The 230,686-nt window shown below is 64.2% G+C and carries 189 protein-coding genes, 2 pseudogenes and 1 riboswitch (2 of these 192 only partly in view); of the genes and pseudogenes, 83 read left to right on the top strand and 108 right to left on the bottom strand.

Going from position 1 to position 230,686, the window contains the following annotated elements; translation table 11 throughout:
- From CXR00_RS13645 to CXR00_RS13580, 15 genes are all read right to left on the bottom strand, one after another.
- Positions 1-1,015: the 5' portion of an ABC transporter ATP-binding protein gene (locus tag CXR00_RS13645; RefSeq protein ID WP_258060469.1), read on the bottom strand. 218 nt of this gene lie to the left of the window's left edge; the window shows 1,015 of its 1,233 coding nt (coding positions 1-1,015); the start codon lies at positions 1,013-1,015; the stop codon falls past the left edge of the window.
- Positions 1,008-1,649: an ABC transporter permease gene (locus CXR00_RS13640; protein WP_104055104.1), complete on the bottom strand. Its 642-nt coding sequence runs from the start codon at positions 1,647-1,649 to the stop codon at positions 1,008-1,010. Before CXR00_RS13640 ends, CXR00_RS13645 begins: the two co-directional genes overlap by 8 nt.
- Before the next feature lie 176 nt (positions 1,650-1,825).
- On the bottom strand, positions 1,826-2,842 hold the full coding sequence (locus CXR00_RS13635) for a zinc-binding dehydrogenase (protein WP_237685387.1): 1,017 nt from the start codon (positions 2,840-2,842) through the stop codon (positions 1,826-1,828).
- Positions 2,843-2,972: 130 nt separating this feature from the next.
- The gene (locus tag CXR00_RS13630) at positions 2,973-4,028 is read right to left on the bottom strand and encodes a zinc-dependent alcohol dehydrogenase family protein (protein WP_104055103.1); all 1,056 of its coding nucleotides are present in this window, start codon (positions 4,026-4,028) and stop codon (positions 2,973-2,975) included.
- A gap of 145 nt (positions 4,029-4,173) precedes the next feature.
- On the bottom strand, positions 4,174-4,620 hold the full coding sequence (locus CXR00_RS13625) for a YchJ family protein (RefSeq protein ID WP_104161627.1): 447 nt from the start codon (positions 4,618-4,620) through the stop codon (positions 4,174-4,176).
- A 39-nt stretch (positions 4,621-4,659) separates the two neighbouring features.
- Positions 4,660-4,965, bottom strand: a complete 306-nt coding sequence (locus CXR00_RS13620) for a hypothetical protein (protein WP_104161626.1) — start codon at positions 4,963-4,965, stop codon at positions 4,660-4,662.
- The gene (locus tag CXR00_RS13615; protein WP_104055101.1) at positions 4,962-6,335 is read right to left on the bottom strand and encodes a serine/threonine-protein kinase; all 1,374 of its coding nucleotides are present in this window, start codon (positions 6,333-6,335) and stop codon (positions 4,962-4,964) included. The genes CXR00_RS13620 and CXR00_RS13615 overlap by 4 nt, the downstream gene beginning before the upstream one ends.
- Before the next feature lie 182 nt (positions 6,336-6,517).
- Complete coding sequence (locus CXR00_RS13610; RefSeq protein WP_104055100.1) at positions 6,518-7,819, bottom strand: Nramp family divalent metal transporter; 1,302 nt, start codon at positions 7,817-7,819, stop codon at positions 6,518-6,520.
- Between the two features lie 107 nt (positions 7,820-7,926).
- Positions 7,927-8,367, bottom strand: coding sequence for a hypothetical protein (locus CXR00_RS13605; protein WP_104055099.1), 441 nt, complete (start codon positions 8,365-8,367; stop codon positions 7,927-7,929).
- The gene (locus tag CXR00_RS18280) at positions 8,364-8,540 is read right to left on the bottom strand and encodes a hypothetical protein (protein WP_181032349.1); all 177 of its coding nucleotides are present in this window, start codon (positions 8,538-8,540) and stop codon (positions 8,364-8,366) included. Before CXR00_RS18280 ends, CXR00_RS13605 begins: the two co-directional genes overlap by 4 nt.
- Positions 8,541-8,570: 30 nt before the next feature.
- Positions 8,571-8,694: riboswitch (SAM riboswitch) on the bottom strand.
- A gap of 95 nt (positions 8,695-8,789) precedes the next feature.
- On the bottom strand, positions 8,790-10,517 hold the full coding sequence (locus CXR00_RS13600) for an ABC transporter ATP-binding protein (RefSeq protein WP_104055098.1): 1,728 nt from the start codon (positions 10,515-10,517) through the stop codon (positions 8,790-8,792).
- Positions 10,517-11,344: an ABC transporter permease gene (locus CXR00_RS13595; RefSeq protein WP_104055097.1), complete on the bottom strand. Its 828-nt coding sequence runs from the start codon at positions 11,342-11,344 to the stop codon at positions 10,517-10,519. The genes CXR00_RS13600 and CXR00_RS13595 overlap by 1 nt, the downstream gene beginning before the upstream one ends.
- Positions 11,341-12,288, bottom strand: coding sequence for an ABC transporter permease (locus CXR00_RS13590; protein WP_104055096.1), 948 nt, complete (start codon positions 12,286-12,288; stop codon positions 11,341-11,343). The genes CXR00_RS13595 and CXR00_RS13590 overlap by 4 nt, the downstream gene beginning before the upstream one ends.
- Before the next feature lie 6 nt (positions 12,289-12,294).
- The gene (locus CXR00_RS13585; protein WP_104055095.1) at positions 12,295-13,830 is read right to left on the bottom strand and encodes an ABC transporter substrate-binding protein; all 1,536 of its coding nucleotides are present in this window, start codon (positions 13,828-13,830) and stop codon (positions 12,295-12,297) included.
- Between the two features lie 402 nt (positions 13,831-14,232).
- Positions 14,233-14,436 carry a cold-shock protein gene (locus CXR00_RS13580; protein WP_104055094.1) on the bottom strand — a complete coding sequence of 68 codons (204 nt, stop codon included), beginning with the start codon at positions 14,434-14,436 and terminating at the stop codon, positions 14,233-14,235.
- 212 nt (positions 14,437-14,648) lie between these two features.
- On the opposite strand from CXR00_RS13580, the gene glsA reads away from it, so the two are divergent.
- Entirely contained in the window at positions 14,649-16,532 is a 1,884-nt protein-coding gene (glsA, locus tag CXR00_RS13575; RefSeq protein ID WP_104055093.1) for a glutaminase A, read from the top strand.
- A gap of 58 nt (positions 16,533-16,590) precedes the next feature.
- Here glsA and CXR00_RS13570 read toward each other — a convergent pair whose 3' ends face one another.
- A complete protein-coding gene (locus tag CXR00_RS13570; RefSeq protein WP_181032564.1) occupies positions 16,591-17,529 on the bottom strand; it encodes a LysR family transcriptional regulator in 939 nt (312 codons plus the stop codon).
- A gap of 237 nt (positions 17,530-17,766) precedes the next feature.
- On the opposite strand from CXR00_RS13570, the gene CXR00_RS13565 reads away from it, so the two are divergent.
- Entirely contained in the window at positions 17,767-19,098 is a 1,332-nt protein-coding gene (locus CXR00_RS13565; RefSeq protein WP_104055091.1) for an LGFP repeat-containing protein, read from the top strand.
- A gap of 87 nt (positions 19,099-19,185) precedes the next feature.
- Here the strand turns inward: CXR00_RS13565 and CXR00_RS13560 are convergent, their stop codons facing one another.
- The 3 genes from CXR00_RS13560 to CXR00_RS13550 form a co-directional block, all read right to left on the bottom strand.
- Complete coding sequence (locus CXR00_RS13560; protein ID WP_104055090.1) at positions 19,186-19,389, bottom strand: cold-shock protein; 204 nt, start codon at positions 19,387-19,389, stop codon at positions 19,186-19,188.
- Between the two features lie 206 nt (positions 19,390-19,595).
- Entirely contained in the window at positions 19,596-20,150 is a 555-nt protein-coding gene (locus tag CXR00_RS13555) for a DUF421 domain-containing protein (protein WP_104055089.1), read from the bottom strand.
- A gap of 212 nt (positions 20,151-20,362) precedes the next feature.
- Positions 20,363-21,916, bottom strand: a complete 1,554-nt coding sequence (locus CXR00_RS13550) for an FAD-binding protein (protein WP_219816022.1) — start codon at positions 21,914-21,916, stop codon at positions 20,363-20,365.
- 209 nt (positions 21,917-22,125) lie between these two features.
- On the opposite strand from CXR00_RS13550, the gene CXR00_RS13545 reads away from it, so the two are divergent.
- Both CXR00_RS13545 and CXR00_RS13540 read left to right on the top strand, forming a co-directional pair.
- Positions 22,126-23,283 carry a Rieske 2Fe-2S domain-containing protein gene (locus CXR00_RS13545; protein WP_104055088.1) on the top strand — a complete coding sequence of 386 codons (1,158 nt, stop codon included), beginning with the start codon at positions 22,126-22,128 and terminating at the stop codon, positions 23,281-23,283.
- Positions 23,283-23,564, top strand: a complete 282-nt coding sequence (locus CXR00_RS13540) for a ferredoxin (protein ID WP_104055087.1) — start codon at positions 23,283-23,285, stop codon at positions 23,562-23,564. Before CXR00_RS13545 ends, CXR00_RS13540 begins: the two co-directional genes overlap by 1 nt.
- 173 nt (positions 23,565-23,737) lie before the next feature.
- Here CXR00_RS13540 and CXR00_RS13535 read toward each other — a convergent pair whose 3' ends face one another.
- On the bottom strand, positions 23,738-24,784 hold the full coding sequence (locus CXR00_RS13535) for a ferredoxin--NADP reductase (protein WP_104055086.1): 1,047 nt from the start codon (positions 24,782-24,784) through the stop codon (positions 23,738-23,740).
- A complete protein-coding gene (locus CXR00_RS13530) occupies positions 24,781-25,680 on the bottom strand; it encodes an alpha/beta fold hydrolase (protein WP_104055085.1) in 900 nt (299 codons plus the stop codon). The genes CXR00_RS13535 and CXR00_RS13530 overlap by 4 nt, the downstream gene beginning before the upstream one ends.
- A gap of 221 nt (positions 25,681-25,901) precedes the next feature.
- Here CXR00_RS13530 and CXR00_RS13525 point away from each other — a divergent pair, with 221 nt between their 5' ends.
- The 3 genes from CXR00_RS13525 (at position 25,902) to CXR00_RS13515 (ending at position 28,653) form a co-directional block, all read left to right on the top strand.
- Complete coding sequence (locus CXR00_RS13525) at positions 25,902-27,086, top strand: acyl-CoA dehydrogenase family protein (protein ID WP_104055084.1); 1,185 nt, start codon at positions 25,902-25,904, stop codon at positions 27,084-27,086.
- A gap of 62 nt (positions 27,087-27,148) precedes the next feature.
- A complete protein-coding gene (locus CXR00_RS13520; protein ID WP_104055083.1) occupies positions 27,149-28,075 on the top strand; it encodes a VOC family protein in 927 nt (308 codons plus the stop codon).
- Positions 28,076-28,182: 107 nt separating this feature from the next.
- Positions 28,183-28,653 (top strand): nuclear transport factor 2 family protein, encoded by a 471-nt coding sequence (locus CXR00_RS13515; RefSeq protein ID WP_104055082.1) that lies wholly within the window; start codon positions 28,183-28,185, stop codon positions 28,651-28,653.
- Between the two features lie 84 nt (positions 28,654-28,737).
- On the opposite strand, the gene CXR00_RS13510 is transcribed toward CXR00_RS13515, so the two are convergent.
- Positions 28,738-29,553: an IclR family transcriptional regulator gene (locus tag CXR00_RS13510; RefSeq protein ID WP_104055081.1), complete on the bottom strand. Its 816-nt coding sequence runs from the start codon at positions 29,551-29,553 to the stop codon at positions 28,738-28,740.
- A gap of 244 nt (positions 29,554-29,797) precedes the next feature.
- Here CXR00_RS13510 and CXR00_RS13505 point away from each other — a divergent pair, with 244 nt between their 5' ends.
- Genes CXR00_RS13505 through CXR00_RS13490 form a run of 4 tightly spaced genes read left to right on the top strand, consistent with a single transcriptional unit; the run spans position 29,798 to position 33,817 of the window.
- Positions 29,798-30,613 (top strand): 2-keto-4-pentenoate hydratase, encoded by an 816-nt coding sequence (locus CXR00_RS13505; protein ID WP_104055080.1) that lies wholly within the window; start codon positions 29,798-29,800, stop codon positions 30,611-30,613.
- Positions 30,613-31,587, top strand: a complete 975-nt coding sequence (locus tag CXR00_RS13500; RefSeq protein ID WP_258060467.1) for an acetaldehyde dehydrogenase (acetylating) — start codon at positions 30,613-30,615, stop codon at positions 31,585-31,587. Before CXR00_RS13505 ends, CXR00_RS13500 begins: the two co-directional genes overlap by 1 nt.
- A gap of 2 nt (positions 31,588-31,589) precedes the next feature.
- On the top strand, positions 31,590-32,597 hold the full coding sequence (dmpG, locus tag CXR00_RS13495) for a 4-hydroxy-2-oxovalerate aldolase (RefSeq protein WP_104055079.1): 1,008 nt from the start codon (positions 31,590-31,592) through the stop codon (positions 32,595-32,597).
- Positions 32,598-32,629: 32 nt separating this feature from the next.
- Positions 32,630-33,817 (top strand): flavin reductase, encoded by a 1,188-nt coding sequence (locus CXR00_RS13490; RefSeq protein ID WP_104055078.1) that lies wholly within the window; start codon positions 32,630-32,632, stop codon positions 33,815-33,817.
- A 3-nt stretch (positions 33,818-33,820) separates the two neighbouring features.
- Here the strand turns inward: CXR00_RS13490 and CXR00_RS13485 are convergent, their stop codons facing one another.
- The 5 genes from CXR00_RS13485 to CXR00_RS13465 form a co-directional block, all read right to left on the bottom strand.
- Positions 33,821-35,125 (bottom strand): TetR/AcrR family transcriptional regulator, encoded by a 1,305-nt coding sequence (locus CXR00_RS13485; protein WP_104055077.1) that lies wholly within the window; start codon positions 35,123-35,125, stop codon positions 33,821-33,823.
- 105 nt (positions 35,126-35,230) lie between these two features.
- Positions 35,231-35,698: a thioesterase family protein gene (locus tag CXR00_RS13480; protein WP_258060465.1), complete on the bottom strand. Its 468-nt coding sequence runs from the start codon at positions 35,696-35,698 to the stop codon at positions 35,231-35,233.
- Between the two features lie 28 nt (positions 35,699-35,726).
- Entirely contained in the window at positions 35,727-37,208 is a 1,482-nt protein-coding gene (locus CXR00_RS13475; protein ID WP_181032563.1) for an FAD-dependent oxidoreductase, read from the bottom strand.
- Between the two features lie 144 nt (positions 37,209-37,352).
- On the bottom strand, positions 37,353-38,342 hold the full coding sequence (locus CXR00_RS13470) for an LLM class flavin-dependent oxidoreductase (RefSeq protein ID WP_104055075.1): 990 nt from the start codon (positions 38,340-38,342) through the stop codon (positions 37,353-37,355).
- A gap of 148 nt (positions 38,343-38,490) precedes the next feature.
- Positions 38,491-38,979 carry an SRPBCC domain-containing protein gene (locus CXR00_RS13465; protein WP_104055074.1) on the bottom strand — a complete coding sequence of 163 codons (489 nt, stop codon included), beginning with the start codon at positions 38,977-38,979 and terminating at the stop codon, positions 38,491-38,493.
- Between the two features lie 150 nt (positions 38,980-39,129).
- On the opposite strand from CXR00_RS13465, the gene CXR00_RS13460 reads away from it, so the two are divergent.
- Entirely contained in the window at positions 39,130-39,426 is a 297-nt protein-coding gene (locus CXR00_RS13460; protein ID WP_104055477.1) for a DUF3253 domain-containing protein, read from the top strand.
- A gap of 2 nt (positions 39,427-39,428) precedes the next feature.
- Here CXR00_RS13460 and CXR00_RS13455 read toward each other — a convergent pair whose 3' ends face one another.
- Both CXR00_RS13455 and CXR00_RS13450 read right to left on the bottom strand, forming a co-directional pair.
- Positions 39,429-39,737, bottom strand: a complete 309-nt coding sequence (locus tag CXR00_RS13455) for a cupin domain-containing protein (protein WP_104055073.1) — start codon at positions 39,735-39,737, stop codon at positions 39,429-39,431.
- A 61-nt stretch (positions 39,738-39,798) separates the two neighbouring features.
- Positions 39,799-41,442 carry a PucR family transcriptional regulator ligand-binding domain-containing protein gene (locus CXR00_RS13450; protein ID WP_104055072.1) on the bottom strand — a complete coding sequence of 548 codons (1,644 nt, stop codon included), beginning with the start codon at positions 41,440-41,442 and terminating at the stop codon, positions 39,799-39,801.
- A gap of 148 nt (positions 41,443-41,590) precedes the next feature.
- Here CXR00_RS13450 and CXR00_RS13445 point away from each other — a divergent pair, with 148 nt between their 5' ends.
- The 3 genes from CXR00_RS13445 (at position 41,591) to putP (ending at position 46,165) form a co-directional block, all read left to right on the top strand.
- On the top strand, positions 41,591-43,081 hold the full coding sequence (locus CXR00_RS13445; protein WP_104055071.1) for a CoA-acylating methylmalonate-semialdehyde dehydrogenase: 1,491 nt from the start codon (positions 41,591-41,593) through the stop codon (positions 43,079-43,081).
- Between the two features lie 21 nt (positions 43,082-43,102).
- Positions 43,103-44,476, top strand: coding sequence for an aspartate aminotransferase family protein (locus CXR00_RS13440; protein WP_104055070.1), 1,374 nt, complete (start codon positions 43,103-43,105; stop codon positions 44,474-44,476).
- Positions 44,477-44,653: 177 nt separating this feature from the next.
- Positions 44,654-46,165: a sodium/proline symporter PutP gene (gene putP / locus CXR00_RS13435; protein ID WP_104055069.1), complete on the top strand. Its 1,512-nt coding sequence runs from the start codon at positions 44,654-44,656 to the stop codon at positions 46,163-46,165.
- 58 nt (positions 46,166-46,223) lie between these two features.
- On the opposite strand, the gene CXR00_RS13430 is transcribed toward putP, so the two are convergent.
- Complete coding sequence (locus tag CXR00_RS13430; RefSeq protein ID WP_104055068.1) at positions 46,224-47,186, bottom strand: L-lactate dehydrogenase; 963 nt, start codon at positions 47,184-47,186, stop codon at positions 46,224-46,226.
- 219 nt (positions 47,187-47,405) lie between these two features.
- On the opposite strand from CXR00_RS13430, the gene CXR00_RS13425 reads away from it, so the two are divergent.
- Both CXR00_RS13425 and CXR00_RS13420 read left to right on the top strand, forming a co-directional pair.
- The gene (locus tag CXR00_RS13425) at positions 47,406-47,843 is read left to right on the top strand and encodes a hypothetical protein (protein ID WP_104055067.1); all 438 of its coding nucleotides are present in this window, start codon (positions 47,406-47,408) and stop codon (positions 47,841-47,843) included.
- Complete coding sequence (locus CXR00_RS13420) at positions 47,840-48,556, top strand: hypothetical protein (RefSeq protein WP_104055066.1); 717 nt, start codon at positions 47,840-47,842, stop codon at positions 48,554-48,556. Before CXR00_RS13425 ends, CXR00_RS13420 begins: the two co-directional genes overlap by 4 nt.
- 89 nt (positions 48,557-48,645) lie before the next feature.
- On the opposite strand, the gene CXR00_RS13415 is transcribed toward CXR00_RS13420, so the two are convergent.
- A complete protein-coding gene (locus CXR00_RS13415; protein WP_104055065.1) occupies positions 48,646-50,454 on the bottom strand; it encodes a gamma-glutamyltransferase family protein in 1,809 nt (602 codons plus the stop codon).
- Between the two features lie 107 nt (positions 50,455-50,561).
- Between CXR00_RS13415 and CXR00_RS13410 the strand changes: the two genes are divergently transcribed.
- The 10 genes from CXR00_RS13410 (at position 50,562) to CXR00_RS13365 (ending at position 61,200) form a co-directional block, all read left to right on the top strand.
- Entirely contained in the window at positions 50,562-51,269 is a 708-nt protein-coding gene (locus CXR00_RS13410) for a YoaK family protein (protein ID WP_104055476.1), read from the top strand.
- A 9-nt stretch (positions 51,270-51,278) separates the two neighbouring features.
- Positions 51,279-51,833, top strand: a complete 555-nt coding sequence (locus CXR00_RS13405) for a GNAT family N-acetyltransferase (RefSeq protein WP_104055064.1) — start codon at positions 51,279-51,281, stop codon at positions 51,831-51,833.
- A 229-nt stretch (positions 51,834-52,062) separates the two neighbouring features.
- Positions 52,063-53,802, top strand: coding sequence for an L-lactate permease (locus CXR00_RS13400; RefSeq protein WP_104055063.1), 1,740 nt, complete (start codon positions 52,063-52,065; stop codon positions 53,800-53,802).
- A gap of 82 nt (positions 53,803-53,884) precedes the next feature.
- On the top strand, positions 53,885-54,901 hold the full coding sequence (locus CXR00_RS13395; protein ID WP_104055062.1) for an alpha/beta hydrolase: 1,017 nt from the start codon (positions 53,885-53,887) through the stop codon (positions 54,899-54,901).
- Positions 54,902-55,038: 137 nt separating this feature from the next.
- Positions 55,039-56,301, top strand: a complete 1,263-nt coding sequence (gene urtA, locus CXR00_RS13390; protein WP_181032561.1) for an urea ABC transporter substrate-binding protein — start codon at positions 55,039-55,041, stop codon at positions 56,299-56,301.
- 48 nt (positions 56,302-56,349) lie between these two features.
- Positions 56,350-57,234, top strand: coding sequence for an urea ABC transporter permease subunit UrtB (gene urtB, locus CXR00_RS13385; protein WP_104055061.1), 885 nt, complete (start codon positions 56,350-56,352; stop codon positions 57,232-57,234).
- Positions 57,231-58,475, top strand: coding sequence for an urea ABC transporter permease subunit UrtC (gene urtC, locus CXR00_RS13380; RefSeq protein ID WP_104055060.1), 1,245 nt, complete (start codon positions 57,231-57,233; stop codon positions 58,473-58,475). Before urtB ends, urtC begins: the two co-directional genes overlap by 4 nt.
- Entirely contained in the window at positions 58,472-59,299 is an 828-nt protein-coding gene (gene urtD, locus CXR00_RS13375) for an urea ABC transporter ATP-binding protein UrtD (RefSeq protein ID WP_219816021.1), read from the top strand. The genes urtC and urtD overlap by 4 nt, the downstream gene beginning before the upstream one ends.
- Positions 59,299-59,991, top strand: coding sequence for an urea ABC transporter ATP-binding subunit UrtE (gene urtE, locus CXR00_RS13370; RefSeq protein ID WP_104055059.1), 693 nt, complete (start codon positions 59,299-59,301; stop codon positions 59,989-59,991). Before urtD ends, urtE begins: the two co-directional genes overlap by 1 nt.
- A 105-nt stretch (positions 59,992-60,096) precedes the next feature.
- Positions 60,097-61,200 carry a DUF5129 domain-containing protein gene (locus CXR00_RS13365; RefSeq protein WP_104055058.1) on the top strand — a complete coding sequence of 368 codons (1,104 nt, stop codon included), beginning with the start codon at positions 60,097-60,099 and terminating at the stop codon, positions 61,198-61,200.
- Between the two features lie 54 nt (positions 61,201-61,254).
- Here the strand turns inward: CXR00_RS13365 and CXR00_RS13360 are convergent, their stop codons facing one another.
- Positions 61,255-61,923: a hypothetical protein gene (locus CXR00_RS13360; RefSeq protein ID WP_104055057.1), complete on the bottom strand. Its 669-nt coding sequence runs from the start codon at positions 61,921-61,923 to the stop codon at positions 61,255-61,257.
- 226 nt (positions 61,924-62,149) lie between these two features.
- Here CXR00_RS13360 and CXR00_RS13355 point away from each other — a divergent pair, with 226 nt between their 5' ends.
- The gene (locus CXR00_RS13355; protein WP_104055056.1) at positions 62,150-63,256 is read left to right on the top strand and encodes an alpha/beta hydrolase; all 1,107 of its coding nucleotides are present in this window, start codon (positions 62,150-62,152) and stop codon (positions 63,254-63,256) included.
- A 15-nt stretch (positions 63,257-63,271) separates the two neighbouring features.
- On the opposite strand, the gene CXR00_RS13350 is transcribed toward CXR00_RS13355, so the two are convergent.
- From CXR00_RS13350 to CXR00_RS13340, 3 genes are read right to left on the bottom strand one after another with little or no spacing between them, the layout of a single operon-like run.
- Positions 63,272-63,907 (bottom strand): lactate utilization protein C, encoded by a 636-nt coding sequence (locus CXR00_RS13350; protein ID WP_104055055.1) that lies wholly within the window; start codon positions 63,905-63,907, stop codon positions 63,272-63,274.
- Positions 63,904-65,433: a LutB/LldF family L-lactate oxidation iron-sulfur protein gene (locus CXR00_RS13345; RefSeq protein ID WP_104055054.1), complete on the bottom strand. Its 1,530-nt coding sequence runs from the start codon at positions 65,431-65,433 to the stop codon at positions 63,904-63,906. Before CXR00_RS13345 ends, CXR00_RS13350 begins: the two co-directional genes overlap by 4 nt.
- Positions 65,430-66,230, bottom strand: coding sequence for a (Fe-S)-binding protein (locus CXR00_RS13340; RefSeq protein ID WP_104055053.1), 801 nt, complete (start codon positions 66,228-66,230; stop codon positions 65,430-65,432). The genes CXR00_RS13345 and CXR00_RS13340 overlap by 4 nt, the downstream gene beginning before the upstream one ends.
- 187 nt (positions 66,231-66,417) lie before the next feature.
- Here CXR00_RS13340 and CXR00_RS13335 point away from each other — a divergent pair, with 187 nt between their 5' ends.
- From CXR00_RS13335 to CXR00_RS13325, 3 genes are all read left to right on the top strand, one after another.
- On the top strand, positions 66,418-68,151 hold the full coding sequence (locus tag CXR00_RS13335; RefSeq protein WP_219816020.1) for an L-lactate permease: 1,734 nt from the start codon (positions 66,418-66,420) through the stop codon (positions 68,149-68,151).
- Between the two features lie 150 nt (positions 68,152-68,301).
- Positions 68,302-69,036: a FadR/GntR family transcriptional regulator gene (locus CXR00_RS13330; RefSeq protein WP_104055051.1), complete on the top strand. Its 735-nt coding sequence runs from the start codon at positions 68,302-68,304 to the stop codon at positions 69,034-69,036.
- A gap of 161 nt (positions 69,037-69,197) precedes the next feature.
- Positions 69,198-72,011 (top strand): FAD-binding and (Fe-S)-binding domain-containing protein, encoded by a 2,814-nt coding sequence (locus tag CXR00_RS13325; protein ID WP_104055050.1) that lies wholly within the window; start codon positions 69,198-69,200, stop codon positions 72,009-72,011.
- Positions 72,012-72,062: 51 nt separating this feature from the next.
- On the opposite strand, the gene CXR00_RS13320 is transcribed toward CXR00_RS13325, so the two are convergent.
- Positions 72,063-72,461 (bottom strand): VOC family protein, encoded by a 399-nt coding sequence (locus CXR00_RS13320; protein ID WP_104055049.1) that lies wholly within the window; start codon positions 72,459-72,461, stop codon positions 72,063-72,065.
- Positions 72,462-72,629: 168 nt separating this feature from the next.
- Here CXR00_RS13320 and CXR00_RS13315 point away from each other — a divergent pair, with 168 nt between their 5' ends.
- The 3 genes from CXR00_RS13315 to CXR00_RS13305 are packed head-to-tail and all read left to right on the top strand — an operon-like array spanning position 72,630 to position 75,133.
- Positions 72,630-73,517: an aldo/keto reductase gene (locus CXR00_RS13315; RefSeq protein WP_104055048.1), complete on the top strand. Its 888-nt coding sequence runs from the start codon at positions 72,630-72,632 to the stop codon at positions 73,515-73,517.
- 52 nt (positions 73,518-73,569) lie between these two features.
- Complete coding sequence (locus CXR00_RS13310) at positions 73,570-74,271, top strand: type 1 glutamine amidotransferase domain-containing protein (protein WP_104055047.1); 702 nt, start codon at positions 73,570-73,572, stop codon at positions 74,269-74,271.
- Between the two features lie 4 nt (positions 74,272-74,275).
- Positions 74,276-75,133 (top strand): SDR family oxidoreductase, encoded by an 858-nt coding sequence (locus CXR00_RS13305; protein ID WP_104055046.1) that lies wholly within the window; start codon positions 74,276-74,278, stop codon positions 75,131-75,133.
- An 80-nt stretch (positions 75,134-75,213) separates the two neighbouring features.
- Here CXR00_RS13305 and CXR00_RS13300 read toward each other — a convergent pair whose 3' ends face one another.
- From CXR00_RS13300 to CXR00_RS13285, 4 genes and pseudogenes are all read right to left on the bottom strand, one after another.
- Positions 75,214-75,609, bottom strand: coding sequence for a universal stress protein (locus CXR00_RS13300; RefSeq protein ID WP_104055045.1), 396 nt, complete (start codon positions 75,607-75,609; stop codon positions 75,214-75,216).
- Entirely contained in the window at positions 75,606-77,264 is a 1,659-nt protein-coding gene (locus CXR00_RS13295) for a tripartite tricarboxylate transporter permease (RefSeq protein WP_104055044.1), read from the bottom strand. The genes CXR00_RS13300 and CXR00_RS13295 overlap by 4 nt, the downstream gene beginning before the upstream one ends.
- Positions 77,264-77,767 (bottom strand): tripartite tricarboxylate transporter TctB family protein, encoded by a 504-nt coding sequence (locus tag CXR00_RS13290; protein ID WP_104055043.1) that lies wholly within the window; start codon positions 77,765-77,767, stop codon positions 77,264-77,266. Before CXR00_RS13290 ends, CXR00_RS13295 begins: the two co-directional genes overlap by 1 nt.
- A pseudogene (locus tag CXR00_RS13285) lies at positions 77,764-78,673 on the bottom strand (Bug family tripartite tricarboxylate transporter substrate binding protein). The gene CXR00_RS13290 and the pseudogene CXR00_RS13285 overlap by 4 nt, the downstream one beginning before the upstream one ends.
- Positions 78,674-78,931: 258 nt before the next feature.
- Between CXR00_RS13285 and CXR00_RS13280 the strand changes: the two are divergent.
- Both CXR00_RS13280 and CXR00_RS13275 read left to right on the top strand, forming a co-directional pair.
- A complete protein-coding gene (locus CXR00_RS13280) occupies positions 78,932-80,545 on the top strand; it encodes a sensor histidine kinase (protein WP_104055473.1) in 1,614 nt (537 codons plus the stop codon).
- Positions 80,523-81,203: a response regulator gene (locus CXR00_RS13275; protein WP_104055042.1), complete on the top strand. Its 681-nt coding sequence runs from the start codon at positions 80,523-80,525 to the stop codon at positions 81,201-81,203. The genes CXR00_RS13280 and CXR00_RS13275 overlap by 23 nt, the downstream gene beginning before the upstream one ends.
- A 28-nt stretch (positions 81,204-81,231) precedes the next feature.
- Here CXR00_RS13275 and CXR00_RS13270 read toward each other — a convergent pair whose 3' ends face one another.
- Together CXR00_RS13270 and CXR00_RS13265 are read right to left on the bottom strand one after the other, a co-directional pair.
- Positions 81,232-81,687, bottom strand: coding sequence for a DUF3817 domain-containing protein (locus CXR00_RS13270; protein ID WP_104055041.1), 456 nt, complete (start codon positions 81,685-81,687; stop codon positions 81,232-81,234).
- A gap of 144 nt (positions 81,688-81,831) precedes the next feature.
- Positions 81,832-82,740 carry a DUF5996 family protein gene (locus CXR00_RS13265; protein ID WP_104055040.1) on the bottom strand — a complete coding sequence of 303 codons (909 nt, stop codon included), beginning with the start codon at positions 82,738-82,740 and terminating at the stop codon, positions 81,832-81,834.
- 141 nt (positions 82,741-82,881) lie between these two features.
- On the opposite strand from CXR00_RS13265, the gene CXR00_RS13260 reads away from it, so the two are divergent.
- From CXR00_RS13260 to CXR00_RS13245, 4 genes are all read left to right on the top strand, one after another.
- Positions 82,882-83,874, top strand: a complete 993-nt coding sequence (locus CXR00_RS13260) for a nucleoside hydrolase (protein WP_104055039.1) — start codon at positions 82,882-82,884, stop codon at positions 83,872-83,874.
- A 254-nt stretch (positions 83,875-84,128) separates the two neighbouring features.
- Complete coding sequence (locus tag CXR00_RS13255) at positions 84,129-85,388, top strand: multidrug effflux MFS transporter (RefSeq protein WP_104055472.1); 1,260 nt, start codon at positions 84,129-84,131, stop codon at positions 85,386-85,388.
- 70 nt (positions 85,389-85,458) lie between these two features.
- Positions 85,459-85,632, top strand: coding sequence for a hypothetical protein (locus CXR00_RS13250; protein ID WP_181032560.1), 174 nt, complete (start codon positions 85,459-85,461; stop codon positions 85,630-85,632).
- Positions 85,633-85,685: 53 nt separating this feature from the next.
- Positions 85,686-86,657 (top strand): acetylxylan esterase, encoded by a 972-nt coding sequence (locus tag CXR00_RS13245; RefSeq protein WP_104055038.1) that lies wholly within the window; start codon positions 85,686-85,688, stop codon positions 86,655-86,657.
- 4 nt (positions 86,658-86,661) lie between these two features.
- Here the strand turns inward: CXR00_RS13245 and CXR00_RS13240 are convergent, their stop codons facing one another.
- The 6 genes from CXR00_RS13240 to xylA form a co-directional block, all read right to left on the bottom strand.
- A complete protein-coding gene (locus CXR00_RS13240; protein WP_104055037.1) occupies positions 86,662-87,141 on the bottom strand; it encodes a hypothetical protein in 480 nt (159 codons plus the stop codon).
- Positions 87,141-88,226, bottom strand: coding sequence for a serine hydrolase (locus tag CXR00_RS13235; RefSeq protein ID WP_104055036.1), 1,086 nt, complete (start codon positions 88,224-88,226; stop codon positions 87,141-87,143). The genes CXR00_RS13240 and CXR00_RS13235 overlap by 1 nt, the downstream gene beginning before the upstream one ends.
- A gap of 1 nt (position 88,227) precedes the next feature.
- Positions 88,228-88,761, bottom strand: coding sequence for a helix-turn-helix transcriptional regulator (locus CXR00_RS13230; protein WP_104055035.1), 534 nt, complete (start codon positions 88,759-88,761; stop codon positions 88,228-88,230).
- Between the two features lie 59 nt (positions 88,762-88,820).
- A complete protein-coding gene (locus tag CXR00_RS13225; RefSeq protein WP_104055034.1) occupies positions 88,821-89,240 on the bottom strand; it encodes a DUF3021 domain-containing protein in 420 nt (139 codons plus the stop codon).
- Positions 89,241-89,289: 49 nt separating this feature from the next.
- On the bottom strand, positions 89,290-90,696 hold the full coding sequence (locus CXR00_RS13220; RefSeq protein WP_104055033.1) for a xylulokinase: 1,407 nt from the start codon (positions 90,694-90,696) through the stop codon (positions 89,290-89,292).
- Positions 90,697-90,823: 127 nt separating this feature from the next.
- Positions 90,824-92,011, bottom strand: coding sequence for a xylose isomerase (gene xylA / locus CXR00_RS13215; RefSeq protein ID WP_104055032.1), 1,188 nt, complete (start codon positions 92,009-92,011; stop codon positions 90,824-90,826).
- A gap of 232 nt (positions 92,012-92,243) precedes the next feature.
- Between xylA and CXR00_RS13210 the strand changes: the two genes are divergently transcribed.
- Complete coding sequence (locus CXR00_RS13210) at positions 92,244-93,422, top strand: ROK family transcriptional regulator (RefSeq protein WP_104055031.1); 1,179 nt, start codon at positions 92,244-92,246, stop codon at positions 93,420-93,422.
- Between the two features lie 44 nt (positions 93,423-93,466).
- Here CXR00_RS13210 and CXR00_RS13205 read toward each other — a convergent pair whose 3' ends face one another.
- On the bottom strand, positions 93,467-94,006 hold the full coding sequence (locus CXR00_RS13205) for a maleylpyruvate isomerase family mycothiol-dependent enzyme (protein ID WP_146068507.1): 540 nt from the start codon (positions 94,004-94,006) through the stop codon (positions 93,467-93,469).
- Positions 94,007-94,109: 103 nt separating this feature from the next.
- Between CXR00_RS13205 and CXR00_RS13200 the strand changes: the two genes are divergently transcribed.
- Positions 94,110-94,952 carry a helix-turn-helix transcriptional regulator gene (locus CXR00_RS13200; protein WP_104055029.1) on the top strand — a complete coding sequence of 281 codons (843 nt, stop codon included), beginning with the start codon at positions 94,110-94,112 and terminating at the stop codon, positions 94,950-94,952.
- A 38-nt stretch (positions 94,953-94,990) separates the two neighbouring features.
- Here the strand turns inward: CXR00_RS13200 and CXR00_RS13195 are convergent, their stop codons facing one another.
- The 5 genes from CXR00_RS13195 to arsB all read right to left on the bottom strand — a co-directional run bounded on the left by CXR00_RS13195 (position 94,991) and on the right by arsB (position 99,729).
- Positions 94,991-95,482 carry a hypothetical protein gene (locus CXR00_RS13195; protein WP_104055028.1) on the bottom strand — a complete coding sequence of 164 codons (492 nt, stop codon included), beginning with the start codon at positions 95,480-95,482 and terminating at the stop codon, positions 94,991-94,993.
- 70 nt (positions 95,483-95,552) lie between these two features.
- The gene (locus CXR00_RS13190) at positions 95,553-96,668 is read right to left on the bottom strand and encodes an ArsO family NAD(P)H-dependent flavin-containing monooxygenase (protein ID WP_104055027.1); all 1,116 of its coding nucleotides are present in this window, start codon (positions 96,666-96,668) and stop codon (positions 95,553-95,555) included.
- A complete protein-coding gene (locus CXR00_RS13185) occupies positions 96,669-98,159 on the bottom strand; it encodes an FAD-dependent oxidoreductase (RefSeq protein ID WP_104055026.1) in 1,491 nt (496 codons plus the stop codon).
- Between the two features lie 11 nt (positions 98,160-98,170).
- The gene (locus CXR00_RS13180) at positions 98,171-98,596 is read right to left on the bottom strand and encodes an arsenate reductase ArsC (protein ID WP_104055025.1); all 426 of its coding nucleotides are present in this window, start codon (positions 98,594-98,596) and stop codon (positions 98,171-98,173) included.
- On the bottom strand, positions 98,593-99,729 hold the full coding sequence (gene arsB, locus CXR00_RS13175; RefSeq protein WP_104055024.1) for an ACR3 family arsenite efflux transporter: 1,137 nt from the start codon (positions 99,727-99,729) through the stop codon (positions 98,593-98,595). Before arsB ends, CXR00_RS13180 begins: the two co-directional genes overlap by 4 nt.
- A 78-nt stretch (positions 99,730-99,807) precedes the next feature.
- On the opposite strand from arsB, the gene CXR00_RS13170 reads away from it, so the two are divergent.
- A complete protein-coding gene (locus tag CXR00_RS13170) occupies positions 99,808-100,158 on the top strand; it encodes a helix-turn-helix transcriptional regulator (RefSeq protein WP_104055023.1) in 351 nt (116 codons plus the stop codon).
- Positions 100,159-100,181: 23 nt separating this feature from the next.
- On the opposite strand, the gene CXR00_RS13165 is transcribed toward CXR00_RS13170, so the two are convergent.
- From CXR00_RS13165 to CXR00_RS13120, 10 genes are all read right to left on the bottom strand, one after another.
- Complete coding sequence (locus tag CXR00_RS13165) at positions 100,182-101,078, bottom strand: lantibiotic dehydratase C-terminal domain-containing protein (RefSeq protein WP_104055022.1); 897 nt, start codon at positions 101,076-101,078, stop codon at positions 100,182-100,184.
- A gap of 238 nt (positions 101,079-101,316) precedes the next feature.
- Positions 101,317-102,504 carry an FAD-binding oxidoreductase gene (locus CXR00_RS13160; RefSeq protein ID WP_104055021.1) on the bottom strand — a complete coding sequence of 396 codons (1,188 nt, stop codon included), beginning with the start codon at positions 102,502-102,504 and terminating at the stop codon, positions 101,317-101,319.
- 9 nt (positions 102,505-102,513) lie between these two features.
- Complete coding sequence (locus CXR00_RS13155) at positions 102,514-104,139, bottom strand: GMC family oxidoreductase (RefSeq protein WP_104055020.1); 1,626 nt, start codon at positions 104,137-104,139, stop codon at positions 102,514-102,516.
- On the bottom strand, positions 104,136-104,816 hold the full coding sequence (locus CXR00_RS13150) for a hypothetical protein (protein ID WP_181032559.1): 681 nt from the start codon (positions 104,814-104,816) through the stop codon (positions 104,136-104,138). The genes CXR00_RS13155 and CXR00_RS13150 overlap by 4 nt, the downstream gene beginning before the upstream one ends.
- On the bottom strand, positions 104,813-105,850 hold the full coding sequence (locus CXR00_RS13145; protein WP_104055019.1) for an NAD(P)-dependent alcohol dehydrogenase: 1,038 nt from the start codon (positions 105,848-105,850) through the stop codon (positions 104,813-104,815). The genes CXR00_RS13150 and CXR00_RS13145 overlap by 4 nt, the downstream gene beginning before the upstream one ends.
- Before the next feature lie 253 nt (positions 105,851-106,103).
- Positions 106,104-107,069 carry a D-2-hydroxyacid dehydrogenase gene (locus CXR00_RS13140; protein WP_104055018.1) on the bottom strand — a complete coding sequence of 322 codons (966 nt, stop codon included), beginning with the start codon at positions 107,067-107,069 and terminating at the stop codon, positions 106,104-106,106.
- A gap of 121 nt (positions 107,070-107,190) precedes the next feature.
- Positions 107,191-109,485 carry a zinc ribbon domain-containing protein gene (locus CXR00_RS13135; RefSeq protein WP_146068506.1) on the bottom strand — a complete coding sequence of 765 codons (2,295 nt, stop codon included), beginning with the start codon at positions 109,483-109,485 and terminating at the stop codon, positions 107,191-107,193.
- A gap of 226 nt (positions 109,486-109,711) precedes the next feature.
- Positions 109,712-110,746, bottom strand: a complete 1,035-nt coding sequence (locus CXR00_RS13130) for an SGNH/GDSL hydrolase family protein (RefSeq protein ID WP_181035549.1) — start codon at positions 110,744-110,746, stop codon at positions 109,712-109,714.
- A 23-nt stretch (positions 110,747-110,769) separates the two neighbouring features.
- Positions 110,770-112,695 (bottom strand): zinc ribbon domain-containing protein, encoded by a 1,926-nt coding sequence (locus tag CXR00_RS13125; RefSeq protein WP_368783706.1) that lies wholly within the window; start codon positions 112,693-112,695, stop codon positions 110,770-110,772.
- Positions 112,696-113,028: 333 nt separating this feature from the next.
- Positions 113,029-113,259: a hypothetical protein gene (locus CXR00_RS13120; protein ID WP_104055014.1), complete on the bottom strand. Its 231-nt coding sequence runs from the start codon at positions 113,257-113,259 to the stop codon at positions 113,029-113,031.
- 207 nt (positions 113,260-113,466) lie between these two features.
- Between CXR00_RS13120 and CXR00_RS13115 the strand changes: the two genes are divergently transcribed.
- On the top strand, positions 113,467-113,964 hold the full coding sequence (locus CXR00_RS13115; protein ID WP_104055013.1) for a hypothetical protein: 498 nt from the start codon (positions 113,467-113,469) through the stop codon (positions 113,962-113,964).
- A gap of 697 nt (positions 113,965-114,661) precedes the next feature.
- On the opposite strand, the gene CXR00_RS13105 is transcribed toward CXR00_RS13115, so the two are convergent.
- The 3 genes from CXR00_RS13105 to CXR00_RS18070 all read right to left on the bottom strand — a co-directional run bounded on the left by CXR00_RS13105 (position 114,662) and on the right by CXR00_RS18070 (position 117,552).
- Complete coding sequence (locus tag CXR00_RS13105) at positions 114,662-116,104, bottom strand: FAD-dependent oxidoreductase (protein WP_104055012.1); 1,443 nt, start codon at positions 116,102-116,104, stop codon at positions 114,662-114,664.
- 73 nt (positions 116,105-116,177) lie between these two features.
- Complete coding sequence (locus CXR00_RS13100; RefSeq protein WP_104055011.1) at positions 116,178-116,357, bottom strand: hypothetical protein; 180 nt, start codon at positions 116,355-116,357, stop codon at positions 116,178-116,180.
- 211 nt (positions 116,358-116,568) lie between these two features.
- On the bottom strand, positions 116,569-117,552 hold the full coding sequence (locus CXR00_RS18070) for a hypothetical protein (RefSeq protein WP_146068505.1): 984 nt from the start codon (positions 117,550-117,552) through the stop codon (positions 116,569-116,571).
- 413 nt (positions 117,553-117,965) lie between these two features.
- On the opposite strand from CXR00_RS18070, the gene CXR00_RS13080 reads away from it, so the two are divergent.
- Positions 117,966-118,607, top strand: coding sequence for a DUF4352 domain-containing protein (locus CXR00_RS13080; protein ID WP_104055007.1), 642 nt, complete (start codon positions 117,966-117,968; stop codon positions 118,605-118,607).
- Positions 118,608-118,757: 150 nt separating this feature from the next.
- Entirely contained in the window at positions 118,758-119,624 is an 867-nt protein-coding gene (locus CXR00_RS13075; protein WP_181032558.1) for a DUF4352 domain-containing protein, read from the top strand.
- Between the two features lie 119 nt (positions 119,625-119,743).
- Here CXR00_RS13075 and CXR00_RS13070 read toward each other — a convergent pair whose 3' ends face one another.
- From CXR00_RS13070 to CXR00_RS13035, 8 genes are all read right to left on the bottom strand, one after another.
- The gene (locus CXR00_RS13070; protein ID WP_219816019.1) at positions 119,744-121,855 is read right to left on the bottom strand and encodes an FAD-dependent oxidoreductase; all 2,112 of its coding nucleotides are present in this window, start codon (positions 121,853-121,855) and stop codon (positions 119,744-119,746) included.
- Between the two features lie 361 nt (positions 121,856-122,216).
- Complete coding sequence (locus CXR00_RS18615) at positions 122,217-122,654, bottom strand: hypothetical protein (RefSeq protein ID WP_258060454.1); 438 nt, start codon at positions 122,652-122,654, stop codon at positions 122,217-122,219.
- Positions 122,655-122,659: 5 nt separating this feature from the next.
- Positions 122,660-123,241, bottom strand: a complete 582-nt coding sequence (locus CXR00_RS13060; RefSeq protein ID WP_146068504.1) for a hypothetical protein — start codon at positions 123,239-123,241, stop codon at positions 122,660-122,662.
- A complete protein-coding gene (locus tag CXR00_RS13055; RefSeq protein ID WP_104055004.1) occupies positions 123,192-124,184 on the bottom strand; it encodes a hypothetical protein in 993 nt (330 codons plus the stop codon). Before CXR00_RS13055 ends, CXR00_RS13060 begins: the two co-directional genes overlap by 50 nt.
- A complete protein-coding gene (locus CXR00_RS13050) occupies positions 124,181-124,678 on the bottom strand; it encodes a hypothetical protein (protein ID WP_104055003.1) in 498 nt (165 codons plus the stop codon). The genes CXR00_RS13055 and CXR00_RS13050 overlap by 4 nt, the downstream gene beginning before the upstream one ends.
- Before the next feature lie 102 nt (positions 124,679-124,780).
- The gene (locus CXR00_RS13045) at positions 124,781-125,380 is read right to left on the bottom strand and encodes a phosphoesterase PA-phosphatase (protein WP_104055002.1); all 600 of its coding nucleotides are present in this window, start codon (positions 125,378-125,380) and stop codon (positions 124,781-124,783) included.
- Positions 125,381-125,423: 43 nt separating this feature from the next.
- The gene (locus tag CXR00_RS13040; RefSeq protein ID WP_104055001.1) at positions 125,424-126,767 is read right to left on the bottom strand and encodes a 6-phospho-beta-glucosidase; all 1,344 of its coding nucleotides are present in this window, start codon (positions 126,765-126,767) and stop codon (positions 125,424-125,426) included.
- A complete protein-coding gene (locus CXR00_RS13035; RefSeq protein ID WP_104055000.1) occupies positions 126,764-127,543 on the bottom strand; it encodes a DeoR/GlpR family DNA-binding transcription regulator in 780 nt (259 codons plus the stop codon). Before CXR00_RS13035 ends, CXR00_RS13040 begins: the two co-directional genes overlap by 4 nt.
- 180 nt (positions 127,544-127,723) lie before the next feature.
- On the opposite strand from CXR00_RS13035, the gene CXR00_RS13030 reads away from it, so the two are divergent.
- Genes CXR00_RS13030 through CXR00_RS13015 form a run of 4 tightly spaced genes read left to right on the top strand, consistent with a single transcriptional unit; the run spans position 127,724 to position 131,946 of the window.
- Positions 127,724-128,803, top strand: a complete 1,080-nt coding sequence (locus tag CXR00_RS13030; protein WP_104054999.1) for a PfkB family carbohydrate kinase — start codon at positions 127,724-127,726, stop codon at positions 128,801-128,803.
- Between the two features lie 50 nt (positions 128,804-128,853).
- Entirely contained in the window at positions 128,854-130,224 is a 1,371-nt protein-coding gene (locus CXR00_RS13025; protein WP_219816018.1) for an ABC transporter substrate-binding protein, read from the top strand.
- Positions 130,199-131,134 carry a carbohydrate ABC transporter permease gene (locus tag CXR00_RS13020; RefSeq protein ID WP_104054998.1) on the top strand — a complete coding sequence of 312 codons (936 nt, stop codon included), beginning with the start codon at positions 130,199-130,201 and terminating at the stop codon, positions 131,132-131,134. The genes CXR00_RS13025 and CXR00_RS13020 overlap by 26 nt, the downstream gene beginning before the upstream one ends.
- Positions 131,131-131,946: a carbohydrate ABC transporter permease gene (locus tag CXR00_RS13015; RefSeq protein WP_104054997.1), complete on the top strand. Its 816-nt coding sequence runs from the start codon at positions 131,131-131,133 to the stop codon at positions 131,944-131,946. The genes CXR00_RS13020 and CXR00_RS13015 overlap by 4 nt, the downstream gene beginning before the upstream one ends.
- Positions 131,947-131,951: 5 nt before the next feature.
- On the opposite strand, the gene CXR00_RS13010 is transcribed toward CXR00_RS13015, so the two are convergent.
- The 5 genes from CXR00_RS13010 to CXR00_RS12990 form a co-directional block, all read right to left on the bottom strand.
- Positions 131,952-133,160, bottom strand: coding sequence for an alpha-hydroxy acid oxidase (locus CXR00_RS13010; RefSeq protein ID WP_104054996.1), 1,209 nt, complete (start codon positions 133,158-133,160; stop codon positions 131,952-131,954).
- 61 nt (positions 133,161-133,221) lie between these two features.
- The gene (locus CXR00_RS13005; RefSeq protein ID WP_104054995.1) at positions 133,222-133,803 is read right to left on the bottom strand and encodes a hypothetical protein; all 582 of its coding nucleotides are present in this window, start codon (positions 133,801-133,803) and stop codon (positions 133,222-133,224) included.
- Between the two features lie 201 nt (positions 133,804-134,004).
- Positions 134,005-135,528 (bottom strand): PTS ascorbate transporter subunit IIC, encoded by a 1,524-nt coding sequence (locus CXR00_RS13000; protein WP_104054994.1) that lies wholly within the window; start codon positions 135,526-135,528, stop codon positions 134,005-134,007.
- A gap of 59 nt (positions 135,529-135,587) precedes the next feature.
- A complete protein-coding gene (locus CXR00_RS12995; protein WP_104054993.1) occupies positions 135,588-135,860 on the bottom strand; it encodes a PTS sugar transporter subunit IIB in 273 nt (90 codons plus the stop codon).
- A gap of 24 nt (positions 135,861-135,884) precedes the next feature.
- A complete protein-coding gene (locus CXR00_RS12990; protein WP_104054992.1) occupies positions 135,885-136,334 on the bottom strand; it encodes a PTS sugar transporter subunit IIA in 450 nt (149 codons plus the stop codon).
- 176 nt (positions 136,335-136,510) lie between these two features.
- On the opposite strand from CXR00_RS12990, the gene CXR00_RS12985 reads away from it, so the two are divergent.
- The gene (locus CXR00_RS12985) at positions 136,511-138,538 is read left to right on the top strand and encodes a transketolase (protein WP_258060449.1); all 2,028 of its coding nucleotides are present in this window, start codon (positions 136,511-136,513) and stop codon (positions 138,536-138,538) included.
- Positions 138,539-138,652: 114 nt separating this feature from the next.
- Positions 138,653-139,093: a hypothetical protein gene (locus tag CXR00_RS12980; RefSeq protein WP_104054991.1), complete on the top strand. Its 441-nt coding sequence runs from the start codon at positions 138,653-138,655 to the stop codon at positions 139,091-139,093.
- A 42-nt stretch (positions 139,094-139,135) separates the two neighbouring features.
- On the opposite strand, the gene CXR00_RS12975 is transcribed toward CXR00_RS12980, so the two are convergent.
- Genes CXR00_RS12975 through CXR00_RS12960 form a run of 4 tightly spaced genes read right to left on the bottom strand, consistent with a single transcriptional unit; the run spans position 139,136 to position 142,969 of the window.
- On the bottom strand, positions 139,136-139,393 hold the full coding sequence (locus CXR00_RS12975) for a hypothetical protein (protein ID WP_104054990.1): 258 nt from the start codon (positions 139,391-139,393) through the stop codon (positions 139,136-139,138).
- 46 nt (positions 139,394-139,439) lie between these two features.
- Positions 139,440-140,858, bottom strand: coding sequence for a xylulokinase (locus tag CXR00_RS12970; RefSeq protein ID WP_104054989.1), 1,419 nt, complete (start codon positions 140,856-140,858; stop codon positions 139,440-139,442).
- Positions 140,859-140,915: 57 nt separating this feature from the next.
- On the bottom strand, positions 140,916-141,908 hold the full coding sequence (locus tag CXR00_RS12965; RefSeq protein WP_104054988.1) for a class I mannose-6-phosphate isomerase: 993 nt from the start codon (positions 141,906-141,908) through the stop codon (positions 140,916-140,918).
- A complete protein-coding gene (locus CXR00_RS12960; protein ID WP_219815609.1) occupies positions 141,905-142,969 on the bottom strand; it encodes a LacI family DNA-binding transcriptional regulator in 1,065 nt (354 codons plus the stop codon). The genes CXR00_RS12965 and CXR00_RS12960 overlap by 4 nt, the downstream gene beginning before the upstream one ends.
- 206 nt (positions 142,970-143,175) lie before the next feature.
- Between CXR00_RS12960 and CXR00_RS12955 the strand changes: the two genes are divergently transcribed.
- The 5 genes from CXR00_RS12955 (at position 143,176) to CXR00_RS12935 (ending at position 149,246) form a co-directional block, all read left to right on the top strand.
- Positions 143,176-144,135, top strand: coding sequence for an ABC transporter substrate-binding protein (locus CXR00_RS12955; RefSeq protein ID WP_104054986.1), 960 nt, complete (start codon positions 143,176-143,178; stop codon positions 144,133-144,135).
- 84 nt (positions 144,136-144,219) lie between these two features.
- Positions 144,220-145,746 carry a sugar ABC transporter ATP-binding protein gene (locus CXR00_RS12950; protein WP_104054985.1) on the top strand — a complete coding sequence of 509 codons (1,527 nt, stop codon included), beginning with the start codon at positions 144,220-144,222 and terminating at the stop codon, positions 145,744-145,746.
- Position 145,747: 1 nt separating this feature from the next.
- On the top strand, positions 145,748-146,737 hold the full coding sequence (locus CXR00_RS12945) for a ribose ABC transporter permease (RefSeq protein ID WP_104054984.1): 990 nt from the start codon (positions 145,748-145,750) through the stop codon (positions 146,735-146,737).
- A gap of 92 nt (positions 146,738-146,829) precedes the next feature.
- Entirely contained in the window at positions 146,830-148,524 is a 1,695-nt protein-coding gene (gene araB, locus CXR00_RS12940; protein ID WP_104054983.1) for a ribulokinase, read from the top strand.
- Complete coding sequence (locus CXR00_RS12935) at positions 148,521-149,246, top strand: L-ribulose-5-phosphate 4-epimerase (protein WP_104054982.1); 726 nt, start codon at positions 148,521-148,523, stop codon at positions 149,244-149,246. The genes araB and CXR00_RS12935 overlap by 4 nt, the downstream gene beginning before the upstream one ends.
- Before the next feature lie 69 nt (positions 149,247-149,315).
- On the opposite strand, the gene CXR00_RS18610 is transcribed toward CXR00_RS12935, so the two are convergent.
- Positions 149,316-150,167 (bottom strand): excalibur calcium-binding domain-containing protein, encoded by an 852-nt coding sequence (locus CXR00_RS18610; protein ID WP_237685382.1) that lies wholly within the window; start codon positions 150,165-150,167, stop codon positions 149,316-149,318.
- A 330-nt stretch (positions 150,168-150,497) separates the two neighbouring features.
- The gene (locus CXR00_RS12925; RefSeq protein WP_104054981.1) at positions 150,498-151,520 is read right to left on the bottom strand and encodes a LacI family DNA-binding transcriptional regulator; all 1,023 of its coding nucleotides are present in this window, start codon (positions 151,518-151,520) and stop codon (positions 150,498-150,500) included.
- A gap of 149 nt (positions 151,521-151,669) precedes the next feature.
- Between CXR00_RS12925 and CXR00_RS12920 the strand changes: the two genes are divergently transcribed.
- From CXR00_RS12920 to CXR00_RS12900, 5 genes are read left to right on the top strand one after another with little or no spacing between them, the layout of a single operon-like run.
- Positions 151,670-153,037: an ABC transporter substrate-binding protein gene (locus CXR00_RS12920; protein WP_237685381.1), complete on the top strand. Its 1,368-nt coding sequence runs from the start codon at positions 151,670-151,672 to the stop codon at positions 153,035-153,037.
- Positions 153,037-154,023 carry a carbohydrate ABC transporter permease gene (locus CXR00_RS12915; protein ID WP_104054979.1) on the top strand — a complete coding sequence of 329 codons (987 nt, stop codon included), beginning with the start codon at positions 153,037-153,039 and terminating at the stop codon, positions 154,021-154,023. Before CXR00_RS12920 ends, CXR00_RS12915 begins: the two co-directional genes overlap by 1 nt.
- Positions 154,023-154,847 (top strand): carbohydrate ABC transporter permease, encoded by an 825-nt coding sequence (locus CXR00_RS12910; protein ID WP_104054978.1) that lies wholly within the window; start codon positions 154,023-154,025, stop codon positions 154,845-154,847. Before CXR00_RS12915 ends, CXR00_RS12910 begins: the two co-directional genes overlap by 1 nt.
- Before the next feature lie 40 nt (positions 154,848-154,887).
- A complete protein-coding gene (locus CXR00_RS12905) occupies positions 154,888-155,862 on the top strand; it encodes a glycosyl hydrolase family 32 (protein WP_104054977.1) in 975 nt (324 codons plus the stop codon).
- Positions 155,859-157,040 (top strand): serine hydrolase, encoded by a 1,182-nt coding sequence (locus tag CXR00_RS12900; protein WP_104055466.1) that lies wholly within the window; start codon positions 155,859-155,861, stop codon positions 157,038-157,040. The genes CXR00_RS12905 and CXR00_RS12900 overlap by 4 nt, the downstream gene beginning before the upstream one ends.
- A 149-nt stretch (positions 157,041-157,189) precedes the next feature.
- On the opposite strand, the gene CXR00_RS12895 is transcribed toward CXR00_RS12900, so the two are convergent.
- The 4 genes from CXR00_RS12895 to CXR00_RS12880 all read right to left on the bottom strand — a co-directional run bounded on the left by CXR00_RS12895 (position 157,190) and on the right by CXR00_RS12880 (position 164,428).
- Positions 157,190-160,459 carry a glycoside hydrolase family 3 C-terminal domain-containing protein gene (locus tag CXR00_RS12895; RefSeq protein WP_104054976.1) on the bottom strand — a complete coding sequence of 1,090 codons (3,270 nt, stop codon included), beginning with the start codon at positions 160,457-160,459 and terminating at the stop codon, positions 157,190-157,192.
- A 525-nt stretch (positions 160,460-160,984) separates the two neighbouring features.
- Positions 160,985-162,433 carry a basic amino acid/polyamine antiporter gene (locus CXR00_RS12890; RefSeq protein ID WP_104054975.1) on the bottom strand — a complete coding sequence of 483 codons (1,449 nt, stop codon included), beginning with the start codon at positions 162,431-162,433 and terminating at the stop codon, positions 160,985-160,987.
- Positions 162,434-162,745: 312 nt separating this feature from the next.
- Positions 162,746-164,008 carry an arginine deiminase gene (locus tag CXR00_RS12885; RefSeq protein WP_104054974.1) on the bottom strand — a complete coding sequence of 421 codons (1,263 nt, stop codon included), beginning with the start codon at positions 164,006-164,008 and terminating at the stop codon, positions 162,746-162,748.
- A 69-nt stretch (positions 164,009-164,077) separates the two neighbouring features.
- Positions 164,078-164,428: a hypothetical protein gene (locus CXR00_RS12880; protein ID WP_104054973.1), complete on the bottom strand. Its 351-nt coding sequence runs from the start codon at positions 164,426-164,428 to the stop codon at positions 164,078-164,080.
- Between the two features lie 778 nt (positions 164,429-165,206).
- On the opposite strand from CXR00_RS12880, the gene CXR00_RS12875 reads away from it, so the two are divergent.
- A complete protein-coding gene (locus CXR00_RS12875; protein ID WP_104096798.1) occupies positions 165,207-166,169 on the top strand; it encodes a hypothetical protein in 963 nt (320 codons plus the stop codon).
- A gap of 234 nt (positions 166,170-166,403) precedes the next feature.
- Here CXR00_RS12875 and CXR00_RS12870 read toward each other — a convergent pair whose 3' ends face one another.
- Genes CXR00_RS12870 through CXR00_RS18065 form a run of 3 tightly spaced genes read right to left on the bottom strand, consistent with a single transcriptional unit; the run spans position 166,404 to position 171,454 of the window.
- On the bottom strand, positions 166,404-167,627 hold the full coding sequence (locus tag CXR00_RS12870) for an McrC family protein (protein ID WP_104054971.1): 1,224 nt from the start codon (positions 167,625-167,627) through the stop codon (positions 166,404-166,406).
- Positions 167,624-170,530 carry an McrB family protein gene (locus tag CXR00_RS12865; protein WP_104054970.1) on the bottom strand — a complete coding sequence of 969 codons (2,907 nt, stop codon included), beginning with the start codon at positions 170,528-170,530 and terminating at the stop codon, positions 167,624-167,626. Before CXR00_RS12865 ends, CXR00_RS12870 begins: the two co-directional genes overlap by 4 nt.
- A gap of 60 nt (positions 170,531-170,590) precedes the next feature.
- Positions 170,591-171,454, bottom strand: coding sequence for a hypothetical protein (locus CXR00_RS18065; protein ID WP_219816017.1), 864 nt, complete (start codon positions 171,452-171,454; stop codon positions 170,591-170,593).
- Positions 171,455-171,498: 44 nt separating this feature from the next.
- Between CXR00_RS18065 and CXR00_RS12855 the strand changes: the two genes are divergently transcribed.
- The 5 genes from CXR00_RS12855 to drmB all read left to right on the top strand — a co-directional run bounded on the left by CXR00_RS12855 (position 171,499) and on the right by drmB (position 184,467).
- Positions 171,499-172,608 carry a DNA cytosine methyltransferase gene (locus CXR00_RS12855; RefSeq protein WP_104054968.1) on the top strand — a complete coding sequence of 370 codons (1,110 nt, stop codon included), beginning with the start codon at positions 171,499-171,501 and terminating at the stop codon, positions 172,606-172,608.
- Between the two features lie 134 nt (positions 172,609-172,742).
- Entirely contained in the window at positions 172,743-177,395 is a 4,653-nt protein-coding gene (locus tag CXR00_RS12850; protein ID WP_104054967.1) for a DEAD/DEAH box helicase, read from the top strand.
- Entirely contained in the window at positions 177,385-179,190 is a 1,806-nt protein-coding gene (locus CXR00_RS12845) for a UvrD-helicase domain-containing protein (RefSeq protein WP_146068502.1), read from the top strand. The genes CXR00_RS12850 and CXR00_RS12845 overlap by 11 nt, the downstream gene beginning before the upstream one ends.
- Before the next feature lie 8 nt (positions 179,191-179,198).
- Positions 179,199-182,408, top strand: coding sequence for a helicase-related protein (locus tag CXR00_RS12840; protein ID WP_104054965.1), 3,210 nt, complete (start codon positions 179,199-179,201; stop codon positions 182,406-182,408).
- Positions 182,401-184,467, top strand: coding sequence for a DUF1998 domain-containing protein (gene drmB / locus CXR00_RS12835; RefSeq protein WP_146068501.1), 2,067 nt, complete (start codon positions 182,401-182,403; stop codon positions 184,465-184,467). Before CXR00_RS12840 ends, drmB begins: the two co-directional genes overlap by 8 nt.
- Before the next feature lie 38 nt (positions 184,468-184,505).
- Here the strand turns inward: drmB and CXR00_RS12830 are convergent, their stop codons facing one another.
- From CXR00_RS12830 to CXR00_RS12810, 5 genes are all read right to left on the bottom strand, one after another.
- Entirely contained in the window at positions 184,506-185,435 is a 930-nt protein-coding gene (locus CXR00_RS12830; protein WP_181032557.1) for a DUF3883 domain-containing protein, read from the bottom strand.
- 99 nt (positions 185,436-185,534) lie between these two features.
- On the bottom strand, positions 185,535-187,760 hold the full coding sequence (locus tag CXR00_RS12825; protein ID WP_104054963.1) for a 3'-5' exonuclease: 2,226 nt from the start codon (positions 187,758-187,760) through the stop codon (positions 185,535-185,537).
- Position 187,761: 1 nt separating this feature from the next.
- The gene (locus CXR00_RS12820) at positions 187,762-194,127 is read right to left on the bottom strand and encodes a DEAD/DEAH box helicase (RefSeq protein ID WP_104054962.1); all 6,366 of its coding nucleotides are present in this window, start codon (positions 194,125-194,127) and stop codon (positions 187,762-187,764) included.
- Positions 194,128-198,738 carry a DNA methyltransferase gene (locus CXR00_RS12815; protein WP_104054961.1) on the bottom strand — a complete coding sequence of 1,537 codons (4,611 nt, stop codon included), beginning with the start codon at positions 198,736-198,738 and terminating at the stop codon, positions 194,128-194,130.
- Positions 198,738-201,614, bottom strand: a complete 2,877-nt coding sequence (locus CXR00_RS12810; protein WP_258060445.1) for a DEAD/DEAH box helicase — start codon at positions 201,612-201,614, stop codon at positions 198,738-198,740. The genes CXR00_RS12815 and CXR00_RS12810 overlap by 1 nt, the downstream gene beginning before the upstream one ends.
- Positions 201,615-201,799: 185 nt before the next feature.
- Here CXR00_RS12810 and CXR00_RS18060 point away from each other — a divergent pair, with 185 nt between their 5' ends.
- Positions 201,800-203,200: a hypothetical protein gene (locus CXR00_RS18060; protein ID WP_146068500.1), complete on the top strand. Its 1,401-nt coding sequence runs from the start codon at positions 201,800-201,802 to the stop codon at positions 203,198-203,200.
- A gap of 502 nt (positions 203,201-203,702) precedes the next feature.
- On the opposite strand, the gene CXR00_RS12805 is transcribed toward CXR00_RS18060, so the two are convergent.
- On the bottom strand, positions 203,703-204,347 hold the full coding sequence (locus CXR00_RS12805) for an NUDIX hydrolase (protein ID WP_258060444.1): 645 nt from the start codon (positions 204,345-204,347) through the stop codon (positions 203,703-203,705).
- A 112-nt stretch (positions 204,348-204,459) separates the two neighbouring features.
- Here CXR00_RS12805 and CXR00_RS12800 point away from each other — a divergent pair, with 112 nt between their 5' ends.
- The 3 genes from CXR00_RS12800 (at position 204,460) to CXR00_RS12790 (ending at position 208,525) form a co-directional block, all read left to right on the top strand.
- The gene (locus CXR00_RS12800) at positions 204,460-205,404 is read left to right on the top strand and encodes a DUF6569 family protein (protein WP_104054958.1); all 945 of its coding nucleotides are present in this window, start codon (positions 204,460-204,462) and stop codon (positions 205,402-205,404) included.
- Entirely contained in the window at positions 205,401-206,894 is a 1,494-nt protein-coding gene (locus tag CXR00_RS12795; protein WP_104054957.1) for an ADP-ribosylglycohydrolase family protein, read from the top strand. The genes CXR00_RS12800 and CXR00_RS12795 overlap by 4 nt, the downstream gene beginning before the upstream one ends.
- A gap of 74 nt (positions 206,895-206,968) precedes the next feature.
- Positions 206,969-208,525 carry an SIR2 family protein gene (locus CXR00_RS12790; RefSeq protein WP_104054956.1) on the top strand — a complete coding sequence of 519 codons (1,557 nt, stop codon included), beginning with the start codon at positions 206,969-206,971 and terminating at the stop codon, positions 208,523-208,525.
- A 114-nt stretch (positions 208,526-208,639) separates the two neighbouring features.
- On the opposite strand, the gene CXR00_RS12785 is transcribed toward CXR00_RS12790, so the two are convergent.
- The 3 genes and pseudogenes from CXR00_RS12785 to CXR00_RS18600 form a co-directional block, all read right to left on the bottom strand.
- Positions 208,640-209,083: a hypothetical protein gene (locus tag CXR00_RS12785; protein ID WP_104054955.1), complete on the bottom strand. Its 444-nt coding sequence runs from the start codon at positions 209,081-209,083 to the stop codon at positions 208,640-208,642.
- Between the two features lie 479 nt (positions 209,084-209,562).
- A complete protein-coding gene (locus tag CXR00_RS18605) occupies positions 209,563-209,979 on the bottom strand; it encodes a hypothetical protein (protein WP_258060532.1) in 417 nt (138 codons plus the stop codon).
- A 3-nt stretch (positions 209,980-209,982) separates the two neighbouring features.
- Positions 209,983-210,204: pseudogene (locus CXR00_RS18600) on the bottom strand (TetR/AcrR family transcriptional regulator); the annotation flags it as partial.
- Positions 210,205-210,382: 178 nt separating this feature from the next.
- Here CXR00_RS18600 and CXR00_RS12775 point away from each other — a divergent pair.
- The 4 genes from CXR00_RS12775 (at position 210,383) to CXR00_RS12760 (ending at position 217,544) form a co-directional block, all read left to right on the top strand.
- Positions 210,383-211,993, top strand: a complete 1,611-nt coding sequence (locus CXR00_RS12775; protein WP_219816015.1) for a class I adenylate-forming enzyme family protein — start codon at positions 210,383-210,385, stop codon at positions 211,991-211,993.
- A complete protein-coding gene (locus CXR00_RS12770; protein ID WP_258060443.1) occupies positions 211,990-213,087 on the top strand; it encodes a phosphotransferase family protein in 1,098 nt (365 codons plus the stop codon). Before CXR00_RS12775 ends, CXR00_RS12770 begins: the two co-directional genes overlap by 4 nt.
- A gap of 85 nt (positions 213,088-213,172) precedes the next feature.
- Positions 213,173-214,486: an MFS transporter gene (locus CXR00_RS12765; RefSeq protein WP_104054953.1), complete on the top strand. Its 1,314-nt coding sequence runs from the start codon at positions 213,173-213,175 to the stop codon at positions 214,484-214,486.
- A gap of 394 nt (positions 214,487-214,880) precedes the next feature.
- Entirely contained in the window at positions 214,881-217,544 is a 2,664-nt protein-coding gene (locus tag CXR00_RS12760) for a M14 family zinc carboxypeptidase (protein ID WP_181032556.1), read from the top strand.
- A 108-nt stretch (positions 217,545-217,652) separates the two neighbouring features.
- On the opposite strand, the gene CXR00_RS12755 is transcribed toward CXR00_RS12760, so the two are convergent.
- Both CXR00_RS12755 and CXR00_RS12750 read right to left on the bottom strand, forming a co-directional pair.
- Entirely contained in the window at positions 217,653-218,381 is a 729-nt protein-coding gene (locus CXR00_RS12755) for a hypothetical protein (protein ID WP_146068499.1), read from the bottom strand.
- 282 nt (positions 218,382-218,663) lie between these two features.
- Positions 218,664-219,731, bottom strand: a complete 1,068-nt coding sequence (locus CXR00_RS12750; protein WP_104054950.1) for a LacI family DNA-binding transcriptional regulator — start codon at positions 219,729-219,731, stop codon at positions 218,664-218,666.
- Between the two features lie 231 nt (positions 219,732-219,962).
- Here CXR00_RS12750 and CXR00_RS12745 point away from each other — a divergent pair, with 231 nt between their 5' ends.
- From CXR00_RS12745 to CXR00_RS12725, 5 genes are all read left to right on the top strand, one after another.
- Entirely contained in the window at positions 219,963-221,474 is a 1,512-nt protein-coding gene (locus CXR00_RS12745; protein WP_104054949.1) for an alpha-N-arabinofuranosidase, read from the top strand.
- Between the two features lie 47 nt (positions 221,475-221,521).
- Positions 221,522-222,928, top strand: coding sequence for an ABC transporter substrate-binding protein (locus CXR00_RS12740; RefSeq protein ID WP_146068498.1), 1,407 nt, complete (start codon positions 221,522-221,524; stop codon positions 222,926-222,928).
- A 72-nt stretch (positions 222,929-223,000) separates the two neighbouring features.
- Positions 223,001-223,942 (top strand): carbohydrate ABC transporter permease, encoded by a 942-nt coding sequence (locus CXR00_RS12735; protein WP_104054947.1) that lies wholly within the window; start codon positions 223,001-223,003, stop codon positions 223,940-223,942.
- Entirely contained in the window at positions 223,942-224,871 is a 930-nt protein-coding gene (locus CXR00_RS12730) for a carbohydrate ABC transporter permease (RefSeq protein ID WP_104054946.1), read from the top strand. The genes CXR00_RS12735 and CXR00_RS12730 overlap by 1 nt, the downstream gene beginning before the upstream one ends.
- A gap of 166 nt (positions 224,872-225,037) precedes the next feature.
- On the top strand, positions 225,038-225,769 hold the full coding sequence (locus CXR00_RS12725) for a hypothetical protein (protein ID WP_104054945.1): 732 nt from the start codon (positions 225,038-225,040) through the stop codon (positions 225,767-225,769).
- Between the two features lie 72 nt (positions 225,770-225,841).
- Here CXR00_RS12725 and CXR00_RS12720 read toward each other — a convergent pair whose 3' ends face one another.
- Together CXR00_RS12720 and CXR00_RS12715 are read right to left on the bottom strand one after the other, a co-directional pair.
- On the bottom strand, positions 225,842-227,041 hold the full coding sequence (locus CXR00_RS12720) for a GDSL-type esterase/lipase family protein (protein ID WP_308470502.1): 1,200 nt from the start codon (positions 227,039-227,041) through the stop codon (positions 225,842-225,844).
- 57 nt (positions 227,042-227,098) lie between these two features.
- Positions 227,099-227,905: a helix-turn-helix transcriptional regulator gene (locus tag CXR00_RS12715; RefSeq protein WP_104054943.1), complete on the bottom strand. Its 807-nt coding sequence runs from the start codon at positions 227,903-227,905 to the stop codon at positions 227,099-227,101.
- Between the two features lie 74 nt (positions 227,906-227,979).
- Between CXR00_RS12715 and CXR00_RS12710 the strand changes: the two genes are divergently transcribed.
- Positions 227,980-228,564, top strand: a complete 585-nt coding sequence (locus CXR00_RS12710; protein ID WP_104054942.1) for a glyoxalase/bleomycin resistance/extradiol dioxygenase family protein — start codon at positions 227,980-227,982, stop codon at positions 228,562-228,564.
- Here the strand turns inward: CXR00_RS12710 and CXR00_RS12705 are convergent.
- Both CXR00_RS12705 and CXR00_RS12700 read right to left on the bottom strand, forming a co-directional pair.
- Positions 228,561-228,977: a VOC family protein gene (locus CXR00_RS12705; RefSeq protein ID WP_104054941.1), complete on the bottom strand. Its 417-nt coding sequence runs from the start codon at positions 228,975-228,977 to the stop codon at positions 228,561-228,563. The two genes, CXR00_RS12710 and CXR00_RS12705, sit on opposite strands and share 4 nt — an antisense overlap.
- Before the next feature lie 103 nt (positions 228,978-229,080).
- Positions 229,081-229,875 (bottom strand): IclR family transcriptional regulator, encoded by a 795-nt coding sequence (locus CXR00_RS12700; RefSeq protein WP_104054940.1) that lies wholly within the window; start codon positions 229,873-229,875, stop codon positions 229,081-229,083.
- A gap of 250 nt (positions 229,876-230,125) precedes the next feature.
- Between CXR00_RS12700 and CXR00_RS12695 the strand changes: the two genes are divergently transcribed.
- On the top strand, positions 230,126-230,686 hold the beginning of the coding sequence (locus tag CXR00_RS12695; RefSeq protein ID WP_104054939.1) for a TetR/AcrR family transcriptional regulator. The gene runs 711 nt beyond the window's last position; 561 of the gene's 1,272 nt are visible here — the first part of the coding sequence; it begins with the start codon at positions 230,126-230,128; the stop codon falls past the right edge of the window.

The following is a 230,686-nucleotide window of genomic DNA, read 5'->3' as shown; positions in this document are numbered from 1 at the left end:
GGTTGTCACCGGGGCCCACCACGGGAAGTTGCGGCTGCCGGTCTGCGGGCAGCACCTGCATCTGCTCCAGTTCCGCCACGGAGAACCAGGCAACGGGGCTGCCGGTTTCGTCAACAACCACCGCTGATTGCTGGCCCGCTGCCAGGGCACGGGCCAGGAGTTTCTGCGGTCCTTCTCCGGCGGTTCCGCTGACCACCGGCAGGGCGGGGACACTGCTGATCCGGGCCAGGGCCAACTGTTTGAGGCCGGCTTCGGCGCCGGTGAACTGCCGCACAAAGTCATTGGCCGGTTCCGCCAGGATCCTCTCCGGGGAGTCGTACTGGACCAGGTGCCCGCCCTCGGCGAAAACAGCGATGCGGTCCCCCAGCTTGAGGGCCTCATCGAAATCATGGGTCACGAACACCACGGTTTTCTCCAGATCCGCGTGGATGCGCAGCAATTCGTCCTGCAGTCGTTCCCGGGTGATCGGATCCACTGCGCCAAACGGTTCATCCATGAGCAGCACCGGCGGGTCCGCGGCCAGTGCCCGCGCCACTCCCACCCGCTGCTGCTGTCCGCCGGAGAGCTCCTTGGGGTACCGGTTCCGGTAGCGCGCCGGGTCCAGGGAAACGAGGTCCAGCAGTTCATCGACCCGGCGGGCGGTGCGTGCCTTGTCCCACCCCAGCATGGCGGGAACGACGCCGATGTTCGCCGCCACTGTCATGTGCGGGAAAAGACCCCCGGCCTGGATCACGTAGCCGATGCCGCGGCGCAGCTGATCTCCATCGGCGGCGGAGATGTCCTGGCCGCCCAACAGGATCTGCCCGGAGGACGGTTCAATGAGGCGGTTGATCATTTTCAGCGTGGTGGTCTTTCCGCAGCCTGAAGGTCCCACCAGCATGACCATGTCTCCGGAGGAGATCTCCATGTTCAGGTTGTCCACGGCCGCGCGGTCCTGGCCGGGGAACCGTTTGGACACGTCCCGGAGCAGGATTCCGGCAGACGACCGGGCAGAAGGAGAATTCGTTTCAGACACGGATGCCTCTCGGTATGGTCAGCCGGCCGAGGCCCACCAGCAAAAGGTCCAGGATGAGTGCCAGCAGCACCACCCCCACGACGCCGGTCACCACGGATTCCAGGGAATTGGCACCGCCCAGCCGGGACAGGCCTGAAAAGATGAAGCCGCCCAAGCCCGGGCCAAGGGCGTAGGCTGCAACCGCCGCTATCCCCATCACCATTTGGCCGGAGACCCGGATGCCGGAGAGGATGACCGGCCACGCCAGCGGAAGTTCGATCCGGAAGAACAGCCGCAGCCGTCCCATCCCCAGTCCCCGGGCGGCTTCCACCGTGTTCCGGGGCACACCGGACAGGCCAACAATGCCATTGCGAAGGATGGGCAGCAGGGCGTAAAAGCCCACCACGATGACGGCCGGAAGCACGCCGAATCCCAGCGGGGCAATAAGGAGGCCAATGAGGGCAAAGGACGGAATGGTCAAACCCACGGCACTGATGCTGTCCGCCGCAGACCGCAGGGACGACCGCCGATAAGCCATAGCCGCGATCAGCACGCCCACGACTGCGGCGACAATGAGGCACTGCACCACCAGCGAAAAATGCTGCCAGCTGGAAAAGAGGATGTCATTCCAGCGCTGCGCAATGAAGTCTGTCACGCCAAACCCACTTTGTCGGTTGGGTGGGATCTGCTTTCATTCCAGCGTAAACCGGCCCTGTGCCGGTGTGCAGTGGCTAGGGCGTCAACAGCCCCGCAGACGTATCAGTTGGCAGCGCTTCCCGGACGCCGGGCTCAGTGGCCTCGTGTGCGGGCGCCGTCGTTATTTCTTCTCCCCTAGGGGATCAGCACCAGACGGATGGGATTGCCCTCTTTGGTGTCCAGCGCCTTCACCGCCTGCGCGGCTTCGCTCAGCGGAATGCGGCCGCTGACGGATTTTGCGAAGTCCAGCCGGCCCAGCCTGGTGAGGTTCACCAGCTGCGGCACGTGGTGGGCTTCGGACCCGTAGTGACCCAGGATCTGCTTGCGCGCAAAGGAGAATCCGGTGCTGTCTGCGATGGTGATGGGGGTGCCGCTCAGGCCCACCAGGACCAGGCGCCCGTGCCGGCCCAGGCATTTGATGGCCTGCGCACGCACGGCGTCCACGCCGGCAAAGTCCAGCGCCACGTCCAGCCCCTTGCCCGCGGTGGCAGCTTTCATGGCGTCCGGGAAGTCTTCGGCCATCGGATCCAGCGCATAGTCCGCACCGAATTCCAGGGCCCGTTCACGGGCCTCGGCAATCGGGTCCACGGCAATGATGGGGGCGGCGCCAATCAGGCGCAGCAGCTGGACGCCGTGCGCGCCCAGTCCGCCAATGCCCCAGACGCCCACGGCTTCCCCGGCACGCACATCGGCGGTGGAGGAAATGGCGCCCCAGGGAGTGGAGACGGCATCCGGAATAATTGAGGCCTGGTCAAAGGGAATGTCGTCTCCCAGCGGCACCAGGACACCGGCCGGCACGACGACGTACTCGGCCCAGCCGCCGTCGTAGTCCACGCCCATCGTGAGGGTGGCGCCGTTGTACTCGTAGCCGGCCTGGATGACCACGCGGTCCCCCGGCTTCGCCGAGGTCACGCCCGGGCCGGGCAGGTCCACGGTGCCTGCGACCTCATGACCGAGGGTCACTTCGTTGCCCTGAAGGAACTGGGGACGCAGCAGGCCCTGAATCAAATGAACATCGGAGAGGCAGACGCCGGCCGCTCCCACTTTGACGCGGACAAAGCCCGGCCCGGGCTCCGGAATGGGAACTTCCTGAAGCGCAAATTCCTTCGTCTCAACGTTTAGACGTCCTGCAAGCATGGTGCCGGCTGACATGGCAAACCCCTCTCTCGAAAACTGCGGCGGCTATAAAAAGCGCCGCCCCCATTATCTTCCTCCGCCGGGGCGGGCAGCAAAATGCCGCAGGCCGCCGGGGAACGGCGGCCTGCGGCCTGGTGGGATCTGTTTAGGCCTGCAGGATCACTTTCAGTGCGTCCGTTTCCGCCGCACGGGAAAAGGTGTCATAGGCGGTGAGGATGTCATCGAGCGGATAGCGGTGGCTGATGAACTCCTCGGCCGGGAGCTTTCCCTCGGCAACCAGTTTCAGGAGCATGGGCAGGGTATTGGTGTTCACGAGCCCCATGCTGATGTTGATGTTCTCGATCCAGAGCCGGTCCAGCTCAAGGCTCACAGGCTTGCCGTGCACCCCCACGTTGGCAACGTTCCCGCCGGGGCGGACAATGTTCGTGCACATCTCGAAGGTGGCCGGTATGCCCACCGCCTCCACGGCAACGTCCACTCCCCATCCGTCCGTCTGGGCCATGATCTGCTCGCGCCAGTCCGCATCGCCGGAATTCACCCCGTGCGTGGCACCGAACTTGTGTGCCTGCTCCACCCGGTTCGCGTCCAAATCCACGGCGATGACTTTCGCCGCCCCGTAAAGCTTCGCTGTGGCGATGACGGCCAGGCCAACCGGTCCGGCACCAATCACGGCCACGACGTCACCGGGCTTCGTCTGCCCGTACTGCACTCCCATTTCAAAGCCCGTGGGGAAGATGTCGCTGAGCAGCACACCGTGTTCAGGGGAGACCTCCTCCGGCAGGTGGTACAGCGACGTGTCGGCATACGGAGCCCGCACGTATTCGGCCTGGGTGCCGTCAATCAGGTGCCCGAATATCCAGCCGATGCCGGAGCTGCCCTCCTCGCCGACGCAGTGCGAGTACAGGCCGTCGCGGCAGAAGGTGCAGGAACCGTCGGCGGACACGCAGGACAGGATGACTTTGTCTCCCACCTTAAAGTTGCTTACGCCGCTGCCGACTTCGGTGATGGTGCCCACCCCTTCGTGACCCAGGATCCGGCCCGGCGTCACCGCCGGGACGTCGCCCTTGAGGATGTGCAGATCTGTGCCGCAGATGGTGGTGGCGTCTATCTTGACGATGGCGTCGCGCGATTCCTGAATTTGCGGGTTCGGAACGTCCTTCCACGATTTTTGTCCTGGACCCTCATAGACAAGTGCTTTCATGGTGTCCTCGTCTGCTCGGACCGATCGTTGACAGGCCGCTACAGCAACCTGGTCCGGCGGTTTCCGGAACACGGGGCGGCAGGCGCCGCCTGGTCGGTCTGTTCCAGCCTAGGAGCCGGGCGCGAGGTAGTGGAAGACCTGCGGGCTATTCACCGTCCACATAGAGCCAGACTCCGTTGGCGCGGACAAAGCGGCTGGTTTCCTCCTGGATCCCGCGGGCGGCTCCGTCCCGGTAATGGGCCCTGAACCGGACCACCCCGTGATCGTCGAGCGGACCTCCGGCGGACGTTTCCACAATATCCAGCCGCCGCCACTGCAGACCGCGGTCGAGTTCCAGAACTGCCGGGCGGGTGGACGGGTGCCAGGTCTTCAACAGATAGGGCTGGTCGCCGACGGCGAAGGCAGAGTACCGCGAACGCATCAGTGCCTCGGCGGTGGGAGCGTCTTGTGCACCGGAATGGTACTTCCCGCAGCAGCCGGCGTAGGTTTCCCCGCTCAGGCAGGGGCACCGGTCATCCGCGGCGGGAGAGGCGGGTGCGCTGCCGGAGTCGGCTGCGGAGACAGAATGGGAGGCACGCTCGGCTGAAGTCATGAACCCATTATCTCCGGTGCCGTCCTCCCTTCGGGCAGGTCATTTCTGCAGGGCGATCTCCGCTTCCAGGCTCAGTCGCACGGCGTCGATGGCCGCGCTGATCCGTTCCTCACGGGTCTGGGACACGTCCCCCTCTTCGGCAGCAGTCTCCAGCCGCTCGGCCAGGTTGTCCAGATCCCGGAGTGCCTCCTGATACCGGCCGGAATGTGCTGCCTCCGTTACGGAAGCCACCTCCTTCCGGAGTTCCTCCGCAGCGCCCGGCTCAAGTGCGGCAAACCCGCAGCCGCTCAATGCAGTGCCGGCCAGCAGAACCCCGGCCACGGAAAGCGTTCTCCGGCGCCTCACGGCGTGACGCTTTCCTGCAGCTGGCGAAGGCTCTCCCCCAGCTGGCCGGGAACTGCCGGATAACCCTGGTCCTGGGGAAAGATGCCCAACCGGTCGGCCACCATCATCACGGCCATTGCCAGGACCGCCACGGCCACGAATCCCAGCAGGGTCCGTCCCGCCAGCGCCAGCTTTGTCGGCCGTACCGGGACCGCCTGCAGCGCTGCCGCCGCGGATGCCGGCTGCCTCTTGCCGGAACCGACCCGAGGCGGCGTCCGCGGCGGAGCGGGCGTTGAGGAACCTGCGGCGCGTGCGGTCGCCGGCGCCGGCAGCACGCCCAGTTCCGACGGTGCAGGCTCGGTTTCCGGCACCGTTTCATCTTCCCGGCCGGACCCGCCTCCCGGCCCCTGCTCCTGTTGGCTTCCCTCGCCAGCGGTTTGGATCACGACGTCGGCGGTGGGAGGCCCGCCGTCGTCCGCTTCCCATTCGGTCTCCCGGTTTCGCGGCTCCGCCACCGGCTCGGCGTGCCCGGACCACCGGTACTCGAGCAGCGCGGCCGATACTTCCGCTGCGGTTGGCCGCTGGTCGGGGTCTCGGGAGGTCATGGACCTGAGCAGCGAACACCAATAACTTCCAAGTGCGTCCGGCACCTCGGGATTACGGCTCAGCCGGGCAATGGCTGCCTCCACCGCGCTGCCGCCGAACTCGATGCGGCCCGTTACCGCTTCGAGAAGCACCAGACCCAGAGAGTAGATGTCGCTGGAGAATCCCACGTCACGGGAGCTGGCCTGTTCCGGGCTCAGATAGTTGGCGGTGCCGAGCGTGGCATTCGCGGCCGTGATCCGGGCGCCGTCCAACATGCGTGCTATGCCGAAATCGGTGAGTTTGGCCCGCGGGAGGGTCCCCGAAATGGCCGGGGGAAGCAGAATATTGGCCGGCTTTACATCCCGGTGGATCACCCCGCGCCCGTGGATGTACGCCAGTGCTCCGGCAAGTTCCGCCCCAATGTAAGCAACGTCCGGCGGGCTCAGAGGCTCGGCGTCGCGGAGCCGCTTGCGCAGGTCCGGGCCGTCCACAAGCTCCATGACAAGGAAGGCCCGCGGTTCGCCGGCCTCGCCGTCGTCGCGTCCGGCATCGTCCTTGCCGGCGTCGAATAGGGTTACCAGGCCCGGATGGGAGAGGGACGCCAGTAACCGCATTTCGGTTTCCTGGCGGCCAACGTCGTCTGGAGCGACGGCGCTGGCCCGGAAGAGCTTCACGGCGATGTCTCGGCCGAGAGCCTCGTCCTGTCCACGATAGACGGTGGCCATGCCACCGTGGCCTATGGGTTCGATGAGTCGGTATCGCCCTGAAATGAGCCTGTGGGGGCCATCTGCTGCGAAACTTTCCATGCTGCAACCTCTTCTCGCCTTTCCAGCGTAGCCGAGGGAAATCATGGCGTGGATGGCCCGGGACGAGTTTTTTTACCCTCTGCGGGGGCCCTCGCAGAAGTGTCTGCGTTGCGCTAAACTGCCCTGCCGCGAAAGCCGCGGCAGGGCAGTTTTGCACTGAGGTTTCAGCTGTCTGAAAAAGGTCAGAACGCCTTGACGATGGCGTCGATCACCTGCTGTACGCCGAGCGCGATGAACAGCAGGGCGGTGATGCCCAGAGCAATGTTGGTGTGCAGCTTGTTGGCCCAGGCCTTCGGCACGCGGTGGCCGTTGAGCAGCCCCAGCAGCGTAACCGCGAGGAAGGGCATGAACAGTGAACCCAGGACACCGTAGGCCAGGATCAGACCGATCGGCTTGCCCAGGATGAACAGCAGCATCGGCGGGAAGGTCAGCCAGAGCAGGTAGAACTTGAAGTACTTTCCGCCCACCCGGGTGTCTTCGTGGCCGGATTCCTTGCCGCGCATGTTGCCCCAGAAGTCAGCGAACATCAGCGAGACGCCGTTCCAGACACCGATGATCGAGGAGAAGGATGCGGCCCAGAACCCCACCAGGAAGCCGGTGCCCACAAAATCGCCGTACTCGGCCTTGAGCACGTCGTACAGGTCCAGCAGGCCTTCGTCGCCTGAGCTGAGGGAGATCCCTGCGGCCCGGACAACTTCCGCACCGACGATCAGCATGGCAACCACAAAGATGCCGGTCATCACGTACGCCATGGAGTTGTCGATCCGCATGACGCGCATCCACTTGGGCGTGTACCAGCCCTTTTCCCGCAGCCAGTAACCGTAGGCCGCCAGGGTGATGGTTCCGCCCACGCCGCCGGCAAGTGCCAGCGTGTACACGACGCCGCCTTCGGGAATCATGGGTACAAGTCCGGACATCATTTCCGGAATGTTGGGCGCGGCAATAACGGCCAGCCCCACCACGGTGACGAACATAATGCCCACCAGTGCCGCAGTGATCTTTTCGAAGGTCGCATACCGCCCGAACCACACCATGGCGAAACCGGCCAGGCCCATGAGGATGGCAAAGACCCACAGATCAACCGCGGGGAACAGCGCCGCCAGCGGAAGCGCGGCGGAGGACATAGCCGTGGCCCCGTAGACGAAGCCCCAGATCATGATGTAGGGACCGAAGTACCAGGTGGTCCATTTGCCGAGTGAGCGCCACCCTTCAAAAATGGTCTTTCCCGTGGCCAGGGTGTAACGGCCGGCACCTTCAACCAGAATGATCTTCAGGATGACACCAAGGATGACCGCCCAGAGCAGACCGTACCCGTAGCGGGATCCGGCGACGAGCGTAGCCACCATGTCCGCAGCGCCAACGCCGGTGGCCGCCACCACGAGTCCGGGACCGACAACCTTCCATTTGGCAGGGGCACCGCCATCATCATCTATCCGGTCCGCGTGCGCGACCCGCGACGGGGGAACAGTGCTTTCATCGGCCATGGCCAGCACTCCTAACTCTAGTTTTTGGGCAGCCGAAAGCAGGTGTGCTGACGGTCACTGGGATGTATGTATTCTCCCACAACCCTTGACTATTCCCTGAATGAGGACTATGCGGTTACACCGGTTCCTGCGTCGGTACCCTCGCCCTGGGGCGGATGCGCAGGTGGCACCGGTGCAGCGTGCCACGGGTCAACTGCGGCGGCTCCCAACCGGCGGAAATCCTCCGGCCGGTCGGTCACCACTGTCAGGTCATGGTGCAGGGCGGTCGCAGCCACCACCACGGTGAGAGTGCCGGTGTCGTGGTCCAGTCCTGTGGACGCCAGTGCCACCCCGGGATCCACCGGCAGGATATGGCAGCCGAAGCGGCCGGTGAGCTCCTGCAGCCAGGCGCGGTCCGGCTTCGGCAGGTCGCCCAGGGTCAGCGCCGAGATGAAGATCCGCAGGCTGCTGCGGCACCGCAGAAAATCCCGCAGAGCCGCGCTGGGATCAGGGCTTCGGATGTCAGCCAGAACGGCAGTGTCCAGCAGGAGCCCGGACTGCCCGTTCATGCCGGATGCTCGGCACGGGCCAGCAGGAAGTCCAGAAACTCCTGGCGGGCCGCCGTGATAACCCGGTAATCCGAAAGGGAAACTCCCCGGGGTTCTGCTGCGCGGCGGGGATCAGCGGTGCCAGCAGGCCTGCCTGCGGCAGGGCGGTCAGCGGCATAAACGGAATTGTCCATGAGAATACGGCGACGTGCGCCGGTCCTTTCGGCGTGCTCTTGCCCGCACCGGTTGCCCGAGGGCGAGTGCAGGCCACTTCTTCATCCGAACCACCCAACGAGCGTGGGGTTGGTATGCGGCCAAGTCGGAGCTTGGCGGCCGCAGTTCTTGAAGCTGCTTGGAAGTATAGCCAGTTTTGCCGCTGTGCCGGCCGTATTGCCTTCTGTGTCTTGTGCCCGACGTGTGAAGTTTCGTGCCCGAGGTGTGGACTAGGTCCGCGCCGGAGAGCCGGCATGCAGGGACAGCGACGAGGCCACGAGCCGTTGAGTGTACTCGTGCTCCGGAGCGGCATAAACCTGTCCGGTTGGACCGGACTCCACGATCCGCCCCTGATGCATGACGGCCACCGTGTCGCACAGGTGTTTCACGACGCCCAGGTCGTGGGAAACGAACACGAGCGTGAGCCGATATTTGTCCACCAAATCAGAGAGCAGGTTCAACACCTGCGCCCGCACTGAAACGTCCAGGGCGCTGACCGGCTCATCGGCAACCAGGATGCGGGGCTCGCAGATCAGGGCACGCGCTATGGCGATCCGCTGGCGCTGACCGCCGGAGAACTGGTGCGGAAAACGCTCCGCGGCATCCGAAGGCAGGCCCACCGCGTTCAACATTTCCGCTACCTTGCCGGCATGGTGCCGGGCAGCCACCGGCTCGCCGGGCAGCAGCAGCGGTTCAGCAACCAGATCCCGCACGCGCATGCGGGGATTGAGGGATCCCATCGGATCCTGGAAGACAATCTGCAGCTGCCGGCGCAGTTCCAGCAGCTGGTTCTCTTTCGCACCGCCCACTTCATTGCCAGCCACCTGCACGGAGCCCGACGTCGGCTGGTCCAGACCTGCGAGGATCCGCAGCAGGGTGGACTTGCCGGACCCGGACTCCCCTACGATGCCAAAGCGCTGACCGGCGGCAACCTGGAAGGACACGTCCCGCAGGGCGGCCACCTCCGCAGGAGCGCGGAACAGGGAACTGCGCCCGCGGCGGTAGGTGCGGTTGAGCCCGTTCACCCGGATCAACGGCTCTGCGCCCTTAGAGTCCGAGGGCGCTGTGACCGCCGGCGCTGCAGGTGCCTGCTCCCGCGCAGCCCCCGGAACGTACCCGGCCGCAGATGAAACCGTGAACAACCGTCCGGAACTGTCCGTGGCCTCCAGATCCGAAGCTGCCAGCAACCCGCGGGTGTATTCGTGCTGCGGCCAGACAAACACGTCCGCAGTGGGTCCCTGTTCCACCAGCACGCCGTCGCGCATCACCAGAATGCGGTCACAGATGCTGGCCGCCACGGCCAGGTCATGGGTGATGAACAGCAGCCCGCTCCCGCGCCGGGCGACACCCTCTGAGATCAGCTGCAGCATTTGGCGCTGCACGCTTACGTCCAGCGCGGTGGTCGGTTCATCACAGATCAGCAGGTCCGGGTCATTGGCCAGCGCCATGGCCAGCATGACGCGCTGGCGCTGCCCGCCCGAAAGCTGGTGCGGATAGGCGCGGGCAGCCTCGGCCGGATCCGGCAACTGTACGGACGTCAGCAGCTCAACACTGCGCGCCACGGCGGCCTGGCCGCGGAGGGTTCCGTGCCGGGTCAGCGCCTCAGCCACCTGACGGCCCACCCGCATCAGCGGGTTCAGGGCACTCAGCGGCTCCTGAAACACCATTCCCGTCCGCCGGCCGCGGATGCGGCTCATCTGGCGGTCGGAAGCTCCCACCAGATTGTGCGGAACGCCGTCCAGCCGGACCGATCCGCTGGTCCGCAGCTCGTCCGGTAACAGTCCCATGAGAGCGGCCGCTGTCACGGATTTTCCCGACCCGGATTCTCCAATCAGGCCCACGCGTTCACCGCGGGACAGGGAAAGGGCAAAATCCTTCACCAGCACCCGGCTTCCGGCGCTGACTTTCAGCCCTGTGACCTCCAACAGGGGCACAGATGCCGCATGCGGTGCTGACATCAGCGTTCTCCGTTCAGTTTGGGATCGAACCGGTCCCGCAGGCCGTCGCCCAGCAGATTGAAGCCCAGCACCGCCACGGCAATGGCCGCTCCGGGCCAGATCGCCAGCGACGGATAGGTGCCCAGAAACTGCTGGGACTCCTGCAGCATCCGGCCCCAGGACGGCACCGGCGGCGGCGTTCCCAGGCCCAGGAAGGACAGCGCAGCCTCTGCCAGGACGGCCAGGCCAAAGGTGACGGAGCACTGCACCACCACCATCCCGGCAATATTGGGCAGGACGTGCCGGCGGGCGATGCGCAGCGCCGGCTGGCTGGCTGCCCGGGCCGCCAGCACGTATTCGGTGCTCATGACCTGCAGGGTGCCGGACCGGGCAACGCGGGCGAAGCCGGGAATGGAGCCAATCCCGATAGCGACCATCGCCGTCGTCGTTCCCCCGCCGAACACCGCGCCGAACATGATCGCCAGCAACAGGGCGGGGAAGGCCAGCAGGATGTCCGCGCCGCGCATCGCCACTTCGTCCACTGCGCCCCGGCGCATGCCGGCCAGGATACCGATGGGGGTGCCGATGAGGGCGGCGATGCCCACGGCGACCAGCCCCACCGACAGCGTGATGCGGGCTCCATAGAGGATGCCGGAGAAAACGTCCCGCCCGTAGCGGTCCGTGCCCATCAGGTGATCGGGGGTGGAGCCCTGCAGCCGGTCGGCGGGAAATGCTCGGACCGGATCGTAGGGCGTCCAGAAAAAGGACACCAGTGCCGCCAGCAGCACCACCGTGACCAGCACGGCTCCGACCAGCAGCGTGGGAGAGATCCTGCGGGCGGTCCTCATGAGCGTTTCCTCAGCCGGGGATCGATGATCGTATACAGGACGTCAACGGCCAGGTTGATGATCAGGGTGAGGGCCACCAGGACCATCACCACCGACTGGACGGTAAGCAGATCCCGGTTCCCCACGGCGTCCAGGAGCATGGACCCCAGGCCGGGAATGACGAAGACGCGTTCAATGACCACGGCGCCAATGATCAGTGCCGCCAACTGTACGCTGGCGACCGTCAGCACCGGAACCGCGGCATTGCGCAGCCCGTGCCGAACCAGTGCTTCCAGTTTGCCGAGCCCCTTGGCCCGGGCAGTACGCAGATAGTCCTCGCTCATGACTTCCAGGACGGCGGACCGGACGTAGCGGGTCAGGACAGCGCCTTGGACGGAAGCCAGGGCGAGCACCGGCAGGGTCACCCGGTGCAGGAAATCGGCAAAGTCCACGCCCGGCGGAGTCCAGCCGTTGGCCGGGAACCAGCCCAGCCCCACGGCAAAGACCACCACCAGCATGATCCCGGCCAGGAAGCCCGGCACCGCCACGCCCAGCTGGCTCAGCCCGCTGAGCAGGACTCCACTGGGTTTGCGGTGCCGCAGCGCGGCAATGGTCCCGAAGGGCACGGCGATAACCAGCGCCGCGGCCATGGCCAGCCCCACAAGGATGAGCGAGACCTGCAGGCGGTCCAGCAGCAGGGGGCTGATGTCCTGGCGGGTGACGTAGGAAACCCCGAAGTCACCCCGGAACAGTCCCCCTACCCAGTCGAGATACTGCACCGGCAGCGGTCGGTCGGTGCCGAACTCCCGGCGGGTCTGCTCCAGCAACTCCGGGGTGGCGTTGACGCCCAGGGCTATCTGGGCGGGATCGCCGGGGATGGCACGCATGAAGAGGAACACGGCCACGGTGGCCGCCAGGAACGTGGCGGCAAACCGGGCAGCGTTAATCAGCAGGCGGATTCCCACGGCCTGCTACTGCCACCCTGCTGAGCCCAGGTCCAGCGCTTCAGTGACCGAGTTGGCGGGAATGCCGGTCACGCCGGCCTTGGCCACCACAATGTTGGGAAACAGGAACAGGACATCCGCGGCGGCGTCGTCGTTGATGGTGCGCACCACCTGCTGCATGCCGGAAATGTAGCCGGCTTCATCCGCGGCATCCGCTGCTGCCGCGGCGTCCTTGATTTTGGTGTTGTCGTAGCCAAGGTAGTAATTGGGGTTGTTGAACATGGTGAGCAGGTCGCGGCTCTCCACGGCCAGGACCACTGACATGTCGTAGTCGTGGCGGGTGAAGACCTTGTCCAGCCAGACGGCGGGGAACTCGGCGGATTCAATGGTGGCGTTGATGCCCACTTCGGCCAGCTGGGACACCACAATTTCAGACACAGCCGTGGCGTACGGGCGGGTGGGCACCGTGAAGGTGACGTCCAGGTTTTCCGCGCCGGCTTCGGCCAGCAGCGCACGGGCCTTTTCGGGGTCGTAGGGATAGGTGTCGTTGAGGTCCTCATAGTAAGGGTCGGTGGGCGGCACGGGTCCACCCACCAGCGTTCCGTAGCCGCTCCAGGCCGTGTCCAGAACGGCTTGGCGATCCACTGCATGCAGCACGGCCTGGCGGACGCGCACGTCGTTAAACGGAGGACGGGCGTTGTTCATGGACAGCATGATTTCGCCGTTGGAGGTTCCCTCAAGAACCTGGAAGGAGTCGTCATCCGCGAAGCTGGACAGCAGTTCGGGGGCCTGCATGTTGTAGACCACGTCCACGTCTCCGGAGCGGAGGGCGTTGGTGGTGGCCACGGCATCCGCGAAGTAGCGCAGGGTTGCACTCTCCACCTTGGGCGCCTCCCCCCAGTAATCGGACCGCGCCGCCAATTCAATGGATTCGCCGCGGTTCCAGGCCTGGACGGTGAAGGGTCCGGTGCCGATGGCAGTGGACGCCAGGTCCGCGACGCCGCTTTCATCAAACATGGCGCCCACGGGGGTGCCCAGGTCGAAGAGCCAGGCATTGGACGGGCGGGACAGCTTCACACTCACTTCGGTGTCGCTGAGGACGGTGACGGATTCCACCACATCCATCTTGGATTTCAGGCTGGACAGCCACGCGTCTGACTTCACCCGTTCCAGGCTGAACTTAACGTCGTCGGCAGTGAAGGCCTCCCCGTTGGAAAACATCACTCCCGGCTGCAGGGTGAAAGTGTAAGTAGTCCGGTCCCCGCTGATGTCCCAGGACTCCGCGAGCAGCGGCTGGATCTGTCCGTCCTGGTCGATTTCCACGAGTCCCTCATACACGTTGGCCATCAGCGCCTGCGGAATGGCAGCGCCGGCCGTAGTGGTGAAGTCCAGGTTTGCGGGTTCACCCGTCAATGCGACGACGACGCCGCCGCTCTCCTGACCGTTCCCCGCACCGTCCTGGCCGGAGCCGCTTTGGCCGGCGCCCGATCCTGCGGAACAGGCGCTGAGTGTCAGCGCCGTCAGCAGAAGGGCAGCCGACGAGCGGACGGGAATTCGGCGCATCTTTTGTTCTCCATCGGTGGGGCGGGCGGTGCCCGGACGGCTGCGGACAATGCGTCCGCGCCAAATGTTGTCCTACATAGTATGAACTCGCTCGGGAACAGAGCGGAAATCGTCTCGGCACGGCCGAAGCGCCGCGGGGCACTGGTGCCGGCAGTGATTTCGGCGGCCGCGGAAGGCGGGCCGCTGACCAAGTTGTGAGGCTAGGAGGTCCCGTTGTGCTGCTGGGGAATCCGTTCCATAAGATGCGGGCTGTTACCGGTCCCACACCCGTAAAGGCAAGTAGCCGCTGTTCCAGACGCCGGACACCTGCAGAACGAGGTGTTAACGCAGAAGCAGGACGGGAATTTCTTCCCGTCCTGCAACTTATTCAAGCCGGTTCCCGGGGGAACCCAAAGTCTAGATTTAGAGGGCCTGGATGTTTACGGCCTGGGGACCCTTGGGGCCCTGCTCTGTATCGAAGCTAACCTTCTGGTTCTCTTCGAGGGAGCGGTAGCCGCTCGAGTTGATAGCGGAGTAGTGAGCGAAAACGTCGGCGCTTCCGTCATCGGGCTCGATGAAGCCAAAGCCCTTTTCGGAGTTGAACCATTTCACGGTACCTGTTGCCATTTTTAATCATCCTTCTAAAGAAACCACCCCCGACCTTCGAGGAGTTTCACGTTGCTGTGCCGTACGCGGCATGTTACAGAAAAAGCGGCTGGCCCTTGATGTGGGTTTCGCCGCTTGGACTATCAACATGCGCAACACTGCAACTGAAATTAGTATACACAGAGGCCTCCCAGGCGTCACCCCCTTTCCGCGCTACTCGTTAGGCTTGAGAGATGCGTTCCACTTCCTCCGTGACTGCCGCTCACGCGGCGACGTCCCCGTCCGCGTCCGGCTCCTATCCCGGCTCCTCCCCCATCGAGACATACCTCCGCAGGATTCACACCGAAATAGCGGAACTCAAGGACGGCAAGCCGTACAGCAGCATTCCTGCCATGGCGAATGTGGACCCGAATAACTTCGGCATTGCGCTGGCCACGGCCGACGGATATGTCTACGAGGTAGGCGACACCCGGGAGGAATTCAGCATCCAGTCCATCTCCAAACCCTTCACCTACGGGCTGGCCCTGGCCGACAGGGGAATGGACGCCGTGGACGCGAAGGTGGATGTGGAACCCTCCGGGGATTCCTTTAATGAGATCTCCCTTGCCGAAGGCACCGGGCGGCCTGCCAACGCCATGATTAACGCCGGCGCCCTCACTGCCACCTCCCTGGTCCGCGGCTCCGGCGGCAGCACCCGCTTCAAGCGGATCCTGAACACGTACTCCGCCTTCGCCGGGCGCCAGCTGTCCGTCAGTGAACGGATTTACCGGTCGGAATTAAAGTCAGGCCACCGCAATCACGCTCTCGCGTACCTGTTGCGCTCCTTTGACATCATCGAATCCGACCCGGCTCCGGTCATCAAGGATTATTTCCGCCAATGCTCGGTGATGGTCAATGCACTGGACCTGGCCATGATGGCCGCTACGCTGGCCAACAGCGGCCGCAACCCGCTCTCCGGCGATCAGGTACTGGAGATTGAACCGGTGGAACGGGTGCTTTCCGTCATGACCACCTGTGGCATGTATGACGACGCCGGCGCCTGGCTGTCCAGCGTGGGTATGCCGGCCAAGTCCGGGGTTGGCGGCGGAACCATCGCGGTGCTGCCCGGGCAGGTTGGACTGGCGGTCTATTCCCCTCCGCTGGACGCCCACGGCTCCAGTGTCCGCGGGGTTGCCACCAGCCAGCGGATCTCCCACGACATGCAGCTGCACTTTGTCCGCGCTGCCCGCACCGGCCGTTCTGCCATCCGCAACGTCTATGACATCACCGCCGCGCCGTCGGGTATCCGGCGCACAGACGAAGCCGTTGAGGTGCTGCGCAGCCACGGCCACCGCGCCCAGGTCCTGGAACTCAACGGGGATCTTCTCTTTGCCGGTGCTGAGTCGGTGGTGCGGGCGCTCTCCAACCTGGACGACGACGTCGAAATGGTGATCCTGGACCTGCGGAGCGTTGACGAAGTCTCCGAGGTTGCCCTTCGCCTGTTCGCCGAGTCCGCCGAAATGCTGGCGCTGAACGGACGGGGCCTGGTGCTGGTGGACGGCGAAGGAACCGTCACCGAAGATTTGGCCGCACGCGGCCGCGAGGTTCCGTCCTTCCCCACCCGCAACGCTGCCGTTGAATACTGCGAGACACATCTCATTGATGCTTACGGCAGTGAACTGGTGCTCCCGGACGTCATGGAGCCGGTCGATTCGCCGGCCTTAAACCAGCTGGATCCCGAGGATGCCCAAACCGTCCAGGACCTCATGGAAGAGCGTTCTTACGACGACGGCGACGTGGTCCGGCGGGTGGGCCAGCGTTTCGGAGGCGTGTTCTTCATCGTCGCCGGCAACATTGCCACCTCCATGCCGGCACCGGACGGTTCCCGGATCAAACTCACCACTCTGGGCCCGGGGATGACCTTCGGCGAGATGGCTCTGGGCACGGACAAACGTCAGGAAACAACAGTGAAGGCCGCCGGACCGGTTCGGCTCAAGGTTCTCACCGCTGACGCCATGGACACCCTTGAGGAAGAGAATCCGCGTCTGGCCGTGGAACTCTGGAAGGCTCTCACCCGCGACGCCTATACGCGGGTGGAACAGTACCTGCGCGAAAGTGCCCTGCGCGCCCGGGACTGATTCGGCTACAAAAAAGAACGGCGCCCCGTCCACAGACGCTGATGGGGGCGCCGTTCTGCTACCCGGCGGCTGCAGGAAGCCGCACGCTCTGCGGCTGACCCGCCGCCCGTGTGAAGAATGTACGAAGGGCGTGGATGAGGGCCGTGACCGGCTCACGGTGGTCCCCGTGACGGGACCCGGCGAAGAAGGTTATCGGGGGCACGCCTACCAGCTGGACCGCCGCCAGTCTTGGATCCAGGTGCCCGGCAAACGGTGAGGGGAATGCCGCAAAACCCGCGCCGCCTGCCACGCTCGCCAGCACAGCCGATGAATCATCGGCCCGGATATCCACCAGCCTGGCCTCTTGAGCAGGCCGGACATCGCCCAGATACCACTGCGCCATCCAGCCGGCCGGCAATGACGAGTCATAGACCATCGGTTCCTGCACAAACTCTTCAACCTGAACGCTGGCATTGGCCCAATCATGGCGGGCGGGCACTATTCCGCTCCGATCCACAGTGACGAGCGGACTCGAATCGATGCCGGAATGCTGAACCGGTGACGCCGTCAGGATCACATCAACCGCTCCAACCAGCACTGCGTCGGTCAGTGAATGAAAAGGTACGCCGCGGCAGTTGAGCGCGACCCCCGCCACCAAATGCCGCATCAGGGCTCCAAGCTCAGCCAGCTCGCTTCGCGTTATGTGCTCGCCGATGACGCCCGGGAAGCCCAGCCGAACGCGGAAGGGAGCAGATGCCTCCGTTGCTGCATGCCGGACCGCGGCGGCATGAGTCAGCAGGGGTCCGGCTTCCCTGGCAAATCTGGATCCGGCCGGGGTCAAGGCCAGCATGCCCGAGGGTCCCCGTTCCACCAGCCCGGTCCCAAGCTGGTGCTCGAGCCGCTGCAGCCTTTTGCTGAGGGCTGAGGGAGAGAGGTGCAACCGAGCAGAGGCACGGCCGAAATGCCTCTCGTCCACAAGAATCAGAAAACTTGATACGCACGCCAGGTCCAAGTCCATGGGAGCGCTCCTGCCCTGTCCGTCCATCACATTTTAGAGATCCACGGCCAAAAACGATACGTGTGCCGTGGAATCCGTTCAGTGTTTTTGCCCTGCCTCCCCTCGCTGTCGAGGGGTGATTCCACCTTGGAAACGCAGCCACGAAGGGGCGCTGACCGGATTTACGTTGAGGGAACAACGGCAACAGTTACGGCCCGTCCCGGGCCGGTGCGCCGCCTCAAGCAAGGAGATGGAATCATGCCGGATACCCACCGTGTGCCTGCCGGCACACCACTGACCCCGGGGACCGGGAGAATAAAAATATCCGACCGCATTAAGCTCCCTCCCCTGATTTCCGGGGAGGGAAACCTGCGCCGGAAATACGACGCCCTCGGCGGAGCTGCCGCCCTTGGCGAACCGGTGAGCAAGGAGGAGGGAAAGATCTGGACCTTCGCAAACGGATCCTGCCTTTGCTACAACCCGGACATGTTCGCCGCATTCGAAATCCACGGCGACATCTACGCGAAGTGGCTCGCCCTGGGCGGCATGGCATGGGGCATACCCTGCACTGACGAGACCGGAACCCCGGACGGCGTTGGGAGGTTCAACCACTTCAACGCCAACACAGCTTCAATCTACTGGACGCCAGCCACGGGTGCCGCGGGGATCTGGGGGCTCATCCGGGAAAAGTGGGCACAAATAGGATGGGAACGCTCACCGCTCGGCTATCCCGTGACGGATGAATCCGGTACGCCCGACGGCGTCGGGAGGTTTAACCACTTCAGCAACGCCGGCTCCGTGTATTGGACTCCGGGGACCGGTGCCCACGCTGTTTACGGTGACATCCGTGCCCGCTGGGAAGCCATGGGCTGGGAAACCTCGTATCTTGGTTATCCGGTCAGCGACGAGGTGGACTTTGCCGAAGGCGGACGGGCCAATGAGTTTCAAAACGGCGGGATCTATTGGTGGCCCGACACCGGCGCGATCGACCTGCGCGACGTCGTCGTGCACTACACCGGCTTGTACTGTTTCGGTGAGACGGACGATGACCAGGGCTCATTCGAGGACGAGCCGTACGTCATCGCAAGCCTGACCACGCCTCAGTCTGCGACAGTGCACCGGTCGCAGGTCTACCGGGACGTTGACGCAGGTGAGTCCTATCCCGACTTACTGGAGATCTACCGCGGGCGGCCTTACGGCATGAACATCGGCACCGTGGTGATGGAAAGCGATTTCGGTGATCCGGACAAGTACAAGGACGACATTCAGAAGACGGTCCTGGGCGTACATGCCGCCGGCACCATCGCGCTTGGCCTGATCCCGGTTGCGGGACCCGTGATCGCAGCAATAGCCGGTCCTGCGCTCGGGACCCTGATGCCGAGCATCGGAGGCGCCATCAGTGACCTTTTGGACCTGGGCGATGACCGGATTGGGAGTAGGAACGTGACGTTGTCCGCCAAGCAGATGGTGTTGCTCGCCGCACGAACTCCGAATACCACCTTCCACAACATCGGGTACAAAGTGGAGAGCGGTCTGATTGGTGGTTCCGGCGCCTCCTATAAGGCGTACTACGGCATTGTTCCTGCCTAGGCACCGGTTAAACACAAAAGCAGGACGGGTAACCCGTCCTGCTTTTGTAAGGCAATTCAGTACTAGTACTGAACCGAAGTCTCTAAATTAGAGCGCCTGGATGTTCGTAGCCTGGGGACCCTTGGGGCCCTGCTCGGTATCAAAGCTAACCTTCTGGTTCTCGTCCAGGGACTTGTAACCATTGGAGTTGATAGCGGAGTAGTGAGCGAACACGTCGGCGCTGCCGTCATCGGGCTCGATGAAGCCGAAGCCCTTTTCGGAGTTAAACCATTTTACTGTACCTGTAGCCATTTTAATATTCCTTCTGGAGTGAAGCTGGTCCCGACTTTCGGGGAGCTTCAGTCGCGGTGTTCATTTACCGCTTTTACAGAAAAGCGGCTAGCCCGTTTGGGTTTCGCCGCTTGAAATACAAAATGCGCAACAACCAACAACTGAGTAAGACTCTACACGAGATCTGCCGAAAGGCAAAACGGGGCATCCCCGCAGCTTGGATCCGCTCAGCCGGGCAGCACCAGGTGGGCCGGAATGCTGTCCCTGTTGGGAATTCTGCGCAGCAGCAGCGGGTCGATGAGCTCCCCGCGCCGCAGGACCGAGACATCACCGGTGGGTTCCAGGACGACAAGCGCAACTTCGGAAAAGTTCCTGATGCCGGCTTGGCGCAGCTTGAAGTACAGCTCGTCTTCCACAATTTTGGCCGAACGCAGTCCGGCCTGCAGAACCTGCTCCCCCGCCATGAGCAGGATCGGTTTGCTGGAGAAGTAGGCACCCCGCCTGGTCCGGCGCAGGACGGCTTCCAAACGGAAGAGGGCAAACATAGTTGCCAAGCCGATGACGCCGGCGGCCAGGGTAGGCGTGTAGCCCAAAACCACCCGCCCCAGCACCGACCCGAAAGCAATCACAATGGCCTTGTCCATCGTGGACCAGCTGGCCAGTGCGCGCTGCCCGGCTGTCCGGATCAGGACGAAAAATGCGGCATATATACCAGTCGCAGAAAGGATGACCCAGAGGGCCTCCAAGGGTGAAATTCCGAGGTTGTGGGACCACACGGTCATTCTCCTTACAGGGCAAGGCCGGGACCTTATTCCGGTCCCGGACCCTCAGCCGGCTTGGAGATAAACAGGAAGCCGACGCTGAACTGAGGATGGCACCGGCAGCCGCCTGGGCCGATAGGAAAAATGCTAGCCCCGGCGGTGCGGTTCCAACAGGCCGCTGCTACAGGACTGCCGGACGGCTCCGTGATCCGTGCAGTCCAATACCCGGCTGCCTAGCGCGCCGCCATGGACTGGACCGCGCGGTAGGCAAAGACCATGGCGGTGCCGATGGGAATGCCCGGCCCCGGATAGAACCGGCCGGAGAAGGACGCGCTCGTGTTTCCCACGGCGTACAACCCGGGGATAGGCTCCCCGTCTTCGGCCAGGACCCGTGCGTCGGGGTCCGTGCGCAGACCGCCCTTGGTGCCCAGATCGCTGAGCACCATCCGCGCCGCGAAGTACGGCGGCTGGTCCAGTGCCACCAGGGCAGGATTGGGACCGTGCGAAGGATCCGTGAAAAAGAGGTCATAGGGGTCTTCGCCGCGGTGGAAGTCCTCGTCCACTCCGGTTTCGGCAAAACCGTTGAACCGCTGCACGGTTTCGCTCAACGCTTCCGCAGGCAGCCCGGTGTGTTCCGCCAGCTCCTCGAGGGTTTGCGCCTGAACCCAGGTTCCGGCAGCGAGGTGCTCCCGGGGTGACGTGATGTCCGGGCGCATGATGGCGGGCAGCCCGCCGCCGAAACGTGAATCGAAGACAAACCATGATGGGATCCGGTCTTCCGCGGCGAAGGCCATTTGGCGGCCCATCCGGTCATAGGGCAGTGACTCGTTGGCGAAACGCCGTCCGTCCCCGCTCACCATCAGGCCTCCCCGGAAGCCCAGGGTAAAGGCGACGTCGCCCGACGGCTGCAATACCCCGGGGCACCACCAGCCCTCATCCATCAGCTCAACAGCGGCCCCTATCTCCTGCGCGCTTCGGATGGCGGTGCCGGTGTTTGAACCGCGCGGCGCCATGCTCCAATCTGCTGAACCGGGTGTTCCGTTCTCCGTGCGCATCCGGGTGTTCGATTCAAACCCGCCGGCGCCCAGCAGCACTCCCGCTGCAGCCTTCAGTGTGTGCGCCCCATCAGCGGTCTCCACGGAGATGCCGACTGCTCGTCCTTCCTCGACAATGAGGCCGGTCATCTCGGTTTCGGTGCGCACAGAGCCGTTGCCGGTATTCATGAAGCCCAGCAAAAGGCGCCCGATGAGTGCCTGTCCGGCGGTCAGTGGACCGTCAGGGTGTGACTCCCCTTTGCGGTCACTCTCTATGTTCGGCCGCACCAGAGCGGCCAGGTTCCCAATCTCGCTTCTCGGAAGATCCAGCGGCATCATGGACCGTCCCGCGTCCATTCTTCCGGGACCCGCAAAGTAATCGGGGAATGCAGTCCAGCGGAACTCAATGGCCGGGTCATGTTCAAGGGCTTTGACCAGCTCCGGGGCACTGGCCAGGAAGGCTTCCCGCCGGTCAGCTTCAGCCTCTCCCAGCAGGGACTGCAGATAGGCGCGTGCAGCGTCGAGGGAATCGGCCACCCCCGCCCGCTCCTGCACCTGCGTGGCGGGCAGCCAGCAGGAAGCTCCGGAATAGGACGACGTGCCGCCAAGGACCGGTGTCTTTTCAACTACCAGCGTTTTGAATCCGCGGGAGGCAGCACTGAAGGCGCCTGCCATCGCACCTGCTCCGGAACCCACCACAATGACGTCATACTCGCTGTCCCAGTCCTGCACATTTACCTGCCCGATTGTCATGGTTTCCCTTTTCGTCGTCGTCGGTGGAACGCAGGCCTGGCTGCGGCATTCCGCCGGCGGCCCGACCACCAGATTGTCAGGCGGGAAATGCGCCGCTCACGACGGTCCCATACACCGGGACTGGCCCCTCACACGGTTACGCCTGTGCCTAAATTCAAGGTTCGAGACGTTCGACACCGCACAGGTGAATTTGAAGGGAACGGTTCCACATGAGCATTGTTGAGTCAGACCAGGACGAGATCAGGCAAATTGAATCAGGCCAAGTGCCCACGCGCTACGCGCGCGGATGGCATTGCCTGGGCCTGGCTGAAAAGTACAAGGACGGCAAGCCGCATACGGTGAAGGCCTTTGGTCAGAAACTGGTGATCTTCACGGGTAGCGACGGCAAGGTCAGCGTGTTGGACGCCTACTGCCGCCACATGGGTGGGGATTTGTCCCTGGGTGAGGTCAAGGGCAACGAAATTGCCTGCCCTTTCCATGACTGGCGATGGGGCGGCGACGGACGCTGCAAGTCCGTTCCGTACAGCCGGCGGGTGCCCATGCGCGCCCGCACCAGCACTTGGCAGACGCTGGACCAGGACGGACTGCTGTTCGTCTGGAATGACCCGGAAGGCAATCCGCCGCCGGAGAACGTCGTCGTCCCCCGCATCGAGGGCGCCGAGGACGAAGGCTGGACCAAGTGGGTCTGGAACGAAATTGTGGTCAACACCAGCACTCGAGAAGTCATCGACAACATCGTCGACATGGCCCATTTTTTCTACATCCACAAAAACTTCCCCACCTATTTCAAGAATGTCTTCGAGGGGCACATCGCTACCCAGTACTTTGACGGAATTTCCCGCGAGGACGTGACTCCAGCAGACCCCGATCCCAGTGCCCCCAAAATGCTAGAGACCCGTTCGGTCGCCTCATACTACGGCCCGTCATTTATGATCGACGACCTGACGTACATCTACGAGACCTTCAATATGAAGACCGTCCTCATCAATGCGCACTACCCGATTGATGAGAACTCCTTCGTGCTGATGTCCGGAATCATCGTGGAGAAGAAGCCTGAACTTCCGGGCGACCCGGACCAGATTGCCGCTACCCAGGCCCAGTGGATCCTGGGCGGCTTCAACCAGGATGTGGAGATCTGGCAGAACAAGGCCCGCATCGACAACCCGCTCCTGTGCGAGGAGGACGGCGCCGTCTACCAGCTGCGCCGGTGGTACGAGCAGTTCTTCGTGGATGTCGCGGACGTCAAGCCCGAGATGACCGACCGCTTTGAGCATGAGTTGGACACCAGCAGGCCAAATGAGAGCTGGAAGAAGGAAGTAGCGGACAATTTGGCCCTTCGCAGAGCTGCAGAGGGACAGCTGATCTAATGACAGCACAGACCGATCTCCGACTCGTCGACAACCCAATGCAGCCACTGGATTGCAGTGCTTGTGCTGCCACTGTGCTGGTGCGCAAGTCGAACTGGCAACAAACCACCATTCAGTGGCAGGAGACCTCGCAGAAGGCGTGCCTGGAACGGCCACTAGCGTGCCGCGGCGGCACCCCAACGGAGCAGTTCGCCGGTTGCGGGACCCTGGCGGCAACCATCCGCGATGCTTCCCTGGAAGGCAGGATCGATGTGATTTTCAAGGACGTGCCGGAAACGTAGCGCCGGGACGCTTGGAAAGGCAAGCGGGAGGGATCAGTTCAGCTGGAACTGATCCCTCCCGCTTTTGTTGTGCCCTTGGGCTTCCTCAGCAAAAAGCACTGCCCGACCACCCCCACGGGGAGCCGGGCAGTGCCCTGCTGTTTCGCTGCCGGGATGGGCCGGGTGCGATCGACCTACTCGTCGTAGGTGATCCTGACCTTCTCGCTGACTGCCACCGCCTGGCAGGCGAGGATGTACCCCTCGTCGAGGTCCGCTGCGTCCAGGACCTCGTTCCTTTCCATCCGTATCTCGCCTTCGAGGACGCGGCACGTGCAGGCACTGCAGGCGCCCTCCCGGCAGGAGTATGGCGCGTCTATGCCGGCGTTGATCAGGACGTCCAGCAGGCGGTTTCCTCCGGGCCAGGACAAGGACCGGGTCTGGCCGTCCAATTGGACCTCCACCTCCGTGCTCTCCCCCTCGACGTCGTGAACCACGGCAGCCACCGGAGCAAAGGGATCGGTTCCCAGCGAGGTGAAGCGTTCAATGTGGACCCGCTCCGGCGGCATGCCGAGGGTTTCCAGTGCTTGGGCAACGCAGTCCATGAACGGTCCGGGACCGCAGATGAAAACTTCGCGGTCTGTGTAGGGGGCGGCCAGGGCACCGATGGAGGGCTGGTCTGGCAGCCCCTGCACGGTTCCCAGCCAGTGGATAACCGTAAGCCTGCCGGGATGCTGCTTGGAAAGAGCAATGAGCTCATCCCGAAAAATAATGGAGGACTCATCTTGGTTGGCGTAGACCAGCGTCACCAGTCCGTTGCCGGCAGCAAGTGCCGACTTCAGAATGGACATGACAGGCGTAACGCCGCTTCCCCCGGCGAACAGGAGGAAGTCCTTGTCCAGCGAGGTCGGGGTGAAGGTTCCCGCCGGGCGCAGGACGTCCAGGACGTTGCCTTCCACTACGTTGTCGCAGATCCAGTTCGATCCGTAGCCGTCCCGGGTCCGCTTGACCGTGACCTTCAGCTTTTCGTCCTGCTGCGGCGAGCTGCACAGCGAGTAGCATCGCGCTGCGCCGCCGGGACGGTCGCTGGGGATGCGGAGGGTGAGGAATTGGCCGGGCTTGTAGCTGAAGGTATCCCCCACTTCCCCCTCCGGCTCCAGGACGAGCGTGTGAGCATCGGACGTTTCCCGGATGACCTCCACCACCCTCACCTGTTGGGGCGTTACCACTGACAAAGTGCTCATACTGCTGCCTCTTCCCGCTGCAGGAATGCCAGTACGGTGCTTTCAAAGGCGGCCTTCTGCTCGATCATTGCCCAGTGCCCGCAGTTGGGGAATACATGAAGTTCCACGTCGGGAATGGTCCTCAGCGGCACCAGCACCCCGTCCAGAGGGGAGACGCGGTCATCACGGCCCCAGGTGATCAGGGTTTTGGCCTTCAGCTTGTGCAGCTGTGCCCAGGCCGGGGCAGCATCGGAGGCAGCAGCAGCTGCGGCCGCGGCTTTCATCGCCGCCCGGCTGTACATTCTGCGGGCGCTGGCCAGTGTCTTCGGTTCCGTGGCCTGCTGCCAGCGTTCGTTGATCAGCTCCTCGGTGACCAGCTCCTGGTCGTAAACCATGGACTGCAGCCACTGGATAAGCCGCTCGCGGGTGGGGTCCTCGGTGAAGGCAATCAGGAGGCTGATCCCCTCAGCGGGGGACGGGCTGAAGATATTCACGCCCATGCCGCCCAGCGTTACCAGCTTGGCCACCCGGTCCGGGTGGTTGATGGCAAACCGCGTGCCGATCATGCCGCCCATCGAGTTGCCGATGATGTCCACCCGGTCCAGGCCCAGACCGTCCACCAGATCGACGACGGCCTGCCCGCCGGCCTGCATGGGATGCAGGTCCGAGGGGTCGCTGACGCCGAACCCGGGGAATTCCAGGACGTAGCAGTGGAAGTGCGCGGCGAAGGCCGGAAGGATGCCCTTGAAGTTGCCCATGCCGGTCACGCCGGGGCCGGAACCGTGCAGGAAGACCAGCGGCGGGCCTTCACCTGCCTCGTGGTAGCGCAGCACGCCGTTGCCGGTCTGCAGCTCCCGCAGCACTGCGTTGCCGGTCCGGGCTGCACTGCCCTCTTCATGGCGAAGGTCCGTGGTCATTTCTCAGGCTCCTCATGTACGAATCTCTTCGGTCTTCCTGAACCATAAACAGTCCCCCGGTATGCGGCCACGCAGATCCCGATCACCGGGATGGGTTGCCTGCGCCGCGGCCGGGCCGCCAATCCCGGTGACCGGGACATCCCCGGCTCCCCCTTGTCGAAGGACCCTAGATTTTGCACAGAGGCGGAGTACAAGCCCTGACGAGGAAGCGAGAAGCAGCAATGACAACCACTGTAAATTCCGATGTGCTGACCGAGCGCGGCGAAGAGCTGCGCTCTTACGGCCAGGCCAACGAAGACCTGGGCAAGCTCAATGAGGCCACCGTGGACATCCTCCGCCAGTCCGGTGTCATGAAGATGCTTGCCCCCGTTGAATACGGCGGCACCCGGGCGCACCCCACGGAGTTTGCCGAGACGGTCATGAAGATCGCCAGCCTCGACGGAGCAGCGGGCTGGGTGGCCGGCGTCGTTGGCGTACATCCCTGGGAATTGGAGCTCATGGCTCCGAAGCTCCAGGAAGAAATCTGGGGAGCGGACGACAACACCTGGGTGTCCTCCCCCTACGCGCCGATGGGCGTTGTCATCCCGACCGACGGCGGCTACCGGTTCACCGGGCACTGGCAGTTCTCCAGCGGCACCGACCATGCACAGTGGGTCATCCTGGGAGCATTCATCGGCGACGCCGAAGGCAAACCGCTGATGCCCTATGAATCAGTGCACGTGGTTGTCCCCCGCGCTGATTACACCATCGTTGAAGACTCCTGGGACGTGGTTGGACTGCGCGGCACGGGCAGCAAAGACGTCATCATCAAGGACGTTTTTGTTCCCGAGTACCGGGTCATCAACCAGGCCGACCTGTTCAGCGGCAAAGTGGCACGCGATGCAGGCAAGACCGACCCCATTCACCGCATCCCGTTCTACAGTCTGTTTCCGCTCGGCCTGACCTCTGCAGTGGTGGGCATCGCTGAAGGAGCGTTGCACGCGCACCTGGATTACCAGCGCGACCGAATGCAGGTCAACGGATTCAAGAGCGTCGAGGATCCGTACTCGATGTACGCGGTCAGCGAGGCGGCCGGAGAAATCCGGGCCTCCCGGTCGGCAGTTCTGGACAACATCAGCAGGATCTATGACACAGCGGCTGCCGGCCGTGAGATCAGCCTTGAGCAGCGCGCCGTGGGGCGCCGCACCCAGATCCAGGCTGCCTGGCGGGCCGTCGCCGCCGTAGACACCATCCTGTCCCGTTCCGGCGGCAACGGGCTGCGGATGAACAACCCGATTCAGCGGTTCTGGCGTGACGCCCACATGGGCCTTGCCCACGCCATCCACGTGCCCGGCCCCACCTACCACGCAGCCGTCCTCACGGAGCTGGGCGTGGAACCGCCGGCAAACCTGGCCGCCATGGTCTAACCCGCCGGGAAACCTCCGGATACAGCAACAACCCTCAACACAACAGCAAGGCAAGGAACACCATGACTCACATTCGAGGACTGGGCTATCTCAAGGTCCAGACCGAGCACATTGACCGCTGGCGTGAACTCACCGTCGAAGGTCTCGGCTTCGCCGAGGCCGTGGGACCGGACCCCGACGGCCTGTACCTGCGCATGGACGAACGGGAAGCGCGCCTGATCGTGCTGCCGGGCACTTCCGACCGGGTCCTGGCCGTGGGCTGGGAAGTCCGCGACCAGTTCGCCCTGGCCCAGGTGGCCAGGGACGTGGAGGCGGCCGGCATTGCCGTCACCTGGCTCAACGAGGAAGAAGCGGACCTGCGCGGCCTGGAACAGGTCATCACCTTCGCCGATCCGGGTGGAACTCCGGTCGAAGTTTTCTTCGGCCCCCGCCTGGACCACAGCATCCTGAAGACCGGTTACGCGCAGAAATTTGTCACTGGCGCGCAGGGCATGGGCCACGTGGTCCTGCCCACCATGGCCATGGAGGAAACCACGTCCTTCTACACCGATGTGCTGGGCTTCCTGCCCCGCGGCGCAGTACGGCTGGGCCCGCAGCGCCCGGCCAACCGGTTCCGGTTCTTCGGCGTCAACCAGCGCCATCACAGCCTGGCCATCGGCGGCGCACCGCATGCCGATGCTCCGGGTCTGGTGCACCTGATGGTTGAGGTCGAGGACCTGGACACCGTGGGGCGGGCGCTGGACAAGGTCACGAAGCAGGGCTTCACTCTCTCGGCTTCACTCGGACGCCACACCAACGACAAGATGGTTTCCTTCTACGTTCGGGCGCCCGGGGGCTGGGACATCGAGTACGGCACCGAGGGCATGCTGGTGGATGAAACCTATTTCACCGCCGAGGAGATCACGGCCGAGAGCTACTGGGGCCATGATCACTCCGCAGCCGCGCACGAGCCGCTGGCCGCGTTTGTCCCCAAACGCGCTGCCGTTTAGGAAACAGGACGCCGCCCACCGTCGGGCGGAGGAAGCGACGTGCTGCTTCCTCCGCCCGACGGGCGGCGGCATTCAATCGCTGTAAAGAACCCCGTTTAAGGAACCCCGTGACTCACTCTCCAACCGGCACGGCCGCTGCACCCCGCGCTGCTTCTGCCGCCGGCGCGGCAGCGGATAGCGACATTGAGCTGATCCGGCGCCTAACCCACGAATATGTTTCGGCCCTTGACGGCGGCCGGCTGGACGATCTGCTGGCCCTGTTCACCGAGGACGGTGTCTGGGACGGCACCGGCTGGGGGATCCCCGCGGTTCAGGGTACGGCCGCCCTGCGGGAGTTCTTCACATCCACCATGGCCTCAAACCGCGGCACCTGCCATCTGGTCCTCAACCACATCATTGACATTGACGGCGACACAGCGAAGGGAACCGCCTACTTCCACGCCTTTGGCCGGCGCCTCGACGGCAGCCTGCAGGATTCCCTGGGACTGTATTCAGACTCGTTCGCCAGGACCGCCAGTGGATGGAAGTTTGCACGCCGGTCGGTGTCCGGTCTGCTGACGCCCCCGGCCGCTGACTGAGCAACCCGGATCCAGTGAGAACTCCCGGGGACAGGCACATGGGTCCAAGCGACACGCCTGGACCCGTGTGCCGTTCCGGGGCGCTCAGGACCCGGAATACCGGTCCTGGGGCAGGTCACCGGGAAACAGCGCTGCTGACACGCGGCGTGCCGCATCCAGGACCAGTGGAGCGACACGTTCAATCGGATCCCCGGCGGTGCCCACCAGGGAAATGCTTGCCACCGGCTCCCGCCGGTTGCGGATGGCCGCGGCCACGCAGGAGATACCCTCGTAGCTCTCACCGGATTCGTACGCCAGCCCGCCGCGCTGGCGAATCCGGTTCAGCTCCGCGTACAGCGCGGGGACATCCCTGATGGTCCGCGGCGTGTTGGCGGACAGTCCGTGCCGGAACATTTCGTCCAGCTGCTCGGGGTTGATCCAGGCCAGCATGGACTTTCCCAGTGCCGTTGCATGGGCCGGAGCATTGCCGCCCACCCGGGACGGCACCGAGGTGGCCGAGCGGCCGCCGGCCTTGTCCAGGTAATGGATGTTGGTGCCGTTGAGGACGGCCAGGTGGACCACCATTCCGGTCCGTATCTGCAGGCTGTGCAGCAGGGGCGCGGCCTCAGCCCGGATCCGGCTGTTTCCGTTGTCCAAGCCGCCGAACTGCAGCGAGCGCCAGCCCATGCCGTAGCCGTCGGGCGTGTGTTCCAGCCAGCCCAGCTGCACCAGCTGATCCAGGATCCGGTGCGTGGTGGAGCGCGGCAGGCGCGTCCTGGACGCTATTTCGTCCAGCAGCAGCCGGACGGAGCGTGAATCGAACACCTCCATGATCAGCGTCATCCGCGCCGCCATTGCCGGGGGCGGTCCGGAGGGAGCCGGAGGCCAGGCAACAGGGGGTGCAGTCAGGGAAACACTCATCGGCACCGCCCGAAGGAGACACCGGCGGAACGCCGGCGGAACCTGCAACAGGGAACATTCATTAGCTGGGACCTCCTTGGCACATCTATGGACCACAAAAACTATGTGAGCTAACGCACATGAGAGCTTCACTGTACACATCGCTACAGGATTTGCACCACCCTTCTCCCATCCCGCTCTTCGGGACTGCCCCGGGGCAGGACACCTCATCGGCGCAATACTGAAGGCTCACTTGGGAGGACAGATGACTGCAACCATCGAGACTGCACCTGCTTATCCGGCAGGCATTGCAGAATTGGCCGCACGCCTGCGCCGTGCAGAGCGGGATGGAACGCCGATTGAGCCGATCCGCGACCTGCTCGCAGACGGCGGCATCAGCGCGGCCTACGACGTCCAGCGGACCAACGAGGACGCCTGGATCGCCGAGGGCCGCCGCGTGGTGGGGCGCAAGATCGGGCTCACGTCACGGGCCGTACAGGCGCAGATGGGCGTGGACCAGCCGGACTTCGGCGTTCTCTTTGCCGACATGTGCCTGGCCGACGGCGAAGCGCTGGCTGCCGGGGCAGTCCTGCAGCCGCGGGTGGAAGCCGAAGTTGCCCTCGTCCTGAAAAGGGACCTCCCCGAGCCGGATACCACGCTCACCGAGCTGATCGCCGCCGTGGACTACCTGCTTCCGGCTATTGAGATTGTCGGGTCAAGAATCACCAACTGGGACATCTCCATCCTGGACACCATCGCCGACAACGCGTCCAGCGGCCAGATAGTGACCGGCACCAGGCCCGTCGCGCCGTCGTCAATTGACCTGGCGGCCGCCGGCATGGTCATGGAAGTCAACGGCAGCGTGGAATCAGTGGGCTCGGGCGCTGCCTGCCTGGGCCATCCCTACCGTGCCGCCCTCTGGCTGGTGAGGCGCATGGCGGAGCTGGAACGGCCGCTGAAGGCCGGCGAAATCCTGATGACCGGCGCCCTCGGCCCCATGGTCGCCTTTCCGCCCGGCGCCAACGCAGTAGTGAACATCCAGGGACTTGGACAGGTCCGCATCAAACATGAGGAGAAGTAGTGGGAACCAACGAACTCTGGCCGGTGGCCATCATCGGCTCCGGCAACATCGGAACCGATCTGATGATCAAGGTGCTCCGCGGGGCCAAGCGGCTGGAAATGGGCGCCATGGTGGGCATCGACCCGGAGTCCGACGGGCTCCGGCGCGCCGCCAGCATGGGCGTTCCCACTACTGCCGACGGCATCCAGGGCCTGCTTGAGATGCCGAACTTCAAGGACATCAAGGTGGTCTTCGATGCCACCAGCGCCTCCGCCCACCTCACCAACTGGGACCTGCTGAAGGACACCGGCGTCCGCGTGCTGGACCTGACACCGGCCGCCGTCGGCCCCTACTGCGTCCCCGTGGTGAACCTTGAGGACCATCTGGACGATGCCAACCTGAACATGGTCACCTGCGGCGGACAGGCCACGGTGCCCATGGTGGCTGCCGTCACGCGGGTGGCTCCGGTGCGCTACGCGGAGATCGTGTCCTCCGTTGCCTCCCGTTCCGCCGGTCCCGGCACCCGCGCCAACATCGACGAGTTCACCGAGACCACTTCCCGCGCCCTGGTTGAGGTCGGCGGTGCGGCCGAAGGCAAGGCCATCATCATCATGAACCCCGCCGAGCCGCCGATGATGATGCGGAACACGGTGTACTGCCTGGTCGACGGCGAAACGGACCATGCAGCCCTCGCGGCGTCGGTCAAAGCCATGGCCGCACAGGTGCAGGAGTACGTTCCCGGATACAAGCTCAAGCAGGAAGTGCAGTTTGAAACCTTCGGCCCGGAGAATGCCCTGCACATTCCGGGCACGGGCAGCTTCACCGGCACCCGGGTCACAGTGATGCTGGAAGTGACCGGCGCCGCGCATTATCTTCCCGCCTATGCGGGCAACCTGGACATCATGACCTCCGCCGCCATGGCCGTCGCCGAGCGGTGGGCCGAACGCGGCGGAGTACAAGAACAACACATCGCCGCGGCGATGCAGGAGGCATAACCATGAGCAGGCTCTACATCTCCGACGTCACCCTGCGTGACGGCATGCATGCCATCCGGCACCAGTACACGGTGGACCAGGCCGTCGCCATCGCCACCGCGCTGGACGCCGCCGGCGTCGCCTCCATCGAGGTTGCGCACGGCGACGGAATCAACGGTTCCTCCTGCGTGTACGGCTTCGGTGCCCACACGGACCTGGAATGGATTTCCGCGGTTTCGGGGGCCGTCAAACAGGCCAAGGTTGCCACGCTGGCGCTGCCCGGCATCGCCACCATCCACCATCTCAGGGACGCCAACAGCGCCGGAGCTTCGGTGGTGCGTGTGGCCACCCACTGCACCGAGGCCGATGTGTCCGCGCAGCACATCGGTGCCGCCCGCGATTTGGGCATGGACACCGTGGGCTTTTTGATGATGTCCCATATGAGTCCGCCTGCCGAACTCGCCAAGCAGGCAAAACTGATGGAAAGCTACGGAGCCACCTGCGTGTACGTTGTGGACTCCGGCGGAGCCCTGACCATGCCCGGCGTAGCCGAACGAGTTGATGCCTTCCGGCAGGTGCTGGATCCGGCCACTGAAATCGGCATCCACGCCCATGAGAACCTCTCGCTGTCGGTGGCGAACTCCCTCACCGCCGTGGAACACGGCGCCAACCGGGTGGACGCGTCCCTGGCCGGCATGGGAGCAGGAGCCGGAAATGCTCCGCTGGAGGCGTTTATTGCCGCTGCAGACAAGTTCGGGCTTGATCACGGCTGCAACCTGCCGGCGCTGATGGACGCCGCTGACGACCTGGTGCGCCCGCTGCAGGACCGCCCCGTCCGGGTGGACCGCGAGACCCTGTCGCTGGGCTACGCCGGGGTGTACTCCAGCTTTCTGCGGCACGCGGAAACGGCCAGCACCCGCTACGGCATCCCCACCACGGACATCCTGATGGAGCTGGGCAAGCGGCGCATGGTCGGCGGTCAGGAAGACATGATCGTGGACGTGGCTCTGGACCTGCTCGCTCAGAAGTAACCCCGTCCCACAGCATTTGGAAAGGAAACACAATGACCGAAATCAGCATGGAACAACAGCGGCCCCTCACGAGCGATCCGATGGTGTTCCGCAACGTGCTGGGCCACTTCCCCACCGGCGTGGTTCTGATTACGGGCATGGCTGAGGACGGCGAACCGGTGGGCATGATCGTGGGTTCCTTCACCTCGGTGTCGCTGGATCCGCCGCTGGTGGCGTTCCTGCCCACCGTTGCGTCGCAGACCTTCAGCAAGCTCCGCACCGCCGGTTCTTTCTGCGTCAATGTGCTGGCCGCGGACCAGGAGGACCTGTGCCGCCGCTTTGCCGGCAAGTCCGCTGACAAGTTCGACGGCTTGTCCTGGCGGCCGTCGCCGCTCGGCGCGCCGGTGCTGGACGGGGTGGTGGCCTACATCGACTGCACCTTCGATTCAATCAACGACGCCGGTGACCACTACATTGTCCTGGGCGCGGTCCATGAGCTGCAGGTGTGCAGCCCGGTGGCGCCGCTGCTGTTCTTCCAGGGCGGGTACGGACGGTTTGCCCCCATGTCGCTGAGCGCGCCTTTCGACGCGGACCTGATAGCCGGCGTTCGGCTGGCCGAGCGGGGACGGAACGAAATGGAGCGGCTCGCCGCCGAGCTGGGAGCCGAGTGCACAGCCATGGCCGTCATCAGCGATCAGCTGGCGGTCATAGTCGCCGCCGCCGGCACGGCTCCGGAACAGGACGATCGCCTCGGAGAACGCATTCCGCTGATGCCGCCCATGGGTGAACTCTGCCTGGCCTGGGAAGACCCGAAGACCATCGACCGCTGGCTCTCCCGTGCCCTGCCAAGCGACGAATGCACCCCGGACGAGTACCGGGGGCGCCTGGAAGCAGTGCGTCAGCGCGGCTGGTCCATCACCATGCGGGGCGGTTACCGGGACGAGCAGGTTTTCGAGGCCCTCCGCGAGTACTCCGCCGGCACCTACACCCCGGCCCAGGAACGCGAAATCCGCGAGATCATCTCCCGCACCTCCAACAGCTACGCTCCGGTGCAGCTGGAGGAAGGGCGGACGTACGACGTCGATTCCCTGCTCGCGCCCGTCTTTGACGCCGCCGGGAAGGTCCGGCTGGTGCTGCGCGTCGCCAATCTGCCCCGGAATGCAGAGGCGTCCCGGATCCAGGCACTGGCTCAGGAAATGCTGGCTGCGGCGCAGGCCATTGGTGCGGTAGCCGACGCCTGAGGTTCAGCGCCCGGCGGGAGCTGCCGATCCTGCCAGCAGCTTCTCAGCTGCCCGGTGCAGACCCACGGCCAACAGGTCAGCCAGCAGTCCCGGTTCCCAGGAGTGGGCGTCGATCTGCCTGCTGAGCATCAGGCCTTCCAGGAACCGGAAGAGGCACTCGGACAGATACTCCGCCAGCTCGGTGCGCTGTTCTTCGATTTCCGTGTCCGGCAGCACCGCGGAGAACCAGTCCGTCGTGATGCTCTGCATGTTCTCCATCACCGTCTCCAGGCTTTGCACGCCGGGGGAGGTTCGGTTGCCGTCCTGGAGCAGGAGCAGCAGGCCCAGCCGCAGGATCCCGGTTCCGGCGGCGGTCCCCTCGAGCACACCAAGGAGCTGGCCGCGAAGCGGCACCGTCCAGTCCCCCTGCGCCCGTTGCCCGGTCAGGTCCAGCCGGGCCGCTTCCCATTTCTGCACGGCTCCGGCCACCACCTCGGCCACGAGGTCGTCCTTGTCTTTGAAGAACCAGTAGAGCGAGCTGGCCGGCAACTCGGCGCGTTCGCAAACCCGGGCTACCGTGACGCCGTCGTACCCGAATTCGGCGATGATGTCCTCTGCAGCCTGCAGGAAGGCCCGGCGTCCGGTCTGCGTGCCGGCGCACTCCACGGCCTGTGCCGGTGGTTCCCCTTCAATGGCGATCGGGGCCTCCCCTGCCAGTTCCCCCAGACGGTCAGCCATCGCATCCACGGACAGTGCCAGCATCCAGGTGATGCGGTTCTCGTCGAATTGGCGCCCGGCATGCCGCCGGAGAAAGTAGCTGTCCCGGACCGCGAACGTGAGGCTGCCCAGCAGCACCGATCCTATCCCCCGATGCTCCATCTGCTCCGGCAGGCTGGGTCTCCACCAGCGGGCCAGCCAGTCGATGCTCTCCCGGCGAATCTCCAGGAACCTGTCCCTGGCCGGAGACTCCTCCGGAGGCCGGACCACAGCCATCTGCAGCCCGAAGCGCCAAAAGTCCTCACGGGGCCACTGGAAAATCTGCTCATACAACTCGGCGCTGCGGTCTTCGCCGGAAGAAAACTCCGGCCACGTGGGGATCGTCTGCAGGTGAGTGCCGATGGCATGTTCCAAGGCCGCTGCAATGAGTTGCTCCTTGTCCGAGAAGTGCCAGTAGATGGAGCTGGCGGACAAGCCGGTGGCTTTGCGGACCATGGAGATCCTGGTTCCCTCATAGCCGTGGCGGGCGGCGAGGCGCATGGTCTCTTCGAGGATCCGTTCGCGGGTCTGTTCACCCTGCCGGTTCTTCCGGTCCGTCTTGCGCTGCGCCACTACCCCACCCAATGTTCTCCGGTTCCAAACCCTTTTCGGCCTCGGCCCTCCATCCTTACACAGCACCGCCGGCTCGTCCGGGGCAATCCCGGCCAGCGATACCGTTTAGAACACTGACGCCCCGAGGTAGGGCAGCATGAGGGCCTTCTGGTCCGGGGCGATCCGCAGCAGCCGCCCGGAAGCGGCGTCGACAAAAGCGAGGGTGGTCTCCGCCTTGGCGCAGGTTTCCGCTGTTACGGGATCGCTGATGATGTAGGCGATGGTGAGGCTGGCCCCCTTCAGGGCGCTGATCCAGACGTCAATCTCGGCCGGGATGTTGCGGTAGGTCAGGGGCGAAAGGTACTTCACCCGGTGTTCCGCCACCAGCGCCTGGGTTCCCTCGGGCACGTTGTTGAAGAGTGCGACGACGGGTTCCCGCCCCGGCCCGCCGGTACCGCCGGGCGGGCCGAAGGCGTGGATCCGGGCTTCTTCGAGAATCCGCAGGATTTCCACGTTGTTCACGTGCCCGTAGGCGTCCATGTCCCCCCAGCGCATGCCGACGGAACACCGGATGACCTGCGGGGCTTTATTCATGGTTTGTTTCTAGCACAGGCTCCGGTTCTTACCGCCCCGGCACTTCAGCTGCGGCTGCACCGGCACGCCGGCCAAAGAACGTACCCTCGCCGAGGGAAGTGCCGCTGATGTACCCCTGTCCGTAGATCCCGGCGGTGGCGCGGCCGGCAGCGTAGAGACCGGGAACCGGTACCCCGGAGACGTCCAGCACTTCGCCGTCCGGCCCGGTTTGCAGTCCGCCGAGCGTGAAGACGCTCGCACCGCCTCCGCCGGCGGAACCCGATTCCGGTGCGGTCATGCCGCGGCGGACGTCGATGGCGGCAAACGGCGGCTCCAGGGGCCGCAGCCAGCGCTTGTTTTTGAAGAAGTACGGGTCCTCCCCCGCCGCCGCATGCCGGTTGTACTCGCGCACGGTTCCTGTCAGTGAACCCTCCGGCATACCCACTTCCTGTTCGAGTTCTTCGACGGTCTCCGCCGCGAAATGCGGAACCACGCCCCAGCGCTCCTGTTCCGGAACTTCCTCGTAGGCCTTCTCATCCAGGATGACCCAGACTGCCAGGTCCTGCTTGAACAGGGCGGCCTGTCCGAGCAGCCCGGGATACTGGTCTTCGTTGATGAACCGTTGCCCGACGGCATTGACCAGCATGCCGCGCACCACCAGCCCCGGGATCAGGGTGATTCCCACCTGGGCGGAGGACATCCGTGCAGTGCCGGCACCGAGCGCCTGGGCCATGCGGATTCCGTGTCCGTCATCGCCGCCGTCGCTGGTTACCCCCAGCCCGGCCAGCCGCGGGGCGTGCAGGGCCACCATCTCGGCGTTGTCCGCAAAGCCGCCCGTGGCCAGGATGACGCCGCGGCGGGCACGGTAGGTCACCGTCTTTCCGAAACGGGTGGCGACGACGCCGGCAACGGTACCGCCGTCGAGGATGAACTGCCCGGCATAGGTATCGGTGTGGACCGGGATGTCCGCCTCATCCACGGCCTCGGCCAGGACCTTCATCAACACCTTGCCGCCGTAACCTTCCGAGGTAACCCGGTGGCCGCGCGGTGCCGGCTTTGCCAGGGCAGCAAAGGGCATGGCGTTTTCGCCCAGCCACATCAGTCCGTCATCGGTGGGCGGCACCCAGGACGGGCTGTCCCACAGCGAGGGCTTGAACGGGACGCCGAGGCTGCTCAGCCACTCGTAGTGCTCCAGGCTGCCCTCGCAGTAGAGGCGGATTTTCTCGGCGTCGGCGTTTGGCCCCAGTGCCGCCAGCAGGTAGGCCTCCATATCCCCCGCAGTATCGGTGAACCCGCAGGCCTGCTGGATCGGCGTGCCGCCGCCCAGATAAATCTCACCGCCGGAATGGGCTGACGAGCCGCCTCCCCCGCCCGCCCGCTCCAGGAGAATTACCTCGGCACCCAGCGCCCGCGCTTCGAGCGCAGCTGCGGCACCGGCGCAGCCGTAACCGATCACCAGCACGTCCGTCTCGTAATCCGCCGGGTCCGCCTCGCGGGAGTCCACCGGTCCTGCAGCTTTTTGCGCGCTCATCCTCGAGCCCCTTCGTTTGGCCATTCGTAGGGCTACTTAGGCACACGAAGGAGGAACACGTCCGCGCCAGTCCCGGCCAGCGGGACCGGCGGGGCCGGGCGCCGGAGGCCTGCCGGTCCCCGGCAGCCTTAGGCCCGGACCAAGTTAGGCCCGGACCAGCTCCGTCACTGAAGCCAGCAGCTCGAACGAGTGGAGCCGTGATTCGAGGGTGGGGGTCTGGGTGGCCACGATCAGCTCATCGGCATCGGCGTGGGTGCTGAACCAGTCCAGGTAGTCGCGGACCTCTGCCGGCGTACCCACAGCGGAATAACGTCCCATCTGCTTGACCTGCTGCCCGCCCGGGGATTCCAGGATCATGTCAGCTTCCTCGGGCGTGAAGGTCCGGTCCCGGCCAAAGAGCTGGGTGACGCGGCGGCGCTGACCGTCGGTGAACATCTGCTGCGCTTCTTCGGAGGTGTCCGCGGCAATGACGTTGACGCCGGCGATGACGTACGGCTCGGCCAGCTGTTCCGAGGGACGGAAGTCGCGGCGGTAGATGGCTACGGCATCCTGCAGTGCCTGCGGGGCAAAGTGCGAGGCGAACGAGTAGGGCAGCCCCAGGGCGGCGGCGAGCTTCGCGCCAAACAGGGACGAGCCCAGAATGTACAGCGGCACGTTGGTGCCCTTGCCGGGGGTGGCGTCGATGCCGGGGATCAGCGTGTTGCCGGTGAGGTAGCCCTGCAGTTCCTGCACATCCTGCGGAAAGCTGTCCGAGGACATGGGATCGCGGCGCAGGGCGCGCATGGTCTTCTGGTCGCTGCCGGGGGCGCGGCCCAGGCCCAGGTCAATCCGGCCGGGGAAGAGTGTCTCCAGGGTGCCGAACTGCTCCGCAATGGTCAGCGGGGCGTGGTTGGGCAGCATTACCCCGCCGGCACCGAGCCGGATGTTCTCCGTGTGGGCGGCAATGTAGCCCACCAGCACGCTGGTGGCCGAGGATGCGATGGTGGGCATGTTGTGGTGCTCGGCGTACCAGATGCGGGTGTAGCCCAGCTTCTCGGCGTGCTGTGCCAAGGCGAGGCTGGAGGCGAAGGAGTCGCGTGCGGTTTCGCCCTCGTCAATGATGGCAAGATCGAGGATCGACAGCGGAACAGTCATGTGGGTTTTCGGCCTTTCGTTGCACGTTGCACCCTGCCGGCTGTTTGCCCGGGCACTTCTGGTGCAACAGCGGAGGGCACGCTCTTATTTCACGCGCTCCTTTTCATGCCGCAGCCCGCCTGCCGCCGCCTGCCTGCCGCCGTTTACCTCATCCGCCGCCGCGGCGGCGGACCAGATACCGGGCGAGACGGTCAAAGGAAGAGTTCCAGCCGCTCTGGTGTCCGTCCAGATCACGCCGGTCGGAGAAGGGTCCCTGCCGGAACGTCATGCGCGTTCCATCGTGATGCGCGCTCAGGTCCACCGTGATCAGGGTTTCCGGGCTCGACGGCGTTCCGTCCGGAGACTGCCACTGCTGTGTCATGGCCAGCCGGCGGGGAGGCTCCAGGTCCCGCAGGGTTCCGCCCCACCACAGCTCATCCCCGGTCAGGGTGTTCACCATGCAGGCACGGTAGGTTCCGCCCACGCGGTTGTCGATGCTCACCCGATCCGGCGGCACAATAAAGCCCTCGGGTCCCCACCAGTCCGTGGCATGCGCCAGATCTGCCCAGGCATCGTAAACAGCCTGCTGCGGGACCGGGAAATCCCGCACCATCAACAGCTCATTCTCTGCTCCCTGCGGTGACACCGGATCAGCCATGACAGTCCTCTCGGTTCCGCCCGAATCTGTCTTCAAGTGTGGTCCGCTGCATGCCGGCGTGGCCAGACCGCTGCGGCAAACGGGAACCGGCGGCGGAATTCCACCGGACCCGGTTCCGGTGAATAGCCCGTCCGCGGCACAATGGCCTGCATGGATGCCAGCGGAACATCACAGGCCGGAAGCGCGGACAGATCAAAGGACGACGTCGGGCCGCGCCTGGAGGCAGCCATCCTGGCCTTGCTCGCTGCCCGGGCGGACACCGCCACCATCTGCCCTTCGGACGCGGCCCGGGCGGTGGCCCCGGACAATTGGCGGCCGCTGATGGATCCGGCCCGCAGTGCGGCGGCCAAGCTGGTGGCCAGCGGCGACGTCGAGATCACCCAGGGCGGCGGCGTCGTCGATCTTTCCACGGCCCGCGGACCGATCCGCATCCGCCGCAGACGCTGAGGCTAGCCCTGCTGCTTGAGCTCAATCTCGATGAACGCGAATTCAGTGTCGGTTTTGTTGATCACGTTGTGCTCGGCCCCGGCATCCCGGGCATAGGAGGCACCCACCACCAGGTCCTTGGTGACCTGTTCCTCAGCGGTCTCATAGCTCATGTGGCCATCAATGGTGGGTACCACCACATAGTCCAGTTCATGGCGGTGCCAGCCCGTTTGGGTCCCCGGCGGAAAACGCCATTCGGTCACACGGATGCGGGCATTGTCGATCTGTACGGAAGCTACGGCCTGGCCGTAGACCGAGGTGGTCGAAGTCATGGGGAAAACCTACCCCAGCACCGGCGGTTGCCGAAGGATGTTAAGCGATGGCCTGCTTCGTTCACCCTGCCGCCGAGAGCGACCGCAGCTGCCGCAGGAGCACCGCCACGTGCAGTGAGGTCCGGGATTCGGGATCTTCCAGGGACACCCCCAGCTTCGCTTCCAGCCGTTCCAGCCGGGCGTACAGGGTAGGGCGGCTTAGGTAACCGCGGCGGGCCAGCTCCGTTTTGTTGCCTCCGCATTCAAGAAATTTCTGCAGCAGTGCCAGGTCCTCCCCCGCGCCATCCTCCAGGATGCCGCTCAGCTCGGTGTCGGCAAACGTGACGGCCCGCGGATCTTCGCGCAGCAGGGCCAGCAGTCCCCTGAGCCGGACGTCGGTGGATCGGAAGTACCGTCGGGTCCCGGCGGACAGGGTTCCCGCTGTCTGCGCCACGTGGGCAGCCTCATCAAGGCCGGCGGCGGCATCCGAGAGAGCAGAACAGGCACGTCCAGCCCCGGCGGTCCAGGTCAGCGGTTCGGCGGCTTCCGCGGATCGTTCGGCCAGCACCCCGCAGATGCGCTCCAGCACACTGTCCTCGAGCAGCCGGGCCGGCAGGGCCAGCAGTACTGCCACCTGGCCGGTCTGCACAGCGGCAGCCAGCGCAGTATTCCGGGTGGAGGACAGGACACTGTCCAGCATTTCGAGCAACGCGCGCTCTTTGCGCTGCATGGACATGGGATCCTGGCCCGCACCTGCTTCCAGATGCAGCACCAGCGGAAGGTAGGCCGGGGAAGGTTTCAACCCCAGCGCCTCCGCCCGGGTTCGGGCCTCGGCTTCATCGGGCACCCGCGGCGAGCGCAGTTCATGGATCAGGCCGGCTTGGGCCTGCTGCGACAAGCCTGCCTGGTCGCGCTCGGCCAGCCGGTTGATGGACAGTGCCTGGCCGGCACGTTCCAGCACCATGGATGCCTCCGCCGCGGCGGCTTCCGACGCAACCGGAAGACCGGGGATCACCAGGCGGCCCCAGTGCTGGCTGCCCAGCCCCACCGGCGCCTGCAGCCACGCTGCGTCCGCTGCCGCCGGAGAATTCCCCTCTGCTAAACCGGAACGGTGCACCGCGCGGGAACGGCGCTGCCAGTCCCGCAGCAGATCCTTTGGCGGTACCGGCCCCGGTGCAAAAGCCACCACCAGGTGCGAGCTGTCTTCCAGGACCACCGGAGAGTCCAGCAGCTGCGCTGCCCGGTCCACAATCTCCTGGACGCCGGCGCTTTGCAGGCTCAGCATGGTGAACACCTCGTGGACCTCCCGTGCCCGGGCCACCTGTTCAAACTGCCGGGCCACGATGCGCCGGTGCACCACCTCGGTGACCTCCACGAATCGGATCCGCCGGTGCAGCCGAATCACCGGCAGCCGGGCACCGGCGGCAGCAGTGGTCAAAGCCGCCGCGTCCGCCGGCCGGTCCCCGGTGAGCTCCACGATCACGCCCGCCGCTCCGGCAGCCTCCAGCCCGGCCAGATAGTCCGCCGCAGCCGCAGCCGAATCCCCGAAAGCCAGGCCCGTGGTGAGCACCAGCTCCCCGCCCTCCAACAGATCGGCCAGGTTGCGCAGTTCCGCGACATGAACCCAGCGCACCGGGCGCTCCAGCAGTTCCCTCCCCGCGAGCACTTCCGGCGCCCCCGCGCGCATCACGTCCAGTTCCAGCACTGCGGCCACCGTCAGCATCATGCCGCGAGTCTAGGCCGGTTCCGGGTGCGCGTCCTTACAAACCGTAAAGATTGCGCCAGATTTCCTGACATGTTGGCAATGGTTTCGCGGGGCCTCCCACGGCAGGATGGTGCCACTTCCGTTTCGCGTTCCACCCACAGGAGCAGGCATGCAGACCACTCAGCACTGGATCAACGGCACTTTCACTAAACCGGCCGACAGCCGGCTGGCCGACGTCACCAATCCGGCCACGGGCAAGGTCACGTCCCAGGTGGCCCTGGCCTCCGCGGAGACGGTCAACGACGCCGTCGCCGCGGCAACGGCGGCTTTCCCGCTTTGGCGCGACACGTCGCTGGCCCGCCGCGTGCAGATCCTCTTCACCTTCCGCGAGCTCCTGAACGCCCGCAAGCCGGAGCTGGCAGCGATCATCACCGCTGAGCACGGCAAGGTGCTCGACGACGCCCTCGGCGAGATCAGCCGCGGCCAGGAAGTCGTGGAATTCGCCTGCGGCATCCCGCACCTGCTCAAGGGCGGCTACACCGAAAACGCCTCCACCAACGTGGACGTGCATTCCCTGCGCCAGCCGGTGGGTCCGGCCGCCATCATCAGCCCTTTCAATTTTCCGGCCATGGTGCCCATGTGGTTCTTCCCGGTCGCCATCGCGGCCGGCAACACCGTCGTCGTCAAGCCCAGCGAAAAAGATCCGACCGCGGCGAACTGGATGGCGGAACTGTGGAAGGAAGCGGGCCTGCCGGACGGCGTCTTCAACGTGGTCCACGGTGACAAGGAAGCGGTGGACACCCTGCTGCACCACCCGGACATCAAGTCCGTCTCCTTCGTCGGCTCCACGCCCATTGCCCAGTACGTCTACCGTGAGGCCACGGCCGCCGGAAAGCGCGTCCAGGCCCTGGGCGGCGCCAAGAACCACATGATTGTCCTGCCCGACGCCGACCTGGACCTGGCCGCCGACGCCGCCGTCAACGCGGGCTTCGGGTCCGCCGGCGAGCGCTGCATGGCCATCTCCGCGCTGGTTGCCGTCGAGCCGGTTGCCGATGAGCTGGTGGCCAAGATCGCCGAGCGCACCCGTACGCTGCGCGTCGGGGACGGGCTGCGCGGCGCCGATATGGGGCCGCTGGTGACCGCTGCCCACCGCGACAGGGTGGCCGGCTACATCGACGCCGGCGCTGCCGCCGGCGCCGGCGTGGTGGTGGATGGCCGGGACGTGGCGCCCGACGCCGAGGGCGAGGGGTTCTTCCTCGGCCCGACCCTGTTCGACCGGGTCACCCCGGACATGTCCATCTACACCGATGAAATCTTCGGCCCGGTGCTTTCCGTCATTCGGGTCGAAAGCTACGACGAGGCGCTGGCACTGATCAATGCCAACCCCTACGGCAACGGCACCGCCATCTTCACCAACGACGGCGGCGCCGCCCGGCGCTTCGAGAACGAGGTGGAGGTGGGAATGGTGGGCATCAACGTGCCCATCCCCGTGCCCATGGCCTATTACTCCTTCGGCGGCTGGAAGAATTCGCTCTTCGGCGACTCGCACGCACACGGCACCGAGGGAGTGCACTTCTTCACCCGCGGGAAGGTGGTCACCACCCGCTGGCTGGATCCCAGCCACGGCGGCTTGAACCTCGGCTTCCCGCAGAACGCCTAAGACCCAGGAGGACTACCGAACATGAACACCACCACCGAATCCACAGTCACCGAAGCGGAACTCGCCGCGGGCCGACACGCCTATGAGCTGGACCGCGAGCACGTCTTCCATTCCTGGTCCGCGCAGAAGCAGATCAAGCCCATGACGGTGATCCGTGCAGAGGGGTCCCACGTATGGGACGGCGAGGGCCGGAAGCTGCTGGACTTCTCCTCGCAGCTGGTCAACACCAATATCGGCCATCAGCACCCCAAGGTGGTCGCCGCCATCCAGGAGCAGGCCGGCAAGCTCTGCACCATCGCCCCGCAGTACGTCAACGACGCACGCTCGAAAGCGGCCCGGCTGGTTTCGGAACTGACACCGGGGAATCTGGACACAATTTTCTTCACCAACGGCGGAGCCGACGCCATTGAGCACGCCGTCCGCATGGCCCGACTGCACACGGGACGCTACAAGGTCCTCTCCGCCTACCGGTCCTATCACGGCGGCACGGCACTGGCAGTGAACGTCACCGGGGATCCCCGCCGGATTCCCAACGACTACGGCATTGCCGGCACCGTCCATTTCCATGCCCCGTTCCTCTACCGGTCCCAGTTCCACGCCACCACCGAGCAGGAGGAATGCCGGCGGGCCCTGGACCATCTGGAAACCATCATCCAGCTGGAGGGGCCGTCCGCGTTTGCCGCCGTGGTGCTGGAGTCCATTCCCGGCACCGCCGGGATCATGGTTCCGCCGCCCGGATATCTGGCCGGGGTCCGTGAACTGACCCGCCGCTACGGCATCATGTTCATTGCCGATGAGGTGATGGCCGGTTTCGGCCGCTCCGGCAAGTGGTTCGCCGTCGAACACGGCGGGGATGTGGTGCCGGACCTGCTCACCTTCGCCAAGGGCGTGAACTCGGGTTACGTGCCGCTGGGCGGCGTGGCCATCTCCGATGAAATTGCCGCGACCTTTGCGGACACGGCATACCCCGGCGGGCTGACCTACTCCGGACATCCGCTGGCCTGCGCTGCGGCGGTGGCCACCATCGGCGCCATGCGCGAAGAGGGGATGGTGGAAAACGCCGCACGCCTGGGCGACGCCGTGTTCGGACCCGGGCTGGCGGAAATGGCTGCCAGGCACCAAAGCGTGGGCGAAGTCCGCGGCACCGGCGCCTTCTGGGCCATTGAACTCGTCAAGAACCCTCAGACCCGGGAGCCGCTGGCACCCTACGGCGGCTCCAGCCCGGAGATGAACACGCTGATCGCGGCCTGCAAGGACCGCGGGCTGCTGCCCTTTGCCAACTTCAACCGCCTCCACGTGGTTCCGCCGCTGAACGTCACCGATGAGGAAGCCCGCACGGGACTGGACATCATCGATGACGTCCTGGGCATCGCCGACACCTTCGTGACCGGCTAACCGACCCGGGTGCCCCTTGTTTGGTCAGCGGCGTGTTCCGGGACGCGCCGCTGACCGGGGTGGTTTCGGTCCCGCTGAATTCCCTGATTTCACCGCTCACTGTGACGCTTGGCATACTTGGTGGGGCCTTCGGGCTCCAACCGCGATACGTAACCAGAGTGAACGGCTAACAACACTATGACTGACCAGACGTACAAACTGATCGCCATGGCGATTTACATGCTCGCCATGCTGGCGATCGGTTGGTGGGCCTACCGGCGTACCACCGACCTCGACGACTACATGCTGGCCGGCCGGGATTTGAAGCCCGGCGTCGCAGCCCTCAGCGCCGGCGCGTCGGACATGTCCGGCTGGCTGCTGATGGGTTTGCCCGGCGCCATCTATGTCTCCGGCCTGGTGGAGGGCTGGATCGCCGTCGGCCTCACCGCCGGCGCCTGGCTGAACTGGAAGTTCGTGGCTCCCCGCCTGCGCTCCTACACTTTGGTCTCCAACAACTCCATTACGGTGCCCAGCTTCCTCGAGAACCGGCTGAAGGACCGTTCCCGGATCCTGCGCGTGGTCTCCGGGGTCATCATCCTGGTGTTCTTCACGTTCTACGTCTCCTCCGGCATGGTGGCCGGCGGCGTCTTCTTTGAGAGTTCCTTCGGCTCCTCCTACCTCGTGGGCATGCTGATCGTCGCCGGCGTGACCATCGCGTACACGCTCTTCGGCGGCTTCCTGGCCGCGAGCTACACCGACGTTGTCCAGGGCCTGATGATGCTCGCTGCCCTGATCCTCGTTCCGCTGGTGGGCCTGGGCCAGGTTGGCGGCTTCGGCGGCATGACCGACTCCCTCCGCGAGATTAACCCGGACATGCTGGATCCGATCGCCGGCGGCACCGCCGTCGGTATCATCTCGGCGCTTGCGTGGGGCCTGGGCTACTTTGGCCAGCCGCACATCATTGTCCGTTTCATGGCACTGCGCTCCCCCAAGGATGCCGTGGCCGGCCGCCGGATCGGTGTGGGCTGGATGCTGCTGACCGTGATCGGCGCCTTGATGACCGCACTGATCGGTGCTGCCTACTTCCAGCAGAACAACCTCACCCTGAGCGATCCCGAAGCCGTGTTCCTGGAGCTCTCTCTGATCTTCTTCCACCCGCTGGTGGCCGGTTTCGTTCTCGCCGCAGTCCTGGCAGCGATCATGAGCACCATTTCCTCGCAGCTGATCGTCACGTCCTCGGCCCTGGTGGAGGACCTCTACAAGATCGTGCTCAAGCGCGATGCTTCCCCGGGCTCCATGGTGCTGCTGGGCCGCATGGGCGTGCTGGTGGTCTCGGTGATCTCGATCCTGATCGCCGTGAGCCGCAACGCTTCCATCCTGGAACTGGTGGGCTTTGCCTGGGCCGGCTTCGGCGCCGCCTTCGGCCCGACCATCCTGCTGGCCCTGTTCTGGCGCAAGCTCACCACCGCCGGCGCCCTGACCGGCATGATCGCCGGCGCAGTCACTGCATTCCTCTGGGGCACCCTGGAAATGCCCGGCATCCTGGGCGACGTGTACGAAATCATTCCCGGCTTCCTGATCAACCTGCTGCTGACCGTCATTGTCAGCCGGGTCACCTTCAAGCCCTCAGCTGAGATCGACGCCGAATTCGACGACGCCGTGCGAATTTCCAAGGGCGACGGCGAACCGGCAGCGACCGTCCCCGCCTAGTTCCGCGGGACCCCGCGGGATCAGCTGCTGCGTCCACGGGAACGAGCACCCTCACCGGCTACACACCGAGTTTGGTGAGGGTGTTCCGCAGGGTCTCGGCGGAGTCCTGGAACTGCCGGGCCTCCGTCTCGTCCAGCGGCATTTCCAGCATGCCGTAGACGCCGTTGATGCCAACTATTGAGGGCAGGGACAGCGCGACGCCCTCAATGCCGTAGGCGCCCTGCATGATCGCCGACACCGGCAGCACCGCGTTCTCCGCCTGCATAATGGCTTCCACAATCCTGATTCCGGCCAGCCCGATGGCGTAGTTGGTGGCGCCCTTGCCCTCAATGACCTGGTAGGCGGCCGTCACCACGTCATGGGTGACCGCGTCCAGATACTCCTGGGTGAAAACCTGCCGGCCGCTGATTTTCCAGTCCCGAATCGGCACCGGACCAATGGAGGCGCTGGACCACACCGGAAACTCCGAGTCCCCGTGCTCACCGATGATGGTGGCGTGCACGCTGGTCATCAGCACGTGCGCCTCCCGGGCCAGCAGCAAACGCAGCCGGGAGGTGTCCAGCACGGTGCCGGAGGAGAAAATCCGGTTCCACGGAAGGCCGGAGGCCTTCTGGGCCGCCACGGTCAGCACGTCACAGGGGTTCGTGACGACGACGTACACGGCGTCCGGCGCCTGTTCCATCAGCTGCGTCATCAGGTTTTGAATGATCCCGACGTTGACCCCGGCCAGGTCAAGCCTCGATTGCCCCGGCTTCTGCCGCGCCCCGGCCGTAATCACGATGACGTCCGATCCTGCCAGCGCCTCGATATTTCCGCCGCCGGTCACCGTGTTTGCGCCGGTGAACTGCGTGCCGTGGGCCAGGTCCAGCCCCTCGGCTTCGGCCCTGACGGCGTCAATGTCGTAGATCGCAATTTCCCGTGCCGCGTCCCGGATAAGGGCGGCGTAGGCGAGGGATGTTCCCACGCTTCCCGCCCCCACGATTCCCAGTTTGGTCACGGGCCGGGTGGTGATGTTGGCCATTGCAGAGCCTCGCTCACATAGGTTTGGATCCCCTTTTCAGCAATGGTAGGCGCGGGTCCGGTGCAGGGGAACGGCCGGAGCATCCGCGGGCTTCGGTTCATGGGGACTAGCTTGTTCTGCTGCTGTTCCGCCGGAGGTCCGGCTCCCGCCGAAAAGCCCCCGCAGAAACTTGTCACCAGGGGGTAGACAGTCGTCAAAACCGCGCGCACACTTCAAAACATGGATAGTCACCCCGGGGATGACAGCCCCGAACCCGCATGGGACAGCGTCCTGTCCCACCGGCCCCCGGAAGAGCGGGGAGCCATTGGCGGCCGCTTCGAGGCGGCCGGATTGTCAGCAGAGCAGGTGCGAACCGTCCTGGCCGACGGCGGGGACCGGCTTTACGCTGCAGCCGTCGAAGGATCCCCCGGCTGGGCGGACCCGTTTGGCGGCACCCTGGCCGCAGCCCTCCTGGCCGCTGAGGTCGGCGCCCTGGCAGCCCAGCTGGGCCGCCGGGCCTCGGGCATCAGGTCACTCGCGGCAGCTGACCTGCTCGAGGACTTCAGCGCGGTAACGGTCGCCGAAGAGCTGGGTGTGTCCCGGCAGAAGATATATGAGATTGCCCGGGGCGGCCTGCGCGGCCCGCACCTGGACACGGTCCCTTGGAGGTCTCCGTGAAACAGATCAATGAACGCGTCCAGCTACCCGACGCCAACGAACAGTATCTAGTCCATCCACTGGATCTTGCACAGGCCCGCCGGCCGTTCCTGCTGGCCTGGGTGATGGGTATTATCGGCTCGCCCCAGGTTTTTGCCGCCGTCGCGGCCCTGGTGTGGGTGGGAAGCAACAACTTCGTGGTCCCTTTTATCGCTGCCGGATCGACAATGCTCTTCGCCAATCTGGCAGCGGCCTGGTTCCGGCGCGAGGCGTGGTCCAACATCCCGGGCAAGCGCCGGGATTCGGACCGGCGTTTGCTGGGCCTGAACCTGCTGGCCGCCGTCGTACAGGCACTGGCGCTGGCGGCAGCGGCGGTGGTGCTGATCCTGTGGTTCATTAACCGCACCGTCTCCCCGGAGGTGGCGGCCTTCGCCACCGGCACGGTCACGGCAATCACGGTGCTGATGGCGGTCGATATGGTGGCGACCGCTGTCCGGTCCCGCAGCGGAACAGCCGCCCTTGCCCCCGCAGTGAACCTGCTCGTGGTGGCGGCGGTGTCTTGGTGGGGATTTCTGGTTATCGCCGGGCGGACCGGGCCGCTGGACGTGTCCACCGTCATTATGGGAGCGGCCGTCCTCCTGGCCGTGTGGGGCCTGTGGCTGATCTGGTCGCTCTGGCAGCGCCGGCGGATTGCCCGCGGCCCCGCCGGCGGAAGCGCGGCGTCGGCCGCCTAACCTGCCGCCGCCTAACCTGCCACCAAAGTGTGCAACTGCAGCTGCTGCCCTGCCCCGGGGCGGCAGCTGCAGTCATTGTGGGTGCCTTCCTAGCGTCCGGCGGCGTATCCCTGCGCTCCCCGCGGATTTGCCGCAGCCCCAAGCACTCCCGTGGCGGGATCGCTGACCACCGAGGACAGGCGGCCCAGGGCCCAGTCTCCTGCCCGGGTGACCACGTGGCCGCGGGCTTCGAGGCCTTCAATGACGGCCTCCCCCAGCCGGTCCTCCACCACGGCTCCGCCCGGGGTCCAGGTCCGCGGATAGAAGGACCCGGGAATGGAAGTGGTGTGCAGGGCAGGGGCATCCACTGCCTGCTGCGGCGAGTAACCGCCAACCAGCGTGCGCAGCAGGTACAGCAGCTGCCACTGGTCCTGCTGGTCTCCGCCGGGCGAGCCCAGGGCCGTGACCGGTTTGCCGTCCTTGAGGACCAAAGTGGGCGTCAGCGTGGTTCGGGGCCGCTTGCCCGCGGTAAGGGTGGACGGCGCGCCCTCCTCCAGCCAGGTCATCTGCAGGCGTGACCCCAGGCAGAAGCCCAGCTCCGGAATGGTGGGCGAGGACTGCAGCCAGCCGCCCGACGGCGTCGCCGAGACCATGTTCCCCCACTGGTCCACCACGTCCACATGGCAGGTGTCGCCGCGGGTCTCCCCCGTGGGAAGAACGGTGGGTTCCCCCACTCCGGCGAAGGCCTGCTGCCCGGCAAGGGCCGGCGCGATGTACCCGGTGCGCAGCGGCGGGACAAACGGCGTGTGGCCGGGCACCGTACCGGGGCGGAATTCATGCGAGGCCTTATCCGTGATCAGTGCGCGGCGGGTGGCGGCGTATTCCTCGCTCAGCAGGTAATCCATGGGAACATCCGCGTCGCCGTAGTAGGCCTCGCGGTCTGCTATGGCCAGTTTCTGCGCCTCCAGGATCGTGTGGGCGCCCAGCTCAGTGGAGGGGTCCAGGTATTCGTCGTCGTAGCCGGCCAGAATGGCAAGAGTCTGCAGCAGCGCCGGCCCCTGGCCCCAGGGCCCGGTCTTGGCGATGGTGTGCCCGCGGAATTCAAAGGTCAGTGCGGGTTCGTACGAAGCACTGGCGGACGCGAAATCCTCCAAGGTCATGACGCCGGCGTGGTCCGCGCCGGAGGAGTGGCGGTGCGGGGCGGACAGGAAGTCCACGGCGGCACGCGCCACGAAGCCTTCGCGCCATTCGCGGCGGGCGGCCTCGATCCGCTCCTCGCGGCTGTCCCCCGGTTTGCCTGCGGCCGCAAGCCGGTCCAGCACCGCCGCGTAGGCTGGATTCCGGATCATTTCGCCGTCCGCCGGGATCCTCCCGCCGGGCATCCACTGCGCAGCGGAGCTGGGCCAGTGCTCCGTGAAGAGGTCCGCCACCGAGGCGATGGTGGCGCCCACCCGGCCCAGCACCGGATGGCCGTTGCGGGCGTAGCCGACGGCGAAGGCAAGGACATCCCCCAGTTCCCAGGTGCCGTGGTCCCGCAGCAGCAGCAGCCAGGCGTCGACGGCGGCCGGCACCGCCGCGGCCAGGGCCCCGGCTCCGGGAACCAGTTCCAGTCCCTGGGCAAGGTAGTGTTCCCGGGTGGCATTGCCCGGAGCGGCGCCCTGTCCCATCAGGACCACGGGCTCGGACGGGTTGTCGGCGGTCACGAACACTCCGGTCATGTCTCCGCCGGGCCCGTTGAGGTGGGGCTCCACCACGTGCAGGACGAATGCTGCGGCGGTGGCCGCATCAAAGGCGTTTCCGCCGCGTTCCAGCACTGCTTGGGAGGAAGCGGTGGCCAGCCAGTGGGTGGAAGCGCTCATGCCGAAGGTGCCTTGAAGCGTGGGGCGGGTGGTGAAGGAATCGGGGGCTGTGTAGGTCACGGGGTCGCTTTCGGCTGGAGGTGGCCACTGCTGAATACCATCGAAACTACACCCGGTGGATCGTATACAGTTGCCTGCATCACATCCAGATGAAGGAGTTCCCCGGCGTGAAGCGGTTGAATGCTGTGCCCACCGAACGGGTCCACCTGTGGCTGATGCTGTTGCTGACCTTCTCCACCGGAGTGGTGGACGCCGTCGGTTATCTGGGTTTGGACCGGGTGTTCACCGGCAACATGACGGGAAACGTGGTCCTTCTGGGCATGGCCTTCGCCGGCGGAGCCGATCTGCCGATCCTGCGGCCGCTGCTGGCACTGATCTTCTTCATGCTCGGCGCAGCCTTGGCCGGACGGATGCTGCGCAAGGGGCCGGAGGGCTGGTCCTGGCGCACGTCGGTGGCCCTGACCGTGGTGGCCGGCGGTCTCACTGCGCTCGCTGTGTTCGTGGCGGTGGCGGATGTGCAGGGCAACGCCACCCTGGGCAGCCTCACCACGTCCTCCATGGCTACGGTGATGGGGGTGCAGGCAGCCACGGCGAAGCGGCTGAAGGTAGCCGAAATCACCACAGTGGTGGTCACCTCCACCATCACCGGTCTGGCATCGGATTCCAGGCTGGCCGGCGGCAACAGCCAGTTCTGGCAGCGGCGGGCGCTTGCCATCGCGTTGATCCTGCTGGGTGCCGTGGCCGGTGCAGCAGCCTTGAAGGTCGACTTGTGGCTGGGCCTGGCAGTCTCGGCTGCCATCTCCATTGCGGTGGCTGTGATGGGCTACGTTCGCCACCACCGCGAGCTCCGGACCGGCGCCCCAGGCGTGCCTTAGAGTGGATCCATGCCCGCACAGGATGTAGCCGACTGGACTCCGGTCCACACCCGCCGGCTGATACTCCGCCGTCCCGAAGGCAGTGATGAACATGCCGCCCTGGATCTGCACACCGATCCCCGGACCAACGTGCACCATCCCGCTCCGCGCACCGTCACCCGCGCTTCCTCGGCCCGGATTTTTCATGAAATAGGGCTCCACTGGTACCGCCACGGGTTCGGCGTTTGGGCCGTCAGCACCCAGGAGGATCCGCAGACACTGATCGGGTTCACCGGCCTCTCCCACCGGCTGGTCCATGCCCGGCCGGCGTTGAACCTCTATTACCGCTACCTTCCTGAAGTCTGGGGCCGCGGCTACGCCACCGAGGGAGCCCGGGAGGCCGTCCGGCTCGCGGATGAACTTCTTCCGGGCCTGCCGGTGGTCGCCTACACGACTGCGGACAACATCGGTTCCCAGCACACTGCCCTTGCCGCGGGATTGGACCGGCGGGAGGACCTCGACGTTGACCGCGGCACCTACCGGGACATCTATCTGGCCCGGGGCTGGTACACCGAGCGCCCATAAGGACCCGTCGGCTGCAAAGATTCTCCGCAGCAAACCCGGGGTGAGCCCGGCCGTCAACCCCGTTCCGCGGTAGCCGGGCATTTTTCCGGTACCGGGCGCCTAAATGCACTGCCGGATCTACTCTGATGGTGGGCTCTCCCGTGCTGTCTGCAGCCCGCGTTGTGGCGGCCTTGCCCGCTTCCCGTGTTTTTCCATTGACGCCGCCGTCCGGCGCGACCCGGAGGTAATCATGGACAGCTTCACCCCCAGCACCGACGCGGTAGCCAACAGCATTATCTGGTCAGCACTTCTGGCGCTCGTTCCCCTGCTGTTGTTCTTCTTCCTGCTGGCTGTCGTCAAAACCAAGGCCTACATTGCCGGGGCCTGGTCGCTGCTGGCGGCCCTGCTCATCGCTGTGCTGGGTTTCTCGATGCCCGTGGGCCTGGCGCTGCTCTCGGCCACGCAGGGAGCAGCGTTCGGGTTGTTCCCGGTGGTGTGGATCATCATCATGGCCGTGTGGCTGTACCAGGTCACGGTCCTGAGCGGCCGGTTCGAGGATCTGCGCCGCGTGTTCGACGCCGTGGGCGGCGGCGACCTGCGGGTCCAGGCCATCCTCGTGGCCTTCTGCTTCGGCGGGCTGCTGGAAGCGCTGGCCGGCTTCGGGGCTCCGGTGGCAATCACCGTCACGATGCTCCTGGCACTGGGGATCGCCCCCATCCGTGCCGCCGCCGCAGTCCTGGTTGCCAACACTGCGCCGGTGGCGTTTGGCGCACTGGCCATTCCCATTACGACGGCGGCCAACCTTACCAATTACACGGGCGAAGAGATCGGTGCCGTAGTGGGACGCCAAACCCCGCTGCTGGCCTTCTTCATCCCGCTGGTGCTGCTGTTCATCCTGGACGGACGCAAGGGTCTGCGGGACTGCTGGCCGGTGGCCCTGCTCACCGGCGTCGTCTTCTCCGTGATGCAGTTCCTGTGCTCCAACTACTTCTCCTACGAACTCACCGACATTGTCGCCTCGCTGGTGGCGATGGCCGCTGCCGTCGGCTTCCTGCGCGTCTGGCATCCGCGTAACGGAGCAGAGGCCGATGCGCGGATGAGCGAGGAACTCGCCGCCGCCCGCGCGTCAGGCTGGACTCCGGCCGGCGGCGACGGGAACGCGGACGTCGGCACGGCTGCCACGGACACGGCAGCGGACCGTCTCACGCCGGGCCGGGCGTGGATGGCACTGTTTCCCTATGTCCTGGTGATTGCCGTATTCGGCATCGTGAATCTGTGGACCTGGGGCATCAACATTCCCGAGGCCCTGGAGAAGACGATCATCAAGATTCCCTGGCCTGTCCTGCATGAGAAGCTCCTGGACGCCAACGGGCAGCAGCAGTCCTCCACCGTCTACAACTTCGAGTGGCTGATCAGCCCGGGCACCCTGCTATTGATCAGCGGGCTCATTGTGGCTGTGGTCTATTCCCGGTTCAACGACGGCGGGCGGTATCCGCTGGCCGTCGGGGAGGCCGTGAAGGAAATCGGCCGCACGGCGGTCCGGATGCGCTCTGCAGCCATGACCATCCTGGCGGTGCTGGCCCTGGCCTACGTCATGAACTTCTCCGGACAGACCGTCTCGATTGGAACCTGGCTGGCCGGAACGGGAGCATTCTTCGCGTTCCTCTCCCCGGTGCTGGGATGGATCGGCACCGCCGTGACCGGTTCGGACACCTCGGCGAACGCGCTGTTTGCCAAGCTGCAGCAGACCGCCGGGATTCAGGCCGGGATTGATCCCCAGCTCCTGGTTGCCGCCAACACCGGCGGCGGGGTGATGGGCAAGCTGATCAGCCCGCAGAACCTGGCCATCGGCGCGGCCGCTGTGAACATGAGCGGGCAGGAATCGGTCTTGTTCCGCAAAGTGGTGGGCTGGAGCGTCATCCTGCTGCTGGCCCTGTGCTGCATTGTCTTCCTGCAGTCCACGCCGGTGCTCGGCTGGATGCTGCCATAGACTCCGTCCGGAGCCGGCCGATCAGGCCCCGGCCGCAGCGGTTCGCCCGCGACCGGCAGCGGTCCGCGTCTAGGATGGGTCCATGCCCCGTCTTTCCCGCTTAGCGGCAGCTGCAGCCGCAACCGCCGCCGTCGCCGCCGGGTTCCGGCTCAGCCCGTGGCCGTCGGCGCTGCTCATCCGGGCAGTGTTCTACCGCGGTGCCCGGAAGACCGCCGCCGTCATGCGCGGCCATGTGCCGGCCGGCGGTGTGACGGAACACCGGGGGCTGGCCTTTGAAACGGACAGCGGCAGCGGCACCCTGGACCTCTTCGTTCCGGAGGCAGCCGGCGAACCGGTGCCCCTGGTGGTGTGGATCCACGGCGGCGCCTGGCTCTCGGGCAGCCGGAACGACGTCGAACCCTACCTGCGCATCCTGGCGGCCTCCGGATTCGCGGCGGCCGGCGTGAGCTACACCCGTTCCCCGCGCGCCGTCTATCCGCAGGCCGTGGAAGAAGTGGCAGCAGCACTGGCTTTCCTGGAAAAGCACTCAGCGGACTATGGTGCGGACCCCCGCCGGGTGGTCCTGGCCGGAGACTCCGCCGGCGCACAATTGGCAGCCCAACTGGCGGTGCTCGCCACCAACCCGGACTACGCGCTGCGGACCGGACTCCCTGTTCCCCTGAGCCGCGACGACCTCCGCGGCGTCATTCTGCACTGCGGGATCTATGACGTCGCCGCACTGGACCCGGTGCCGGGGATCCTCGGCTGGGGCTTCCGGACCGCGTTGTGGGCCTACTCCGGGAAACGGGACTGGTCCCCGACCGCCGCCGGGCGTGACATGTCCGTGCTGAACGACGTCACCGGCCTGTTTCCGCCGGCCCTTATTACCGGCGGCAACGGAGACAACCTGACGGGAACACAGTCCATTCCGCTGGCTGAACGTCTCACCCAGCTGAAGACGGATGTCCGGTTCCAGTTCTGGCCCCGGGACCATGAACCGGCACTGCCGCATGAATACCAATTCCTCCTGGACCGGCCGGAAGCGCAGCAGGCCCTGACGGAAACACTCGCCTTCCTCAAGGATGTGTGCTCAACGGACACACCTTCGAAAAGCACTTGAAACAAAAGAAATATCGAGGAAACGCGAATACCCAAAACCTGAAACACGAGTCACCTAAATTGAGGAAACGGCCCGAAGAGAGGCCCGTTCACCGGCCTCGCTGATCATCAGCACGGCCCTCAGAAATAAGGTGCTCAGTGAAAGTACAAAGCATTAAAGGCGCTTTCATTCCCGTTGCAGCCACTGCACTGGCTGCGGTTTTGGCAGGGTGCGGTTCCCAGATTGCAGACCCCGCAGCGGCCGGCCAGCCCAGCGGCGGAACAGATTCCTGTGTTGACACGTCCGGGGACAGCATCAAGATCGGCTTTCTGAATTCCCTCTCCGGCACCATGGCCATTTCCGAAACCACCGTTTTTGACTCCCTCACCCTGGCCGCCGAGGAAATCAACGCCGACGGCGGCGTGCTGGGCAAGCAATTGGAAGTCATCAGCGAAGACGGCGCCTCCGAACCCACCAAGTTCGCCGAACGCGCCGGAAAGCTGATCCAGCAGGACTGCACGGCCGCCGTGTTCGGCGGCTGGACCTCGTCCTCCCGCAAGGCCATGCTCCCCGTCTTTGAATCCAACAACGCACTGCTGTTCTACCCGGTGCAGTATGAGGGACTGGAGTCCTCGGAGAACATTTTCTACACGGGCGCCACTACCAACCAGCAGATCATTCCCGCGCTGGACTACCTCGCGGAGCAGGGCACCAAGACCATCTTCCTGGTGGGCAGCGACTACGTCTTCCCCCGCACCGCCAACAAGATCATCAACTCCTACGCCGAGGCCCACGGGATGGAAATCGTCGGCGAGGAGTACACGCCGCTGGGTTCCACGGAGTTCTCCACCATCGTGAACAAGGTCCGCGATTCCGGGGCCGACGCCGTCTTCAACACCCTGAACGGCGATTCCAATGTGGCGTTCTTCCGCCAGTACACGTCAGTGGGCCTCACCCCCGACACCATGCCCGTGGTTTCGGTGTCCATCGCCGAGGAGGAAGTACCGGGCATCGGCCTGGAGAACATCGAAGGCCAGCTCACCGCCTGGGATTACTACCAAACCCTGGACACGCCGGCGAACACCGCGTTTGTCAGCGCGTTCAAGGACAAGTACGGCGCGGACCGCGTCACCAGCGATCCGATGGAAGCCGCCTACACCTCCCTTTACCTGTGGAAGGAAATGGTGGAAAAGGCCGGTTCCTTCGACGTGGACAAGGTTCAGGACGCCGCCGACGGCGTGAGTTTCGAAGCGCCCGAAGGCACCGTCACGGTCAACGGGGAAAACAACCACATCACCAAGACGCCTCGGATCGGCAAGATCACCTCCGACGGCTTGATCGAAACCGTCTGGGAAGCGCCGGAGGCCGTGGAACCGGACCCGTATCTGGAGAACTACGACTGGGCGTCGGGCCTGTCCTGATTCCCGCCGTCGTCCCCGCCCGTTCTTCCACCTGAAAGGTCCGCCGCAATGGAACTGCTGATTGGACAAATGTTTGCCGGGCTCAGCCTGGGCTCGGTGCTGCTGCTGGCAGCACTGGGCCTGTCGCTGACCTTCGGCCAGATGGGGGTCATTAACATGGCCCACGGTGAATTCATCATGGCCGGTGCCTACACCGCGTTTGTGGTGCAGCAGACCCTGGGCAGCGCCGGAGCTTCCCTCCTGGTCTCGCTGCCGGCGGCCTTCCTCGTGGGCGGAACCATGGGCCTGATCCTGGAAGAACTGCTGCTCAAGCGGATGTACCACCGTCCGCTGGACACCCTCCTGGTGACCTTTGGGGTCTCCCTGATCCTCCAGCAGGTGGCCCGGGACATTTTCGGTGCACCGAGCGTGGACGTCCGGGTGCCCGCCTGGCTGCAGGGCAACGTGGAACTTCTCGGCGCGCCCATTCCGCTGACCCGGCTGTTCATCCTTGCCCTGGCACTCACCTGCCTCGCGGCGCTGGCACTGCTGCTGAAGGCAACCCCGCTGGGCCGGCGGATCCGCGCCGTCGTCGTGAACCGGGACCTGGCCGAGTCCAGCGGCATTTCCTCCCGGCGCACCGACCAGCTGACATTCTTTGTCGGTTCCGGCCTCGCCGGGATCGCCGGAGTCGCAGTAACGCTGATCGGATCCACCAGCCCGTATCTGGGTCCCAACTACATCGTGGACGCCTTCCTCGTGGTGGTGGCCGGAGGCATTGGGCAGATCAAGGGAGCCGCCATCGCCGCCTTCGCCCTGGGCGTGCTGCAGTCGGTGTTCGAATTCTCCACCACCGCCAGCATCGGCAAAGTGCTGATCCTCGCGGCCATCGTGATTTTCCTGCAGGTCCGCCCGCAGGGCATCTTCACCCTCAAGACGAGGAGCCTGGCATGAGCACCGATACAGTCCGCAGCACCACCGGCGGTTTCGCCGCCCGCCTTTCCTCCGTACGGCAGTCCCGGGCAGGGGTCCTGGCCGGCTTCGCCGCCGCGGCAGTCCTGCTCTTGGTCGCTGCGCCCGCACTGCTGCCGGTTTTCAGCCTGGGGCTGTTCGGAAAATTCCTCTGCTTCGCCATTGTGGCCGTGGGCATCGGTCTGGCCTGGGGCCGCGGCGGGATGCTGACCCTTGGCCAGGGCGTGTTCTTCGGTCTCGGCGCCTACATCATGGCCATGCATATGAAGCTGGCCGACGCCGCGCTGTTCGGCGGTTCCGGCGTACCGGACTTCATGGCACTGTACGGCACCGGCACCGTTCCCGGCTGGTGGGAGCCGTTCCGCAGCCCCGTGGTGACCGTTCTCGCCGTCGTGCTGGTGCCCGGGCTGGTGGCGCTGGTCCTGGGTCTGGCCATCTTCAAGCGCCGGGTCAAGGGCGCCTACTTCGCCATCCTCAGCCAGGCCCTGGCCGCCGCGTTTGCCGTCCTGCTCATCGGGCAGCAGGCCACCACCGGAGGGTCCAACGGGCTCAGCGGTTTCCGGTCCTTCTTCGGTTTCGACCTGGCGGACCCGGCCAACAAGCGAATGCTGTACCTGCTGACCGCCGTGGTGCTGCTGCTGGTCGTGGCGGCGGCACGGCAGCTGATGCACAGCCGGTTCGGTGAACTGCTGGTGGCCGTGCGCGACCAGGAGGAACGGGTTCGGTTCCTGGGCTACGACCCCGCGACCGTCAAAACCGTGGTCTACGTGCTGGCTGCGGTGATGGCAGGCGTGGCGGGCGCGCTGTTCGTGCCGCTCGTGGGCATCATTTCCCCTGCCGACGTTGGCGTCACCCCCTCCATTGCGTTCCTCATCGGGGTGGCAATCGGCGGCCGGTCCACGGTGCTGGGCCCGGTCCTCGGCGCGCTGGGGGTGGCCATCGCGCAAACCTCGCTCGCGTCCTCCTTTCCGTCCTTCTGGGTCTACTTCCAGGGACTGCTGTTTGTCCTGGTCATCGGGTTCCTTCCCGGCGGCCTGGCCTCGCTGCCCGCGGTCCTGGGCAGGCTGCGGCGGAAGAGGAACGACGACGGCGGAGCCGCCCGGGAGTCCGGCCCGCCGACAGGTGCACCGCCTGTCCCGCCCGCCGTGCCCCCGGCGCCGGCAGTCTCCGCCGTTGCTTCACCGCTTGCCACCGTTCCCGCAGCTAAGGAGCTCCGCCCATGAAACACCAGATGATTGCCGCGGAACAGCCGCACCTGCTGCTGCCCCAGGGAGAGCCGCAGGCCGGCGGCCAGCGCTCCGGACGTCCGCAGTACCTGGAGGTCCGAAACCTGCGGGTGGTGTTTGACGGATTCACAGCCGTCGACGGGGTCAACCTTGACGTCACCCAGGGCGACCTGCGGTTCCTGATCGGTCCCAACGGCGCCGGCAAGACCACCATCATTGACGCGATGACCGGACTGGTTCCGGCCACCGGATCCGTCAACCACACCGGTACCGAGATTCTCGGCCGAAAGGTCCACCAAATCGCCAAGCTCGGCGTCGGCCGCACGTTCCAGACAGCCAGCGTCTTCGAGAACCTCTCGGTGCTGCAGAACCTGGACATTGCGGCCGGTGCCCGGCGGCGGCCGTTGGAGTTGCTGCGCCGGCGCCGCGGCACCGACCCGGCCGTGGATGAGGCCCTGGAAATCATCGGTTTGGAGCATCTGGCGTCCAAGCAGGCGGGAACCCTGGCGCACGGGCAGAAACAGTGGCTGGAGATCGGCATGCTGCTGGTGCAGAACTCGGAACTGCTGCTGCTGGATGAACCGATCGCCGGCATGAGCCAGGACGAGCGCGCCCAGACCGGCGAGCTGCTGCGCCGGATCGGCGCGAACCGGATCACGCTCGTCATTGAGCACGACATGGATTTTGTCCGTGAGTACGCCACCTCGGTGACCGTCCTGGCCGCCGGCAAGGTCCTCAGCGAGGGCAGCGTGGCACAGGTGCAGGCGGACCCTCGCGTGCAGGAAGTCTATTTGGGCACCACGCCCGCGAAAGGACACTGATGCTGGAAATCAAGGACCTCAAGGCAGGGTACGGACGCACCGAAGTGCTGCACGGGGTCTCCGTGACGGTGCCCGATGACGCCGTCGCCTCCGTCCTGGGACACAACGGCGCCGGCAAATCCACACTGCTGCGCGCCGTCGTCGGCATCATCAAGCCCACAGCCGGAAGCATCCTGTTCAACGGTGAGGACATCGCAGGACTGCGTCCGCATCAGCGGGTGGCACGCGGACTCGCCTACGTCCCGCAGGGCCAGCAGTCCTTCGGTCCGCTGACCACGCTGGAAAACCTGCGGCTGGTGGCGGACGGACGCAAGCGCGGCAAGGCGCTGGTGGACGAGGCACTGGACATGTTTCCGGCGCTGAAACCGTTGCTGGCCCGGCGCGCGGGACTGCTTTCCGGCGGGCAGCGGCAGCAGCTGGCCATTGCCCGCGCGTTGATCACCGAACCCACCCTGCTGATTTTGGACGAACCCACGGAGGGCATCCAGCCCAACGTTGTGGCCGAGATTGAGCAGACCATCATGAACCTCGCCTCGCGGTCCGGCATGCGGGTACTCCTGGTGGAACAGCACATCGGCTTCGCGCTGCAGGCCGCGGACACGTACTACGTCCTGGCGGCCGGGCGGGTCAGCTCAAGCGGCCGCGGCGGTGCATCAGCTGCGGAAACGGTCCGCACGGCCATGTTGATCTGAGGCGCAGCCGCATCATCATCTCCGGTGCAGGATCGGCGGCGGGCTGACCCCCGCCCGGATCCGCGCTAGGCTCGTGCCCAAATTAGTCGTCAACAGGGGGAAACGATGCGCCGGGCACTGACTACGCTGCTGCTGGTCCTGATCACGCTGACCGGGGGTGCCGCCGCAGCCGCTGCCGTAACGCCGGACGAGGTGATCGTCGAAGACACCGCAGGAGTCCTGGACAGCAATACGCTCCTGCCGGCACTGGAAAATATTGAGTTCCGGGAACCCACCACGGTTGCCGTCTATACCTACAACGGGCCTGCAGACAATGAGGACGGAACCGTTCTTAACGCCGAAGTGCTGCGCTTCGCCCGGGAAGAGCACCCCGAGTGGCTGAGCGAAGACGGCCAGAAATGGGCGGACGGACTGTTCATCTTCGCCCTGGATCCCACGGGCCGGTGGACCGGTACGTACTACGGCGAGGACCGCAAGATATCCCTAGATCAGCAGGAGGACATCCGGAGCGAAACCAATGAGCTGTTCGCCGAGGCCAACTGGACCGAAGGAACCATTGCCGCCGTCGAAGAAGCGGCCAAGCTGATCAACCGTCCCTGGTACCTCTCCCCCGGCGCCATCATCGGATTCATCGTTGCCGGGGTGGCCGCGGCGGGATCGGTCGTCACCTACGTGGTGGTGCGGCGGAACCGCCGGACCAAAAACCGGAAGCTGCTGACCGAGGCCGACGCCAGCTATTCCAGCGTGACCCGGGACCTGGACGCTACGGAGGTCAACGCCAACACCATTCCGGATGATTCCTCCTACGGGTCGCGGGTGCTGGAGGAATACCGCACGTTCATGACGCGCTACAACAAGGCCACGGCGCTGGACCGCATCAAGGCCGCGCGGGAAAAGCTCTCGGATCTGCTGGACAAGCACGCCCAAACCGTCATCTCGGCGCAGGCCAAGACAGACAGCGAGCGCAAGCTCATGCAGAAGGAACTGGACAAGGCCTCCGCGCCGGGCCGCCGGGACCGCCGCTACCGTCCCGGAATCGTGGACACGGCCTTCCCCGCCTACTTCTACTACTCGGTGGGAAGCTTCAACACCGGCATCCAGCACGGCACCAGCAGCGTGGAATCGGCCCGCAGCTCCGCGTCCGGCTCCACCGGGTACGGCGGCTCGGGCGGCAGCTTTTCCGGGGCGGGCAGTTCCGGAAGGTTCTAACTGACCTGCAGCCGCTCCCTCCCGTGCGTCTCACACCCTCCGGCTTGTACTGACTTACAGGGGAACCCGGGCGTCCGAATGATCAACAAGCCGACGGGCCGCTCGAGCATGGGCGGAGGCTTCAGCGTTCTGCCGGTCCGATTCAAGCAGGGCCGCGCGCCGTGGGCCCGGCACCGTCGCCGGGCTGTCGGTGTGTGGCCGGGAAACCGTCCCTGGATTGCGCCGTGCTTCGGTTTTGGCACGCGCGGCGGCAAGCAGCATTTCCCGGCGGACCGCCGCGCGCTCCCCCGGAGCCAGATACTGCACATGGCGGCCGCTGCTCAGGCGGCGTGCACCCTGGTTGAGCACAAGCCGCAGATCACGCAACCGGGCTTCAACGCTTCCGCCGGGGCGCTCCGTTGCATCCAGGTAGGTGTCACAGGCCCGATGCATCTCCAGCAAAGTATTCGCGGAGGCAGAAGAGCCGGGACGAAGCTCGCTCAGGGTCTCGCGCACCTGCAGACGGATATCAATAACGCTGGAACGGCACCGCACAGGATCTAGCCCGGACTCAGCGGTGCCGGGACCGTTTTCGGCTAGCGCCCGTTTCAGGTGCACCTGGGTGATCAGTGCCTGCAGCGCCCTTCTCTCTCGCGCGCCCTGAAGCCAGCGCAGCCCCGCTAGGGCGGCCGCAACGCCGAGAACCACGCCAACCACGCTTCCTACCAGAAAAAACCACCACATGTTCTGTCCCTCCCCCAGGCTGCGGCTCCCGTTCCGCCGCTGAAAGGGAACTGTACGAACACATCGCCCGGTGCACCAGAGAGATTCGGGAAATGAGTAGCAACTGTTTGTAGCTGTGCCGCCAAACACCACGGGGCATGAGATTCCTCGCAGCAGCCGGCCGGGACCCGCCAGCTGGCGGTAAACGCGCCGTTTGGCGTCCAAAGGCACGTCCTAGCTTAAAAAGATGAAGATCTTCTCGCTTCCCGCGGTGGGAGTGGCGGCAGGCGCAGCCGCTGCTGCAGGGTTGGCCGCAGCTGTGGTGCTGCATCAGCATCCGCTGCCGTCAGCACTGCTCATCCGCGGGGTTTTCGCCAGTGCCAACAAGTTTCAGGCGAAGAAAATCCAGCCCCATATCCCCGGTTTGCGTGTCATCCGCCACCGTGGACTGCGCTATCTCGGGGCCGGCGGCAAACCGTCCCTGGACCTGTTCCTTCCGGCCACAGACCGGAAACCGCTTCCCGTGGTGATGTGGATTCACGGCGGGGCCTGGATTTCAGGCGACAAGGAAGACGTGGCGCCTTACCTGAAGGTCCTCGCCGGCTACGGCTATGCGGTGGTGGGCGTGGGGTACTCCATCTCGCCCGAAGCGGTCTATCCCACCGCTGTGAAAGAACTGAACGCTGCGCTGGCCTTTGTACGCGAACATGCGGACCGCTACGGACTGGACCCGAACCGCATTGTTCTCGCCGGTGATTCCGCCGGAGCGCAACTGGCCGCCCAGCTGGCGCTGGCCATCACCAACCCCGAGTATGCCCGGGACACCGGGGTGGTCCCCGCGGCCGCCCCCGAGCAGCTGCGCGGAATCCTGCTGAACTGCGGAGTTTTTGATTTCGATGCCGTGGCCAGCATGGCAGGCCCCGTGGGCTGGGGCCTGCGGAAGGCGCTCTGGTCCTACACCGGTTCCAGGGACTGGGCATCGACCTCCGCCGCAGCACACATGTCCATCCCGGCGCACGTGGACCACCGTTTTCCGCCCACCTATATTTCCGGGGGCAACGGCGACAATCTGACCCTCACCCAGTCCCTTCCTCTGGCGGACCGGCTGGAGGAACTTGGCGTGCCGGTGGTCCGCAGCTTTTGGCCCCAGGATTACAGGCCGGCTCTGGGCCACGAGTACCAGTTCCAGCTGCACCGTCCCGAGGCAAGGGAATCGCTGCAGCAGACCGTTGCCTTCCTGGAAGATGTGACCGGTGTTTCCGCCCTGCCCCGGCGGCCGCTCGAGAAGGTCATCGCCCTGGAGGAGGACCTGCTGGCGGAACTTCCGGAGATCGAGGAGAAACTCGCGGCGTAGCGGTAACCCGCAGCCTCAGCTGCGGACGATAACGACGTCCAGGTTCCGCGGCCCGTGCACTCCTTCGACCCGTTCCAGCTCAATGTCCGAGGTGGCGCTGGGACCACTGATCCAGGTCAGCGGACGGGTGCCGTCCAGCCGGCGCAGCGCTTCGGGAAGAATCCCGGCGATGTCCCCCTCCCGCACCACACAAATGTGGTGGTCCGGAACCAGCGTGATGGCGCGCCGGCCCTGGTTCGGGCTGCCGTCCAGAATGATTGTTCCGGTCTCCGCCACGGAGACGGCGCTGCCGGTGACGACGGCGTCCACCGCATCCAGCTCCGCCACGCTCAGCGGCGCGTCCGCGGCGTCGATCCGGCGGCGCCCGGGGGCCGCTGCTTCCGCGTCCGCCAGCCAGGCGCCGTCGATCCCGGCGGGAACCACGTAACTGGCGGCGTCCCGGAGCAGCTCGGCGATCCGCGGAGCCAACCCCGCTTCATCCACCACGGTGACTCCGGCCTTGTAATCCACCAGCCGGTCCACCAGCAGTTCGATGCGTTCTTCGGCGCTCATGCCGGAGTCTTCGCGGTAGGTCCGCGGAATCTCCGGCACCGCAGGGTGATCCCGCAGCGCTGAGCGCAGCCGGTCCAGGATGTCTGTCCGTGCGCTCATGCCTGTTCTCCGGTGTTCGCGGAATCCGTGGGGGTGGACCCCGCAGCGGGATCCTTGTGTTCCTTGGCCCACCAGTCGCGGAACGAAGCGGCGGGCGGAGCCGGGATGTCCCGGCTCTGTGTCCAGCCGCCCACAAGGCCGGGCAGCTTGGTGATCTTCTTTTTGCGGCCGGCGGCAATCCGGCCCAGGGGCAGTCCCTTTTCCAGCAATCCAAGATGCTTCCCGGAGGAGAACGCCCAGGAGGCACCCTTCATCATCAGGTCCATCTGGGAGGGCAGCTTCTTCTTGCCCCGCTTGCTGTCCACGTCCTCCGCGCGCAGGTGCACCAGAATTTCCGGGATGTTGATTTTGACCGGGCAGGCGTCATAGCAGGCGCCGCAGAGCGAGGAGGCATACGGCAGCGAACTGTTTTCCTCGGAAGTGATGCCGGTCATCAGCGGCGACAGGATGGCGCCGATGGGCCCCGGATAGGTGGAGCCGTAGGCATGGCCTCCGGTGCGTTCGTACACCGGGCACACATTCATGCACGCCGAGCAGCGGATGCAGTGCAGGGCCGAGCGGCCCATTTCATCGGCCAGGGCGGCGCTGCGGCCGTTGTCCAGGAGCACCAGGTGCACGTTCTGCGGACCGTCGCCTTCGGTGACGCCCGTCCACAGCGAGGTGTAGGGATTCATCCGTTCCCCGGTGGAGGAGCGCGGCAGCAGCTGCATGAACACTTCAAGGTCCTGCCAGGACGGCAGCAGCTTTTCCACGCCCATGACGGTGATCAGGGTTTCGGGCAGGGTCAGGCACATGCGCCCGTTGCCTTCTGATTCGACGACGGCGAGGGTCCCGGCGTCTGCGATCGCAAAGTTGGCACCGGAGATGGCCACCTTGGCGGAAAGGAACTTCCGGCGCAGGTGGGCACGCGCTGCTTCGGCCAGCTTGGCCGGGTTGTCGGTGAGGTCCGGGTCCACGCCGGGCATTTCCCGCAGGAAGATGTCCCGGACCTGGGTGCGGTTCTTGTGGATGGCAGGGACCAGGATGTGGCTGGGCTTGTCATGGTCCAGCTGAACAATCAGCTCGGCCAGGTCGGTTTCAAAGGCGGCAATGCCCTGTTCTTCCAGGTACTCGTTCAGGCCGATTTCCTGGGTGGCCATGGACTTCACCTTGACCACTTCATCCACGCCCTGTTCGCGGATCAGGTCGCGGACAATCTCATTGGCTTCAGCAGCGTCCCGGGCCCAGTGGATGATGCCGCCGCGGGCCGTGAAGTTCTGCTCAAACTGTTCCAGCAGCTCGGGCAGCCGGGCCATGACGGCCTGTTTGGTGGCGCTTCCGGCGCTGCGCAGGTCCTCCCAGTCCGGCAGTTCCCCCACCACCCGCAGCCGCTTGTCGCGGATGGTGTGGGTGGCGTGGCCCAGATTGGCGCGCAGCTGGCTGTTGCCCAGCTCGCGCTTGGCCGCCGAAGGGAAGGACTCGGTGGCGTTGAGGTTGCCCTGCCCGAAGACGGGCAGCGTTGGCATGCCCAGGTAGGTGGTGCTCATCGGGAAGCCTTTCCGCTCACGAGAACGTCTCCGGTGACGGACACCGGATTTTCACGGGTGCTGGCGAGGATATCGGCGAGGTGCAGGGTAGTGACGCTGCTGCCTTCCCGGGAAAGCCCGCCGCCAATGTGCAGCAGGCAGGAAGCGTCTCCGCCGGAGCACAGCTCGGCTCCGGTAGCTCTAATGTTGGCTGTTTTGTCCTCGAGCATGGCGGTGGAAACATCCGCGTTCTTCATCGAGAAGGTGCCGCCGAAGCCGCAGCACTGGTCAGCCTGGGGCAGCGGCTGCACGGTGATCCCGCCAACGGTCTGGAGCAGGTTCAGCTGCCGGTCGCCCAGGCGCAGCAGGCGCATGCCGTGGCAGCTGGGGTGGTAGGTGACGTTGTGCGGGAACCAGGATCCCAGCTGTTCGGCGGCGTTGGTGACGCCGAGAACGTCGGTCAGGAGTGCGGAAAGCTCATAGGTCTTGGCGCCGACGGCTTCCGCCCGGGCTTCCAGGGCTGCGTCACCGCAGGACCGGGCCACCATTGCATGCTGGTGTTTCACCGAGGCGACACAGGAACCGGAAGGCGCGACGGCGACGTCGTAGTCCTGCGATTCGAAGGCTTCAATGTGGTTGCGGACCACGGGAACGGCCTCGGGCAGGTATCCGGAGTTCACGTGCATCTGCCCGCAGCAGGCCTGCCCGGCGGGGAACACCACTTCGTGCCCCAGCCGCTCGAGGATGGCCACCGTTGCCCGGGCGGTGCGCGGATACATCGCGTCCACGATGCAGGTGGCGAATAGAGCGATTCTCATGGCTGCCTTTCAGCGGGGCAATGCCCCGAACGTGTGGTCTGACCATAGTAGAACATGTTACGGCGGACACATCCAAGCCCGCCGGTGCTGGTGACCACCATCACAGACATCCGCAATTTGCGCTAGACTCCTTTGGTCTGACCACTGTGGCCTGACCATACCTTGCCCCTCAATGCGGAGGAACCCCGTGGAGTCGTTCATTCCCAGCACTGATCCGGTGCTCAACAGTGTTGCCGTGTCGGCACTGGTAGCCCTTGTGCCGCTGCTGACCTTCTTTGTGCTGCTTGCCTACGTCAAGGTCAAGGCGCACGTGGCGGGCGGGGTGGCCCTGCTGGCGGCGCTCGCCGTTGCCGTCTTCGCTTTTGAGATGCCGGCGGGCCTGGCCGTACTGTCCGCCACCCAGGGCGCCGTCTTTGGAGCCTTTCCGGTGCTGTGGATTGTCATCATGGCCATCTGGCTCTACCAGATCACCGTCCTGAGCGGCCGGTTCGAGGACCTGCGCCGGGTCTTTGATGTCATTGGCGGCGGGGACGTACGCGTGCAGGCCATCCTGGTGGCGTTCTGCTTCGGCGGCCTCCTGGAGGCGCTGGCCGGCTTCGGCGCACCCGTGGCCATCACGGCCACCATGCTCGTGGCGCTGGGCATCAAGCCGCTCAAGGCCGCAGCCGCCGTGCTGGTGGCCAACACCGCACCGGTTGCCTTCGGGGCCATGGCCATTCCGATCACCACCGCAGCCTCCCTGACCGGACTCGATGCCGGCCACATCGGCGCAGTTGTTGGGCGGCAGGCACCGGTGCTGGCCGTCGTCGTGCCGCTAATCCTGGTCTTCATCCTCGACGGCCGCCGCGGTGTCCGGGACACCTGGCCCGCCGCCGTGATCACCGGTGTTGCCTTCGCCGTTGCACAGGTGCTCTGCTCCACCTTCTTCTCCTACGAACTCACTGACATCGTGGCTGCACTGGCAGGTCTGGGTGCCGCCGTCGTCTTCCTGAAGTTCTGGCAGCCCCGCGGCCTGGAAGCTGCCCGCGAGCGCATGGGCCTGCCGGCCCTCGCCGTCGGCTCCGCTTCCGTCAACGCCGGCGGTTCCGGAAACCGCAGCCGCAGCGCCGCAGCCGTCAAGGACGGGGACTCGCTGACCCGTTCGCGCACCCTGCTGGCCCTCTTCCCGTATTTCCTGGTGATCCTGATCTTCGGCATCGCCAAGCTGTGGAAGTGGGGCGCGGACGTTCCCGCTTTCCTGGCCTCCACGGACATCAAGGTGCCCTGGCCCTGGCTGCACGACCGCCTGCTCAGTGACGCCGGCGAGCCCGTCTCCTCCACCATCTACACCTTCAACTGGCTCTCCAGCCCGGGCACGCTGCTGCTGATCACGGGGCTTATTGTGTGTGCGGTCTACGCCAGGTACGACGACGGCGGCCGCTACTCCATGACCGTGGGCAACGGCGTGACCGAGATCTTCCGGACCATCTGGAACATGCGCTGGGCCGGCCTGACCATCCTCTCCGTACTCTCCCTGGCCTACGTCATGAACTTCTCCGGACAGACAGTGTCCATCGGCACCTGGCTCGCGGGAACGGGGGCATTCTTTGCCTTCCTCTCCCCCGTGCTGGGGTGGATCGGCACTGCCGTCACCGGCTCGGACACCTCGGCCAATGCCCTGTTTGCCCGGCTGCAGCAGACCGCCGGGCTTGAGGCCGGCATCGATCCGAACCTCCTCGTGGCGGCCAACACCACCGGCGGCGTGGTGGGCAAGCTGATCAGCCCGCAGAACCTCGCCATTGCAGTCACCGCCGTGAAACTGGACGGCCAGGAATCGGTGCTGCTGCGCAAGGTGGTGGGCTGGAGCGTTGGCCTGCTGCTGGTGCTGTGCACCCTGGTCTACCTGCAGTCCACGCCGATCCTGGGGTGGATGCTGCCGTAGCCGGACTTCCTGTTTCGGGAAGCAGCTTCAGCAGGCTGCGGATGCAGCACAAGTGCGGGGCCGGAGCTTCTCCGGCCCCGCACTTGTCCGTCCGGCTACCGGAAGTCATGAGGGTCGTTTTCCGGTTCCGGCACATGGCAGGATGGAGCGGTGACAGATCAACCGCGGCGCAGTTATGACCTGCTGCTGGAAAACATTGAAGCCGACCTCCGGTCCGGCGCCATCTCCCTCGGTGACCAGCTGCCCGGCGAACGGACACTAGCCGAGACGTACGGCATCTCCCGGGCCTCCGTGCGGGAGGGCATCCGCATCCTGGATGCCATGGGTGTGCTGCGTTCCTCCTCGGGCTCAGGACCCAAATCCGGAGCGATCATCATCTCCGAGCCGTCGGCCGGACTTTCCTCCGCACTGCGCCTGCACATGGCAAGCAGCAGGCTTCCGGTAGCCGATATTGTCCAGACCCGGATTCTGCTTGAAACCTGGGCTGCAGCAGCGGGTGCCGCCCAACCGCCGTCGGACGCTGCGGACACCGCCCTGGCGAGCGCCGCCGCACTCCTGGAAGCCATGGACGCACCGGGCATTGAGCGCGAGGCCTACCACCTGCTGGACGCACAGTTCCATGTGGTGCTCAGCTCCCTGGCCGGTAACGCGGTCATTGAAACCATGATGGCCTCCCTCAGCGGCGCCATCAGCGGATATGTGCAGAAAGCCGTGGACAGCATGGATGGCTGGCCCGCCGTCATGACACAGCTCCAGCACCACCACCACGGAATCTATGACGCCGTGGCCGCCCGGCGCGGAGACGACGCCGCCAAACTTCTGCGCGAGCACATCCAGTGGTTCTATCTGCAGATTCCGCGGGAAGAGAAGGACGGCTCCTCGTAACATCCGGCCCTGCCCTGCCCCGGCGGCTACTCGAGTATCCCTGCCGGCTGCCGAGGACGGACCGCGGCTGTGGCCTGACCAACTTTCCTCCGGACGTGTTCCCGCCTACATTTGAAGGCGGGAGCACCGTCGTTCCCTCTGGATGGTTGGATCAGGATTAGATGAGCGTTCAAACAGCAGTTCCGACAGCGGCGTCCTTTGCGGCGCTTGGCACAAAGGACATCAGCACCCGGGACATCGACCGCCGCAAAATGGCCCACGATGCCTCGCACTACCTGCTGATTCCGGAAGCGGTGGCCACGCCCCGCACGGCAGACGACGTCGGCTCCCTCCTGCGCCGCAGCCGTGAACTGGGGATTCCGGCCACCTTCCGCTCCGGCGGCACCTCCCTGTCCGGCCAAAGCCAGAGCGACAGCCTGCTGATTAACACCCGCCAGCATTTCCGCGGCATCGAGGTGCTCGACGGCGGTGCCCGGGTCCGGGTGCAGCCGGGCGCCACGGTGCGGGCGGTCAACTCCCGGCTGGCAGCCCACGGACGCAAACTTGGCCCCGACCCGGCATCGGAAATCGCCTGCACCATTGGCGGCGTCGTCGCCAACAATTCCTCGGGCATGGCGTGCGGCACGGAATTCAACACCTACCAGACCATCGAGTCCATGGTGATGGTGCTGCCCTCGGGCACCGTGATCGACACTGCCGCCCCCGACGCCGAGACCAAGCTCCGGACCCTGGAACCGGAACTTTTCGAAGGTTTGCTGCGCCTGCGCGGACGCATTGTGGCCAACCCGCACTCCGTGGCCACCATCGAGCGGCTGTTCTCCATGAAGAACACCATGGGCTACGGCCTCAACGCGTTCTTGGACTACGAGAGTCCGGTGGACATCCTGACCCACCTCATGGTCGGCAGCGAGGGAACCCTCGGCTTCGTGGCCGAAGCAACCTTCCGCACCATTCCGGCGCTGCCCAAGGTGGCCACCGGGCTGATGTTCTTCGACTCGCTGGACCGTGCCGCCACCGCCCTTCCCGAGCTGGTGGCCTCCGGACTGGCCACTATCGAACTGATGGACTCGACGTCGCTGCGCGTGGCCGCGGCGGATCCCGCCGCTCCGCCGGAACTGCGGAATCTGGACATCGTCTCCCATGCCGCTCTGCTGGTGGAGCACCAGGGACGCACCGCGGAAGAGCTGGCCGATAAGCGCGAAGCCTCGCGGGGCCTTTTTGAATCGCTGGCGCTGGCGGCTCCGTTTGCCATGACGGACAACGCCAAGGACCGCGCTGCCATGTGGCACCTGCGTAAGGGCCTTTACACCACTGTGGCCGGCGCCCGTCCTTCGGGGACCAACGCCCTGCTGGAGGACATTGTGGTTCCGGTGCCGTCACTGGCTTCCACCTGCAAGGAACTGTCACGGCTCTTCGCCGAGCACCGCTACCAGGACTCGGTCATCTTCGGCCACGCCAAGGACGGCAACATCCACTTCATGCTCAACGAGCGCTTCGATGATCCGGTGGAACTGGCCCGCTACCAGGCGTTTACCGAGGAGATGGTGGACCTGGTGCTGGACAACGGCGGCTCGCTGAAGGCCGAGCACGGCACCGGCCGGATCATGGCCCCCTTTGTCCGCCGGCAGTACGGCGACGAGCTGTATGAGGTCATGTGCGAGCTGAAGGCCCTGGTTGATGCACCGAACCTGCTCAACCCCGGCGTCATCATCAACGATGACCCGGCGTCCTACATCGCGGACCTCAAGGTGGCCCCCACGGTTGAAGCCGAGGTGGACCGCTGCGTGGAGTGCGGCTACTGCGAGCCGGTCTGCCCCAGCAAGGACCTCACCACCACGCCGCGCCAGCGCATTGTGCTGCGCCGGGAAATCGCTGCCGCCGAAGCCCGCGGGGACGCTGTCCTGGCCAAGGAACTGCGCAAGGACTATGAGTACGACGGCGTCCAGACGTGCGCTGCGGACGGCATGTGCGTCACGGCGTGCCCGGTGCTGATTAATACCGGCGACCTGGTGCGCCGGCTGCGCAAGGAAAACGCCAATGCAGTTGCCGATGCCGGATGGAAGACCGCCGCGGAGCACTGGTCCACCGTCACGGTGGCCGGCGGCAAGGCACTGAGCCTGGCCAACGCCATGCCGGCACTGCTGCCCAAGGCGGCCACCGCCGTCGCCCGCGCCGTGGCCGGCACCGAAAACGTTCCCGCCTATGAAACCGTGCTGCCCGCCGGCGGCACCAAACGCACACCGCGGGAGGACCCGGCCGCCGTGGCCGTCTACTTCCCGGCCTGCATCGGCACCATGTTCGGTCCGGCCGGCAAAGGGGAGGGCGTCTCCGCGGCCTTCCTGGAGCTGTGCGGGCGCGCGGACATCGGGGTGCGGATTCCGGCGGGCATCGAAGACCTGTGCTGCGGCACGCCCTGGAAGTCCAAGGGCTACGGCAAGGGCTATGCGGTCATGACCGAACGCGTGCTCGCGAACCTGTGGGAAGCCACCGGCGGCGGCGCGCTGCCTGTGGTCTGCGACGCGGCGTCCTGCACCGAGGGCCTGGACACCATGAAACGGCTGGCCGGGGAAAGCCCGGACTATCCCGGGCTGCAGTTCATCGATTCGGTGGACTTCGTCCGGGACACCGTCCTGCCGCAGCTGACCGTGACCCGGAAGCTGCCCTCAATGGCCCTGCACCCCACGTGTTCCTCCACCCAGCTCGGGGCCAACGATGCCCTGCAGGCGATTGCCCAGGCTGCGGCGGAGGAAGTGTTTGTGCCGCCAAGCTGGGGCTGCTGCGCCTTTGCGGGTGACCGCGGGCTGCTGCATCCGGAGCTGACGGCTTCAGCCACGGACAAGCAGGCGGCGGAAATCAACGAACGCGAGTTCGCTGCCTATGCCTCCGTGAACCGGACCTGTGAGATCGGCATGTCCAAGGCCACCGGCCACACCTACCGGCATGTACTGGAGTACCTGGCCGAAGCCACACGGTAAGTCCGGGCATCCGTTGCACACCACCATCCCCTGGGTTAATCAGGCTGCCGCTCAGGGATGCTGGGACTCCGACGGCAGCGTGGGCGGAATCTCGGGGAGCTCCTGCAGCGACCACTGGTTGCCGTCCGGATCGCTGAAATACACGAAGGTCCCCCAGTCCAGCGGGGTGACGTCGCTGGCGGCCACGCCATGGTCCACCAGCTGCTGCCGTGCATCCGCTGCGCTGGGAACCACCACCTGGATCCGCTGCGTACCGGGGACCATGTCCGTGGTCCCCGGGCCGATGACCACGGAACAGGCCGATCCCGGCGGCGTCAGCTGCACGAAGCGCAGCTCCGGATTCACGCGCTCATCGAAGTCCGCATTGAAACCGAGCTGGTCCACGTAGAACGCCTTGGATGCGTCTACGTCGGACACCGGTACGGGTACAAGTTCGATCTTCCAGTCCATGCCTTTCACGCTAGGACCGGTTTGTCCGGCGGAGAATCCCTCCGCGGCCAACTACGGTCCGCAAGAGCCGCGAACATGTGCTGCGCCCCTCCGGCGGACGAAAACGGCACGAGGGCAAACATCAGGGTGCTGAGGAATAACCCGGCAGCGACCCCTGTTGGCGCTTGTATGACTGATACGACGGAAACCTCACCCGCCCTGTCCCCCACCATCGACCTCAAGGACCTTGGCACCGTACACCGCCTGGGCTTCGGCGCCATGCGGATTGTGGGACCCGGCGTCTGGGGCGAACCTGAGAGCCGGGGCACCGCCGTCGACGTGGTGCGCCGCGCCGTCGAGCTGGGCGTTGACTTCATCGACACCGCCGACTCCTACGGCCCGAACATCAGCGAAGAGATCATCGCCGAGGCGCTCTACCCCTACCCGGACGGCGTGCGGATTGCCACCAAGGTCGGCTTTGTCCGCACCGGACCGGACGTCTGGGTCCCGGTGGGTCGCCCGGAGTACCTGCGCCAGCAGGCCGAGCTGTCGCTGCGCAAGCTCAAGGTCGATTCCCTTGACCTGCTGCAGCTGCACCGCATTGACCCGAAGGTGGACCGTGACGAGCAGTTTGCCGTGCTGCGCGACCTGCAGCAGGAGGGCAAGGTCAAGGCCCTGGGCCTGTCCCAGGTCTCCGTCGAGGATCTGGAAGCCGCCGCCAGGTTCTTCACCGTCTCCACTGTGCAGAACCGCTACAACCTCACCGACCGCTCCTCCGAGGATGTCCTGAAGTATTCCGAGGACAACGGCATCGGCTTCATCCCGTGGGCACCGATTTCCGCCGGCCAGCTGGCAAAGCAGGGCGGCCCCGTTGATGAGGCAGCCAAGCGCCTCGGTGCCAGCACGTCACAGGTGGCCCTGGCGTGGCTCCTGCGCCGGTCCCCGGTCATGATGCCGATCCCGGGCACCGGTTCCATCGCCCACCTCGAAGACAATCTGGGTGCCGCCAACATCGCACTCGACGACGCCACTTTCGCGGAGCTCGACGCCGCCGGCGCCGCCGCAGCCGTCAAGTAAACAGACTTTCCCCACTGTTCCGCATTTCCGCCAAGCAAAGGAGCCACAACGCATGGCTAACATTCTGATGGTCGTATCAGCCGCCGATTCCCTCACCATGAAAGACGGCAGCGAACACCCCACCGGCTACTGGGCCGAAGAGCTCGTGGAATCCCACCGCGTGCTGCGCGAAGCCGGGCACACCGTCCGCATCGCCACCCCGGGCGGCACCAAGCCGACGGTCGACCAGGTGTCCCTGGCACCCGAGTCCGCCGGCAGCCCGGAGAAGGCCGCCGCCTTCACCCAGTACATCTCCTTCATCGACGCCGAGCTGTCCTCGCCGCTGGTGCTCGCCGACGCTGACATCTCCGAGTACGACGCCGTCGTCATGCCGGGCGGGCACGGCCCCATGGCGGATCTGGCCTTCGACAAGGACCTGGGACGGATCCTCATTGCAGCCGACAACGACGGAAAGATCATTGCTCCGTTCTGTCACGGCCCGGCAGGTTTGCTGAGCGCCGAGACCGAGAACGGCGACTTCGTCTTTGCCGGCCGCAAACTCACCGTCTTCACGGATGAAGAGGAACTGGGCGGCGGCACCGGAGAAAACACTCCGTGGTTCTGCGAGGATGTGCTGCGCAACAAGGGCGCCGTCGTGGAGTCCGGCCCGGCCTGGACCAGCCATGTGGTCCGCGACCGGAACCTGATTTCCGGCCAGAACCCCCAGTCCAGCGAAGACGTGGCCAAGGCCGTGCTCTCCGCCCTGGCTGAGTAGAACCATGACGGTCCTGATCGCCGGCTGCGGTGATCTGGGAACGGAAGCCGGCCTGCGGTTCGCCGCGGCCGGCTTTTCCGTGCTCGGATGGCGCCGCTCCCCCGAGAAGATTCCCGCCCCGATCACGGGCCGGGCCGCCGACCTGACCGGTTCCAGCGGTGAGCTGCCGCGCATTCCTGCGGACACCGACGTCGTCGTCATTGCCGTGGCCGCCGGCCGGCGCAGCGAGGACGCGTACCGCGCCGCCTATGTGGACGGCACCGCCAACGTCCTGGACGCACTGGAACGCGACGGCGTGCACCCGCAGCGGATCCTGTTCGTGTCCTCCACAGCCGTGTATGGCGATGCCGGAGGTGCCTGGGTGGACGAGAACACTCCGGCGGCACCGCCGTCCGCCACCGGCGCCGTGATCCTCGAGGCCGAGGAGCTGCTGCACTCGCGCCGGCCGGACGCCGTCGTGCTCCGGCTGTCCGGAATCTACGGACCGGGCCGCACCCGGCTGATCGATTCCGTCACGGCCGGCACCGCCGCGGTTCCGGCCGCCCGGCAGCTGACCAACCGCATCCACCGCGACGACGCTGCGGCGGCGATTGTGCATCTGATGACCCGGGAACCGGCACCTGAGCCGCTGTATGTGGGCGTTGACGATGAGCCGGCGGACCTGGCCGACGTGCTGCGGTTTCTGGCCACGGAACTCGGACGGGACCTGCCGGGTCCTTCGGGTCCCGGCGGATCCAGCCGCGGCGGAGACCGGTTGCTTTCCAACGCCCGGCTGCGGGGCACCGGCTTCGAGTTCGCCTATCCCACGTTCCGCGAAGGTTACCGTGCGGTGCTCTCCGGGTACGGCGTCCGCCACCCCTAACGCTTTAACGCGTCAGTCCGGCACCTGCCACCTTTGGAAGCGCGGGAGGTGCCGGACTGGGCATATCAGCGGCGAAGTCGTTAGTTGCCCGCTTTCACCGCCAGAACCGGGCACTCAGCCTGCAGGAGGATGCGCTGGGCGGTGCTGCCCATGATCAGCTTGCCCACGGGAGTGCGCCGGCGCATGCCGATGACTATGAGCTCGACGCTCCGGTCCTCCGCAGCGGTGAGAATCTCCGCCGCGGCATCGTTGCCCCGCAGTTCCTGCTCCAGCTCATACTTGACGCCGCTTTGATCCAGGCGCTGCCGGAGGGCCCGGACACTCTCAGGTTGCAGGTACCGCTCATCCACCAGGGCGTCGCCGCGGGAGGTGTTTAGGATCAGCAGCAGCGTGTTTCGGAGCTTGGCTTCCTCCACTGCCCGGTTCAGGGCAGCGAGCCCTTCCGGGGTTTCTATGTATCCCACCAGTACGCTCATGCCTTGTCCTCTCCGCGCTCGTCGTCAGTAAAAGGCCGGGCAGTGCGCCGCCCGCGGGAAACCGGCGCTGTTGCCACTGCCCCGGATTCGTCTGACTGTCCGGCAGGGTCACGGGGTCCCACTGCGACGGACCCCGTGCTGTCCTCGGACAAGACCGGCAGCAGCGGTTTCGGGTGGCTGCGGTGCCACAGCTTCAAAACGAGCGGCCACACCAGGATCACCGCTGCAATCGCATAGACCACGACGGCGATCGGTTCGTTCCACAGTCCGGAGATGTCGCCGCCGGACAGCTGCAGCGATTTGCGCAGCTGGCCCTCGGCCCGCGGACCAAGAATCAGCCCGATCACCAGCGGCAGGATCGGATACCCGAACCGGCGCATGGCAAAGCCCAGCAGGCCCAGCACCAGCAGGATCATCAGGTCAAACGCCTGCAGGTTCACCGCATACGCGCCCAGGGTGGCAAAGAAGAGAATGCCGGCGTACAGGTAGGGGCGCGGCAACCGCAGCAGCTTTGCCCACATGGGTGCCAGCGGCAAGTTGATCAGCAGCAGCAGGGTATTGCCGATGAAGAGGCTCGCGATCAGGGCCCAGACCAGCTGAGGTTCACTCTCAAACAAGAGCGGTCCAGGCTGGATGCCGTACTGCACAAACGCGGCCAGCATGACAGCGGCCGTGGCGTTGGTCGGCAGGCCGAGGGCCAGCATGGGTGTCAGGGTTCCGGCTGCGGCTGCGTTGTTGGCCGCTTCCGGTCCGGCAACACCCTCAATAGCCCCATGGCCAAATTCCTCAGGGTGCTTAGAGAGCTTCTTTTCGGTGACGTAGGAAAGGAAGGTGGGGATCTCGGCTCCACCTGCCGGCAGTGCTCCGAACGGGAAGCCAAAGGCGGTGCCGCGGAGCCAGGGCTTCCACGACCGTTTCCAGTCCTGCTTCCCCATCCACGGCCGGCCGACGGGTATCACGTGCATGGCGGTCCGGCGCAGGTGCGCAGCGATCCACAGGGCTTCACCGACAGCGAAGATCGCCACTGCCACCACCACGATGTCGAGTCCGTCCACCAGCAGCGGCAAACCAAAGATCAGCCGCTGCTGGCCTGTGACCGGATCCATGCCCACTAGTCCAATGGCCAGGCCGAGGCCAAGTGAGGCAAAGCCCCGCAGCTTGGAGGTTCCCAGGACGGCAGTGACCGCCAGCAGCGCCAGCACCATGATTGCCAGATAGCTGGGCGCCCCGAGGCTGACGGCGAATTTGACCACCAAAGGTGCAAACGCCACCAGAAGCGCCGTGCCAATGGTGCCCGCAACAAAGGAGCCGATGGCGGCGGTGGCCAGCGCCTGTGCCGCCCGGCCGCTCTTGGCCATTTTGTGTCCTTCGATCGCTGTGATGACGGTCGAGGATTCACCCGGAGTGTTGAGCAGGATGGACGTGGTGGAACCGCCGTACATGCCGCCGTAGTAGATGCCGGCGAACATGATGAAGGCGCTCGTTGGTTCCATGCCGTAGGTCACGGGCAGCAGCAGGGCCACGGCCATGGCCGGTCCGATGCCGGGCAGCACGCCAACAGCCGTTCCGAGGAGTACCCCGATGAACGCATACAGCAGGTTCATGGGGGTGGCTGCGGTCGCGAACCCGGACATCAGGAGATTGAAACTGTCCATCAGAGCACCCCTTCCAGGACGCCGGCGGGGAGTTTGATGCCCAGGCCGAGGTAGAAACCGTAAAAGGTGAGCAGGGCGAGGACCAGTGACACTATGCCGTCACGCACATAGTGCCGGCTGCCCAGTGCCCAGACGCTGCCCCAGAAGAGCAGCGTGCCGGATATAACCCAGCCGAGGGTGTCGATGAGGAGAATATTCACAATGAACGCGGCAATCAGGGGAACAACCGTTCGCCAATCCGTGCCGTGCGTCAGATCGATATCCTCTCCACCCTCTACCTCGCCGTGGCCGCCCCTCAGAACCTGCACGGTGAGCAGGGCGGCGCAGACCAGCAGTAGACCGCCCACAATGTACGGCAGGGTTTTTGGGCCCACAGGATCCGAGTTTGAATAGGAGACATTCAGTGTTGAGGCGTCCCAGATGACAACAGCTCCGACCACTCCCAGCAGGAGGGCCATGCCCAGCTCGGAGCGGCCCTTGAGCCGGCTGATCTGTTGGCTCATGCCAACCCAAGCTTGGACAGCACGTCGGAGACCCGCTGGTCCTGCTCCGTGAGGAAGGAGGTGAATTCATCACCGGTGATGAACGCGTCGCTCCACCCGTTGGTGGTCAGCGCTTCCTGCCATTCCTCGGTGCCGTGCATCTGCTCCAGTGCGGCAACCAGTTGCTCACGTTCAGCGTCGTCGATTCCGGGAGGCGCCACGATGCCCCGCCAGTTGCTGAAGACCAGGTCAATGTCGGACTCCGTCAGTGTGGGAGCGTCCACGCCCTCGAGCCGCTCTTCGCCGCTCGTGGCCAGGACCCGGATCTCGCCGGTCTTGATCTGGTCGAGGTACTCACCGGCGCCGGAGGCCGCGAAGCCCAGCTTGTTGCCCAGGATCGCCGGGCGAGGACCCTCCGCCCACCGCAATGGAGGACGGGTCCTTCTTCCAGGCCTGGACCAGATCATCAATGGTGTTAAAGGGGGAATCCTTGGAAACCATGATGGCGCCGGGCTCTTCGATCAGGCGCGCCAGCGGGGTGGTTTCGGTGAGCTTGGCTTCGGAGTCATTGGTGTAGCTGGCTCCAACAACCCCCAAACCCATGAGCATGGTGAGATCCGCGTTGCCCTTTTCATTGACCATGCGGGCCAGGCCCACGGTACCGCCGGCACCGGCAAGATTGAACACCTCGGTGCCCGTAGCGACGTCGGTCTCATCCATGACCTTGGCTGCCACCCGCGCCGTGGTGTCATAACCGCCGCCCGGGGAATTGGGAACGAGAATACGCAGGCCGGTTAACGCTTCCGCGGACGACGACGTGTCGGAGCCTTCTCCAGTCTCGGCACCGCCGGTGACTCCGCAGGCTGATGCCGCCAGTACGAGTCCGGTGGCGACTGCAGCCAGCCGCAAACCCTTCATTGGGCGCATTTGGTCCTCTTCTCATAGTGATGTGCAAGCCTCATCACGGTACGGATTTAATGTGAGTGGCGTCACTCTTGTGTTCTCTGAGTACGTTGTGTTCATTGTGTTCACGCAGACCCGGACCCGGCAGTGTATGAGCGGTATAGTTTTTCGCACCGGGCCTCCGGACACAGATGAAGGCCCGCCGCCAACGGTGGTCTATGGACCGGAGGACAATCTGTGCTGAAAAAGCACGAAGACGCGGCAAAGAAGCCGCACTGGAGGATGTCCCTGGCGTCCCAGTATCTGGGGCTCCAGTTCCTCATCGTCATCGCCGTCCTGGTTGCTGTTTTAGGCCTGTCGATTGCCCAGTCCGCTGCCTCAACATTGCGGGTGGAATCCCGCAAAGCCCTGTCCGCCGCCGAGAGCCTGGCATCCATGCCTGCGGTACGGGCCCTTGTACCCGGTGCTGAGCCAAAGATCGGTGCCGCCCTGCCCGCCGTTGCTGAATCCGTCCGCACCGTCTCCGGCGCTCAGTCAGTCATCCTGGCCACCCGGGACCTGCGAATTCTTACGTCCCCGGACCCGGCGCAGGTGGGAAACTCGCTTGATCTCGGCGCCAGCACTGTTCTGGCCGGGCAGGCCTGGACTGGACTGTCAATCATCGACGGTCAGTCCTACGCCTCCGCTCACGTGCCGGTCATGGATGACCACGGTGCCATCGTGGGGCTCGCCGCCGTGGGAATGGAGTACCCCTCAGCGTGGGAACGGCTGCGCACCGCCGCCCCAAACGCACTGATTTATTTCTTCTTGGCCGGGGTTCTGGGGACGGTGGGGTCCCTGCTGCTGGCCGCACGGGTCAAACGCCAGACGCTGGGCCTTGAACCGCAGGAAATCACGTCCCTGGTGGAGCACCGGGAAGCGATGCTTCACGGGGTGAAGGAAGGCGTGCTGGCCTTAGACACCCAGCACCGGATTACCTTGGCCAACGACGGCGCCCGGACCCTGTTGGGTTTGCCGCGGGATTCGGTGGGACGCACCCTGGAAGAGCTGGACATCGAACCGGTGCTGCATGATGTTCTCACCCGAAAACAGGATGAGGCTGACCGGCTGGTCCTGGTAAATGACCGGGTAGTGGTTTTCAACCGAAAACCCCTGACCTCCCGCGGGCGTGCCCTGGGGTCGGTCACCACGCTGCGCGATCGTACAGAGCTGTCCTCGCTGAAGGCGGAGCTGGGCACTACTAAGAGGATCACTGAAACCCTCCGCGCACAGACGCACGAGTTCGCGAACCAGCTGCACACCATTTCCGGACTGATCCAGTTGCACGAATATGACGACGTCGTGAAGTTCGTGAACGGGGTTAGCCACAGCAGAAGCAGCCTTCACCAGGGCATCACCTCCTGCATCGAGGACCCCACCCTGGCCGCGCTCCTCATCGCGAAAACCAGCCAGGCGGCTGAACGCGGAGTGGCGTTGCAGCTGGACCAGGACTCCCGGCTTGGACGCACCGGTGAAAGCCTCGCCCGGGACCTCACCACCATCGTCGGAAATCTCGTGGACAATGCCATTGACGCAGCCGCCGGGCAGCAGGATTCCCGGGTCCGGGTGCGGATCCTGGAGGCTGAAGGGTCACTGGAAATCACAGTCAAAGACTCGGGGCCCGGGATCGACGCCGGCGTTGCAGATGAGATTTTCCGACAGGGATTCACGACTAAAAGCGACACCACACTGGGCGGACGGGGCTTCGGGCTGGCACTCACCAGACTTGCCTGCCTGCGCCGTGGAGGTGACGTGCGGGTCTGGAATGAGGACGGTGCCGTCTTCTTCGCCCGCTTGCCCATGGAAGCACCGTCACCGGAGAAGGGAAGAACCCATGATCAAAGTGCTCATCATTGACGATGACTTCATGGTCGCCAAAGTGCACGCCGGATTTGTCCAGCAGGCAGAGGGATTTCAAGCCGTCGGCGTCGCGCACACCGGGGCTGCCGCGTTGAATGAAGTGGTCAGGCTTCGTCCGGACCTGGTGCTGCTGGACATCCATCTGCCGGACATCAACGGCCTGGACCTGCTGCAGCGGCTCCGGGACGTTGCCCCGGAGCTCGATGTTCTCGTCATCAGTGCCGCCAGGGAAACGGACATGGTGCGGCGGGCACTGCGCGGCGGAATTGTCCACTATCTGATGAAGCCGTTTACGGGCGCAGATCTGCGCGAACGGCTGGAGCATTACCGGCTCACTTATCAGCCGCTGGTCTCAGGCATGCGGAATGTGACACAGACGGATATGGATCAGGTGTTCGGCAGCGGCCGGCCGCTCAAGGTGCCGCTGCCCAAGGGCTGCAGTGCGGAGACCCTGCGTTTGGTCGAAGCCGCATTGACGGACGCGAACGGGGATCTGTCCTCCACCGAAACTGCTGACATGCTGGGCATGTCCAGGGTCAGTACTCGCCGGTATCTGGAGTACCTGGCCGAGATTGGAAGCGTGGAGGTGAACCTGCGGTACGGGCCGGGGCGGCCGGAGCGCAGGTATCTTCTCCGGACGCTCTCCACTCGCTGAGCTGACCGAAGATTGGCGTTGTCTTGGCTCAGCCCTTCGGAATGGGCGGGCCGAGGATCAGGAGCACAATGAAGACCACGGCCACCAGCACCAACGTCACCAGGGCAGCTGCCACCGGACGGCGCAGCACCAGGGCGGCAACCTTGTCCACCGGGTTGGCGGGTTCCTCGCCGCCCGGCGCCATGCGCCAGCCGCCGTCCAAGAGGCCGCGGCGGTCCACGGAGCGTTCAAACGGAATGGTCGCCCAGGGAACGACGGCGAGCACCACGCCCAGGATGCCGGTGCGCGCCGGCCACTTCTGGTTGGCCCAGACAAAGAGGGTCACCGCTGCATAGGACAGGAACACGAATCCGTGCAGGCCACCTGCGATGGGGGTGAAGCTTTCATTGTCGAAGCCGTATTTGGCCACCAGGGCGGCGATGAGCAGGGTCCACGTCACGGCCTCCGCAAAGGCCAGGGAGGTGAAGAGTTTTCGGGGGGTCATGGTGGTGCGCTTACCTTCCGCAGGGGTCTTGCCAACAGTATGTCAGCATCGCGCGGGCGGTGGCCAATCGCCGCCGGCGTCCCTCACCCCTGGGTTTGGGCCAGCAATTCCTGCCGCAGACACCGGGGTCTTTGCGGCCAGCCGCTATCCCCCGTAGGTCAGCGGTTCCGTGATCCAGTCCAAATCCTTCCAGCGATCCACCCGCTGCAGAATTCCGAAGCTGGAGCGGAGGAAGTCCTCCACCGCCTTTTGCGGGTCAGGCGCGGCAAAGGCATCCTCCAGCCGCAGGACAAACTCGCTCTCCTCAGGTAAAAACTGTGCCATAGACGGTTCCAGCAGGGATCCGTACGTGCCGATGTCTGCCAGGAACGGATAGGGCAATGCGTAGAACGACGGCGCTGTGTTCTTGGTGTCGCCGGGCCAGAAACCCACCTCGAAGAACTTCTCGTCGAAACCGTTCCTTCCAATCACATCCGTACCCGAATACGGTGCCGGCTGCCCGCTGAAGACGTTGCCGGAGAGGTCCATGGTGCCGAACCAGTACGCCGGCATGTCCACCTTCCCGCGCATCGGGGCGAGGAAGCCGGCCAGGCACCGGTAGGCGAACTGCAGGTTCGCCAGAAAAAGTTCCACAGCTTCCCGGTCATAGGAATGATGCTTGGCGTCCTGGTCAAAAGGAACGGGATCGTGGAATTCCTGCGGAGCCGTGTTTATCGGCGTGGGAGTGCCTACGACCTCCAGCGCCTCCATGAGCTGCCCGTAAAAATCCGCGACGCTGAGTCCGTCCACCAGCGGTATTCGTACCCGCGCGCCCAGGCTGTTCTGCACGTCCACGTGATGCTGCGCAAGGTTGAAGTAAATCTCAAAGTTGCAGGCATCCGCCGGAATGATGCCGGTGCCGATGCCCTGAATGGTGCAGTCCATCCGGACGTGCGCCCACTCCGGCCGCTTGTAGCTGCGCCCCAGTTTCACCTTTCCGGCCATCTGCAGGAACAGATGCAGGGTGTCGGCGGTGTCCTGCCATTCGGTGTAATTTCGAAATCTCTGATCCATGGGAGGGGCCTTCTCACGGTGGCGGAGCCAGCGGCCGGACCTGCCGCGCGGGGTTCCTCCCAGTGTGAAACGTGCCTGTTTCACGGTCAATGACCAGCCGGACGCTGGCTAGACTGAAATCCCAAACCCGACGGAGCACTGATGAATCCCGCCCCCGAAAACGCTGCCGTTCCCGCAGCCGTAATCGCCGACGTCGACACCGGAATGGACGATGCCCTGGCACTGGTGTTCCTGGCCCGCGACCCGCGCATCGACCTGCTGGCCGTGACCTGCGTGGCCGGCAACACCGATGTGGACCAGGTGGTCCGGAACACCTTGGACGTGCTGCATGCCGCCGGAGCCGGCAGCGTTCCCGTGGCCCGGGGTGCGGAGCGGCCGCTGCTCAACGAGCCCCGGAACGCCCACGCCTTCCACGGCGCCAACGGATTGGGCGGACTCGAGCTTCCGCGCAGCCCTCACTCCCCCGCCGCCCTGGCCGCCGTCGAACTGGTGCACCGTACCGTTGAGGACTCTCCGGTTCCCGTCACGCTGCTGGCACTGGGGCCGTTAACCAACGTGGCGCTGTTCCTGCGGGCCTACCCCGCCACGGCCCGCAAACTGGACCGCATCGTGTTCATGGGCGGCTCGGCCGGCATCGGCAACGCAACCTCACATGCCGAGTTCAACGCCTGGCATGACCCCGAAGCCCTGGCCATGGTGATCCACAGCGGCATTCCCACCGTCATGTACGGCTTGGACGTGTTTGTCCAGGCGACGCTGGAACCCGCCCAGTACCTTCCGCTCGCCCGGTCCAACGACGACGGCGTCCGTCTGGTCGGAGATATCCTCACCGTGGGCGGGCTCCGCGGCGGCGGAACCGATCCCAAGCCGGTAACCATCGGCGACGCCGGAGCTGCCTGCCTCGTTGCCGTTCCGCAGACGGTGGAGCTGCTGCGGTATCCGGTACGGGTGGAACTCTCCGGGCACAGCCGCGGCCAGACACTGGTGGACCGGCGGCTGCAGCCGGGAGAAAGCGAGCACCACGGCGACGCCGGGCCCGTACCGGTCATCGAGGTGGCGCTCGGCCTGGATCACCCGCTCATGGTGCAAGCCTTTCTGGACACCGTGCAGCTGCGGGCCGAACAGCAGCACTAACTGGAGTGCGGTCAAACCGTGGCCGCTCAGAAGCATAGGATTCCGGCCGTCAGTGGTGCACGCCACTCCCCGGCACCCTTGTTCCGCTGCACCCTAGGCGCCTAGGCTGGACGGGGAGTTTGTTGCCTGCGCGCACATTTTTCCGCCACTCCCCCCACACTCTCCCCCACACACTTCGAAGGAACCCGTTGAGCACTTCCCCCAGGACCCCGGGCGTCCGCCCCAGCTACCGTCCAGGGATCAAGTACATCCTGATGCTGGGTGCCCTCGCGGCGCTTCCGGCGGTCACCACGGACATGTACCTGCCATCGCTGCCAACCGTCGCCTCGGAGCTGAACACCAGCCAGGCCGCAGCCCAGTTCACCATGTCGGGCACCCTGATTGGCGCCGCCGTCGGGCAGCTGGTGATCGGCCCCTTCTCGGACCGGTTCGGACGCCGCCTGCCGTTGCTGATCGGCATCAGCCTTCACGTCATTGTTTCGCTGCTGTGTGCCGTGGCGCCCGGAATCGGAACGCTGATCGGCCTGCGGGTGCTGCAGGGATTCTTCAATGCGGCGGCCGGCGTGGTGGCGATCGCCGTCATCCGGGACCGCTTTGTCGGTTCGGATGCCGCCCGGCTGCTGTCGCGGCTGATGCTGGTCATCGGGCTGGCACCGCTGCTGGCACCAACCATCGGCCAGGCGGTGGCCGGCATCTGGCAGTGGCGGGCGGTTTTTGTTGCCCTCGCCCTCATCGGCCTGGTGCTGGTCCTTATTGTCTGGCGGTTCATGCCCGAAACACTGCCTGCGGAGCGCCGGCGCACCCGCGGGGGTCCGAGCGTCTTCCGCGGCTACAAGGTGCTGCTGCGGGACCGGCATTTCCTGGCCCTGGCATTCATCCCCGGCCTGGGCATGGCCGTCATCATGAGCTATGTGGTGGGTTCACCGTTCGTGTTCCAGGATGAATACGGCCTGACGCCCGGCCAGTATGCCCTGGTGTTCGCCATCAACGGCGCCGGCATGGTCATCTCCGCCCAGGTCAACGCCGCCCTGGTCCACCGCTCCTCGCCCACCCGCATCCTCCGGGTGACCGTGCCGGTAATTCTGGGGCTGTCCCTGCTGCTGCCCGTCGTGGTCATCACCGGCATCGGCGGCGTCTTCGGACTGGCCGCCGGACTCTGGCTGGTGCTGGGCATGCACGGGCTGATCGCGGCCAACGCCACCGTCATTGCGCTGGGTAACTACGGCCACATGGCCGGCTCGGCCGCAGCCATGATCGGTGCGCTGCAGGTGGGCGTGGCCGGCGTCGTCAGCCCCCTCGTGGGCGTGTTCGGCGGCGGGGCGCTTGCCATGTCCGGCGTGATCATTGCCTGCTGCGCCGTCATGTTCCTGGTTCTTGCGATCGCCACGCCGGCCTACCGGCGGGGCGGCCCGGCGGCCCTGGAAGGCACAGCCGCTTCACCGGAGCCGGACACTGCAGACCAGCCCGATGCCGCAGCCCGGCCCGCTACCGAGGCCGAACTGCCGGAGCGCTAACGTCCTTCAGCCCGCTCCCCGGGTGGGGGTTTCCAGCAAGTGCGGCGAAGCGGCCCCGCACCAGCACGACATGACCCCGGCACCGGATCTGGCCGAAATCCTGCCGCACGGTCTGGGCCAGCTGACCCGGCCCTTCGGCACCAAACCCGTGGATGCCGCCGTCGGCACCCTGTCCCTGATGCGCACACAGCAGCGCATCGTTGCTGCCAACCCGGTTCGGCATCCCGGCCATGGCGGCCGGTGAATCACACCCCGCGACTGCATTGCGATGTCCGGGTCACGCGCTAGGCTTGCCGCATGTATACCGATCTGCCCGCCGACCAGCTCGCGGGATACACCAGCAGCCAGACCCGGCCGGAGGACTTCACCGACTTCTGGTCCGAAACCCTGGCACAGGCGCGCTCGCATCCGCTGGATCTGCAGGTCACTGCCGAACCCACGGTGCTGGACGCGATCGATGTCTACGACGTGCAGTTCGCCGGCTGGAACGGTGAACCGGTGCGGGCCTGGCTGCGGGTGCCGCACGGGGCCACCGGACCGCTGCCGTGCGTGGTGGAGTATGTCGGTTACGGCGGCGGGCGCGGCGAAGCGCACGAGAACCTGCTGTGGGCGGGCGCCGGATTTGCCCACCTGCAGATGGACACGCGCGGCCAGGGAGCTTCCTGGAGCCGGGGTGCCACACCGGACGGTGCCGGCAGCGGCGGACCGCAGGTCCCCGGGGTCATGACCCGCGGCATCCTGGATCCGCAGACCTATTATTACCGCCGGTTGTTTACCGATGCCGTCCGGGCGGTTCAGGCCGCCCGCGAGCTGACCGCGGTGGACCCGGACCGGGTGGCGGTGACCGGGATCAGCCAGGGCGGCGGCGTCGCCCTGGCTGTTGCCGGACTGTGCCCGGACCTGCGGGGTGCCGTGCTGCGGGTGCCGTTCCTGTCCGATTTTCCGCGCGCCCTGCAGATCACCGATGCGTATCCCTACCGCGAAGTGTGTGATTTCCTCGCCGTCCACCGTACCGAAGCCGAGCGTGCGCAACAGACGCTGCGCTATTTCGACGGCGTGAACTTCGCCGCCCAGGCCACGGTTCCGGCGCTGTTCAGGGCCGGCCTCATGGATACCATCACTCCCCCGTCCACCGTGTATGCCGCGTACAACGCCTACGCCGGGCCCAAGCAGATCACGGCGTGGCCGTTCAACGGGCACGAGGGCGGCGGTCCCGAGGACGACCTCGCCGCCGTCCGCTTCCTGCGCGAGATGACCGCCGCCGGCTAACTGCCTACCCCACGGCAAAGGAGAGAACGACGACGGCGGCCAGCACGCCCGCGCGCACTGCCACTGCCGTCCGTCCGGGTTCCTTCTTCTTGGACTTCTTCTTCACCTTTCGCGAAGGCTTGGTCCGGAGCGTGACTCCGCTGCCGGGCTCGGGGCTGTCGGATTCCGTGGTGCCGGGTTCGGATTCCTCGAAGTCCAGCAGCCCCGCATGCGACGGCAGCTCCGGCCAGCGGATGACCGCGCCGGCGACCGCCACTGCCAAAGCTGCCATGGCCACCACCCACAGCAGCGTGGTTCCGGCGCTCCAGGGCAGGGCCAACCGGAATAACGCCGCGGTGGCGGCTGCGTCCAGCATGCTGGACAGCAGGGCCATGCGGCTGATGCCGGGACCCCGGCCGCCGAAGTTCCACGCGGACCGGGCCACGGCCAGACAGGTCACCGCCAGAACACCGGCCAGCAGCCAGGCGAGAAGGGAGAAGGCCATCAGATACCCTCCTTCAGCAGTGTCAGGGCGGCTTCTTCCTGGCCTGTTGCCACGTTGGAGAAGATGAGCACCGCCCGTCCCGCGTCGCGCTCCAGTGCCGCCATGGCAGCGAACCCGCCGGTCATGCCGTTGTGCCACGTCACAGCCCGGTCCAGTGCTTCAGATGAGACCTGGGTGAACCAGGCCAGTCCCACCTGTTCGCCGTCGCCGGCATCCCACTGCGGATCAAGCGCTTCCGAACCCGGTGCGGTGCCCGCCAAGAGAGCCTGGGTGTACCGCGCCATGTCTGCGGCGGTTGACCGGATTCCGCCGGCCGGAGCGGTGCCGTTGCCTGTCCAGGCTCCCTGGCCCAGCCCGCTGGCGCTTCGGCCGGTCGGGGCACCTGCACGCAGGTTGTCAGCGGTCACCGGCACGTACGTGTCCTTCATATCCAGCGGATCCAGGATGCGCTGCTGCAGCAGATCGGCGTAAGTCATGCCTGCTGCTTTGGCGAGAAGCTGACCCAGGAAGGCGTAGCCAAGGTTGGAGTAGCTTACGCTGCCCCGCCCGCCCACCGGGGCCGACTGGGCGTGCTCCAGCACCGCGGCCGGTGAGGCCGGATACGGGTCGCGGTGCAAAGCGTTTCCCAGCAAGAGCGATGCCACCGACATCGGATCCGTAGACAGACGGGGAAGTCCGGAGCGGTGGCTCGCCAGCTCTGCAAGGGTGACTGTGCCGATTTCGGCGTCAAAGTCGGCCAGCTCCGGTCCCAGGATGTCCGCCACGGTCGTTTCCAGGGTCAACTCACCGCGCCCGACGGCGTCCGCCAGCAGCGCAGCCGTGAAGGTCTTGGATATCGAGCCAATTTCAAATTCGGTGTGTTCGTCGGCGCCGAACCCGGCGAACCTGGCGTCGCCGTCCTCCAGGTAGACCACGCTGACCTGGTCGGCAGGCTTCTGCAGCAAGGGCCGGACGGCTTCGGCCAAGGCTCTGTCCCCGGAGACGTCGGAGGACAACCGAGGCGTCCAGGGTGCGGCCAGGAGCCCGCAGGCCAAAACCGCGGCCGCCGTCAGGATCCCCAGGATCTTTCGTCGTTGATTTCCCATTTCAGTTACCTCCGGAGGCAGCGGTGAGAATGGCCAGCAGCGGAATGACCCGTGCCGGGGGAATCGAATAGCGGGACCGGGCGTGCGGTGTCAGCCAGCCCGCGGCCGTCAGTTGGTGGATGTGGTGGTACATCTGTCCGGAGGTTCCCAGCCTCAGGTCCTCCACCAGCCCGGCCACGGTTTCCGTTCCGCCGAGGACCGCCCGCAGGACAGCCAGCCGGACAGGATGTCCCAGCGAGGCCAGCGAGTCGGCGAATTGTGTCCAGTCGACGTCGAGCAGATGCCCCGTTTCCAGTCCGTACTGATACTCATAGCGCGCACCGCCCGCAGTCCTGGCGGTGCCGGCGAAAAGAACGGCACCGGGATCGGGGTAGCGGTCCCGCAGTCCGTTGAGCGCCCAGAACACGTCCGCTGGGTCTGCGTCCGGCGATTGCTGCCGCGACTCCATCTGCTGCTCGAGGGCGCCAAGCCTCGTCTCCAGCGCTTCCAGCCGGGCCTCGAGTGCTTCCCGCCCGGCATCTTGTTCTTTGGCCATGCCCAATAATTACGTAATTCCAGAACTTTTACAAGGATTCCGGAATTCTTCGCGAAATTTCAGAAAGTCGGCTCTTGACGGGTGTCCACGTCACGCGTGGACCGTGCCTGGAACCGGGGAACCAGCACGCCAAACACCACAAATGCAGCAGTCCAGAGCCCGAGCCCCACCAGCAGAAACATCCCCACAATGGCGAAATAGTCCGCGGCCGTCCGTGTGGGGTACCAGCCGCTGAGAAAAAGCAGCGGCAGGACGGTTCCGATCATCACGACAAAGTGAACCATCGTTTGCCGGGCGAGCGTCCACCTCTCGACGTCGTAAATAACGGACGCTGCCGCTACCACGCCGAAAATGAGCGCGGCGAACAGCGTGCCGCGCCCATCCTCCGCTTCTCCCTGCGCATAAAGCGCGACGGAGATTCCCGACATCATCACGAGCGGAATACCGCCTCTTAGTGCTGCCTGCCCCCAAAGTTTCATGGGCTCAACCTACCCCGGTCACACCTCGGTTGGGGGCGCAGGCTTCAGTTCACCCTGCCGTGGCCGCGGCCTGCCGGTATGCTGCCAGAACCTGCGGCGCGGCGTCTGCGTTCACCACGGATTCGCTCGCGGCCATCCACTCCGGCCAAGCACCGGTGAGCACAGCGGCCGCCTGCCGCGCCGCCCCGTCTGCCACATACTCCCCTGGGGAGGGCACGGTAACGGGCAGGCCGAACACTGCAGAAACGGCGTGCTGGAGCGCTTCGGAGCGGGCCCCTCCGCCAACCAGGATGACCCGGCGGGCTTCAATACCCAGGTTTCGCAGCGCCTGCAAGCCATCTGCCAGGGAACAGGCGATGCCTTCGACGGCGGCGCGCGCCAGATTCTCCCGCGTGAAGTTGGCCAGGGTCATTCCGTGCAGCGATCCCGTGGCGTCGGGAAGGTTCGGGGTCCGTTCCCCTTCAAAGTAGGGCACCAGGCTCAGCCCGCCGGCGCCGTCCGATGCAGCGAGTGCCAGTCGGGTCAGTTCAGGAAGGTTTACGGACAGCAGCGCTGCGGTGGCATCCAGGACCCGTGAGGCATTGAGCGTGGCGGTTAGCGGCAGGAAGTGGCCGGTGGCATCGGCAAATCCGGCCACCAGACCGGTGGCGTCGGCGGAAGGATCGTCGGTCACCGCAAACACGGTGCCGGAGGTGCCTACGGACACGACGACGTCGCCCACCCCGGCTCCCACGCCCAGGGCGGCCCCGGCGTTGTCCCCGGTGCCCGGTGCAATGAGAGCGCCCGACGGCGTCCGCTGGTCCGCTTCCAGCGGCCCGAGCACCCGAGGCAGCAGCGGTACATGCCCCAGAGTCTGTTCCAGCACGGCGGGAAGATATTCACCGGTGGCCGGTGACCAGTAACCGGTTCCTGACGCATCCGAGCGGTCGGTGCGCAGCGCCTCGAGCCCGGCGCGGCCGCTGCCCGGGCCGTAGCCGGCCAGCCGCCAGCTCAACCAGTCGTGCGGCAGGCAGACCGCAGCAGTGCGGGCAGCATTTTCCGGTTCATTCTCCGCCAGCCAGTGCAGCTTGGCCGCAGTAATCGAGGCCACCGGCACGGTGCCGGTTTCCCCCGCCCAGTAGGCCGCGCCGTCGGGTCCGGCCTCGGAGACCATCTTGTCTGCCGCCGCCGCGGAACGCACGTCATTCCACAGCAGGGCCGGGCGGACCACCGCGCCGTCCTCATCGAGGCACACCATGCCGTGCTGCTGGCCGGAAACCGCCACGGCCTCGACGTCGTCGAGCCCGCCCGCAGCCTGGATCGCTTCCTGCAGGGCACGCCACCAGATTTCGGGATCGATTTCGGTGCCCTCGGCATGCCGAGCGGTTCCGGAGCGGACCAGGGCGCCGGTGGCGGAATCCCGAATGACCACTTTGCAGGACTGAGTGGAGCTGTCCACTCCGGCGACCAGTGCCATGGCGGTACCTTTCATAGTTTTCGGTGCAACTCTGCAAACACTGCTTCTCTTCAAACGCTGCTTACTCTTTTGACACTGCAACGCCGGGCCCGTGGCAACGGACCCGGCGTTGCAGTACGGCGGCTCTTTAGCGGGCGCCCATGAGGTGTTCCAGCGCGAGCTGGTTCAACCGGACAAATCCAAAGGAGCGTTCGGCTGCCTTGTCTGCGTCGAAGTCTTCGAAGGACGAAGTGTCGGCCAGGAGGTCCGCGGTGCTTTCCCCGGCGGCCAGCGTGGACTGGCCCAGCTCGAATACACCGGAGGTGGTCAGCGCTTCCTGGACCTCGGGGTCTTCGCGGAAGGAGAGGGCACGTTCCTTGAGCAGGAGGTACATGGACATGTTGGCCTTCGCGGATTCCCAGACGCCGTCATAGCCTTCGGTGCGGGAAGGCTTGTAGTCGAAGTGGCGGGGACCCTCGTAGTGCGGGCCGCCGTTGGGGAAACCGTTTTCGAGCAGGTCCACCGTGAAGAAGGCGCTGGTCAGGTCGCCGTGGCCAAACACCAGATCCTGGTCGAACTTGATGGACTTCTGCCCGTTGAGGTCAATGTGGAAGAGCTTGCCGGCCCACAGTGCCTGGGCGATGCCGTGGTTGAAGTTCAGCCCGGCCATCTGTTCGTGGCCTGTTTCCGGGTTCAGGCCGACAATGTCGCCGTGCTCCAGCTCGTTGATGAAGGCCAGCGCGTGGCCGACGGTGGGCAGGAAGATGTCGCCGCGGGGTTCGTTGGGCTTGGGCTCCAGCGCAAGGCGGAGGTTATAGCCCTTCTCCTTGACGTAGCCGGCGACCGTGTCGACGCCTTCCTTCATCCGGTCGTAGGCGGCGGCGAAGTCCTTGGAGCCGTCATACTCGGAGCCTTCACGCCCGCCCCACATGACGAAGGTTTCAGCACCCATTTCGGCGGCCAGGTCCATGTTGGCCATGACCTTGCGCAGCGCGAAACGGCGGATGGAGCGGTCATTGGAGGTGAAACCGCCGTCCTTGAACACCGGATGGCTGAAGAGGTTGGTGGTGACCATGGGAACCTTGAGGCCGGTTTCGGCCAGGGCTGCCCGGAAGTTCTTGAGGATCTGCTCGCGTTCGGAGGCCGTGGCGTTGAACGGAATCAGGTCATTGTCGTGGAACGTGATGCCGTACGCACCCAGATCGGCGAGCCGGTGGACGGCCTCCACCGGATCCAGCTCCGCACGGGTGGGAACACCGAACGGGTCATTGCCGGTCCAGCCCACTGTCCAGAGGCCAAAGGTAAAACGGTCGGAAGGTGAGGGCGTCGTTGTCACAATTCACTCCAAAAGCCGATATTAGTTGGGAACAACAACTTATGGCTCCCGGGCTCCGCTGTCAATGCCTTTTGCCTCCCTAGATGCGCCCGTCAACCCTCCCTGGACCATATTTCTGTCTCCCCACAACAAAACCGGACATCCGCGTCCACATGGGGTTACGCTGAGAAACGGTCCGGTTTGCGGTCCGGAACAACGCAGGCAAACAACTTCCCGGCAGAAACGGCAGAGCATGCACAACGGCACCCCCTCCGGCACGGAGAGTATCCGCGCGCAGAACCTCTCCCGCGTCCTGACCCTCCTGCACCGCCGCGGACCGCTCTCCCGTGCCGATCTGACCCGTCTTTGCGGTTTCAACCGCTCCACTGTTGGCGCGCTCGTGGCCGAACTCAGCGAACTGGGACTCGCGTACGAGACGGAGCCGCCTGCCCTCAAACGGGTGGGCCGGCCTAGTCCGCTGGTTCACGCGAACAATCGCATTGCGGCCATTTCCGTGCATCCCGACGTCGATGCGGTCACGGTGGGCGTGGTGGGGCTGGGCGGCAAGGTCCACCGCAGGGTCCGGTACGACGCCGGGTCCCTGCCGTCGGTGACGGAGACCGTCAACATTTCCAAGGCAGTGGTCGAAGGCATGCAGACCGAGCTGGCGGGCATGACCCGGGTCATCGGAGTGGGCGCAGCCGTGCCGGGACTGGTCAACAGCACCGACGGTTCCGTCCTGCTCGCCCCGCACCTGCAATGGGCCAACGAGCCGCTCGCGGCAGCCCTGAGCACCGGCCTGGGATTACCGGCGCGCGCCGCAAATGATGCCAATCTCGGCTCCCTGGCCGAAAGCCTGTTCGGCGCAGCGGTGGGAGCGTCCGACGTCGTATATCTCAACGGCAGCGCCAGCGGCATCGGCGGCGGCGCAATGGTGGGCGGCGTTCCGCTCCGCGGGGCGGCGGGCTTCGCCGGGGAACTCGGCCACACCGTGGTGACCCCCGGAGGCACACCCTGCCATTGCGGGCGCCGCGGCTGTCTGGAAACGGAGGTCAGCCTGGGCAGGCTGCTGGCGCTTTTGGGGCTGGACCATGCTGATCAGGACCAGCTCGAAGACGCCATGACGCAGAACAGCTCCCCCGCGCTGATCGCCGAAGCCAACCGGCAGCTGGACCTGCTCGCGGAGGCCCTGGCCAACTTCGTGAACATCTTCAACCCGGGCACCATCGTGCTCGGCGGCTTCCTGGGCGTGCTGCACTCTTTCGTCCCCGGCCGTCTGGAGTCCGGGGTGTCGGCCGGTGCCATCGGCGGATTGGGCAGCAAAGTGTCCATCCGCCGCGCCGCCCTGGGCACGGATCTCCTGCTCGTGGGTGCTGCCGAGCTCGTGTTCTCCGGGCTGCTGGCCGATCCGGCGTCGGTGGGTTCGCTTTAGGGGTCCGGACCTGAGGAGACAGCACAAGCCCCGCTGGTCCGGGCCTAAGCCCGCCGCCCCGTCCGGGCGAGAACCCGGCTGCAGCGGTCGACGACGACGTCCGGAACCAAAACCGGCGGGCCGAAGAGCCCGGGCTCATAGGCCTGCCGGCCAAACACATCCATCGCCGCGTCCACGGCCTCCAGATCCGAGCCGGTCAGCTCGGCGTCCAGCCCTTGGGACACGGCTAGATCCCAGCGGTGCACAATAAGGTCGACGCCGTAAAACCCGGCGAGTGTCCCGCCAACGGTATCGGGCCCGAAATAGCCGTCAAATGCCCGCCCGGCGATGGCAGGATCGGCCAGCAGCCCGGACACAAGGCGTTCATGGCTGCGCCAGATCTCCCCCGGATCGCCGCCGTCGGGCATGCGGCCGGCGAGTCCGTGCTGGTCCAGGAATTCCCGCTGGGTGGACACCACGTGGTCCACGACGTCTCGGGCGGTCCATTCCGTGCACGGTGTAGCCGCGTTCCAATCACTGGTCCGGGCGGCCACCGAGCTGAACAAATCCGCGCGGCTGCGCCACACCTGCAAAGCTGTTTCCATGATTCCCTCCACGTATCGCCTGTCCTGGGCTAGGTTTTCCTCAACCTACTCGGCGCCCTGCAGGGTGTCTTGAACAAATCCGACAGCGACCGGGGCGTGAAACATGTTCGACGACGGCGGCGGAAGCGAAATCAGCAGAGGTCACCTGCGCGACGCGAACGACCGGTCATTCACCATCTACCGCTACGAGCCGGACCCGGCGGTGCGGCAATGGTTGCGCGTCTTCTGGATTCCGGTGTGGGAGGTGCCCGAAGGAGAGTCCCGCGAACAGCGGATCCTTACCTATCCCCTGTGCCTGCTGAGCATCTCCGCAGAATATGCGCGGCTGATCGGACCCCGGACGACGGCGGCCCGGGTGACGCTGAAGGGCAGCGGATGGACCTTCGGAGTGATGGTCCGGCCCGGCGCTGGCCGGACGCTGCTCGGCCGGGATGTTTCCACGCTGGCAAACCGCCACCTGGATCTGGCGGACGTCCCGCTCCTGGCTGATCTGGTGCCCGGCGTGCGTGAGCTGATGCGGGAGCATCCCGCCGTTCCCGAGGTGCATGTTGCCGTGCAGCAGCTGGTGGAGGAACGGTTCATGTTGCTTGGCCCGGACACCCGTGAGGCCGCCCTGGCCAACCGTGTGGCGGCCCGGGTGGAAGAAGACCCGGGCATCGTCAGTGTTGTATCCCTGGCTGACGCCGTCGGTTTGAATGAGCGGACCCTGCAGCGGCTGTGCGGCCGGTTTTTGGGTGTCACTCCTCAGTGGCTGATCCGCCAGCGGCGGCTGCAGGACGCCGGGCAGGAGCTGAGGTCAGGCTGCGGTTCACTCAGCAGAATTGCAGCAGGCCTGGGCTATTCGGACCAGGCCCACTTCTCCCGCGACTTCCGCCGTGCCACCGGATGGACTCCCGGTGAGTTCGCAGCTCTGGCTGATCCGCTGAGGAACGCCAGGCGCCCATAGGCCGTTTAGCCGGATAGTGCCTCAAGTGAGTTCTGGACTTAGTGCGCCCGCGGGGACCGGTGGAACATTGTCGCCTGCACGGCCAGCAGGATGACGGCTCCCAGCACTCCAGCAGCGGTCATCGAAGGCCCCAGCGTATACAGGTTCAGCCGCAGCTCCTGGGATTGCGTCTCGGGCAGTCCGGAACCCGAGGCCTGAGCCTGGTAATCGTCCCACGGCGAAGCGACGAACCCGAAGAGCCACCCCAACCCCAGGACCAGCATCAGTGCCACCAGCGCCCAGGCTGCCCAAAGGCTCCAATTGCGGCGCTGCTGCGGCGAAGGACCCGCAGACGCCGAAGCGGTGACGTTCGCCGTGCCGGTGGAGTCCGGATTCTCGACGGCCCCGTACGGCGGACCCGCCGTGTGGCCGGCTTCGATCTGCCGCCCGCCGCCATCGTCGATCACTTCCACCCAGTCTCCGGCGCGTCCCGGTTCAGGCCGGGCGTAGCGTCGGTATTCCTCTTCCGGTGTGCGCTGTTGGTTTCCCATGCGGGGAGCCTAGCCCAAAGCGCTCCGGGGCCAGCTCCAACACGCGAGCATCCTGGAGGCACGGTGTCCGTTACCTAACCAAGAAACTCGCGGCAGCCGCCACGGTGTCCCGCGCCCGTGACCCCACACCGATCAGCGTGGCTGATGCCGGTCCGCACCAGTCTCCGTAGCCAAGGAAGAACAACCCGGGGCTGTCGACGGATTGGGCGGGCAGCTGCGCATCAGTCGCCGGAACCCCGTTCCGCAGGGTCAGGCCCAAAGGCTGCAAATGCTGCAGGTCCGGCCGGAAGCCGGTGCACCAGATGATGACGTCTGCATCCAGCTTGCCTCCGTCCTCCTCCTGCACTCCCCCGGGAAGAAGGCGGGCAAACATCGGCCGGGCATCCAACAGCCCGGCGTCACGGGCCTTCCGCACCGCCGGAACGGCAACAATGTCTCCCAAGGAAGCGACCCCGCCAGTTCCGGGTTCCCCGGCAGCGAGAGCTTTCACCCGGCGGGTGGCGATGTCGAACAGTGCCCGGCCGTCGACGTCGTCGGGCAGGTACCGCGGCGGCGTCCGGGTCACCCAAGTGACATGGGCGGTCGGGACAAGGTCCGCGGCGATCTGAGCCCCGGAATTGCCGCCGCCCACCACCACGACGTTTCGTCCCGCGTAAGACTCCGGACCCCGGTAGCCGGCGGTGTGCAGCTGCTGTCCGGTGAACCCGTCACTTCCGGGCAACCGCGGAATGTCCGGGGTGTTCCAGCTTCCGGTGGCGTTGATGACCACTCGGCTGGTCCACCGCCCGTGGTCGGTATCAACGACGTATCCGCCGCCCTCACCCATGCGAACAGCTTCCACCCGGACCGGGCGGTGCACCGGCAGGTCATAGCGCGATTCATAGGTGCGAAGATAGTTCGCAACGTGGTCGGCGGAGGGGTTGCCTTCGCCCTGCCAGGCAGGCATCCGGTAGCCGGGCAGGGAGCTGTAGGCCGCCGGGGAGAACAGTTCCAGACTGTTCCAGTAGTGCTGCCACGCACCGCCGGGCTCCGCGCTGGCGTCCAGGATGGCAAAGGTTGGAGCCGGGCCGGAGCGGCCCGAGGCCTCGTCCCGCCGCAGCCGGTTCAGGTAGAACCCCGCGGCGAGACCGGCCTGGCCGCCCCCGATCACCAGGACATCAACATCCCGCCCCGAGGTGGCGGGCAATCAGCTCTCCCGAGCCGCGGAGCGGCCGTGTTCCAGTCCGGTGGGAATACCCAGGAACTGCGGTTCGGGTGCGCTGCAGCAGGACGACGCCGCCGGGGCAGGTTCCGGTGCCGCTTCGGGAGCACCGCAGCACGACGACGACGTTTCCGGCTCCGCTTCGGGTACACCGCAGCAGGCCACTGCTTCCGCTGCCCCATCAGCAGGCGCATCACAGCTGCCGCCAAGGTCCGTGGAGCAGACGCCGGTTTCGGGCAGGACCAGCTGAACGTCGTCGGCGGCCTGCTGGTCTCCGGCCAGGGCGGCGGCGATGGAACGGACCTGCTCGTAGCCGGTGGCCATCAGGAACGTGGGGGCACGTCCGTAGGACTTCATGCCGACAATGTAGAAGTCCTTCTCCGGATGGGAGAGCATCTTGGCGCCGTGCGGTGCCACGGTTCCGCAGCTGTGGAACTCGGGGTCGATCAGCGGACCGAGTTCCCTGGGTGCCTCGACGGCAGGGTCAAGGTCCAGCCGGATTTCGCGCAGCAGGTCCAGATCCGGACGGAAACCGGTGGCAGGCACCAGCAGGTCCACGTCCAGCTGCTTCTCGCCGGCGGGCGTATTGCCGATCACGGCCAGGGTATCGGAGGTTTTGAAGCCGGTGATGGTGAAGGAGGTGTGGAGCTCGATCCGGCCGTCCGCCACCAGCGTGCGCAGCCGGCTTCCCAGCGCGCCGCGGGCGGGCAGGCCGTCCAGGTCGCCGCCGCCGTAAACCCCGTTGGCGGAGGCGCTGCGGATGGCCCAGCTGATCCGGGTGCCGGGTTCCTGCTCCGCCAGTTCGCCCAGCGCCAGCAGGGTGTTCGCCGCCGAGTGCCCGGCGCCGACCACCAGGACGTGTTTGCCGGCAAACCGGGCGCGGTCGCGGCCAACGACGTCGGGCAGCGGGCCGGTGATCAGCCCTGCCTCAAACGCGTCGGTTTCCCCGACTGCCCGCAGCCCTGCCTGGCCCAGCGGGTTCGGAGTGTGCCAGGTGCCGGAGGCGTCGATGACGGCGCGTGCCCGGTAATCGATGACCGCACCCTCTGCGTCTTGCACCCGGAGAAGGAACGGCGTGTTCTCCCGGCCGCCGGTGCGGGTCTTGTCCAGTCCCTCGCGGCTGACGGCGAGAACCCGGGTGGAGGTGTGCAGTGCGTCGGCGATCGCGGGGACGGCGGCCAGCGGTGACAGATACTGCTCATGGAGCTCGGCGCCGGTGGGAAGGGTTTCGGCGTCCGGTTCCTGCCAGCCCGTGGGGGCGAGCAGGCGGCGGGCGGCGGCGTCGACGTCGTACTGCCACGGCGAGAACAGGCGGATGTGGCCCCAGGATGCGACGGCGGAAGCGGGTGTGGCACCGGCTTCGAAGATGATCGGGGTCAGGCCGCGTTCGAGCAGCTCTGCGGCGGCGGCCAGGCCCACGGGTCCGGCACCGATCACGGCGACGGGAAGTTCGGAAATCTCGGTGTTCTCAGGCATGGTGTTCTCCTTTATGCGTGCTCGGGCAGCAGGTCTGCAATCAGATCCTTAATCCGGACCTTGATGTCGTCCCGGATGGGCCGGACCGCTTCCACGCCCTGCCCGGCGGGATCCTCGAGTTTCCAGTCCTCGTAGCGTTTGCCGGGGAAGATCGGGCAGGCATCGCCGCAGCCCATGGTGATCACGACGTCGGACTCCTGCACGGCCTCGGTGGTCAGGACCTTCGGCAGTTCCGCGGACATATCGATCCCGTCCTCTGCCATGGCCGCCACGGCGGCGGGGTTAACGGAGTCTGCGGGTGAGGAGCCGGCGGAGCGGACCTCGATCCGCCCCTGGCCCAGGGTGCGCAGGTATGCGGCGGCCATTTGCGACCGGCCGGCGTTGTGTACGCAGACAAACAGAACGGAGGGCTCGGTTGTGGTTTCGGTGGTGCTCATCGGTTCGTCATTTCTGGAGAGGCGGGTGCGGCGGAGGGCCAGTACTTTTTCTGCGCCCACAGGGCAACGTAAACCAGGGCCACCAGCACCGGGACTTCGATCAGGGGCCCAACGACGCCGGCCAGGGCCTGCCCGGAGGTCACCCCGTAGGTGCCGATGGCCACGGCGATAGCCAGTTCGAAGTTGTTGCCGGCGGCGGTGAACGCCAGTGTAGTGGTGCGCGGGTAGCCCAGGTTCAGGATCTTGCCGAGCAGCATGCCGACGCTGAAGACAACCACGAAGTACACCAGCAGCGGCAGTGCGATCCGGGCGACGTCGAGCGGGTTCGAGGTGATTTCGTCCCCCTGCAGGGCGAACAGCAGCACGATGGTGAACAGCAGTCCGTAGAGAGCCCACGGTCCCAGCTTCGGCAGGAACGTACCCTCGTACCAGTCGCGGCCCTTCGCTTGTTCGCCGAAGGTGCGGGTCAGGAATCCGGCGAGCAGCGGGATGCCCAGGAAGATCAGGACGCTGAGCGTGATGGCCCAGAAGGAGAACTCAACACTGGTGGTTTCCAGCCCCAGCCAGCCGGGCAGCACCTGCAGGTAGAACCAGCCCAGCGCGCCAAAGGCCAGGACCTGGAAGACGGAGTTGATCGCCACCAGCACGGCGGCGGCTTCGCGGTCCCCGCAGGCCAGGTCATTCCAGATCATCACCATGGCGATGCAGCGGGCCAGGCCCACAATGATCAGTCCGGTGCGGTACTCGGGCAGGTCCGGCAGGAAAATCCAGGCCAGCGCAAACATGAAGGCCGGCGCGGCCACCCAGTTCAGCACCAGCGAGGTGACCATCAGCTTCCGGTCTGCCACCACCTTGGAGGTTTCGTTGTAGCGGACCTTGGCCAGCACCGGATACATCATCACCAGCAGGCCGACGGCGATGGGCAGGGACACATTGGCGACCTTGACCGAGTCCAGGGCCGGGCCGATGCCGGGGACCAGACGGCCCAGCAGCAGGCCGGTCACCATGGCGGTCAGGATCCACACGGGCAGGAAGCGGTCCAGGGTCGACAGCCGGGCAGTGACCTGACCGGTTTGGGGTGGTGTGGCGGGGATGCTCACGTAACTCCTTGAGGCAATTGAGACAGCAGGCATCGAGAAAGATCGATATCCTTCAATCCCGAGTATTCTCCCAGACATCGACGGATGTCAATCTAGGTGCATAATGGACGAGTGACCACCGTTCAGACAGCCACCGACCCCGTCGCCGAAGCCTGCTGCACGCCGGTAACGTCCGAAGCGCTCAGTGCCGAGGATGCCCAGCGTTTCGCCCAGCTGCTCAAAGCCGTGGCGGAACCGACGCGGCTGCGCCTGGTCTCCCTGATCGCCGCACAGGAGAACAAGGAAGCGTGCGTCTGCGATCTCACCGAGCCGGTCGGCCTGGGCCAGCCCACCGTGTCGCATCACTTGAAGATCCTCGTGGACGCCGGCATCCTGCACCGCGAAAAGCGAGGTGTCTGGGCCTACTACTCCATTATCCCGGGGGCACTGGAACGGGTTGCCGCCGTCCTCTCACCACGGTAGACAGGGTCCGGCGGCCGTCCGGCTTACTGTCTCGGAGCGTCCTTTCGCGCAAGGTCATCCTCAAGTTCCTTGCTCCAGGCACGGGCGTACAAGCCGAGTGCAGCCTCATCACGCACGGAAATGCCCAGGCGGTTGAGCAGATGCCTGCCCTGGGTCATGGTCATCTGCTGCGCACTGCGGCTGACCCGCGCCTTGTACGCGCCGTAGAGGTACTGGTCGACAGCACGCACCCAGCGCTTGCGCCAAACGTCAACGGAAGGCTCAGAGGCAAGGGCGGCCATGATCCGGTGGGCAGGAACAATCCGCGGAGCAAGCTGGTCCTTCAGCATCTGGCGCGCGTGCTCCGAGCGGAGGCCGTAGGAAGCAGTGCAGCTGCGCAGGTGCGTGTCCCAGTAGTACGTCCAGCTCACTGTCCGACGGTCAGCCCACACAGCTGACCGCGGCCCCCGCATCATGCTGTGGCACGTGTCGAAGAGCAGCAGTGCGGCCAGCGGCGAGCGCATGTTGCTGCCGGGGAAACGGCCGACCGCCCAAATAGCCAGGTCAGAGGAAACCTCCGCGATCTCGCCCGCCAGCTCCATACCTTGTATGCCACCGTACTTTGCCACTAGTGGTTCCAGTTGCCGTGGCACCGGCCCCGCCCATGGCGGGGTGAATGCCTTGGTTTGGGTTTGAGCAAGCTTTACGGAGCCAAGCGTCGGGCCGGACCGGAGAGCCAGCGCGTTGGCAAAGTCCCACACACGGTCCACCACGTCGGCGGGGGCCACCACATTCATGTTTAGGGAGGGGCTGTTCTCATCTTCGCTGCGTGAGAAGCCCACCCGGCCGGCACCCCAGTTCCGCGCCTGCGCGCTCAGCGGCGCAACAACATGCTTGACCCACCCGTCACACGACCCCTTCTCCTCCGGTTCAATAGTCATGGCCCACCAAAGGCTGGTCTTTCCGGCCCGCTGCCTGCCGGATCTGTCCGCTGACCCTTCAACTGTCCTCGGTATCGTGGTGTGACTCATTCCATCCTCCGGATTCATGGCTGCCCAGGCGGCACTGTCTGAACTCGAAAGCGTGACACAGAAACCGCGTAAGCCATGTCCAAGCGAAAACAAAGCGTGACCTGCACGAAGTTCTCTCTTGAAAGCCGCTCACCGGCTGCGTAGTGTTTCAAAGTTGGCCGAAGATCCCGGCGTGCCCGGCCCGCACCGGAACGTCGCCTGCCATCCGCTCCGGCCGGAACGGAGCCAGCATCGGATGCCGCCGTCCGCTGAGGATTTCCCGCGCCAGCAGCTCACCGGCAATCAACCCGAGAGTCGCTCCGGAATGCGTAAACGCCACGTAGCATCCGGGCAGCCCGGTCAGCTCCCCCAGCACGGGCCGGCCGTCGCCGGGCACCGGCTTCAACCCGATCCGCCAGCTCTGTGCCACCAGCCGCGGGTGGCCGGCAAGCAGAGCCGAGGCCTCGTCCACCAGGTCCAGCACCACCTGCGGATCCACCGACCAGCCGCCGTCGTCGTTGGGTGTGATCTGATCCAGATACCAGGTGGAATCCATCGCGAGCCGGGAGCCCGGATGCGGCCGCACGGATACCCGCGGAGTGTTCAGCACTGCCCTGAGGCCGTGCGCCTTGGGCTCGGTCACCACCAGCATGGCCAGATCCGATCCGTCCTGCAGCTGCACGCCCAGCCCATCAAGCAGGGCGGGAGTGCCGGCACCGGCGGCCACCAGCACCACGTCAGCCGGACACACTTCCCCGGATTCAGTGCGGAGCCCGACGGCGGCGCCTCCTTCCACGATCACGGAGGCAGGTCCCGCTGCGGTGACCAAGGTTCCGCCGAGCAGCGCGAATTCTGCCAGCAGGTGCCGGATGAGGTGTGGCAGGCACACCCAGCCCTCGCCGGGATTGAACAGCACTTCCGCCGGCAGAGCCGCCGGGTCCAGGCCGGGTGCCACGCCGGCCACGCCGCTCGCCGGAACCAGCCGTGCGTCATATCCGCGGTCCCGCTGCGCCTCGCACCTGTCCGCGAGCGCACCGCCGTCCCAGTACACGCCGCCGTCGAAGCGGAGCCAGTCGAGGTCAGGGTTTTCCGCGAGCAGGGTCCGGTAACGGTCCATGCCGGCCAGCCGCAGCTGGTGATACTCCGGCGGATAGCCGCCGCCGGAGTTCAACCACGAAAGGGAGCGACCCGATGCCCCGCTGGCAGGATGCGCGTCCGTCACCAGGGTGACGGACGCGCCGCCGCGCAGCAGCTGCACCGCCGCGGACACCCCCAGGATCCCGGCGCCGAGCACCGCGATCTGCGGCCCGCTCCCGGCACTCCCGGCCGCGGTGCCCCCCGCAGCGGAAGAACTCACAGCCGCACCTCAGATCTCGCCCAGGGCCATCTGCGCCGACAGGTACTCCGCCTGCCGGATCGCCAGGGCCACAATGGTCAGCGTGGGGTTTGCCGCGGCCCCCGTGGTGAACTGCGAGCCGTCGGAAATGAACAGGTTCGGCACGTCATGGGTCTGCCCGAACCCGTTGCACACCCCGTCCTCCGGCCGCAGGCTCATCCGCGCGGTGCCCATGTTGTGGGTGGAGGGATACGGCGGGGTCCGCACCGCCGAGGTCGACCCCACCGCTTCATACAGCGCCTGTCCCTGCCCGTAGCCGTGTTCGCGCATGGCGACGTCGTTGGGATGGTCGTCGAAGTGCACGTTGGGCACCGGGAGTCCCAGCGGGTCGGTGACCGTGGTGTTCAGCGTGACGCGGTTGGTTTCCTGCGGCATGTCCTCCCCCACAATCCACATGCCGGCGGTGCGCCGGTAGCCGTCCAGGATGGAGGTGAAGCCCGGGCCCCACGCCCCGGGGTCCACGAAGGACGCCAGAAACGCCGGACCGAGCGAGATGGTCTCCATGTAGTAGCCGCCGGCGAACCCGCGGTCCGGGTCATGCCGGGACTCGTCCGCGATCAGACCTGCCATGGTCTCGCCGCGGTACATGTGCACCGGCGCCTCGAACTGGGCGTACACCGAACCGGTGGTGTGGCGCATGTAGTTCCGCCCCACCTGGCCCGAGGAATTCGCCAGCCCGTCGGGAAACAGCGGCGAACCCGAGAGCAGCAGCAGCCGCGGCGTTTCGATCGCGTTGCCCGCCACCGCCACCACCCGCGCCTTTTGATGATGCAGCTGCCCGTCGCCGTCGGCGTACACCACCCCGTCCACCCGGCCCTCGGGGGTGGAGGTGATCTGCACGGCCTGGCTGTCCGGGCGCAGGTCCAGCCGGCCGGTCTTCAGGGACTTGGGAATCTCGGACACCAGCGTGGACCATTTGGCGCCGGACTTGTCGCCCTGGAAGTTGAAGCCGTCCTGCACCGAGGCCGGCCGGCCGTCGTAGGGTTCGGCGTTGGTGGCGTAGGGGCCGGTGGCAAAGTGACGGTAGCCCAGCTTTTCGGCACCGTTGGCGAACACCTTGTAGTTGTTGTTCGCCGGCAGCGGCGGCCTGCCGTGCACATGGGTGGAGCCCATCTTCCGCTCCGCAACGTCGTAGTAGGGTTCCAGGTCCTCCAGGGTGAGCGGCCAGTCCAGCAGGTTCGCGCCGTCGATCCGCCCATACGTGGTGCGTGAGGTGAACTCGTGCGCCTTGAACCGCGGCGTGGCTCCGGACCAGTGCGTGGTGGAGCCGCCCACGGCCTTGACGATCCAGGCGGGCAGGTTCGGGAAGTCGCGGGCGATGCGCCAGGTCCCGGAGGTGGTGCGCGGATCCAGCCAGGCCATCTGGTTGAATGCTTCCCACTCGTTGTTCACGTAGTCCGAGTTGGTCAGGAACGGTCCGGCTTCGAGCAGCACCACCTTCACGCCCTTTTCCACCAGTTCGTGGGCAAGCGTGCCGCCGCCGGCTCCGGAACCAATGACCACGACGATGGACTCGTCGTCGAGCTCAAAGTGCGCCGACTCCGCCAGCGGATCCGCGGACCCCGTCGGCCGGAAACTGCTGATGCCCTCGCTCATTTGCTTCCTCCTCCGCGCTGCTGGGATGCCTGGGCTTCGGTGCCCGATTCCGGAGCCGGTCCTGCCGCTCTGGCGGCCGCCGAACCTGCCGCGGCATCGCGGTCCGGGGCGCTGTCGGCGTTTCCGGCGGTGGTTTCGCTGCCGCCTGCGCCTGTGCCGGCTGTTCCTGACTGGCCGGGCTGCAGCACCGGATACGGCAGCGGCCCGGTGTCGGGAACGAAGCCGTCCGGCGCTTCGATCCGGGGCGTGGGCAGCCAGTCCAGGTCGGCGAAGCCGCGGTGCAGGTACCCGCCCTTGTCAAAGGACGGTCCCTCGTAGCCGAGCACTTCCCAGACCTGCGGATCGTCGTAGAGGTTCAGTACCGTGGTGCGGCGGATGAAGCCGAAGAACTCCAGGTCGGCCACCCGGCGCAGCACGGCCAGCGCCCGCTCGTCGGTCAGGTCCAGGAACGGTTCCTCCGACTGGGCTCCCAGCGCAATAAGCCCCTGGGTCAGGACTACCCGGAACCAAGTGGAGGCGTCGGCTTCGGTGACAATCCGGCTGGTCATCCGCTCATAGGCTTCATCGGGGAAGTCCGGATGCGGAAAGGCTGTTTTGATGATGCGTTTGAGGATCGCGCGGGCTTCCGGGGTGAGGGTGGTTTCGTTCAGGGTGGGGTATTTGGCCGGGTATGTCATGTGCTTCTTCCTCCTGCTGGCGGGATGAGGATGCCGCGGCCGGTGAGTTTTCCGGCGTCGAGGTCATGCATGGCCTGGACGGCGTCGTCCAGGTCGTAGGCGGTGGTGTGCAGAGTGATGTCGCCCTGGGCAGTGAGGGTCATCAGTTCCACCAGGTCCTGATAGGTGCCCACCAGGTTGCCCACCACGGAGATTTCCCGCGAGATCAGCTCGATGGTGGGAATGCGGACCTCGCCGCCGTACCCGATGGAGTAGTAGCTGCCCCGGTTGCGGAGCATTTCCAGGCCCTGTGCCTCCGTGCCGTGCTCCCCCACGAAGTCGAAGACCACGTGCGCTCCCCCGTCGGTGGCTTCTCGGACGGCGGCGGTGTCCGGGCTGCGCAGCACGGTGTCCGCGCCCAGGCCGGAAGCGAGTTCCAGGGCTGCCTCGGAGGTGTCGATGACGGTGATGGCGGCGGCGGTGAGCGCTTTGAGCGACTGCACGCCAATGTGTCCCAGGCCGCCGGCGCCGATCACCACAGCTTGGGTTCCCGGATACAGCAGCGGCGCTGCCTTGCGGACCGCGTGGTAGGCGGTCAGGCCGGCGTCGGCCAGTGCTGCAATGTCCGCGGGCCGCAGGGACGGGTCCAGCTTCACCACGGCGCGGGCGTTGGTTTTGAGCTGTTCAGCCATGCCGCCGTCGGTGTTCAGTCCCGGAAACAGGGCGTTCTCACAGTGCGAATCCTGCCCCTCCCGGCAGGCGGAGCACAGTCCGCAGGTCACCAGCGGATGCATGATGACGGTGTCTCCGGGGGCCACGTTGGAAACGGCGGACCCCACCTCGCGGACCCAGCCGGCGTTTTCGTGGCCAAGGATGTAGGGAAGCTGCGGATGCTGGATCGCGTCCCACTGGCCCTCGATGACGTGCAGGTCCGTGCGGCACAGGCCTGCGGCACCCACGTCCACGATCACGTCCCAGGGGCCGGTGATCTTCGGCTCGGGCACCTCGTCTATGTGTGGATCTTCGCCGTAGCGGTGCACCCGGACAGCTTTCACGCCGCACTTCCTTCCCCGTTGAATTCGGCCAGCTCAAGTTGGCCGGCGGGATTCGGCTACGGAAATTCAGTGAAAGGAATCCGTCCGGCAGTGCGACCCAGTCTTATCCGGAGCGGGGTGCAGGGTCAACGGGTAGGAGGAATTGTCGGATCGGGTGGTGCGCTCAATCGAGTGTCGGGAAAATGCCCCCTCACCCCGCCGAGTGTGCAGACAATGCCGCTTCCAGGCCGGACTACGGACTACGGACTACGGACTACGACGCGACAAACCCCAGGTTCTTGTCCACCACGTTCATCAGCGGCCGGCCGGCCTTCCACGCGGCGAGGTTGTCCGCAAACTGCTGCGCCAGCGCCGGCAGCTGCTTGTTGGCGTCTCCGGAGAGGTGCGGGGTGACGAGCACGTTCGGCAGTTCCCACAGCCCGCTGTGTCCTGGCAGCGGCTCGGTCTCGAAGACATCCAGGGCTGCTCCCGCCAAATTTCCGGCGCGCAGCGCGTCCTCCAGCGCCGACTCATCGGCCAGGGCTCCCCGGCCCACGTTGACCAGCACCGCCGTCGGCTTCATCGCCGCCAGCACGTCACGGCCCAGCATCTTCCGGGTTGCCGGCGTCAGCGGCGCGGCCAGCACCACGTAGTCAAAGTCTCCGGCGACGGCGGCGAAATCTTCGCTGGCATGGACCGTGCCAAAGTCGGGGTCGCCGGTGCGGGCGGTGCGGCCAAGGCCCTGCACCCGCATCCCGACGGCGGTGAGCAGCGCGGCGGTGCAGCGGCCGATGCTGCCGGTGCCGGCCACCAGCACGGAAGCCCCCGCCAGATCCGTGGTGGGGTACCGCTGCCACTGCCGTTGCTGCTGCTGTGCCGCTGCCCGGCCAAAGTCCTTCGCAAAGTGCAGCACCGCTCCCAGCACGTGTTCGGCCATGGCCCGGTCAAAGATTCCGCGCGCGTTGGTCAGCACAACGTCGGAGGCCACCAGCTCGGGGAAGAGCAGCTTATCCACCCCTGCGGCCGGAACATGGATCCACTGCAGCGAGTCCGCGGCCGGCCACGCCTGCCGGACGCCGTCGGCGAAGAAGTCCCAGAGGTAAAGGATGTCCGCCCCGGCCAGGGCTTCCGGCAGGTCCGCGGCGCCGGTGATCCGGACCTCGGCAACCTGCTCAAGCGCGGCCAGTCCGTGAACGGGTTCGTTACCGGCAAGGACTGCGATGACGGGTTGAGGCTTCATGGGTTCAACCCTAAGGGCAGGACGGCGACCGGATAAAAGGAATGCCGCCGGACATAAAGAACCGGCCGGTGCGAAAGGCACCGGCCGGTTTCTGAGGGACTGCGGCTAGAGAGCCGGCAACTTACTTGCTGACAAGTTCCAGCGTGTAGTCGACCTCTTCGCCGCTGCCGTCACCCTTCACCAGCTCCACGGACAGTTCCTGTCCCATTCCGGCGCTCAGCGGAATGGTCAGTTCCTCGTCGTCATTGGTGACGGGTACCTTGTGCGTTTTCCCGTCAAGGGTCAGCACGAGGGATCCGGGCTTGTCCCAGGCCCCCATGTAGCCCTCGGCGGTGACCACCAGTTCCACGTTGGCGCCCTTGGGTACGTCCAGGACGTGTGTCTCGGTGGGACCGGGGTATTCGTCGAGGGTGAGGTAGTTGTACTGCAGCGTCTCGAAACCGTCGATCGCGGAGGGCGCCACCTGTTCCTGGATTGTCACGGAGCCGGAGTGTTTGACATCGTTGCCCTTGGCGGCGAATTCGTCGGCCCACTCCTCACCGGCGAAGATGACCACCTTGTACTCCCCGGCGGGAGTTTCATCAGCGAAAAGCTCATCCGATGACGTGATCTCTTCCTTGCCGTCCTTGGAATAGACGGTGTAGCTGCTGTAGCTGTCCCCGCTGCCCTCGCCCTGCAGCGCGGTGTCCTCCTCCAGCTTCAGCGTCATCACGGCGTAGCCGGCCGAGTTGAATTCCAGATCCGTCTCCTCGTCCAGGGTCATGGTTCCGGCAGCATCCTCGCTCCGGGCCAGGTCCAGCATGGCCAGGGCCTGCTCACGGGTGATGGTATCCATCCACTGCAGGGCCAGGTCGGTGGTGGTGTCCATGATGCTGACTTTCCATTTGCCGTCTTCCTTGACGCTGGACAGGCCCAGCTGCGGGAACGCGCGCATGATGGCTTCGTCGTCGAAGCTTCCGTTGGTCATCACATAACCGGACTCGCCGCGGCAGTATTTCTCCGGCCCGGATTCCATGCAGTCCGCGGTCAGGGACAGGGCGTCCCCGTCGGCCTCCATTTTCAGTTCTTCCACCAGCGCGCGGCCGCGGTCGCCGTCTTTCTCGGCGTCCTTGAAAGTGTTGGCCGTGATCTCCAGGCCGGAATCGATGCCGCCGTCCATGGCTTCGTCCAGGGCGCCGCCGTAGTAGTGGACCGCGTTGCCTTCGTAGCTCATGAGGTACTTGCCCAGATCCGTGAACTTTCCGCTGTCCAGGATTCCCGGTACCGCGCCCACCAGGGCCTGGGCCGCTTCGGCCGGCGAGTCGGCGCCGTCCGTGGGTTCGGGCAGCGAACCGCGCTCGTTGCCGGTGAGCTGGAGAACCAGTTCCAGGCCGCTGTACATGGGGCTGACGTACCAGCGTCCGCCGTCCTTCACCGCGGCCACGCGCAGGCCCTCGCCCTCGATGTCCAGATCCGCCAGGTCAGCGGTCTCGTCAACGGGTTCCATCTCGCCGGAGGCTTCCAGACCTGAGCGGACGGCTCCGGTGGTCTGTTCCGGATCAATTTGCAGCCGCACGGTTCCCGAGGAGAAGTTCAGGACTGCCAGCTGGTCATCCACTTCGGTCACCGTGGGTTCCACGTTCTCGAAGGTGACGCTGATGCCGTCAAGGTTGATCTCGTCGTCGAACTCGTCCTCAACGGAATCTTCGCCCACCTTGTTGGCGGCCTCGAAGATGCCGAATTCCTCGACCTTGTCCATGAATCCTTCCTGGAACTTGTCCAGGGCTTCACGCTCCGCCGGTGCCACCATGGTGACCAGGCCAATGCCGTCCTTGGTCTCGATGGATTCGATCAGTTTCTCCGCAACCTGCTCGGGTGAGCCGGCTCCGCCGCGGATCATGTTCTGGATGAAGAGGAAGGCTCCAACGCCAACTGCCACCAGAACGACGGCGACGGCACCGAGGATGATGGCCTTGCGGTTGGTCTTCTTGCCGGATTCCGGGGTGTCACCGTCTGCCGGCCCTTCCGGACCTGAGCCGCCGCCGTCTCCCCCGCCGCTGCTGGGCGGTCCGCTGTGACCGTCCCCGCCGGCCGGAGCCCCGTAACCGCCGCCGGGCTGCGCGGGCGCGGCATGGCCCGGTCCGCCGGTTTCGATGATCCGGGTGGCCCCGGTGGAGGCGGCTGCACCCTGGGCCTCTTGGGTTTGGGGCGGCTCGGGTTCGGTTGCTTGGGTTTGGGGCGCCGCTGTCGGCGATGCTGCTTCCGGCTGGCGCGCGGCGGATTCCGGAGCCTCCGGCGGAACCGGCGTCACCGAAACGGCTCCGGTGGCTGTCCCCGCGGCCTGCGGCGAACCGGCGGTATCGACGGGCCGCCGGCAGTTGGCACAGAACTGCCACTCCGGCTGCAGTTTAGTGCCGCAGGACATACAGAAGTTCATTATTTTGTTTCCCCCATGATCAGTTCCGGGGCATGCAGAGTGACACCCCCCCGGAAATTACAGTGCAATATTTTGAGCCTAACAGAAGCTAATGGGGGCCCGAAAAGCACGTCTGCTGCCTGTGGATATCCGAATCCGTTCTTCCGCATTGAAGAAACCGTTCCGCCGCGGAAGGGAATTTGTCCCCGGAATTGTGCGCGGCCATTTTCGGCAGCAACCGCATTGTCTACGACGGGTGGTCCTCCATCCACAGCAGGAGATCACCGGTCAGTACCCGGTAACCTTCCTCGGTGGGATGCAGGACTTCCTGGGCAGCGGACACGGATGCTGCCGCGTTCAGGAGCGGCCCCAGGCGGGCGGTGACCACCAGCGGATCGGCGCTGCAGGCTCCGCGGCCGGCGAAGGAGTCCTCCAGTGCGTCCACGTACCGCACGTTGGGCAGCCCGGCAGCCGCCACCGATTGTTCGATGGTGCTGTTCAGGGCATCGGTGATGTCCAGCCCGAAGGACAGTTCCTCCGGGGTGAGCCGCCCGCAGGCGTCCTGCCCCGGGTTCTGCGCAGCGTCGTAAAGCCGCGGATACGGCAGGACCAGAACCGGTGCCCCCGACGCGCCAAGCTCGGTGTACAGCTGGGTGAGCGGAGCCCGCAAATCCCTTAGTGCCTGTTTTGTTGCCTGCCGGAGCACGGCGTCCCCGGCGCACGACGTGTCCTCGACTATGCAGGCCTGCAACAGTTCGGCAAAGCCCGCGTCATTGCCGCCGATATACAGCAGCACCAGATCCGGACGGACCCCGCGCAGCTGATCCAGCTGCGCGGGAACGCCAGCGTTTCCGTGGCCCTGCATCTGCTGGGCCGAGCCCAGAGCGGAAATCCGGGCACGCGAGCAGGCGGCATTGTGGATAACGGTGCTGTTGCCCGCTGCGGACAACAGCCCGGCCGCGCTGCGGTGGCACAGGCTGTCGGCCACTCCCTCCACCGGCTGATAGGAGCCGGCGCCTTCACCGGCGGCGAAGGAATCACCGAGCAGGACCACATCCGCCGGACCGCCGGAATTCCCGAGCAGAGCCGCCAGGCGTTCCCCGGTGTCCGCGGCAGCGGCATCGGCATCGGCATCGGCATCGGCATCGGGGGCAGATATATCTTTAGCCGCTGAGGAAGCCGCTGACGGTGTGCCGCCGTCGACCGCCGGACCGGTCGAGCAACCGGCCAGCAGCGTTCCCGCCAGCAGCAGACCCAGCGGCAGCCGTGGCAGCGGCGGCATCGCACCGGCCGCAGCCCTCTTCATCAACCGCGCTGGCGGAGCGCTTGATCGACTGCCGGATCGCCCAGCTCTGAAAGCCAGGCCAAAAGGGCCGGATACGTGGAAGGATTGGCCGCCACCGCGGGCCGGGCCAGCGGATGATTCGCCGCAAGTTCCTGCAGCCGTGCCAGCGGAGTTCCCGGGTTGGCGGCCTCCGTCAGAACGTCAGGATCGACGACGACGGCGGCGGCCGCCGGCGCGGAGTGCGCCGGGTTTGTGCCTCTGTCCACGGGGGCCGTCTCCTCAGATGCACGGTCACCTCTGTCCGCCGGGGATCCTGCTGCTGCTTCGGTCACCGGCCGCTGGGGTTCGGCAGGCGCTTGAGCAGGTGCACCGGCAAAGCTGAACCCGGACGTTTCGGAACCGGCGGCGGCGGGCAGGCGGCGGAACTGTTCCCGGGAAGCGGCCGGCAGCCACAGCGCGGCCAGGAGTGCGGCCGGAACCACAAAGGTGAGCAGCATGATGACCGGGCCAAGATAGAAGTCTTCGTCCTGCACCACCCACACGATCAGAAGCACCAGGCCCAGGACAACCAGCAGTCCGGCGTAACCGCTGGGCATGATGTAGGCGGAACGGGGATCCTTGCCCGTGAGGCGCAGGGTGAGGATGGCTCCTGCCGTGAGCAGCAGGCCAAAGAACAGTGCAATCATCTGAGGAACGAGTCCACCGGAGTAGCCATCCACGGCGACCGTAATGACTGTGACGGCCGATCCCAGGGCGAGGACAGCGCTGAGGCCTGCCGCCAGGAAGAGCAGCGGCTGCAAAGTGTTACGGGTGTCTGTGGAGGCAACCTGGGACGCTTCGGTAAGACGTGCCACCGACGGAGCCGATACGGCGGCTCCAAACGCCATCCAGAAAAGGAGGGAGAAGCCGGGGACAAAGGCCGTGACGGACAGCTGCAGAAGGGTCAGATCTTCGAACAGGGCCAGCAGCGAGAGGAAACCGGAGCCCAGGGCCAGGGCAACACCCGCCCGCCGCCAGCCGTCGGACCGCTGATGAACCCGGACGGCGATGATCAACAGGACCGCAGGGCTGGCCAGCGCCATCAGTGTGGCCACGATTCCCCAGCCGGAGGAACCGGAGCCGCTGTAGGCCGCCCAGTAACGGATGATCTGAACCAAGGCCACCACGGAAGCCAGCGCGGCAACACCGAGGGTGACGTGGATCCAGCGCCGGTTCCGGGACTCATCCACGGCCCCCGGCGCAATTTCGGCGCGTCGCGGCTGCGCCGCCAGCAGTGCTCCGGCAAGGCCGAAGGCCACTGCCGGGCCGAGTGCGGCAACGGCGCCGGGGTCGAAACGGTCGGCAGAGATCAGACTGAGTGCGGTGTAGACCAGAACCATGAGCACGTACGGTGCATTGGCCAGCAGCTTGAGGTCCTGGATCCTGCGGTAGCCTGTCGCGGGCCCAAAAACGCCCGCCCGCCAGACATAGCTCAGACCCAGGGACAGCAGGCTGACGAGGGTGATCAGAACTACGTCCACCCGCGTGGCTGCCTTGGATGTTCCGTCGCTGCCGTAGCTCCACGCCATGAACAGGGACATGATCAGGGCCAGGGCGGCGGCGCCGTCGCGGACGTAGTCGCTGAGCGGAATACCCGTGAAGGCGCTGGCTGGTTTCCGGTCCCCGGCCGTATTCGCAGCGGACGGCTGCGCCGGGGAATAATCCTGCGATGCGGCGGATCCTTCCCCCGAAATGCTCCGCTCCCCTATCGCGGTTCCCTGTCCTGAGACGGAACCGCCGGCCGCAGCGGCATATTCGGGCTGCCGCTGATGGTCCGGAACGGCTGCGTCGGCGGCGCCGGCCGCGGATGACGCCGTCGTCGGAACCTTGAGTACCGCGGCTCCGCAGCTCACACAAAAACGGGCTTCCGGAATCAGTTGTTGCCCGCATTGACCGCAGAATTTCATGGCAATCCCCCTTGATGATGGTTGGTCATTCGAAGGTCCGGCATGCGCACAAAAACCTTCGGGGAATAGCCGGGCAGCCGCCCGCGTCTGAGTGTAGGCACCCTGGGGAAACTCGTTTTGCAGCGTCACGTACTTTCCCCCCCGGAAAACGGGGAAACGACGAGTGCGATCCCCCAACAACACAAAACTATTCCAGCGAGGAGCCTAACAGGATTCCACTCCTCAGCAGGAAAACAGGCGCCGCAGGAACCCGTCCTGGAATTCGAGAAGCATCAGAATAAGTAAATCGTCGGCAAATGATGCATGCGCCGGCCGCTGCTGTACCGGAGGGTCTCAAGGTCCAAGCTGCACGGTTCGGAACGCAACCAGTTCGAACCCGCCAATCCGGACGGAGAACACCGGCCAGTCCACCTTCGGCCTTCTCGTGCTCGTGTTCGATCCGCCCACAAGGTCCTGCTGCTCATGTGCCATGCGCTGGCGGTCTCTTAGCCTCCGCCGCCGATCCGCTGCCGCCAGGTGCTCCTGTTGCAGCGTCTTCGCCACTTCTATTTCCATCAGGCCCATCTGTCTCACCTCCTCGGCCCGGATAATTCACGCTAGGCCTGCCCGAAGGCGCAGCAGAGAGAGTTGCGGACAGGTTCTGTCCTGAGCCGTAACTTCCGGAATGACACTGCGAATCTCGTCCCTGCATGTCTTGGAACCTGCCCGAACGCTGGCTCACCATCGGTGCCCGCAGGTACCGTCGAAGGACGCTTCTTCCGGAGGGCTCCCATGGAATGGTTGGCATTTACCGCGCCCGTCCTCGGCCTTATCGTGGGAATCGGCGCCGGCTGGTGCACCCGTTCGGGCATCGACCGCCGCGACGAGTCGGTTGCTCTGAACGCGCTGATCATGGACCTGCATTTGAAGCGGTCCCTGGCCGCCATTCAACCGCAGACGGTCGAGGGGTCCGACGGCGAAGCCCGGCTGCGTCCCACGGTGCTGGACGCCCGCGACAGGATCCTGGAAACCCTCACCCACCTGCGCAGCGGCTCTGCCAACACCGGAGTGCTCATGCGCATGGCGGCAGCCTGCACTGTCTACCTCCGCTCAGCCAGCCGTGAGCCGGAGCGCTATCAGTTCGCACTCATGGAACTGCGCGAAACCCTGGACGACGGTGTGCGCCTGCTCAGCGACGGACGGCGCCGGGTGCGCGGCCTGCCGCCGGGTGAGCGTTCGACGGCGAAACCCGGCCAGCGGCCGTCGCGCCGTCCCGTTCGCCGCCGTTAGTGATCCCCGCTGGTGACGTCCTGCCCCGCACACCGCCTACGCGAAGAAAACCACGGACTCGGTCCGGGCGCTGGCCCGGAGCCTGGGGCCGGCGCAACGAGGACATCGCGTTCTTGCCGGCCTGTCCTTTGTGGTCGGCTCCAGCGAGGCCGAAGTGAAGGCAAAGCAGGCGGAGTATGACGAGTATCTGGACCTGGACGCGATTGTCGCGCACATTGGCGGCGGCATCCGCGTCGACCTCGGCGGCCTGCCGCTGGACACCACGCTGGGTGATCTGCGGACCGACGGCGCGCGACGTGCTGGAGGCGCTGTTCGCGTCGGTACCCGGCGGCAATCCGACCATCGCCGACGTCGCCCGCTACCGCGCCTACAACCAGCAGATCACGGGCACTCCGGCTCGAAACCTGGCAGGACGGCAGCGACACCATCAACCAGATCCTGTCCGGCTCTTACACGGACTTCATCGACGGGGTGCTACCGGAGCTACGCCGCCGGTGCCTGGCCCGTACCGAGTAACGGCCCGGCACGCTGCGGGAGAAACTGTTCGACGGCGATGCGCGGCTGCCGTCCCGGCACCCGGGCGCGAGGTACCGGGGTGCGTTTTCCTCGGTGGAGTTTTAGGCAGGGCAAGCCGGAAGGCTTCGGAGGGCGGAACAGCCGGTGAAGACGGGCGCCGGCTGCTCCACCGTCCGTGCCTTTAGCCGGCTGCCCGTCCCGCGGCGTGGGCACCGGCCACCCGGCCAAACGCCAGTGCGTCAGCGATGTGAAATCCGCCGTCCTTCGTCCAGCTATACGTGGCGCTGGCCTCACCTGCAACATACAGGCCCTCGATGACCTCACCGCGAGGATTCAACACCCGCGCCTGGCCATCTCGCCGCGGCCCTCCGTCGCTCCAGCCAAGCAAGGGAACAACCCGCAGCGCGTAAAAGGGCGCCTGGGCTACAGGTGCAAGAGTGTCCGCGGGCCGGCCGAAGTGATCGTCACGGCCTTCTTCGCAGCTGGCGTTGTAGTTTTTGATCGTCCTCTCCAGTGTGTCTGAATCAACCCCCATAATTTCTGCCAGCTCGCGGAGGGTCTGTGCGCGCTGGATCAGGCCGTTGGCAACCTCCAAGGAATTGTCCCCGGACCACTCCTGCTTCTCCATCAACAGATTCCATCCGACTGGGAGTGTGTCCTTAGACGGGCTCAAGGGCCCAGCAGAGCGCATCGACTCGTCAAACACCAAATAGAACGGACTGAGAGGAAACAGTTCCTCATGTCCATTGCGCTTCACATGCCCATGTCGATTGGCTGCCGTTTCATCGATAAACCTTCGCCCGTCCGGAGCTACAAACACATAATTGTTTCCGCCCCAAAGTGCCAAGTAAATCCCGGTCTTTTTGCCGACGTTGATCCCTGTAATGCTCATCATGTTGTCCATATGCCATAGGTCAGCACCGACGCTCTGAGCCATACGGTGCCCATCGCCTGTGTTGTTCGGCGAACCCCACAGCACATAGTCCTCCAGCGGAAGGAAGTCCTGGACCATCGCCGGGTTGCCGGCGAAACCACCGGTGGCCAGCACAACACCGCCGCTGGCCCGAATTAACGCCGGGCCTGCGGGACCATTCACCCGCACGCCGCAGACGACACCCTCCTCAACGATGAGGTCCTCGGCCCCGGTGTCAAAACGAATTTCTACGCCGCGGTCGGTCAGCGCAGCCAAGAGGAACTCGTACAGCAGCGACTGACCCATCTCGCCATTGATGGTGTCCATTCCGGCATAGCAATCAGATCCGTCGAGCTCCAAGAACTCCGGCTCGGTATGATAATTTCCCGTCTGGCGGACTGTGGCACCGAGTCCGCGCAGCCAGTCCGAGTTCTTCGCAGTCTCAGCCGCCCACGTTTTCACCACATCTGCCGCGACCGTGCGGGAACCGTTGAGCGAACGCAGGAAGACTTCTGCCTGTTCCGGGCTGTTATTCCTAAACCAGCCGCCACCAGACACTCGGGTGTTGCCGCCCGCGATCTCCTGCGGGCATTTCTCGATTACCAAAACTCGAGCACCATGCTCCCGAGCGTTGAGGGCGGCCGCAGCGCCGGCGGCTCCGACACCGACGACAACGACGTCGTACTGTTCATCCGCTGCAGGTTCTGTCATGTGTGCCTCCGGTTAGATGGGTCAAACCAGCTAGAAGTGAGGCAAGACTAGGATGAACGGCCGCAATGGGTGGTCAGGTCCCACTAAGCGGGATACCGAATTGTCGAACGCCGCCGTCGGGGCGCTTGGCAATATCCCGCAGTTCCCAGACGTTGGTGGCTTTCGCCAGGCGTGCGCGCCGGCGGTCCAAATCGAAGGCCTTGAACTGAACTCGGTCGCGGAGTTCAGAGTACTGGGGAATTCGGCGTTTCATGGCTGCTTTCTGGCTCGGCGTGACGCCAGTCTAGGACGGCGGGCACGCCGGGCAGCAGGCGATAACCCTTCGTTACCCGTCTGCCGGCGTCGGACTGCCACTCGTGACCTCGTTGTCCGTGACCTCCCGCCATACGGGCCGCCGGTGGGGTTTTCCTCGGTGGAGGTTTAGCTTCGCTCGCTGCGATGCTTGCACGGGCTGAGACGGGTAGTCACTGCGTCTGCCAGCTCGCCTCCGTCCCTGCGAAGCTGGTGTTGTCCTCGACCAATACCCGTTTTCCCGGGATAGCCGCCGCAGGAACATCCATGCAGACTTCGAACTGACCTGTGCCCCCGTTTTCCAGAGTTGGCACGTCAAAGGCTGGGAGGTCGAGCGAGGCCATGCACGTAGATTCGCCGTACTGCCGGCTGTCCGACCCAACAAACTTGGTGGTCAGGTCGATCCAGGGGTTACCTTCCTCGGTTCCGGTGTAGACGACGTCAAGTGTGATGAGCACATACTGGCCTTCGGGCGGATCATTGAATCGATTGAATCCGAGGATTGCGTCCGTCGCATCGAGCTGGACGCTGGAAACCGTCACGGTGTACTCCCCCACCTCGGCGTCAGCGCCCAGCGGTAGAACCTCGGTGTTTGGGACAGCCGGTGCAGATCCAGGCGTGGCAGCCGAAGATGGGGCAGCCGGTGGCGGGACGGCCGGCGCAGATCCAGGCGTGGCAGCCGAAGATGGGGCAGCCGGTGGCGGGACAACCGGTGCAGATCCCGGCGTGGCAGCCGAAGTTGGCGTGGCCCTGGCTGATGGAGAAGTTGCGGTGGCGGTGGGGGTAACAGTGACCGGGACCAGGGGATTGTCGATGGCCCCGTCCACCGAGTTGAATAACGCGCCCCAGAAAACAGTGGCAACGATCGCTGCAACCAAGGCCACCGCGGAGACAATCACCGCCGCAATGGGCAAACCTGTGGCAGTAGCCCTTCGCCGGACGATGACCAGTGAAGCTATGGAGAGCCCCAGGCCGACCAGGGCCAGGACCAGCGACACGTAATTAACCAGCGGGATCCAAAGCAGCACCAGTGCAACGGTTCCCAGGATCAGGCCTGCCAGAGCGAGGACCTTAACGTCGTTGGATTGCGGTTCCTGCGGTGGAGACCGGTATCCCTGCCCGTAGTCAGGCATTGGATCGTTCGGGTGGGTTCCCATAGTTGCCTCGCATCGGTTCGGACACACTGCGGGAGCACAGGCGACCACCGGCCCCTGCACAGCCGTGGGTCTTTTATCCGGTCATTCAACGGTAGGAGGACGGGGGCGCGCCGGCAAGGCGTCCGCCCGTCCCAGCCCCCTCTGTCCCGATGAAGGCGCCTCGGATCACTACCGGTACAGAAGGTTATCCATAGGCGAAGAAGAGACGCTGCGTGGGCGCTGACACAGCTTTCATGACGATCTGCATACCGGCAGCGCAACATTGGCTCTCAAATAGGGCCGAGAGTATACCGGGGCGTTAGCTGCGCTACCAAAGCTTCCCGGTGTATTCCGCTCGTTGTCCCAAACTGGGGTTCTCAGGGCTTTGCGGCCCCTCATCCTGAGGGTGTCGGCACAAGAATCAAGGAGGCATCATGTCCGAGAACCCGCCGCCCCTGGACCCCCGCGACGCACGCGCACAGGCCAAAGCCGCGAAAGCTTATGAAAAGGCACGCCGCCCCTGGTACAAAAAGAAGCGCTTCATCCTTCCCCTCATCCTCATCGTTTTGATCATCATCATTGCCATAGCCACTTCGTCAGGCGGAGGAGACAACAACGCTGAGAACGACACTTCAGGTTCGGGAGGCTCAGGCGGCACCGAACAAACATCCGAGGCACCAGCCTTCCCGGGAGCCGAAGACGGCGATGTGGTCGGGCAGGCCGGTGAAGCCCTGGTGCTGGGCGACGTCACTGTCACCTCTACACCGCTTACCGACGGGGATTCGACGTTGGAGCCGACGTTGTGCACAACGGCAACTCTTCAGAACACTTCCGACGAGACCATCAGTTTCAACATCTTTGACTGGAAGCTGCAGTCGCCGTCAGGGACCATCAGGGATTCGACGGTAATGGGAAGTGACAACTTGTTGTCCAGCGGCAAGGTGGCCCCGGGAGGGACTGCTACCGGAGACGTCTGCTTCGAGAATGATGCTGCTGAAACCGGACAATATGTCGTTCTCTACGAACCCGTCTTCTCCTTCTTCTCAGACCGAGGTGCGTGGATCAATAGCCTCTAGCAATGAACAAGTTCCAGGCGCCGCTCATCAGGTCTCCTGATGCTCCAAACAGACACAAAAGGGCGGGCAGCCCGGTCCGTTAGAACCGTGCCGCCCGCCCCGCAGGTGCTAAGAACTGACCTCGGTGGCCACCTTCCAGGAGGGCAAATTATGGGAATGCAGCCGAATGATCCGATTCACGACTATGGCCAGGGATATCCGTCTCCGCCGCAAGGACCGCAGGGACTGGAATCCAACGATGGCAGGGGCCTCGCACTGGCAGGCCTGATCCTGGGAATCATTGCACTGGTGCTGTTTTGGCTCCCGCTGATTAACTTCGTGTCGCTGCTCTTGGCCTTGGTGGGTCTGGGGCTCTCCATCGCTTCGCTGGTTATTGTCCGCCGAAGGGGTTCCGCCCAGGCCCTGTCCGTTGCTGCCGTGGTTGTCTCCGCGGTGGCGCTGGTGGCAGCCATAATTGCCACTGTTTTATGGAGCGCACTGTTCAACGCAGTGGACGAGGAAGTGGACACTCCTTTATCCCCGGTCACCGCTCCCGTCACGGTTACCGCAACCCCCGCCCCTGCGGATACCTCAACCGCCACGCCCACCCCAACTTCAGGTCAAGGACAGACGTCCGAGGCGCCGGCCTTCCCGGGAGCCGAAAACGCCGATGTGGTCGGGCTGGCCGGTGAAGCCTTGGTTTTGGGCGACGTCACTGTCACCTCTACACCGCTTACCGACGGCGATTCGACGTTGCGGCCGACGTTGTGCACAACGGCAACTCTTCAGAACAATTCAGATGAAACTATCGACTTCAACATCTTTGATTGGAAGCTGCAGTCGCCGTCGGGGACTATTCGGAATTCGACAGTAGTGGGAAGTGACAACTCGTTGTCCAGCGGCGAGGTGGCGCCAGGAGGAACTGCCACCGGAGACGTCTGCTTCAATGACCCTGCTGAAACAGGACAATTCGTTGTCCTTTACGAACCCGTCTTCTCGTTCTTCTCAGACAGGGGTGCGTGGATCAACGATCTCTAAGCGCGCCCCGGGAACCCGGAACCGGGCAGGCATTGAGCGGTTATCCTCAGTCAGGCAGAAGGCTGGGCGCCTCGTTCGAAAAGAACGAAAGCGCCCAGCCCTTCTGTCTACGGAACCCGTTAGAGCTCGGTGCTGACCTTCCACGAGGAGTGGATGGCGCCGTGGATGTAATTGACTGCGCCGGCGTCGCCAACGACGTCGCAGCTGATGTCCACCGCACGCAGCTCGTCCGCGAGCGGGGCCGCCGACGTCGTGCCGTCCGCGTAGACCACCATGGAGGCGGGTGCGCTGAAGCTCTGCTCCCCCTCGGTCCACTCCACGGTCTTCTCCGTGATGCGGGTGATCTTCACGTTGCGGTGGATCTTGACGCCGTGGTCCTTGGCATCCTTCACAGCGGTCCAGCGGCGCGGCATGGCCAGCGGCAGGCCAAGCTGCTGCGTTTCGTGCAGCAGCGTCACGCTGCGGCCCCGCTCGGCCAGGAATTCTGCCAGCTCCAGGCCCACCAGGGACCCGCCGATAACAACGACGTCCTTGCCCATGGGCAGCCAGAACTTGGTGAACTGGCGGACAAACTCGGGGCTCTTGGTCACGCCGGAAAGGCGGCCAAGCTTACCCAGAGTACTGAGCACCGCGCCGGCTTCCTCCGCCGTGGCTGTACCGAGCATCATGGCGCGCAGCGTGTCACCAGTCTGCACGTTCGGCAGGTCGCCGCCCGGGAAGTCAGGCTTGGGGCGGACGGCGCCGGTCGCCACAATGACGTGGTCCGGGTGCAGGGCGCGGATGGTGTCCACGGTGGCCGGAGTGTTCAGTTTGACCGCAATGTTCAGCCGCTTGATTTCGGACTTGAACCAGCGCAGCAGGCGTTCGTTATCCGGCGTGGTCATGGTGGAAAACCACATGGTGCCGCCCAGCCGGTCAGCCTTGTCAACGATGGTGACGCGGTGGCCGCGTTCGGTCAGGACCCGTGCGGTTTCCAGGCCCGCGGGCCCGGCGCCGACGACGACGACGTGCTTGGTCAGCGAAGCGGGCTTGAGCGGCAGCAGCGCCTCGTTGCCCAGGGCGGGATTGACCGCGCAGAAGGGAGTGTCGTCAAAGAAGTTCTCGGCGACGCAGAGGTAGCAGTTGATGCAGGGACGAACCTGATCGAACTTGCCGTCACGGATCTTGTTCGGCAGCTCGGGGTCGGCCAGCAGCTGGCGTCCCATGGCGGCGAAGTCGATCTGCCCGGCGGCCAGCGCCTTCTCGGCGACCTTCGGCAGCATCCGGCCGACGGCGATGACCGGCACCTTGACGTGCTTCTTGATCTCCGCGGCGTTCTCCAGGTAGGCGCCCACCTTGTTGGGCAGCGGACCGTCGGTGAAGTTGTCGAACGGGTTCCGCCCCCAGCCGGTGACGTGGATGGCATCCGCGCCGGCCTGCTCAAACAGCTTCGAGGCCTCAATGGCCTCCGGCAGGGTCAGGCCGCCCTCCTGGCCGTATTCCTCGCCGGCAACGCGGACCAGGATGGCCAGCTTATTGCCGACGCGTTCCTTCACGGCGCTGATGACTTCGCATGCCAGACGGGCACGGTTGGCCAGCGATCCGCCGTATTCGTCCGTGCGCTTGTTGTCGCGCTGGTTCAGGAACACGCCGAGGATGTAGCCGTGGGCTGCGTGGATCTCGATGGCGTCGGCTCCGGCCTTGGCAATGCGCTCGGCGGCATCGGCCCAGGTGGAGACCAGCCAGGAAATGTCCTCGGCGGTCATGTCACGGTAGATGATCTTCTTGCCGGCCGTGGCGGCACCCATCTTGCCGAGTTCCGTGGGGGTGCTGTCCGCCAGTGCGGACATGTCATAGCTGTAGCCCGGCTGGTTCGGGGCGAGCACCGGACGGTCATTGGCCACGTCCACGCGGGCTACCTTGCCGTGGTGGGTGGACTGGATGCACAGCTTGCTGCCCGCAGCGTGGACGGCGTCGGCCAGCGCTTTGAGCCCGGGAATGTACTTGTCATCCGACAGACCCGGTTCCTTCATGGAAGCCGCGCCATGGGGGAAGGCAATTGCACACGCGCCGGTGATGATCAGGCCGGCGCCACCGGCAGCCCGTGCCACATAGTGGTCAATCTCAGCCTGTTCAATCTCGCCGTGCTCGGAGACGTTCATATCCATTGCGGGCAGAACGATGCGGTTGTGGGCTTCCATCGGACCGATGGTGCCCGGTGCCATCAGATGGGAAAAGGAATTGAGTTTCACTTTATGAATTCTACTACCCCATCACCGAACGACGACGACGGGCGGCGGCGCGCCGCGGGCGAGGTCAGGCGTGAATTAGGCCCAGAACGCAGCGAAGCCAGCGGATGAAATCCGCTGGCTTCGCATGCAACATCACACTGACCCCCCACAGGCAGCAGATGTTCCACTATTAGTGGTCCACCAAGCCTTTAGCTCGGATGCCGCCATAAGCCCAGGCGTGGACGAAGGTGACCCCCCGGTCGACCGCCGTCCCCGCCTGCAGCTATATGGTTCAAACAAGTCTCACACATGTGTGAAACATGATTGAACGATAACAGCGGACCCCCGTGCGGTCAAAGTTTTTTTGGGGAAATTTTGCGGACTACTCGTCCTCGTCCTCGTCCAGGATTTTGGCGATGGCCCTCAGCGCCTCCGGGTCAACGGGGCCCAGGGCGCGGGCGGCGAAGTTGCGGACCTCGGCGCGGCGCATACTGCGGAGCAATTCCAGCTCGGCCTCCACCCTCTCGGGCAGCTTTCCGCCTTCCTGCAGCAGGTATTCGGGGTCCACGTCAAAGACCGCGGCAATGGCGCGCAGCGCCTCGTCCGGAACAACCTGCTCCTTTCCGGACTTCAGCAGGGACCACCGGGTACGGGAAAGGTAGTAGCCCTCTTTCTGGGCGCCGTCCCTGATGGCCGGGTAGTCATACGGCTTTCCCGAGTCGGACATGATGACGTCCAAGAGGAGGTTGATCTTTCTGGCGAGCGTCTCGGCTCGTCGGATGCCGGCGGCTCGTTCCGGGGAAAGACCAAAATCGTCCACTTAGTTCAGCTCCAAGTCATTGCTACGAGAAAACAGCAGAAAGTTGCCACTCCCAGTGCTGCGCCTGACAACGCCTCACTCCGGGTGTGTTCGCGCAGTACAACCCGGCTAAACATCATCAACGGCGATAGTATCAACAGCCATGCCCAGGCTCCCCCGAACAGTGCCGTAATCCACAGAACGGCGAAGGTCATGACCGACACATGGGCTGACACGTCGAGCCAGCGGCGGAAGAACACCAGTCCTACATTGCCGAGAAGCAAGGCCCCCACGGTCAGCGGAATCGGCGCCTTCAGAGGAATAGCCCAGCAGATAAGGGTGCCGAGAAGCATCAGGACCGCCACGATGTTGGTCCGCCAGCTGTCCGGCAGGCCGCGGCGCCGGAACACGGGCTTGGTGCCTTTGTAAATAGCGCCGGGAATGCCGACGATGCCGGAAACCAGCAGGAACACCCCGCCCGTCCCCAGCCCTGCCTTCATCCCTGCCAGGAGCACCAGAACGGTCAGCACCAGAGCCGGCGGCAGTATTTTGGAGCAGCTAGCGGCGAGGGGCAGCCGGACGCTGCGCCGATGGACTGTTGTGCTCAATTCTTCTGCCTATCTCATCAATGACTCGGATTTCCTGCGGCGACAGCAGCCCGGGATCCAAAACCCGGATATCGCCTATGAAAATGAACCAGCGGTACAGCTGGGCCTTGGACGCGCGGGCGTCGAGGACAATGTTGGCGGCTCCCATGGACCGGCGGCCTTCGGGTGTCTGCACCAGACGACTCATAATGGGCCGCAGCGCGGCAAGGTCCCTTTCGCGGTCGGTCCGTGCCCGGAAGGTTTGCCGAATGCGTTCGTAGGACGGAAGGATGAAGCCCACCGCAAATCCCACGGTCATGAGAGCGAGCAGAACGTGGTATCCGGTGATCAGTCCATTGTTGTATCTGTCGCCGCCGCCGATCTCCAGGCCGATCTGGATCATTTTCATGCCTGCCGCCAGCACACCGGCCATGCACCCGGCACAGAGGATGTCGAAACCGATCCGGAAGGGCCGTGACTCTCCCCGCCGGTTGCGGCGCAGGGTTTCCACGCCTGTGTACCCGGTGATGATGCCAAACCAGGCAAAGAAGCTGGCCTGGTATAAAGCCACGGTCGGGATGTCACCGAAGGTGTCCGTGAAACTGGCCGCGGATCCTTCGGTGTCCGAGACAACCAGGAGCACGATCTGCGCCAAGGCAAGGACAATCCCCACGCTGATGAGCACTTTCACGTGGTTCGAACGGCCGGTAACCCGCAGCAGCAGCCGACTCAGCTCCGTCATGCCCAGTCCCATGAGCAGGTGGACCATGAGGTTGAGCAGGTTCCAGCCGCCCAGGAGCCGGTCCACCGCCAGGTACACCGGGTCGATGTTCAGGGTTGCGCCCAGTGCCACCAGGAAAACCGCTGGCAGGATGCCCGGGCGCCAGCCGAAACACAGGCCCAGCAGCCGGATTGCGACCATCACCCAGAGAACGATGATCGGAAGGATTTGCAGGAGCGTCACATGAACGTCCGCTCAAAGTCGCTGGGGCTTTCGCTTCCGTTGGGCAGCAGCGCCAGCGACAGAAGGTAGGCAACGTGCTCGGCGGCCCGCTCGGTCTCGTTCCAGTCCAGGGACCGGGCCAGCATCCGCTTGATGCCCTTGCGGCTGCCAACGTGCTGGAAGACGGACGGCATGGCCGTCTCCACCCCGCCGCACCCCTGGTGGCGCAGGAGAATGTGTCCAAACTCGTGGCACGCGGCGTGGGTGCGGTGCAGCCGGTTGTCGCCGGCGGGCAGCAGGATGATGGACTTTTTGTCCTTCTCAATCCAGAGCCCCGTGACGGCGGGAATGATTGAATGGTCAATGTCGCGCAGTTCAATGGGCTTTCCGTGGGCTTCCGTGACCACTTCCAGTAATTCATCGAACGTTACGTGTCCGCCCAGGTTCAGGGCCGCGACCGCTGCTTTCGAGGCCGTCCGTTCCCCGCCGTCGGACTTCCTAAAACGCACTGCCATTAATTCCCCATCGTTGTTTCACACGGTGATGCGCGCCTGTGAAGAGACTGGATGTTAGGACTTTATCCCAAAACCGATGTTTCACAACCGGAAAAGTTACCGTCAGGGCAGCAGAAGTGCGGCGGCGAAGGCCACGCAGCCGGCCAGATGCCCCGCGAGCACCTGCGTGGGCGTGTGGTCCCCGAGCTTCACCCGGGACCACCCCGTTGCCGATGCCAGCATCAGGGCCAGCGCGGGTCCGAAGACCGGGATGGGCGCCAACAGCGTTAGGCCAACATAGGCGGCCACAGCGGAGTGGACGGACAGCTTCCACACCAGATTTGCCGCCATGCACAGCATCAGCCCGATAAACACTCCGCCGATTTCGCCGAAGAGCACTGCCGGGGCGTTCAGGAGAACCAGGACCAGCGCACCGATGCCGATGGACACCGCGGACGCGGCCAGGATCGGTGCCCGCTGGGAACGCACTCCCACATGGTGGTCGGTCACGGCACCGCGCCGCTTCAGCCAGAGGATCCCGAGGAAGGGCAGGCCAACGGTGAAACCTGCCGCCACGATGCCCTGCAGCCAGGTCACCCCGGGGCTGAGCAGGGGCTGCAGCAGCAGAAGAATCCCCACCAGTACGGCAGGTGCCGTGGTTTCGGTGACGATGCGGGCCACGGTGGACACGCCGGTGGCAGGGATCTGCTGGGTTTGAGCCATCACTCGATTCTAGGGCAGAGGCCACCGCCTGCGTTGCGCCACATCAGTCAAACGCTGCAGCCACCCCCGGTATGGCCTGCCGGTACGTGTCCAGCAGTTTGCGGGCCACGGTGACCGAATCCACCAGCGGGTGTGCGGCGAGCGCCCGCCAGGCGAGCACGGGATCGCGGTGCAGTGAGGCGGAAAGGGTCAGCTGTTCCGCGGCCTTGACCTGCTGAAGCAGCCCGAGCATGTCTCCCCGGACCGGCGCCACTTTGCGTGCCGCAACCCCTGCCGCGTCCACGTCGCACACCACCTCGATCACGGCGTCGTCCGGCAGTTCCGCCACGGTGCCCCGGTTGGCGACGTTCAGGATCATTGTTGCCGCCCGGCCCTTGGTCAATCCGCCCATGAGGTCCAGGGCCACGCCCTGGTATCCGCCGCCGTCGACGTCGCTCTCCTGCCGGCCGTTGCGCTCCTCCTCCGGGCGGCTTTCGGCCATGTAGCTGGCCTCCCGTTCATGCTTGGTGCGCTCCCACAGTTCCAGGGCACTGTCAGGGTGCAGATGTGCCTGCCGGTAAAAGCCTGTCTGCTGCCGTTCCAGGAACTCGCCGCGGGTTTCGGCGGAGGTGCGGATGCGCTCGGTGGCTTCACGCTGGAAGTAGTAGTAATAGAGGTACTCGTTGGGCACCGCACCCAGGGCGCGCACCCAGTCCAAGCCCATCAGCCGGGCCTCTTCCATCTGTCCCAGCGCCGCGTCATTAGCCAGCAGGGCCGGGAGCAGGTCCTCGCCCGCCACCGAGATCCGGCGCAGCCAACCGAGATGGTTCAGGCCCACGTAGTCAAAGTCCACCGCGTCGGGGGTGGACCCCACGGCGTGCACGGCACGGCGCATCAGCCCGATCGGAGTATCGCAGATGCCGATCACCCGGTCCCCCAGGGATGCCCGCATGGCCTCGGTGACCATGCCCGCGGGATTGGTGAAGTTGATGACCCAGGCGTCCGGGGCCAGCACCGCGGCGCGTTCGGCCAGCCTCCGGGCGGCGGGCAGGGTGCGCAGGGCATACGCCAGCCCGCCGGGGCCCACCGTTTCCTGGCCCAGAACGCCCAGGTCCAGGGCCACCCGCTCGTCCGTGATGCGACCGGCAGCGCCGCCCACCCGCATCGCAGAAAAGATGAAGGCCGCTCCGCGCAGTGCGGCATCCAGGTCGGTTTCCACAGTGATCCGGGGCGGACGCGGGGCGCTTCCGGCCAGCTGCGCCAGGACGGCACGCATGACCTCCAGCCGTTCAGGCGCCGTGTCATAAAGGCACAGCTCGGTGACGCGGGCCGAGGCATCCTCGGCAGCGAGGGCGTCGAAAATCTGCGGCACGCGGAAGCCTCCGCCGCCAATCAGGGTCAGTTTCATACGGTGATGACGTCACTTCCTGCCCGCCGGAACACGTCCAGGGTGGGCTGGTGGGAGGAAGCCGCAGTGACCACCGTGGAGACGGCTGCCGCGGCACAGACCGGCAGGACGCCGGTCCCGGGGAATTTGGTTTCATCAGCCACCAGCACAACACGCGGAGCCGTACCGAGAATGGCCCGTTTGACCGGCACCTCAGTGCCGGTGGTGTCCATGACGGTGCCGTCCGGCTGCACTCCGGACGTGCCCAGGAAGCAGATGGTGGCGCGCAGCCGGTGCAGTGCTTCTTCGGTCAGTGTTCCCACCAGCGAATGGTAGGAACGGCGCAGCACTCCGCCGAGCAGGATCAGTTCGGTGGCCGGATCACCGCGCAGTTCATCCAGAACGGCAACACTGGCGGTGATCACGGTGACCGGGCGGCCGCGGAGTTCGCGGGCGATCAGGGCGGTGGTGGTTCCAATGTCCAGGACGACGACATCGCCGTCGCCCACCAGCTGCGCGGCGCGGACGGCGATCCGCTGTTTGGTGGAGGAGGAATGCGCAGCCACCTCGTCGAAGGGCACCGCGTCGGGTTCCGGGAGGGCTTCTGCGCCGGGGTGCTCGACGCCGGTGCCTCCGCCGCGGACCCGGCGCAGCAGGCCCTGCCCGTGAAGAGTGTTCAGGTCCCGCCGGATGGTGGATTCACTGGCGTCCACCAGCCGGGCAAGGTCCGCCACCGAAGCGCTTCCGGCCTCCCGCACCCGGTGCAGAATGGCGGACCGCCTGCTGTCAGTGAGCATGCAAGTGACCCTAACAGTCAAAATCAGCCAGCTTCAAGCACTTTATTCGTGCTTGTTCTGCACAATTGTGCGTGTTAGCGTCCCAAGGGCAATGCAACATCAGTCACAGCATCCTCCTGCAGCCCAGCCGCCACAGATGCCGGCGCAGGACTGCGGACACGGACAAGGAAGAGGAACCGGGTGACAACTGCCGGCAGCTCCGAAGCGCAACTGGACCTGTTCCTCACCGGGTCCTTGTTCTTCGACATCGTCTTTACCGGACTCCCCGCCGCCCCCAGGCCCGGAACCGAGGTGTGGGCGGACGGCATGGGCTCGCTCCCCGGCGGCATTGCCAACCTTGCCGTGGCCGCCTCCCGGCTGGGACTGGACACCGGTTTGGCGGCAGGATTCGGTGACGACGCCTACGGTGCGTGGGCCTGGACGCTGCTGGCCGAGCAGGAAAAGATCAACCTCGGCCGTTCCCGCACGTTCCGCGGCTGGCACTCCGCCGTCACCGTGTCACTCTCCTGGCAGGGCGACCGGAGCATGGTGACCCACGGCCATCCCATCCCCGTGACGCAACGGGAGCTGATCGGTGTCCCCCCGCCCGCCCGCGCCGTCTTTGGCGAACTGGTCCGGCCGGACGGGCAGGAGCCCTGGTGGAAGGACTACGGCACGGGCGAAACCCTGGTCTTCGCGGACGTGGGCTGGGATCCCTCGGGGGCGTGGGACCCGGCCGTGCTTGCGGATCTGCACCTGTGCCATGCCTTCCTGCCCAATGACATTGAGGCCATGGCGTACACCCGCACGGACTCCGCAGAGGATGCCCTGGGGAAGCTCTCCGACCAGGTCCCGCTCGCCGTCGTCACCAAGGGCGCCGCCGGGGCCATTGCCTCCGATGCCTCCACCGGTGAAACCGCCTCCGTGCCGGGCCTGCGCGTCAACGCCCTGGATCCCACCGGTGCCGGTGACGTGTTCGCTGCCGCCATGGTGGTGGGCACCCTGGACCAGTGGCCGCTGCGCCAGCGGCTGCTCTTCGCCTCGCTGTGTTCGGCCCTGGCCGTACAGCACTTCGGCGGTTCCCTTGCCGCTCCCGGCTGGGGCGACATCGTGGACTGGTGGAAAGCCGCCAAAGCCAGCGCTTCCCGCGGCGAGGAGGCCGCCGACGTCGTCCGCCGTTACGGCTTCCTCGATGAGGTCCTGACCGACAAAGCCCAAAACGCCGTCCGCCGGGCGGAGGCAACCTTTGGCCTGCTCACCGAGGTGGAGGCCTTTTCATGAACACCGTATCCCGGCTCATCGTTAGCCGCCTGTCCAGTAAGGAAGATCCCATGACTACTTCCCGCCGTCGCCGACTGGGCATGGGGCTTACTGCCGCCCTGTCCGCCGCCGCCCTGTCCCTCACCGCCTGCACTCCCGGATCGGGCAGTGACGCCCCCGAGGAACGCGACCCCAGCGCCACCATCCAGACCGATGTCTCGGCCATGGGCGAGCAGACCCTCACGGTCTGGGACCAGGAGGTGCGCGGCGGCCAGAACGAGCAGATGACCCAGCTCAACGAGGCGTTCATGGCCAAGTACCCCAACATCACCATTGAACGGAATTCGCAGTCCTTCGACGATCTGGCCACCACGCTGCGGCTGGCGCTCAGCGGTGACGACGCCCCGGACGTGGTCGAGGCCAACAACGGCCGCAACGCCATGGGTGCCTTTGTGGCCGCGGGGCAGTTGCTGCCGCTTGATCCCTGGGCCGGGTTATACGGCTGGGAGGACCGCTACCCGGCGAGCGTGCTGCAGTATTCGAAGTACAGCGAGGACGGCAAGACCTTCGGCAGCGGCAGCCTGTACGGCCTGCCGCAGGTGGGCGAAGTGGTGGGCGTTTTCTACAGCAAGTCCAAACTGGCAGAGCTGGGCCTGGACGTGCCCGAGGACTGGGCAGGGTTTGAAGCGGCGATGGAAACCGCCAAGGAAGCCGGCGAGACTCCGATGCTGCTGGGCAACATTGAGAAGTGGCCGGCGCTGCACGTGTTCGGACCGGTGCAGGGCTCCATGGTGTCCACGGAGGACGTGCAGAAACTGGGCTTCGGCAATGCCGGCGCGTCCTGGACCACGCCGGAAAACGAGGCCGCCGCGCAGAAACTGGCCGACTGGCAGTCCAAGGGTTATTTCAACGACGGCGTGAACGGCACCGACTACGACGCCGCGTGGCAGTCACTCTCCGCCGGTGACGGCGTGTTCCTCATGGGAGGTTCGTGGCTGGCCGCGGACCTGCAGGACGCCATGGGCGATGACGTCGGATTCTTTGTCCCCGCCGATGCCGCCGGTGAAGCGCCCAAGACCACCGGCGGCACCGGGCTGCCGTTCACGGTCACCAGCGAATCCGAAAACCCGGACCTTGCCGCGGCATACATCAACTTCATCACCAGCGACGAGGCCATGGCCATCCTGGCCGAAACGGGCAACCTGCCCGTCGTTGACACGCAGAAGTACGCCCCGGAGTCGGGTGTGCTGCAGGACGTCTATTCCGAGTTCGGGTCCGTCAGCGCCGACGGCGCGCTGCTCCCCTATCTGGACTACGCCACCCCCACCATGGCGGACACCATGGGTGAGGCGCTCCAGGGCGTGCTGGACGGCAGGGTTTCCCCGCAGGAATTCACCCAGGCCCTGGAAACGGATTATGCCGACTTCACTAACGCGGGCTGAGAGTACGACGGCGGCGGCCGGCCGGGGCGGCAAGTCCCGGACCGGCCGCGGCGGGCGCTGGTACGTGCCGTACCTGTTTATCCTGCCCGCGTTCCTCGTCTACGCGGCGTTCATGCTCTATCCGCTGGGCCGGGCGGCGCATCTGTCCCTGTTCGACTGGGACGGACTGACGCTGGCCACCTTTGTGGGCCTGGAGAATTACACGGACATTTTCTCCGACGACCGGCTGCGCGCCGCCTTTGGCCACGCACTGGTGTTCATCTTCTTCTACGCCGTTCTGCCCGTCTGCCTGGGCCTGGTGCTCGCGGCGGTCCTGACCCGGGCAAAGGTGCACGGTTTGTCCGTGTTCCGCACCATCGTGTTCCTGCCCCAGGTCATTGCCATGGTGGTGGTGGCCGTGGCGTGGCGGCAGATTTACGCTCCCGACGGCACCCTGAACACCTTTCTGCGGTTTGTGGGGCTGGAGGCCCTGACCCGTCCCTGGCTGGGCGACTACACCTTCTCGCTTCCCGCCGTCGGGCTCATTGGGACCTGGGTGTCCACCGGTTTGGTGACGGTGCTGCTGCTGGCGGGAATGGCACGTATTCCGGTGGAGCAGTTTGAGTCCGCCCGGCTGGACGGCGCCGGAGCGGTGCGGGAGTTTTTCGCCATCATCGTGCCGTCGGTGCGGGCCGAGATCACCGTGGCACTGACCCTGACCATCGTGGCTTCGCTCAAGACCTTTGACCTGATTTACGTGACCACCAGCGGCGGACCGGGCAGTTCCACCACGGTGCCCAGCTATGAGGTGTACCGGCGGGCCTTTGAGCTGGGCGAGGTGGGATCCGCAGCCGCCGTGGGCGTCACCCTGACCGTCCTGATTTTTGCCATTACCGCGGTTGTGAACCGGATCGGAGAGCGGAACCCGTGAAGGTCAGCAGCACTGAACGCTTCCTCAACTATGCCGTCCTGATTGTCTTTTCCCTGCTGGTCCTGGCGCCCATGCTGACCATCCTGGCGGAGGCCTTCGGCCCCCGGGATGCCGCGGCGGGCCGGGAGGGAGCCTTTCATCCCGGCAACTTCCTGGCGGCCTGGGAAGAGGGCCGCTTCGGGCAGTACATGGGGACCTCGGTCCTGGTGGCTGTGATTGTGGTGTCCCTGACCGTGGTGCTCTCGGTGCTGGCCGGTTACGCCTTCGGCACCATGGCGTTCCGCGGCAGCCAGGCCCTGTTCTACCTGTTCCTGCTGGGCATCATGGTGCCGGCCGAAGCCATAGTGGTTCCACTCTTCTTCGACCTGCGGGCGCTGGGCCTGACGGATACGGTGTGGGCGGTGGCCATGCCGCAGGTGGCGCAGTCGGTGGCCTTCGGGACGTACTGGATGCGCACCTATTTCCGCGGCGTCAGCCCGGCGGTCGTGGACGCGGCGCGGATGGACGGCGCCTCCCCGGGTCGCATTTTGTGGTCCATCCTGATGCCCATGGGCCGCCCGGCAATCACCACCATGGTGGTGCTGGTGTTCATGTGGACCTGGAACGAATTCCTGATTCCCCTGGTCATGTCCCCCACCGGCGCGTTCCGCACGGCTCCGCTGGGCCTGGCGTTTTTCCAGGGCCAGTACACGCAGGGCACCGCCCTGCTGGCAGCCGGTGCCGTGCTGGTGGCGCTGCCCGTGGTGGTGCTCTACTTCATCCTGCAGCGGCACTTCATCAAGGGCATGCTCGAAGGGGCGGTCAAGGAATAAGGCGCCTAGACCCGGCGCACATGCTCCGGCGTCAGCTCGGCCAAACTGGTGACGCCGAGCAGCTGCATCACCGTCGTCATTTCGGTGCGCAGGAGCTCCAGCGTCCGTTCGGCGCCCTGCCGGCCGCCGGCCATCAGCCCGTACAGATAGGCGCGGCCGATCATTGTGAAGTCAGCCCCGGCGGCGATCGCGGCCACGATGTCGCCGCCGGACATGATGCCCGAGTCCAGAATGATTTCGGCGTCGGGCCCGACGGCGGCGCGGATATCGGGCAGGATCCGCAGCGGCACCGGGGCCCGGTCCAGCTGCCGGCCGCCGTGGTTGGACACCACAATGGCGTCGGCGCCGCGGGCGAAGGATTCCACCGCGTCCTGTGGTGACTGGATGCCCTTGACGATCAGTTTTCCGGGCCAGGTCTCGCGCAGCCATCCCAGATCATCGAAGTTCAGGGAGGGCTCAAACATGGTGTTGACGGTCTCTGCCAGGGAGACCCGCTCGCCCTCGAAGTTCGCGAAACCCAGCGGTTTGGTGGTGAGGAAGTTGAACCACCACTCGGGCCGGTAGGACGCGTCCAGGACGGTCTTGGGCGTGAGGGTGGGCGGCATGGTCATGCCGTTGCGGGTGTCCCGCAGCCGGGCGCCGGCCACCGGGGTGTCCACCGTGACGATCAGCGCGCCGTAGCCGGCGGCGGCGGCACGGTTCACCAGTTCCCGGGACCGGCCGCGGTCCTTCCAGAGGTAGAGCTGGAACCATTTGGCGGCGTCGGGCACTTCAGCGGCGAGCTCCTCGATCGAGGCCGTGCCCATGGTGGACAGTGAAAACGGAATACCGAACGCGGCCGCGGCCCGGGCTCCACCGATCTCGCCTTCGGTGTGCATGAGCCGGGTCAGGCCGGTGGGCCCGATGCCCACGGGCAGCGCCGACTCCGTGCCGGCGATCTTGGTGCGCAGGTCCACGCTGGTGACATCGCGCAGCACGTGCGGAACAAATTCGACGTCATCGAACGCGGCGCGGTTGCGGTTCAGGGCGTGCTCACCGAAGGATCCGCCGTCCACGTAGTCGAAGGCTGCCGCGGGAATCCGCCGCTTCGCAATGTCGCGCAGTTCCCAGACATTGGTGGCTTTCGCCAGCCGTGCCCGCCGCCGGTCCAGATCAAAGGGTCTGAACTGGACCAGGTCTCGGAGTTCTTTGTACTGGGGAATTCTGCGTTTCATGGCTGGTGCTCCTCACGTCCGGAAAGGCCAGCGTAAGCATGACGGGCGTGCAGCACCTTATTCATTTCGCCTGTGTTGCGGCGTCCTCGAGCGGGTGCGGCAGCGGGTCCAAGCCGGTGGTGGTTTCGGTCAGCAGTCCGTCCGGATCCCTCATCCATTGCCTCCCGTTGGTGTCCGTGAAGGTGAGAGTCGCGCGGTACCGGCGCCCGCCCATAATCGGTTCGGTTTGGGCGTCGCTCTGAAGCCATTCAAGAAAAGGCCCGTCTCCGGCGAAATAGCGACCGGGTGCCAGCACAGCTGCACGCGCAGCAATTTCCTCCACTAGTGCTCCGCTGGCTGCCTGCCCCGCTGCACGGACAACTTTGACCTCGTAAATGGGGGCTGACGACGGATTGACGATTTCCAGACCCCATTCCCCCTTTCCGCTGCCGCGGCGCAGGATTACGGGCCAGGACCCCACCCCCTCTGCCGCCTTCTTCGCACCTTCCATTTGTTCGCGCTGATCCCGATCGCGTTCCAGTTCCATCAACTCTCGGGCCTGCGCCAACGCGCGGTTTGAATACAGCGTTTGAAACGCAACAAATATCAACGCCCCCATGGTGCCCAGTCCTGACATGATTTCTGCCGCGTCTACCCAATTCATTTTCCCCCCTGACATTGACGCCTTGCCACGCTCTGGCCCATCAAGGGGACTATAGGCAGTGGCGGCCCCTGTGCCCAGAGTGGCACCACGCACCAAAGCGGCCGTTGGCTACGCAGATCCTGTTCGGATTCTGCATAACCAACGGCCGCTTATTGCTGATATTTCTTCTGCCTGTCTTTATGGAGCGCAGTACTGCCTTGTCTACACGTCCTTCTCTTTGTCGGCAGCATCCTTGGCGGCAGCTTTGGCGGCATCGGCACGTGCTTTCTCGGCTGCCTTTTCTTCCTCAAGCCATTTGTCGCGTTTGGCCCCGGGAACCCAGCCCGCATCCACGACCTTGCGTTGGTAGATGCTCGCAGCGACCACGAGCACCAACGCGATCAGGACGGTGAGAACAATTCCGCCTGCTGTCCCGGTCCGGAGGCTGAGCCCAATGATGGTTCCGAACCAGCCGAAGTCCGCATCGCCGAAGGTGCTGTTCGCGAAACCGAATTCACCGAGCACCTGGAGCAGGATTGCGGGCAGGATCGTGATGATGACCCCGTTGATGAAGCCGCCGGCCATCGCACCGCGGCGTCCGCCGGTGGCGTTGCCGTAAACGCCGGCGCCGCCTCCGGTGAAGAAGTGGGGCACCATGCCGGGAAGAATCAGGGCGAGCCCAAAGACCGGGTTGAGCCAAACAGCCAGGAGCCCGAGGGCAACCAGACCGCCCGCGAATGAACTGAGGAACCCGATCAATACAGCGTTCTGACCGAAGGGAAAGACAATGGGGATGTCCAGGGCCGCCTTGGCACCGGGGACAACCTTATTGGCGATTCCCTGGAACGCTGGAACCAGCTCCCCCAAAACGGTGCGCACACCATAAAGAATGATGGCTACGCCCACGCCGAACTGAAGTGCCAAACCAAAACCGGCCATGATGAACGCTCCGGCATCGGCAACGTCAAAGATGGCCAGTGCCTCGTCACGGGGAAGAGCTATCAAACCCCAAATGGAAAAGACGAGGTAGATCAGGACCATGGACAGAGCGGTTGCCACCATGGAATCCCGGAGGAAACGTAGGCCCTGCGGGAATTTGATGTCCTCGGTCGATTTGCTGCGGCGGCCCACCGCCTGGCCTGCGGCACCGGCCGCTATGTATCCGAGGGTTCCGAAGTGTCCGATGGCGATGGTGTCATTACCGGTAACTTTTTTGGTCCAGGGATGGACAAAGGCCGGCATCACCACCATGACGACGCCCAGGAGAACCGCTCCGATGATCACCACCAGCCAGCTCAGGTCTTCGCCCAGACCGACCGACAGCACCACGGTGAGCATGGTGGCCATAAAAACCATGTGGTGTCCCGTGAGGAAGACGTACTTCAGCGGCGTGAACCGGGCAAGCAACAGCATCACCAAAAAACCAAGCGTCAGGACATAGGCGCTCTGGGCACCGAAGTCCTCCTGGGCAATAGCCGTGATCACCTCGTTGGTGGGAATCACGCCCTGCGCACCGGTTACCGCGAGGATGAGCGTGCCGAGGGGATCCAGGGAGTTCGTCACCACCGTTGCTCCCGCACCGAGGATCAGGAAGCCCAGGGCTGCTTTCAGCGCCCCACCCACCACCTGGCCGGAGTTGCGGCGCAGTGCGATCAGGCCGATAGCGGTGATGATGCCAATGAGGTAGGCCGGTACGTTGAGAATTTGTTGCCCGATGAAATTCAAAATGACGACAAGCCAGTCCATCGTAGGCACTCCTTTTTTTGGGGTGGCAGCAAACGCCTTTTAGGTGGCAGGGAACGCGGCTATTCGATGGCTGCTGAGAGTTTCTCTTTGATCTCGTCCATGTCGACGAAGTTGTCGATAATGATCACTTTGGCCGGAACCTCGCCGATCTCCCCTGCGAGCTCATCGCTCGTCAGGACGATGTCCGCGGACTGGGCTGCGCCCCTGGCAACACCGATGTCGGCTGCTTCGACATCACCTTCCACGCCCAGGTCCCTCAGGACCTGTTCCGCGTTCATCTTCAACAGCACCGAGGTTCCAATGCCCATGCCGCAAACGGCAACTATTTTCATGGGGTGCCTTTCCATCGAGAGCGATTAGTTGGTGTCCAAACTCTTCAGCAGGTCCCGCACTTCCGTTTCCGTGGTCGCCGCTTCCAGCCTGCCGCGGAGTTCCTTGTTGGCAAGGACCCCGGCGAGCGCCTTGAGAACTTCAATGTGTGCGTTGTGATCCGTGGCGGCCAGGCCTATCACCAGGGTCACCGGGTCATTCTTCGCGTGGCCGAAGTTGACCGGGTCCTTGAGGCTTACCCAGCTCAGCCCGCCCTTCAGGACAGCTTCGGAGGGCCGCGCGTGGGCAAGGGCTATACCGGGAGCAATGACGATGTACGGACCGTGTTCTTCAACTGCTGCGATCATCTGATCGGTGTAGTCCCCGGTGGTGACTCCGGCCGCAACAAGTCCATCGCCCGCCAGGCGAATCGCGTCCCGCCAGTCGGCTGCGGGCGCCTTGAGGTTGATGGAAAACAGTGAATTTTCGAGGTTCATGGCCACGGTGAATCCTTAGGAAACTGGGAGGTCCTGATCCATGCATCGTTCTTCACCGTGCCATCGTGACGAAGCGTTGTCCATGGAACTCAGGACAAGTGGGCCTTCGCCCCCAAAAAACCCGGGGGATCCGCGCCCCGTTGACTTATGTCCGGCTGCGGCGCCACAGTGACGGTGTGACTGAGAACCGCTTGCCTGAACAGTCCGGATCCGATTTTTCCCTGGATCAGAGGGCGGTCGCAGCTGCCCGGGCCATTCCCGCTCACTTGGTGCAGGAAAAGGGACACGGGCACGCCGGAACCGCCATGGCGATGGCGCCGTTGTCCTATGTCTTGTTCTCCAGGGTCCTGCGCCACTGTCCCGCACAACCGGACTGGCCTGCCAGGGACCGCTTTGTCCTGTCCGCAGGACATGCGAGCCTCCTGCTGTACATCCAGCTTTTCTTTACGGGCTACGGGCTGACGCTGGCCGATCTGGCCGCCGGACGTTCCCTGGGATCGAAGACTCCGGGGCACCCGGAGGTTCACCACACTCCCGGCGTCGAAATGAGCACCGGGCCGCTGGGGCAGGGCGTGGCCTCCGCCGTCGGCATGGCAGCGGCCGCACGCCATGAACAGGCGGTCTTCACTCCCGGTTCCGACCTTCTGGACCACACCGTTTGGACGCTTGCCGGTGACGGATGCCTGCAGGAGGGCATATCCGCCGAAGCCTCGAGCCTCGCCGGCACCCTGGGCCTGGACAACCTGGTGCTGATCTGGGATGACAACGGCGTGACCATCGACTCCCCCACGAGCGAAACGTTCTCCGAAGATGTCCGCGCCCGCTACGCGTCGTACAACTGGCGGGTTCTCGAAATTGACGACATCACCGATCTCGACGCCGTTGAAGACGTGCTTCGACAGGCCGCCGAGAGGACCGGGCGGCCCACCTTTGTTGCCGTGAAGACGGTTATCGGTGCTCCCTCCCGCAAGTTTGGCGGCACGCCTGCCGCCCACTCCGGCGGGTTCGGAGCCGAGGAAGTGGCGGAGGTGAAGAAAGCACTGGGGTACGCCCCCGACGCCGGACTCAAGGACCTGGTCGACGACGAGTTACTGCGGCACACCCGCAAGGCCGCTAAGCGCGGAGCCCACCAGTATTCCGAGTGGGAACGCGCCTACGGTCAGTGGGCGGCGGAGCACCCGGGTGACGCCGAGCGGTGGACCCGGTTCCGCGCCGGTGAAGTCGATGCATCGGCGCTGTCAGAAGTTTCAGCGGGGAATCAAGGCGACCTCATCGCCACCCGCACCACCAACGGTGAGGTTCTCCAGGCTCTGCGGTCCACTGCAGCTCTCTGGGGCGGTTCGGCGGATCTGAGCGGTTCCACCAGCGTGGCCGTTCCCGGCGAACCGTTCTCCGCGCAGAACCCGTCCGGTGAGTTCATCCGCTTCGGTGTTCGGGAACATGCCATGGCGGCGGCTCTGAGCGGCATTGCCCTGCACGGACCGTGGCGGCCCTTTGGCTCCACCTACCTCGTGTTCAGCGACTACATGCGTCCCAGTATTCGCCTCGCGGCGCTGATGGGGCTGGGGGTGATTTACGTTTTCTCCCATGACTCCGTGGCGGTGGGCGAAGACGGGCCGACGCACCAGCCCGTGGAACAGCTCGCCTCGCTGCGGGCCGTCCCCGGGCTGGATGTGGTCCGGCCCGCAGACTCCGTGGAAGTGCTCGCCGTGTGGAGACGCATGCTCGCGTCTGCGGACCGGCCGGTGGCACTTGCCCTGAGCCGGCAGAAGCTTCCCGTTCTGCCGTTCGCGCTGGCGGCCGACGACGGCGCCGGCCGGGGCGGATATGTTCGCTGGCAGAACGGCGGCGGGGAGGATCTGGCGTTCATCGCCACGGGCAGCGAAGTCTCCCTCGCCGTCGAGGCCGCGCAGGTCCTCGAAGGCGAAGGCATTTCTTCGCGCGTTGTGTCCATGCCCTGCGTTGAATGGTTCAGCGAGCAGGACCCGGACTACCGCGAACATGTCCTCCCGGCCCGGCTGACAGCCCGGGTGACGGTCGAAGCCGGACGCGGAGACGCCTGGTACCGGTGGGCCGGCAGCGGCGGCCGGGTGGTTTCCATCGACCGGTTCGGGGAGTCCGGCTCGGGCAGCGAAATTCTGCATCTTCGCGGCATCCATCTGGACAACGTCCTTGCTGCGGCCCGGGAAACCCTGCGGGGATAACCTCCGTCCGGGGAGCAACACGGCGATACGGTCAAATCTACGACTTGACCTTCAAAGCCCCCGAAGGTTTAACTTAGATCTTGCAACAACGTTCACTGAAACAAAGGAAATTCATTGCCCGCAGAACGCAAGCTCCCCGACAGCACCACCCTCCGCCAGCTCCGCAAACAGGGCCTGCGCCTGATCGATATCGCCGAACAGTACGGAGTCACTGAGGCTGCAGTCTGGAGGGCCCTGGACCGCGCCGGCTTCACCAAGGAACGGGCAACGTACAAGGATGTCCTGCCCTGGGAGATCGCGGACGAGCACAAGACCACCGCCGTCATGGACCGCTTCCGCGCCATCGCCAAGCAGAAGAGCGGCGGAAAACTGAGTCCGGAAGAAGACCGGCTGCTCGCTGATTGGCTTCGCGAGCTCGCCGACAACGACGTCGTGGTGAACTATCACAAGGACGCACCGCCCAACGCAGCCAGCAGGAAGGGCGGCTTCTATTACGTCCCCCGCACCGACGCGGATCAGTGGCTGATTAGGGAACCCGGCACAGCCGCCGGCTAAGCGCCGTACGGCCGGGACGCAGCAGCGTCCCGGCAGACGGTTTCAACTGCCGGCCGGCGGGGCCCAGTCCAGGGGTTCAAAGGACGCGCGCCGGGCCACCCGCCGCGGCAGCTCCGGCGCCTTCTGCCCGGATGCTTCTTCGCTCCGCGGCTTTGCTGCCGCTGCGGCCAAGGCGTCCGTGAGTGGCTTGCTGTGCACAACACACAAATCGACGACGCCGGCACCGGCCGCGCCGTCGATCGTCCAGGTGAGTACCCCGGGACGCCCACAGATGACGCATGCGACTTCCTCTGAGCTCATGCGTCAATCCTATCCGTGGCCCCGGAGCCAGCTCAGGCCTGCAGCGTCACCGGACGGTGGCCGCGGCCGCCCGGTACCGCTGCAGGATCTCAGGCGCCGGAGCGGCTTCCACAGTGCTGGTGCCGGACTGTGCCCACTGCGGCCAGCTGCCCGCCAGCACTCCGGCGGCCTGCTTGGCGGCGCCGTTGGCCACATATTCGTCGGGTTCGGGAACCGTCACGGGCAGCCCGAAGACCGCCGATACTGCGTGCTGCAGCGCGGCTGACCGGGCGGCACCGCCCACGAGGATGACCCGGCGGACGTCGGTCCCGACGGCGGTCAGGGCGGCCAGACCGTCAGCCAGCGAGCAGGCGATGGCTTCCACGGCCGCGCGGGCCAGGTTTTCCGGGGTGAAGTTCTGCAGCGTCATGCCGTGCAGGGATCCGGTGGCGTCGGGCAGATTGGGTGTGCGTTCACCCTCGAAGTAGGGCACCATGGTCAGGCCGCCGGCTCCGTCGCCGGCGGCCTGCGCCAGTTCAGTCAGCGCAGGCAGGTCCACGTTCAGCAGGGCCGCAGTGGCGTCCAGCACCCGGGATCCGTTCAGGGTGCACACCAGCGGCAGGTAGTGGCCGGTGGCGTCGGCGAAGCCCGCAACCAGGCCGGTGGGATCCGACGTCGGTGCGGCTGATACCGCAAAAACCGTTCCGGAGGTGCCTACGGAGACGACGACGTCGCCCACTTCCGCGCCCACGCCCAGCGCAGCACCGGCGTTGTCCCCGCTGCCGGCACCGATCAGCTGCCCGGCCGGCGTGCGCAGTTCCGATTCCAGCGGCCCCAGCACCCGGGGCAGCACCGGAACGTGGCCAAGGGTTTGCTCCAGCACCTCCGGCAGGTACTTCCCGGTGGCCGGCGACCAGTAACCGGTGCCGGATGCATCGGAGCGGTCGGTGCACAAAGCGGCAAGACCGGCGGCGCCGGAGCCCGGCCCGTAGCCGGCCAGCCGCCAGCTCAACCAGTCATGGGGCAGGCAGACGGCGGCGGTGCGGGCCGCATTTTCGGGCTCGTTCTCCGCCAGCCAGCGCAGCTTGGCGGCAGTAATGGACGCCACCGGCACGGTCCCGGTTGCCCGGGCCCAGTACTCCGCGCCGTCCAGCCCACCGGAGGCTGCGGCGTCGTCGATCATGGCCCGGGCCGCGGCGGCGGAGCGGACGTCATTCCAGAGCAGGGCCGGGCGGACCACGGCGCCGTCCGCATCCAGGCACACCATGCCGTGCTGCTGGCCGGATACGGCAATGGCGGCCACGTCCTCGATGCCGCCGGCCGCAGTGACGGCTGCCTGCAGTGCGGTCCACCAGGACTCCGGATCCACTTCGGTGCCGGGGGCATGCCGGGCGGTGCCTCGGCGCAGCACGGCTCCGCTTTCGGCGTCACGGATGACAATTTTGCAGGACTGCGTGGAGCTGTCCACTCCGGCGACCAGGGGCATGGCTTGGACCTTTCAGGGAAAGCGGAAGGATGACGGCGAAAAGCGGGCAGGTGCAGCTCAGGCCCGCGGCGGCCGGCAGCGCATCAGCGACAGGGTGCCCGCCACCTGCAGTTCGCCGGCGGAAAACGGCAGCAGCACGGTGTCGCCGGCGGCCAACGGCCAGGCGCCGTCAGCCGTGGTCAGGGTTCCGGCGCCGTCCAGCACCACCAGGACGCTGAACCCGGGGTCCAGGACGGCAGAGCCGGCGACGTCGGTGCGCTCGGCCCGGAAATATGGACCGGCGGCGGCCGCCAGGGTGGAGTCGCCGGTGCCGCCGCGCACCACCAGCGCGTCGAGGTCCGCCGTACTGAGCGCGCGGGTGTCCGTAGCCTGCAGTGCCGTGTCGAAGCCCAGGCCCAGATGGCCCTGGGTGGTGCCCTCGATCGCGAAGTCCTTCCACTCCAGCAGGATGGAGAGGTCCTCAGGTTCCTGGACCTCCACCAGGAAAATCCCGCTGCCAATCGCGTGCGGGCAGCCCGGCGGCACGTACACGCTGTCACCGGGGCGGACGTCCACGCGGTGCATGGCGGCCAGCATGGCTTCCACCTCCTGGCCGTCCACCCAGCTGCGCAGTTCCTCCGCGCTGACCGCCCGGTTAAAGCCCAGGTGCACCGAGCCGCCCTCCAGGATGTACCAGGCTTCGGCCTTGCCGTGCCTGCGGCCCAGGTGTTCGGCGGCGAAATCCTGCTCGGGGTGCAGGTGCACCGGCAGCCGCTGCCCGGCGTCGAGCAGTTTGACCAGCACCATGGTGTCCGCGCCGTAGCGGGCCAGGTGCTCCGGGCCCAGCCAGGAGGCGGGGTCGGCGCTGATTTCGTCCCGGAGCAGCCGGCCCGTCGAAACTTCGCTCAGGCCCAGCACGGGTTCGCCGAAGAGGGTGGTGGTGGACCCTACCCAGTCCTCGGGAACCCGTTCACCGGATGCGGCGGTGCCGCGGAAGGCACGGATTTTTTCGCCGCCGCGGTAGAACCTGTCCGCGGGCTGGTTGCTGGGCAGAAAGATCGGGGCAGTCACTGGATTCCTTCGGTTGGCTGGCTTGCGGAGCCCGGGTCAGGCGGACAGTCGGTGCTGGTGCCGCGGCGGCTCAGCTGCGTGGGGAGCACTACGGTTTCAGGGTCAAAGTCCTCGCCGCGGATCCGGCGGAAGAGCAGCTCGGCTCCCAGCGCGCCCAGGGCGTAGTTGTCGTAGCTGATCACCGTCAGCGGCCGCGGCATGAGGTCGGAGAGGTGGAAGTCGTCAAAGCAGACCAGGGGTTCGGCGCGGCGGTGGGCCCAGAGCGCGCGCAGTGCCCCCACCCCCGAGCGGTTGTTGCCGCAGAAGAAGGCGGTGGGCGGCTGTTCCTCCGCCAGGATGGCGTCCATCCGCCGTGCGGCCTTTTCCGGTGTGGCCACGTTGTGGACCACCTGGGACTCGTCGAAGGGCAGTCCGCGGTCCGCATAGGCCTGGCGGACGCCGTCGAGCCGTTGGCCCATGGTGGGCATCTTCAGGGTGTCGATCAGGATCCCGATCCGGGTGTGCCCCTCGTCCAGGAGCAGCCCGGCGCCGGCGCGTGCGCCGGCAAAGTTGTCCAGCACCACGGCGTCCGCGTCCAGCCCTTCGGGGCGGCGGTCCAGGAAGACCATGGGCGTGCCCAGGTCCATTTCCTTTTGCAGGCCGGCGTGGTCTCCGGAGGTGGGCACAATCAGCAGCCCGTCCACCCGGCGGCGGCACAGGTCCTGCACGGCCTCGAGCTCGTCGTCGGCGTTTTCTCCGGAGTAGGAGGTGATCAGCTGAAAGCCGTTGGCCCGGGCGACGTCAGCCACCGCTGCGGCGATGGTGGCGTAAAACTCGTTGCGCAGGTCCTTGATGAGCAGCCCGATGGTGGCGGTACTGGAGCCCGAGCGCAGCACCGCTGCAGCGAAATTGGGTCGGTAGCCCAGCTCCTCGGCGGCCTCCTGCACGCGGCTGGCCATCTGTGCATCCACGCTCTGCACGCCGTTGACCACCCGGGACACGGTTTTCAGGCTGACTCCGGCGCGCTGCGCCACGTCCGTCATGGTGGGTCGGCGGCCCTGGTGATGGCTGTCGGCGTTCATGTGACCCCCTTGTTGCGTGACGTGGCTGTTGCTGAAGTGTGTGGTTTAGACAACGTTGTCTCACATGTATAACATGACGGGACAACGTTGTCCGAATGTCGTGCGTCACTCCCTCGGCCCTGGTTTCCGCGAAGAAGCGGACGCTGCGGAGCCGGATTACGCCCGCCGTCCGGACGCGTCAGAAGAGACTACAAAGGAGTATCTACATGAAGGCACTCAAGAGCGCCGCACTGCTCGGAGCCTTGGCACTGAGCGCCCTCTCCCTCTCCGCCTGCACCGAGGACATGAGCGCCTCAGCCGGCGGCGAGCAGAGCACCGAGGTCAAGGCAGTGGGCCTGATGGTTCAGGACCTGGGCAATCCGTTCTTCAACTCGATGAAGAACGGCGTGGAGGCAGCCGCCAAGGATCTGGGCGCCACCTTCTCCGCGCAGGACGGGCGTCAGGACCTTGCCGCGCAGAATGACCAGATCGATGCCTTCATCCAGCAGGGTATCGACGTGCTGCTGATCAACGCGGTGGATTCCGAGGGCGTTGGGCCCGCCGTCCAGCGTGCCCGCGACGCCGGTATCACCGTCGTCGCCGTGGACGTAGGAGCCAAGAACGCCGAAGCCACCGTCACCACGGACAACGTGCAGGCAGGCCGGCTGGCCTGCGAAAGCCTGATCGAGCAGATCGGCGGCAAGGGCGAAATCCTGATTGTGGACGGCACCCCCACCACCTCCATCCAGGACCGCGTCACCGGCTGCGAGGAAGCCCTGGCCGCTGCGCCGGACGTCAAGGTGGCCGGACAGCAGAACGGTGACAACGGCCGCGAGAAGGCCCTTACCCTGACCACCGATATGCTCACCGCGTCCCCGAACATTGCGGGCATCTTCGGTGTCAATGACCCCACCGCACTGGGCGCCAACCTGGCCGCCCAGCAGGCCGGCAAAACGGACCTGATCATCACCGGCGTGGACGGCTCCCCCGAGGCCGTGGCCGAAATGGGCAAGGGAACCTCCATGTTCAAGGGCACCGCCGCCCAGGACCCGAACCTGCTCGGCTCCACCGCGCTGGAAATGGCCGTGAAACTGCGCGCCGGCGAAACCCTGGACGAGGACACCGTGCTGGTGCCCAGCTCCCTGGTTGACGCCGCGAACCTCGCGTCCTACAAGGGCTGGAAGTAACAAGGCCCGGCAGTATCAAACAACGACGGCGGCCGTCACCGGCCGCCGTCGTTCCCCACCGCACCACACAAAGGCTGCAATGCAATGACTAATCCATTACTGCGCATGAGCGGAGTCAGCAAGAAATTCGGCGGCGCCGTGGCCCTCGAAGACGTTCACTTGGAACTGCATGCGGGCGAAGTTCACGCGCTGATGGGGGAAAACGGGGCCGGCAAGTCCACCCTCATGAAAATCCTGTCCGGCGTGTACACCCCGGATGCAGGCACCATTGAGCTCAACGGCGAGCAGATCTCCATCGCCAACCCCCGCGACGCCCTGGCCAAGGGCATCGCCATCATCCATCAGGAACTGAACACCGTTCCGGACATGACCGTGGCGGAGAACCTGTCCCTGGGCAGCGAGCCGAACCGCGGCGGCATCCTCAACCGCAGGGAACTGCGCCGCTCGGCCCGGGAGAAACTGGACCGGATCGGCGCCGACATTCCGGTAGACCTGCCCATCGGCCGCCTCTCCGTAGGCATGCAGCAGATGGTGGAAATTGCCCGCGCCGTCGCCGAAAACGCCAAGATCCTGGTCCTGGACGAACCCACTGCCTCCCTCTCCCAGGCCGAAGCGGAACGGCTCTTCGAACTGGTGGAGGACATGCGCGGCCGCGGCATGGCCCTGGCCTACATCAGCCACCGGATGGAAGAAGTCTGGAAACTCTCGGACCGGATCACCGTGCTGCGCGACGGCCGCTGGGTTTCCACCACCGGCCGCAGCGAAGCCACTCCCGAAGACATCGTGAACCGGATGGTGGGCCGCGACGTCGACAATCTCTACGTCCACGAGGACCGAGAGCCGGGCGCCACCGTCCTGTCCGTCCGCGGACTGACCAACGGCAAGGGCATTGGCCCCGTGGATCTGGACATCCGTGCCGGCGAAGTCGTGGGCCTGGTGGGCCTGGTCGGTGCCGGCCGCACCGAACTGGCCCGGATGATCTTTGGCGCCGACGCCAAGACCGGCGGCACCGTCAGCATCGACGGCAACGAGGTGCAGATCAGCAGCCCCGGTGACGCCATCGCCCACCGGATTGGCCTGCTGCCGGAAAGCCGCAAGGAACAGGCCCTGTTCCTTGACATGTCTATCCGAGACAACGCTGCCATGAGCACCTTCGGGAAGTTCAGTTCCGCCGGCCTCATTAAACGGCGCAGCCTCCGCGACGCCGTCAAGGGTGAAGTTGCCTCCCTGCGCGTGCGCAGCACCTCCATCGACCAGCTGGTGCGCGGCCTCTCCGGCGGCAACCAGCAAAAGGTGGTGCTTTCGCGCTGGCTGATGCTCGAGCCCAAGGTGCTCATCCTCGATGAACCCACCCGCGGCGTCGATATCGGCGCCAAGCAGGAGATCTACCGCATCATCAATGACCTGGTTGCCCGGGGCGTGGCGGTGCTGGTGATTTCCTCCGATCTGCCCGAGGCACTGGGCATCAGCGACCGCGTCTTCGCCGTGCGCGACGGCCAGCTGGTGAAGGAATTCAGCCGTGCAGAAGCAACCGAACAATCCGTCATGATGTACGCCACCGGCGTTGCCACCGAAGGATCCGCCGAATCCCAGCTCCTGGGGGAAAAGTAACATGTCCACACTTACAAAAAACCCGTCCTCCTCCGCTCCCGCCGCCAAGAAAGGCCCGGACCTGCCCTGGCTCTGGGACCGGTACGGCATCCTGGCCGTACTGGTCATCCTCGTGGTGATGATGAGCATGTTCGCGCCGAACTTCCTCAGCGTGGACAACGGCCTGAACGTGGCCCGCGCCGTCTCCATCAACGCCATCCTCGCCGCCGGCATGACCCTGGTGATCCTCACCGGCGGCATTGACCTGTCGGTGGGTTCCGTCGTCGCCCTGACCGGCGTCAGCTCCATCCTGCTCTGGACCGCAGGCGCCCCCGCCATCGTCGCCGTCCTCGGCGGCATTGTGGTGGGCGCTGCCACCGGCCTGATCAACGGCAGCCTGATTGCCTACCTGGGCCTGCCCGCATTCATCATCACCCTCGGCGCCCTGACCTACATCCGCGGGTTCTCCTACTCGCTCACCGACGCGCAGCCGCTGATCGCCAGCGACCTCGGCTTCCGTGCCTTGGGCAACGGCGGCATTGCCGGCATTCCGACGCCGGTGGTCCTGATGATCGCGGTCTACGCCGTCCTCTGGTTTGTCCTGGAGCGCACCACCTTCGGCCGGCACATTTACGCCATCGGCGGCAACGCCGAAGCCGCCCGCCTGGCCGGCATCAAGGTCAAGTGGACCCTGGTCCGCGTCTACCTGATCATGGGCGCCTGCGCCGGCCTGGCCGGCGTCATCTTCGCCGCCCGCGTGGAATCCGGCCAGCCCAAGGCCGGCGAAGGCTACGAACTGGACGCCATTGCCGCCGTCGTCCTCGGCGGCACCGCCCTGGCCGGCGGGCGCGGCCGGATTGTGGGCACCCTCATCGGTGCCCTGATCATCGGCGTGCTCAGCAATGGACTGGTGCTGATGAACGTTCCGTTCTTCTACCAGCTGGTGGTCAAGGGCATTGTGATTGTCCTCGCCGTGGGCATCGACGGGCTGAAGAACTTCAAGCGCGCCTGATCCCTTTTCCTGCACGTCCGGGCCTGTCCCCTGCTGAGGCAGGGGACAGGCCCGCGTTTTATCCCTCTTCCTTCTCATGTCCAGGACAATCCATGAATCTTGCAGACAGTTATGTCATCGGTGTCGACTACGGCACCCTCTCCGGCCGGGCCGTGGTGGTCCGGGTGTCCGACGGCACCGAGCTCGCCGACGCCGCTTATCCCTATCCGCACGCCGTTCTCACCGATGCACTGCCCGACGGCGGCCCGCAGCTGCCGCCGGAGTGGGCACTGCAGGTGCCGCGCGACTACGTGCAGGTGCTGCAGCACGCCGTACCCGAAGCCGTCCGAAAAGCCGGCATCGATCCTGCCCGGGTGGTGGGGCTGGCCACCGACTTCACGGCCTGCACCATGGTGCCGGTGACGGCCGACGGCGTGCCGCTGTGCGAGCAGCCCCGCTTCGTCAACCGTCCGCACGCCTATGTAAAACTGTGGCGCCACCACGCCGCCCAGGCGCAGGCGGACCGCATCAATGAACTCGCGGCCGAGCGGGGCGAGTCCTGGCTCTCCCGCTACGGCGGGCTGGTCTCCTCCGAATGGGAATTCGCCAAGGGCCTGCAGGTCCTGGAAGAGGACCCGGAAGTCTATGCCGCCATGGAGCACTGGGTGGAGGCCGCTGACTGGATTGTCTGGCAGCTCACCGGCAGCTACGTGCGCAACGCCTGCACCGCCGGCTACAAGGGCATCTACCAGGACGGCCGCTACCCTTCCGCCGACTTCCTGGCCGGACTGAACCCGGACTTTGCCGGGTTTGTGACGGACAAGCTGGAACACCGGATCGGGCAGCTCGGCGATTCGGCCGGAACCCTCTCGGCGCAGGCTGCGGCCTGGACGGGACTGCCCGAGGGCATTGCCGTGGCGGTGGGCAACGTGGACGCCCACGTCACCGCCCCGGCCGCGAAGGCCGTGGAACCGGGCCAGATGGTGGCCATCATGGGCACCTCCACCTGCCATGTGATGAGCGCCGAGGGTCCGGCCGACGTGCCGGGCATGTGCGGGGCCGTGGACGGCGGCATTGTGGACGGGCTCTGGGGCTTTGAAGCCGGGCAGAGCGGCGTGGGTGACATCTTCGGCTGGTTTGTGCGCACCTGCGTTCCGCCGGCCTACGTCTCCGCCGCCGCGGAACGAGGTCTGGACGTGCACCAGTACCTGACCGAGCTGGCGTCCCGGCAGGCCATCGGCGAGCACGGGCTGCTGGCCCTGGACTGGCACAGCGGCAACCGTTCAGTGCTGGTGGACCATGAACTGTCCGGCGTCTTTGTGGGCCAGACCCTGGCCACCGCACCCGAGGACATGTACCGGGCCCTGCTGGAAGCCACCGCTTTCGGCACCCGCGTGATCGTGGAGGCCTTCCGGGACAGCGGCGTTCCGGTCCGCGAACTGACTGTCGCCGGCGGCCTGTTGAAGAACCGCCTGCTGATGCAGATTTACTGCGACGTGCTGAACATGCCCATCTCGGTGATCGCCTCGGAGCAGGGACCGGCACTGGGCTCGGCCATCCACGCGGCCGTGGCGGCCGGCGCCTATCCGGACATCCGCGCCGCCGCCGAAGCCATGGGCAACGTGCAGCGCAACGCCTACCTCCCGGACCCGGAGAACGTCCGGGCCTACCAGCAGCTGTTCGAGGAATACCGGACGCTGCATGACTACTTTGGCCGCGGCGGCAACAACGTAATGCACCGACTCAAAGCCATGCGCCGCGCCGCCGTTGCCGGCCGCACCACTTCCCCGATTGGAGTTTCGTCATGACCCAGCACGTTTCCACTCCCGATTCCGCCACTCCCGGTGCCGCAGCCGGCATTCCCGCACACCTGCGGGACGACGTCGACCGGCTCAAGGCGGAGGTGGCGGCCCTGCACGGGGAGCTGACCGCCAACGAGCTGGTGGTGTGGACGGCCGGCAACGTGTCGGCACGCGTTCCCGGGGCGGACCTGATGGTGATCAAGCCCTCCGGCGTGGCCTACGCGGACCTGACCGCCGAGAACATGGTGGTCACCGACTTGTTCGGGACGCTGGTGGAAGGCGACTTCGCGCCGTCGTCGGACACCGCCGCGCACGCCTACGTGTACCGGCACATGGAACACATCGGCGGCGTGGTGCACACCCATTCCACCTACGCCACCGCGTGGGCCGCCCGCGGAGAAGCCATTCCCTGCGTGCTGACCATGATGGCGGACGAGTTCGGCGGGGAAATTCCGGTGGGGCCGTTTGCGCTGATCGGCGATGATTCGATCGGGCAGGGCATTGTGCAGACCCTGTCCGGCTCCCGCTCCCCCGCCGTGCTCATGCAGAACCACGGGCCGTTCACGGTGGGCCGCGATGCGCGTGCTGCGGTGAAGGCTGCGGTGCTGTGCGAGGAAGTGGCACGGACCGTGCATATTTCCCGGCAGCTCGGGGCGCCGCTGCCGATTGGGCAGGCGCAGATCGACTCACTGTTCAACCGGTACCAGAACGTGTACGGGCAGCACTAGGGATGGTTTGACGACGACGGCGGCACCAGGCCGCCGTCGTCGTGCCTCCTTAACAACTCTCAGGCGGCGCTACTCGCAGGCGACGCCGTCGCCGTCGCGGTCCAGGTGCGAACCGTATCCCGGCTGTCCGGCGTAGACCGGCGCGGCTCCTGCTGCCCGGGCAGCGGAGCAGTTCGGGTAGTACGCGGCGGCCGGAGCGGGAGACTCGACGGGAGCGGGAGCAGCCGGAGCCGGAGCGGGTTCCGGCACCGCCTGCTGGCGTGCCTGTTCCTCTGCCTGACGCTGAGCTTCCGCGGCAGCGGCCTGTTCGTCGGCCAGCCGCTGTGCCTCCGCCGCCGCCGCCTCGTCCGCGATGCGTTGCTGTTCAGCGGCCGCAGCGGCTTCGTCCGCGGCCTTCCGGTCCGCGGCTTCCTTGCGCACGGCAAGGATCTTGGTGGAGCTGTCTTCATCCATCCAGAGGAGCACGCCGTTGTCGTTTTCAGTGCAGACATAGACCACGGTTGCGGACGTGGGCGTGGGCGTGGCGGACGGAGATGCCCATGTGGTCGTTGGTGACGGCGACGGAGACGCCTTTGTCGAGGGCGTCGCTGCAGCCGTCGACGCTGACGGTGCCGGTGTCGGTGTCGGAGTGGGGGTTGGGGTGGCGGTCTGGTCCTGAGTCCGCGTGGCCCCGGCCGTCGTACAGGTCTTGTTGGCAATCTGCGTGGGCGTGGGTGTTGGCGTCGGCGTCGGGGAAGCACTCGTCTTGGACGGGGTGGGTGAGGCGGCGGCTGCGGGTTCGGCGTCGCCGCCCCCGCAGCCGGACAGAACAACCACGGTGCTGAGCGCCAGTGCCCCGAGCGACAGCACCCGGGAACGGGCGGAAGGTCCGTTGCCACGTGTCATCGTTGACGCGGTGCGGATGGTCGGCAAAACAGACATAGATCCCCCATGACAGAACAGATAGAAAACGGATGCGAATGCATCGATCCACAGGCTACAGCACCCGAGGGACTGCGACGTTGTGTGACTGCGCACCACCAAACCAGTGATTAGCGGAACTCTGCTGCAGGACCGTCGAACAGCTCCCCTCTCTGCGGGGAGTCCTCGCATTAGACGTGGTCCAGCTAGCCGCCTCCGCGGAAGTGAGCGCCGCGTGAAGACGCATCAGCTCTCTCCGACGCTCAGTTCAGTGCACCCGGCCCAGGCAACGAAATGCTGCATCTTCAGGGCATCCTTCTGGGCAGTCCTCTCGGCGGCCCAAAACCATCGTCATAGCGCCTGTATCGAGGACCGGATGATGACCGGCATGTCCACGAGGTGCTCGCCGCCTTTGGCGCCGTCCAAAAGCAGTTCAACGGCGAGCCGGCCCATTTCCTCATGAGGAAGTCCGATGGTGGTCAGCCCCGGGCGAAGGTACGAGGCAATTTCGTCATTGTCGAAGGAAACAATAGAAACATCCTCCGGCACCCGGAGACCCTTCTCCGTCAACGCCTGATAGGCACCGAATGCCAGCGGGTCATTCAAACAGATCAATGCCCGAGGCGGGGGCATTTCGTTCAGGATTTCATGCACGCAGGCGTAGCCATTCTGCGGCTCCCAATCCCAGATGGATTCTTCCCGTTCAAAGGACAATCCCCGGTCCTTCATTTCCGACCGTATTCCGTCCAGCCGCCGAGCCACTGTGGTCGACCGGAACACATTCCGCTCTTTCACCTCGTTGTGCCCGATAAGGAATATGCCCTCTTTGTGCCCGGCGTCTGCCAGCAGGGACACGGCTGCCCGGCCACCGCGCTCTTCGTCGGGCAGGACCGACACCGGAAAGTGCTCGTTGATGGCGTTGAGCAGTACCACCGGAACGTTTTCCTGAAGGGCGGGGATAAACAGTTCACGGGCCCGCGTGGCAGCGAAAACAATGCCGTCAACCTGGCGGTCCAGCAGAGCAGCAATTGCTTCTGATTCACGCGCATGGTCCCCGCCGGTCTCGGCCACCAGAATCACGTGCCCCGCTCGCTCCGCCGCCGCCAGGGCACCCTTGATCAACCCGCTGGCGAAGCGTGTTGTGGCCACGGTGTCAGAGACAAATCCAATGGTTTGGGTCTTATCCACCCGCAAAGCCCGCGCCGCCACATTAGGCCGATAACCAAGCTCTGCCGCGGCTAGATTCACCCGGTCATGGGCGTCTTTCGACAGCCGGGTATCCGGACGGCCGTTAAGAATCATGGACGCCGCGGAGGACGACAAACCCGCCCGACGTGCGACGTCGGCAAGTGTCACACGCTTGCTGGTGGCCATAATTCCTCCTGCTCGATGCTAACTGCCGATAACGACTTGGCAAATTCACTTGCGGTATTGCCGGATTAGGGTCAGGCTATGTGCTGAATGGATTTAGCACATACTGTACCGTGACCGGCCCCACAGGATTACCGACAAAGGAGTCAACCATGCTTACATCACCGCTGCGATCGCGGCGCCGTCAACCAGTTGCTGTGGTGACCTTCATGGCCGCCGCAGGCTTGGCCCTCGCCGGATGTGCTCCGGGCAGCGGCGGAGACAACAACGCCGCGTCCTCCGAGGTCACCAGTGCGGAGGTGAACACCGAACTCACGTCAGAGGACGTCACCATCACCATCGCCGATGAAACCGGCTTCCCGGTGACGGACAAACTGGCCGAGGAATTCACCAAGCAGCATCCCAACGTCACCTTTGAGATTACGCGGGACACGTTCCAGAACCTCACCGCCAACGCCCCCAAGCTGCTGGCCGGGGACAATCCGCCGGACCTGATCCGGCTGCCGACCATCGGCGACACCGCCGGTGACGGCCTGCTGGCCAACCTGGATCCGTATGCCGAAGCGTACGGATGGGATGCCTGGCCCGAGACGCAGCTGTCACCGCTGCGGATGAATGAGGAAGGAACGCGCGGTTCCGGACCGCTCTACCAGGTGGGTCTTGGCTACAGCGTCACCGGCATCTTCATGAACACGGCCATTGCCGAGGATTTGGGCATCGACGCGCCCCCGCAGACCTGGGACGAGCTTGAGGAAGACCTGGCCACGGCCAAGGACGCCGGCGTGCAGCCCATCATGGCCGGGGACAAGGACGGCGTGGTGAACTTCGCCATTCAGGCGGCCATGAACCAGTACGCGGACAAGGATGAATTCCTCTCCTGGATGTTCAACGAACCCGGCAGCTCCTATGCCACGGAAGGGAACATCCAGGGTGCCGAAGTCATCCGCACCTGGGCTGACAAGGGGTATTTCCCCTCGGACATCAACGCCATTGATTACTTCACGTTCGTCAGCCGCTTCTCGGACGGTGAGGGCCTGTTTACCTTCAACGGCAACTGGGAAGCAGCGAATTACCAGAAGGCGCTGGGCGACGACGTCGCGTTCTTCTTGGTCCCGCCGCTGGAAGAGGGAGGCGACCACGTGGCCATGGGTGCCGCCAACTCCTTCTCCGTTGCCGCCGGCTCGGATGATCTGGACACCACCACGTACTTCCTGGACTGGATCCACACGGACCCGGCCGCGCGCCAGATCATCTCCGACGTTACGGGAGCATCCCCGGGCGGAGACCCGTCGCTTGAACAGCCCACCGTGGAGGAAGGGTCGCTGATTGCGTCCGCCCTGGACATGGCCGCGCAGATCGGCGAAGAAAACGGACAGGTGGACTTCATGTCCAATACAACGTCCGGCATTTACGCCGGGTCGATCATCCCGGAGTCGCAGCTGCTGGTGACCGGCAAGATCACCGGCGAGGAGTTCGTCAACCGCGTGCAGGCGTTCTATGAGAGCGAAGTGAACGACTAATGCAAAAGGCCACCACCGGCCCTGTCCGCCGTCGTTCCGGGCAGCAGGAAAGCGCAGCCGCAGGTTCGACGCCGGCGGGGCCGGCAGTGGCCTCCCGCAAACCGCGCAAACGCAAGTCCGTGGGCCGCGCCGGATACGTCGCCTGGCTGATGCTGCTTCCGGCAATAGGTGTCTACGCCGGGTTCGTCCTAATTCCGCTGGCCATGGGCCTGCAGTACTCGTTCTACGACTGGAACGGGGTCGGGGCATCCACCTTCGTGGGGATCAAGAATTATGCGAAGGTCCTGACGGATCCAGTTCTGCTCGGTTCGATTCTCAACGCCATCACCCTGATCGTGTTCTTCACGCTCATCCCCATCGGCGTCGGGCTGATTCTGGCCAGCCTGATCCGGTCCATGCGCCAGGGACTTATGTCTTCGGCGGCACAGACCATCCTGTTCCTGCCGCAGATTGTGCCCCTCGCTGCAGCGGGTATCGCCTGGTCCTGGATGTACGCGCAGACAGGCACGGTCAATCAGTTCCTCAGCGCCGTCGGACTCGGCGGGATCACCCGGTCGTGGCTGGCGGATTATGGAACGGCCCTTCCCGCCGTCGGGCTCATCGGTTCCTGGGTCCTCACCGGCCTGTGCACTGTGCTGCTGCTGACCGGCATCGGCAAAATCGATACCTCCCTCTATGAAGCGGTAAGGCTCGACGGCGCCGGCTGGTGGCGGGAATTCTTCACCGTCACGCTGCCGGGACTGCGGCAGGAAATTGCGGTCCTGGCGACTCTGACCATCATTGCTGCCCTGAGCAGCTTCGACATTATCTACACCTCCACGCAGGGCGGCCCCGGCCGCACCACCCTCGTTCCGGGCATTTCCATTTTCCGCATTGGCTTCACGCAAAGTGATGTTGGCTTGGCATCGGCCTTCGGAATTGTGCTCATGGTCCTGGTCCTGCTGGTAGTACTTCCCATTCAGCGACTTTCAAAGGTGAACGACTGATGCGTACCAGCCGCAGTGAACTCCTGCTCGGCCGGCTGCTGCTGGCGGCAGCTCTCATTCTGACCCTCCTGCCCCTGATCAGCATGCTGTCCGCGGCCCTGCAGCCGGCGGACCGGAACCCCACCGGCATTGTCTGGCCCACCGACCCGCAGTGGGGCAACTTCGTTACGGCCTTTGAGGTGGGCAATGTTTGGCGTCTCATGACGTCCAGCGCCTTCATCGTCCTGGGCGTGGTGCCCGCGTCGATGCTCATCGCCACCCTCGCCGGGTATGCCCTCGGCGCGCTCGCCCCGAAGGGCGGCCGGGCGGTCCTGATCATCTTCATCGCCGGACTGACCATCCCGTTTGAAGCCCTGATCATCCCGCTGTATTACCAGTCCCAGGCCATGGGGACCCTCAACACCCAATGGGCCGTGATCTTCCCGCTGCTGGGGCTCTTCATGCCCTTCAGCGTGTTCTGGATGCGTGCCCACTTCATCAACGTTCCCCGCGAGTTGTCCGAAGCCGCCCGGGTGGACGGCGCATCGGTCTTCCAGGAGTTCCGGCAGATCCAGCTTCCCCTCGCGCTGCCTGCACTCTCGGCTCTGGCGATTCTCCTGTTTCTCTGGACCTGGAACCAGTTCCTGCTCCCCGTGGTGCTTATCGCCGACCCGCTTGACCGCACTGTGGCGGGAGCGCTCACCTTCTTCCAGGGACAGTACTCCCTGAGCATCCCGCTCCTGAACGCGGGAGCACTGCTGATCATCACGCCGGCCATCATCGTGTTCCTCATCTTCCAGCGCCAGTTTGTCCGCGCCCTGCTGCAGGGCGCCGTCAAGGGCTGACCCCGCACCGCCTCCAGTCTCCGATTAAGGACCACGCACCATGAGCTTTGCCCTCACCGACCACTGGGTCTGGGATTTTTGGCATGCCGACGACGGCGAGACGCACCACCTCTACTATCTGCATGCGCCCCGGTCACTGGCAGACCCCGGCCTTCGCCACCGGAACGCACGGATCGGCCTTGCCACCTCGGATGATCTTTCAACGTGGGTCGACCACGGAGTGGTCCTTGAGCCGGGCGGGGCCGCGGACTTCGATTCCAGTGCCACGTGGACCGGCAGCGTGGTTCAGGACGACGACGGCGCCTGGCACATGTTCTACACCGGCACCCGGTTCCTGCATCCGCAGCGGATCACGAATGTGGAAAGCATCGGCCATGCTTCCTCCCCCGATCTGTTCACCTGGTCCAAATCCGCGCTGCACGTTCCCGCCGATCCCCGCTGGTATGAAACCCTCGGCGATGACACCTGGCATGAGGAAGCCTGGCGGGACCCGTGGATCCACCGTGACTCGGCAGGGCTCTGGCACATGCTGGTAACCGCCCGGGCAGTGGTCGGCGCCGGGCGGGACCGCGGCGTCGTCGGGCACGCCACGTCTGCCGACCTGCGGAACTGGACCGTCCAGCCTCCGCTGAGCGAACCCGGCGCGGGCTTTGCCCACCTTGAGGTGCTTCAGCTGGTGACCATCGAGGACCGGCCTGTGCTGCTGTTCTCCTGCGACACGGCCCACCTTGCCGGTGAGCGCGAAGCCGAGGGAGTGCAGGGCGGCATCTGGGCGCTGCCCCTGGCCACGGATCGGCTGGAACATCCCCTGGACATTTCGTCCGCCACCCGCCTGACAAGCGAGGAGTTCTACGCCGGACGCGCAGTGCGCAACCGTGAAGGTCAGTGGGTGCTGCTGGCTTTTGAAAACGTCGACGCCGAGGGCACCTTCATCAGCGGCATTTCGGATCCCCTCCCCCTGGAATGGGCACCGGACGGCAGCCTGTGCCTCGCGCCGGCCGGGATTCACGCATGAGCGGCGACCCGTCAGGCATCCACGGCACCTTCGAGACGCGTTTCCTGCCGGTCCGGGATGCCTTCGCTGCCGCCTTCCGCGGAAGGCCCCGTATGGGTGCCGCGTTGGCTGTGCATCACCAGGGAGAACTGGTGGTCGATCTGTGGGGCGGGATGGCAGACGCGCGCAGCTCGGTTCCCTGGACCAGCGACACGTCCACCGTGATTTTTTCCTGCACCAAGGGCATCATGGCCGTCCTCGCGGCACGGCTGGTTGAATCCGGGCGGCTGGACTACGACCTGCCGCTGGCTGACCTCTGGCCGGAGTTTGGCGTACACGGCAAAAACACGGTGACCGTGGGAGATGTTCTGGCCCACCGCGCGGGGGTGTCTGCGCCGCGTGAATCCGTTGACCTGGCGCAGGCGCTGAACTGGGAGGAAATGACCCGGCTGCTCGCTGAGCAGGAACCCCTGTGGGAACCGGGAACGGGCTACGGATACCATGCCCTCACACACGGGTGGCTGTCCGGGGAAATCATCCGCCGGATCACCGGGCAAACTCCCGGAGAATTCATGCACGAAACCCTGGCTGATCCGTTGATCGCGCGGCTGCAGCTCGGCGTGCCCGAGGATCAGCAGGGCGACATTGCCCATCTTGAAGCAGGCGCAAGCCTGCAGGAGCTGGTCCGGTCCCAGCAGGCGGCACGGCAGCCGGGCGTTCCGGACTGGCCCGGCCGGGCCCTGACCCTGGGCGGTGCCTTCCCGCAGGAACTGGTGGGCGACGACGCCGGCTTCAACCGCTCCGACGTCCGGGCAGCTCAGTTGCCCGGGGCCGGCGCGGTTGCCACGGCTCACGGGTTGTCAGCGGCGTGGTCCTCGGTTGTCCATGACACCGCCGCCACCCGCCGGCTGGATCCCGGCGTCCTCAAGCGGGCTGTGGACGTGCGCAGCGAAGGCTCCCCCGTGTTTGCCGCCGCAGCGCCGTGGCCGCGGTGGGGCGCCGGGTTCCAGCTTGATTCGGCGGCACGGCGTTACGTTTCCCCCGACGGATTCGGGCACGACGGCGCAGGCGGGCAGGTGGCGTTTGCCGAACCTTCGCTGGGGCTCAGCTTTGCATTTCTGACCAACTGGATGGAAGCCGGTGATGACGTCCGGGCCACGCGGATCATCGACGCGCTGCGGGAGATTGTGGAGCCGTAGGCGGTGGCTGCCGCGGCTAGCATCCCGTCCGCGCTTTCGGGCGACTCAATGTTGTCCATCCCGAACATGAGGTGGAGCCCGGGAGATTCCCCGGGCTCCACCTCATTCGCTGCCAACTACTGAACAGTGCCGGCCACTGCCGGCGCCCGCTACTGCACGGTCACCTGCCCAACGAGGCGGGTGTCCGAGACGGAGCGGCCCACGTAAATGGCCACGGGCCCGGTGGGAGTGACGAAGTCATCTGCTTCGTCGTCCCAGTACTGGAGCGACCGCGGATCCAGTTCGATGTTTACCGTTCCCACCCCGCCGGGCGGGAGGGTGATGCTGCCGTACCCTGCCAGCTGTCGGGCCGGCGTCGGTTCCTCACCGGGAAGATTGCCGACGTATACCTGCACGGTTTCCTGACCGGTTCTGGTACCCAGGTTCGATACCTGCACCGACACGTTCCCGCTCGGATCGTCCGCATCCACCACGGCCGGTGTGGAGAGGTTGCGGTAGCCGAACGATGTGTAGGAGAGCCCGTGGCCAAAGGGGAACAGCGGAACCGCACCCTGGGTCACATAATTCTTGTACCCGACAAACACGCCGTCGGTGTACTCCACCGTGGGGCTCACCACGTCAAAGATGTCGAACGGGTTTGACGGCCCCACAGTGGTGGCCTGCTCATCACTGACCGGGAACGTGACCGGAAGCTTCCCGGACGGATTCACGTCTCCGTAGAGCACCGAGGCGACGGCCCGTCCCTGGGCCTGCCCGGCGTACCAGGCTTCCAGGACCGCAGGCACGTCGCCGATCCAGGGCATGGTCACCGGTCCGCTGGTGGCCAGCACGACGACGGTGTTCGGGTTGGCTGCCACTACCGCGCTGATCAGGGCGTCCTGGTTCTGCGGCAGCACCAGCGAACCGCGGTCGGCTCCCTCTCCGGTGTAGTCCCGGGCCACTACAACGGCAACGTCGGCCGCCGCGGCCGCCTGCGCAGCGGCGGTGATGCTCGGTGCCACCACACCCTCGGGCGGAGTCCAGCCCAGCCGGGCGATGGCGCCCGACTGGTCATTGAGCCCGCCGTTGAACTGGTTCGGCGCGTCAGTGGTGTATTCCACCCGCACCGGGACACTGGTTCCTGCCGTCAGGTCCACCGTTACCTCATCCGTCAACAAGGTATCCGCGGGTTCATTGATGACCTCTGTTCCGTTGACGTAGAGCCGTGCGGTGCCCAGATGGGTAAGGGTGAGCGTGTAGGTTCCCGTGGACGGCGGAACGATCGTTCCGGTCCAGACCGCCGACATGGGCTGCGTAGCCAGCTGGCCGCCGATCCCGGGGACCTGGGATGTGTTAATGACGTCCGCGGAAATGCCGGTCCGCAGGTTTACCTGACGCTCGGAACGGGCCAGTGTGGTTTCTCCGATGAAATTGTCCACACCCAGCCGGTACTCGGCATTGACGTTCGTGAGCACGTCGCTCGGCATCGGGAACGGTCCGGGAACCGTATCCGCCAGCGACACCGGGTCCGTTCCCGGAGACTGGGTGACGGTGGCGCCCGTGGCCCGGGCGGTGATGCCGTCCAGGATGGTGGTCAGCTGCGCCGGGTTCTGGACCGCGCCCGAGCCGCCGCCGTCGATATACCAGTCTGCATCGGACCCGATGACAGCCACCGAGGAGGTGTCGGCGTTGACCAGCGGAAGAGCATCACCGCTGTTCTTCAGCAGGACAATGGCATTTTCGGCCACCTCCTCAGCGATCGCGTCATGGGCTGCCAGCATGTTGTTCGGAATTGCAACGTCCGTTGGCTGCGGATTCACAAAGGAGTTCACCGGCGGGTTGTCGATGATGCCGTTCTCGAACATGGCGTAGGCCACGCGGCGCGCGGCGTCGGTGATCCGCAGTTCGGAAACCTCGCCGGCCTCCACGGCTGCGGTCAGGGCCGGCCCGGAGAACTCGGTTCCGGGTCCGGCAACGTCCAGCCCGTTCGCGTAGTCGGAGAACGCATGGGCCGCGTTGAAGTCCGAGCTAACGTAGCCCTGGAATCCCAGCCTGCCCTTGAGGATCTGGTTCAACAGCAGGTCATTGCCGCACGAGTACTCGGAGTTCACCTGGTTGAACGCGCACATGACGGACCCCGCGTTTCCGTTCACCACAACGTTTTCCCAGTTACGGCTGTAGGTCTCCAGAAGCGGCCGCTCGTCAATGAGCACATTGACGTCGCCCCGGCGGGATTCAAAGTTGTTCAGGTTGTAGTGCTTGGGCAGGGCTATGATGTCGGGCCCCTGTTCGCCGATCACCTGGGCTGCTGCCGCGTCTCCGCTCAGCATGGGGTCTTCGCCCAGGTCCTCCCACATGCGTCCGTTGAAGGGGGTGTTGACCAGGTCCATGGTGGGCCCGGCAATGGAATTGAAGCCGACGGCGCGGGCTTCCTCTCCGCCTACCGCGCCGTAGGCGCGGGCCAGAGTGGGATCGAAGGTGGAGGCCAGACCCACGCCAACCGGCAATGCGGTGGACGGACCGGTGTCCAGGGCCAGGCCGCAGCAGCCGTCCTTGCCCCGGATCGGTGGCAGACCAAATTCGGGGACTCCGGTGCCGCCCGACTGGACCAGGTATCCGACCTTCTGCTCCAGGTTCATCGCGGCGGTGGCCCAATAGGCCCGGGTGAGGGCATCCTCGTCGCTGCCCAGCCACGGATTGCCCGCCGGGACCGGCGGATTACAGCCGCCCTGGCTGCCGTTGTACCTGTCCAGCCGTTCCATAAAGGCAGCCATCGCATTCCGTGCTACCGGAAGGAACGGCCGATAGGTGCCGTCCGGCCAACCGGTGGAGATCCCCGCCTCCTTCATCCAGGCAATGTCCGTGGCGAACTGCAGGTCCACCGGCACATCGGTGAACGGCGGCGTAGTGGGCGCCGGGAAATCCCGTGCCGCCTCAATGCTGCAGTAGGTGCCGCTGTAGCGGTGCATGAACGCCGCCATCATGTCCCTGGCAACCGGGGTCAGCGGGCGAAAGGTGCCGTCCGGGTAGCCGGTGGTGATGCGGGTCGAGGCAAGCCACGTAATTTCCTTGTAGAACGCTGTTTGCGGTGTGATATCGGTAAACGGCGAGGTGGCCGGTGCCTCGAAATACGGTTGCCCCGCCAGCCGGTAAATGAAAGCGGCCATCGCATCACGGGCAACAGGCGTCAGCGGCCGATATGTGCCGTCCGGAAAACCAGTGGTGATGCCGTTGGCGGCAATAAACAGGATGTCCGCTTCAAACGGATCCCCCGCGATATCCGTGAAAGGGGGCGGCTGGACCGTATAGGCCGGATCAGCCTGCAGCGGTGCGACGTCGTCGGCACCCACCGCCGAGGGAAGAAAACCGGTCACGGCGAATAGCCCCAAAAAGGCCACCAATCCGTACCGGCGCGCCGTGCGGCGTTTTAATTTGAACATACAAGCTCCTCAATTTGCGGCGGTGCCGAGTGATTTGAGGCATCACCGTATGCAGGGTTAGAGCGCGCCGGCCTCAGTGGTGCCGTGCCGAAACGAAGGAAGCGCAAACGCCGTAATAGCCCTAAGCCGTCTGTGCTTAGGTTTACGGTGATTGCCCAACAGTTGCGAGTGTGAATGTGCGTAACCGGAGTCTAGAAGGGGGTCACGGGGCTGGGAATGGCAAAAAATACCCGCTTAATTGTGTACTTCCGCTACTACTTGGCGCCGACGTGAGCGCATGGAACCGGCCAGCCGCGGATCCGGTGAGCAGGCGGTGCCGCTGCTACGGGCGGCCTACCCGTGCGAGGGCCAATACGCGGGAATGATTTCGGGCAGCTCTCCCTATATGCCGTCCGCCGGCCATTAGCCCGTACAGGTGGGCGCGGGGCGTGAGCCGTTCGCTGGCCAGGCACGGGGCGCAGACCAGGACCTTACACAGCCGGCCCACGTCCGAGTGCACGCCGCAGGGCGCGGGATGCCTTTAGCTCAGAGCTCTATCCAGCCCCGGGTCAGGGCAAGCACAGCCGCAACGGCTCCAGCCACTGTCATGAGGAAGAGGAACAGCTCCCCACCCCGGAAAACGCACTGCCCTTGTTCCCGGCGCGCGATCACAAACAGGACGGTGCCGGGGGCGTAGAAGATCATCGACAGCAGCACCAGAGGCAGCCCGGCGGCGTAGACCAGGAACACCGAGTAAATGGTGGCGATGACGGCAATGGTCAGGTCACCCCGCCGGATGCGGCTCGGGGCTCCTTCATACGTTTCCCCGCTCCAGCCGAGCTTGAGGGCGTAGAGGGCCGCGAAAAGGAGGGAAAACAACGTCAGGACCGCGGTCATGTCCAGTGCGAAGTCGAAGGCGTCCTCGGAGAAGTAGGTGATGACCATGACCAGCTGGCTGAGCAGGGTGCTCAGCAGCAGGGCGTTGACCGGGACATCGTCATCACTGACCCGGGACAGGAACCGCGGCATGTCCTTCTCCGTGGCGGCCACGTACAGGACCTCCGCTGCCATCAGGCTCCAGGCCAGGTAGGCCCCCATCACCGAAATGATCAGGCCTGCGCTGACGAACACCAGCCCCCAGGTCCCCACTCCCGCTTCCAGGACGCCCGCCATTGATGGTTGGCGCAGCGCGGCGAGCTGTTCCATCGGCAGGACCCCGTAGGAAACGATCGTGACCGAGGCAAAGATGGCAAAAACGCTCAGAAAGCCGAGGATGGTGGCCCGGCCAACGTCCTCCCGCCGTCGGGCATGGCGCGAATACACGCTGGCACCTTCAACCCCGAGGAAAACGAAGACCGTCACCAGCATCGTGTTGCTGACCTGCTCGAACAGCGGCCCCGTGTACTCCGCGCCGGTAAGGTTTCCCGCGAAGACGGCGGGGTCGAACAGGAAGACAGCAAACAGCACGAAGACCAGGATGGGCACAACCTTGGCGATCGTGACTATCCGGTTAATGGCCGTGGCTTCCCTGATGCCGCGCTTGATCAGGAAGAAGAATCCCCACAGCCCGGCCGAGGAGAGCACGACGGCGAGGAGGGTGTCCCCTGCGCCCAGCTGCGGAAACAGGGCTCCCAGCGTGGACATGGTGAGCACCCAGTAGGTGACGTTTCCAACGCAGGCACTGGCCCAGTATCCTGCTGCGGAGAAGAACCCCACGTAATTTCCGAAGCCGGCCTTGGCGTAGGAGAAGATCCCCGCGTCAAGCGCCGGCTTGCGCATGGACAGCCTCTGGAAGACGAAGGCCAGCATCAACATGCCGGAACCGGCAATCAGCCAGGCGACGAGCGCACCCCACACCCCGGTTTCCTCGGCGAAGCGCTGGGGCAGGGAAAACACCCCGGCCCCGACCATGGACCCGATCACCACAGTGGTGAGGGTCAGTAGAGAGAGTTTGGCCGCTGGAGCCTTCTCTCCCGAGACAGGCGGATTAGACATGGTTCTCTTCCAATCGGGTGTGGCGGCGGCTGAGGTCTCGCCGGTTAGACAACAGTGGAGGGGCACACCGCTTCCTGCAGGGGATCCTCTTTCGTCAGCAGCCTTACCATTATTCTCTCAGAAGGAGACGATGGGTCCGAATCGGCGGCCCCACCCGGAGGCCGTTGCCGAAGGGTCCGTGCAATGGAAAGGCATGGACCCGTCAAGGGCGGTGCGTTCGCTGGAGTCCACGTCGAAACCGTGGCCAGAATTCCGATGGCGAGCGTGGATGCGGCCAAACGCCAGCCGCCGCATCCGGCACGCCGTCGTCGGTTAGTCGATCCCGTCGCGGATGATCGGGCAGGTCATGCAGTGCCCGCCGCCGCGGCCGCGGCCCAGCTCTGCCCCCACAATGGGGATCACTTCAACGCCGGCGTTGCGCAGCGCGGCGTTGGTCTGGGTGTTGCGGTCGTAGGTGAACACCACGCCTGGTTCCAGGGCGACGGCGTTGTTCGCGCTGTCCCACTGCTGGCGTTCGGTGGCGTGGTAGTCCCCGGCGGTCTCCACCAGGCGCAGCTGCTTGTAGCCCATGGCCTCGGCGACGACGTCGACGAAGCGGCGGTCGCGCTCGTCGCGCACTTCCAAGCCCAGAGGTTTGTCGGAGGGATGAATGGTGAAGGGGTGGATGCCGTCCACGATGGCCGGGTGGATGGTGGCCAGGTCCCGGTCCGCGAAGGTGAACACGGTGTCCAGGTGCATGGCGGCGCGCAGCTTGGGCATGCCGGCGACGACAATCCGTTCCGCGGCTTCGTCCTTGAACAGGGCCTGTGCGAGCTGGGTGATGGCCTGCCGGGAGGTCCGCTCCCCCATGCCGAGCAACACGGTGCCGTTGCCCACGGGCATGACGTCGCCGCCCTCCAGATAGGCCTGGCTCCAATCCTTTTCCGCGTCCCCCCACCAGATCTTCGAGCCGGTGTAGTCCGGATGGAAGCGGTAGATGGCCTGCATGAGCAGGGTCTCGTCGTGCCGTGCCGGCCAGTACAGCGGGTTCAGGGTCAGACCGCCGCCGATCCAGCAGGTGGTGTCCCGGGTGTAGAGGGTGTTCGGCAGCGGCGGCAGCAGGTACTCCGGACGGCCGGTGGATTCCCGGACCAGACCGACGTAGCCGGAGAGGTAGTCATCGGGAAGGTCCGACGTCGTGAGCCCGCCGATGAGGATCCGAGCCAGTTCCGCTCCGGTCAGTGAATCGAGGTAGGCGCGGGTGCCGGCCACCAGTCCCAGGCCGACGCGGTTGGCGATGATCTTGCGGTCCAGCAGCCAGGTCCGAGCCTCCGGGATGTCCATGGTCTGCCCGAGCAGGTCGTGGAGTTCGACGACGTCGACGCCGCGGCTGGTCATCTCGGCGACGAAGTCGGCGTGGTCGCGCTGGGCGTTCTCCACCCACATCACGTCGTCGAAGAGCAGATCTTCACGGTTGGTGGGGGTGAGCCGTTCGTGGGCCAAACCCGGCGCGCAGACCAGGACCTTGCGCAGCTTGCCCACCTCCGAGTGCACACCGTAGGACGCGGCCTTGCCGGTGGAGGTTGAGGAAAGCATGCGGTTCTCCTTGGTTCTTGAAACGAAGATCTTCCCGGAACTAGTGTTCCAGTTCAGTCAGCTCGCGGTTTATTCTGCCTGCGGTCCGGCCTGGGCACGCCGCCGGAGTGCTTCGTTGACGGCCGGGTCATCCAGGGCGCGGAGCCAGGTGAGCAGTTCGGGGCCGGCGGCCGGATTGGCGGCGACGGCGGGGCGTGCGATCGGGTGGTCTGTGGCCAGTTCCTGCAGCCGCAGGTTGTCGGTGCCGGGATCCTCAGATTCGGCGAGGATAGCGACCTCGACGGGGTCCACGGCCCTCGGCCGGGCTGCTGATGCTCCGCCGCTTACGATGTCGGCCGCCGGGATGTTCATCTGCGGGGTGGTTCGAGGCGTGGAGGGGACGTTCCCTTCAGAGGGATGTTCCTGCATTTCGTCGTGCACGGGATTCTCCTTTGTAAGCAGCCTTATGAGCATCCTTCCAGAAGGAGCCGTGGTCTCCGAATCGCTGGCGCCCAGAGCTCACCACTGCGAGCCTTTCGATGTCGTGGTACCTGGCAGGTCCAGCGGCACTCATGGAACCGCCCGCGCTGCCTAGCCAAGTAATTGGCCGTGTTGCACGGTGGAAACGACGCAGCCTGAATTGTGCGGCGAGTAAATGAAGTTGTGGGTCTTCAGCGGAAGTGCCTGCAATTCAGCCCAAGGGATTCTTCTATGTAAGTAACCCAATAAACATACTGGGCAGAAGGCATGTGGTCTCCGGATCGGCCGTGAAAGAGCGCCGCTCCATAGGTGGACCAGGACGCCGAACCAGAAACACCTATGCTTCAGGAAAACTCGTTCCCTCAATTGGGCGTCGAGAAATTCGACCCGTCGATCAACGACAGGACCTACGACAAACCCCTGACTCTAAACCCCATCAAATCGATTGCGTCAGTAGACCCGGTGCGATGTCCCATTCAAGTGCCTTCGCACACTGATGAGTAACCAAGCACTCCCTTCGCTTTCCGAAAGCGTTAGCGGGATAAGCAGTAGTATTACGCGAGTGCACAAAATTGTGCCATCAACACTTCGAGGACTAATGACACGACCACTAGCTCTGCTAATTCCGTTTATCCTAGCGCTAACTGCCTGCGGACCTTCCGAGTCTTCGGAAGCGAAGCCAGCCCCGTCGTCGTCGTCGGGTGAGCAGATCGCACCGGTGGACAAAAGCGTCAGTTGCGTGACCCTTATTGGTGATGACGGGGGTTTGATCACCCGATCTGGAAACTTCCTTGGCGGTGTAACAGAACTAAGCGCAGAGAATTTGGAGAAGGCGAAAGGGTTCTCGGCAGAGTTCGATGGATCGTTACGCAGTGCTGGCGAAGAACTCCGAGAGCCAATTGCTGTTATGCAGGATGAATTTGAGGGGTTGATCGCAGCCATTGAGAACAACGCGGACTACCAGCTGGTTCTGGAGGACTTCGCCTCGGCTGGACAAGAGATAATTGACACCTGCAGTGAGACTATGACATCAGCAACACCTTCCCCCACGCCGACTCCTACAGAGGACGATTCCGTAGCTGTAGGGTCCACGCAGCTTGAAGTCGTTACCTCGGAACTCGGTCACGAGGGCTATACCATGGATTTTGAATGGGCCCTTCTAGATCCGCGTCAGACAGAAGTTGTTTCTGTGGAGGCGGACGCTCTTGGATCCCGTGACCTATCGCTGGTCTTTGACTCAGCCATGCAGTTCACCAATACGACCGAAGGCAACCGCACCTTCAGCTTCCACGATGAAGGTGGAGTCAGCATAGTGCTGCGCTACCCCAACGGCAGCCCTGTGTGCAATTACGCACTGAATCGCGCCACCACTGAAGATTCATGTTTTGTGGACACTTGGGACGGGAATTTAGTGGGAATTCGCTTCGGCGATTTCCCGTTGCTCAACAAGATTACGGAGGCTGAGACCACGGCTCAGGTTCAGACTACACACAAACTAACTTTGCGGGACGTGCCCGAAGCTGAAGTGGAACAAATCTCGGCGGCACTACTGAATTACGAGCATGTGGCCATGTACATGCATTACGGAGACACGACAGACAAGTTTAAGACCAATTGTGATCAGGGCGCACTTGACAATATGACGTATGCAAGTCTGTACTCGGTCCTTGGTGTCATGGGGTCGATTCAGTGTCCAGAATAGGATGCAGGCTTTCAGCGTTCCGAAACTTGTGGAACACATCGGGCATTCAGTTTGCTCGCTCCTGATCCCGTTCTGCAGTCGGTATTTCCTGGACGTTCCGTTACCGTCGGATGGGCAGACGGCCGTTTCATTCCAACCAGGTGGAGCACGGTCTCGGGGGATGACTCCGACATCGAGACTGACTCCAGCCGACCAACGGATTTCATCCCGCAACTCGTTTCCACACGACAGCGTCTATCGCCCGACGCCCGCGGCGCGCGGCAGCACGGACAGTTCCGCCAACCGGCTGACCCGTTCCAGCACCTGGTGGGGATGCTGCGAAAGATCCAGCGGGAACTCTTCCACGGCAACTTTTGTATTCACAATCCTGCGCGAGCGGTGCTCCCCTGCGCCGGCATAAACCAACCATGCCCGCGGGGCCCCCAGCGCCGTGCAATAGGCCAGCATTTGGTAGTGGTCCGCGTTGGGGTGTTTGCCGTTGCCCGAAGAGGCCTTGTACTTGGCGTCGAAGACCACCGGCGGCGTACCGGAGGCCCTGTAGACAACGTCAACATTCATGTGGATCCGTTGTTGGTCGGCAGCCTCAGCCTCGTGGTCAAGCATCGTTCGGTACTGCCGATCCATCCGTCCCCCCGGCAGCCCCAGTTTCGCCACAGCTTCGCTTAGAGCTACCTCGACGAAATCTTCAAAGACTTTGGCCATGTTGACGACAAAGGACGCCACCCGGATGCCGCCGACAGCGGTTTCCGCCACCGAGTGCCGAAGAATAATCTCGGCCAAACGCAGTGCCGGAACATACCGTGCGTTGGCGCGTGTCTCCTGCCACAGAGGCAGCGGCGTGCCGGCGCGCAGGTCACCAACGCCGTCGAGCTTGCGCTCCAGATGCGCGAGCCGCTGCCGCACCGGGCCACTCACCCGGTTCAGGCCGAGGAGCTGCCGAAGAGCAGCACGCAGGGTGCGGTTCTCTGCAATATCCGCCGTGTGGTCATCATAGGTGACTTCCAGAGGCAGCAAGATGCCCGGCCGGCGGGAGATCTGGTCGGCTATCCGGATGCGTCCGCGGACGGTCCGAAGCGCGTCGTCAACGGAAACGTATCCGTGAAGGACTCCGCGGCCCAAGGCACGTTCGCCTTGACGGACAAGGGACTCAGCGAGCGCTGACCACAGATCGGAGGTCTGCGTTCCCGCAACGTCGTCGGGCCGGAAGCCTGCGTTACGGGCATATCCCAGCAGGAAGAGCAGCTGGCTGACTCCCACCTTGTCCTTGGGCCGTACGTCCAGCAGCACGTCACCCACCTCGGCTGCTCCCACGAAACCGCGAGGGGACAATCTCCACCGGCCGTTCCCCACAAATTGGACGTGCACCAGCCCCGTCCTGGCCAAGCCGAATGCCTCAGCCTCTGACAGGGCCACGAGGGGAAGCTCGTCCTCCAGCTCCTCTATCTGGATATGCCTCACAGCTCGGCCGCTGGATTCCCGTCAACCTTGCGTGCGATCACTTCAAGGCCAAACCGTGCGTGGATTTCCTGCCTGCTCATCCTGCCGTAGTAGTGCTCTTCGAGCAGGGGCAGCAGCTCGTATTTCCAGATCTGATTCAAACCCGCCGGTGAAAGGGAATCGGGCTTCATAAAGTAGGAGGGGCCAATCATGAGGTCCCGATCTTCCGTAGCGATTTCCTGGTTGAGCGCGTCAAGGAGCAGCGCAGGCCGCCGGTCCATGCTCTGCGACGTCAGGAAGCGATCCAGGAGCCCGCTGGTCATGCCCTCCTGCGGGTGCAGTTCCACGAACGCAAAACGACGGCGGATGGCGGCGTCCACCATGGCGATGGAACGGTCGGCAGTGTTCATGGTGCCGATGATGAACAAGTTGGGCGGAAGGACAAACTTCTCTTCGGAGTTGTACTGCAAATCGATGCTCTGGTCTCGATATTCGAGCAGGAAATACAGCTCACCGAAAACCTTGGCCAGGTTGCCGCGGTTCATCTCATCAATGATCAGAAAGAACGGCTTGTCACGCTCCGCGGCTGCCGCGCCGGCAATCCGCCGCAGCGGTCCCGAAACCAGATCGAACGCCACTTGACCGTCGGTTCCCTTTACTGGGCGGTATCCCTCGAAAAAGTCCTCGTATGCGTAGGACGGATGGAACTGCACCGTCGTCACGTGGTTGGTGTGCTCCTCCCCCACCAAGTAACGCGCAAGTTTCCGGGCCAGGAAGGTTTTACCCGTTCCGGGCGGACCGTAAAAGACGATCTGGTTCCGGGTCTGCAACAGGTCAATGACTTCCTGCAGGTCGTCTTTGCCCATGAACAGCTTGTCTGCCAGTTCATCACTGGCTTTCCGGAGTTCGGGGACGCCGCCGGCGGGAAGCGCAATCACTGAGGGTTCGACGTCGTCGGCCGCCTCTTCTTCTTCCAGCCAGGTACGCATCAGCGGCAACCCCTCCGTCATATCAATAACTGTCCCCTGCTCCTCGAGCAGCCGGGGGAAGGGTGCCGGGAGATCTTCGGCCGGGATTGGCTGTTCCTGCCACGCGACCTCGCACACCAATTGGGCGACGGCATCGGTCTGCATATATTCAGCAGGTACTGTGATCACGCCCAGCCGCAGATGCTCGCCCAGAACCGTGATGACCAGGTCATCTGTCTTCATCTGGGTTAGGAACAAGTGGTAGGAACGAGCCCGCAGTCGTCGTTCCGAATAGTCCAAATGGCTGTACCCGGCATCGACTGCCGCCTGCAGGTCGGGAAAGGAAGCCTCCGGCTCTGGGGCTCCCAAATACTGGGCCTCGAGTGAAACAATGCCTTCATCCGTCCAGCGTTCGGCCAGGCTCGCGCCCGCCTGTGACTGGCGAACCAGCCAGGCCAGGGGAGCTCGTTCGGCCTTGGGACGCCACTGGCTGACCCACGGCTCGTCATACCATTCGACCCGATGACCGGTCCGTTTCTCCTGCGCCTTGTGAATGAGATGCAGGTCCGTGGCCACGGAGAATTCGTCGTCACCGGACGCACCCTCGATTTCATGGGCGAAGGCGTTGCGAATTTTCTTCCGGTGGCCCCAGTTGACGATTGGCTCAAAGAAGCCGGGCCAGCTCAGGTATTCCATGGAATACCGAATGGAGGGGAGATTGCCGTGGACCGCTTCGGCGACGTCGTGGAACCCCTGCGGGGTAGCTGCGGCCAACGCTGCGGTGTCTTCGCTGCTGCGGAGGCTGATGACCAGATCGCAGAGCCAGCAGAGGTGCCGCCACAGCTGCACGTTGAATCCGGTGCCGCCGTTAAAGGCGCCGCGCGTGAGGAGTCCCGCTTCTATTGTTTCCGGGATGGTCGGAGCGTCATCCAACCAGGACAGCACGCGGGAGACCCGGCGTATCTTGGTTTCCGGGAGCAGGTTGGAGAGTGGCAGGCATTGCAGCGTGATGAGTTCCGCGGCCAGGATCACTACGCCACGGTCAGCGCCCGTCAACTGCTTTTCGAGCTTTTCCATGAAGGTGCCGGCACCGGCGTCGGGATCCTCGTAGACCCTTCGGTACAGCTCCCGGGCGTTCACCTCGCTCCAGGAGACGACCTCGGGATCATAGGGCGAGGGTCCACCGGCCACTCCGGGGATCAGGATTGATGCGGCAGCCTGTTCCAGCACTGGATAGGGACCTGACCGCAGATCCTTGCCCGGCTCCGGTGCTGTGTCCTGGTGGTTGCGCCAGGCCAGGAACTGGCGCTTCCGGCTTGGTTCCCACTCTGCCGGAGGTGAGTAGTTGGTGACGAGCCAGACGAGTCCTTGGGCATCCAGCCGGTCGACCAGTTCCATCCCTGCGCCTGGAGCTTCCTTCAGCAGTACATCGAGACCAGCCAGGAAGGCTTCATAACGTTCCGTGGCCGGTGCGCGGTTCGAAGGAACATCCGCCGCCCCCATTAATTTCAGGAAACTGGTAACGGGTTCAGCCCGATAGGGCGGGAAGAGTCCTGGGTCGGTAGACATGAGCAGGACCGAGCCCAATGCCAGCAGATTTCCGGGGGCAAGGTCGGGTGCGAACCCACGGATCCTGTTAACGAAAGAGGTGAGGCCCGCTGATGAGGTGTTTGTGGTCCACAGGTCATCGATGGCCGCCCGCAGCTCGGCCTTGTGGTCCCTCCCAGTTTTTCCGAGATTGTCCAGGAACCGCCAGTTCAGAAGATTGCCGTGCGACAGATCTTCGAGGAGCAACTCGAGCCAGTTTTCTTCGTTGAAGACCAGCTTTTGCTGGGTGACGGCCAATCGCTCGCTCATATCAATCTTGTACGGGCGTTCCTCTTCCTTCCACTCAATCTCGGAAGAGAGCTCAACTGCCCATTTCATGAACGTGTTTACGTCTGTATATTCGGCCACCCGAGAAGACTAGCGGTGATTCCGTCGCCATCTACAACCGGAAACCTAAAGCAGCGGGTACTACTGGATGGTCCTTTCTTGGAACATGCGGACCATCGTTTCCATCGCTGTCCGCCCCTGCAGTTGTTCATCAATGGCTTGCTGATACTCCTGCCCCATCATCTCGTCCCCTTGGCGGCGGTTCTGAGGCGGTTCCAGCCCTTCAATCAGAATGGCTTCCATAGTCGCGACCACAAGATCTGCTCCAAAGGCCTCTGCGGCTTCGCCGAGGTTTCCCTTAGTCAAAACCGGTCGAAGGCCAAACCATGAGAACCTGTCCCACCGGTCCGAGAGCCGGTCTTTGGTGTGTTCTGCAAGCCGCGGCCCCATACGTGGTTTGGATACCCGACCCACATAAATTGTTCTTGCCCCATCATGCAAGAGATACACGCCTACCTGTTCGGTGAAATCAGTCTTTCTTGTATCTCCGGCCTGGTATCCGAGCAGGCGCAGCCGGCCGCTATGGTTCCAATTCACTTGGTCACGCCGCCAGAACATTCCAAAAGAGGTAACGAGCCCAGGGCTCTCGCCTGTGTCTTCAGCACTAACGGGAGACGCCGCTTCCATATCGCCGGGGTCGGTTGTGTCGTTATCAACAGTTTGAACGCCCATACGGTCGCCAGTGCCTGCTGCGGAGACGTCCGTTGCAGGACCTGTTCCCGTCTCGGACGTGTCGTATTCCGATCGCAACTCTGAAAGAAGACGCGTACGGTCCTGGCGTTTCACGGCCCACATGGTCCATCCGTTGGTTGCCCGTCCTTGCCTCACAGCCGCACCTGCGGCGGAGGGTGTGAAGTATGCACGCCCGTCATAGTTCAGGCTTCCGTCTGCGTTAATATACGCCGTGGCAGGCCGCAGCGTCCCGGGTGAGGAACGCCTCGGCATGCCGGCGAGGGTCGCGGACGGAAAAGCGATAACCTTTCATCACCATGTTGAAGACTGAAGCAGACACCAGAGCGCCGTTCGAGCGAGAGAAGCAAGCAGACTCGATTCGTGTTTTGGACCTGTTTGCAGGTGCTGGTGGATTGACCCAAGGATTTTATGCTGCGTCACCGCGCTTCATTACGGAGCGCGCAGTCGAGTTCGACGCCGCTGCAGCTGCCTCCTACTCAGCGACGTTTGGGAATAAGGTTTACGCTGGCCCGATCCAGGAGTGGCTCCTGGAAGAAGAAGTGCCGAACGTCGACGTCGTGATCGGCGGACCGCCGTGTCAGGGATTCTCGCTCCTGGGTAAGCGGGATGCTCTGGATGAACGCAACAGCCTGTGGGAGCACTACGCCCAAGCTCTTCTGCGAGCAAAGCCGAAGTATTTCGTCGTTGAGAACGTCGGGGCATTTGGCAAGTCGCAGCAACTGGTGGACTTCGCTAATGCCACTAGGAAGGGCGGCTTCCTCGAGGAGTACAGCTTTCAGTGGCATGTACTCAACGCAGCAGATTACGGGGCTCCCCAAGCGCGAAAGCGCGCCATTTTGATTGGGCACCATCGTGATCTGGACTTCCCCGGCTTCCCGCCACCCACTCACGTGGGTCGCCACGTCAGTGTGCGGACGGCGCTCGTCGGCATCCCGGCTGAAGCCGAATCTACGGAATTACCTGAACGAAAGATAGCTGTGGGTGACCGTCTAATGGCGGGTCCCTTCAAGACAACGGAGCTGCACCTGGGCAGAAAGTACGCCCAACTGTCTCTGGACAGGTTTGAAGCGATCCCCGAAGGCGGCAACCGTATGGACCTGCCAACCAAGCTTTTGGCGCCGTGCTGGGTAAACCACAAGAGCGGTTCCGGCGACGTTATGGGGCGCCTCCGCTGGGACCGCCCTTCCGTCACTATTCGCACCGAGTTTTTCAAGCCCGAAAAGGGACGGTACATCCATCCTGTGGCTAACCGGGCCATCACGCATCTCGAGGCAGCCAGACTCCAGGGGTTCCCTGATGAGCACCTGTGGATTGGGTCGAAGACCGCGATCGCAAAGCAAATAGGGAACGCTGTCCCGATGGAGCTAGGAAAGGCAATTGCGAGGCAGCTTCTCCCACACCTATAGCTCTGTAGGTTGCAGTACGACCGCACCCGGCGAGCCCGGACCTGTTGTGTCGGTGCGGCCTGATAGAACAAGTTTGAGAATATATGCAAAGACATGGTCACCCATATGGGCGACTCCAGGGGGAATAAACAACGATGTTTAATGATTGGCAAGGCCTCGACAGCGAACTCGCACAATTTGTAGCGGACGACTCCCGCAGAGCTGTCGAGGCGTATCGCATTCGCCCTGAGCTCGTGCAGGAACAGAGCAATATCGAGCAGGCAACGGTCCAAGGCGGATACGGGCGCAAACAGCTCAACGAACTCATCCAAAATGCTGCGGATGCCATGGACGGACTCGAAGGCCGCATACGGGTTGTGCTCACTGAAGATGCGCTCTACTGTGCCAATGAGGGCATGCCATTTCAGCGTGAAGGGTTTCGCGCTCTGCTGCTTTCGCACTCGTCGTCGAAGCGAGACGATCAGATTGGCAGATTCGGCCTCGGGTTCAAGTCCGTCCTGCAGATTACGGATACCCCCCACATTTTCAGCCGCACTGCGTCCGTCCGCTGGGACAAGGCACAAAGCGAATCTGTCCTCGCTGAGATTGCGCCGGGGCTCAGCGATTATCCCGTTCTTCGCCTTGCAGCCCCAGTCGATCCCGCGGAAGCCGCGGCGGACGACGCCGTACTGGCGGATCTCATGGCCTGGGCATCCACTGTTGTCAAGCTTCCGCTGAAACCCAACATCACATGGCTGTCCGACGAACTCAAAAAGTTCCCGCCCGAGTTCCTCCTGTTCTCTGACCAGATCGGAAGACTTGAGCTGGACGACCGGCGCGAAGGTTCGAATATTCATTGGACCGCCAAGCGGACCGGGTCCCATGTCATTCTGAGCGACGGCAACGACTCCAGCGAATGGCGCGTTTTCACGTCGAAACATGTGTTCAGTGAAACAGCGAAGGCCGACGCTGGCAGCATCGTGGCCAGAGACGATGCCAAAGTTGTCTGGGCAGTGCCCATGGCTGGCAAAGCCCGTCAGAACCTGGGCAGCTTCTGGAATTATTTTCCAACAACCTCGCAGACCACTCTGCGCGGAATCGTCAACGCTCCGTTCAAGATGAACGAAGACCGGCACAACATGCTTCGCAGCGAATACAACCGAGAGATTCTTACAAGGACCCTGCCACGCATGGTCGCGGGAGCACTTCCGGAGCTCTCGCCCGCTGATGATCCAGCCAGTTTCCTGGATTTGCTCCCTGCGCGTGGAAGGGAAGCCCGTTCCTGGGCGGACGAAGTGATCAATCTGCCCGTTATGCAGGCAGTCGCTGCGGTGCCTTCGCTCCCTGACCGGATGGGGCGGCTCCAATCCGCCGCCACGATTCATGTCCCGCCTGCCCTGGAAGAAGCAACCAGGCTGGAAGAAAAGTGGAATGCCACCGTCGGCCGTGACCGGCCGTGGGTACACGAGTCAGCGCTGAATAGCCGGACTCGCTCCGCCCAGGTCAATCGCATCCTTGAGCTCAATCGCACAAAGCGGACATCTGTCACCGTGTGGCTTGAAGAGGTAGTCGCTGACGGGAGCTTGGACAGCATTGAGAGCGCCCTGGAAATTGCCGTCGAAATCCATAAGCGCTACCCGGATCTGCAGGAAGCCATGCGCCGGAGCAGAGTAGTTCTGGCAGCGGACGGAGAAATGCGTCCGCTGATTACACGGGATCTCTTCCTGCCCCTGTCCCCACATGAGACAGAGTCGAAGTTCGTTGCCAATGCTCTCTACGAGCATGGTCACGTAGCTGACTATCTTCGGATCCTCGGATTCCAGGCCTTGAATGCACAGGGAAGAATTGTCCGTATCGCCCGGGAAATATCCGAGAACTACGACTCCGCAGAAACTGCTGAGTCTCTCTGGCGGATGTCCCGATCCCTCCAGGTGCCAGAAACGCTGCAGATACTCCGTGAAAACACAGACACCGAGCGTCTCTTGGTCAAGTGCAAGAATGGCACGTGGAAGCCGCTCCGCCTCGTCTGGCTCCCAGGGGTACTTATCCCGGCGGGTTCGCCCGGTGATGAGCATCTGCTGGTCGACGAGCTGTTCCACCGCCCGGATCTCCGCCTTCTGCAGAATCTCGGTGCCCGCACAAATATCAGTGCACCGTCCATGCAACATGCGGGGGTACTTTACGAAACCTGGAAATCGCAGCTCAGCCGTCAGATCTCCCAGGCATCCGCGTCCGGCCCTGAACCGGTTTCTCCCGCCAGCCTAAAGTTCCCTCCAGCCCTATGCACCGAAGGTCTGGAACTGCTTGCCGACGCGTCCTTTGCTACCCGAGCGAAGGTCACCGAGCGGCTTCTGTCGAACGAGCAGTATCCGGTTTCCGTCCAGTACGGCAACATCGTCCGCACTTCGGAATCCGTGGATGGCCCTGATCTCTGGTGGATCCGTAACTTCGGTGTTCTCAGAACTCCGTTGGGGCTGGTGGACGTCAAATACTGTGTCGGCCAGCTCCCTGGTTTCCCAGAGATGTTCCTTCCCTACCCGGGAGAGATCGCTCAAACTCTCCACCTCCCTACCGATCCCCGAAAGGTACCCTGGAAGTTCGTTCTCCCAGCGGCCGAGAGCAAACTGCGCCTGCCCCAGGTCCACCAGCTGTACGGATGCATGGCACGTGCGGGGCTGAAAGCTCCCAAGGAATTGTTGGTCCCGTTCAAGGACGGAACAACCCGCCATCTGGCTTCACACGTAATTCTGGCCGCGGATGAAGCCAGTTTCGCCTTTCTGCGCTCCCGCCCCAACGTAGCCTGCCTCTACACGGGCAATGATGAACTTGACGCAGCACTCTCCGAGATGTGGGGCATGGACAGGGTGTCTGTATCTTCAAGGGCATCGCTTGAGCATGTTCCTGATGCTGACAAAGAGCCAATTACACTGGGCAAGCTGTTCCCCCAGATCCACCGGGTCGTCAGCGGCGCTAAAGCCGGAATGCTCGCCGTACCCTGTTCGGAACTCCGAACCGTGCTCAGCAATGACTTCGACGAGTCGCGCATAGTCACGGACCACAAATCTCGGATCGAAGACGGCGTCTTTTATTACTCGTCTTCCCTGCAGCCCCGCAACGTTCTCGCAGCGCTGTTGGAAAGTCTGGGATCGAGACTTTCCGCCCACGAGGTTGCTGGCCGTCTCAAGAAACTGGAAGACGAACGCAAGCGTCTTGAAAGGGAACAGAAGGTACGCGCAAAGGACACGGAGGCGGGTCGTTTCGTAGCACTGGTGGGCCGGCAGAAGCTCATGAATTTGCTTCCATCGGAGCTGATTCAGTTGGCGGAGAACCGAGGGCTGAATCTCACCGATGATCTGCTGTTCGCAATAATGCAAACCCTCCACGGCAGCAATCTCCTGAAGGTGACCAAGTCGCTGGTGGATGACGAAGTGGTTGACCCTGAACAGTTCCGAGGCAGCCGTGATGAAAAGGAATTCCTCGAAGATCTTCTAGGATTTTCGTTTGATCAGTCGGACGCGGTTAAGCGCAGGAAACCCGAGCGGGAAGAGGTTACCGGGCCAGTGCGTCTGTCGCCTCTTCATGATTACCAGTCAAGTGTCCTCGACAAAGTTCTCCGATTGCTGGACGGCAGGTCCGGTAAGAAGAGAGGAATCCTTCAGCTACCGACAGGTGCTGGAAAGACCCGTGTGGCCGTCGAATCCGCAATCCGCGACGTTGAGAAGTCCAACGGCAAGCGCTTGATTGTTTGGATCGCTCAGACTGAAGAACTCTGCGAGCAGGCCGTTGAAACGTGGATGTATGTATGGCAGGCCGCCGGTCCCGCCGGGGAGCGGATGGCTGTTAGCCGCCTTTGGGGCGGCAACAAGGCGGCTCCCGAGGAAACCAAGCTCCATCTTGTCGTGGCAACGATCCAAACCCTCGCCAGCATCCAAGAAAACCGGCGCCTGACCTACGACTGGATGTCCCGGCCCGACCTCGTCATCATTGATGAAGCCCACGCTGCAACAACCCCGTCCTACACACGGGTGCTCAGTTGGTTCGGACGGTCCTACACAGACAACAGCAACCTACTCCTCGGCTTGTCTGCAACGCCCTACCGGGGCGCCAACGAGGCGGAGACCAAACGACTGGTTAACCGGTTCGGTGGGAATCTCATCGTTCCTGAGCAGTTCGACTCGGATGACGCCCACAACTACCTTCAGCGCATGGGCGTTCTCGCGAGCGTCAAACATGTCGAGCTGGAAGGTATTAAGATCCAGCTGAAAGATATGGCGAGCGTTCATAACAGCGACGAGCAGTCGTCGATGCTGGAAGCCAGGCTTGATCTCAATCAGGTCGCGCAGAGCCAGACCCGTAACAACGTCATCCTCGACCACATCAAGAGCCGAGGAAAAGACGGCACCACTTTGGTCTTTGCCGCGTCCGTAGCACACGCTGAGGCCCTGGCCGCGGTACTGTCATTGGAGGGTCTCCCGGCGGCGGCCATCTCGTCAAAGACGGATGCAGCCCATCGCCGGCGCCTCATTGAGGACTTCCGTAAGGGTCGCATCAATGTGCTCACGAATTTTGACGTTCTGTCGCAGGGATTTGACGCCCCGAAGGTGGATGCCGTGTACGTTTGCCGTCCGACGTTTTCCCCTAACAAGTACATTCAGATGGTCGGACGAGGACTCCGCGGACCCAAGAACGGTGGAAGCGAAGAAGTCCTGATCGTGAACGTCAGGGATAACCTCGAACAGTACGGCGAGAAACTGGCCTTCACGGAATTCGACTATCTATGGAACGCAGGAACCGTTAGTGCTCGCTGATATCAGGCTCGATTCCAGCCAAGAGGCAGTTGCGTCCGCCCCGGCGGAGGAGCGGCAGTTCGTGCAAGCAGCAGCGGGACAGGGAAAAACTGAAGTTCTTGTTTCTCGGATTTTGTATCTCATGGAGGAAGGCCTCAACCCTGCTGACGAGATCCTTGTCCTGAGCTTCTCGCGGGCAGCCGTAGAAGCGGTCCGCAAACGCGCAAGGAACGCGGATCTGGAAAGCGTGCAGATCAGGACCTTCGACTCTTTCGCCGCGCAGATCCTCCTCGACGAGTCTGAAGCGGACGAGGTGCTCAGCGGATCCTTCGACTCGCGCATTCGCCAGGCTACGCAGCTTCTTAAAGGTGAGAATGTTCCTGACCGTGCTCTCCCCCTGAAACACATCCTTATCGATGAGGCGCAGGATTTGGTTGGGGACCGTGCAGAAATGGTGAAGGCACTTCTAGACGTATGCGACGAAGACCTCGGCTTCACCGTGTTGGGAGACCCGCTTCAGGGTATCTACGATTTCCAGCTGGAAGAGTCTAAGTCTCAGTTGAGTTCGGCTGAGTTTGTAGCGGATCTGCAGGGGCGCTACGGAGCCGAATTCAGAAGCCTGGAAAAACACTATAGGGCACGCTCTGATCAGGCGAGAGAACTCATTGAGATTGGCGACCGTATCAGGGGTATGGATCCCGCCGAGGCCGTGAGCATGGGGCACCGCCTCCTCGACGAGTTCCGCGCCTCCGAAGGAAACAGCTCATCGCTCCTGGACGAGACCGCATGCCTGGAACCGGTAGCTGGAGAAACTACTGCACTGCTGTGTTCCACCAATTACGAAGTGCTTATCAGCAGCCAGCTCCTCTGGGCGGCCGGGTACCCGCACGTCGTACGCCGGCGTGCCCAGGATATGAGCGTGGCGCCCTGGGTGTATCGCGTTTTCCGAGACATCCAGGCGCGTCCCCAACCAAGGACAGCCGTTCTGCAGTTACTGGAGAACGCTGGATTGGATGAGGACAAGTGGCTGGATCTGAAAACAGCTGAGGGTGATTTTCGATCCTACGAGTCACTTGACGTCGGTCGCCTGGCACGGCGTTTGCGCGGGCGGTCAGTACCCCTGTCTCTCACGGTGTCGGATCAGGCCCCGCTCACACTGTCGACAGTACACAGGGCGAAAGGCCTGGAGTTCGACAACGTCCTGTACGTTCCCCCAATCCCGGGCTGGCCAGGATCCGAGAAAGACGAACCAGGCCTCAAGCAAAAGTACGTAGCGCTGTCTCGGGCGCGGGAAATGGTCATCACGACCCGAATACCCAAGCACGCCCTCGCATCGGCGCGCACCACGGACAAACCTAGCCGCTGGAGTGAGGTCGGCTACGGAAAAGGAAAACTCCCCTATGTAAAACGTCTGGAGTTCCTTAACGACGACGTCGAATCGGTTTTCCCGGTCGGTGCCGTTGTCGCAGAAAAGTCAGACGTGCTCCCCATGGAACGGATGACTGAAGATCTCATAGGAGAGCTGGTTACTGGAGAGCTGTACACCGACGACTTCGATTCTGTTCCACGCTATCTGCTGCGTATCGGCAGCGGAGAAATCATCGGCCGTACAAGCGACAAGTTTGGGTATGCAATGAAACGTGCATTCAGCATCCGTCCAGGAAGCAACTGGCCCAAGACTTTCTCCGGCTGCCGGGTCACATCCATCGAGTGCGCGGCCGGAAGCCCCGAAGATACCCGCTACGCCGGCCTGGGTGACTCGGGCATGTGGTTGCTGCCGCGTCTGACCGGTCTCATCAAACTTGAATGGAAGTAGGCAAATACATGTCTAAGCTCGACGCCAAGTACGCCTTCCGGAGTGAGATGGTCGACCGTCTTGTGGAAGACCTTTACGGCCCCACCTCACCGGATGAGGTTCTGGCTGAACGTCCACTTGAACGGTACGTGACCGGAGTTCTTTGGCCGGCCGCGGATGACACACTTGAAGACGCCCCCGACGAACCGGAATCAGCAGCCGTCGAGGCAGGCGATTCTGCCGATGACAGCCCGGTCGCCAATGCCAGGCTCACTTACCCGACCAGTCTCGGGCTTACCGTCTCGGTTGATCTAGCCAAGGCCACCTCCATCCGGGTCATACCGCAGGCAGCGCAGTACATACCAACGCTCTCTGCCGTCCAGGACCCCCGCCGGCGTTCAGACTCATATGAGTGGCGTCGCGCTCCGATAGACAGCCTCCCGGTGACTATCGATCTGCTGAAGACCGGACGACAGATCACCAACATTGAGGGGGGAGGCCTCGAGCTTTATGCGCTGGTTCGCCCCTCCCAGAATGACGTTGTGACCGTCACGCTCGCTTTGAGAAACCGGCGGCCGAAGCAGGATGGTGAGGACCGCGACCAGGCTTCCTGGTTCCAGGTCGGCCTCACCGTGGAAGCTGATGCACCCGCACTCGCTGACCGTTCCAAGCTGCGCACTGACGTCTCCCCCGATGAAGACCTTGCCTCATCCGAGTTGCTGTACAGGAATCAGATGGTATTCGGAGCCGGTCACGGATGCGCCGTGACCTGGGATCCAGATGCCGTCCACGAAGACCGCTGCAGCAAAGTGTCCACCACCTTCATTCCTCGCCAAGAGGTCTCAAGGTCCATGGCGGGCGGCACCCACGCAGACCTCCGTCTCGGCCTCCTGAGCTCCGGAAGCCGTGAAGAAGTAATCGAACAACTCGAAGCACTGGTCAGGGACTACTCAGAGTGGATCTCTCGGACCCGTTCATCGTCAGAAAACGGGGAAGGCACTTCAGCAGTCCCACCCCACCTGCAGCCAACCGCTGAAAAGCACCTGGATTCGGCAGAGGAGTCCAGGGACCGCATTTATGCAGGCATTGAGCTGCTCCGGACCAGTGATGAGGCCTTCAACGCGTTTCAGCTGGCTAACCGTGCGATGCACTTTCAGCGCTCCCGTCAGGATTGGGTGCGGGCCGGGCGGCCGGGCGAGTTCAGCCTGGGAGATAACCAAAGCTGGCGGCCATTCCAGGTTGCTTTCATTCTTCTGAATCTGCCCTCGGTCACCGATGAGGACCACCCGGAGCGGGATTTCGCAGACCTTCTGTGGTTCCCAACCGGTGGAGGAAAGACGGAGGCTTACCTGGGGCTCATCGCGTACTGCCTCCTCCTACGGCGCCTCCGTGATCCAATGGTCAGCGGAGTAGCGGTGATCATGCGGTACACCCTGCGTCTCTTGACCATCCAGCAGTTCGAACGCGCCGCAATGCTCATCTGCTCGCTTGAGCACGTTCGCAAAACCACTGCAGAAAACCTTGGAGAGGCGTCTTTCGGCATTGGTCTGTGGGTGGGCGCCGCTGCCACACCGAATGACACGAAGGAAGCCCGGAGGAACCTGGGTAAGCTGCGCAACGGCGAAGACGTAGTTGAAGGCAACCCTTGCCAGATCGAGGCTTGCCCGTGGTGCGGCAGCCGCCTCACCGTAGACAACTATGTGATTGAAAAACAGCCTTTCGAACGGATGAAAGTCAGCTGTCCAGACCGGGATTGTGATTACCACTCCGGGCTGCCGGTGCACATTGTGGACACAGACGTCTACCGGGAGCGCCCTGAGCTCGTTATCGGCACGGTGGATAAGTTCGCCCGTATGGCTTGGAAAGGCGACGTTGCCAACATCTTTGGCCGCGTCCATGCCGGCGAGCCTGGCCCTGACCTCATCATCCAGGATGAACTTCACCTGATCTCTGGTCCTCTGGGATCAACAGTAGGCTTGTTCGAGACTGCAGTGGATCTGGCTTCCAGCAGTGTTGGACGCGCAAGCGGCGCCGAAGGGGCAGTCCGCCGCCCGAAGGTCATCGCATCAACCGCAACCATTCGCCGTGCCGACGCGCAGATTAGAGCGGTCTTCAACCGCACCTCGCGTCTCTTCCCACAGCCCGGGACCGATCCCAACGACTCGTTTTTTGCCGAGCAGGCACCTCGTGCAGAGTACGGAACCCGCGAATATGTGGGAGTCATGGCGGCCGGGACCAGCCATGCAACATTGATGGTGCGCACGTACGCCTCGCTGCTCCATTCTGCAGCCGTTCTTGAAGGTGACGATGCCACGCGGGATCCCTACTGGACCCTCATGGGCTACTTCAACAGCCTTCGTGTGCTGGGCTCGGCGTATCTCCAGGTTTACGACGATGTCCGTGCCCGCCTCAAGTTGTTGGCATCGCGTGAGGGCGTTTCCGAAGCTCGTGAAGTCGAACTGTCCGAGCTGACAAGCCGTGTCTCTAGCAACCTGATCCCTGGCGCTCTGAAGTCGCTCGAGACCGGACTCGGAGATGCACGAACACCTGACGACGTCGTCCTGGCAACAAACATGATCTCCGTGGGACTCGACGTGGATCGGCTTGGACTGATGGCCGTCATGGGACAGCCGCAATCCAACGCTGAGTACATTCAGGCAACCAGCCGGGTGGGCCGCAAACACCCCGGCCTGGTTGTGACGATCTTTAATTCGGCAAAGTCCCGGGACCGGTCCCATTACGAGGGATTCATTCCTTACCACCAAGCCCTCTACCGTGCCGTTGAGGCCACTAGCGCCACTCCGTTTGCCGCGCGCTCCCGAGACCGTGCACTCCACGCCGTCATGGTCTCCGCGCTCAGGATGATGGAAGGACGGCTGCGGGATGATGACCGGGCCGGAAACATCTCGAAGACCGGAGCATCGGTTGAACGAGTCTTCGAATTCATCCGGGATCGCGTCGCCGCAATCCAGCCCGAAGATGCGGACGCCACGAGCTTGGAGCTGGAGAATCTCCTGGCCACGTGGCGGAAAGCCGCAGCTATTAATCCCAAGCTTCGATACTGGGGCATGCGGGATCCGGATAATTCGCTGCTCATCGATTTCGCAAAGGCCCTTGAGGATCCTGAGTACCGACCCACCACGACCGAGACCCCTTGGCCCACGCCGTCCAGCATGCGCGATGTAGACGCCGAGACGACCCTGCGGCCCATCTGGGTTCGGAAGGATTCAAATGCCTAGGAAAACGTTCCACGCCCGCAGGAGTCAGCTGGTTTCGACCTTTGGTGTCGGCAGCCTCTTTCCGGTGGAAAACAACAGCTTTATGGTCACGAGCATCGACCAATGGGACGACAAATACCTAACGCCCGCCCCGGAACCCCGGCTGGCGAGCAGCCTTGGCGTTGGGCGGCTTCTTTTGCCTCCCACAGGGCCGCGGGCCAAGGTCCCGGTTATTCGATTCCCCCAGGTTCTGTCATGCCCTAGATGCGGCAGGCTTGGCTCGATTGGTGACCTAAAGGCGAGCCACGAAGATGTTCTCTGCGGTTTGTGCAATTCGAAAGCGCCGCTGACCCCTTCCCGCTTCGTTGTTGCCTGTGAGAACGGGCATCTGGACGATTTTCCTTATATGTATTGGGTGCATGGTGCCGGCGCAGAGCGTGAGGGGCATCAGCTTAGCCTGGTGTCTGAAGGACGCACCTCTTCCCTGGCCGACATGATCGTGGTGTGTTCCTGCGGGAAGCGGCGGTCGATGGCAGATGCATTCTCTCCTATCGCGCTGAAAGAGATGAAGTGCACCGGGAAAAGGCTTTGGCTGGGTTGGAACTACAGTGAAAAGGAATGTGGAAAACCTCCGCGTACGGTCCAACGCGGTGCTTCCAACGTATGGTTTCCGGCCGTACGATCAGCGATTTCCATTCCGCCCTATTCCGAGTTCCTCGCAAAAGTGGTCAGCATGCGTGCGGACACTCTCAGCCATCCAGACGCCCTGACGGACGCAGGCAAATTCGCTCTTCAAGGCATGGTTAACGAGTTCAACGGCCGATTCACCCTGGATGAGCTGCGCAGCGAGATAAAGCGACAGTTCCACGATGCAGACAGCCAGGAAGAAACCGACGACGACCGTCTGCGGGAGCAGGAATTCCAGGCTCTGATTACTGGACGCGCTGACCAGCCCGACACGGATTTCGTGGCCGAAACCATGCCTGTTCCCTCCAGCTACCGCAACTGGATCAACGCGGTTAGGAAAGTAACCAGGCTCCGGGAAGTCCGGGCACTCTATGGATTCAGCCGTTTGATGCCGAGTAATCAGGAATCCCCGGACATCAAATTGGCAGCCCTCTTCCCGGAAGACAACAAACAGAGTTGGCTCCCCGCCGTGGAAACGTTGGGTGAAGGTGTCTTCATCGCGTTGAACCGGGAGCAGCTGGACAAGTGGGCTGCCACAGACTTCGCCGTTGCCCGGAAACACCAGTTGCAGCACAACATCAATGTCGCAGCGAAGCAGCGGAAACAAGATGCGCCCAAGGTCGAAATTGTGCGGGTTCTGCTCCATACGCTTGCCCATGTGATGATCGACCAGCTCGCACTGGACGCCGGCTATCCGGCGTCGTCAATTCGGGAAAGGCTCTACTCCGGCGAGGGAGCGGCCGGCATCCTGCTGTACACAGCCTCATCGGATTCCGCCGGCAGCCTCGGCGGTGTAGCGGCCCAAGCACATCCGGAAAGACTCGCACAGGCGTTGGATGAGGGCCTGCGCCGGCTGGAATGGTGTTCTGCAGATCCTGTCTGCATCGAATCAACCGGCGCCGGAACGGACGGAAGGAACCTGGCTGCCTGTCATTGCTGCGTTTTGATTCCAGAGACCAGCTGTGAACTGTTCAATTCCTACCTTGATCGCGGGCTCCTCTATGGAACGCCGTACACCCCGGAAGAGGGGTTCCTGCATTGGCAGACCAAATCCCCAATGGAACAGCCAACAACCGAAGGCACGGACCCGGTTCCGGAAGCAGTCCGTCAGAGTCTCTGGGAAAACATCTACGAAGATGCGAAGGAGCTGCGGGATCTGATCATCGAACTTGTGGAACTCAAAGTCGCGCCGGATCAGTGGGGCCCCGACGTAGGACCGGCCAACGAGTGGATGGTTGATCTTGCCTGGCCGGAACACAGAATAGCCGTAGTGACGGAGACCAACGAAGAGCGCGATGCCTGGCTCGGAGATCAGGGTTGGAACGTGCTGGAATTGCCTGACTACGCTCCTGACGACCTGGCAAACGTCATAGTCGGCGAGCTGGAACTCTAGTCGCTGTGGGGCCGGGAGCCGCCCGGCCCCACAGCTGTTTAATCCAGGAAGTACTCGTAGCTCAGCGGCTTTAGGTTCTCCGGCGAGGGCCGCCAGTCGGGATGAACGTCCATATGCCCGTCCTGAGTAACTACCGAACCGTCCAGCAGTCGTTCCCAGGGGATCTCCGCAACCACCACCAGGTCCGTGCGGCTGTACTCATTCGCGTGCGTGACTTCGTTTCGTGTCAGCAGGATCTTCTCCACATAGCCCTGCGACCCTTTGACCTCAACATGCCGGACCTCATCTCCGCGGACAGCATGCAGATCGTATGACCGGTAGGCGCCGACATCCTCCACCGTGTATCCCTTGGCCTCATAATCACTGATGGCCTGGCGCACGGCCTGCATCTCGATGGCCTTCTTCAACACGGGGTCCGCGCAGAAGCCTGCATATCTCTGCTGCACTCCATTTTGACCAGGAACAGGCGGGGCGGCCAGCGGCCGGTCGAAAACTCCCCAGTCGCTGTCAGGCAACAGATCCGGCATCGCCTCCACCAGTTGAGCCGGAAGCTTAAAGAGATAGCCTTGATTCGGTTTCAGCCCGCTGGTCGGGTGTCTCTGAAAGGGGAAGTACATCGTGAAGCCACCCCGGCCTCCGAATTCTTCGTCCAGCTGCTCCTTGATACCCAATATCTGGTCCTCATGATCAATCCTCAAATCGGTCAGGAGATACGGTTCTTTCAATGGGCGGTAGTCAGTCAGCGGAATGGTATTGGCAGGCTGACCGATCCAGTCGCCAGCACGGTGACGTAGCTCCCCCGCAACGACGGATGCCCCATACATCCCTGATTTGTAGCCCTTGGGGTTGTTCTTCCCCACCCAGTGCAGGACGACATCCCCCACTTTGACGTCTTTCATCAAGTCATATCGTGAAGTGTCCGGAGCAATGAGCTCGCTTCCCCAGGACTCCACGTTGATGAGCTCCATCCAGTACCGCTGGTTCGGGTCCCCGTTCCACCAACGTGTAGGTGTGCTCGCTGCGCTTACCGACATGTTTCCCCCATTTGTTTGTAGCCAGTCTTGTTCCTACTGCGCGCCAAGCAGCTCCAACGGCTTCCCGTTCCAGGACACCACCAGACCGTCCCGTGCCCGGGTAGCGGCTACGTACAGCAACGAGCGTTCCCGGAGAAGCGCGTCCTCCTGCTCAGCAGGAGCCAGCTTCTTGTAGGACACGGGCAGGGAATCTGCCGAGAGACCGTAGAGAACAACCCGTGTGAACTCCATACCCTTGGACCGGTGCATGGTCATCACCATGGGAGCATCGGCAGGAGTAGCAGCATCAACATCCCTCGCCGGTATGCCCCGCTCTGCAAGACCGCTGATCACCTTGGCAGCTTGGTTGTTGTAGCGGACCAGGATCCCCACGGTCCCCAGGTCGACGCCGTCGTTCTTCCAGGAGGTCAGAGTGGCTGCCAAGTTGTCCAGCTCTGCCACAGAGCTCTGCGCTGCCTGTTCCAGAGGCAGGGGGCCCACGCGGGAGGAGGTATACCCGGTGACTGTTTCCTGCTCACCTTCAATGTCCGTCACCGGTGCCCCTTTAAGAAGGCCGACGGCATACGCAAGGTTTTGCTGCGTCGTCCGGTAATTGAGGGTGAGGCGCCGAGATCGGCCAACAATGCTTATCCCAAAGCGGGACAGAGGAACCTTCTGGCCGTAGATTCGTTGGTGGGAATCCTCAGCGATGAACAGGTCGTCGGGCCCTTTCCGTACCAGTTCCCGTAGGAAGAGCCAGTGGCCGGCGTGGAGGTCCTGTGCCTCGTCGATCAGTACATGGTCGGCAACCCGCTGAGCGTCTCCCCGCCCGCGAAGGATCAGGGCGGCCAAATGTGCCAACTCAACATAGGTGGCGTGCATTTCGATCCGGTTGTGGTAGCGGTATTCCTCGATAAGTTTCCACACCGCCAGACGCTTAGCGCGATTCAGTGCGGTGCCCCTGCCGGCACGCGGAACCTTCAAATAGTCGTCCTTGGAGGTGATGAAATTAGGGAGTACGACTGTCTCATATTCCTGCTGGAGGAACGTGGAGTTCGCCAGCTCAGGCTCCAGCCCATGGTCTACCGATGCGAGGGCATAATCCCACTGCTTGCTGCTGGCATCCGTGCCGATTGGACTCCCGGGCGCAGGGAGATCCAGCCCGAAGACACCCTTCATGGCTTTGCGCTTCTCCTCATCACTGGCAGCCCTTAGAACCTTCCGCACCAGCGCATCGATGCCCGCCACCAGAACGCCGCCTTCACCCGGTCCTTCAGCCCGGTGAAGGTCATTGTCGAGGCGCTGCAACCCGTTGTTCAGAGACTCAGCAAGAGTGGTTGTGAAGGTGGTCAGTACAACACGAGCGCTGGGTTCTGCTTTCGAGAGTGTTCGGGCACGGTGCAACAGGACAACGGTTTTTCCGGTTCCGGCTCCACCCGAAAGGCGGAAGGAACCGTTGTAGTGGCGCTCCGCGTAGATTCGCTGCTCGGGGTGCAGGAAGGTGCGCCAGGCGTCGAAATCGCCGCCTTCAATGACTTTCCGCAGTTCCTCGGAGTCCTCCCCGATGAAGGTGAACTGCATCTTAGTGGCGGGATGTTCCAGCGCCTTTTTGATCTTTTCTTCTTCACTGGCATCAGGATCAACCGAGCCCTGGTCCAGGGCCAGCTTTTCCTCCACCTCGGAAACAGACAGGCCGGCCGCCAGCTCCAGCAAAGCGGTTGCCTGCCAGTCGGGAGCCTCTCCGATGAGGTCGATCAGATGGTCCTCGGATCCGGCGCCGTAGGCCGCCCGGACCAGGTCTTCGTCCAGTCCAAGCCGGGAGACCAGGTCCGCCGGTTCTAGTCCGGACTCTTGCAGAGGGTTGATCCAGTCCTTACCGGCTTGCGGCTGTTCCGGATATGGATCCGATGGGATTTCGTCCTTTTCGACGGGGGCTTCAGGCTCAGCCGGGGCAGACTTCCTCAAGACTTCCAGGACACCGTTAACGGGGTTGACGGCGAGAACGCTGGAACGAGCAATCTCGATGGCCTGATCATGCGGCCAGGAACCGTAGTAGAAGTAATGCGGCATTGACTCCAAGGAGACCTTGAACAGCACCGCCCGGTAGTTGAGATCAATGCGACCGGTGCGCACCCGCGGATCCGCGGGATTGTGCATGGGTTCAATATGCAGGCCCGGTGCGGTGTCATCCTTCTGCAGCTTCTCGAAGAACGCGTAAACCTTGGCCCTCATGGAACCATCGATCTTGTCCTTCTGCTTTATCCACGTCACCAACGCCATTTCAAGCCCCCACTGCCTCTAGAAGTTCCTGGATTTCATCAATATCGGTGGCTGTTTTCCAGCCGGCGGAGGCGAATTTGGCCCGTGATTCGTCGTCGTAGGCCAACGCGACCTGGACCTCTGGCCAGGCAAGATCGGCTACCCATCCGTCGAGCTCGTACCCCAGCTCCGGCAGCTGCTGCAGACCAGACGCTTCGAGACGCAGCAGGACAGCCCTTTCCGCCTGAGTGGCATCGGCAAGCAGCTCCTGCCAATCGCTGCCCACGGCTTGCGCTGCTTCACGCTGAGCCGCTTCAGCGTTCATGTCTCCGGCATTCACGGTGGACAGGACGGATCCGATCGTCATCCCGTGTGCTTTGAAAGCCAAAAGATTGGACAGCTGGAGCCAGCTCCGCCACGATTCTTCATGGCCCTGAGAGGACAGGGACTCTCCCCGATCATCTAGGCAGAGCCCCACGGTCACGGCAGGAAGGTTCGAAGGTGAGCCGGTTGCCGTGAACCCGATGCTTGCCGATTGGTAGCTCCAACCAGTGCTGTCACCAGGCGTTAGTGGCACTTGGACTCCCTGCGCCAGTTCTCGAGCGTGCGCGTATACGGCGTCCCGGTCAGCAGGTTGCGGTTTCTGCTGCATCAGCATCAGCGGCACCAGTTCGGAGAATTTCTTCCACGCCTCCGGGTCAGGACGGTTCACCCATTCCCACAGCATGGAGACGGCATCCCGCCCCAGCTGGCTCATGATGCCAGCGTCCACGGGATACTTCATCATCAGCTGGGCGTTCAACTTCTCGTTGACCCAGCCGGGCATGTTGACCGGCGCATCAGGTCCAGCTTCGAATGCCTTTACATCGTCCCAGGTGATGGCCCAGGGAACGACGGCCGCAGAAAGCTCGGTGGTGTGCCGCAGCCGGTTCCGCTTCTCGGCGTCGTCAGCGATCCGGTTGTGTTCCTGGCTCGCGTGGAACTTGTGTCCGTCGGTGTAAACCGCCAGGACAGGGAAGTTAGGATCCGCCGGGCCACGCAGGAGGAAGTCCGGACGTGTTCCCGCTACGTCTGCCTGCGGTATCAGCTGCCATTGGAAAGACTGCCCGGGGATTCGGAACGTGATGGTGTCAGCCAACGCGCCCGGCGTCACCTTGATGTGCGCGCCCACGTCCTTGAGCCGGTCCGTCCAGGCCTTGCGGAAACGCTTCTCCAGGAAGGACTCCGTGCTCTGGTCCAGGGCCGGTACTTCCTCGGTCACTTCCCAAGCATCGAACGACGGCGCGGCGTCGGCTTCGTCGTTCCCCACCAGAAGCAGCCGGCGAAGGATTCTTTCGGCCGTAGCCCTGGCTACCTTATCGACCTGCCATGGCTCCGCATGCGGCAAAAGACATTGGTGGCAGGCCAGCCGCTCCTCGTTCCGGCAAGGACAGTCCCTTACCACTGCCCATGCTGCGTTCAAGAGCTGCCACACCCGTCCGGGGTCTCCGAACTCGGCAAGGTACCCGGTGCCGCCGGGGACCTTGTCATGCAACAGCAGAGCCGGCCGGTTGTCCTGGTAGACGGGGTCGCTGATGCGCAGCACGCCGAGGTGATCCGGGGCGCCGCCCAGAACTTCCTGCAGGCCAAGAAGGACCGCGGCCTGGAGGCTGGGAATTGAGAAGTCGTCACCGAACGTCACCTCCGGAGGCAGGTGCAGCACCACGCCTTGGGTGCTGAGTTCCCTGGCCAGAACCACATCACGGATGCTTTCCTGTTCCTGCTTCCGGTATTTGCACCAGAACCGATGTTCGGTTGGCTTGTTTTCCTTGGCTGCCTGGTCCAGCTGGCCGCAGTAGGAGCACAGCCGGAACATCGGAGTCTTGACCTCGTCGCCGGCAATCAGCCGCACCCCGCCGTTCGACGCGGTACGGCCGGTGTTCAGCCAACGGATGTCGATGCGGTTCAAGTACTCGGCACCGAAATCGAGGCCATCAATGAACCAGCGCTTCTGCAGATGCTGCTCATCGATGTCTGCTGCAGCCGCAATGGTGAAGCGTTCGCGGACGCGGTTATCCCGTCGGTCATTGATGGCGGCTTCATCCCGGCGGATTTCCGCGGAGACCTTCTTCATCAGGACAACGTTCAGAACCTGACCCATATCTGCAATGGCGCTGGTCTTGCAGCGCAGGCACGAGTCCACCGGTTTGCTGGACGCCACCTCTTTGTTGATCCACCCGCAGTTGGGGCAGACCTGCCACTGCATGACGTTGCTCTGCTGCGGACCGAGGTCAACGGCGTCGATCTGGATCTCCAGACCCTGTGCATAGAACGTGGCTCCGGGCGCGAACTCGCTCAGCGCGACGGACGCGCCGCGGCTGTAGGTGAGAGTGTCCGCGTCAAACTCGCCAGTGTCGGCATCTTTCCAGGAAAGCCCCACGTCCAAGCTGACGGAATCATCCAGCAGCGTGTAATTCGGGAAGACCCCGTAGGCTTCGAGCACTGAGATCCAGTAAACGCCGCGCAGCTCCATGAGCTTTCCGCCGATCATCCGCAGTGTCGCCTTCGCCGTACGAAGTGCCTGCCGAGCGTCAAGGGAGTCGCTGCCTAGACGTTCCTCGTCCTCGGCCGCCTTGAGGAGCTCGGGCATCACGGCGTCGATGGTTTTTCGCCGGGCCTCGAGTTCCTCGATGTCCGCCTTCCACTGCCCGGAGGCACGGACAAGGTGACGGGCCAGATCACTGGGCTCGCCGTCGTCGTGCTCCGTAGCCCACGCAACCAGACGATTCCGGCTGGACTCGGACAGACTGTCACCGAACTGGCCTAGGAAATCCTGCAGATAAGCACCAGCGTTGGCAGTGGCGTCCTGGATCAGGTCACCCAGGTACGATCCTGGGTCAACGCTACCCAGGGCATGGATGGCCTCGCGGGGGTGGCGGCGGCCGGAGTCACGGGCGAAGCGGTCGGCGATATGAGCAACGTACTGGCGGGCCAGGATTTCCTCGGCGTCCAAGTACGTCGCCGGGGGCTTAACGACGCCGTTGATGACAGAGAGTGGTTCGTTCAGCTTGGGCAGGTGTTCGCCGCGGCCCTGGACGAATGCCAGAACCAGTGAGTTGCCGGTCAGGCGGCCGGCGCGGCCCACCCGCTGCACGTAGGAGGCAACGGAGGTGGGCAGCGAAGCGAGCATGACGCAGGAGAGATCTCCGATGTCGATGCCCATCTCCAGAGTCGGCGTCGCTACCAGGACATTGGGTGCCTGCGGGTTCTTGGACCCGGATTTGAACTGGGTCTCGTAGGTGATGCGTGTGGCGTCGTCCAGCAGGGACGTGTGTTCCTTCGCCACCACGCGTTTGCTCTCCTGCGAGGAGTAAAGCTTGCGGTAGAAGTTCTCAGGATGGCCTTCTGTCCGTTCCAACTTCCCCGGACAGCGCACCAGTGTGCAGGGGGCGCCTTCAAGCTGTTCGCAGACCGTCCGGCTTCCCGGCGTTACTGCGTGGCAGACCGTGCAGGCCAGGACGTGCTGTTTGTTTTTCAGGTCGTCGGCAGCGGGTGGAGAGACCAGGATCCTGTCGGCGTCCAGCCAGTAGATGTCTGCACCGGACTCCGTACGGGATGTTCCCAGCACCTCGTCCTCGGCCAACGCGAGGATGAGCGCTTTGGCCAGGTATGCACTGTCTGCCGTCGGGACGCCGAGACAGCGGGAGGTCCAACGGGCGTACCAGGACGCGGTGGACGTGACCGAGTCGAAGTTCTCCGCCGTCGCATCAGCCTTCCCGATCCTAGGGAAGGTGGGGGCGGAGCGGCCCTTCGGGAAAGCGGGCATACCCTGTCCCTTGGGGCGCCCTCCCCAGATCTGCCAGCGCTTGCCGTCTTTGGCGATGTAGTTTTTCAGCCAGTCATGATAAATGCCGCCCTGGAGGCGCACGCGCTCAACAGTTCCCCGGACCCACTGCAGCAGCTGTTCGGGGGTGGGAGCGGCTTCGCCGAGCATGGTCTGGTGCTGGGCGCTCTCCCAGGCCTTGCCCGCGACGGTGAGCATTCGCGTGGGGCTTCCGGCATCGGTTTCGACGGCGACTGCCCCGGTGAGCTCCAGGGTCCGGCCGGTGCGGGATTGGAGCCCCAGCTCGAGGATGGCGTCGAACTGCAGACGACGCCGGACATACTTGCGCGCAGTGGTTCGGGCCGACGGCGGAGAACCAGGACGCCAGAAGGGGGTGAATTCCTTGCGGTCCGCGTACTCCGGCGCTATCAGCTGGTACCGATCGGCGGGAGTTGAAGCGCCGGAGATGGCGGCCTCCACAACCTCGGTCAGCGTCCTGACGTCATCTCCCAGTGCCCGGCGCAGGGCGGTGCGGAGGGTCATGGTGTGCGACCGGGACTGGACAAAGCCGGCCTTGTGCGCGGCGTCCTGGACACTGTCCGTGAAAACCAGGGCCTTCTTCTCGGCCTCGTGGAGCCCCTGCGCGCCGAAGAGGTTGGAGATGGTCACAGAGAGCATGGTGGAGATGGCGCTGCCCATAAAGGCAATGCCTTCCTTGGCCAGGCAGGCCGGGCAGACGTCCTGTTTGGACTGGTCGTCTGCGTCCTGTCCGGCGAGCATCAGGACGGGAATGATGCGGCCCTGCAGCAGGTCGGCGCTGTCATCCGCGGGCGGGGTTTTGGACAGACTCCGGTTGGCGGTGTGGAGCCAGTAGAGGCCTTGGATTCTCTCCGCACCGTCCCTGTTGAACTCGACGGCGTCGGCCTCGTCCGCGGCTGAAATGAGCGTCCGGAACCGCGGGTTGTTCACCAGCCGGGATTCACGGACCTTGGAGTCGTCCAGTTCCAGGTCCATCCCGGTGGGCGCCAGCAGGGCTCCCCAGCCGTGCCGTCCGCAATGCCGGCAATAGAGGGCGGGGAGGAACACGGTCTCGGACTGGTCGACACCGTCGTCGGCCCAACGGAATTTCGGGACCGTGTCCACTGCACTGTCTACCCGGGACATTTCCCGAATCCAGAAGTGGGTCTCCACGGCCAGCGCTTCCCTGCCCGTGCCCGCGCGGATGTGGCTCAGCAGCGCGATGATGTGGGAAAGGAACTCTTCAACTGCACCCTTTGGAAGGGCGCGATTGGCAACCTGGGCCGGGAATACTGCCTCGGCCAGCGTGGAGAGTGCGACGGCGTCTGTGGCGTTCGCGAGTAGGGCGCCTGTGAGTGGGTGGGTTCGGACGGCATCCAGCAGATCGTCGGGAGGCGTTTCGAAGAGGGCATCAAGCACCCGTTCGACGACGGCCTCGACATCCGCTCCTTCCTCTCGAAGGGTGGCGACCGTAACATTCGTTTCTGCGATTCCCAGGCTGATCGCTTGCAGGCTCTTGTTCTGCGCTTTCCCGGAGCCAAGGGCTGCCCAGTCTTGTGGGCTTAGCCGGGATTCAGTGATGACGGCTTCCGGCGGGAAGGATTCGCCGAAAACGGTTTCGGCAAAATCCAACATAGTTTGCGGGTCACCCCCGCTGCCGAGGGTTGCGGATGTAGCGACGGGTGTGGCGCGGCCCAGCGGGCGGGCGCGGTCCTGCTCGGTGAGACCGTGCGGCGCGTCTGTGAGGTCCTCGGGCCAGTAGCTCTTAAGCGTGAGGCCAAGCCGGCGCAGGAGCATGGCGACGTCGGTTCCCTGGGCGCCGTCATAGGTATGGAATTCGTCCAGGACAACGTACTGGAGGCTGAGGGCGGACTTGGCCCAGAGCGGTGCGTCGTCGTGCCGCAGCAGGAGCATGTCCAGCATTTTGTAGTTCGTCAGCAGGATGTCCGGCGGATCCTCGTGGAAAACTCCCCGGTCATTTATCAGCCCGTCAGGCGAGACCTTCGTCCGCGGCGTGTCTTTTTGCCCAGTGTAGAGTCCGGCGGTCACCCCGCTCAGTTCCGGGTATTTCGTCAGCATGTCTGCAAGACGCTTGGCCTGGTCGTTCGCCAGGGCGTTCATTGGATAAAGGATGAGCGCCTTGATGCCCGGGATTCCGTCCTTCTTGGCGCGGAGCACATGATCCAAGATCGGGTAAAGGAACCCCTCGGTTTTGCCTGAGCCGGTGCCGGTGGTGATCAGCGTCGGTTCGGGACGGCGGTATCTCCTGCCGCTGACTGCTGACCTTGGCGCTTTGCTGCTGAGCCGTTGGAAGGCCAGTGCCTGGTGACCGTAGGGCTCGAAGCCTTGGTACCAATCCATGCAGTCGCGCCATCCCGGTGCTGCACTCTCGAACGGGAGCCGAAGCCGAACATAAGGACCTTTGAACAAACCCTTTTCGGGGTCGGAGAGGAAGTCCTGGATCGCCGACTGCGCCCCTGTGTCGGTGAGGGCGAAGGTGGTCGCCAGGAAGTCAGACAGGCCGCTTCGCAGGTCCTGGCTCTGGCTTGTAGGAAGCAGTTCCGACATTTAGCTCTTGTCCCCCAGCAGGTTTTCGAAGTGTGCGTAAGCCTTACGCATATCCTCTTCCCGGTCAAAGCTCCGGAAAGGGAATTCGAACACGTACTCGACGCCACTCTGGGGATGAGTCCAGGTGCGTTCCTCGAGCGTCAGCTTTTCACCGAGCTTGCGGTAGAGCCGGTTCATGTCGCCAGGCACCTTGCGGCCGTTGGCGTCGTAGAGGTCGTTCTGCTCGTAACCGCGGAGAACTGGGAACTGAGTGCGGTAAATGGTGCAAAGCTCGTCTGCGGTCAGACCAAACATAATCGCGCTCAATACATCAATCTCCACCAATGCCTGCCGTCGCTCAGCCTCAAGACGAAGCCTAGGCATCAGGTCATCACGGATTCCGGAACCGTTTAGGGACTTAAATCGGAAAGCTACTTCTTTGCATACTGCATGTTCCATATCTATGGGAAGCGATAGCACGGAGTCAGAAGACAAATGACCTTGGCCACGAATCTTGGTCAGGAAATCAAGAGGGAGCGAACTCAGCACACCGCCGAGGACGTACAGCTCCTCGAGCCGCGAGTGGTCAGGGAAACCGTAGGTATTGACGGTGTGAACGTGAGTCACACCCGAGGGAATCACGGCGGCTTGGAGGGTGCGTTTACCAGTTACGCTGCCAACGTATTCACTTATTGCAAGGCGTGCAAAATCTCGCGACGACACCTTTTCATCATCATGAATCCAATATCCATACCCCTGAGCGTATCGACTTCGGTCAGCGCTAACCTGATAGCTGGTCCGCGGCACGAAGTCGCTTGTAATAGCCTCAAGATCTATTTCATCCCAGTCATTGTTGCTCCTAACGACTGGGCGGGGCTGCTTCGAAAAGGGGTTGGCAAGCGTAAAATGTGGACCTTGTAAAATAACTTCATCCCAAGATGGGGGGAAATCCAAGCCCACCTCAAAGTATCCCTTCTTGCGATCTATTGTTTCATTCCAACCCGATGAGTACTGAAGTCCAAGCCTGCGAACGCGAGGAGCCCGCGACAATTTTTCGAGTACTCGCGAACTTGTCCGGTTGATGGGATAGACCATACGCGCTTGAACACTTGGAGTTTGAGCATCGTCCACCAGGTCGGCCCATACCCTCAACAGTGCTTCATCCACATCGATGATGCGTTCTGCATGTGGGCGAGAATCCCACTCCCCTGCTGCAGACTTAAGGGCAGGTGGCTCGCCTGACCCATCGTGGTACAGGGACCTCTCCGCCGTATCCGGTTGATAAAGGGATGCACCCATTATGAATCTTGGATCCCTCGTGGATGCATAAATATGCACACCAAAATCCAATTGATCCGTCAAATCGGAAAACAATTTCTTTTTATTCTTGAAGTGCCAATGTCTTCTTAGGCGACGGTATGCCTCAGCCCTAAGATGGGCAGCCTTCTTCTCAGTAAAATGAGATTCCGGGTGAACAAGACCGACACTCCCCCTAGGCGCCATCGAACCCCAACAGCGCTCCATGAAAGAACGGTAAAGATCTGCTCGGAGTCCGGCCACGATGGGGTAAGCGACCGTGGATGATAGGAATGATCGAGTGCCTTCGATTATGGTCGCCTGATCGGTTAGAAAATCTCGATGATAACTATCAGACTTGGCCTGTTCTTTCTTTTCCTCTTTGGCAGTCTGTGTTTGTTTATCGTTGAGCTGCCACCATGGATCAAACTCCGCATACATGGCGTTCTCGTCCCAGTCAGGGCGAACCCAGGGGGGGTTTCCAACCTGAAGATCGAAACCGCCGCGACCAAACACTGACGCGAAATCGAGTTCCCAGTGGAAGAAGCCCTGCGCCCCCGCCACCCTGTCGCAAACCTTCAGCCACGGGTGTTGTTCAAGTACTGCGCTGATTCTCTGTACCTGTGCGGTGCTGTGATCGAACGATTCGATGCCATCTAGCTCGCCCCATGACGCCATTGATAGAACGGATGTCTGGCCTGCAACTCGCCCGTACTTTCGTGAGGTAGCTTCGCCAGCGGTATGACCGAGGATCCCCTCGAGAGCAGAAATCCAGTCCTCCAAAGTTGGAGGCTGGGCTCCTGCGGTTGCTGTATTTGTTAGAGGCCAGAACCAGAGAGCATTCCAAGCATCCATGACCCGACGCAGCCGCTGATATGAGCCGTTGGGGTCATTGATCGAATCCTCAATCTGTTCCCGCTTCACAGCTTCACGCGGTTCCTGTTCGGTTCCGTCGACGTTGTCCGCGGCTTCAGCTTTGCCGAAGTACTCGATGTCCCGGCGGGCTTCCGACTCGGCGATCTGGAGCCGGCGCAGGGCCAGCTTCCACAGAGACTCCACTCGACCGCCGAGTCCGACCAGCCGGTCGATTTGCGTTTTGGTCGGCTTGGCTTTGATCCGGGAACGCCAGGCTTTGAGCTCCTTCTGCGCTTCCCCAGCCAGGTCTTTCACTTCCTTCGCTTCTGCAGCGGCACCCCACCCTTCGGCAGGCAGCAGGAAGTGATGGATGCGTGACACCACCTGAGGGTCGTCCGAGTCGTTGGCCATCGCCTCGACGAGACCCATGAGCGGCGCTTCGGAGGGTTCTGATTTCAGCCACGATTTGTCCAAGACTGCCGCGCGCGAATAGGTCGCCCGCCGTGAACCGATCAGCGAATTGCCGGGCCTTAGGCGCAGCCCAAACCAGGGCGCCTGCAGACCCTGAACCATCGTGTCCAGCCACAACGAGACTTCGGCCAATTCCACTGCTGTCGAATTCAGGTCTACGCCATGCACCTGGTGCAGCGCGATCTGCGCCTTGACCCGCTGCAGCTCCTGCTGATACTCGTCGGCCGGGATCTGAGTGTCGAGTTCAGCCTGCTTGCGCTTCAAGTACTCATCGGCAAGCTGGCGCACGGCCTCAATCGCGAACGCTCCAGACCCCAGGGCCGGTTCGCACACAGTGAGGTTGAGGATGTCATCAGCCGGGGTTATCTCGCCGTCCTGGTCCAGCAGTTCCTCCAGCGCCTGAGACACAACGAACTTCGTGAGGACCTCAGGAGTGTAGAAGGATGCGGACTGCTGGCGTTCCCGCCCGGCCAGCCGGAAGACGAACGAGCCTTTTTCATGCCGTACGGGTTTCCTCTCCCCGGTGAGCTCGTCCTCTGCCTTAACGAAATGCTTCGGATCGATGGAGTCAGCCCGGTCCACCGGAACAACCCAGGAGCCCTTTTCCGGGTTGCCGTCCTTCGCCACCTCATAGAGCGGCTCGCCGGCGATGAAACCGGTATAGGACATCAGACCTTCGTACACGGCGCCAAGCTGGTTGATGCCCAGTTCCGCGTAGGAAATGAAGCCGCGGTCTTTGCCACGGGATTCCTTGCTCAGCAGCAGGTTGCGCAATACCCGCTGCAGCTCCGAGTTGCTGAGTCCCACCTCGTTGATGAGTGAGGTGGCTTCGGGCTGGAAGAGGTCTGCCTTCAGAGGCTGGAAGACCAGGCCTTCATTGTCTCCGCTCGCCTGTTCCGTCTCATCGGGAGACATACCGCGAGCCGGATCATGGCCGCCGTCGACAAGCCGGAAGAGCAGTTCCAGCGAATCATAGATGTGGGTGCCTCGCTGGGTTTCGCGGGACTGCATGTTCACCAGGGTCAGTTCGCGGAGCCTGTCCAGACCGTATCCCTCGCTGTATTCGCCAGCTCCGACGGGAAGCACTCCCATTTCCGGGGATGCTTCCGCGTACAGCAGGAACAGGATCCGGTAGAGGAAGCGCAGGGACTGTTTGGCCAGAACCTGACCGTCGACGTCGTCCTCGGGAAAGCCGCGGGCGGCGCGGCGCTGCAGGACGTCGTTTGCGATGATTTCGATGGAGCGGCGGATCCCTTCCCGCAGGTCCTGCGAGACACCGACGGTGTGTTTGACCGAGGACTCCAGCACGGTGTCCCACCACATGGATCCGTCCGGGGCGGGCATCAGCGAATCCCTGCCGAAAATGCTCAGGAACCGGTCGGTCTCGCCGTACTTCTTAGTGTCGTTCCGGTCCGCGACGAGCAGTGCGTCCGCGGCGAGGTAGCGTCCTTCAGCCCAGCGTTCGGGCTCGGTGAGCACCATCCAGCGCCCGGCCATGATGACCACAAACCGGGGTGCCCGATCGGCCAGGTACATCTCCGACACAAGCTTCGCGGCAGTGAGGTCGGTTTCCTTGCCGTCAACCAGCACCCTGCCCAGCGGCCGGACCGATGAGAGGACATCTTCAGGGGAATCAGCCGGCGTCGCTTCCAGGAACAGCACCTCGGACTGGCCGGTGGTCCACACGCCGGTGACCGTAGTTTCGGTGCCGCTGCGGGTGAAGGTGACGGCCGCCGTCGTGCCCTGGAATCCCAAAGCGTGCCGCAGCACGGCATAGGCTTCAGCGGCACCTGACGGGTCCTCGGCCAGACTGGATAGAAGCGCCTGCACCCGTCCGCGGACCTCCGCGAAACGGGTCAGCGTAGTCGGGTCTCCGCCTTTGGCCTGTTCGTCCCAGGACTTGCGGAGCTTGATGACCTCGGCCTGGTAGGACTCTTTGGTGGAATCCGTGGTGAAGAAGTGCTCACTGATCCAGTCCTCACCGACAACAATCGAATCAAAAGACGGCATTACTGGTTAGCACCTTCCAAAGGAGCGGCAGGGGTATTGCGCGGGACCACAACGAGCAGCGGGCGGACCAGCCTCTGGGCGGGAGCAAGTGACTGGGCAACACGTTGCTCCTCTGTCACGCGTTCCCGCTGCTTTCGGACTTCTGCGCGCTGGGCCAGTACGAGAGATTCCTCCGTCCAGCCGTGCGCCCGGCTGGTCCAGGCATCGAGACGGGCCCTGGCCTGTTTCGCGGCTTCGCTGAAGGTGAATTCCAGGTTGTTGGTCGCATGTTCAACGGCGTGCGGCAGCAGGTCCTGCAGGCCGTTGAGCTGAACCGGTCCGGGGTTGGTTGCCTTGGTGTGGACACCGATCTCCGCCAGGTGCCGGCCGATGTCCGGAATGGTCTCGGCGATGCAGAAGTCCGGGCTTTGCGGGTTGGGGAACTCCACCGCAATGAACGCCTTGGACACCACCTGCCCGCGCTGGTTCATCAGGGTTCCCATCAGCAGGACCTGAGGGACGTCGACGTCGCCGCGCACCGCAAGGACTTCGCTGCGGGACATGGATGCGAGAGCCCGGTCGCTGGCCCAGTCCAGGACGGGGTGCAGCGGCCCGAGGTAGTGGGCTTCGGGCCAGCTCATGGTGTCCGACTCGCGGGCACGGTCCAGTTCCCGGGTGCCGGCCTGCACATTGGTGGCAAGTTTGAGCTTCTCGGTGACCTTGCGTTCGGAGAGGTAGTCCTGGGGGAGGTAGCCGAGCCGGTGCTGCAGGTCGGCGGGCGGCTCTAACTCGGCGATGCCATGGCCGGGGTGTATGGTCCAGCCCAGTTTCTTCTGCGGATCCCCGAAGGCTTCGTTGAGGGCTTCGTCGAGGAAATCCAGGTCCGTCGGGTAGAGGCCGAGGGGCTTTTCCACCGGGATGTCCGGGATTGTTTCTGCGACGTGGTCCTTTTGCGTTTCCGGGTTCAGGACGGCGTCCAGGAAGTCCCAGTCGTCGTCGGACATTGCCTCCGGATCCGGAACCGTGTCCTCGAAGTCCTTCTTGCCCATGAGGACGTCTCGGATGGCATCCTCTTCCTTCTTTTCGCTGTACTCCCCCATCAGCGAGGCGACGTCGTTGAGCACGGTGTGGGCTTCATGTTCGCGTTCCATCAACCGGGTCAGGACCTTGATGTCGCCGGAGAAGCGGGTGTTGTCCGGGTTGAGCAGCAGGGTGGTGATCTGCGGCTTGTGACGCTGCCCGAAGCGGTCGATGCGCCCGTTGCGCTGTTCAATGCGGATGAGGCTCCACGGGATGTCGAAGTGAATCAAATGATGGCATTCGGCGTGCAGGTTCACGCCCTCGGAGGCGACGTCGCCGGTGACCAGGACGCGCAGCGGGCTGTTGCCTCGCTTGAACTGATCCACGATCCGCTGCTGGTCAATATCGCTGAGGCCGCCGTGCAGCAGACCGATGTTCTCCGGCTTGAGGCCGAGAGCCTTAGGGAGTTTGTCCTGCAGCCATTTCAGAGTGGCCACGCGTTCGGCGAAAACGACGGCTCGGGTGTTGGAGCCTTTACCGACGCCTATGCGTTTGAGGTAACTGACCAGTTCGTTGTATTTGGCGGATTCCCCGGTGTTGGCGTTTTTTGCCAGGTCCTGCAAGCGGGTGAGTGCTTCCGCTTCTTTGGCCTCGACCGGGGAATCAGCATCGAGCTTCTTGAGGCGTTCGGTGACGGTTTCCAGGAGCGCGGCTGGGCTGGAAAGGAAGGCTTTGGCAAGGGTCCAGGAGAACAGGGATCCATTTTGCCCGGAGTGGGGTGCCGGGCGGCCTTCGGGGTAGAGCCAGACGTCTGATAGCTCATCTGCGATGGCGTTTTCGGGTGCCGATGCTGAGACGAGGCGGTTGTCCGGCTCTTCTCGTTCGGCCCAATCGGCTCCCACTTCCTGGGCGACCTCGGGGCTGTGGCGGTGCCGGCGGATGATCAGGTTCTCGACCTGTTTGGCGTCGAAGCTGCCGTCGGGCCGGACGACGGTGGGGTCCAGGAGCCGGAGCAGTTCGGCGAAGGATTCGTTGCGGCCATTGTGCGGGGTGGCGGATGCCAGAATCAGCGCCTCCGCGTTAGGGGCGAGGATGCGGGCCAGCTCATTGTTCAGCGTGCCGGTGTTGGTGAGGTTGTGGGATTCGTCGATGACGACGGCGTCCCACTGCAGTTTGCCCAGCTGGGCGCGGTAGCGGGCACTCTTGAGGGTGTCGATGGAGATGATGGCGCGCTTGTAGTACGTGAAGGGGTTGCGGGTGGCCGGCAGCTTTTGGCGGACTTTCTGGATGCCGGCGGAATCGAGGCGCACGAACGGCAGGGCGAACCGGCACCACAGCTCGTGCTGCATCTGCTCCAGAACGTGTCGGGGCGTGACGATTAGGATGCGGTCCCCGCGGCCGCGCTTCACCAGCTCGCTGAGGATCATGCCGATCTCCAGCGTCTTACCCAGACCCACGGCGTCGGCGATCAGGATGCGGGGGCGGATGTTCTTTGTATCCAGCGCTTTGGCGACGGCGATCTGCTGGTATTTGAGGTTGCGGGAGAGCATGCGGGTGGAGACGGTGAGCTCTTTGGCGGATTGCGGCGTCGGCGTTTTCCGGAGCGTAGTTTCCAAGAAGAGGCGTGCTTTGCGGTAATTCGGTGTGTCGTCGGCGACGATCTTGGACTTCGCCGGGTCGACGACCTCGATGTCGTCGAGGCCGGAGTAGAACGCTGCCGTGGTGTCACGGACCAGCTCGGTGAGGCCTTGGACTCTCACGAGGGTGCCGTCGATGGACGGCTCTGCCGCTGTGACCAGCCATTCCTCGTCTCGGATCCTCACCACCGAGCCCGGTGCGACGTTGAGCTGTTCTGGCTTAGCTGATGTGACGGTCAAGCTTGTCTCCTGCATAGTGGTATCCCCCTGAGTCCATTATGGCGGATCGTTTCCCCGAAGGTGCAGCACGAATGGGGGCCGGAGGCCTCGGCCTGCAGACTGCGAGGGCGGTCGCAGTTCTCCCGAAAAAGAGCAATCAATGTGGTAGGTTACTGAGAATTTCTTACATTTTTGGGAGCAGACTTTTGAGTTTTGACGGCAATGACGCGGAGTGGAGCTTAATTCGAGGCCTTGAAGCATTCGGCGGGGATACCCCTTCGCATGTCAACAGCCAGGTCACCCAACTGCTATGCATGGCTCGTGGCTTGCTCCATTACGAAAGCGATTGGAACGAACCGGAAGACTTATACGCAGACGCTTACGACCTCGGTGTTCCGCTGCCCCGACAGGCCACCAAGACAAGCCTGAGTCTTTCACTGTCAACTCTTACTCGATTGGCTCTGTCATCTCGGCAGGAGGGGCAAAATTTCCCTGAAACCTCTGATGAATTATACGTTAGTGAAGCTTTCCAAAGATACGTCGAAACCCGAACGGTATCGAAAGAGGAAAATTTCTATAGAGATAGAGAACTTGATGATCCAACGATCTTCCGGGCAGCTACAAATATAGATATTATAGAACGACTCTACTCAAACATATTTCGATACAGCTCATCTAGATCTGGATTCGCGCTTCTTAATATCAGCATGACAAGTTCCCATGAACGGGTGCGCACTGCATCTGCCGCCGCACTGTTTCATCTTCATAAACGCAGCGAGCACAGAGTGCGTCCCATCCTTGAAGAGGCATTGGAATCTTCTGATGAGATCGTGAGACTCATGGCGGAGACCTCATTTGAACCCCGGCCCGAGTATGAGTATCCGACACAACAAGACCCTTCTAAGGAGTTCGAAGGGAAAGATGAAAGCAAGCAGCGAATATTAGGCGCCAACAATGACGAGAACGACTCTGTAAGCGTCGTGCTTCACGGAACTTTTGCACGGTTATCCGAAACTGGATGGTACAAACCCACTGCTGACCTTCCACGGAGAATTCGTAAGATCTGCAGCAAGGATCTTTATCATAAGAATGATTATTTTCGATGGTCCGGACAGTACAGCAAGCGAGAACGCACTTTAGCTGCGGCTCAACTAGTGGAATGGTGCCGCGCCAAAGGAATAAAAGAACTAGAAACTGTGTACGCCCATAGCCATGGCGGAAACGTGATCATGGAGGCAATCGAATGCGGAGATATACGAGTCCGCCTTCTCGTCTTACTCCATGTTCCGATACTTCCACGGAATGCTGAGCGCTGGAAACGAATAGAGAACCGAACCGCATGGATCATCGACCTCAGAAACCCTTTTGACTGGGTGGTGTGGGTAGATATACTAGGAAATCGCGGATTAAACGGTTTTGGGAATAAGGTTCGTTGCGTAAGTCGAATGGCGGGACCTCTTATGAGTCGCGGATATGTGACAAACAGTCATGGATATTATTTAGACGACAAGACCTGGGATTCATATGATCTAGCCGCCGAGATCCTATACGAACGGGCCATGATTACTGCTAATAGAGCAGCGGCAAATTTACCGACATTTACATAAGGTGACCCCGGCAGGCCCAATTTAGAATCACCATTTTGGGGCCATATCATCTTGCGTCAACGAGAGCTCCGTGCTCACCAACCGCGGGAAATCTGCAGGCGTTGCGTCAGCGGGATTGCAACAGACAGAACGAGATTCCGATCCATTAGCGACGACCGACGCCGCAAGGATTAGGCGCGCACTTTCACCTGCCCTGGCACTTATTGGAGACTCGTTTACTTCCAATACGTTCATCACCTCAGTGCCTCGCGCCAAGCGCGAGCTGTCTAGGAGATGGGTCGTCGGCGAGGCCTCCTTTGCTGCGCCGAAGGATGACCAAAACGCACATCGGCGCCTTCGAAGCGGTCCCCACAAATTGGCGCAGGGCATCCGTCGTCGTCTTAGCCCAGAAAAGGACACACTCGAGCTAACGCGTGATTTCCCACGACCCCATCTGGTTGTGGCGACAACCAGGCTATTGCTCCACGCAGAATATGCACTCCGTTGCGGGGACAAACGTCCCCTAAGTCTTCCCGCGCCTCCACAACCGCGACGGCCGGCCGCGCGTACCGTCGGACATCTGCCCGGTACCGACAAGTTGCGGTTCCATAAGCCGCCGGAAGGTGTCGCGCATCAAAGGCCGTCCGGCGACCGCCTCGTGTAAGTCCCGAAGCTCCTTCAGGGTGAAGGGCTCGGGCAGCAGGCCCGCCGGGTCGGGAGTCTGCGCGTAGTCCTGCCGCAGCCGGTCAGCAGCCAGAAGCACCATCTCCGCGTGCCCGTAGGGCAGCCCGGCTATCAACTCCCCATCCGCCGTAACCGAGGCCAGCCGAACGTCGTCGGACTGCACCGGCTTCTCCAAATCCTGAGTAGGGACCGCGTCCACGTGCGCCACTGACAGCGTCCACCCCCGGTCGTCCCGGTCCGGATCGTCGAAGACGTGGAGCTGCTGCGGGACCCGCCCCTCGATCCCGGCTTTGTCCCGGAGGGAACGCAGGACGGCGGCCGCCAAGGTTTCGCGCTCCCGCAGGAAGGTGCCGGGCAGCGCCCACTCCCCCGTGCGGTGTTCCTCCCGCCGGCGTACGAGCAGGACTTTGAGCTCGCCGGCGTCAACCGTCAAGGCAGCGGTGTCCACGGCGACAGACGGCCGGGGATATTCCAGGAGGGGCAAGGGTTTACTGGACTCACTCATACCCCTATTTATCTCAATCTTGCGCAAAAGATGCAACCGGTGCATACTGGAATCACTTAGCGCAGATATGCGCTAAAGGAAGGGGTTCACCATGAAGATTCCACAGCTCCACGTAGGTGCCGGCACCGCCGCCGGCCCGCTCACCATCTTTCCCGTCTGGACGGCCGGTGCCGGACGGCTAGGCATCAGCACTGGCCTAAACGCCGACATCGCGGTTTCAGAACTGACGTCCGGCGCCAGGGTGGGCAATCTGACCATCCTGAATAAAGGAAAGACCAATGCCCTGCTGCTCGAAGGCGAGCTGCTGGAGGGTGGCCAGCAGCACCGCACCTGTTCCCGCGACGTGCTCGTCGGCCCCGGTGAGTCCATGGACGTTGAGACCTTTTGCGTTGAGGCCGGACGCTGGGAGGCGGGCCAGAGCATCCACCGCCGCCTGGCACGGCGGGCACCCGTGAATGTCCGCGCCGAGCTGGCATATGCCGGCGCAGCGCCGGGACGCGACAGCCAGGCACAGATTTGGGAACGGGTCCGGCGCTTTGATGCCGCCCGCGGACCCTCTGCAACCAGTTCCCTCCCGGAGCATCTGGACCGCTTTGGCGCGGACACCCGGCCTCAGTCCGTTCCGCCTATTCCGAAACCCCTCGAGGGTCAGCGCGGTGTGGTCATCGGAGTTGCCGGGCAGCCGCTGCTGCTTGAAGTCTTCGGCACCGCCACGCTGTTCCGCCGGCACTATCGCCAGCTCATCGAAGCCGTACTCCTAGACGCCGAGCTGCTGCCTGCTTCTGCGCGGAACGCCGCACCGATGCCGGGGCAGGCAGCCCGGGACCTGGCAGCCATCGCCGGTCCCATGGACTTCGGCGAGTTCTACGGCAGCGGCGACGTCCGACGCCACGACACCATGCGCAGCCGGCACATCAACGGAACCCGCGGCCCCGTGCGTGCCTCGGGCATCGCCGTCGTGCTCCCCAACCGGGCTCCCGAGATTGTCCATGTGAGCTACTGGAACACCAACCACTTCCTCATGGAGGCCTCATGAACCTGAACTCCCTGCAGAATGACCGCGCCGCCGGCGTCCTCGTGGCCTTGGCCGCCGGAGACGCACTCGGCGCCGGCTACGAATTCGGCGCTCCCCTGCCCGACGGCGCCGACGTCACCATGAAAGGCGGCGGACCGTTCGGGTTCGATCCGGCCGAATGGACCGATGACACCTCCATGGCCATCCCCATCGCGGAAGCACTCCTCGACGCCGGCCCCGCCCCCGCCGCGCTGGACGCCGTCGCCCGGGCCTGGAGCGCGTGGGCCGCCGGAGCCAAGGACGTAGGCTCGCAGACCCGGAACTTCATCGACGCCGCCCGCCGGACCGCGGCAGCGGACCACCGGTCCGATGTCACGGCTGACGACTTTGCCCGCGCCGCAGAAGCCTTCCACGACCGCGCAGGCCGCAGCGGCGGCAACGGATCGCTGATGCGCACCGCTCCTCTGGCCCTGGCCTACCTGAACCGGGAACCGGCGGAACTCATGGCACAGGCCGGGGTGCTCAGCGCGCTTACCCATGTGGAACCCGACGCACAGGAAGCCTGCGGGTTGTGGTGCGTCGCCATCCGAGAGGCTGTTCTCACCGGGCGATTGGATATCCGTGCGGGGCTGCCCCTGCTGGCGGAGGACCGCGCAGGCCTGTGGCTGGAGCGGATCGAGACGGCCGAATCATCCCGACCGCGGGACTTCACTCAGAACGGCTGGGTGGTGCAAGCGCTGCAGGGTGCGTGGAGCGCCATCACCAGCACGCGCGCCGGATGCAACGGTCCCGCCCATCTGCGGGCCGCACTGGAAGAAGCCGTCCGTGGCGGCAACGACACCGATACGGTGGCCGCCATCGCCGGGTCATTGGTGGGAGCCGCCTATGGTTTCTCCGCCGTGCCGTTGGAATGGCGCCGGAACCTGCACAGCTGGCCGGGCCTGCGGACGCGTGACCTGATGACCCTCGGCGTCGAACTCGCCGCCGGCAACGGGCGACGGGCGGACACGTGGCCTCGTACCCTGCATTTTGATTACAGCTCGTGGTCCAGAACCGACGTCCTGGTTCAGCATCCCGACGACGACGGCGTCTGGCTTGGCGGGGTAGGTGCGCTCGGCAGGACGGCGGAGATGGGTATTGATGCAGTGGTCAGTCTGTGCCGGTTGGGAACGGATGACGTTACCGGCATCGCCCCGGAGAACCAGGCGACGTTCTGGCTGGTGGATTCCGCCTCCCCGGAATCCAACGCCTACGCCGGCTATGTCCTGCAGGAGGCTGCCGCCGCCGTCGAACGCTTCCGCGCTGAAGGCAAAACCGTGTTGCTGCACTGTGTCCGGGCCGAATCCCGAACCCCGACCGTTGCAGCACTCTACGGTGCGCGTGCCGCCGGAGTGACTCCGTTGGAATCTCTGGAGCATGTGCGCCGGGTCCTGCCCAACGCTCATCCGAACCCCGCCTTCCGAGAGGTCCTGGCCGTGGCCGTTGCTCAGGCAACAGAACCCGGCAACTGAAAGGGAACCGCGGCGACTCCCCCGCAAACCGGGCAGGTCCCAGCGCAGGCCGTAGCTCGTGGTAGAAATCGCCCATGGGAGAATCGCACGTTTTCGTGACCAAAGGCAGTCTGACCAACTTCGCATGTGACGCGTGGCTGCTGCCCACCGACCGGACGTACAGCATCAAGAAGCATTGGCTTGATGCTGTACGCGGACTTGAAGCTGCGGTGAAGGAAAACCTGGACGAAGACTTCGCGAGCGGATCCAAGCTGACCCAGCCCCTGGATTCCTGGTCCGCCGGGGAACCGCTGCCGGTCCTCACGGCGGTGCCCTATGAGGGGATTTCCTCAGTGGAGGATCTCCTCCCGCCGGTGCGCGAGTTTGTTCGTGTGGCGGCCGAGAGGGCCAGAGCACGGTGGGCGCCGAGCCGAGCAGATACGGCCCGGCCGGTTCCACTGCTCGGGATCCCGCTGTTTGGAACAGGCGGAGGCGGAGCGGGGTTTGTCGTCGGGGATGTCATCAAGCGCCTTCTCGAAGAGGCGCGGAGAGCTGCGGCCGAAGCGCAGGTTGATGTTGCCCTGGTGCTTAGGGATGAGAAGGACTTTGCCTTCGCACAAGAGCTACGGAAGCGCGAGGGCGCGGACTGGTGGCCAGCTCTGAATCAAGACCTGCGAAACCAAGCTGAACCGTTGGCCGTCCATGCCCGCAGCGGCAGGCTTGTTCCGTTTATGGGGGCCGGAGTCAGTATGAGCGCGGGGGCGCCCAGTTGGGGACAGCTATTGGACGGGCTGGCTTCGGATGCGCAGCTTTCCGATCGAGAGAAGGAGTCCCTCAAGAACCGCAGCAACCTGGATCAGGCCGGCATCCTGCGGTCCATCTTCAACGAGCGTGTGAACCGGGGCGAAACGTCCTTCAACCAAGCCATAGCAAGTCGTGTGGACCTGAAACGCTACGGATTGGCGCCGGCGCTCCTGGCGAGCCTGGGTTCGCGTGAAGCTATTACTTTGAACTACGACACGCTGTTTGAGGCGGCCTCCGCCGACGCCGGATTCCCCCGCACCGTAATCCCCGGTGGAGTCCAGGAAAAGAACGCCTGGCTGCTGAAACTTCACGGTTCCGTGACGGATCCGGAGAGCATTGTCCTGACCCGCGACGATTACCTAGGTTTCAATGTCTCGCGCAACGCGCTTTCTGCGCTCGTCAAAGCCACACTGATGACGCAGCATCTGTTGTTCGTGGGATTTGGGCTGGAGGACGACCATTTCCACGAAATCCTCCATGACGTGCGCCGGGCCTTGCCCGAGGCAATGCATGAAAAGAACGGGATCGCGACAGCACTGATGCTGTCCAAAGATCCGTTGGGTGAGCGCATGTGGTCCAACCAATTGAGTCTCGTGTCAATGGGCCCAGACACGAATGGACGAACCGCTCGCGCTCTCGAAATCTTCCTGGATTATTTGGTGGCAATGGCCACCGACAGCCATTCCTACCTTCTGGCCGACGGGTACGAACAGGCTCTGACTGAGGCAGAACGGTTGTTGCGCAAGAGACTGCAGGACCTGAGCGATCAACTTACGGACCAGGAGAAAGAAAGCAGCGGGGGAAGGCGCCTGCAGGAAATGCTCGGCGAACTGGGTGCCGAAAGCTGACCCTGCCCCCGGGGTTGCAGGATGTTAGCGGCTGGATGCCGGTGCCTGAGACCTACGACCAGCTTCATCCCTGGAAAAGCCGACTCGGCCGATCGTAGCGAATCTGGTTTTGTCTTATTTTTCCAGCTCTACAGTTGTAGTGGTCCCCATCAAACTGACCTTGTAACTGATGGTCTTTTCTTCGTATGTGAACTCTTTTGTTTCGTCACTGGACGCCAAGAGGGCAAAGTCTGTCGCCTCGGTATCCCGCTGGGACGCCCATGTGTGCGGTTCATTCCCGTCCGTTGGGGCTTCGTACGAGCCAACCCAATAGATGGAGGTTGTATCTCCCCCGTCGCTGACCCATTCGATTGTGATGGTGTCCCCGGCAATAGTTGCTTGCTGATAGGACTCCTTATTGGTGGCGTTACTCTGCTTCCAATCGCCGTCAAGGTCTGGGATCTGCGGAGTTTCTGCAACCTTATTTTCGACACCGCCGGCGGCGGGTGCCTCTTCGCCTCCACACCCCGTCAGAGCTAGAGCCGCGGCAAGAACAACTGGTGCAATAATTTTCTTCATAGAGCCACTCTTACACAGGAATTAAGTGCAGTCCTTTTCGATACTAAATATTGGGCGGATGACGAGCCGCCAATATGCCACAATGAACCTGTGAATTAACCCACTGACGAAGTGCAAAGCGAAATTGAAATTGTTCTTTCCGGCGATAGCGCCTTGGCGGCCGGTTCGGAGGCGGCCGCAGCCGCCCTGTTTGAACGCCTCGAGGTAAACCCCTCGTCGGCGCAGTCCGCCAGCCAGTCAGCAAAAGACCTGTTCGGGGGCATCCTCGGCATCGATGCCATTGCCGCAGGATTCGATCCCCAGTGGGTCCGCATGACCAGCGAGAGCTACGAGCGCCTGAACCAGCTGGGATATTTACGGACTCAAAGCCGGCAAAATCTCGGAAAAGCGTGCACTGAACGGCCCCCACATCCCAGCAGAGGTGCTGCCCAAGGACCAGGAGCTGGAAAAGAAGTAGCTCCGAACGGAGGTCTGCCGCCTCACTTGCCGACAGCCATCCTGGTGATTTCGCGGAATCGCTCCACCAGCTGCTCCGGCGTCAGTGCCCCGTCGGACCGGAACCATTGAGCAACTCCAGTGCACATCGTGATGACCGCCAGGCTGGCCTCGCGCGGAAAAGGAGTGGCGAAGACCCCGGACTTCGCGCCCTGCTCAACCACGGCGTACATGAGAGCCTGCTGGCGATCGCGGGCAGCAATGTGCCGTGCCCGGGCTGAGGTGTCGAGACTCCGAATCTCGCTGAACGCGATAAACGCCAGTCCCGTCCGCCGGGCGTGGAAGAGCACCAGACATTCCACCAGGAAATCAAACTGATCCGAGAGGGACGGCCCGGCTTCAGCCAGCGCCTGCTCGCTGCGGGTCCGGAGATCCGCCATTGCATGCGAAGTGATTGCCACCAGAAGCGAATGTTTGGACGGATAGTGGTGATAAAGACCGGGAACGGACAACCCGCAGCGGGCCGCGACCCGGCGAATAGTCGTGCCGTGATAACCGTGTTCCATAAAGCACTGCAGGGCACAGGTAAGTATCGGGGACAGATCATTCTGCGCATAGGTCCGCCACCCGGACCCGCTCCCGGAAGTGGACAAAGCCGAATCTCCGTTTCGCACTGTGTGTGACATTTTGTCCTCCCGAACTACCCGCATTGAGTCTTGACACCCCGTGAGTCCCACTTCACACTAAGGCTACCGAGCGATCGATCGGTAGCCACCCGTCCCAGAGCCCCAAGCTCGACAAGGAAGTGAGCACCCAGTGGATGCCAGTGTGACTCCTCCATCGACCAGCTTTTACCCTTCCGGCTTGCCCTCCCCCTTTAACGTTCAGACCACGTCATTAGTGGAGGCCTGGCGGCTCCGGGTTCAGGCGAATCCCCAGGGAACCGCAATCGCTTATTTTGACGGCGCCCTGTCCGCTGCCCAGCTGGACGAAGTGTCCGATGCGTTCGCCGCAGCTCTGGAAAGCCGCGGTGTGGGGCCCGGCGACCGGATTGGCATCCAGCTGCAGAATATCCCGCAATATGCCATTTCCTTCCTTGCCCTGTGGAAGCTGGGCGCAACAGCAGTGCTTCTTAACCCCATGTACAGGGGCAGGGAACTGCGTCATCTTGTTGATGATTCCCGGGTCCGGGGAATCATTGCCGAAGACACCCTGTACTCTGCAACTGCCGACACCGTTGCCGGCAGTTCAGTGGAATGGATCGTGACGACGTCGGGGCTTGAATACCAGAACCGCAATGATCCCCGGGTCTTTTCGAACACCACGCCGGTCGAGCCCTCTCCCGACGGGGACATGGCGGACCTGATCTCCGAGTTTGCCGGGCGCTCCCCCGGCGACGCTGCACTCATGTCCGACGATGTGGCGCTGCTGACCTATACCTCGGGGACCACGGGTCCGCCCAAAGGCGCGATGAACACGCACAGCAACGTCCTCAACGTTGCCATGACTTCGGCTGCGTGGATGGGACTGCAACCCGGCGACAGCGTACTGGCCGTCGCTCCGCTGTTCCACATCACCGGCGCCGTGCTCGGCGCCATGGCGCCCCTCCTCCACGACACCACGCTGGTCTTCATCAACCGCACCCATCCCGCCGTCGTCGTGGACGCCGTAGCCGAACACCACATCACCTGCACCACGGGATCAATTACCGTCTTCAACGCCATTTATCAGGACCCCGGTGCAACCCCGGAGCATTTCACCTCAATCCGCACCCTGTATTCCGGCGGCGCACCCATTCCGCCAGCCACGGTGGAGGGTTTCCAGAAGCGGTTCGGGAAATACATCCACAACATTTACGGCATGACGGAAACGACGTCGGGCGTCATAGCCGTGCCGCCGGGCGTCAAGGCTCCCGTCGACCCGCTGAGCGGAAGCCTGTCCATCGGCCTCCCGCTGCCCAACGTCACCGTGCGGATCATCGACGCCGACGGTAATCCGCTGCCCGCGGGCGAACAGGGAGAACTGGAGCTGGCGGGACCGCAGATTGTTCCCGGCTATTGGAACAATGCCGAAGCGACCGAGCGGACCATGCCCGGCGGCCGGCTTCGCACAGGGGACGTAGCCATCGTTGATGAGAACGGCTGGGTCTACATCGTGGACCGGCTCAAAGACCAGATCAATGTGTCCGGCTTTAAGGTCTGGCCCCGCGAGGTTGAGGACGTGCTCTACGAACACCCCGCGGTCTTTGAAGCCGCCGTTGTCGGCCAGCCCGACCCGTACCGCGGAGAAACAGTGGTCGCGTACGTCTCGGTGAAGGCCGGACACACTCTTACCGAGGAGGAAGTCATCGAGTTCACCAAGCAGCGCCTCGCCGCCTACAAGTACCCCCGAATCGTCCACCTCATCGAGGATCTGCCCAAGACGCAGACCGGCAAGATTCGCCGCAAGGCGCTGCGCGAACCAGGAACCCGATGAGCATCCAAACACGGATGACGCCGGACGGCGTGGAAGTAGTGACGACGACGGCGGAAGCCCGTGCACTGCCCAGCCCTCCACTGCTCATCCTGGATTCGGTAACAGCATTCTTCGACGAACAGGGCTTCGGCACCGGCCCGCTGGCCTGGGAACGGATCGGAGACGGACAGTCCAACATTACGTACCGGATTCAACGCAGCGACCAGACGTATGTACTGCGCCGCGGGCCCCGGCCACCCCTACCGCCCTCCACCCATGACATGGTCCGGGAAGCCCGAATCCAGCAGCTGCTGCATGCCGAGGGAGTGCTCGTGCCCCGGATCCTCGCTGTCTGCACCGATGAATCCGTGCTGGGGGTGCCCTTCTACGTCATGTCCTTCGTAGAGGGGGTGGTAATCACCGATACCGTCCCGCCAGCCCTTGAATCACGCGGCCAGCGGGAAGCCACCAGCCGCGCCGTCGTCGATGCCCTCGCCCAGCTGCACAGAGTGGATGTGACCAAGCCGGATCTCTCGGGCTTGGGCCGGCCGGAAGGATACCTTGAGCGCCAGGTGAAGCGCTTTTCCGGCCTCTGGGAAACCAATACCACCCGTCACCTTCCGGAGGTCCATGACCTCGCGGATTGGCTGGAGAAAAACCGGCCCGACTCGCAGGGCATGTCAGTCGTCCACGGCGACTACCGCATGGGCAACCTTTTGTTCTCCGGCTCCGCCCCTGCCTCGGTAGCGGGGATCCTCGACTGGGAGATGGCAACGCTGGGTGATCCCCTGGCGGATCTGGGGTATCTGACCGCCACCTATTCGGACCCGGCGAGCGCACCAACCGTCATGGAGCTCACTCCGGTCACCCGTGAACCCGGGTACTGGAACAGAACACAGCTGGTGGACCGCTACGCGGAACGGACCGGCTTCGAGATGGGCCCTCTTCCCTGGTACCAAGTGCTGGCCCTTTGGAAGTCTGCGATCTTCTGCGAAGCAATCTATACCCGCTGGCTCCAGGGCGAGCGTCCCGGCGACGAAGTCTTCGGACCCTCGCTGGAAGCCGGAGTCCCTCACCTGCTGCAGCAGGCAAGGCGGCACATGCACGACCTGTAATTCCGTCCACAGTTTTATCCGTAGTTTCAGCAGTCCCGTAAGCCCGTAAGTCCCGTCACAGTCTGAACGGCAAAGGAGCCCCAGCATGTCAGCACAATATTCCTCAATTCCAGCATCGGGTGCGGCCATTGCCCCGGCGGGCAGGTCCAAAAAGCGTTCGCTGGCGGCAAGCACCGTCGGCAACATTCTGGAGTGGTATGAGTGGAGTGCCTACGCTGTTTTCGCTCCCTTCATTGCTGCGGCAATGTTCAACCCGGACGACCCGGTATCAGCGCTGCTTTCCACCTTGGCTGTCTTCGCCGTCGGTTTCCTGATGCGTCCTCTCGGCGGCATCGTGTTTGGGCGGATCGCAGACAAGAAGGGAAGAAAGTTCGTCCTCATCACTACCATGCTGATGATGGCCGGCGGCTCCCTTGTCATCGGGCTCATGCCCACCTACGCCACTGTGGGCGTGTGGGCCTCCATCATCCTTCTGCTGGCCCGTGTCAGCCAGGGCTTCGCACACGGTGGTGAATCCGCCACCGCCAATACTTACGTGGCTGAGATTGCCCCCGCGCATCGCCGGGGCATGTGGGGCAGCATTGTTTTTGTCGCGATTTTCGCCGGATCGGTGCTTGCCTACACCGTAGGCGGAACGGTGACGGCCGTGCTCGAGGAAAGTGAAGTTGCTGCTTGGGGCTGGCGGATCCCTTTCCTGTTGGGTGCCTTCCTTGCTCTGGCCGCCCTGTACCTGCGGAAGGGGATGGACGAGAGCGACGTTTTCCACGATGAGGACAAGGCTGCCGCCGACAGTCGGCCGACGCCGCTGGCCCGTAAGCAGGTAGTCCGTGCCATCCTGCTGATGATCGCTATGACTTCCGGTATCACCGCCGCCCATTACACCTGGACCTCCTACGCGTCCACCTACGCCATCACGCAGCAGGGGATGTCCGCTTCCTCCGCTTACTGGTCCTCCGTCATCGCACAGCTGATAGCCCTTGTCTCCCTGCCCTTCTGGGGGAGGCTTTCGGACAAGGTGGGGCGCCGCCCGATGATGATCGGTTTCGCCGCAGTGATGATCTTGGTTCAATTGCCTCTGATGGGCCTGATTTCCTCTGAGCCTTGGACCCTGCTGGTCGCTTCTTCCCTTGCCTTGCTGGTTGTCGCTGTTCCGGGAGCGTTGCTTGCCGCCACATTGTCGGAGAACTTTCCAACGAAAGTGCGGACGCAAAGCATCGGCTTTGCCTACTCCATTTCGGTGGCAGTGTTTGGTGGTACTGCCCCGTACCTGAATGCGCTGTTGATTGAGTGGGGTGTGGGCTGGCTGTCGAGCGTGTACATCATGTTCTTGTGCTTGTGCACTGCGGTGGCAGTGTGGCTCATGCCGGAAACCAAGGGAATCGATCTCAAGGACGCCTGAAGATTCGGTGCCATCCGGCATCACCTGTTCCAAAAGTCCTCAAATCACTTCTTCCCGGACCGTCCGCCGGGCGAAGCTACTCGCCGGGTGAGGCATCAGGAACTGTTGGCCCTGCATCCCTAGTCACACTTTCGGAGAAGAAACAACAGCAGTTCCGCCGACCCGACCAAAATCCGTCCACAACGGTTGATCCTTGCCAACCAGCCCCTTAGCCTCCCTCCTACACTCGCGCCGCCGCATCACCACTGGGTGCGGCACAGACACGGCGGATGGTGCCCGGTGCGACGACGGCCGGGCACCATCAGCTGCAACACCGCATGTTTCCGATGCGCTGTATACGAGCAGCACCCTGCCGTGGCCGGAGTTGGCCGCGGCCCGTATGAGGGATTCCTCCATGCAGACAAGGCACAAATCCGCCACAGCCCTTCTTGCCTCGCTCGCCCTGCTGGGACTGGCCATATCGCCGGCCACCGGCTATCGCGGCGATGCACCGCCCGGCAGCAAACTGCCGGACCTTCCCGCCCCTGCCGAGTACTTCGGCTTCGAGATGGGCGACGAGGGTCGGCTCGCGTCCTTCGCGGACATCAGCGACTACTTCGAGACGATCGCCGCGCAGTCCCCGGAAGTGGACTACGAAGTGGTGGACCGCACCACTGACAACAACGAGTATCCAATCCTCCGGATGAGCAGTGAGGAGAACCTCAACCGGTTGGATGAAATCCTCGCCACCAACGAGCGGCTGTCCGATCCTGAGGCCATGGTTGCCGAGGCGGCCGCGGCCGGGATGGAGGAAGAGGACTACGCCCGGAAGGTCGCCGCCGGAACCGTCCCGGTCTACTACATTGAGGCCTCCATCCACGCAACGGAAGTGGGAAACACGCAGGCGCTGGTCGACGTCGTCCACCGCCTCGCCACCGAAGATTCCGACGCCATGAACAAGATTCTGGACAGGATGGTGGTGCTGATCGTTCCTTCCGCCAACCCGGACGGGCAGCAGATGGTGGTGGACTACTTCAACGAAACCGCGGGCACGGAGTACAACCGCGTTTATCCGGATCTCTACCACTCCTATGTGGGGCACGATAACAACCGCGACTGGTTCATGTTCACGCAGAAGGAATCCCGGACCCGGGTGATGCTGGAGCAGAAATACCGTCCGGTGGTTCAGCACTACATGCACCAGGCCGGGACCAACAGTCCGCGGATCTGGACCCCGCCCTATGACGAGCCGCTCTCCACGGCTGTGGATCCCATCGCCATCTCCTCCTCGAACGCGCTGGGCCAGTTCACCCAGCGTGACCTCGTGGCCGAAGGCCTGAAGGGCGTGAAGTCCGACGACGCGTACGGCATCCTCTGGAACGCCGACGTCGCCGGCTACGGCACCTTCCTGGGCACCTCCACCTTCCTGACCGAGATTGCCTCCGTCCGCGACCTGGCCTACCCCTACACCGGAGACGGCGTGCTGGAACCGGTCGACAAAACGATGCGCTCGCCCCTGCCCTACGATTCCGACACCTGGACGCTGAAGCAGATTGTCCAGTACGCCACGTCAGCGGCTTTCTCAGGCATGAACACCGTGGCGTCGGATCCCCAGTCGTGGCTGCTGAACAACCTCTACCGGGTGAACATGAACAGTGTTGACTGGGAGGGCGGCCCGTACGCCTATGTGGTGCCCAGCGGCCAGCGCGACCCCTACGCCGTGTATGACATGATGCGGATCTTCGACTTCGGCGAGGTGGAAATCGAGCAGGCCACGGCAGCCTTCACTGCTGAAGGCCGGGAATTCGCCGCCGGTTCTTACATCCTGCGCACCCAGCAGCCGCTGGGCCGCTGGGTGGATCAGCTGCTGCGCATCGACGAGTATCCGGACAGCGCCCGCAAGTGCGCCGACTGTCCGCTGATCATGCCGTACAGCGAAACCACCGACAACATCGCCCTGTTCATGGGCGTGGATGTTGCCGCGGTTCAGGAGCCGTTCGAGACTGCTACCCGGCAGGTGCGCGAAATCCGGCAGGATCGGGTTCAGATGCCCCGGCCGCCGGGAAACAACGGCGCCTACATTCTCAGCGCCGAGTCCTACGGTCTGGGCCGGATCATTGACGATCTGCAGGATGCCGGGGTGGATACCTACCGCGCTGCCGGTCCGATCACCGTGAACGGGCAGGAGTTTGCTCCCGGTGCGCTGATGGTTCCCGCCGGCGAACGCGGTGCCCGCGGCGCCCTAACCCGTGCCATCCGCGAAACCAGCCTGCCGGTCTACGCCACGGCGCAGATGCCGGACACCGGCGCGATCAAACTCGCGGACAACACCCGGATCGGCCTGGTCCGCGGGGCTAACAACATGCCCGGCGGCTGGCTGATGTGGATGATGGACCAGTTCGGCTCGAACTATGAAGTGGTCGAAGCCGCGGACTACGCCAACCTGTCCGAGAAGTTCGACTCCATTGTGCTCGCACCGGGCATCTCCACCGAACGGCTGACCACCGGGCTGGACACCACCAAGTACCCGGAGGAATTCGCCTGGGCGGCCGGTGTGCCGGATGCACCGCAGAAGCTCGCGGAGTTCGCCGAGCAGGGCGGCAGCGTCCTTGCCCTGGGGTCCTCGTCTCTCACCGCGGCCTCTGCAATGAGTCTGCCGGTGGAGAACATCACCCCGGCGGACCGCGCCGCCTTCAATGTTCCCGGCGCCCTGCTGGCCCAGGACTATGACACGGCCCAGCCCGCAGCCTGGGGCATGCCGGCGTCTTGGCCCACCTGGTTCAACAACGACGCCGCCTTCCGCCTGACCGGGGAGGGAACCTCAGTTTCGCAGTACCCCGCCGAGGGCAACCCGCTGGTGAGCGGCTATGCACTGGGCGCCGAAGCGCTCAACGGAGCAACGAACATTGCCTCGTTCGACGTCGGTGAGGGGGACGTGACGATTGCCGGCGGGCACATCACCTTCCGCACTTGGCCGCGCGCTTCCTGGACGGTGGTTACCAACGCGATCTACAACGGCGCGGGCACCGAACTGACGGCTGAGGAAATGGCAGGCCTGTTCGCCAAGACCGGCCGCTAACAGCAGAGGATTCCCGGGCCGGAGCCATCAGCCCTCGGCCCGGGAATCTGCCGTCGCTGCCTGTCGCCTTACACGTTTTCGTGACCAGAGGCAGCGAGCTGCAGTGACCTACCTGCCCAAGCGCCAAGAGTAGCTGGCCGCGTCCCAGTTCACTGTCGCAGAAAAGATGTATCCCGATTCAGTTCCGTCATCACGCTTTTCGTTGACTGCAATGCACTCGAAGGTCCCCGTGATGGCCGTCAAATCATCTATGGATCCTCCGCCCAGAGGGGTACATTCGGTACGCATGATCGGACCGTCAAGACTTCCTTCATCTACGCGTTTTACAGCGTCCTTCTGCACGGCTTCCTGCAGCCCCTCGACAATGAGAGCGCGAAGCGCCCGCTGGCCGTTCTCACTTTCGGCCTTAGCCTCCGCTTGGCGTTCCTGTTCCTTTTCAGCAGCAGCTGCCGCTGCCCGGGCAGCCCGATCGGCTGCTTCTTCAGCCTCAACCTGCTGAGAATGCTGCACCCCCAAGGTGATCCCAGTGACCGCACCCAGAGCAAGCAGAACCGCCAAGGTGATGATGATGGCCTTCTTGCTGAATTTCAACTTCCGGCCCCGAGCATAGGAGGCGCCGCAGTGAGGACAGTATTCCCCGAGACCTTCGTTCGCAACGCTGCATTTAGGGCATATTTTTGTCCATGATGTGTCGCCCACTGCTTCATTTGCAGGCTCATCCTGCTGGTCCGCAGGAACGGATTCACCCGAATAAATCGCGTCAGAGTGAGGCTCGTTCGGGGAGCCGGAGCCCTCCGTGTAAGCATCCCCGTTATTCTGTTCTGGCTTGATCGCCATTTTGTCTCCCTGATTCTATTGATGCTCTAGAACAAGGGGAATCTTCGGATCCCAAACGGTTCCGACGCACGGCAGGCGTCAAGGAAAACTCAGGTGTCGCTGTGGTGTCCCCAAAATCCTATTGAGGTACTGCCTCAACGGCGGTTAAAGTATATGACGCTTTAATCCTCAACAAAACAAGGTCCACCTCGCCGTGTATCTCCCCGCCGGGGTTTGCCGATCCCCGTCCTGCTGCCCGCATTCCGGCGTGGAAACTATCCTCCAGATCGACATACAGAAGCGTCAGGGGATGCTGCCGCTATCCCCGTCACCGCCCCCACCCCCGTCGTCGTCCCTAAACCCGGTGGACTCGCGACGGACAATCCGAAACCCGGCCTTCACCGTCCGGGGCGCCAAAGGCTCCCCCTTCTCCCCGATCCGCTCCACCAAAAGCTGCACCGCGGTTTCGGCGATCTCGTCCCGGCCGGGATCCACCGTGGTCAGCGAGGGCAGGGAGAAGCGGCCCTCGTCGATGTTGTCGAAGCCGATCACGGCCACGTCCTCCGGCACGCGCAGACCCTCCACCGCCAGCTGGCGCAGGGCACCAAGTGCCAGGGAATCGTTCAGCGCAAAGACGGCGTCAAAGCCGACGCCCCGGCGGCACAGGCCGCGGATGGCCTCGGCTCCGGTGTCCCGCCCCCAGCTGCCGCCGCGGGCCACCAGCTCCGAATCAAAGGAAATGTCCCCCGCCGCCAGCGCTTCGCGGTAGCCGCGCTCGCGCAGGCTGGCCGAGCTGGCGGCGTCCTCCGAGATCTCCGGCGCACCCACCAGGGCTATCCGTGACCGGCCAAGGCCCAGCAGGTGTTCGACGGCGGCGCGCGCCGAAGACGTGTTGTGCATGGTGACGTGGTCGGTCGGTCCGCCGAAAATCCGCTCGCCCAGCAGCACCAGGGGTTCATCCACGGTGAGGGCGCCGGCGTCGTCCTGCCCCAGCGCGGCAGGACTGAACAGCATGCCGTCCACGAAGCGCAGCCGTCCGCCGGAGAGGGCCGCCAGTTCCAGCTTCCGCTCACCGTTGGTCTGTTCAATCAAAACCCGCAGACCCTTTGTCGCCGCGGCACGAATAACGGAATCCGCCAGTTCGGCAAAGTAATTTTCCCGAATGGAGGGAACGGCCAGCCCAATCACTCCCGTTTTACCGGACCGCAATCCGCGCGCGGACAGGTTGGGGCGGTATCCCAGCTCGTCAATAATCCGGCTCACCCGCGAGCGCGTTTCCGGCCCCACTTTGGGATTGTCATTAAGGACATTGGAGACCGTCTTGATGGAAACGCCGGCGGCACGGGCAACATCGTGAAGCGTTGGATTCATGTTTCGAAGGCGCCCTTTCCTGCCCTGCAGCCTCTGCGGCCAAAACGTCTTCAAATCCTAGCCGCACAAAAACAATGCCCAGGACTCTTGACGCCTCAACCATGCGCGGTTTAGCGTTCCGGGTACAACGTTGTACCTCACCAAGGTTGCACCACCAGCACCCAAGAAAAAAGCCTTCCCCGCAACGCCGGAACCACGCCGGCACTGGAACATTTCGACAACGGAGTCCCAATGCCCCAAGCCCGCCTCACCCTTGACCCGCATTTCACGGTGGCCCCAGTCAGCCGACGAGTCTTCGGCTCCTTTGTGGAACACCTCGGCCGCGCCGTTTATGACGGCATCTACGAACCCGGGCACCGCACCGCCAATGAGGACGGCTTCCGCCGCGACGTCATCGAACTGGTCCGCGAACTGGGCGTATCCACCATCCGCTATCCGGGCGGAAACTTCGTCTCCGGCTACCGCTGGGAGGACGGCGTGGGCCCCCGCGAGCAGCGGCCCAAGCGGCTGGACCTCGCCTGGCACTCCACAGAGACCAACGAAGTGGGCCTTGATGAGTTCGCCCGCTGGATCAAAGAGGTCGACGGCGAACTCATGTACGCGGTGAACCTCGGCACCCGCGGCGTGCAGGAAGCGCTGGACGTCCTCGAGTACGCCAACATCCCCTCCGGCACCACGCTTTCGGACCAGCGCGTGGCCAACGGCAGCCCGGAGCCGCACGCCATCCGCATGTGGTGCCTGGGCAACGAGATGGACGGCCCCTGGCAGCTCGGCCACGGCACCGCCGTAGAATACGCGCGTCTCGCCGGCAAAACCGCGCGGGCCATGCGCCAGCTGGACCCAACGCTGGAACTCGTGGTCTGCGGCAGCTCCGGCGCCGGCATGCCAACCTTCGGCGACTGGGAGCGCACGGTCCTGGAAGAGACCTACGACGACGTCGACTTCATTTCCTGCCACGCCTACTACGAGCCGCACGACGGCGACATGGCCAGCTTCCTGGCCTCGGCAGTCAGCATGGACCGCTTCATCGACTCGGTGGTTGCGAGCGCCGACCATGTGAAGGCCGTCCGCCGCAGCGACAAGACGATGTACCTGTCCTTCGACGAATGGAACGTCTGGTACCAAAGCGTCTACAACGACGTCGAGAAGATCACCGATGCCTCCGAGTGGCCGCAGGCGCCGCGCCTGCTGGAGAACGCCTACTCGGCGATGGACGCCGTCGTCGTCGGGAGTCTTCTGATCAGTCTGCTCCGCCATGCAGACCGGGTGACCGCCGCCAGCCTGGCCCAGCTGGTGAACGTGATCGCGCCGATCACCACCGAGCCGCAGGGACCCGCGTGGCGGCAGACCACCTTCTACCCGTTCGCGATCACCTCGCGGCTGGCCCGCGGCACGGTCCTGGATCCGAAGATCGACTCCCCCGCCATGGTTACCGACGCCTACGGCGACGTCCCCATGGTCGACGCCGTCGCCACCCACGACGACGCCGCCGGAACCGCCGCGGTGTTCCTGGTCAACCGCAGCCTCACCGACACCGTGACCGTCAGCATCGATGCCGGCCCGCTCGGCGTCGAAAGCGTCCGCAGCGCGCAGACCCTGCATGACGACGATTACTCCGCCGGCAACACCCTCCAGGACCAGGACCGGGTGGTCCCCGAACCCAACAAGAGCGCGCGCATCGAAAACGGAACGGTCACCGTGACCCTTCCCCCGGTCTCGTGGACCGCCCTCGAGCTGCAGTAAGCACCAAACCCTTCTGTTTCACCATCACTCATACAAGGGAGTACGCAGTGCGAAACACAAAGATCCGCAACACAAGAATCCAAAGAAAAACCCTGCTCGCCGCCGGCATGACAACGGCGCTGGCCATGACGCTGGTGTCCTGCGGCGGCAACGACGACGACGGCGGGGGCGGCGGCGGCGGCGGCACCGGGGCCGGCGCGAGCAAAACGAACTGCGCCAACGAGATCAAGGTCAATGATGTTCCCGTGGTCACCTATTGGGGCTGGTTCGAAGACACGGCGCAGACGGTCGACAAGTTCAACGAAACCCACGACGACGTACAGATCTGCTGGACCAACGCCGGGCAGGGCGCCGACGCCTACACCAAGCTCTCCACCTCGCTGCAGTCCAAGTCCGGCGCACCGGACATCGCCCAGATCGAGTACGACTGGCTGAACAGCTTCCTCATGCAGGGCGGGCTCGTGGACATGACCGAACACGGGATCAACGACTACAAGGACAGCTTCACCGCCGGCGCTTGGCGCGATGTCTCCAGCGGCGACAGTGTCTACGCGGTGCCGGTCGACCTCGGACCCGTGGGTATGTGGTACCGGCAGGACATCTTCGACAAGCACGGAATTCCTGTTCCCACCACCTGGGACGAGTATGCCGCTGCGGCCAAGCAGCTCAGCGACGCCACCGGCGGAGAGACACTGATCGGCAACTTCGCGCCGAACGGCCAGGGCCAGCACTACGCCTTCCTGGACCAGGCCGGCGCCAAGCCCTTCGACTTCGACAACAGCAATCCCACCGAGATCAGCATCAACCACAATGACGAGGCCAGCAAGAAAGTCTTTGACTACTGGATCGATCTGGTGGACCAGGACCTGGTGGGCACCGACCAGGCCTGGACACCCGAATTCAGCACCGCGCTGGGCACCGGCAAGTACGCCACAGCCATCTATCCGGTTTGGTACAACGTCCACATTCCCGCGCTGGAAGGCGCCGACGCGGACGCCGTTTGGCGGGCAGCTCCGATCCCGCAGTGGGATGCTTCCAGCCCCAAGCAGGTGAACTGGGGCGGCAGCACGCTGGCCGTGACGGTTCAGGCCGACGACGCCGCCCTCGCCACCAAGGTGGCCGCGGAACTCTACGAGTCCCAGGAAACCAAGGAACTCGGCGTCGAGGTGGGCGGACTCTTCCTGGCCTACCCCGAAATGATCGAATCCGAGTACTTCCAGAACCGCCCCTATGAGTTCTACGGCGGGCAGCAGCTGAACAAGGAAATCTTCGGTCAGGCGGCCCTCGACTATGAGGGCGTGACGTTCTCCCCGTTCACGCAGTTCTACTACGACGAATCCCAGCGGCTGCTCTCCGAAGCGATTGAAGGCAACATTTCAGCTTCGGACGCAGCGGACCAGCTGCAGGAGTCACTGGAAACCTACGCCGGTGAGCAGGGTTTCGAACTGAAATAACCAGCCCCGTGCGGGCAGGGCACCCCCCTGCCCGCACGGAGGTCCCCCCTATGCGTCCCAAGGAAGAGACACATGTCAGCCACCTCAGAGCTAGAAACGCCGGCCCGGCCCCCGGCCGTGCTGAAACGGGGAACCAGTCTGGAGCGCAAAACCGCGCGGTTCGGATGGGTATTCCTTGCCCCCTTTGCCGTGGTGTTCCTGGTGTTCCTCGTCCTGCCGCTCTGTTACGCGTTCTGGATGAGCCTGCACACCAACACCCTCGCCGGCGGTGAACAGTTCGCCGGGCTGGCGAACTACACCAAGGCCTTTACCGACCAGCGGTTCCTGTCCGGCATGACCCGGGTGGCCGGCTTCGCGCTGGTTTTTGTGCCGCTCCAGATTGGACTGGCGCTCGTCTTCGCGCTCATCCTCGACGACGTCCGGACCCGCCTCTCGCGCTTCACCCGGCTGATGATCTTCGCGCCGTACGCCATCCCCGGCGTAATTGGCGCCCTGATGTGGGGCTTCCTCTACAGCCCTTCCTTCGGGCCGCTGGTGGGCTTCTTCGATTTCCTGAATATGCAGGCGCCGGACCTGCTCAGCCGGAGCTCCATCTTCTGGTCACTGACCAACATTGTGACCTGGCAGTGGACCGGCTATTACATGATCATCATCTATGCGTCGCTGCAGTCGATTGACCCGTCCATCTATGAGGCTGCCCGGATTGACGGTGCCACCAAACTGCAGACAGCGCTGCAGGTCAAGGTCCCGATCATCACCTCGTCGCTGGTGCTGACCGGGGTGTTCTCCCTGATCGGCACCCTGCAGTTCTTCACTGAACCCCAGGTGCTGGCCCCGCTGGCCGGCAACGCCATCGACGCCGCCTACACCCCCAACCTCTACGCCTACAACCTGGCGTTCTCCTACCAGCAGTTCAACTACGCGTCGGCCATTTCCTTTGCACTCGGGCTCATGGTGTTCCTTGCCTCCATCATTTTCCTGATCGCCACCCGCAAGAAGAGCGGACTCAACTGATGACTACAACACCGGCACCACTGCTCGACGACGCCGTCACAGCCTCGGGCCCGCGCGGGAAACGCCGCGCCAACAAGCCCCCGCGGGAACGCGCCGTCGGCCTGCACATCCTCCTCGCCGTCGCGTCCCTGTATTTCCTGCTGCCGCTGTGGTGGCTCGTGGTCGCGGGAAGCAAGAGCACCCAGGGACTGTTTACCGGCACCGGAGGTCCGCTCTGGTTTGACTCGAACTTCGCCCTGTTCGACAACCTCCAGCAGTTGGCCACCTACAACAACGGCATCTACCTGCGCTGGCTCGGCAACTCCTTCCTGTACGCGACGGCAGGCGGGCTGGGGGCCACGGTTCTCGCCGTGCTGGCCGGCTACGCGTTCGCCAAGTACCGCTTCCGGGGACGGTCCGTCAGCTTCATGATCCTGCTGGCGTCGGTGATGGTGCCGGCGACGGCGCTGGTCATTCCCACCTACGTGCTGTTCAACAACCTGGGGCTGACCAACACGATCTGGGCGGTGATCCTTCCCTCGCTGCTGAGCCCCTTCGGCGTGTACCTCATGCGCGTGTATGTGCAGGATGCCATCCCGGACGAACTGCTGGACGCGGCGCGGGTGGACGGTTCCGGAGAAATCCGGACATTCTTCACCATCGCCCTGCCGCTGATGCGGCCGGCCGTCGTCACCGTGCTCCTGCTCTCCGTGGTGGGCGGCTGGAACAACTACTTCCTGCCGTTGGCCATGATTTCGGACCAGACGCTGCTACCCGTGACGGTGGGCCTGAACGCCTGGCAGGTGCAGTCCAACTCCGCCACCGCCAACGGCCTGATCTGGAACCTGGTCACGAGCGGCTCGCTGGTTTCCGTCATTCCGCTCATCATCGCCTTCCTCATGCTGCAGAAGTACTGGCAGGGCGGATTGTCGCTGGGAAGCCTGAAATAGGAGCAGGTCCGCAATAAACCCGCAATAAAACAGGGCATCCAACCCGGTGAATCCCTCTTTCCGGCATTCATCCCCGCTAGGCTGGCCGTGAAGTAATTCACCGCCCGGTTTCGGGCGAACAACAGCTAATGCCGTCACGGCACAGTATCTTCAGGGGGAATAACGCGTGAGTGAACCTAACCAACCAAACGACCAGTCCGGAAACAACCCCGGACCGTGGAATTCCGGCCAGCCGGGCCAGCCGGCACCGGGTCAGCAGCAGCCCGGACAGCAGGGACCCTATCAGGGCGGACAGGCCTATCCCGGCGCTCAGGGAAACTACAACTATCCGGCTTCGGGCGACTCCTCGGCACAGGGCGGTTATGCGTACCCGGGAAGTCCCTACGGCCAGATGACCCCGGCCGAAGAGCCTCCCCGCCCGAAGCAGATCGATCAGGCCTTCTGGCTCTTGATTGCCAGCGCCGTCCTGGGACTCATTGCACTGCCTTTCGGTCTGATCTACGTGAACTCCCCCGAATACCTCGACACCCTCGAGGAGACACTGCGGAATGCCGGACTGGAGGTTGATTCCGACACTCTGGCCGCCGGTGTCGCGAGCGGTACCTTGTCGGCTGTGCTGTCCGGCATCTTCGGTCTGGCAGTTCGGGTGGCGCTGGCCTGCCTGGTACGGGCAGGTTACAACTGGGCGCGCATCCTCATCACGATCTTCGCCGTACTCTCGCTCATCGGGCTCATCGGCCTGTTCGCCGCAGGGACCGTCTCCGGCGTCCTGACGCTGCTAGCCCTGCTGGCCACCTTCACCGCCGTCGTGCTGCTGTTCATGAAGCCCTCCAGCGAGTACTTCACCCGCAAGAAGGCCTACCGTCAGGCCAAGAAGTTCGGCGGATACCAGGCATAACCGCCTCGATACTTCCGCTGTGGGGGGTGCCGGCTGATTTCAGCCGGCACCCCCCTGCTTTAACGGGTCCGGCTAGGCAACGGCCCCCTTAGCGTCCTGTCCAAACGGGCCCGCGCCCGCAAACGCGTACTGCGCAAACCGCTCCCCGATCAACCGGTGCGCAGCGGTATCCGGATGCAGTGCATCCGGCAGCGGATGATCCTCAGCATCCTCGGCGCCGTACAGGGATGTCCCGTCCAAATAATGGAGATTCTTGTCCCCGGACCGGCGTTCCGCCAGGGACTGCAACGCGTCACGGATCACGCGCAGGGTCAGCTGGCCGGCAGCCACGCCCTCCGGCGAGCCGGTGGCGATGAACTTCACCTGATCCGTGCCGAAGGATGCCGGGTCAAAGGCGCCGGGACCCGGAGTGTCCTCGTGGATGCCGCAGAATATCGGTGAAATAAGCACCAGCGGGGTGTCCGGGTGCCCGTCGCGGATGGTGTCCAGGAAGCCATGGACGGCGGGGACAAAAGCACGCAGCCGCATCGAGTCCATGTTCACCACGTTGATGCCCAGCTTCACGCTGATCAGGTCCGCCGGGGTGTCCCGCATGACCTGCGCGGTGAACGGATCCACCAGGGCGCTGCCGCCCAGCCCCAGGTTGTGCAGTTCGACGCCGCCGATCCGCGCCGCCACAGCGGGCCAGATACCCGACGGCGTGGCGGCGTTGGAGCCGTGGCTGATCGAGCTGCCGTGGTGCAGCCAGACCGGCCGGTCGTAGCGGTGCGGTTCCAACGGCGCGTCGCTCCGCAGTTCCACCAGTTCCACCGTTTCGTTGTGCGGCAGCCAGATCTCCACCACCTTCGAACCGGCAGGCAGCGGGGAAAAGATACTGGTGTGCGAGGGTCCCTCGACCTGCCGGCTGGCACCGGTGGACATAATGACCTCGGTGTACGAACCTCCGGTGAGGCTGTCGCTCTGCATCAGCTCGCCGTCGACCAGCAGATCCACGGAGCCGCGCGGCCGGTCCGCGCCCAGGTAAACCACCCGGGTGGGGTGCGTGACCAGCTCCAGCCGCTCCGCCGTCGTCGAGAAAACCAGCCGGACCCCGGAGGGCTGGGCCTCGGCCATGAGCAGCTGCGGGTCAGGGAACCTGGCTCGCACAGCGGCGGGCAGGCGGTGCGGCCGCAGTCCCCGGGCAGTGGTTTCGAGTTCCGCGGCTCCGTGAACGAGAGCGGGGGCGATGGCTGTGGTGATCATGAGGGTCTTTCGTCGGTATTCAGGTGCCAAGCCACCTTAGTGCATGCGGCAGGCCAGCGCCGTTCCGGCGGGAACTCGCAGTGCGGACTATGACCCGCCCGCGGACCGCCGGTAACTGCTGGCCGTAAAGCCGAGAACCTCACGGAACGCGGCGGCCAGATGCGCCTGGTCCGCGTAGCCCAGTTCCGCCGCAATGTCCGCAATAGGGGTTGTGGAATCCAGCCGCACCCGTTCGGCCGCCTCCTGCAGCCGGTACCGGCGGATCATGGCCAGCGGAGGCAGCCCCACATGCCGCCGCGCCAGTCTTTGCACCGTCCGGACGGAGACGCCGAGCTGTTCGGCGGCTTGAGCCACGCGGATGAGGAACGGATCCGACTGGATCAGGTCCTCCAGCCGGTTGGCCAGCAGGGCATCAGCGTTGGGGGCAGGGACCTGAGCTTCGAGCCAGTGGACTGCCGCCGCGGCGGCGGCCGTGCGGCGGGACGCGTCGTCGTCGTCCGCCATGGCAGCCGAAACCGCCGCCAGAAGATCCGGAGCCGGGAAGGGGATTTCGACGTCGCGCAGGCTTCCCGGATCCTGAACGAACACCGGCACCGCGGCCGGACGCAGCAGCAGTCCCAATGCCCAGCCGCGTCCGGACAGATCCCGGAAGGAGCGCCGGGTCGCCGGACCGGACAGCGTCACGCCGTCGGGCTGGACCACCAGGTTCAATGCCGGAAAGGGCAGCAGCTCCTGCCGGGACACCCGGCCGGGCGCCAGGTTCCATTCCGGAATCCAGAACCAGCGCACCCGGTCCGCGAGCGCTGCCGGTGCCGGGATCCGGTGGAAGGAAGGCAGCCGGGCGGGATACAGCGTCCCGCGCCATTGGTCCCCTCCCTCACCTGCCGCTGCCATGTCTCCCCTATGTCTTCCCCAGGCTGTCGCGAATCTTCAAGCCGGAACCGTGTCCGCACTCCTACCGTCGAAGCATGACTACTACACCCAACACCAATCCCACCACCTCAGCGCCGGGCACCTCAGGTGTCACCGGCCAGCACACCACCGGCGGCGTCCCGCACGGCGTCACCACACTGACCCCGTTCCTCGCCGTTCCGGATGCCCGCGAAGCCATCAACTTCTATCGCGATGTCTTTGGCGCCCGGCTGATCGATGCCACCGAGATGGGCGGCATCGTGGTCCACGCCGATCTGGACTTCGGCACCGGCCGGCTGCAGCTGGGCGAACCCAACCCGGACTACGGGCTCGTCTCCGCCCCGGAGGGTGACGCCGACTGCTATTCGATGGGTCTGTACTGCGAAAACGTCGACGAGACCGTGGCCCGGGCAGAAGCAGCCGGGGCCAGCATCCGCGAACCGCTGACCACTTTCGTCTCCGGCGACCGTTTCGCCAGTATCCGTGACCCGTTCGGGGTCCGCTGGTCCGTGATGTCCCGGGTGGAGGACCTGTCCGACGAGGAAAGCGCCGCCCGGGTTGCCGAGTGGGCCGCCGGGCAGGGCATGTCGGCTTCCGGCTCCGGTGAGGACGCCCCGGAGGGCTCCGGGGAAAACTCCTAGGAGTCCTGGCCCTCGATGCTGATCATCCAGCTGGTGCCGAACTTGTCATTCAGCATGCCGAACATGTCGCCCCAGGGGGCACGTTCCAGCGGCAGTGTCATTTGGCCGCCGTCGAGCAGCTTGTCCCAGTATCCGCGCAGCTCCTCACCGTCGCTGCCGCTCAGAGAGATGGAATAACTGCTTCCTTCGTCCAGGGCCATGCTGGCCGGGGTATCCGAGGCCATAAGCACAAACCCGTTGTCCGTCTTCAGGGACGAATGCATGATCTTGTTGGCCTCAGCGGGGTCTTCGGCCATGTTCATGTCACCGAAGGTGCTGCTTTCCAGGGTTCCGCCGAACACGCTCTGATAGAACGCCATTGCCTCCCGGGCGTTGTCCCGGAAGCTCAGGTAGGGATTCATGGTGGTGGACATGCTGATCTCCTTCAAAACTCCGTGTGGAACGGTGTGGATGGATGTCCAGCCAGAGTAGGCGCGGACAGCGTCCCGGAGGAAGGGTCACCGAAAATGGAAACCGTCAGCTTCCCAGTTTCCGCGTCAGCTGGGCAGTGATCCGTACCAGGGCAGCGCCGTGCGCGGCGACATCATAGGACTGCGCCGCACCGGAGAGGCTGATCGCACCGACAGCCCGTCCATCGCGGAGGATGGGCGCCGCGACGCACATCTGACCGAGGGTGGCTTCTTCGCGGTCATAGGCCAGCCGCGTGGTCCTCGTCTGGGCAAGCTCCTGCAGCAGGGCCGCCGGGCTGGTGAGGGTGTGCCTGGTGCGGCGGGGCATCCCCGCGGCGATGGTGGAGCGGATCTCCGCCTCGGGCTCGAAGGCCAGCATGGCCTTCCCGAGGGAGGTGCAGAAGGCGGGGTACCGTCCGCCGATGTCGGTCCGCGCCGGATAGGTGCTCAGGCCCACCACCTTGTCCACAATCAACACCTGCGGCCCGTCGAGCACAGCCAGGTGGGTGGTGAGGCGCGTGGCGCCGAACAGCTCACCCAGGAAGGGTGCGGCGATGCACCTCAGCCCCTTGGGCCGGCTGTGCCCCACCTGGTTTCCCAGTTCAAAGAGCCGGTCAGAGAGCCGGTAGCTTGACCCTTCCTTGGCAACAAAATCGCCCTTGACCAGGTGCGACAGCAGCCGATGCACCGTGGACGTGGGGATGCCGGCGCGGCGGCCGATGTCGCTGACGCCGAGTGTCGGCTGGTCGCCCGTAAATACGTCGAGCAACTGCAGGGCGCGAAGGACGGAGGCCCTTCCCTCCGTGGCGTCCGAATTTTGGCTGCCCCGTTTGGTCTTTCTCTCATCAATGGCGATCGACATACCGGCTCCCTGCAATCAGCGCACAGCATCATTGCGTCCCGCACTGTACGTTCTATGGTCTACATCACTTCTGGAGTGCTTAGTACAGAGATTGTAGTGACTGGTCCACGCCTGGTCAATCTATCCGGCGCGCGTCGGCAAGCCCATTCCCATCCACCGGGATAGGCAATATGCTCGGAGGCTGGTGCGGATAGGATTTAGGACAGCAAAAGGGCCACCGGCCGTTTCAAAAAGCCAGGGAAAGGCGGCAATGAACACCAGTCGCAGGAACGCGCGCGGCGAAGTGTCATTGCAGACCATCCTGTCGAAAACCGTGAGCCTCGTCAGCCGGTACGGATACAACGGCACCACCATCGCGCGCATCACACGGGTGACCGGAAGACCTGCCAGCTCCATCTACTGGTACTTCGATACCAAGGACGGTCTGGTTGCCGCGGCACTGGAAAGCACTTACCAGCGGCGGGCCGATGAAGCACCGGGCTGGCCGGACTTTGATCCGGACACTGCTCTGACCGAACAGCTGTCCCGTGTGCTCGGACCGGACTTCACCCCGGCCGCCACTGAAGCCCCCGTTCGGCTGGGCATCATGATCGCCCTGGAGGGCAATGCCGCCGGGTCCCCCGCTCAGGAACCCTTCCGCGGACGCCGCCAGCGGGTGCGCCGGCAAATTGCAGCCTGGTGGAACGACGCCGCTGAGGCGCACTTTGGATCTCCCCGGGAAGACATTGCCGAGTGGATGACCATGCTGACCATAGCCTTCCGGGACGGGCACTATATTTCCGATATCGGCGCGGATTCAGTGCCACCCCTG

The organism is Arthrobacter sp. 9E16, from assembly GCF_002929435.1.
Lineage (GTDB): Bacteria > Actinomycetota > Actinomycetes > Actinomycetales > Micrococcaceae > Arthrobacter_B > Arthrobacter_B sunyaminii.
This window is presented reverse-complemented; position numbering and strand designations above follow the sequence as displayed.

Bases quoted from the DNA above. Each gene is read 5' to 3' on its own strand.
- CXR00_RS13635 (WP_237685387.1), bottom strand. From the start codon at position 2,842: ATGTCAGCCGGCACCATGCTTGCAGGACGTCTAAACGTTGAGACGAAG.
- CXR00_RS13630 (WP_104055103.1), bottom strand. From the start codon at position 4,028: ATGAAAGCACTTGTCTATGAGGGTCCAGGACAAAAATCGTGGAAGGAC.
- CXR00_RS13625 (WP_104161627.1), bottom strand. From the start codon at position 4,620: ATGACTTCAGCCGAGCGTGCCTCCCATTCTGTCTCCGCAGCCGACTCC.
- CXR00_RS13615 (WP_104055101.1), bottom strand. From the start codon at position 6,335: ATGGAAAGTTTCGCAGCAGATGGCCCCCACAGGCTCATTTCAGGGCGA.
- CXR00_RS13610 (WP_104055100.1), bottom strand. From the start codon at position 7,819: ATGGCCGATGAAAGCACTGTTCCCCCGTCGCGGGTCGCGCACGCGGAC.
- CXR00_RS13605 (WP_104055099.1), bottom strand. From the start codon at position 8,367: ATGAACGGGCAGTCCGGGCTCCTGCTGGACACTGCCGTTCTGGCTGAC.
- CXR00_RS18280 (WP_181032349.1), bottom strand. From the start codon at position 8,540: ATGGACAATTCCGTTTATGCCGCTGACCGCCCTGCCGCAGGCAGGCCT.
- CXR00_RS13600 (WP_104055098.1), bottom strand. From the start codon at position 10,517: ATGTCAGCACCGCATGCGGCATCTGTGCCCCTGTTGGAGGTCACAGGG.
- CXR00_RS13595 (WP_104055097.1), bottom strand. From the start codon at position 11,344: ATGAGGACCGCCCGCAGGATCTCTCCCACGCTGCTGGTCGGAGCCGTG.
- CXR00_RS13585 (WP_104055095.1), bottom strand. From the start codon at position 13,830: ATGCGCCGAATTCCCGTCCGCTCGTCGGCTGCCCTTCTGCTGACGGCG.
- CXR00_RS13580 (WP_104055094.1), bottom strand. From the start codon at position 14,436: ATGGCAACAGGTACCGTGAAATGGTTCAACTCCGAAAAGGGCTTTGGC.
- glsA (WP_104055093.1), top strand. From the start codon at position 14,649: ATGCGTTCCACTTCCTCCGTGACTGCCGCTCACGCGGCGACGTCCCCG.
- CXR00_RS13570 (WP_181032564.1), bottom strand. From the start codon at position 17,529: ATGGACTTGGACCTGGCGTGCGTATCAAGTTTTCTGATTCTTGTGGAC.
- CXR00_RS13565 (WP_104055091.1), top strand. From the start codon at position 17,767: ATGCCGGATACCCACCGTGTGCCTGCCGGCACACCACTGACCCCGGGG.
- CXR00_RS13560 (WP_104055090.1), bottom strand. From the start codon at position 19,389: ATGGCTACAGGTACAGTAAAATGGTTTAACTCCGAAAAGGGCTTCGGC.
- CXR00_RS13555 (WP_104055089.1), bottom strand. From the start codon at position 20,150: ATGACCGTGTGGTCCCACAACCTCGGAATTTCACCCTTGGAGGCCCTC.
- CXR00_RS13550 (WP_219816022.1), bottom strand. From the start codon at position 21,916: ATGACAATCGGGCAGGTAAATGTGCAGGACTGGGACAGCGAGTATGAC.
- CXR00_RS13545 (WP_104055088.1), top strand. From the start codon at position 22,126: ATGAGCATTGTTGAGTCAGACCAGGACGAGATCAGGCAAATTGAATCA.
- CXR00_RS13540 (WP_104055087.1), top strand. From the start codon at position 23,283: ATGACAGCACAGACCGATCTCCGACTCGTCGACAACCCAATGCAGCCA.
- CXR00_RS13535 (WP_104055086.1), bottom strand. From the start codon at position 24,784: ATGAGCACTTTGTCAGTGGTAACGCCCCAACAGGTGAGGGTGGTGGAG.
- CXR00_RS13530 (WP_104055085.1), bottom strand. From the start codon at position 25,680: ATGACCACGGACCTTCGCCATGAAGAGGGCAGTGCAGCCCGGACCGGC.
- CXR00_RS13525 (WP_104055084.1), top strand. From the start codon at position 25,902: ATGACAACCACTGTAAATTCCGATGTGCTGACCGAGCGCGGCGAAGAG.
- CXR00_RS13520 (WP_104055083.1), top strand. From the start codon at position 27,149: ATGACTCACATTCGAGGACTGGGCTATCTCAAGGTCCAGACCGAGCAC.
- CXR00_RS13510 (WP_104055081.1), bottom strand. From the start codon at position 29,553: ATGAGTGTTTCCCTGACTGCACCCCCTGTTGCCTGGCCTCCGGCTCCC.
- CXR00_RS13505 (WP_104055080.1), top strand. From the start codon at position 29,798: ATGACTGCAACCATCGAGACTGCACCTGCTTATCCGGCAGGCATTGCA.
- dmpG (WP_104055079.1), top strand. From the start codon at position 31,590: ATGAGCAGGCTCTACATCTCCGACGTCACCCTGCGTGACGGCATGCAT.
- CXR00_RS13490 (WP_104055078.1), top strand. From the start codon at position 32,630: ATGACCGAAATCAGCATGGAACAACAGCGGCCCCTCACGAGCGATCCG.
- CXR00_RS13480 (WP_258060465.1), bottom strand. From the start codon at position 35,698: ATGAATAAAGCCCCGCAGGTCATCCGGTGTTCCGTCGGCATGCGCTGG.
- CXR00_RS13475 (WP_181032563.1), bottom strand. From the start codon at position 37,208: ATGAGCGCGCAAAAAGCTGCAGGACCGGTGGACTCCCGCGAGGCGGAC.
- CXR00_RS13470 (WP_104055075.1), bottom strand. From the start codon at position 38,342: ATGACTGTTCCGCTGTCGATCCTCGATCTTGCCATCATTGACGAGGGC.
- CXR00_RS13465 (WP_104055074.1), bottom strand. From the start codon at position 38,979: ATGGCTGATCCGGTGTCACCGCAGGGAGCAGAGAATGAGCTGTTGATG.
- CXR00_RS13460 (WP_104055477.1), top strand. From the start codon at position 39,130: ATGGATGCCAGCGGAACATCACAGGCCGGAAGCGCGGACAGATCAAAG.
- CXR00_RS13455 (WP_104055073.1), bottom strand. From the start codon at position 39,737: ATGACTTCGACCACCTCGGTCTACGGCCAGGCCGTAGCTTCCGTACAG.
- CXR00_RS13450 (WP_104055072.1), bottom strand. From the start codon at position 41,442: ATGATGCTGACGGTGGCCGCAGTGCTGGAACTGGACGTGATGCGCGCG.
- CXR00_RS13445 (WP_104055071.1), top strand. From the start codon at position 41,591: ATGCAGACCACTCAGCACTGGATCAACGGCACTTTCACTAAACCGGCC.
- CXR00_RS13440 (WP_104055070.1), top strand. From the start codon at position 43,103: ATGAACACCACCACCGAATCCACAGTCACCGAAGCGGAACTCGCCGCG.
- putP (WP_104055069.1), top strand. From the start codon at position 44,654: ATGACTGACCAGACGTACAAACTGATCGCCATGGCGATTTACATGCTC.
- CXR00_RS13430 (WP_104055068.1), bottom strand. From the start codon at position 47,186: ATGGCCAACATCACCACCCGGCCCGTGACCAAACTGGGAATCGTGGGG.
- CXR00_RS13425 (WP_104055067.1), top strand. From the start codon at position 47,406: ATGGATAGTCACCCCGGGGATGACAGCCCCGAACCCGCATGGGACAGC.
- CXR00_RS13405 (WP_104055064.1), top strand. From the start codon at position 51,279: ATGCCCGCACAGGATGTAGCCGACTGGACTCCGGTCCACACCCGCCGG.
- CXR00_RS13400 (WP_104055063.1), top strand. From the start codon at position 52,063: ATGGACAGCTTCACCCCCAGCACCGACGCGGTAGCCAACAGCATTATC.
- CXR00_RS13395 (WP_104055062.1), top strand. From the start codon at position 53,885: ATGCCCCGTCTTTCCCGCTTAGCGGCAGCTGCAGCCGCAACCGCCGCC.
- urtB (WP_104055061.1), top strand. From the start codon at position 56,350: ATGGAACTGCTGATTGGACAAATGTTTGCCGGGCTCAGCCTGGGCTCG.
- urtC (WP_104055060.1), top strand. From the start codon at position 57,231: ATGAGCACCGATACAGTCCGCAGCACCACCGGCGGTTTCGCCGCCCGC.
- urtD (WP_219816021.1), top strand. From the start codon at position 58,472: ATGAAACACCAGATGATTGCCGCGGAACAGCCGCACCTGCTGCTGCCC.
- urtE (WP_104055059.1), top strand. From the start codon at position 59,299: ATGCTGGAAATCAAGGACCTCAAGGCAGGGTACGGACGCACCGAAGTG.
- CXR00_RS13365 (WP_104055058.1), top strand. From the start codon at position 60,097: ATGCGCCGGGCACTGACTACGCTGCTGCTGGTCCTGATCACGCTGACC.
- CXR00_RS13360 (WP_104055057.1), bottom strand. From the start codon at position 61,923: ATGTGGTGGTTTTTTCTGGTAGGAAGCGTGGTTGGCGTGGTTCTCGGC.
- CXR00_RS13355 (WP_104055056.1), top strand. From the start codon at position 62,150: ATGAAGATCTTCTCGCTTCCCGCGGTGGGAGTGGCGGCAGGCGCAGCC.
- CXR00_RS13350 (WP_104055055.1), bottom strand. From the start codon at position 63,907: ATGAGCGCACGGACAGACATCCTGGACCGGCTGCGCTCAGCGCTGCGG.
- CXR00_RS13345 (WP_104055054.1), bottom strand. From the start codon at position 65,433: ATGAGCACCACCTACCTGGGCATGCCAACGCTGCCCGTCTTCGGGCAG.
- CXR00_RS13340 (WP_104055053.1), bottom strand. From the start codon at position 66,230: ATGAGAATCGCTCTATTCGCCACCTGCATCGTGGACGCGATGTATCCG.
- CXR00_RS13325 (WP_104055050.1), top strand. From the start codon at position 69,198: ATGAGCGTTCAAACAGCAGTTCCGACAGCGGCGTCCTTTGCGGCGCTT.
- CXR00_RS13320 (WP_104055049.1), bottom strand. From the start codon at position 72,461: ATGGACTGGAAGATCGAACTTGTACCCGTACCGGTGTCCGACGTAGAC.
- CXR00_RS13315 (WP_104055048.1), top strand. From the start codon at position 72,630: ATGACTGATACGACGGAAACCTCACCCGCCCTGTCCCCCACCATCGAC.
- CXR00_RS13310 (WP_104055047.1), top strand. From the start codon at position 73,570: ATGGCTAACATTCTGATGGTCGTATCAGCCGCCGATTCCCTCACCATG.
- CXR00_RS13305 (WP_104055046.1), top strand. From the start codon at position 74,276: ATGACGGTCCTGATCGCCGGCTGCGGTGATCTGGGAACGGAAGCCGGC.
- CXR00_RS13300 (WP_104055045.1), bottom strand. From the start codon at position 75,609: ATGAGCGTACTGGTGGGATACATAGAAACCCCGGAAGGGCTCGCTGCC.
- CXR00_RS13295 (WP_104055044.1), bottom strand. From the start codon at position 77,264: ATGGACAGTTTCAATCTCCTGATGTCCGGGTTCGCGACCGCAGCCACC.
- CXR00_RS13290 (WP_104055043.1), bottom strand. From the start codon at position 77,767: ATGAGCCAACAGATCAGCCGGCTCAAGGGCCGCTCCGAGCTGGGCATG.
- CXR00_RS13280 (WP_104055473.1), top strand. From the start codon at position 78,932: ATGTCCCTGGCGTCCCAGTATCTGGGGCTCCAGTTCCTCATCGTCATC.
- CXR00_RS13275 (WP_104055042.1), top strand. From the start codon at position 80,523: ATGATCAAAGTGCTCATCATTGACGATGACTTCATGGTCGCCAAAGTG.
- CXR00_RS13270 (WP_104055041.1), bottom strand. From the start codon at position 81,687: ATGACCCCCCGAAAACTCTTCACCTCCCTGGCCTTTGCGGAGGCCGTG.
- CXR00_RS13265 (WP_104055040.1), bottom strand. From the start codon at position 82,740: ATGGATCAGAGATTTCGAAATTACACCGAATGGCAGGACACCGCCGAC.
- CXR00_RS13260 (WP_104055039.1), top strand. From the start codon at position 82,882: ATGAATCCCGCCCCCGAAAACGCTGCCGTTCCCGCAGCCGTAATCGCC.
- CXR00_RS13255 (WP_104055472.1), top strand. From the start codon at position 84,129: ATGCTGGGTGCCCTCGCGGCGCTTCCGGCGGTCACCACGGACATGTAC.
- CXR00_RS13250 (WP_181032560.1), top strand. From the start codon at position 85,459: ATGACCCCGGCACCGGATCTGGCCGAAATCCTGCCGCACGGTCTGGGC.
- CXR00_RS13245 (WP_104055038.1), top strand. From the start codon at position 85,686: ATGTATACCGATCTGCCCGCCGACCAGCTCGCGGGATACACCAGCAGC.
- CXR00_RS13240 (WP_104055037.1), bottom strand. From the start codon at position 87,141: ATGGCCTTCTCCCTTCTCGCCTGGCTGCTGGCCGGTGTTCTGGCGGTG.
- CXR00_RS13235 (WP_104055036.1), bottom strand. From the start codon at position 88,226: ATGGGAAATCAACGACGAAAGATCCTGGGGATCCTGACGGCGGCCGCG.
- CXR00_RS13230 (WP_104055035.1), bottom strand. From the start codon at position 88,761: ATGGCCAAAGAACAAGATGCCGGGCGGGAAGCACTCGAGGCCCGGCTG.
- CXR00_RS13225 (WP_104055034.1), bottom strand. From the start codon at position 89,240: ATGAAACTTTGGGGGCAGGCAGCACTAAGAGGCGGTATTCCGCTCGTG.
- CXR00_RS13220 (WP_104055033.1), bottom strand. From the start codon at position 90,696: ATGGCACTGGTCGCCGGAGTGGACAGCTCCACTCAGTCCTGCAAAGTG.
- CXR00_RS13210 (WP_104055031.1), top strand. From the start codon at position 92,244: ATGCACAACGGCACCCCCTCCGGCACGGAGAGTATCCGCGCGCAGAAC.
- CXR00_RS13205 (WP_146068507.1), bottom strand. From the start codon at position 94,006: ATGGAAACAGCTTTGCAGGTGTGGCGCAGCCGCGCGGATTTGTTCAGC.
- CXR00_RS13200 (WP_104055029.1), top strand. From the start codon at position 94,110: ATGTTCGACGACGGCGGCGGAAGCGAAATCAGCAGAGGTCACCTGCGC.
- CXR00_RS13195 (WP_104055028.1), bottom strand. From the start codon at position 95,482: ATGGGAAACCAACAGCGCACACCGGAAGAGGAATACCGACGCTACGCC.
- CXR00_RS13185 (WP_104055026.1), bottom strand. From the start codon at position 98,159: ATGCCTGAGAACACCGAGATTTCCGAACTTCCCGTCGCCGTGATCGGT.
- CXR00_RS13180 (WP_104055025.1), bottom strand. From the start codon at position 98,596: ATGAGCACCACCGAAACCACAACCGAGCCCTCCGTTCTGTTTGTCTGC.
- arsB (WP_104055024.1), bottom strand. From the start codon at position 99,729: ATGCCTGCTGTCTCAATTGCCTCAAGGAGTTACGTGAGCATCCCCGCC.
- CXR00_RS13165 (WP_104055022.1), bottom strand. From the start codon at position 101,078: ATGACTATTGAACCGGAGGAGAAGGGGTCGTGTGACGGGTGGGTCAAG.
- CXR00_RS13155 (WP_104055020.1), bottom strand. From the start codon at position 104,139: ATGAGCGAGGGCATCAGCAGTTTCCGGCCGACGGGGTCCGCGGATCCG.
- CXR00_RS13150 (WP_181032559.1), bottom strand. From the start codon at position 104,816: ATGACATACCCGGCCAAATACCCCACCCTGAACGAAACCACCCTCACC.
- CXR00_RS13140 (WP_104055018.1), bottom strand. From the start codon at position 107,069: ATGAAGCCTCAACCCGTCATCGCAGTCCTTGCCGGTAACGAACCCGTT.
- CXR00_RS13135 (WP_146068506.1), bottom strand. From the start codon at position 109,485: ATGAACTTCTGTATGTCCTGCGGCACTAAACTGCAGCCGGAGTGGCAG.
- CXR00_RS13130 (WP_181035549.1), bottom strand. From the start codon at position 110,746: ATGCCGCCGCTGCCACGGCTGCCGCTGGGTCTGCTGCTGGCGGGAACG.
- CXR00_RS13125 (WP_368783706.1), bottom strand. From the start codon at position 112,695: ATGAAATTCTGCGGTCAATGCGGGCAACAACTGATTCCGGAAGCCCGT.
- CXR00_RS13120 (WP_104055014.1), bottom strand. From the start codon at position 113,259: ATGGGCCTGATGGAAATAGAAGTGGCGAAGACGCTGCAACAGGAGCAC.
- CXR00_RS13115 (WP_104055013.1), top strand. From the start codon at position 113,467: ATGGAATGGTTGGCATTTACCGCGCCCGTCCTCGGCCTTATCGTGGGA.
- CXR00_RS13105 (WP_104055012.1), bottom strand. From the start codon at position 116,104: ATGACAGAACCTGCAGCGGATGAACAGTACGACGTCGTTGTCGTCGGT.
- CXR00_RS13100 (WP_104055011.1), bottom strand. From the start codon at position 116,357: ATGAAACGCCGAATTCCCCAGTACTCTGAACTCCGCGACCGAGTTCAG.
- CXR00_RS18070 (WP_146068505.1), bottom strand. From the start codon at position 117,552: ATGGGAACCCACCCGAACGATCCAATGCCTGACTACGGGCAGGGATAC.
- CXR00_RS13080 (WP_104055007.1), top strand. From the start codon at position 117,966: ATGTCCGAGAACCCGCCGCCCCTGGACCCCCGCGACGCACGCGCACAG.
- CXR00_RS13075 (WP_181032558.1), top strand. From the start codon at position 118,758: ATGGGAATGCAGCCGAATGATCCGATTCACGACTATGGCCAGGGATAT.
- CXR00_RS13050 (WP_104055003.1), bottom strand. From the start codon at position 124,678: ATGGCAGTGCGTTTTAGGAAGTCCGACGGCGGGGAACGGACGGCCTCG.
- CXR00_RS13045 (WP_104055002.1), bottom strand. From the start codon at position 125,380: ATGGCTCAAACCCAGCAGATCCCTGCCACCGGCGTGTCCACCGTGGCC.
- CXR00_RS13040 (WP_104055001.1), bottom strand. From the start codon at position 126,767: ATGAAACTGACCCTGATTGGCGGCGGAGGCTTCCGCGTGCCGCAGATT.
- CXR00_RS13035 (WP_104055000.1), bottom strand. From the start codon at position 127,543: ATGCTCACTGACAGCAGGCGGTCCGCCATTCTGCACCGGGTGCGGGAG.
- CXR00_RS13025 (WP_219816018.1), top strand. From the start codon at position 128,854: ATGACTACTTCCCGCCGTCGCCGACTGGGCATGGGGCTTACTGCCGCC.
- CXR00_RS13020 (WP_104054998.1), top strand. From the start codon at position 130,199: ATGCCGACTTCACTAACGCGGGCTGAGAGTACGACGGCGGCGGCCGGC.
- CXR00_RS13010 (WP_104054996.1), bottom strand. From the start codon at position 133,160: ATGAAACGCAGAATTCCCCAGTACAAAGAACTCCGAGACCTGGTCCAG.
- CXR00_RS13005 (WP_104054995.1), bottom strand. From the start codon at position 133,803: ATGAATTGGGTAGACGCGGCAGAAATCATGTCAGGACTGGGCACCATG.
- CXR00_RS13000 (WP_104054994.1), bottom strand. From the start codon at position 135,528: ATGGACTGGCTTGTCGTCATTTTGAATTTCATCGGGCAACAAATTCTC.
- CXR00_RS12995 (WP_104054993.1), bottom strand. From the start codon at position 135,860: ATGAAAATAGTTGCCGTTTGCGGCATGGGCATTGGAACCTCGGTGCTG.
- CXR00_RS12990 (WP_104054992.1), bottom strand. From the start codon at position 136,334: ATGAACCTCGAAAATTCACTGTTTTCCATCAACCTCAAGGCGCCCGCA.
- CXR00_RS12975 (WP_104054990.1), bottom strand. From the start codon at position 139,393: ATGAGCTCAGAGGAAGTCGCATGCGTCATCTGTGGGCGTCCCGGGGTA.
- CXR00_RS12970 (WP_104054989.1), bottom strand. From the start codon at position 140,858: ATGCCCCTGGTCGCCGGAGTGGACAGCTCCACGCAGTCCTGCAAAATT.
- CXR00_RS12960 (WP_219815609.1), bottom strand. From the start codon at position 142,969: ATGAACGCCGACAGCCATCACCAGGGCCGCCGACCCACCATGACGGAC.
- CXR00_RS12955 (WP_104054986.1), top strand. From the start codon at position 143,176: ATGAAGGCACTCAAGAGCGCCGCACTGCTCGGAGCCTTGGCACTGAGC.
- CXR00_RS12950 (WP_104054985.1), top strand. From the start codon at position 144,220: ATGACTAATCCATTACTGCGCATGAGCGGAGTCAGCAAGAAATTCGGC.
- CXR00_RS12945 (WP_104054984.1), top strand. From the start codon at position 145,748: ATGTCCACACTTACAAAAAACCCGTCCTCCTCCGCTCCCGCCGCCAAG.
- araB (WP_104054983.1), top strand. From the start codon at position 146,830: ATGAATCTTGCAGACAGTTATGTCATCGGTGTCGACTACGGCACCCTC.
- CXR00_RS12935 (WP_104054982.1), top strand. From the start codon at position 148,521: ATGACCCAGCACGTTTCCACTCCCGATTCCGCCACTCCCGGTGCCGCA.
- CXR00_RS18610 (WP_237685382.1), bottom strand. From the start codon at position 150,167: ATGTCTGTTTTGCCGACCATCCGCACCGCGTCAACGATGACACGTGGC.
- CXR00_RS12925 (WP_104054981.1), bottom strand. From the start codon at position 151,520: ATGGCCACCAGCAAGCGTGTGACACTTGCCGACGTCGCACGTCGGGCG.
- CXR00_RS12920 (WP_237685381.1), top strand. From the start codon at position 151,670: ATGCTTACATCACCGCTGCGATCGCGGCGCCGTCAACCAGTTGCTGTG.
- CXR00_RS12915 (WP_104054979.1), top strand. From the start codon at position 153,037: ATGCAAAAGGCCACCACCGGCCCTGTCCGCCGTCGTTCCGGGCAGCAG.
- CXR00_RS12910 (WP_104054978.1), top strand. From the start codon at position 154,023: ATGCGTACCAGCCGCAGTGAACTCCTGCTCGGCCGGCTGCTGCTGGCG.
- CXR00_RS12905 (WP_104054977.1), top strand. From the start codon at position 154,888: ATGAGCTTTGCCCTCACCGACCACTGGGTCTGGGATTTTTGGCATGCC.
- CXR00_RS12900 (WP_104055466.1), top strand. From the start codon at position 155,859: ATGAGCGGCGACCCGTCAGGCATCCACGGCACCTTCGAGACGCGTTTC.
- CXR00_RS12895 (WP_104054976.1), bottom strand. From the start codon at position 160,459: ATGTTCAAATTAAAACGCCGCACGGCGCGCCGGTACGGATTGGTGGCC.
- CXR00_RS12890 (WP_104054975.1), bottom strand. From the start codon at position 162,433: ATGTCTAATCCGCCTGTCTCGGGAGAGAAGGCTCCAGCGGCCAAACTC.
- CXR00_RS12885 (WP_104054974.1), bottom strand. From the start codon at position 164,008: ATGCTTTCCTCAACCTCCACCGGCAAGGCCGCGTCCTACGGTGTGCAC.
- CXR00_RS18065 (WP_219816017.1), bottom strand. From the start codon at position 171,454: ATGCCGAGGCGTTCCTCACCCGGGACGCTGCGGCCTGCCACGGCGTAT.
- CXR00_RS12855 (WP_104054968.1), top strand. From the start codon at position 171,499: ATGTTGAAGACTGAAGCAGACACCAGAGCGCCGTTCGAGCGAGAGAAG.
- CXR00_RS12850 (WP_104054967.1), top strand. From the start codon at position 172,743: ATGTTTAATGATTGGCAAGGCCTCGACAGCGAACTCGCACAATTTGTA.
- CXR00_RS12840 (WP_104054965.1), top strand. From the start codon at position 179,199: ATGTCTAAGCTCGACGCCAAGTACGCCTTCCGGAGTGAGATGGTCGAC.
- drmB (WP_146068501.1), top strand. From the start codon at position 182,401: ATGCCTAGGAAAACGTTCCACGCCCGCAGGAGTCAGCTGGTTTCGACC.
- CXR00_RS12830 (WP_181032557.1), bottom strand. From the start codon at position 185,435: ATGGAGCTCATCAACGTGGAGTCCTGGGGAAGCGAGCTCATTGCTCCG.
- CXR00_RS12825 (WP_104054963.1), bottom strand. From the start codon at position 187,760: ATGGCGTTGGTGACGTGGATAAAGCAGAAGGACAAGATCGATGGTTCC.
- CXR00_RS12820 (WP_104054962.1), bottom strand. From the start codon at position 194,127: ATGTCGGAACTGCTTCCTACAAGCCAGAGCCAGGACCTGCGAAGCGGC.
- CXR00_RS12815 (WP_104054961.1), bottom strand. From the start codon at position 198,738: ATGCCGTCTTTTGATTCGATTGTTGTCGGTGAGGACTGGATCAGTGAG.
- CXR00_RS12800 (WP_104054958.1), top strand. From the start codon at position 204,460: ATGAAGATTCCACAGCTCCACGTAGGTGCCGGCACCGCCGCCGGCCCG.
- CXR00_RS12795 (WP_104054957.1), top strand. From the start codon at position 205,401: ATGAACCTGAACTCCCTGCAGAATGACCGCGCCGCCGGCGTCCTCGTG.
- CXR00_RS12790 (WP_104054956.1), top strand. From the start codon at position 206,969: ATGGGAGAATCGCACGTTTTCGTGACCAAAGGCAGTCTGACCAACTTC.
- CXR00_RS12785 (WP_104054955.1), bottom strand. From the start codon at position 209,083: ATGAAGAAAATTATTGCACCAGTTGTTCTTGCCGCGGCTCTAGCTCTG.
- CXR00_RS12770 (WP_258060443.1), top strand. From the start codon at position 211,990: ATGAGCATCCAAACACGGATGACGCCGGACGGCGTGGAAGTAGTGACG.
- CXR00_RS12765 (WP_104054953.1), top strand. From the start codon at position 213,173: ATGTCAGCACAATATTCCTCAATTCCAGCATCGGGTGCGGCCATTGCC.
- CXR00_RS12760 (WP_181032556.1), top strand. From the start codon at position 214,881: ATGCAGACAAGGCACAAATCCGCCACAGCCCTTCTTGCCTCGCTCGCC.
- CXR00_RS12755 (WP_146068499.1), bottom strand. From the start codon at position 218,381: ATGGCGATCAAGCCAGAACAGAATAACGGGGATGCTTACACGGAGGGC.
- CXR00_RS12750 (WP_104054950.1), bottom strand. From the start codon at position 219,731: ATGAATCCAACGCTTCACGATGTTGCCCGTGCCGCCGGCGTTTCCATC.
- CXR00_RS12745 (WP_104054949.1), top strand. From the start codon at position 219,963: ATGCCCCAAGCCCGCCTCACCCTTGACCCGCATTTCACGGTGGCCCCA.
- CXR00_RS12735 (WP_104054947.1), top strand. From the start codon at position 223,001: ATGTCAGCCACCTCAGAGCTAGAAACGCCGGCCCGGCCCCCGGCCGTG.
- CXR00_RS12730 (WP_104054946.1), top strand. From the start codon at position 223,942: ATGACTACAACACCGGCACCACTGCTCGACGACGCCGTCACAGCCTCG.
- CXR00_RS12715 (WP_104054943.1), bottom strand. From the start codon at position 227,905: ATGGCAGCGGCAGGTGAGGGAGGGGACCAATGGCGCGGGACGCTGTAT.
- CXR00_RS12710 (WP_104054942.1), top strand. From the start codon at position 227,980: ATGACTACTACACCCAACACCAATCCCACCACCTCAGCGCCGGGCACC.
- CXR00_RS12705 (WP_104054941.1), bottom strand. From the start codon at position 228,977: ATGTCCACCACCATGAATCCCTACCTGAGCTTCCGGGACAACGCCCGG.
- CXR00_RS12700 (WP_104054940.1), bottom strand. From the start codon at position 229,875: ATGTCGATCGCCATTGATGAGAGAAAGACCAAACGGGGCAGCCAAAAT.